The sequence below is a fragment of the Actinoalloteichus sp. GBA129-24 genome, from assembly GCF_001941645.1.
In the GTDB taxonomy this organism is placed as follows: Bacteria; Actinomycetota; Actinomycetes; order Mycobacteriales; family Pseudonocardiaceae; genus Actinoalloteichus_A; species Actinoalloteichus_A fjordicus.
In genome coordinates, this window is record NZ_CP016077.1 from 5,360,247 (window position 1) to 5,590,932 (window position 230,686).

Here is a 230,686-nt window from a genome sequence, read left to right on the forward strand (position 1 = left end):
CCCCGCCTCGGGGAGGCCTCGCGCGTGGTCGCCGCAGCGCCCGCTACGGTCTCGGACACGGGAGAGCCCAGGCCGGGCGCGGATGCGACGAGGTGAGTGTGACGTCTTCCGAGGCACCGCGACGCCGCCGCGCCGACGCGGAACGCAGCAGGGCGGCCGTGCTGGCCGCAGCCGTCGAGGTGCTCACCGCCTCACCGGAGGCGGGAGTGGAGGCCGTCGCCGCAGCGGCAGGCGTGACCCGCCAGACCGTCTACGCCCACTTTCCGTCGCGCCGGGATCTGCTCGCCGCAGCGCTCGACGAGGTCACGAGGACGGCGGTGGCCGCGATGGACGCGGCCGATCTCGACACGGGTCCGCCCACGGCCGCGCTCTTCAGACTGATCGACGTGGCGGGCCGCCTCGCCGACCGGCATCCCGGCCTGCGCCAGGCGGACCAGACCGCACCGGATGCGGCGGCCGATCGGCGACGGCACGCCCCGGTGACTGACCGGCTGATCCGGGTGATCCGGCGCGGTCAGCGCGCAGGCGAGTTCGATCAACGGCTGCCTGCCGACTGGTCGGCCGCCGCGATCATCAGCCTCGGACACACGGCGGGCAGCGAGGTGGATGCCGGGCGCCTCGACGCCGACGAGGCGTCGGCGCTGCTCCGTACCAGCCTGCTGCGGCTGCTGGGCGCGACCGGGCAGCCTGCCGAGTCCCCGACCGCGCCACCGGGCGGCCCTTCGTCCGCCGAATCGGCATCCGCGCCGCTGCCCGAGCCCACGACCGAGGCGACCGGCCCGACCACGCCACCCGAGTGATCGCGTCCCGCCTCGAACGACGCCGCCCCGCCGGGTGCGCCAACGGCGGAGCGCCGCTCGGGATGCGCGCCCGAGACCGCCGCCACCGGGGTCGCGCTCGGCCCGCCCGTCGAGAGCACGAGGCCGCCGCGAGGTCCGGGGCGGGCACCGGACCTCGGTGCGATGGCGGCGACCTCCCGGCACTCGCTCAGCCGAGAGGGACGTCTTCGGTGCAGCTCGTGCGGTGCAGGCGGGCAACGGCGTCGAAGGCCTCGAAGACGGGCACGCCGAGGAAGCCGTCCTCGCTGCGCATGCGGTGGAACGAACCGACGTCGGTGACCCGGCCTCGGGCGGCCCGCAGGTCGGCGATCGTCAGCGGGGCGTCGACGTCGCGGAACGCGGTCTCCATCGAGCCCTCGAGCAACGGTGGAACCGCACCGGCCGTGAGCGAGATTCCCAGCGGCGCGTCGGGGTCGAGTTCGCCGGTCACGGCCTGCCCGCCGTCGGTCGTGACGGCGATCGCCACGTAGTCGTCGCCGAGGGCCTCCCGCAGCACGCGGCCCGTCGGATGCAGGCCTGCGGGCCCGTCGTGGGCGACGGGCGTCGCGCGGAGGTGGACGTTGTGCAGGGCGAGGACGACGCGGGCGGCGGGTCCGCCCTCGGCCAGGCGGTGCAGGACCACCTCGGCCATGAAGGCGTCCAGCGACGTGCTGCCGATCGCCAGACCGGACCCGGACACGTCGCGATGCAGGTGGTCCAGGCGCCAGGCGCCCTGGACCAGTAACGATGCCGCCCGATGCTCGGCACCGCGTCCGCGATCTGCCTGCGTGCCGGTCATGCTCAGCATCCGCGCCGACAGCCTGCTCAGCGCGGCGGTCAGCGCGTCTCGGATGGGCTCCTCGACGCTCGCGTAGTTCTGGATCGACCGCAGCAGCACGTCGTCGTGATAGTGCCGTATCGCGTCGATCGCCCGCTCGACCAGCGGGAGCGCGTCCGGATCGTCCGCCCCCAGGTAGGCGGCGACCTCATGCAGGTCCGCCAGCGAGGAGCCGCCGGAACCGGCGAGGGCGCCGGTGAATCGCACCGGGCGAGCCGCGTCCCGGTTGTGGTCCCGCAGCCAGGCCAGGGTGTCACGCATCGCCCCGCATCGGCACAGGTCCAGGTCTGCATCCGCCACGGCCGCCGTCACCGTGCCTGCGCCGCCCCGAATCCAGTCGTCGACGGCCTTCGACGCGGTGAGGGGTGCCTCGAAGACGTAGTCGGTGAACCCGCAGCGCTCGACGAGGAAGCGCAGCATCCGGTGTCGCAGCCGGTAGTACTCCTCGACGTGGTGGGAGCTCTCGCCGATCGCGACGACGCGGGCATCGCCGATCAGCTCGCGCAGGGGTTCGAGATCGTCCGGCGGCGCCGCCGGGTCCAGCGAGTGCGACGTGATCGCGTTCTCGGCGATCCAGCTCGCGAAGTCCTGTCCGGCCCGCATGGCCTCACTCCCAGTCGTCGATTCCACGGTGGGCGAGCACGGCTCGGCCACCCAACGACATTAACTTTGACAGACTTGTCAAAATTAAGGCGAGCCAGGCCTGTTGCTCTCGCAGCCCGGGTCTTCGATCCGCCACCAGGGCACCCCGTGACGTGGCGATACGCGCCCGAGCCCGCGATCCCGGCCGCGCGAACCTGGCCCCCGACGAGAGCGACCGAGGCACCACGCGATGGGCGGACTACCAGGCGGGCAGGCTGATCTCCCGTGCGTCCCGGTCGGGGCGAAGGCCGCGCCAGGCCGAGTGCCGGAGCCTGCCGTCGGGGCTCCACGTCCGATAGACGACCTCCCCGACGAGCCGAGGCTCGACCCAGTGCGCGGCGCGGGAGTACTCGCGCGGAACCGGCCCGGCGAACGGACTCGTCGGCCGTTCGATCGGCTGGAGCATGCCGAGCAGCTCGGCGAGCATCCGCTCCGTGAACCCGGTTCCGACGTGCCCCACGTACCGCAGCTCGCCTGCCGAGTCATGGGCGCCGAGCATCAGCGAGCCGATCCGCCCGGCCCGCCGTCCCCCGCCCGGCTGCCACCCGCAGATCACCACCTCATAGGTGTTGATCAGCGGGAACTTCAACCAGTCGCGGCTGCGGACTCCTGGCCGATAGCCCGACGCGACCCGCTTGCCGATCGTGCCTTCCAGTCCGTTGTCGCGGGCGATGTCGAGCAGCCGCCGGGGGTCGACGTCCCGGTGGCTCGGCGGCACTCGGACCCGAGCGGACCGACCGTCCAACGCCAGGCCGTCGAGCAGCTCCCGCCGCCGGAGGTAGGACTCGCCGAGCAGCGAGACGCCATCGAGGTGGAGCAGGTCGAAGACGAAGCAGGCGACCGGGATCTCCCCGGTCAGTCGGGCGGTCGGCCGTTGGACGTGCATTCGACGTTGCAGCAGCGCGAACGAGGGCCTGCCCTTGTCGTCCATGGCGACGATCTCGCCGTCCAGCACGGCCCGCTGCGCGCCGAGGATCTCGCCGAGCACCGTCAGCTCCGGGTAGGTCGCCGTGATGTCGTTCCCGTTTCGGCTCGTCAGGCGGACGCCCGCCCGATCGCCTGCCGCAATGGCCCGCACGCCGTCGAACTTGAACTCCCAGGCCCAGTCCGGACCCGTCGGCATCGGCTGCCCGCCGGTCGCGAGCATGGGCCGGAGCACGGGAAGACGCTCCGCCTGCCTGCCTGCACCGCTGCCCTCCGACATCGGGCCATCGTCGCCCGAGCCCGCCGACCACGCCGACTGAAACAGTCCGAGACAGGCGGCCGGGGCCGACCGGCCGGCGGACGAGAGGAGGAGACGGAATCGGCCGACATGTCGTCCTGCGCCCGATCGACCGGCCCGATCGACCCACACGTCACCCCTCACGCCCCGTCGGCCAGGCCGCCCGACTCAGCCGGGCGGTCAGGGTGCGGAGGTGCTCGACCAGCTCGGGTGGTTCGCGGACCTCGAACTCGAAGCCGAAGGCGGCCACCCACACCGCGAGCTGATCGAGGCTGTCCGAGCCGATGCGCAGCGTGCAGGTCTCCTCGTCGATCGGCTCGACGAGGCCGAGGGTGGGCGGCACCTCGTCGGCGACGTCCTGGGCGGAGCCGTGCATGGTGAGGACCGCCTGGTAGTACCGGACGGCGGTGGTCGTGCCCAGCGCGACGTGGTCGGCGAGGTCGCCGGGCGGCAGTGCCCTCGGCACGAATCGGGGGCCGGTCGGGATGCGCAGCGTGGACCTGTCGACGCGGAACGTCCGCCAGTCCGCAGGCCGGGTGTCCCAGGCGAAGAGGTACCAGCGCTGTCCGTTGTGGACCAGCCGGTAGGGCTCCACGTCGCGCAGGGTGGTCGTCCCCTGGTGAGAGACATAGTCGAACCGCAGCCGCTGCCGGTCGCGCACCGCAGCGGCGATCGCGGTCAGCGTGGCCGGGTCGACGGTGGGGCCGAGCAAGGGCATCGTCACCAGCGCCGCGCTGAGCGTGCTGACCTGATAACGCAGTCGCGACGGCAGCATCTTGTCGAGCTTGGTCAACGCCTGGACGGAGGTCTCCGCGATGCCGGTGATCGCCCCGACCGAGGCCATCCGCAGTCCCACGGCGATCGCCACCGCCTCGTCGTCGTCGAGCAGCAGCGGCGGCAGCGAGGCGCCTGCGGCCATCTGGTAGCCACCGCCGACCCCGCCGACGGCGTTGACGGGATATCCCAGGCCCCGGAGCTTGTCGACATCGCGTCGCACCGTCCTGGGGCTCACCCCGAGGCGCGCCGAGAGATCGGCGCCGGAGAAGTCCCGATGCGTCTGCAGCAGGCCGAGCAGCCGCAGCAGCCGAGCCGAGGTGGCCAACATTCGGCCAGTCTGGCAACAATCGAGGACGAAGGCTGACCGCGAAGGCTCCTACCGTCTGCGCCATGACCGAAGCAGCCTCCCGCACCATTCTCGTCGCAGGCGCCACCGGCACTGTCGGGCGTCCCCTCGTCGAACAGCTCCTGGCCGCAGGCCATCGCGTCCGCGCCCTCACCCGAGACCCCCGGAAGGCGGACCTGCCCACAGGCGCCGAGGCGGTGGCAGGCAACCTCGCCGACGTCGCAGGACTGGACGGGGTGTTCGACGGCGTCGACGCCGCGCACCTGATCAGCTTCGACGGCGCGGACTTCTCCCCGCTCACCACCGGGCCGGAGATCGTCGCCCTCGCGGAGCAGGCGGGCGTCCGCCGAGTGACCGTGCTTCGCGGTGACATCACGACGGGACCGTTCGAGGCGGCCGTCGAGGCGAGCGGCCTGACCTGGACCTACCTGGCTCCGGTCGAGTTCATGTCCAACGCCCTGGAATGGGCCGAGTCGGTGCGCCGCGCAGGCGTCGTCCGGGAGGGTTTCGCCGAGTCCCAGAGCGCGATGATCCACGAGGCGGACATCGCCGCCGTCGCCGCGACGGTGCTGACCAGCGACGACGACGCCCATTCCGCGCAGGAGCACTGGCTGACCGGGCCCGAGGTGCTGACGCCGCCCGACAAGGTGCGCATCATCGGCGAGGTTCTCCGCCGCGAGGTGCGCTATGTCGAGCTGAGCCGGGAGGAGGTCGTCGCCGAGTGGCGGCAGAGCGGATACTCGGACTCCGACGTCGAGTTCTTCCTGGCCATGCGGACTGAGACGCCTGCGGCGGGCCGCACCGTGCTGCCCACCGTCGAGCAGGTCACCGGCAGGCCTGCGCGGACCTTCGCGCAGTGGGTTCGGGAGAACGCCGAGGCGTTCGGCGGCTGACCGCGTCGACGCCGACATCGGTTCGCGAGCCCGGATCGCGGCGGCGCGCGGCGTCGTTCACCCGCCGCTCGCGGACCGCCACCCGCCCGCCGTCGAGGGGACTTCATGACGCTCCTGACCCGCCGCGCCCTCAACCGGGCGACGTCGGCGCGACAGTTCCTGCTGGCGCGGACCTCGGCCTCGGCGCCCGAGGTGATCGAACACCTCGTCGGCCTCCAGGCCCAGGACCCCGATCCGCCCTACCTCGGTCTGTGGTCTCGACTCACCGCATTCGAGCTCGACCACCTGACGCGGCTGCTCGACGAGCGCACCGTGGTCCGCGCGACGCTGTTCCGGGGTACCCAGCATCTGGTGACCGCCGAGGACTACCGGTGGCTTCGCCCGCTGTTGCAGCCGATGCTGGCGCGCTGGCAGCGGGGTGCCTTCGGCCGGGCGACCGCCGGTCTCGATCTCGCCGAGCTGGCCGCCACAGCACGAGTGTTTCTCGGGCACGACGTCGTGACCAGGCCCGTGTTGGGTCGGGCATTGGCCGAGAAGTGGCCGGGCCGCGACCCGGTCGGGCTGGCCCGCTCCGTGCAGGGGCTGTTGCCGGTGATCCACCCGCCGCCCGACGGCACCTGGCGGCGGCGCGGCGCGACGCCGTTCGTCCTCGCCGAACACTGGCTCGGCCGCAGCCTGGCCGACGCTCCCGAGCCTGCCCGCCTGATCCAGCGCTATCTGGCGGCCTTCGGCCCGGCCACCGTCAAGGACGTCCAGGCGTGGAGCGGACTGACCCGACTCCGCGAACCGGTCGACGACCTCCGCCCACGGCTGCGCGTCTTCCGCGACGAGGCGGGCCGGGAGCTGTTCGACCTGCCCGAGGCACCGCGCCCCGACCCTGACGTGCCCGCCCCCGTCCGCTTCCTCGCCGCCCTGGACAACGTGGTCCTCGCCCACACCGACCGGTCGCGGATGATGACCGACGATCGACGTCGACATGTCATCGTCGAGGCGGCCGTGACCGTGGACGGCTTCGTCCGGGGCGTGTGGAGCATCCGACGGGAGGGCGGGCTCGCGACGCTGGACGTTCGGCTCTTCGCCCCGGTGACAAGCGCGGAGGAGACGGCGCTGACCGAGGAGGGCACGCGGCTGCTGCGCTTCGCCGCAGCCGAGGAGGGCAGGCACGACATCCGATTCCGTCCCGTCGACCAGAGCGCGTAGGCCGAGGCGGGGAGTGCGCACGACTCCGGCACGCCGAATCGGCCCGCCTTTCGCTGGAACAGCGTGCGGCGGGCAGGCCGGGCCGCCGCCCGGCATCACGTCGGCGCGCCCGCCTGTTCGGCGGCGTCGATGGCCCGATCGGTCAAGATCCGCATGCCGACGAGCAGAGTGAACAGCACCAGTGCCATCACCGCGAACACCGTGCGCAGCCCGAAGGCCTCCGCGAGCACCCCGCCGAGCACCGCGCCGACCGGCATCGTCCCCCAGGCGAGGAGCCGATAGGCGCTGTTCATCCGGCCGAGGAGCCGGTCCGGGGTGATCCGCTGCCGCAGCGACACGACGATGACGTTCCAGATGACGGTCGTGGTTCCGCCGAGCGCGAAGCCCGCCCCGATCAGGACGGGATGCGTGGTGACGGCGGGGATGCCGACGAGCACGGTCCCGCCGATGACGGACAAGGCCAGCGAGCGCGCACGTCCGAGCCGCCGTTCCACCCGCTCGGCGATGAACGATCCGAGCAGGCTGCCGACCGCCGTGGAGGTCAACAGCAAGCCGAAGATCGGTTCGGAGAGCCCCATGGGAGAGCCGGGACCGACCGCGTAGAGGACGAACACGGCGCCGGTCGCGCTCGTGGCGAGGTTGAAGACCCCGGTCATGGAGGCCAGCGTGCGAAGAATCCGATTGCCCCACAGGAAGCGCAGGCCCTCCGCGATGTCGGCCCGCATCGTGGAGCGCCGCTCCCGAACGGGACGGAACGAACCACGCACCAGCAGCAGAGCGCCTACCGCGACGAGCCAGGCCGCGGCAGGGGTGACGACGGCGATCACCGCGCCCGCCGCCATGAGCAGACCGCCCAGCGGCGGGCCGATGAACTGGTTGGTGGTCAGCTCGGCGGCGTACAGCCGCCCGTTGGCCCGGGAGAGCTGATCGCGCGCCACGACGCTGGGCAGGATCGACTGTGCCGAGGTGTCATAGATCGTCTCGGTGATGCCGACGCCGAACGCGACGACGTAGAGCAGCCAGATCGACGCGATGTCGAGTCCGACGCAGATCGAGAGCACCCCGAGCAGCCCCGCGCGGACCAGGTTCGCGACGAGCATGGCCCGGCGACGGTCTAGCCGGTCGACCAGCGCGCCCGCCGGTAAGGCGAACAGCAGCCAGGGCAGGGTCAGCGCGATAGCCAGGCCCGCGATCAACGCGGGCGACTGGGTGTAGCGGACGGCGATGAGCGGCAGGACGACCTTGAGGACCCCGTCGGCGAGATTGGAGAGCCCCGAGGAGGTCCACAGCTGCCAGTAGCTCCGGCCGAGCGAGCGCCCTCCGGCCGGGTCGGGCCCGGCAACGGGGTCACGGCCAGCGGGGGTGTCGGGGGCCTCGGGTGTCACGGCATCGGTCACCGATGGAGTATCACAAATCGATTGAGTAAACTCCATCGATTCGCGCCGACTACCCTGCCCGGCATGGGCGATCACGACGACGACCGCCGCCGACCGAGAAGTCGGGCCACGGACGAACCCGGAGCGCCCAATGCGGACCGGAGACGGCGCAAGGCGACCCCCGAGGAGGTCAAGGCGCTGTCGCACCCGCTGCGACTGCGCATCCTGCGGCTGTGCGGGCACCGCGAGCTGACGAACAAGGAGCTCGCCGACCGGCTCGATCGCGATCCCGGCACGGTGCTGTATCACGTCCGTCAGCTCGTCGCCGCAGGCCTGCTGACACCGGCGCCCGTCCGCACCGGCACCAGCGGCGCCCTGGAGAAGCCGTACACCTACGACGGCGCGGTCTGGTGGCTGGAGGGTCCGCTCAGCGGCACGGACGCCGTCGGCGCCCCGATCGAGGCCTTCCAGGAGGAGCTGCGGGCGGCGGGCCCCGAATCGCTCCGAGCCTACGAGCGATTCGCGCTGCATCTGTCCCCGGAAGAGGTCGACGAGCTGGACGCCCGCATCCACGCCGTCCTCCACGAGTACATCGAGACCGACCACCAGCGCCGGGACCGGCCGCTGGTCAACGGCGTCTTCATCCTGCACCGGATGGCGGAGTAGCAGCACGAACAGGCGAAGGCGGGCGTCGGAGACTGCGGACGGCTCGCGTCGTCACCACCCGCCATACCCCGGTCAGGGATCCTCAAGTTCGGCGATGCACAACCAGATTCCCACGCTCGGTGAGATCGAGGCTGTGTACTCCATTTAGAATGCACGGACGGTGATCCGGTTCGAGGCAGACTGAACTCTTCAGCCGATCGAGTGGCGTAGCGTGATGTGCGGGTGAGGTGGGAACGGGTTGACCGCGGAGAGCGCGACCACGATCAGGTACATCGGCCAGTACCGGATTCTCGGTGAACTCGGCCGAGGGGGTATGGGGGTCGTGTATCGCGGCATTTCTCGGGCCGGTGAAGACGTCGCCGTCAAGCAGATCAGTTCGCCGACGCTCTCCGACCTCGATCGACGGCGTTTCGCCTCGGAGATCGACACTTTGCGCCTGGTAGGCGGCCCGAGAGTGGTCGATTACCTCGAGGCAGGAGAGGACGAGGCTGGCCACCCGTGGCTCGCCGTCCGCTACGTCCCGGGGCCGACGTTGCGCGCCTTCATCGAGACCGACGGACCGATGAAGGCAGAACTCGTGGCGATCCTCGGCGCGTCCCTGCTTGACGGCGGCCTCCGACAGATCCATGAGGCGAGCGTGCTGCACCGCGACCTCAAACCGCACAACATCATCCTTGCCGACGAGGGTCCGGTGCTCATCGATTTCGGTCTGGCGCTGCTGACCGAGGCCAAGCTCCCGTCCACCGAGAACGGCCAGAGCATGGACCGGGGGCGGATCACTCCCTCGAACATGGTGGTGGGCACCGTGGTGTGCATGCCGAGCGAACAGGTCATGGCGCAACCGTTGACGGCAGCAAGCGACGTCTACGCGCTTGGGGCCACCTTGCTCTACGCGGCTACCAGGCATTACCCCTACAACGCTCCCGGCCTGTATCCGTTGATGGAGCAGATCTCCTCACCGTCGACACGGCCGGATCTGTCCGGGCTCGCGGCGGAGCTGATCCCGGCGATCGACGGCATGCTCGCCAAGCACGCGTCGGATCGACCAAGCGTCGAAGAAGCCCGGGATCTGCTGGTCTCCGTGGTCGCCGACGCGGGCCTCGAACCGAAGGAGGCCCGGCTGCGCCTGCGCGCGGCCACCAGCGGCTGGCAGCCGCCGAGCAGGCAGGCGGCCGAATCGGCGCCGCCGACTCAGACGAGCAGCGTGCGGCCCCGAGTTCCGATCGAGGAGAGCGCCGTCGCGGGTTCGGCGGCCGTCGCCGTCCAGATGGCCGACCTACTCCGCCGGGAATACTCCCGGGGTGCGACATTCTGATCGATCACCGAACGCCGGACAGGGGTGCAGCGACCACTACGCACAACCTTGACACGCTCCCGACCGGGCAAGACGGCCGGGCAGGACCGACGGCAGTCCAGGGCAGCAGTGGCGTATCGGCGGCTAGACGAAGGATCCCGACGACAGGCGCGTCGCGGGAGCACAGCAACCAACAGAGATACTCGCGGACAGTGCTCCGAACCGATGACGTGGAGGTACCTGAGGTGACAGCCTCGCAGGAGACCGGCTGGCCTCCCGGCGGCCACATCCTGGTCCGAGACGAGGTGTGGTTGATCCGTTCCGCAGCCCGAACCCAGCACGATGGTGACAAGATCCGCGCGGTGGGAGTCTCCGGACTGGTCCGGGATCAAGAGGCGACGTTCTTCACCGCCATCGAACGGACCAGAGGCAACGGCATCACTCTGCTTCGGCCGGAGGACACCACGCTGGTCACCGACTCGAGTCCTCGATTTCGGTCGACCCGCCTCTTCCTGGAAGCGGTGCTGCGTAAAACCCCGCTGCCCAGGCGAGAGCGTGGGTTGGCGATGTCCGAGGGCTTCCTCCTCGACGTCAATCCGTATCAGCAACGCCCCGCCGAGTTGGCGCTGCGCGGACTGCGGCCGAGGATTCTCATCGCCGACGTCGTCGGTCTCGGCAAGACACTGGAGATCGGCCTGACCCTGGCCGAGTTGATCCGCCGGGGCCGAGGCGAGCGGATTCTCGTGGTCACGCCCCAGCAGATCCTGGAGCAGTTCCAACGGGAGATGTGGACGCGGTTCTCCATTCCCCTGATCCGACTCGACTCGGTGGGCATCCAACGCATTGCCAGGGACATTCCCGCAGGTCGCAATCCGTTCACCTATTACAAGCGGGTCATCATCTCGATCGACACGCTGAAGAACGTCGAGCAGTACCGGCACCACCTGGAGAAGATCCACTGGGATGCGGTGGTCATCGACGAGTCGCACAATCTGATCGGCAGCTCGAGCCTGCGCAGCCGGTTGGCGAGGGTGTTGGAACCGCGCACGGACGCGCTGGTGCTGGCCAGTGCCACGCCGCACAACGGCGACATGCGCTCTTTCGCCGAGCTGATCAGCCTGTTGGATCGCTCCGCCATCGCCGATCCGGAGGACTACGCGGCGAGCGACATCGAGCACGTCTACGTGCGACGCACCAAGATCAGCCCCGAGGTCCGGGATCACATCACGGACACGTGGGCCGAGCGTGGCCCCTCGGTGCCGATCCGCTGTGCCGCGTCGCCTGCTGAAGAGGCGGTCTTCGCCGAGCTGACCGACTCCTGGCTGGCCGAGGGTGTCTCACCCGCCTCGGGGAAGGATCGGCGACTCTTCCCCTACATCCTGCTCAAGTCGTTCCTGTCCTCGCACCGCTCGTTGGCCGAGACGGTGGACCGACGACTCACGAGCCTCGCCGATCGACCGGGGGAGAGCGTCGAGGTCGAGCGCGCGGCGCTGAACAGGCTGCGCACGGCGGTCGCCGCCGTCCAGGACGAGGATTCGGCGAAGCTGGCCGCGCTGGTGGCCCGGTTGCGGGAGCTCGGGGTCGGCCCCGGCAGCAAGGAGCGCGTCGTCGTGTTCTCCGAGCGGGTGCCGACGCTGGAGTGGCTCGCCACCGTGCTGCCAGGACGCCTCGGCTTCGCCGTGCCTGCGAAGGGCGACGAGAAGAACGCGGCCGTTCGGGTGCTACACGGCGGTGTGTCCGATAAGGACGAACAGTCCATCCTCGCCGACTTCGGACGGCAGGAAGCCCCGGTTCGGGTACTGCTCACCGGGGACATCGCCTCCGAGGGCGTCAACCTGCACGAGCAGTGCCACCAGCTCGTGCACTATGACCTGCCGTGGAGTCTCATCCGCATCGAACAGCGCAACGGCCGCATCGACCGCTTCGGGCAGGAGCACTCACCCGAGTTCGCCGCGCTGATCCTCACCTCGGAGGTGCCCGGCGCCAAGGACGACCGGACGGTGGCGGAGAAGCTGCTGAAGAAGGAGGAGGACGCCCACCGGAGCCTCGGGACGGCGGAGACGGTCATCGGAGTCCACGATGCTCGCAAGGAGGAGGATCGGCTGACCAGGGAGCTGCTGGCGGATCGGGACATCGCCGAGTCCCTGGCGGGGCCGAGTGAGAGCGCGGTCCTCGACGGGCTGTTGGACCAGTCGGCCACCGCTTCGCCGCCTGCGCCGCCGCTGCGGGTGTCGATGCCGAGCCTGTTCGCCGACACCGAGGCCTTCGTGACCGAGGCGCTACACGAGCTGTACGGCGACCGGGATGCACTGAACATCGCCTGGGAGAACGGTGCACTGATTCTCACGCCGCCCGAGGACCTACTGCGTCGCCTGTCCGTACTGCCGCCGGAGTACGTGCGCGAGCGGCGGCTGAAGGAGCGGCTGCACCTGATCTTCGACCAAGGTAAGGCCTCGGAGCGGCTGGAGGAGGCGAAGATGGAGTCCGGATCGCACTGGCCGACGGTGGCCTTCGCCAGCGACCTGCATCCGGCGGTGGAGTGGCTGGTGGACAAGCTGCTGGTTCGCTACGGCCGCCAGCGGGCGCCCGTACTGCGGGTGGACGTCGAGGAACCGGTGTTCCTGATCCAGGGGATGTTCTCGAACGCGCTGGGGCAGCCGACGGCGGTGGAGTGGCTGGCGGTGACCGGTCTACCCGGGCGGCCGGTCTGCGGATCGATGTTCGAAGTGCTCGCCGAGCGGCTGGGGCCGGGAACGCACAACCCGGGGGGAGACGACGACGTGTCGGGACTGACGGCCTTGCTCCCGCAGGCGATCGACGCCGCTCGCGTCGAGCTGAACGCACGGCGCGGCAGGCTGGAAGCCGAGGTGGCGGCGCAACTCGAGGAGCACGAGGCCAGGGTCTCCCGGTTCGAGAACCAACTCGAGTTGTTCGATGACGAGGGTCTCCGGGGCAGGCGGCGCGGGGCACGGGAGGCGGTCGACGCACAACGCCAACTCTCGCGGTCGCTGCAGATCTCCGGAGAACCGTTCCTTCGGGTGCTCGGCGTGTTGCAGGGGCGGGTATGAGTTTCGACGGCCTACGCAACGTCGGTGACTACTTCTCACCGCATTACCTGACCGCTGTGTTGCCCAGAACGATGAAGGAACGGGCCAAGGACCGGGCGGGCAAGGAGAAGCTCGGGGAGTTCACCGCAGCGCGGGACGGACTGCGCGGCCTGCGCGAGCCGTTCTTTCAGGCCAGGGCCGAACTGGCGGACGTTGCCGAGTCGAACTACCAGCTCGCGGCGGCGAGTCCGGCGTGGCGCAGGACCCTGCAACTGCTGCATGACCGAGTGTCGACGGCCCTCGGCTTCACGGTGGAGCGCCACGATCTCGTGGTCCGCAACGGGGACGCCGAGACACAGGTGCCGGTGCTGCACGCCGATCGCGGCGTGGTGGTGATCGAGTGCGGTTGGGCTCTGAACGTCGACGCCGCTTTCGAAGCCGACGGCGGGGGCGCGCTGTTGACGCCGGTGGAGACCAACGACGGCGTGAAGCGGCAGGAGGAGACGGGCAGCGGACTGGCTCGTTTCCTGTTCCGCACCGAGGATCCGCCCCGCTACGTGCTGATCCTGGCGGGTGCGGTGCTGGTGCTGGCCGACCGGTACACCTGGGGCGAAGGCCGCTATCTGGCGACGAATCTGGACACCGTGCTGGGCCGGATGGACACGAGCACCGTCGGTGAGCTGCACACGGTGGCCGAGCTGTTCTCGGCGGCATCGCTGCACGCCCCGGACGCGGGCGGGGACAGCCCACTGGCCGAGTTGGTGGGCGAGTCGAATCAGCACGCGGCCGGGGTGTCACCAGAACTGCGGGCGGGTCTGCAGCGCTCGGTGGAGCTGATCGCCAACGAGGTGCTCGATCGGCTCCGCGAGGCGGACGTGCATCCTCAGGACGTCGAGGCGCTCACCGATCTGGGCCGCACGCTGCGGGACGAGGCGTTGCGCTATCTGTATCGCATCCTGTTCCTGCTGTATGCCGAGGCGCGACCGGAGCTGGGCATCCTGCCTGCCGACTATCCCGAGTACGGGGAGGGCTACGGCCTCGCCCGGCTGGGCGAGCTGGCCACGCATCCGATCGTCGACGACGTCGACCGCGAGGGCTTCCACCTGTACGAATCACTGGATCTGCTGTGCAGCCTGGTCAATACGGGATACCGCAGCCGGTCGATGGGCGAGGCGGCCGATCGCAGCGAGGGCGAGGGGCTGCGCTTCGAGGCGTTGAACTCCGACCTCTTCCTGCCCTCGCGCGTGACGCTGATCGGCCGGATCCGGCATCCCGACTGGGAGGCGGACGATCCGACCGGCCCGCCGGAGTACCTGGACACCCGGCTGCGCAACGGCGTCCTGCACGCGGTGCTGCGGCTGCTGATGCTCACCAAGGGCCGGGGTCGGGGCGAGCGCACCGGCTTCATCTCGTACGCCCAGCTGGGCATCAATCAGCTCGGCGCCGTCTACGAGGGCCTGATGTCCTATACCGGCTTCATCGCCGAGGAAGACCTCTTCGAGGTGGCGAAGAAGGGCGACGCCGAGGGCGGCAGCTGGCTGATCCCGGTCTCGGCGGCCGACCAGTTCCCCAACGAGGTGTTCGTCCGTTGGGTGGACCAGGACCCCGATCGCGCTGAGACCTTCCGCGCCCACTATCCGGCGGGCTCCTTCGTCTACCGGCTGGCGGGACGCGACCGCCAGACCAGCGCCTCCTACTACACCCCGGAGTCGTTGACCAGGGCGACGGTGAGCCTGGCCCTGCGCCAGCGCATCACGGAGCATCCAGGCGAGCTTCCGGCCCGGGATCTGCTGACCTGGCGGATCTGCGAACCGGCGCTGGGCTCGGGTGCGTTCCTCAACGAGGCGATCAATCAGCTCGCCGCCGAATACCTCCGCAGGCGCGGCGACGAGCTGCGCGGCCAGGGTCGGTCGATACCGCCCGAGGAGTACGAGGAGGAGCTCCGAAAGGTCAAGGCCCATCTGGCGCTGCACAACAGCTACGGGGTCGACCTGAATCGCACGGCGGTGGAGCTCGCCGAGGTGTCGATCTGGCTGAACGTGATGCACCCCGGTCTGGCGGCGCCGTGGTTCGGCCTGCATCTGCGGCGGGGGAACTCCCTGATCGGGGCGGGCAGGCGATGCTATGTCGGGGAGGACCTCACCTCGGGCCGGTGGGCGGCGACCAAGGACCCGGCGGTGCCGCTGGACGTCCCGCTGCACCGGAGCCTGCCGGCAGGCGCGGTGCACCACTTCCTGCTGCCCGCCATCGGCTGGGGGGCGGTGGCGGGCGAGTCGGAGGCCAAGGCGCTGGCACCCGGGAAGAGCGCCGCGTTGAACACGTGGCGCAAGGCGATGCGCCACTGGCCGAGCGCGGGCAGGACGAAGCGACTCAACCGGCTGCGCAGACTGGCCGACCAGGTCGAGATGCTCTGGAGGGTGGTGATCCGACGCCTGAAGCTCTCGGAACGGGAGATCTCCCGAGACATCGCGATCTGGGGGGCGGAAGATCTGCCCCGGCCGGTGGAGACGGTCCCCCGGCAGCAGATCTACGACGATCTGCATGCGGTGGGCTCCCCGTACTGGCGGCTCAAGAAGCTGATGGACGTCTGGTGCGCACTGTGGTTCTGGCCGCCAGGAAAGGCGGATCTGCTCACCGGCGAATCACCGCGATACGCGAGGTCAGAACAGCTCGCGGAGCAGAGCCGGTCGATCGGGGCCCTGGGTGTGCGGGCCGCCCCGGCTGCGGCCGCGCAAGGGGACTCCGCCGCGCCGAGCCCGGTGGTGGCGGCGGCGAGTCCCGCCTGGCAGTACACCGAACAGCTGGCGATGAATGTCGGGGGCCGGGGCGAACAGATCGACCTGTTCAGCTCGGAGGCGTCCGTGCCTGCCATGGACATCATGAAGCCGCGCGGGACCACCTCGAAGAAGGATCGAACGAAGCCCACCCGACGAACGGTGATCCCGCTGACGGACATCGACGACTGGCTGGACTTCGCGGAGAGCATGCTGGGCGTCAGGCCGCTGGAAGGTCTGTTCGAGGAGACCGAGCTGCTGGCGGTGTTGGCGGAGGAGGAGAAGGAGATTCCGCTGCTCACCGGCATGGAGAGCTGGGCGGATATCCGGCAGCGGTATCTCTGGCTGGGCGACGCCGAGGAGATCGCCGATCGGCAGGGTTTCTTCCACTGGGAGCTGGACTTCGCCCAGGTCTTCGCGAGCCCGGCGGGCGGCTTCGACATCCAGGTGGGCAATCCGCCGTGGGTGCGGCCTCGCTGGGACGAGGGCGGTGTGCTGGCGGAGCTCGATCCGTGGTTCGCCTTGGCGGAGAAACCGACCGCGACGGCGTGGCGGGACCGTAAGACGGAGCTGCTGAGTGCCGAGAAGCATCGCGTGCTTTTCTACCTGGCCGAGCTGGTGAACCAGGTGGGCAACTCGAGCTTCCTGAGTTCTCGACCGACCTACCGACTGCTGACAGGTACCCAGCCGGATCTCTACCGGGCCTTCATGATCCGGACCTGGGCGAACCGGGGCGACCACGGCGCGGTGGGGTTACTGCATCCGGACACTCACTTCACCGGTAAGAACGAGTCCGCATTGCGGGCGGCGGCGTATCGACGGCTGCGGGTCCACGGCGACTTCGTCAACGCGGGCAACCGGTTCTTCCCGCCACCGGTCAACCGCAGCTCGCACTTCGGGCTGCATGTCTACGGTGGCGAACAGGACGAGATCGGCTTTCAACACCTGAGCTGGCTGCTGCGCGCCACCGTGCTGACCGACTCGCTGGCTCCGGGCGCAGCCGATGACGAGACCATGATCGGGGTGCGCGAGGACGGCGGGTGGAACGAGAGACCACACGCGAGTCGGGTCATCTCCGTCGATCGCGCGACGCTCGCCGAGTGGCACCGGGTACAGGGCGGGTCGTCGGCCGAGGTCGAGGAGACCGCCCTGCTCTATCCGGTGAGCCGGAAGGAGGAAGAGGCGATCCGGTCCCTGGGCCGGAACGAACACCGCCTGGCCGGCTGGGACCTTCGCATCAGTCGGGGCTTCGACGAGTCCGTAGCGCGCAAGCGCGGCGTGATCGAGACGTGGGTCGGGCAGCCGGAGAGCTGGTCGGACGTGATCCTCAAGGGTCCGCAGCTCGGGGTGGCGACGCCGTTCTTCAAACAGCCGCCGAACACCGGGACGGGTGCCCGGCCGCAGGATCTCACCGTGCTGCCGACCGACGCCGTGCCGGGGACGAGTTACCGAACGGCGCGACCAGCCGATGCCGAATGGGACCGCTGGGTCGATCACCGCATCTTGGCAGGCTTGTGGGCGGACCCGGCCGAGGTGGCGGCGGCGCGGCGCCTCGTGAGCGAGCACCGCAGAGTCTCGCCGGACAAGGTGCAGGAGGACGAGATCGACGCCGTCCTGCGGGACAAGGCAAGACGTCCCTACGTCGATTTCTTCCGGGTGGCCTGGCGTGAGATGGTGCCTTCCGATACAGAACGAAGCCTGTTCGCCGCACTGATTCCGCCTGGGCCTGCACACATCCACGCCGTCCGCAGCATGGCGCTGCCAGATAATCGGGGAACGGCACTGACCGCCGGGTTCTGGGCATCACTACCCGTGGACTACCTGCTTCGGGTCACCGGCACCGAACATCTGGACGTCCGAAACGTCCGCCGCATGCCCGCCCCCTCCCCCACTCACCCGCTGGCCGCCCCGCTCCTGCTGCGCACCCTGCGGTTGAACTGCCTGACCGAGGCCTATGCACCCCTGTGGGCCGAGTTGTTCGACGACTGCTGGAACGCCGATGCCTGGGCGGCGGACTGGCCGGGACTGCCGCCGCTGGCGGCGGTGGGGCCGGAGTGGACACCAGAGACCCCCTTGCGGACCGAACGCGCTCGGCGGGCGGCCCTGGTGGAGATCGACGCCCTGGTGGCGGTGTGGCTGGGACTCTCGGCCGATCACCTGCAGACGATCTATCGCTCCCGGTTCCCGGTGTTGTCCGACTACGAGGACGACATGTACTTCGACGCGGCGGGCCGGAAGCTGGCGGGAAACTGGAACGCCTACGGCCATGGCCAGACCAAGGAACACTGGCAGGCGTTCACGGCGCACCGGCTGGCGGCCGAAGAGTGGGCAGCGGCCGAGGAGAAGCAACGCGAGTCCCTCCCGCCGGTTCCTCCGCCACCCGTCGGCTACACGGCGCCGTTCGTGAAGGCCGAGCGGGTCGGCGAGATGCGACAGGCGCATCAGGTGTTCGCCGCCCGCCTGGACGCGGCAGACGACGGCGGCCGCGCCGAGCACGCCGACGACATCGAGCAGGCAGGCCGGGCGGCGACGAGGAACAACCGCCGATGACGAAGACTCGCTTGGGCGGCCCCGCACCGAGCCGGGCCAGAGGAGTGCGATGAGACCGACGCTGGCCGAGGCGAATCTGCGCGGCAACATCACCCAGTACCTCACCACCACCTTCGCTCTGGACGACGAGGCGACGCGCACCGCACTGGAGCACTTCTTCACTGACCCGGAGCGGGGCATCTTCCGGGGTCCCTTCCTGCGGATCAACACCCCGTTCCAGGAGGCCGACGACGGCTGGCGGGCCCACCTGGAGTGGGTGCCTGCGGGCTTTCGGCCGCACTGGCACCAGGCGCGAGCCTGGGAACGTCTCTCCACCCTGACGGGCCCGGCCCAGCCGACGCTGATCACCACCGGAACGGGTTCCGGCAAGACGGAGTCGTTCCTGTACCCGGTGCTGGACCACTGCGCGCGGCGCCGCCGAGTGGGCGTCGCCGGGATGAAGGCGATCCTGCTGTACCCGATGAACGCGCTGGCGACCGACCAGGCAGGCAGGCTCGACGCGCTGCTGGCCGACCCGGCGCTGTCCGAGGTGACGGCGGGCCTGTACATCGGCGACACACCCGACACGAAGTTCAATCGGGTGCTGGTGCGGCATGGCGAGATCCGGCAGGCCAGGCCCGACATCCTGATCACGAACTACAAGATGCTCGATCAGCTGCTGCAACGTGAGGCCGACGTCGGGCTGTGGCAAGAATCCGATCTCGCCTACGTCGTCGTGGACGAGTTCCACACCTACGACGGTGCGCAGGGCACCGATGTGGCGATGCTGCTGCGCAGGCTCGGCGCGGCCGTCGACGCCGCCCGGCCGGGCGCGCCGCTGGGCGACATCTGCCCGGTGGCCACCTCGGCCACGCTAGGCGGGGCCGGGGTGAGTGGCGGCCGGCTGGCGACGGGGTCACCGCCCCGGCAGGCGACGATGGGCGAGGCAGGCTCCGGCGCGACGAGTCTCGACACGATGGCGGGCGGGAACGACGCGCTCCGGCGGGTCGCGTGGGAGATGTTCGGTGTGGAGTTCACCGCCGACAGTGTCATCGGCGAACGGCGGCTCGCCGTCGACGACTTCGTCGAGGACCTCTCCCTCTCGCTCCCGCTGCCGACCCCGCAGGAACTCGCCGCCGTGGCCGACCCGGCGCACGACCCGGACGCCCTCGCCGAGATCGCCCGTCTGGTCCTCGGCGAAGCGGTGACCGATCCGCAGGTCCTCGGGAGACGCCTGCGGCAGCACATCCTCACCATCGCCGTCCTGGGCGCGTTGTCGGACGGTCCCGCCTCCTATCCCGAGGTCCTCGCGCTGATGCCTCGGCACGGCGCGTACGTGTGGGGCGCCGCGCTGCGCACTCACCCGGAGGCGGCGGCCACCGCGCTGGCCCGTTTCGTCGCCCTGTTGTCCACCGCGCGTGACCCGCTGCGCCCGGACCGGCCGCTGGTGACGGTGGAGGCCCATCTGTGGGTGCGCGCGGTGTCGCGGCTACTGCGGCAGGTGCATCCTCGGCCGCGCTTCCTGTGGCACGGCGACCGCCCGGAGCTCGAATCCGGCGGTAACACCGTGCCGGGAGAGGGCGCGGGCGGCTCCGCCCGGTGGCTCGGTGATCACCTGCCCGCCGTCTACTGTCGGCATTGCGGCCGGTCCGGCTGGATGGCGATCTCCAGAGAGACCGACCCCGCCGATCTCGACGCGGGCGCCGAGCGGATCTATCGTGCCTCCTTCAGCAATGATCGGCGACGCAGGCGCGCGCTCATTGCGGCCACCCTGGCCGAGGCACGGTCGACGGCTCCCCAAGACGCAGAACCGACGAGACAGGCGCGCTCGACCTCGAAGGCCTCCAGCCGGGTGTTCGTCCTCGAACCCACGGCCGATCGGGTCCGTCCGCTGCGTACCGGCGAGACCGAGGCGGGCTCGGACGCGGTGTTCGTGTTGGCCGACCTGCGGCGCGAGGCCGCCGCCGACGAGGCAGCCGAGAACGATCGCTGCCCGGCCTGCGGGATCGACAACGGCATCCGCTTCCTCGGCTCCGGCGTCGCCCCGCTGGCCTCGGTGGCGGTGACCGAGCTGTTCACCGGCGGCGAACTGCCGGAGCAGGAGCAGAAGACGGTGATCTTCAGCGACTCCTTGCAGGACGCCGCCCACCGCGCGGGTTATGTGGCCGACCGCTCCTTCACCTTCTCGCTGCGTGCCCTGCTGGTCGAGCGGCTCCGCGAGGACACCCCGACCCGGCTCAACGACCTCATCTCCGACGTCATCGCGGCGTCGACACACCTGAAGACCCTGGGCGCGGTGGTCCCGCCCGATCTGCATGAACTGCCCGGCGTCCCTCGGTTGCTGGCGGGAGTACCGAACGTGTCGCGTGGAACGTGGCGACTGGTCGCCGAGCGACTCGCCTTCGCCGCCGTCACCGAGTTCGGCCTGCGGTCGCGCCAAGGGCGCACCCTGGAGTTGACCCGCACCGTCGCCGTCGACGTCCCGATCGACGCTCCCGAGCGAGTGCTCGACCTGGTCCAGGACATCCACCGCAGGCTCCCCGGCCAACTCACCATCGGCGACACCGCCCCAGACCGACGGGCCTTCGGGACGTTCCTGACCGGTCTGCTCCAGCGACTGCGCACCTCGGGGGCGATCAAGCACCACTGGCTCGATGCCTACCTGCACAACGGCGGCGCGCGCCGCTGGCTGGTGTGGGGCGGACGCCCGCAGGGGATGCCCGCGTTCCCCCGAGGGGTCTCGGCACCGAGCTTCCTCCTCGGCAGACAACGACGCCGCTCGCAGTTCGACTTCGCAGGCTCCTCTCACGGTTGGCTGGCCGACTGGGCGACTCGCAGTCTCTACCTGCCCCGGGCCACTGGTCCTGCGTTCTTCGATCAGCTGCTGCCCGCGCTGGCGGCCGAAGGGGTGTTGGCCCGACACCTCGCGGAGGCGGACATCGCCGTGTACGGGCTGCTCCCGGGTCACCTGGAGGTGCAGCTGCTTCCCGACGATGCGGTGGCGGCGGCGGTGGCGGTCTGCGACGCCTGCCACCGGCACCAGCCTTTGTTCCCCGGCCGGGAGGACCGGTGGCTCGACGGGCGCTGCCCACGCTTCCGCTGTCTCGGTACCCTGCGAGCGGTGTCGGAGGAAGCATCAGACGGCGGGCAACCCGCCAGAGGCCGCGACTTCCAACGCGATTATTACCGCAACCTCTACCGCAACGCAGGTCCCTATCAGGTCGTCGCCGCCGAGCACACCAGCATGCTCGGCAGGCAGAAGCGGGAACAGACGGAACGGGGCTTCCGCAATCGGGCCGGATACTCGGATCCCAATGTCCTGTCGGCCACCCCCACGCTGGAATTGGGCATCGACATCGGCGATCTGTCCGCCGTCATTCTCGCCTCGGTGCCCCGCCGCCCCGCCAACTACGTGCAGCGGGCAGGCCGCGCCGGCCGCCGCACCGGGAACTCGCTGCTGGTCACTTTTGCCAGCCGCACCCCGCATGACCTGTATTACCTTCGTGATCCGCTCCAGATGATCGCGGGCAGCATCATCCCGCCTGGCGCGTACCTGTCGGCCGTGGAGATCCTGCGTCGGCAGTACGCCGCGCACCTGATCGACCTGGCCGCCCGAGGCCTGCTGCCCGGTGTGGCTCCCCTGCCACGCCTCTCAGTCGCCCTTTTCGGGAACACCGGCTGGCTGCACGACCTCGCCCAGGCTGCGGAGGAGAACGGCGCCGAACTGGTCGAAGGCTTCCTCGCGCTGTTCCCCCCCGACCCAGGGGGCGACCCGACAGAAGACCGCGAGGCGCGGGACCGGGCCCACGATCTGCTTCGCGAGTTCGCCGTCGCGGGCATCGTCGGGCGGATCGAGCGAATCACCGGCAGGCACTCCGCCCGGCTCGACGAGCTGAAAGGCAGGGTGAAGGCCATCGACGAGGCGCTGGTCCAACTGCGGCTCGGCGGCGACAGATCGCCTACCGTCGACGACGATGGCACCACGGAGCGGCGCGTCCATCGTGAGCTGACCGCGGAACGTCGAGCCGTCTACGCACGGATCAGCGAGCTGCGAGCCGCCGATGCACACGGGACACTCGTCGAACTCGGGCTCCTGCCGAACTATTCGCTGCTCGACGGCACCGTCGCGCTCGACGCGACCCTGTTGGGTCGCACCAGGACGGACAGTCGATCCGGTGATCGGGACGGTGCCGCCGGAACTGGAGACGGTGAGGACGGCGAGGTTCGATCCGAGACGGAGCTGCGCAGTTACGAGCGCCCCTCGGCTTACGCGCTCACTGAGCTCGCCCCTGGTAATACCTACTACGTCGACGGCTACAAGCACGTCATCACCGGCGTGGAGACCAGCCGCCGCGGCGGCCAGGAATGGCAGACCTGGCGGCTGTGTCCCGACTGCGGTCACGTCCGCACGCACGACGCGCGCGCAGACACCAGTCGGTGCCCGCGTTGCCGCAGCGCTGCCATCGCCGACACCGGCTGTCTGCACCGAGTGCTGGCGCCGAGCCGGGTGACCGCACGCAGCCGCCGGGAGGACGCCCGAATCAGCGACGACGCCGAGGATCGCGAGCGTATGGCCTACGAGACGGCCACCTCCGTGGATATCGACGTCGCGGACATCGCACGCGGTGCCTGGCGTCGCGAAGGGGCCACCTTCGGCGTGGACTTCGCCAGCCGGGCCGTGATCCGCCGCTTCAACCTGGGCAGGCGACGCTTCGACATCCAGCCCAGCGGACGGATCGCAGGCGAGGACGTAAGGATCAGCGGTTTCGGCGTCTGTGAGGAGTGCGGCTACGCCACCGCCATGGATCCGCAGACGTATGCGCCACCTGGCGCCGATGCGACCGCCTCGGTCAGTCTGAGCGCCAGTCCGCACCGACCGTGGTGTTCCCGGTGGCGGGCGATGGCACCGTTGAAGGAACGGCTGCTGCTCGTGCACCCGTTGGAGACGGAGGCCATCCGGATCCTGCTGCCCGCCGTGACCATCCGGGTCGACGAACGACGTGCTTCGCTGTCGGCCGCCCTGACCGCAGGCATCGCGAAGGTGTATCGCGGGGATCCACAGCACCTGCGCATCACTCCTGCGTCGATGCCGGATCAGGAGACCGGCGAGCGCCGCCGCTTCCTCGTGATCTACGACCGGTTGCCCAGTGGCACCGGCTATCTTCACCGGCTCGCCTCGCCCGAGTCGTTCCACCGTGTCCTGTCCGAGGCTCGACGACTGATCCGGGACTGCCCGTGTCGGGAAGATCTCCCCGCGTGTCATCGCTGCCTGCTCGGTCATGCCCCGCCCGAGGACCACGACCTCGTCTCGCGCGCCGAAGCGCTGCGCATCATCGACGCGGTACTCGGCTCGGGTGACTTCGAGACCCGTGAGATCACCAGTGCTTCCGAGATCTCCCTCGTCAAGCAGGTCGACAGCGAACTGGAGCACCAGTTCCTGGCGGGTCTGATCACCTGGTGCGCCGACCCGACGACCCCGGGGAGCCTCGGCCCGGCCGTGGCCGTCGACGGGCGACTCGTGCGTGACCTGCGCATCGACGCCAGAGACGGCTCGGAGGTGATTCACTGGGCAGTGGTGCAGCAGCACAACCTCCGTGACCAGATTCCCGACGTCACCTTCACCCGGGTCGACGGCCCTCGCTCGCGGGTGTCGGTCTATCTGGACGGGTTTCGCTGGCATGCGGGCGAGCACAATCGGGTCGCCGCCGACGCGCGGAAGCGGATGAGGCTGCGTGCTGACGGGGATATCGTCTTCCAGCTCACCTGGACTGACGTGACCAGTTGGCAGAGTTCACGATCCGCCGCAAAAGACTCGAGCTGGCTGCCCTATCTGGGTGCCGCTCAGCAGACGGCCCATCAAGCAAGCAGGCGACGCGGAGCAGGAGGCAGCGACCTCGACGAGACGGTGTTCGTCAACCCGGTCGCCATGCTGCTCGCCTATCTCGGAGAACCCGACCGCGATCGGTGGCGGCTCCGCGCCCAAGCGGTCCTGGAAGGACTCCTGGCTCACGAACCTCGCCGCCGCGAACTGATCTTCACCGAGTCGGCCGGTCTGCCTGCGGCACTCACCTCGGCGCTGACGGGTGGGCCGCTGCCCGCCGCCGCTGACGGGCAGATCGTGTTACTGCGGAATACCGACGTGACGGGCTGCCTGCTGGTGGTGCTGATCGACCGACGCGCACCGACAGCGGTGTTCACCGGCTTCACCGTGCTCGACGATGGCGAGGACCTGCCACAGCTGCGCCCACGGTGGCAGGCGTGGCTGCGCTGGGGCGACCTGCTCCAGTTCCTGCCCGGATCAGGCGGGCCGGGCGGCGTGGCGGGTGAAGGCGTTCAACTCGCGGCGAGTACTGCGGCCGAGTTCGATCCGACGCTGCCCGCCGTCGCGGGCGGCACCGGCGTCTATCTCGCGCTGCTCGCCGACGAGGATCCCTCGGGCGTCGGTGATCCGATCCCCGGCCTCGACGACCTCCTCGCCCCGGCCTCGACGACCTCCGGGGCCCGTACCGCCGCATCCGGCGACGGCGGGCAGGTCGAGTTCGATGACTCGGACCTGGACGAAGAATGGCGGGCGGCCCTCGGGGAGCTGGACGCCGAGCAGCCCGTGCTCGTCGCCTTGGCGCGAGCGGCGGCCGCCGCAGGCGTCAGAGCACCGCTGGTCGGCTATGAACTCGGCACGGCAGGATGGCTTGCCGAGCTGGCCTGGCCGGACGGCAAGGTGGCGGTGATCGTCGACATTCCCGCCCACCCGGCGGGGCAGGAGGAGCAGGACCGGCGAGACGAGGCGTTTCACCGAGCGGGTTGGGAGGCCCGCAGAGCTGAGGACTGGACTGTGGCCGGCCTGGTTCGACGGCTGGTCACCGCAAAGGGGGAACAGACATGATCGGGCAGTCGCCCACGGTCCTGCGCCTGTACGAGTCTGCGGGCAAGGACATCGACAAGCTCGATCGCGCGGTGAAGGGGGCGATCTGGGACTTCTTCCACAAGTTCCAGACGAACCCGCAGAGTCCTGGGCTCCGATTCAAGCAGCTCAAAGGCGTCGCTCTGTTCTCGGCGCGAATCAACGACTCCTATCGAGCCATTCTGGCGCGCCTCGGGGACGACTCATGGCTGCTGCTCAAGGTCGCCCACCGCCGCGAGGCCTACGCCGAGCAAGACCTGGCTGCGCGGTATCGGCTCGACGTCAACCGCGTCACCGGAGGCCTGGAGTTCATCGACGTGGTCGCGGCCACCGAGGGCTCGCAGGGGCGCGCGACGACAGCCTCCCCAGCCACGGCAGGGACGCAGGCGACCGCGCCTCCGCTGTTCGCCCACGTCACCGAGGACGAACTGCTCGGGCTCGGCGTCGCCGCCCCGCTGATGCCGCTCATCGGCAAGCTCACCGACGAGACCGAACTACTCGGCCTCGTCGAGTTCGCACCCGCGCTGACCAAGGACGTCCTCTTGGCCTTGTACGACGGGATGACCGTCGAGAGGGTGCGGCAGGAGATCGTCGAACCGCAGTCGGCCGACGACGAGATCGATCACGAAGACTATGATCGAGCGCTGGCCCGGCCCGCTACCGTCGTCTCCACCCACGACCAGGCCCTGAAGATGGCGTTGAACGACGGCTTCCAACGCTGGCAGGTCTTTCTGCATCCAGCCCAGCGCAGGCTGGTGGAGCGGACCTACAACGGACCTGCGCGCGTCAGCGGCGGCCCGGGGACCGGTAAGACCATCGTGGCCCTGCACCGGGTTCGGGCACTGGTCGAACGGCTGCCGCCCGGGGACGACCGACCGGTGTTGCTGACGACCTACACTCGCAACCTCGCCACCGATCTGGCGGAGAAGCTGCAGACCTTCGACAGCGAGGATCTGCTGAGCCGCGTCGACGTCCTCAACATCGACCGGCTGGCCCACCGCGTGGCCGTGGACGCCGACCGATCCCGCCGCCCCACCGTCATCGGCGACGCGGCGGCTCTGACGGAGTGGCGCTCCATGCTGTCCGAACACAGCGCGGCAGGCGGCGACGTGGGGCCATGGGACGCCGAGTTCCTGCATGCCGAATGGTCCCAGGTCATCCTCGGCCAGGTCTGCCAGACCTTCAGCGCCTATGCCCAGGCCCGGAGGGCCGGCCGAGGCAGATCCCTGGCACGGTCGGAGCGAAGGCTGGTATGGCAACTGGCCGAACGTTTCAGCAAGCGACTCGACGCGAAGAACTGGGCGACGCACGCGGGCATCGCAGCCACGGCCAGTGTCGTCGCGAGCAGCGGCATCAAGCCACGCTATCGACATGTCGTCGTCGACGAGGCGCAGGATCTGCACCCCGCCCATTGGAAACTGCTACGTGCCCTGGTGCCGCCGGGACCGGACGACATCTTCTGTACCGGCGACACGCATCAGCGCATTTATCAGAACGTCGTCGCCCTGTCCAGCCTCGGCATTCCGATCCGGGGCCGATCTACCCGGTTGACACTGAACTATCGGATCTCACGGCCGATTCTCAGCTCAGCACTGAACCTGCTGCACGGGGAGAGTTACGACGACCTTGAGGGAGGAACGGAGGACCTGACAGGCTATCGGTCCCTGTTGGCCGGAACCGCGCCCGTGTTTCACGGCTTTGATTCCTGGGAGCAGGAACGGGCGGGGGTCGTGGCCCAACTACGAGAATGGGGTGCGACGGATACCTGGGACGCAATCGCCGTCGCGATGCCGACCAAGGAACTCGTAGGAGACATGCTGAGCGAGCTGCGGTCGGCAGGCATTCCCTGCGTCGAACTGACCTCCGACGGCTCGGGGGGCGGGGCAGGCGTGCGGATCGGCACCATGCACCGGTTCAAAGGACTCGAGTTTCAACGAATGATCATCTCGGCGGCGCGGGACGGACTGATCCCCCATGCAGGCCTCGACCGGCTGCGGGAGACAGATCAGCATCGGTACCGTCAGGAGTGTCAGCAGGCCCGCTCGCTATTGTTCGTCGCAGCCACCCGGGCCCGAGACGATCTGGCGATCTTCTGGCACGGCAGGCCCAGCCGATTCCTGAACCAGCTGTGAGACGCAGTGCACTCGATTCTCGTTCGATCAGGCCGCAGGCAAGATCACAGTCGAGCGTAGTGCGGGCGGCCGTGCAACCCGGGCGAGGGCCGGAGCCTCGGACTGGTGCGTTCGATCGATCAGAGAGTCGGCCGGACGCCATGTCCGGAGCGGGTCACCCTCGAACGGTCGCGCCGCGTTGGCCTGAACTGATCTTCTGATCTCGGCTGGGCTCGGACGGGTCAATTCGCCCCTCGTCTCGCACTGACGTCCTCCCGACTTCAGTCTCCCTCCGCGTTCACCGAGAGCTCGTGCCCGTTCCAGGTGAAGCGCGCGGTGGTGACGGCGTCGTCGTCACCGTCACCGGTGATCAGCTGATGAATGGCGATCCCACCGAGCTCCGGGTAGGTGCACCACTCGTGGTCCGAGGTGAGCATGAGATCCAGATCGAGTGCCGACAACAGCGCGAACACCTGGCCCCGGTTGGTGCTGTCGACGCCGACGAACACCTCGTCGAGCAGGATGACCCTCGGTGCCTGCGGAACGACCTGGTAGTGCGCGGCGACGGCGGCGAACAACGGCAGGTGCAACGCGATCGCCTTCTCCCCGCCGGACAGGGCACCGTGCAGCTTCTTGGTGAGCAGCTGCCAGCCCGTCCCGTTGGCCCGGTCCACTTTGACCACGAAGCGGTGCCAGGACGTGTAGTCGAAGACCCTCGCGAGCTGCTGCTCCCAGCTCGCCGAGGTGTCCTCGGTCTTGGCCTGCTCGACGCGCTCCCGGAAGAACCGGTGCAGTGAGTCCCTGTCGGCGTCGGTGAGCCGAACCGGGTCCTTGAGCAGCAGGTCGCGGGCAGCTCTCGTGCCTGGCGGCAGATCGGGTGCCACCTCCCAGACCAGGCGCACCGCCACCCGGGACGCGGTGCGGACGCGCTCCAGCCGGGCGTTCATCCCGTCGACCAGCTCGGTCGCCTGGCGAATGCGGGCGGCGAGATGACGCCGGGTGTCGCCGGTGAGGGTCTGATCAAAGAGCTCACGTTCTCGCTCGGTGATCTCGGCTCGGCTGCGCTCGGCGTCCGCACGCAGGATGCCGAGCAGCTCCGCCGCACCGACCCGGACGCCGTCCGCCACTGCGGTGAGCACGACGACGTCCTCATCGGCCTCCAGATCGAGATCGGCTCTGGCGCTGAGGGCACTGCGGCTCTGATGAACGGACTCCGACAACAACTGCTGAGCGTCGCCGAGGTTCTTCGGCGCATGCGGCAGGTTCGGCCAGGCAGCGGCGATGAGCCGGGCAGCGTCCAGGGCTGCACGGACGCCTTCGGACGCGCCCAGGGTCGCGGTGAACCTCGGCAGGTCGTCGATCCCGCTGTCGGCGGTGAAGACCCCGGTTGCCAGGTGTCGGAACCGGTGGACGGCCGCATCGCGGGTGGCCGACGCGGCGACGCGGGCGTTCTCGTCGGTGGTGCGCTTCGTGTCGAGTTCGCCGAGTCGTCTGGCCTGTTGCTTGATCTTCGTGCCGTTCGACGCCAGCTCGGTGCGCAGCGCGCCCAGTCTGTGGCGCAGCCGGTCGAGTTCGGCGAGAATCTCGCCGTAGTCGGCGCCGATGGTGCTCTCGACCGCCTCCAGCCTGGCAACGAGACGCAGCCGCTTCTCCTCGGCCTCGGCCGCCTCGGCCTCGCGTTGCTCGGCGATCTCCCTGGATCGCTCAGCCTGCGTGGTCAGTCCTCGTGCCTCCGACCGTGCCGACGTGAGGTCTCCGACGCCGTCCAGCCAGTTCTCGGCCGTATCCCGGAAGGCGTCGACGGCGTCCGACAGCGCCTCGAGCGCGGCGACGGCGGTCGGCAGGCCGTGCCGAGCAGCCAGCCCGGTCAGGACAGCCAAGGCGCGCGACACGTCCTTGGCCCGTTCGGAGACCTCCTGCTTCCTGTCTCCGACCATGGTGTCGGCGGCGGCCACCTCGGCGACGGTCCGGGTCAAGGCGGCGGCGGCCTCGGTCAGCTCGCGATGATCGGGCCGGGCGGCTCGTTCTGCCGTGATCACCTCACGGCGGGTGTGCAGCGCGGTCAGCTGGACGTCGAAGGCAGTGATGGCGCCGTCGAGTTCCTCGATCTCCGCCGTCAGCTCGTCGATCCGAAGCCGCCTGGCTCGCTCGCGGGCCTGCGCACCGATGTAAGTCGGGTGCTGCTGATGCCAACTGCCTTCAAGGCTCCCCAGTCGCCAACGCCCGTCAGCCCCGATCGCAGCAGGGTGGCCCGGCGGGAGCGACTCGCCGTAGGCGACGGCCGCAAGCAGACGATGCACGGCCTCGACGGGAACGTCGGTGTCGGCCTCGACCACCAGCACGTCGGCCAGCGACCGGCCGGGGGCAGGCGGCACCCCTGCCGACCGGGCGAAGACATCGTGCCCGACCTCGACCGAGTCGACGACGGCATCATGCCCGGCCACCGAGCCGGTCGGGCTCACCCAGGCATCCAGCAGACCCGACGCCCGCAACGCGGCCTCGATCGGTGCGTGGGCGGCCTCCGGTGTCGTGGCCGCGAAGTCGATCAGCCTCCAGAACGGTGCCCCGATCATGGCAGCACGGTCGGCGGTACGGGTGAACGGCGGATCAGGCGGCAGATCCTGTTCGGCGCCCAGGCGCCGGACCTCGTCGGTCACGACGTCGCGTCGATCCAGGACGGCGGTCCGCGCGGCCTCGGCCGTCGTCTCCTGCCTGGTGATCTCGTGCAGCACCTCTGCGGCCACCGCGTCGACGAAGGCCAGCAACGCAGGTTCCGATTCGGTCAGCGCCAGCACGGCGTGCGGATCAGGGAAGGCGAGCTCACGGCAGCTGGCGGCCCAGCCGATCAGGCGTTCCTCCAGTCGTGTGAGCGCCGTCTCGTGCCCCTCGACCGCCGTCTCGTGACGGGTGCGCGCCTCGGCCAGCCCCGTGTTCGCCTTCTCCAGATCGTCCTCGGCTCGCCTGCGAAGATCGACGGCCTGGCCGTGACCACCGAGTGCCTGTCGTACCTCGGAAATCTGCTCACGTCGACTGTTCACGGCTGCCCGCAGCAGCGTCCGGGAGCGCGCTGCATCGACGTCCGCCAAGCCGCCGATCTCACCGTGCACACTGGTCAGGCCCGCCCGGTTCGCCGCGTGCAGTGCCTCGGTCGCCCTGGCCAGGACCGTGTTCTCGTGCTGCGTACAGATCTTCTCCGCAGCACGCACGTCTCCGGCGTCGTTGTCCGAGGTCGTGCGCTTCTGCCGTGCGTCTTCGCTGATCTTCTTCGCCGTCTCGGCTGCCTCGGCGCTCTGCTCGCGTAGCCGGTCGAGTGCTCGGCCCTGCTGGAACTCCTCGCTCTCCTTGATCCCGGTAACCCGCTCCTCACTGTCGGCGATGTCCGTCCGGAGTGTCTCAGCGCCTGCCTCCGCGTCCTGCTGCGCCGCGAGCACCCGGTCGTATTCCTCGGCCGACTCGCGGGCGGTCCTGGTGAGAGTGGTCAACTCCGAGGTCGAGGAGATCACCACGGCCGCCGAGGCTCGCAGCACTCGCTGGGCGTAGGCGCGTTGCCGATTGGCGAGCAGCCGGGTGGCCCGCACCTCCTCGTCCAGCGTGACCAGCCGCTCCCGCTGACGATCGAGCCGTTCGAAGCCCTCCGCGAGATCGGCGATCTCCTGCTGCCCCAGGGGTGGCAGTGCGCGGGACAACAGGACCGACAGCAGGGACGGATCGAGCCGCTGAGACAGCTTCGGCGTGCGCAGCTGGAGGAGCGCGAGGATCAGGGCGTCGTATCGCTGCTCACTGAGAGTGGGAAACAGAGCGGAGCGGACAGCGGCACGGTAGTCACGTGCGTTGTCGTGCAGCGTGCCTGCGGCGCCGAGCCGTTCCTCTAGCGCACTCCGGGTCAGCGGCTGTCCGGACTCGGTCACCAGGTCGAGGCCGTCAGAGAAGCCGATGCGCTGCTCAGTGGTGAAGAAGTCAGGGTGCACGGTGCTCGTATGGCTGCTGGCCTGCAGGCGAGCACCACAGGTGAACCATCGATCGGGGTCACCGGGGAACTGGAACTCCAGCCAGACGTATCCCACCCGCGTCGTGCCCGACGCGCCCTCACCCATCAGATTCCAGTGCATGGTGCGCTCGCCGGTGCCGAAGGTGGACAACCGGTTGGCTCGCAGGCTCGCGTCGAACAGGAAGGGCAGCAGCAGCTCCAGCGCCTTGGACTTGCCGCTGCCGTTCTGACCGCGTAGCAGCAGCTTGCCGTGATGGAACTCGAACACCTCGTCGTAGTATCGCCAGACGTTGAGGATGCCTGCCCGGGAAGGCGTCCACCTTGGCGACTGTTCCGGCGGTGTCGGGGCGGAGTGGCGAGACAGTTCGGTCACGGTCACGACGACGTCTCCTCGGGCGCAGCAGGGGCGTACCGGGTTGCGGTGTCTTCGGTGTCCATAGTGTCGAAGAGGGTCCAGGGCGCAGCGGACTCCTCTGCGATGCGCCCGACGGCGGCCTCGCCAGGGGACGACTCGACATCAGTCAGGCCGACGCTCATAGTGTGGCGGCCATGGGCAGTACCGACGGGGACGGTGGGACGGTCACCGGCCATGGCATCGGTGGTCCTGGTCGCGCCGACGGCGTAACGCCTGGCAGCGGGCAGCAGATGGACCACGCCGCCCACGACGCGGACCAGCCCGAATCCGGCGAGCACATCGGTTGCGTCGGCCACCAGTCGTCTCGTCCCGTCCTCGCCGCGATGGCTCTTGGCCCACTGGGGAAACCGAGCCAGCAACGCCGAGGCCGCCACTTCCAGTTGATCCACGGTGATCGAGCCGGTACCACTCTGAATACCGTCCAGTAGCAGAAGCGCGGCGACCTTGGCAGTGCTCGCATCGTCCGGGAAACGGCTGTCGGTGGCAATTCCGTCCGGATCGACGAGCAGCACTCCCTCTGCGCGCTGTTCCAGGACGAATCCGCCCTGCTCGGCAGCCCGGCGAAGCAGTTGTCTGCCGGTCGGGGAGGACAAGTAGGCGCGTTCGTCGGCGGACAGCTCTGCCAGATACAGCACAGGGTCGTCGACCAGCCTGCGAAAGATCGAGTGGCGCAGCCACAGATTTCGTTGGTTCTCGGACGCGGAGCCCTCCGTCTCACCGGACTCCCCCGCCGCTCCATACCGCCGTTCGCGTGAGACGAGCGACAACAGCTCCGGGAAACGCGGGCCCACCTCGTCCGTCGGCATCGCGATCCGGGACGGGCCGGTGGGGGCGGCCGACAACCGCAGCAGCAGCGTCGAGTCGATCCGATAGAGGACCTTGGCCGAGGCCGAGTCCACGAAGGAGTCGGTGGTGCCGTCGATGACGTCGAGCACGCCGTAGGACTCGAGCAGCCGCAGCACGTCGACGAAGGCCATCCGCTCGCCGCGGCTCGCCGCGTCGAATCCGTCGAGCACCGGATCGGCTGCCGTGGCACGACTCACCTCGTCTGCCAGCAGCCCGATGGTGGTGACGGGCACTGACAGTAGTTCGGCCGCCACCACGCACAACAGAACGTAACGCCGCCGGTCGAACGGCGCCCTGCCGGACCGCAACCGCCGGGCGGGACGGTCGCCGCTCGTGGCGACCCCGACCTTGACCAGCCGGGCATAGCCCAGCCGGGGTTCGAGGATCACCGACCAGCCGCAGTAGTAGTCGAACCACTTCCTGATCGGCTCGCGCCTGCGCCGGAGGATGTCGAAGGACTCCGGTGCATTTCGTTCGCTGATCAGCGGAGTGGCCAACAGCAGCCGGATGCCGCGTGCGACCTCTTCCTTCTCGGCGATCACCAACTGGTTCGCGAGGCTGCTCATCGGGCACCCCCGCTGACGCGACCGACCGAGCGGACGCCGACGGCCCTGATCTCGATCTCGTAGTCCGGGCCGTCGAATCGCCCGTGTCCGGTGGTCAGCCGAGCGGCTGCCCGATCGGTCGGCGGGTACAGCACCATCTCGATCCGCCCGTCGGCGGTGCTGCTTCGCCGCACACCGGAGCGGTCAGGGCTCGCCGCCAGTGCCCGGCCGAGCAATTCCAGCAGGCGCTCGAACACCGTGTGATCGAGGTGACCGAAGCTCGAGAGCCGAACGATGCCTCCCGTGTCGAGCATGTCCCACGCCGCCTCGAGTTCAGCACGCTCCGCCGCCGCCCGGCGGGCCCGGACAGCACGGACGGCAGAGACGTCGCGCACTCGACCGGTTCGGCTGAAGCGCTCGGTGCGACCCGCCGTACGCAGTAGCAGCGACACCTCGACCGGGGGCGATTCTGCCCACGACGCCGAGGATCCGACGAGTTCGGGATCAGCATGCGTCAGGTGGGCATGACGAGACGAGCTCAGCCCGAACACCGTCGAGAAGAGGCGGTGCAGATCGGTCTGCTCTGGCAGCACGGTGAACCACCGGGCCAACTCCCGGAAGTCGGCCACCGCGCTACTGGCGCGTCTGCGCGATTCGGTGATCCGATCGAGCACCTGAAGCAACGTGATGACGGCCCTGCGGGCTACCTGGCGCAGTTCGTCCACCCGAGGCGGGGCATCGTCGACCGGCAGAAACCAGGCCCGCAGGCCCTCCCAGCGAGCCCGGCGCCGCTCCAGCCACGCCGGGCCGGGATCGGCCCCGGAGAGCCTGGGCAGATCGGCGCCGAGCAGAGCTCGCTGGTGAAGCAGGCTGACGCCGTGTGCCTCCAGTCGCCGGAGATGTCCGGCAATGGCGTGCGCGCGGTGGTCCAGGTTGGTGAGGAACTCTTCGAGATAGGCGACGGTCGATGCCTTGACCTCGTGGAAGGTCTCCAGATCAGTGCCGTCGACCCGCAACAGGCGTTGAAGTTCCCCGTTGAACGCCCTGGTGTTCGAGCGCAGGGCCTCCAGATGGGCCTCCAACTCGGTCAGAGTGGAGAAGACCCGCCGATCCGAGCCCGTGCCGCTGTCCAGCTCGGCAACGAGATCGCCGAGCCGATCGGAGATCGCGTCGAGCACGGCGGTCTGCAAGGCGCCGGCGGCCACCAGCACACCCATCGCATGGACGACGCCTGCTAAGGCCGCCTCGCCTTGGCGGGTGAGGGAGTACTGCAGGTTTCGCCGTTCGTAGTCACCCGCACTCTGATAGTTCTGCACGTGGTTCTGGCTGACGTCTAGGAGGTTCCAGGATCGGAGTTGATCCAGTGCCGAGGTCAGATCTCCGTCCTCGAGCGCGTCGAGCCAGCCGATCGATCGGAGGCGATCACGCACGTCATCGATGCCCAGCGCCGTCACCAGCCGTTCATTGGCCTCACCGAAGGCGTGAAGCATCGACACGTAGAGACCGGCTCGGTCTCCGCTGGTGAACCGGAACATCTCCGGTGGGACGCGGATCGGTTCCATACGACCTCCCGCACACACGGTGAGCAGACAGCGAACACGGTAGGCGATGCCTCGGACACGCTTCGACCACCCCGCTCTTCAATTCGCAGGGCGTGTGACCGACCCAGGCGTATCAACCCGGGGCCAGATGCACACGAGGCGACGCATCTGGCGCTGTGGTGTCGACCGAACGACCTGCCGCGCAGCCCGCTTCTCTGTGACAGCAGGTAACGACAGCACCGACCGGAAGCGTCCGGCGTGCATGTCGTTTCGGGATGCAACCGGCGGGGTCGCGCTCAGAGGCCGTGATGCCGAGCGAGTTCATCGAGAAGGACAGGGGCCGTTCGTTCCTCGGAGACCGTCTTACCGACACGGCGCAGATGTTCGCCCAGGTCGTCGTCCCATGGCGCGGGGGTCACCCTGCCCACCGGCGGCCCGTCATCTACCGATTCCAGGTAATCGGCGCTGGTCATCCGCCACGGTCGAGCCCCGGTTCTGGCGATGACGTGCGCGGCGATGCGCAGTCCCTCGCCGTCCAGATCACCGTGATAGCTCAGCCGGGTGCCCGCCGCCGTAAGCGTGCGCAGCAGCAGGATTCCTGCGCTGCTGGGCCACCCCGAGGTGACCACCATCGGCGGACAGTCCATTCCGAACCGGGTGATCGCCAACGCGAGCACGCTCGGGTTCTCGAAGATCCAGGCCTCGGCGGGCCCGACCGCCCAGTCCGCCGCTCTGATCTGGGCGAGGGTGAGGGCGGCCACGTGACCGGCATCGGCGCAGGACCGCAGGATTCGGCTCGCCACGTCATCGCCCGCGGGCCGGAATCCGGCCGCGAGCACGACCGAGGACAACTCGTCATCGGCGATCCCGGCCCGTTCCCAGAGCGCCCGCCGCTCGGCCGCGTCAGCAGGAGGCTCGACGTCGTAGATCGCGGCCAACGCACGCAGAACCAAGCCCGCAGTTCGTGTCCCGTCGTCCAGCGCGTGGGTATGCCGCAGCACAGTCTCGGCGAAGACCGGGCGCGGGACTCCGGGTGCAGGCAGTTCCGCGAGGACACGCAGCACCTGGGCGAGAATCTCCCTCGTCCGATCGGTCGAGCCCGCTATGAGCCCGGACCGCCGCACCGTCGCCGCCCAGTCTGCCAATGCGGGCTGCGCGACGACGGTCGGATGATCTTTCAGCCACGTCCAGACCTCGGCCCTCTCGGATGCAGCCCGCTGCCGATCGCCTGCCTTGTCCCCCACCGGACCGACAAGTTCTGTCACGACTTCATGGACGCTCGCGCCGACGGCGTCTCTGAGCAGCGTGTCGAGCAGTGGCAGAGAGACGGTCGTGTACTCAGCAGGCAGCCGAGTCATGCCCAGCAGGTCAGCCAGCGCGTTCCGCTGCGCGTCGTCCAGAGGGCCCACCCGAACCCGGCTCACCGAGCGCCCCGACGACAGTCGATCGTGCAACGCACGCCATAACGGCGCCAGCTCAGGCGACAGTCTGGAACGGGCCCCCACGATCACAGCAGTGTAGGCGGCCCGGCGACCACCGATTCGAAGGTACGGCCCACAGTGAGCATGGTCGCGCGCCGTCCCGCCCCCCGGGTCACGAGGCCGGGCCGACCTCGCCTGACGGAACGCAGTGATCCCGCTGCACGCGTGTCCGACAGGCCCGCAGCGAATTCGCCGAGATCCCGGCCGCGCGACCCTGGTACGAACTGCGCCTGCCGCCGCCCGGTACGCGGCGGGCCCGCCCACCGCCACGGTGACCGGACCCCGTCCCCGCCGATCGCCGTATCCGCTCACCGGCGTCCCGATCCTCCTTCGCGCCGACGTAGCCGAGCGATTCCCGACGGGGGCCGCAGCCTTGCGGGGCCCGCTGGGGCGTCCTCAGCGGTCCACCAGACCACTCTCGTAGGCGAGCACGACGAGCTGCGCCCGGTCGCGGGCATCGAGTTTGGTGATCAGCCTGCTGACGTAGGTGCGGGCGGTGGCCGGGCTGATGAACAAGACCTCCGCGATCTCCTGATTGTTCAGCCCGCGTCCGATCCTCGCGAGGACCTCACGCTCCCGAGCCGACAGGCTCGCGACGAGTTCTGGGCGGCCCCGCCGCCTGCCGACGGCCGCGGCGCGCATGACCTTCGCGGTGATCGACGGCGACAGCAGGGACTCGCCTGCCGCGACGCCGCGCACCGCGTGGCGCAGCTCCGCCGGTCCGATGTCCTTGAGCAGGTATCCGGCGGCACCCGCCCTGATCGCGGCGAACACGTTCTCGTCCTCGTCGAAGGTGGTGAGGATGAGCACCCTGACGTCGTCGAGCGTCGCGTCGTCGACGATCAGCCGGGTCGCCTCGATGCCGTCGAGACGGGGCATCCTGACATCCATCAGCACGACGTCGGGCCGATGCTCGCGGACGAGTGGCACGGCAACCGCGCCGTCCGCCGCCTCGGCCACCACCGTGATGTCGCCGTCTCGCTCGACCAGCGCACGCAGACCCGAGCGCAGCAGCGGCTCGTCCTCGGCGATGACGACGCGAATCACGACGGCCTCCCGAGCGGCGGTCGGGCAGGCGGCGGTCCGGCCAGCGGAAACGTCGCCTCGACGAGGAGGCCCTCTGCCTGCGGCCGCACGGTCACCGTGCCGCCCAACAGCGCGGCCCGCTCCCGCATCCCGGCGATGCCTCGACCCGACGGCTGCTCCCCGCCGTCGCCGCCGAACCGCGTCCCCCGCCTGCCGTCGTCCTGAACGCGCAGGCGGAGTGTGTCGTCCTCGATCCTGGTCAGGACGATGACACCGGTCGCGTCGGCATGTCTGATCACGTTGGTCACGGCCTCCTGCACGATGCGATGGACTGTGGCGGCGACGGTGGCGGGCACCCGCGGGGGCTCGGCGATCAGCTCGGCCGTCACCTCGAGGCCTGCCTGACGCGCGCTGTCCAGGATGTCCTCGATGCCCGCGAGCCTCAGCGGCGCGCGGGCATCGTCCTCGTGGGCTCCCGGCGCGCGGAGCATGGCGACCGTCGAGCGCAGCTCGCGCAGGGATCGCGACGTCGCGTCGGTGACGTTGCCGAGCGACCGCATCGCGGCGTCCTCGTCCACGCCGATCGCCTCGCGGGCGACGTTGGCGTGGACGGACACGACCGTCAGTGCATGGCCGACCGTGTCGTGCAGATCGCGCGCGACTCGGAGCCGCTCCTCCTGCATGCGCTGTTCGGCCTGATCCCTGGCGTGTTCGCGTTCGAGGTGGACGATCCGCCGCTGCTGTTCCCGAAGCTGTCTGCGGCTGCGGACGGTGACGGCCAAGGCGATCGAGCAGCCGACGAGCGCTGCGTTGGTGAGCAGGTCGTAGGCGAGGACCTGCGCGGGCTCGTTCTCGGGAGCGATTCGGAAGAACCCGGACACGCCGAGCAGGACGAGGCCCGCGCCGATCGCCCAGCGCAACTGCCCGCTCTCGGCCGCGAAGTAGAGCGCGGCGACGGCGGGCACGGCCATGCCGATCGGCGGGTAGTCCAGGATGTAGTAACCGAAGATCGCCGCCAGCGTCGTCAGCAGCACCGCGACCGGCGCGTGGCGACGGGCGAGCAGTACCGCGCCGAGACCGCAGGCGAACAGGTACGCCCCGGCGTCCGCAGCCCCGCCCGGCGTGCCGATCGCGACGAGGAGCGAGAGCACGACGGCCTGCCCGACGGCGGTGAGGACGAGCAGGACCCACGCCGGGACCTCGTCGCTCTCCTCGCTCTCAGCTCGCCGCATTCCACCCCGTTCGCCCGTCTCCGCCGAGCGCCTCGGCGGAGACGGCAGTCATCGTGACACGTCCGCCGTCGCGGACGGGAGTAGCCGGGAGGCGACATCCGGAGTCGCCTCCCGACGTACGGGGACGCTCGGCGAGATGACGATTCTGGACCGACGCGACGGACCGCCCGGCCGCCATAGCGTTCCCGGCATGTCGAACTCACCGGCGTCGCAGGCAGGCTTGCCCCGGACTCGCGCCCTCAACTGGCCGCTGATCATCGGTCTCGCCGCCATCGCGCTCATCAGGCCGCTGTTCGGCCTGGTCGGCCTGATGGACCTGTTCGGAAGGCCCGCGACGCCGATCCTGCTGTTCGCCGGGATCTCGATCGCGTGGATTCTGCTCGTCGGGCTCACCGGGGTTGCTCGACCGGTGCTCACGCTCGTCCTCGCAGGCCTGATCTATGCCCTCGTCTCGATGGTGGTGGCCGGAGATCCGTTCAGCGGCGCGGTCGCCGCGCCCGTCGCGCTGCTCGGAATCCTGCTCACCGACATCGTCTGGGGTGCGGTGTGCGGTGTACTCGCCGCCGCCCTGCAACGCGTCAGGCGGGCCGGGTGAGCCGCCCGAGCCGCCGAGGCAGACTCCGCGTCCCGACATGTCACGAGCCTGCGCCGTCGGTCACCGCCGAGGCCCGTAGGCAGGCCTGCACCCCGCACGAGACTGGAGTTCCCTGCTGATGCCGTCGAGAAGAGCCTTCCTGACCACCGGCGGCGCCGCCGTCGCGGCCCTGGTGCTGCCGACCGCGCTCGGCGGGTGCAGCGGCAACGGCCTGTTCGTCCGCGGCGGCAACAACAGCAGCGAGAACAGCGCGGGAACCCTGCTCCGCAGCGAGGCGCCGCTGCCCGAGCCCTTCCAGGTCCCGCTGCCGATCCTGCCGGTGTTGGAGCCGGTGCGCGGCGAGGACGGCACCGACCACTACGAGATCGTGCAGCGCGCGGAGCGGATGGAGATCCTGCCAGGACTGTCGACGGAGATCTGGGGCTACAACGGTCTCTTCCCCGGCCCCACCATCGTCTCTCGTCGCGGGCGGCGCACCGTGGTGACTCATCGCAACGAGCTAACGGTGCCGGTGGTGGTCCACCTGCACGGCGGCCGGACCGCGCCGGAGCACGACGGCTACCCCACCGACCTGATCCTCCCGATGGGGGGAGATCACTCAGCGCACCAGCAGCACGCCGGGGCGAGCGTCGTCGGCAGCCGGGACTACGTCTACGAGCTGGACCAGCCCGCCGCGACCCTGTGGTACCACGACCATCGGATGGACTTCACCGGCCCGCAGGTCTATCGGGGTCTGGCGGGCTTTCATCTGATCCGCGACGACGAGGAGGAGGCGCTGCCCCTGCCGCGCGGCGAGCGGGAGGTGCCCCTGATGATCGCCGATCGCTCCTTCGCCTCGGACGGGGCGTTCCAGTATCCCTCGGTCGATCCCAGCCTCAACGGAACGCCGGGAGTCACCGCCGAATACATGAGCGGTGTGCTCGGGGACTGCATCCTGGTCAACGGCGCGCCGTGGCCGGTGCTGGCGGTGTCCGACACGAGATACCGGTTCCGCATCCTCAACGCATCCAATGCCCGCCGGTACCGACTGCGATTGGAAGGCGGCGGACCCTTCGTGCAGATCGGCAGCGACCTGGGGCTGCTGGCCGAACCGACGGCACACGAGGCGATCGACATCGCCCAGGCCGAGCGGTTCGACGTGATCATCGACTTCTCCGGGCACGACGTCGGCGACGAGATCACCATGGTCAACGATCACGGCCGCGACGGCACGGACCTGGTGATGCGCTTCGTCGTGACGCGGCGGGAATCGGACGACAGCGCCATCCCGGATCAGCTCGTGGAGCTGGAACGTCTGTCCGAAGAGGACGTGGTCGCGGAGCGACAGTTCGTCTTCGCCAGGGGCGGCGCCGAGGCACACGGCATGACCTTGTGGACGGTGAACGGCGAGCCGTTCAGCACGGACGCCATCGCGGCGCGGCCGAGGCTGAGCACCGTCGAGCGATGGACCATCCGCGCGTTGAACGTCGAACATCCCTTCCACATTCACCTCGCGCCGTTCCAGGTCCTCAACACCGGCGGGAAGGACGACGCGGGCCCCTACAACCAGGGGTGGAAGGACACCGTCAATCTCGACAACGGCGGGCAGGCCGAACTGCTCATCCGGTTCGACGGCTACCGAGGCAGGTACGTCCTGCACTGTCACAACCTCGAGCACGAGGACATGATGATGATGGCCAACTTCGAGGTCGTCTGATCCGGTTGGTCCGCCAGTCGTCGCGCCCCGGCCGACGCTCGCCCCGCCCGGCCCGCAGTCGAAGGGCAGACCGGGCCGAGGGACGGATCGTCGATACCCCGAGGCGGGCCGCCGGCGCTGCGCGCGCCTGCGGCTGTCGATGTTCACGCCTGCCCCGACCGGAGCCCGGCTCTGGCGACGCGAGCCGCCCCGCACCGAGTCTCGCCGCGATCGGCCCTGCCGCCCAGCGCGGCGACGCGGAAGTCGCCGGGTGGCTCGGCAGAGCGCAGGCCCAGGATCGAGCCTTGACCTCAACCTTGGTTCTGCTTCTAGATTCTGCGCATCGGACACACCACGCCGCTGCGGCGACAGCCGTAGGCGGCGGAGCAGAGAGGCACGCCATTCATGACGACTACTGCTGACCAGCCCGGCCCATTCTCGTCCGTGACCGTGCTCGGTCTCGGCGAGATGGGCACGGCGCTCGCCGAGGCGTTCGTGCGCGGTGGGCACCCGACCACGGTGTGGAACCGCACGGCGGCCAAGGCCCGGGCGCTCGTCGAGCGGGGAGCACGGCAGGCCGCGACACCTCGGGAGGCCGTCGCGGCCGCTCCGCTGGTGATCGTCAACGTGAAGGGCAACGCGACCGCACGCGAGATCCTGGAATCGGCGGGTGCGGATCTGGTGGGTCGGGCGGTGGTGAACCTGACCGACGGCACCTCGGCCGAGGCCAGGGCGGTCGCCGGCTGGGCTGCGGAGCAGGGTGCGGAGTACCTGCACGGACAGATCCTGACGATCGCACCCGGCATCGGCCGGGCCGAGTCGGTGATCTTCTACGGCGGCTCGGCGGCCGTCTACGAGCGGCATCGGTCGGAGCTGGCGCTGTTGGCCGGTCGAGGAACGCTGGTCTCGGCCGACGCCGGAGTGCCGACCCTGTACGGGATGGCCGTGCACGGCACCATGTGGGGCACGCTCAACGGATTCCTGCACGCGGCGGCGCTGCTGTCGAACGAGGGCATCGAGGTCACCCGATTCCTCGAGCAGGCGGCACCCTCCGTGTCCGCGCTGCTCGCCACCCTGCCGTCGATCGCCGCCGAGGTAGACCGGGGCGAGTACGCCACGCCGTACGGTGCGCTGCGGCACCACCTGCCGTCGATCGAGGACCTGGTCCGGGAGAGCCGGGCACGCGGCATCGACCACGAACTGCCGGAGTACACGTTGGACCTGGTCGGCCGGGCGCTCGACGCGGGTCACGCGGACGACAGCTACTCGCGGCTGGTGGAGCACTTCCAGGCTCGGTGAGCGCCGTCGGCCGGGCTCGACATCGTCCGTGCCTGCCGATGGGGTCCGGCCTACGAGGTGACTCCCGGGCTCGGCCTCCTCCGAGGCTGAGGGCGGGTGGCGGCCCCGTTGCGTGCGCTGCCGAGATGCGGGCAGGCCGCCGTGGCTACCGCAGGGCGGAGTTCGCGCGGGGATTCCGTCATGCGAAACCCCGTCGGGGGCGAGCCCGCAGGAGGCACGTCATCGCAAGCGGCAAGGTCATCCGCTGCGACCGAGGCCAGCATCGACGGTCGCGGCCTCCGGCCCCGCTGACAGCGCCACCCCGACCAGACCCAGCCTGCCTCACGCCCTCGGTCATCACGACGACGGAGAGCGTCACAGCCAGGACGGCGGACCACTCTCGACACCCGGCCCGCCGTGCCGCGAGTCGTCGGGCGCGGCGACGACGTGGCAGGCGCCTCGGCCGTCGGCCCGGGCGACGATCCGGCCGGACTCGATCCGGACGGCGATCTCGGTCCCGTCGCTGACCGCAGGCACTCCGGCGGCCGAGGCCAGGGCGCCCGACTCGTCCAGTACCACCTGGAGCCGGGGCCACGCGGACTCGGGGAAGGCCTGCCGAAGGCAGCCCGCCAGGTCCGCGAGCACCAGCCTGGCCAACGGCGCCAACTCGCCCGTCTCCCCGGTGACCAGCACGGCGGTGACGCGCGTACCGGCAGGCACGGCACGCACGGCGTCCTCGGCGGCGGCGAGGCGATGCAGCCCGAGCACGGCCACCACCCCGTCGCCGAACTCGGCGGGAACGTCCCGGACCAGGTCGATCGACGCAGGAGGGGACCACGAGGCGTCGACCGGCTCGGCCTGAGTGAGGAACGGCGGGACCGTCCAGCCGTCGTCGAGATCGAGATCCACCGCCTGCTCACAGGCCTTGACGACGTTGAACGGTTCGAGGAAGCCGGGAGCGGCGGCGGCGAGTTGGCTCGCGCCGTGCAGGGTCGTCAGCACCGTCTCCGCCACCCGCACCAGCCTGCCCGGTCGCGCACCCCGCAGCGCCGGTCGTCGCGCGGCGACATCCTTGCGGGTCAGGTTCTCCAGCGCCAGCCCCAGCAGGAGCGCGTCCAGCTGCATGAGCTGCGCGAAGGGCTGCCTGGTCCGCCGCTCCACGAGGATCTCGGAGAACAGCTCCATGCCGAGCCGTGCCGAGCCGTGGGGCTCCTCGGTGTCGGCGAGCGGAAGTCGGGCGACCCAGGCGCGGGCCAGGGCGCCGAGCGCCTCGCGGGGCGTGCGGCCGGGCTCCTGATAGGACGGTGCGGGCTGCTGCCCGGCGATCTCGGCCAGGACGGCGAAGTACAGGGCCCGTTTGCCGGGGAAATTGGAGTAGACGGCGCCTCGGGTGAGCTCGGCCCGCTCGGCGATGGCGTCGACCTTCGCGTCGCGGAACCCGCGATCGGCGAACTCCTCGCGCGCCGCCGCCAGCACTCTGGCCCGGTTGCGCTCCTGCATCTCCGCCCGGTTGAGCCTGGCCATCGTGCTCCTCGTCCCGACGATCCGTCGTTCGCCCGTCGGTTCAAGATACCGACGGCATGTATATGATGAGAACATCTGATTGAAGCATCTGAAATTGGAGCGCGCATGGCAGCCGTCAGTGCCCAGGACCGCATCCCCGAGATCGACCTGTCCGATCCGGAGTTGATGCGGGACCCCTGGTCCCGGTACGGGGCGGCGCGCGAGCGATCACCACTGGCTCGACTGCTGATCCCCGGACTCGGCACGATGTGGGCCCTGCTGCGACACGACGGCGCCAGGGCGATGCTGAGCGACCCGCGATTCGAGCTCAATGCGGGCAGTTTCGCCCATCGACCGGCCGTCGCCGAGGAATACCTGCCCTACCTGCGGACCATGCAGGAGCTGGAGGGACCGGAACACCACCGACTCCGCAGGCTGGTGGCACCCGCGTTCACCGCGCGGCGCGCGGCGCGATTCCGGCCGAGGATCGAGCGCATCGTCCACCGTCTGCTCGACGAGCTGCCGGACCACGTCGCGGACGGCACCGTGGACCTGCAACGGCACTTCACCCGGCCGCTGCCGATGGACGTGATCTGCGAGCTGGTCGGCATCCCGGAGTCGGACCGGCCCCGGTGGCGGGAGTACGGCGCGATCATCGCCGCCGGTCACGGTGCCGGGCTGGCCGAGGCGATCCCCGGCATCGTCGAGGGCGCGACGGCGGCGGTCGCGGTGCGACGCGCCGAGCCCGCCGACGACCTGGTCTCCGATCTCCTCCGTGCCCAGTCCGAGGACGGCGACCGACTGGACGACGTCGAGCTGGTCACCCTGATCTGGAATGTCGTGCTCGCGGGCCAGACCCCGACGCACCTGGTGGCGAACTCCGTGGCGGCCCTGCTCGACCACCCGCAGCAGCTCGCCGCGCTCCGCGCCGACGACGCACTGCTGCCCGGCGCCGTCGAGGAGCTGACGCGCTGGTGCGGCCCGCAGCTGCTGGCGATCCCCCGGCAGGCACGGGAGGACGTCGAGATCCACGGCACGCTGATCAGCAGGGGGGACCGGGTGACGGCGGCGCTGGCGGCCGTCAACGGCGATCCTCGGGTGTACGCCGACCCCGACCGGCTCAACCTCCAGCGGACGCCGGGCGCGGCGGGACACCTCGGCTTCCTGCACGGTCCGCACTTCTGCCTCGGGGCGTCGATCGCCCGCGTGCAGACCGAGGTCGCGCTCGGCGCGCTGCTGCGGCGATTCCCCGACCTGGCGTCGGCAGGCACCCCGCAGCGCGTGCCCGATCCCGGCAACTGGCGACTGGCCGCCCTGCCCGTGACGCTCGGGGCGCCTGTCGCCGATCCCGCTCCGTCGTGAGCGGGAACGGCGTGGACGAGCTGCACGACGACCGGCAGGAGCCAGGACGGAGTGCTGGCGACCGGCGACGACACCGCAGATCGCCGTGCAGGCCCCCGCGCGACAGAAGAACCCCTGAGCCGCCGAGGCGCGGCGGGCGTGCTGCCTGCCGGTCGACGATCGTGCCGGACCGACGTCGCTGCGGCACTCCGCCGCTCCGAGGGGATCACGGCGGCCGGGCGCCGAGGCCGGGCGCAGAACACGGCCGAGGTCGGGCAGGCCCCACAACGTCGTACCCGGGCGGCGCCGGTAGCGCCGACGTCCACACCGGCCCGGCCCCGACCACCCACGACCCCACCCGACCCGCCCAGCCGAGGAGACGCGCCCGAGTGCCTGAGATCAGCGAGGAGCTGCCGACCTGCTCGTTCTGCGGAAAGAGCCGCCGACAGGTTCGACGGCTCATCGCGGGACCGCTCGGCGTGGCGATCTGCGACGGGTGTGTCGAGCAGTGCACCGAGCTGGTCGCCGACGACGCGGAGTCCGCCCGCGACGGCGTCGGACCGGTCGAGCCCGACGGCAGGCCAGCGGGTGCACCGCCCCGCCCGAGGCCGCACGAGATCCACGCGCTGCTCGATCAGTACGTGGTCGGGCAGGACCAGGCCAAGCGGGTCCTCTCGATCGCGGTCTACAACCACTACAAGCGGATCGACGCGAGGACGGCCTCCGTCGGACGTCATGCCGCCGAGAAGGACACCGTCGAACTCGGCAAGTCGAACGTCCTGCTGATCGGCCCCACCGGCTGCGGCAAGACTCATCTCGCCCAGACGCTCGCCCGCGCGCTCGACGTGCCGTTCGCCATGGCCGATGCCACCGCCCTCACCGAGGCGGGCTACGTCGGCGAGGACGTGGAGACCATGCTGGCCGCGCTGATCCGGGCCGCCGATGGCGACGTCGAGCGGGCGGAGAACGGCATCGTCTACCTCGACGAGATCGACAAGATCGCCCGGCGGAGTGCGCATCCGTCGACCACGCGAGACGTCTCCGGTGAGGGTGTCCAGCAGGCGCTGTTGAGCCTGCTGGCGGGCCGGATCGCGGAGGTCCCCCTCCACGGCGGACGCGGGCGGCCGGGTGACGAGCGTGTCGCACTCGACACGAGCAACGTGCTGTTCATCCTGGGCGGGGCCTTCACCGGGCTGGATCGGATCGTCGAGTCGCGGTCCGGCGGCGGCCTCGGCTTCGGTGTCGACATCCGCCCCCGGCAGGCGAGGGCACCCCTCGAGGTGCTGCCCGCCGATCTCCAGCGCTTCGGGCTGATCCCCGAGTTCATCGGCCGGATTCCGGTGGTGTCGCTGCTCGAGCCGCTGGGCACCGCCGCGCTGGCCCGCGTGCTCACCGTGCCGCGCAACGCGCTGATCAAGCAGTACCGACGCCTCTTCGCCATCGACGGCGTGACACTGGAGTTCACCGAGGACGCCGTGCACGCGGTCGCCGAGCAGGCGCTGCTGCGCGGCACCGGCGCCCGCGCGGCCAGGGCGATCCTGGAGGAGGTCCTGCTCGACCCGATGTACGAGGTGCCGAGCCGAGCCGACGTGTCCACGGTGGTCATCACCCGAGACACCGTGCTGGCCAAGGTCGATCCGACGCTGCGGTCCCGATCGCGGCCCGCGTTCTGGTCCGAGCGACACGACCGCTCCGCCTGACCTTCGCCGGGCGCCGGGCGCCGGGCACCGAGACCGGCGAGGCGCCCGAGGCCCGCGAGACCCGGCGCCAGACCAAGACCCGGCGCCAGTGGCGCCGCCTCTCCTCAGCCCGCCCGACGGGCGAAGGTGATGATCTCGATGCTCTGCTCGGTGACCGGGCTGCGGTCCCAGTCGCCGAACTGCTCCTCGACGACCAGCCCCGCCTCGGTCAGGAAACCGGCCAACTCCTCGACGTCCAGGAAGCGCAGCGTGCTCCGGCTCGTCTCGGGCTCCGCACGGTCGGAGGAGGCGAAGGTGGTGGTGAAGCTGACCGTCCGGCCGTCGACGGGGGTGTCCACCTGGTTCCAGGTCCGGATCGTCGCGCCGGTCGGGCCGGTGATCTCCCGGACGTACTCGTCCGTCCACCGTTCCCAGGCGCGGGCGGACGGATTGCGCGTCTCGAAGGCGAACCGGCCGCCCTCGGTCAGCGCCGAGCGGATCGCGGCGAGCGAGCTGCGCAGCTCCTCGTCGGTGACGAACACCTGGAAGGCGTGGCCTGCCATGACGACGAGGTCGAACTCGCGATCCCACGACGTCGAGCCGAGGTCGCCCTCGATCCACTCCACGTCCTCGCGAGTGCGGGCCTGGGCCAGCATCCCGGCGGCGGGGTCGAGGCCGCAGAGCCGCCCGGTGTGGCCCTCGTCGCGCGCCCGGTGCAGCAGAGTGCCGGTTCCGCAGCCGACGTCGAGCACCGCATCGGCGGCCAGCACCAACGGCAGGTAGAAGCCGAAGTCGCCGCGGCGCTCCCAGGTGTACTGCCGGTCGTAGAGCGCGGCGAGACCGGCATCGGCGAACTGGTGATCGACCACGCGGCTGAGGCTGTCATACCGCCCATCGCCCGCACCAGCGATTAACGGCCGTGGACAGGGTCCACGGCGGGCCGGGACGCCTGCGGCGCGGCCACGGGGCCGGACCTGCCGGTGGTTCGACCGTCGTCCCGCCCGACCGAGCCGCCGTCCGGTACCGCAACCGGGCGCCTGCGGGATACCGTGCGCGGATGAGCCGTGTCACGAAGCCCGCGTCGACCAGCGGAGACCTCGACGTCCGCTGGCATGCGGGCTGGCCGTCGCCCAAGCACGATCCGGCTCCGGAGATCCAGGTGCACGCTTACGACGAGCGCACCGTCATCCTGCGGCAGAACATGTCGGTGCACTTCGAGGCACCGTTCCTGTTCCTACTCCTCGGGGCGGACCGGGCCCTGCTCCTCGACACCGGGGCGACCGAGGCGGCAGAGCACTTCCCCCTGCGGCGGGTGATCGACTCCCTGCTGGCGGATCGGATCCGACATCGCCCCGACTACGCCCTCGTGGTCGCGCACACCCACGGTCACGGCGACCACGTGGCGGCCGACACGCAGTTCGTCGACCGCCCGAACACCACGATCGTGGGCCGGGAACTGGCCGACGTCGTCGGCTTCTTCCGGCTCCGGGACTGGCCTGCCACCACCGGGGAGTTCGACCTGGGCGACCGACTGATCGACGTGATCCCCGGACCGGGCCACCAGGCAGCCGCCGTCGTGTTCCACGATCGCGACACCGGGCTGTTGTTCACCGGGGACACCTTCTATCCCGGCAGGCTGTACGTCGAGGACTGGCCTGCCTTCGCGGCCACCGTCGACCGGCTCACGGAGTTCTGCGCCCGACGCTCGGTGACCCGCATCCTCGGCTGTCACATCGAGATGACCACCGCGCCGGGGATCGACTATCCGCGCGGCACCACCCACCAGCCTGCCGAGCCGCCGTTGGCGATGACCGTCGATCAGCTGGGCGACCTCCGTCGCGCGGTCGTCGAGATCGGCGGGCGTCCCGGCGTCCACCGCTTCGAGGACTTCATCGTCCACAATCGCGACGGCGAGTGAAAGTCGGCGGGTCGCGACGTCGAGCGCGGGGCGACGCCGTCTCGTTTCCGCCGCACTCGTCACACCGAGGACGCCGTCCACAATCGACCGTCGCCGAAGGGCCGCCGCACATGACACCGCAGGAGTTCATCGACATCGCACTGTGGTTCCCGGAGTCGACCGAGACGCAGCCCTACGGCCCCGGCGCACTGGTCTACAAGGTCGCCGAGAAGTCGTTCGCGATCCTGGCCGACGGGCCCGCCGAGGAGCCGTCCCGGATCACGCTGAAGTGCGAACCGAGCCTCGCCGTGGAGCTGCGCGCGCAGTTCCCGAGCGTGACGCCCGGCTACCACACGGACAAGCGCCATTGGAACACGATCCTCCTGGACGGCACGGTCCCCGACGACGAGCTGGTGGAGATGACCGTGCACTCCTACCAGCGGGTCGTCGCCGGACTGCGCAAGGCCGATCGGGACCGCCTCCGCGCCGTCCTCGGCGACGACGTGCCGCAGCTCCCGGCGGCGGGCTGACCGCCCCGGCGTCGAAGGACACGCGGCCGCAGGGCGCCGAGACGGACCGGGGACGGCCTTCCGGCAGTCCAGCGTGTCTTCGACGACGTCGATCCAGCCGCCAACCGCGCCTCGCCGCATTTTGCGTCAAGGCGGACCGAGGCGACTTCAGGCGGCCGAATCATCCGGGCGTGGCAACGGTCCGAGTCGATCGAACCAAGCTTGGACGGCGTCCACTCCTGTCCGAAGTAGACATCAATCCTCCGTCGCCGGAACGTCGGCCCGCTGTTCGAGGCGGTCGAGCCGGTCGAGGATCGGCCGGAGCTCATGGCGGACCGCCGTGGCCAGCATGGCGCCGACGTCCGCCGAGGCCGGGGCCGCCTGCGCGTTCGCTGCGGTCTGGGCACGCAGATGGACATACCCGGTGAGTGCGGCGGTGACCGCCCGGCGGGTCGACCGCAGATCGACGCCCAGCCCCCGGAGGACCTCCCCCGCCGCGCCGTCGGACTCGGCGACCAGGCCGAGCAGCAGGTGCTCACAGCCGACGTAGTCGTGTCCCCGCGCGATGGCCTCGGTGACCGTCAGTTCCAGGGCGTTGGCGGCGGAACCGCTGAACCGCAGCGCGGCGGGCCGCTCGGCACCGTCGCCGACCGTCGCCGAGACCCGCTCCAACTCCCGCCCGATCCGATCGGGCTCGATCTCCATGACCCGCAGCACCGGCAGCGCCAGGTTGCCGCCCTCGGCGAGCATTCCGCCGAGCAGGTGCTCGGTGCCGACGGTCGCGGCGCGCTGCTCGCGGGCCCGCGTGATCGCCAGCGAGATCACCGTGCGAGCACGATCGGTGAACCGGGACAGCCGAGCCGTCGGATCGTCCCCGTCCAGGTTGTCCAGCACGGTCCCGCGAATCGCGTTCACCCGCCGCACCGACGTCTCCAACGCCCGCTGGCAGATCGCCGACACGGGGATGCCGGACTCCCGGACCCCCTCGGCCAGCTCGTCCGGCAGATAGATATTGATCTTCGGCATCACGATCACCCTCGTCACTTCTCGAAGACTATGACCCCAGTTATAACCCCACTAGGGGTTATAAACAAGGAGGGGCTCCGACGAGTCCGCAGGAGAACGAGGTTGCACTCGATCTGCGCCGCACGGCGGCTCCCTCGCCGCCCTGCCGCTCGCCGGTGCCACCCGACACCCGACCTGACAGGTTCGACCGAGCTGGTCGCGTCCTCGGTGAAACGGGTCATGTCTTCCCGGCGGAGCCGGCCGGAACACGCGCAGGGGACCCGCTCAGACGAAACGGGTCCCCTGGCGGATGTGATCGCGCCGCACTACGGCAGGTCGCCTGCCGTCGTCGAGCGCAGGCGTAGCGTCCGGCCCGGCGTCAGCCCTCGGCCAGCAACGGCTCCTGGAACTCGGTGACCCAGGCGGACTCGTCCGCCGAGGTCTCCAGGTAGACCTCGCGGGCGTACCCGGTGCCGACCCGTCCCGACGCCTCGATCCAGCGGGCGATCTCCTGGACCACGGCGTCGGCCTCCGTCATCGAGCCGCGATGCACGATGGTCGCGGCCTCGACTGCGGGCAGGTCCACCACCGCGAGCGCGCCGGGAGCGGCAGGCCGCGGTTCCGCCGCCGCGACCGGGCAGGTCGCGTGCACCCGCACCCCTTCGCCGAGCGGCTCGTAGTAGGCGATGCCCGGCCCGGTCGGGTGCAGATCCTCCTCGACGAGCCTGCGGTAGAGCTCGTCGAACAACGGCGCGATGACCGGGCCGATGTCCTGCGCGGCGTAGCTCTCCGCCACCGCGCTCAACTCGGCCACCCGGACGGCGGGGACGTGCTTCACCAGTACCTCGTCGACGGACATGAGTCCCTCCTTCTCGATCACGAAGAGCCTCGCCTCGACCCTGGCCAGCCGCGCCCGATCCGCCGCCACCGCCGCCGCCAGCTCGGCGCGACGCAGCCGCAGCATGCCCTGCAACTCGGTCACATCGATCTTCTCGTCGAGGATCGCGGCCACCTGTGCCAGCGTGAAGCCCAGGTCTTTCAGTGCGATGAGCCGGTTGAGCCTGGCGAGCTGAGCGGCGTCGTAATAGCGGTAGCCGCTCCACTCATCGACGCGGGCCGGGCGAAGCAGCCCGATCGCGTCGTAGTGCCGCAGCATCCGCACCGACACGCGGCCGAGCCTGGCGAAGTCTCCGATGGTGAACATGACGACCTCAGGGATAGGGCCTCACACGGTGTGAGAGTCACGTGGCGAGTGTCGGACACCGGGCTGCCTGCTGCCTCCTGACGACCCTGCACCCGCCCGGCGGCACGCCCCGGCCCGTCCCCTCGGCGCCCCGCCCGCCCGACGCGGTCGCCACACGCGCGGCGAGTCCGCGCAGGCGGCACACTCGGCGGGATGACGGGCAGACGCAGCGCCGGACTCCTGCTGTTCCGCACGCCAGGGCCGGACGTCGAGGTGCTCCTGGGCCACCTGGGCGGGCCGTTCTGGGCCCGCCGCGACGCGGGCGCCTGGTCACTGCCCAAGGGCGAGTACCTCGAGGACGAGCCGCCCGAGGCGGCGGCGCGACGCGAGTTCCAGGAGGAGCTGGGCCTGCCCGCCCCGACCGGCGAACTGCTCCCCCTCGGGGAGGTGCGGCAGTCCGGCGGGAAGATCGTGACCGCGTGGGCCGTGGCGGGCGAGGTGGACCCGGATCGGGTGGTGCCCGGCACCTTCGACCTCGAATGGCCTCGGGGTTCGGGCCGGGTCCGGCAGTTCCCGGAGGTCGATCGCGTCCAGTGGTTCACGCTCCCCGAGGCCGCAGAACGGATCGTGGCGGCTCAGCGGGTGTTCCTGGATCGACTGGCGGAGCGGCTCGCTCCCTGAGCTGCGGCGGCCCGGTCTGCTTCAGCCGCCGCGCGCAGGCCCGCTGACCGCCGCCCGCCGGCTAGGCTGAGAGCCGCGACCGAGTGGGCGGCCGAGGAGACGCGGACGGCCCGGTGGTCGACGTCGTCGAGGTCGGGAGGCGTGCCGTGCGCGAGGATTCGGTCGTACTCGACAGACCACAGTGGACTTCGGGACCACTGTGGACCTCGGCATCGGCTCGTCCGCCGGGCAGCACCGGCACACCCGATCTGACGCGGACGCCGGATGAGCGAGCAGGCGGCCGTCGGACGACAGACCGCCGCCCGCCGATGCGGGCCCGCCGCGCGACCGAAGCCGCCGCGCCGCGCCATCCCGACGGCGGGCCGATGCAGCGCCCCCGGGCGGGCCCCCACGGCCGGGCCACCCGCCGCCGCCGGGCTTCGCCGCAGGCAGTCGCGCGCGCATGACCGTCGTCGGGGAGCGCGTCGCGGCGATCTGGACTCGTCGGTCGGACGGGCGCTGGCGGCTCGCGGGCTCCGGCTACGCCGTCGGCGGCGGGCTGGTCCTCACCGCCGCGCATGTGGTGGGCGACCGGCCGGTCCGAGTGCGACTGCTGGACGACTCCGGCGGGCTCGGGCGCACCCGCAGCGGCTCGACGGTGTGGCGGCGACTGGACGAGGGCTGCGACGCGGCCGTGGTGCGGCTTGCCGAGCCGCCCGCCGCCGCGCCCGTGCGCTGGGGCAGGCTGACCGGCCGCGCGCCGGGGGTCCGCTGCACGGCCGTCGGGTTTCCGCTGTTCAACGACGAGGCGGGACAGCCTGCCCCGGAGCAGCTCGACGGGCGGATCAACCCGATCACCCTGGGAACGCGGGGCAGGCAGGTCGTCGACGTCGAGAGTTGGCCGGGCGGTGCCGCCGAGGAACGGTCGCCGTGGAGCGGGATGTCGGGCGCCTCGGTCGTCGCGGGCGGCCGGGTGATCGGGGTGATCCGATTCGATGAGCGGGAGTTCGACGGCCGCCGCCTCTCGGCGACCCCGATCACCACGCTGCTGGCCGACGAGGAGTTCACGGCGCTGCTGCGGGAGTCGCTGCTCGACGACACGGCGGAGTCCGTCGAGCTGGCCGAGCTGCTCCGGCCGCTGCGGCGTCCCTCGGCGCGCAGCTCCCCCGTGGCACTGCTGCGCCCGGAGTTCGCCTCGGTGCCCTTCTACGGCCGCGACGCCGAACTGGCCGACCTCGCCGACTGGTGCGCCGATCCCGATGCGCAGCGGGTCGCCCTGATCGTCGGCGGTGGCGGGCAGGGCAAGACCAGGCTGGCCTACGAGCTGCTGCATCGTCAGCGGGAACAGGGCTGGGTCTGCGGCGTCCTCACCACCGCCGTCCCCGCCGCACGGACGCCCTTCGCCGCACTGCGCGACACGGCGCATCCGGTGCTGCTCGTCCTGGACTACGCGGAGACCCGCGTCGAGTACGTGCACGAGTTCGTCCGGGCACTGACGGACACCGTCGACCTCCGGCCGGTCCGCCTGCTGCTGCTGGCGCGCTCCGCAGGAGACTGGTGGCTGCACCTGCGCCGCCGGGAGGACTTCCTCAGCGACGCGCTGCCCGCCCGGCCGATGTTCACGCTGGCCCAGATGGAACCGACCGTCGAAGGACGTCGCCGAGCGTTCGACGAGGCGGTGCAGGCCCTGGCGGCCCGGCTGTCCGATCGACCGGATCTGCCGCACCACTCCGTCGACTCGGCGGCCGCCGAGTGGACACCGGATCTCGCGGGCGACGCCTACGGTCGCGTGCTCACGATCCACATCGCCGCGCTGGTGGCGCTGCTGCGTGACGGCCGCACCGTCCCCGCCACGACGGATCGCGGCCCCGGCCCGGTGATCCGACCGGCGGCGTACCCCGGTGGGCGGGCCGATCCCGCCCGAGGCGAATCGGAGCGCGACGACACGACGACCTCGGCCGCCGGGCGCGCGGCGCAGAAGCGGGTCACCGCCGTGTCGACCACCGGCACCGCCTCGTCCGGACCCGCCGCCACGGCAGCCGAGACAGCCCCCGGGCCGGGTCGCAGCGATCCTCTCGCGAGCGGATCGGGCCGGGCGCACGACATCGGCACGGCAGGAGGCCGCCGGACCGCCCGATCCGCCGCGACGACGACCGGCGGCCGAGCGGACGAGGCGTCGCTCGTCCTCGCGGGCGACTCGCGCGCGGCCGATCCCGCGCAGCGCCTCATCGACCACGAGCGGCGGTACTGGGATCGGATGGCCGTGCAGCGCGGCATCGGCTATGCGTCGCTGCGGGAACGGGCCGTCGCCGCACTGCTGCTGCATCGCCCCGCCGACGCCGAGACGGCGATGACGCTCGTCGGACGGGCGATGATGAACGTGCCCGACGCAGGCGACCGCCGGGAGATCGCCCAGTGGGCACGGGCGCTGTATCCGCCGGAGGACGCCAGTGACGGATATCTGGGCGGCTTCCACCCCGACCTGCTCATGGAGCACTTCCTCGGTGAGCTGCTCGCCAGTGAGAACGATCTGTTGCCCGCGATCATCCCCGGCATCGACGGCGCCTCGGCGGTCCGGCTGCTGACCCAGATCGCCCGGGCCGCAGAGCATCCGGAGTTCTTCCCGTGGCTCGGCAGACGCATCGGCGACCTGATCAGGAGCTTCCCGCACGAACTCGCCGTCGCCGCCGTCGCGGTGGCCCCCTCCGCGCGATATCCCCGGCCGATCGCGGAGGCGCTCAGCGCCGTGCTGCGGGAGGAGGCGGACCACGGGCTCATCGCCGCGCTGCACCAGGCGATGCCGGAGCGGTCGCTGGCGCTGGCGGAACCGGCGGTGGAGGCGACCCGCCGGATGATCGACGCACTGGACGCGGACCCCGCCGCCGCGAACGCCACGGCACCGGCAGGCGGCACGTCGGGCGCGAACACGATCGCCGCGCAGGCCGTGCTGGCCGAGTCGCTGCGCAAGCTGGTCGTCCAGCTCGTCAACACCGATCGCGCCTCCGAGGCGCTGGACGCCGCGGGCCGCGCGGAGTCCGTCTACGGGAGCCTGGCCGCCCTCGACCCGGCCCGGTTCGCGGTGGACCTGGTCGAGGCGGGCGCGGTCACCGCGGCTCGCTGTGCCGAGGTCGGGCTGACCTCGGCGGCGATGCTCGCCATCCAGCGCGCCCTTGCCGTGTTCAACGGGCTCGGCGAGCAGGGTCCACGACATCGTCCGGTGTCGGCTCGGCTGCTGGCCTGCTATGCCCGCATCCTCCAGGACACCCCGGACGACGGGTTGAGCACCTTCATGTCGAACCGCGCCGTCGCCCTGTACGAGGGGCTGTACCGGGAGAACCCGCGCGATCACCGGGAGCCGCTCGCCGAGTGCCTCACCGACCGGGCCGATCACCTGTGCGAGGTCGGCAGTCCCGACGACGCCGTGCGCGATCTGGACACCGCGATGGCGCTGTACGAGGTGCTGAGCGACGAATGGCCGGACCGGTACGACGCCGTCATCGTCGGGGTGATCCATCGCAAGGCCGTCGCCCTGCTGCTCGCGGACCGGCCTGCCGAGGCCGAAGAGCACATCACTCGCGTCGTCGCCTTCCTCCGGCCGGCCGAGCAGGACGAATCGGCGGGCAGCGGGCGACTGGTGTCGGCTCTGCTCACCCACAGCGCCGCCGCCCTGCGCCAGGGTGACCTGCTCACCGCGCTGAACACGGCGGAGGAGGCAGGCAAGCTGGCCGACGCACTCGGCGAGGACGACATCCTGGCGCATCTGCCCTCGGCCTCCGAGGCGCGCAGGCACCTCGCCGACTGCTACGGGGCCTCCGGCAGCTTCGACGTGGCGATCTCCCATGCGGCAGCCGCCGTCGAGTCCTTCCAGATGATGAGCGAACGGGAGCCGGATCGCTACGAGCCCGCACTGGCGGTGGCGATGAACACGATGGTCCGCTGGCTGATCGCGGGTGGTCAGGGCCCTGCGGGCCTCACCTCCGCCGAGGAGGCGCTGGCATTGAGCACCAGGCTGGCCCGCCGAAGCCCCCGACGGCACCGCGACGAGCTGGCGGATGCGCTGTCCCTGCTGACCCGGTGTCGCAGCGCGGCGGGTCTGTCCGCCGAGGCCGCCGAGACCGCCGAGGAGGCGGTGGCCTGCTGGGAGCAGCTCGTGTCCGATCGCGGGCTCGGGCGGCATCGGGAGGAGCTGGCCGTCGCTCTGGTCGAGCTGGCGCGTCTTCGTCGTGCGGCAGGCACGGTCGAGACCGCACTGCCCCTGTTCAAGCGGGCCTTTCTCCTGCGGTCCGATCTCGCCGCCGAGCACCCGGAACGGGGCCGGTCGGCCGTGGCGAACCTCGCCGTCGAGTGGGCCGCCGTGCTGCGGTCGGTGGGCAGGCCCGAGGCGGCGAGCGCGATGGCGGCGCATGCCTGGCGACTCGCGACGGCCGACGGGATCGAGCAGGCGCACACCGCGTTACGCCGGGAGCTGCCCCGGCTGTACTCGGCCGCACCGGACGCCCTGGCCGAGGCCTGGCGGTCGGAGTCCGGGGGCGAGCTGCCCGACTGGGTACGTGGCGAGTAGAGGACCCGCGTGGTCAATGCCCCGCATGGTCAGGATCCCGGTTGGTTCGATGCTCGCCAGCCGGAGCCCGCCCGCGCATTCTGTCGACGGCCGACGGCCCAGAACACCGACGACAGCATGAGCAGCAGGCCGCCCGCCATGCCCCAGCCCGATCCCGGTCCCCAGGCCAGCAGCCCGGCCGCCGTGGCCATCGAGGCGTTCGCGGCGGCGATGGCGATCCGGCCGGGAAAGCGCAGTTGCTCCTCGGCGCGGGGGTTGGCGGGCAGGCTCAGCAGCACGAGGGCGACCGGCGCCGCGGTCATCACCCCCACCGCGACGGCGGCGGACTCCCAGCCCAGCAGCGTCAACAGCACGACGACGACGACGGTGGCCGCCGTCCAGAGCATGGACTTCTCCTGCTGGCGCCACGAGCCCACCGAGAGCACGTTCGCAGGCACCTCGGTGAGCAGGCTGCGTCGCACCCGGACCTGCGCCCACACGGCGGTGACGTAGGCCAGCACGCCGACGCCGATCGGCAGCCAGACCACCGAGGCGGGCACCACGGACGCCGTGATCCCGCACACCGCCGTCAGCCCGCCCGACCAGACGTACAGCGGTTCCCTGGGGACCGCGTCGCGCAGGAAGCGTCGGGTCTGCCGGGGCATGGTCAGCTGGCCGATGGCCGAGGGAGACAGCAGCACCGCGACGACGACGCCGGTCACCAGGCGAGGCACCGCCGACCAGTCCGCGCTCAGTTGTAACCAGCTCAGCACGCCCGCCGTCACCAGCAGGGCACCGCCGAGCACCAGATACTGCGCCACGAGCTGCATCAGCCGAAGGACGATCGGCACCCTGGTATTGCGCAGCGCCGAGGAGTCCAGCGAGTTGGCCGTCTCCCACAGGCGCCAGGCGTGGGCGGGCTGGGCGGCCGGGTCCCGACTCATGCCCAGCGCGGTGATCAGCTGCGGCGACTGCGGGTGACGCGCGACGGCCGCCTCCAGGATCTCGACGGCCTGCATCCGCCTGCCGACCAGCAGCAGGGCCATGCCGACGTTCGCGGCCACGACCGGGCTCACGGGCGAGTCGAGCGCCAGGGCCCGCTCGGCCATGGCGATCACCTCCGCCGCCGAGTGCCCGTCCAGGCCCTGGACGATCCCCAGCGCGAGGGTCTGCGCCCGAACCGAGTGGCACCAGGCGTCCTCCGGACACAGACCCACCGCGATGGCCGAGGCGAGCCGGGCCTCGGCGAACTCCCCCGTCTCCACCAACACCTGCGCGTGCAGCGCATGGGCCTCGCCGTCGTCGGGGAAGGCGGCGAGCGCCTCACGGACCGCGTGCAGCGCCTCCTGGTTCTGCCCGCGCGCCAGGTGCACCGAGGTACGCAGCGCCCAGGCCTCGCCGTCGTCGGGGTCGCGGGCCAGCGCCTCGCCGATCAACCGCATCGCCGCGTCGTGCTTGCCTGCCGACAGCAGCAGCATCGCGCGTTCGCCCTGATCCTCGTCCATCTCGTCACACCACCCGGCGACGACGCAGATAGCTGATCAGCTCGTCATAGGAGTTGTCGTGATTGGCGAACTGCGCGACCTGCCGGGCGGCGTGAAACCAGCTCTTGGTGGACGGCTTCACGTCTTTCAGCGCCGTGGTGAAGTCCGACGTCTCGATGTCGCGAATCCGATTCGTACGAATCGAGTCGAGCATCGCGCGTTCGGCAGCGGCCTGACACAGATAGGTCAGATCGGCGCCGGAGAAGTCCTCGGTCCGATGCACCAGCGAGGCGTAGTCGAGACTGCCGACGGGACGACCACGCATGTTCAGCCGAATGATCGCCAGCCGCGCGGACTCGTCGGGCGGCGTCACGAACAGCATCCGGTCCAGCCTGCCCGGCCTGCGCAGCGCGGAGTCGATGTCCCAGGGATGGTTCGTGGCGCCGAGGACGAAGACGCCCTTGTTGTCGGAGTCCACCGAGTCCATCTCGGTGAGGAGCTGGGAGACGACGTTCTTCATCGGGCTGTGCGCCATGGCGGCGCGCTTGCCGCCGATGGCGTCGATCTCGTCGATGAACAGCACACAGGGCGCGCTCGCCCTGGCCGTGTTGAAGATCGCCCGGACGTTCTTCTCGCTGGCGCCCATCCACATGTCCAGGGCGTCGGCCAGCGAGACGGACAGGAACTTCGCGCCGAGTTCGCCTGCCACGGCTCGGGCGATGAACGTCTTCCCGCAGCCCGGCGGGCCGTAGAGCAGCAGGCCGCCCCGCAACGAGTGACCGTAGGCGCGGGCGACCTCCAGGTTGCGCATCGGGGCGAGGAAGGCCGCCTCCAGCCGCTCCTTGACGCTCTCCATCCCGGCGACGTCGGCCAGTCGTACGGCCTCGGATCGCACGTCGACGAGGGTCTCGGCGTCGGTTGGGTCCGACGGGGCGGCGGTCACCGGCACCCGCTCCGCGTCGCCGGGCCCTGGCGAGGCCGCCTCGGTCGAGGGCGGCGGTGCGGCACCGGACGCCGGACCGGCCTGCGTCGAGGCGGTCGGTTCCGGTGCGGCCGGTGTCGGGCTCACCAGCCTGCGCATCAGGTCGGTGGCCGCCGCCGAGGACGGGTCACGGGCCAGGATCTCCACCAGCCCGCGCATCGCCTCCTCGGTCCGGCCGTCGTCGATCAGCACCTCGATCAGTTGGAGTCGGGCGTCGTCGTCGTGGCTGTCGACGCCGAGTACGGCTTTCAGGGCGTCGATCTTGGCCTGGCGTTGCGCGGCGGAGTCGTTCACGGTCTCTGCTGCTCCTCGACGTCGGCGAACGGCATTGGAGTCCTCGGATCAACCCCCACAGGTCGGACTCCGTCAGGAATACCGCGCGCATTTCGATCTTATCGCCTCCGCGATCGAGGGGGTGGTTTTCCGGCGACAAAGGAGAATGGCGACGTTCGTCCGATAAGGACGAACGGTGATTCCGCTGCGGGCTGTGACATCGCGCGGTTCTGGTTCGATGGTCGACCTATTCCCGACACCGGGCCGGACGACGGCTCGGCTGATTCTCACCGGCCGTCGGACGCAGGGCGCCGCCTCGGCGCCAGGCCGGCCGGGCCGGGACGCGCACACGTCCGTCGGGCGGGCATCGAGCCCCCGTCGGCCGGACCGGTCGCGGGGCAGCCGGGCGCGCCCCCGGCCTCGCCGATCGTGTCGCTCCGAGGACCACCACGCCCCGACATCTCACGCAGAGTGTCGACATGGCAACCGTTAGCCACCCTAACTAGGGCATCCCACCAGCGAGAATGTCATTCTCATTACAAGGAGCGACGACGGTGCGGGCCGACGGGCATACTCGCGTCGTGGGCCAACACTTCTACGCCGTCTCGCGGCGACACGTCGACCTGCTGCGGGTGTGCAGCAGCGCCTGTCGTCTGCGGGCCGCGACCTCCGGCGCAGGCCCGCGCTGATCCCTGCCTCGGCCAGGACGACGGCCGCCCGGCAGTTCTCGACTCCCGCCCCACGATGACCGCGACGACCAGGCAGGCTTCCTGCCCGGCTCCGCGCCGTCGATCCTGCGGCGGATCGATCGCTGTCCGATCTGCGCCGTCGCCGTCCCCGCGCCCCGTCCCGTGGTCTCGTACCGCGTAAGTCGGGGCCGCCCCCTGGCACGCACGGGCTCGGCGGGCTGATCGCCCGATCCGCGTGCCCGCTCCGCGCAGGCTGCACGGGCCCCGCCGAGACTCCGGCGTCATTCCGTCCGGCAGCACCCCCGGTCGGCGCCCCCGGTGCCCGACCGACACCACCTCCCGACCGACACCACTCCCGGCCGGTTTCCCGCCCGGCATCTCCCGCGACAAGGAGCGCCGCCATGCGCCGCAGCGCGCTGTATACCGCCCTCGCCGTCCCGCCTCTGCTGCTCGCCGCCGCGTGCGGCGGGGGCGGCGGCGCGACCTCCACCGGCGAACCCGATCCGGAGGCCGTCGTGGTCATCGGCTCACAGAACGAGCCGACCAGCCTGGACTCCAACGTCGGCGGCTCCTCCGGGCTGTCCGAGGTGCTGCTGCGCAACGTCTACGAAGGCCTGGTGGCCCTGGACGACGAGGGCGAGATCGTGCCCGCGCTCGCCGAGTCCTGGGACGTCTCCGAGGACGGTCTCGACTACACCTTCCACCTGGCGCCGGACGTGACCTTCCACGACGGCACGGAGTTCAGCGCCGACGACGTCGTGTGGAGCATCGAACGCACCATCGCCCCCGACTCGGTCAACCCGAAGAAGCAGAGCCTGGCGGGCATCACCTCGGTGACGGCCGAGGACCCCGACACCGTGGCGGTCAGCCTCGGCGAGCGCAGCAACGAGTTCCTGTTCGGCCTGACCACCTCGGCCGGGCTGATCTTCCAGGAGGACGCCGCCGATCTGGCCGAGCAGGCGGTGGGCACCGGCCCGTTCACCTTCGACGAGTGGAAGCGCGGCGACAGCATCACGCTGAGCCGCTACCCCGACTACTGGGGCGAGACCGCCGCCTCGGCCTCGGTGGTGTTCCGCTACTTCGACGACGCGACCGCGATGAGCAACGCGCTCCAGGGCGGCCAGGTCGACCTGCTCGCCTCGGTGCCCTCCCCCGAGCTGCTCGCGGCCTTCGAGGGCAATCCGCAGTTCGTGATCACCGAAGGCGCGTCCAACACGAAGACGCTGCTGGCGTTCAACAACGAGCGGGAGCCGCTGACCGATTCGCGGGTGCGCCGCGCGCTGCGGGCCGCGATCGACCATCAGGCCGTGCTGGACGCGGTGTGGGACGGCTACGGCCAGCTGATCGGCAGCGGCATCCCGCCCACCGACCCCTGGTATGAGGACCTGACCGCCAACGTGGCACACGATCCCGAGCTGGCCAGGGAACTGCTCGCGGAGGCGGGCCACGAGGACGGCCTCACACTGAGCCTGGACGTCCCCTCCGAGGACAAGCTGCTCACCGTCGCCCAGCTCGTGCAGGACCAGCTCGCCGAGGTCGGCGTCACCGTGGACCTCAACGCCATCGAGGGCGCCACCTGGTACGACAAGGTGTTCACCCAGGTCGACTACGACCTGACCATCCAGAACCACGTCAACCCGCACGACGTCTTCTGGTACGCCAACCCCGACTTCTACTGGCGCTACGACGACCCGCAGGTTCAGGAATGGGTCGCGCAGGCCGACGTCGCCGAGACGGAGGAGGAGCGCGTCGAGCTGCTCCGGCAGGTCGGCGAGCGGATCTCCGAGGAGGCCGCCAGCGACTGGCTGTTCCTCAACCCGCTGGTCCGGGTCGCCCGCGACGGCGTCACCGGCTACCCGGAGACCGCACTGGCCGACAGCCTGTACCTGCCCGAGATCACCAAGGCGGGCTGAGCGATGACGCCGTCCACGCGCCGGGACGCCCGCCGGGGGGTCCGCCGCCGATGATCCGGTACGTGCTGCGGCGGGTGCTGCTGCTGGCGGGCTCGCTGATCGCGGCGAGCGCGCTGACGTTCCTGCTGCTGTCCCTGCTGCCCGGCAACCCAGCGCGGACGATGCTCGGCGTGGAGGCCACCGAGGAGCAGGTGGCGGAGCTGAGTCGGCAGCTCGGCACCGACCAGCCCGCGCCGATCCGCTATCTGCACTGGCTGGGCGATCTGCTGACCGGCGACCTGGGGCGGTCCTATGTCGGCAACCAACCGGTCGGGCCGGAGATCCTGGACCGGATGACGGTGACGGTGCCGCTGGGGCTGTCGGCCTTCGTGCTGTCGGTGCTGATCGCGGTGCCGCTGGGCGTGTGGGCGGCCCTGCGACACCGCAGCCCGGTGGGCGTGGTGGTCTCGGCGATCAGCCAGCTCGGCGTGGCGGTGCCGATCTTCTGGATCGGCATCCTGCTGGTGGCGGTGTTCGCCCTGAACCTGGGCTGGGCGCCGCCGGGCGGATTCCCCGTCGCGGGCTGGGCCGAGCCGGGCGAGGCGGTGCGGTCGCTGGTGCTGCCGGTGGTGACCCTCGCGGTGGCGCAGGCCTCCGCGCTGCTGCGCTATGTCCGCTCCGCCACGCTCGACGTGGTCGATCAGGACTTCCTGCGCACCGCGAGATCGGTGGGCTGGACGCGCTCGCAGGCCTTGTGGCGGCACGGGCTGCGCAACGCGTGCGTGCCGGTGCTGTCGGTCCTCGGCGTGCAGCTGGCGGGTTCGCTGCTCGGGGCGGTGATCGTGGAGAGCGTCTTCACGCTGCCGGGACTGGGAAGGATGTTGTTGACCGACGTGGGAAACCGTGACCTGGTCAAGGTGCAGGCCACCGTGTTCCTGATGACGGCGGTGGTGCTGGTGGTGGGCTTCCTGGTCGACGTGGCGCAGCGCGCGCTGGACCCGAGACTGCGAGCGGCCCGATGACCCCCGCGCTGCGCTCGGCTCCCGGCGGGACGGAGCCCACCCCGCGCGTCGCCGCCTCCCGAGTCCGGGCCCGTACTCGACGCAGGCGCGGACCCGCCCTGATCACCGGCGCCGTGCTGGTGGGACTCGTCGTCCTGGCCGCGCTGGTCTCCCTGGTGTGGACGCCCTTCGACCACGACGCGACCGGCGTGGGCGGCCGGTTGGAGACGCCGAGCGCGACCCATTGGATGGGCACCGACCGACTCGGTCGCGACGTGTTCAGCCAGTTCCTCGTCGGGGCTCGGCTTGCCTTGGGCATCGGGACGGCGTCGGTGCTGATCGCAGCCGTGCTGGGCATCACCCTCGGGCTGCTGGCGGCGCTGGCGCCGAGGAAGGCCGACGACGCCGTGGTGCACGGCATCGACGTGCTCATCGCGTTCCCCACGCTGTTGCTGGCGATGGTGCTGGTGGCGGTGCGGGGCGCGTCCACGCTCACCGCCGTGCTGGCGATCGGCCTGGCGACGTCGGCCGTGGTGGCCCGCTTGACGCGCATCGCCGCCCGTCGGGTGCTCGTGCAGGACTACGTCCTGGCGGCGACCGCGTCGGGCACCGGCCGTCTCGGCATCCTGCTGCGGCACGTGCTGCCCAACATCTATCCGATCCTGTTGGTGCAGCTCTCGTTGGAGTTCGGTCTCGCGGTGGTGGCCGAGGCGGCGTTGTCCTATCTCGGTCTGGGTTCGCCGCCGCCGAACCCGTCCTGGGGCCAGATGCTGCGCGACGCCCAGGCGGTGCTCGGCGTGCAGCTGTGGCCTGCGGTGTTCCCCGGCCTGGCGATCGTGATCACGGTGCTGGGCCTCAATCTGCTCGGCGACGGCCTGCGCGAGTACGCCGATCCGGAGCTGTCCCGATGAGCGCGCGCGACGTCGGCGCCGGGAACTCGATCGGCAGGAGGAGGTCAGGATGAGCCTGCTGAGGGTGCGGGATCTGACGGTGCGGCGCCGCGACGGCCACGAGCTGATCGCGGGCGTCGATCTGGATCTCGCCGAGGGCGACCGCCTCGGCGTGGTCGGCGAGTCCGGCTCCGGCAAGTCGCTGACCGCGCTGGCCGTGGCCGGTCTGCTGCCCGAGGGGATGACCGTCTCGGGCTCGGTGCGGCTGGACGGCGTCGAGCTGCTGGAGCTGTCCGAGCAGGCGATGACGCGGGTGCGCGGCAGCGGGGTGGCGATGGTGTTCCAGGAGCCGCTGACCGCGCTGGACCCGCTGATGCGGGTGGGCAGGCAGATCGCGGGCCCGTTGCGCCGACATCGCGGTCTCAACCGTCGGGAGGCCGACGCCGAGGCGGTCGAGCTGTGCCGCCGGGTCCGGCTGCCGGAGCCTGCCGAGTCGGCGCGGGCCTACCCGCATCAGCTCTCGGGCGGGCAGCGGCAGCGGGTGGGGCTGGCATTGGCGTTGGCCTGTCGGCCTCGGCTGCTGATCGCCGACGAGCCGACCACCGCTCTCGACGTCACCGTGCAGGCCGAGATCCTGGAGCTGATCCTCGAATCGGTGGCGGCGGAGGGGGCCGGGCTGCTGTTCATCAGTCACGACCTGCCGGTGATCGCCTCGGTGAGCGATCGACTCGCCGTGATGCGCGACGGCGCCGTGGTCGAACAGGGCGCGGTCGAGCCGGTGCTCGCCGCTCCGCAGCACCCCTACACACGGGAGCTGCTGACCTCGGCGGTGGCGGCGGGCAGGCTGCCGGGAGATCCGGGATGGGAGGCAGGTCGATGACCAGTCCGACGACGGAGACCGCAGGTACGGAGACGGCGGCGGGTGCCGTGTTGTGGGAGGCCCGCGGCCTGACCAGACGATTCCGGGCGCCCCGAACGGCGAGGTCGTCCGGGGTCGGTCGGGCAGGGGCAACGACGCGGACCGCACTGTCCGATGTGGACCTGACGATCCGCGAGGGCGAGGCGCTGGGCATCGTGGGCGAGTCCGGCGCAGGCAAGTCCACGCTCCTGCGGCTGCTGCTCGCCCTGGACCGGCCCGACGAGGGCGAACTGCACTACCGGGGCGCCCCGCTCGGGTCCGATCGGCGGAGCCTGCGGGCGTTTCGGCGGGACGTCCAGGTGGTGTTCCAGGACCCGCGCGGTTCGCTCAACCCCAGGATGCCGGTGTCGGCGATCGTCGCCGAGCCGCTGCGCAGCCTGCGCATCCCCGGCGACCACGCCGCGCGCGTGCGGGAGGTGCTCGGCGAGGTGGGCCTCGGCCTGGACGCGGCCGACCGCTACCCGCACGAGTTCTCCGGCGGGCAGCGGCAGCGGATCGCCATCGCCAGGGCCTTGGCACCGCGTCCCCGGGTGCTGGTGGGTGACGAGCCGGTCAGCGCGCTGGACGTGTCCGTGCGGGCCCAGATCCTCGATCTGCTCGCGGGTCTGGCGGCCGAGCACGCCATGACGCTGGTGCTGGTCTCGCACGATCTGGCGGTGGTGGGACGGCTGTGTCCTCGGGTGCTGGTCCTGCATCAGGGCAGGGTGGTGGAGACCGGCCCCACCGAACGTGTGTACTCGACGCCGGAGCAGGACTACACGCGGCGGTTGCTCGCGGCGATCCCCCGGCTGCCCGCCGGGGTGCTCGCCGGTCTCGACGACGCGGGGCAGGGCGGGGCGGCGGTCCCGGCCACCTCGCCGGACGCCACCGCCGAGGACACCGCGCAGGCACCCGCCGGACAGCGGGCACCATCCCGCAGCGACGCCATCGCGCCGGGCGCACCGGCCGACGAGGAACGGAGCACGACATGACGGAGACGATCAGCGACCAGGACGCCCGGCGGTACTGGCAGGACTGGCGCGCGGGGCGTCGCCGATCGCTCACGGGCCCGCAGGGCAACCTCGCGCTCGTGGACACCTACTGGCCCGAGACGGACTCCGTGTTCGATGAGCTGCCGGGCACCTGGACCGTGCGGGCGGATCGGGTCTGGCTCACCGCGACGGCCGCCGACGAGGTGCGCGTCGGCGACGAGGTCGTGGACGGCGAGATCCCCGTCTCCCACGCCGACGGAACGGCCTCGCCGTGGGTGCAGTTCCCCGGCGGCAGTGCGACGGTGGTCCGTCGTGGCGATCAACTCGGCATCCGCCGATTCGACCCGAAGGCCCCGGCGGTGGCGGATTTCGAGGACGTCGAGGCCTTCGACTTCGCCCCCGAATGGCAGCTCACCGGCACCTTCACCCGCTTCGCCGAGGCCACCACTGTCGACTACGAGAAGATGCTGGAGGACTCGCCGACGCCGACGAACGTGCCCGGCGAGCTGCGGTTCACCGTGGCGGGGCAGGAGTACACCACCACGCCGATGCTCTCCGGCGGCCTGCTGCTGCTCGTGTTCGCCGACGAGACGACCGGCGTGAGCACCTACCGCCCCGGCCGGTTCCTCCGCGTCGCGCTGCCCGACTCGGCGCCGGGCGAACCGGTGTCGGTGCGGCTGGACTTCAACCGCGCATACCTGCCGCCCTGTGCGTTCTCCGCGCACTTCAACTGCCCCTTGCCGCCTGCGGGACACCGCATCGCGGTGGCCGTGGAGGCCGGCGAGAAGCAGGCCAGGCTGCGGACGTCACAGCCGAGCTGAGCGGGCGGGCGCGCACGCTACGGTAGGCGGATTGCCTGCGGGACGGCCGACACCGCGATGGCGAGGTCTCGCCTCGCGGTGCCGCTGAGGACTGCGGCGAGGGTGCGTTCCGGCGATCTCCCCGACCCGGGCTGCTCGTCGCCGAGCAGCCCGTCGAAGGCGGTGCGTGGCGAGGAGAAGCGTCGGGCCGGGCGGCCCATGTCGGGTCGCCCGACCTGATCCGCGTCCGATGCGGATGGACGCCGGTGAAGATGTCCATTGTGGATGGCTGCGATGTCCGTCCCGGCATGGCGACCGGTCAGAACGCCGGAACCGCCTGGTCGCATCGTGATCCGAGGCCGCGCCCGCCGCCGAGGCGACGCATCATCCACTGAGGACTGTCGGCTTCCGCCTGCCTGCCCTTCCGTCAGATCATCGATCTCGTGCGCTCAGTCGAACCTCCCTGGGCGCAGCTCAGCCCGCCCACGGGCCGATGCCGCCGATACGAGTCGGACCGATCCGGCCGATCAGCGTGGTGTCGGACTCTCGGTTGGGGTAGGGATAGTCGGTGCCGTAGTACCGCCGAGCCTGCCGGTCCATGAAGGCGGCGAACTCCTGGGCGATGCCCGGCCCCTCGAACCGCACCGTGCCATGGACGACCAGATGCTGGCGCAGGCCGACCGGCGAGTCCTCCTCGTCCTCGATCACCAGCGTGACCCGCGGATCACGACGCAGGTTGCGCACCTTGCGCCTGCTGCTCTCGACGCCGAACACGAGTTCGTCGCCGTCGCGAGACACCCACATCAGACTGGCCTGGGGCGATCCGTCGGGATCGATGGTGATGAAGACGACGTTGAGGGCTCGGTCGAACAGGCGGTGGGTGCTCTCGGGAAGCACGAGGCTCGTCATGCCTGCGAGCGTAGGAACCGCCATGGGCACCGCTGGGTAACCTGCCTGGTGTGGACGACTTCGACACCTCCAACGACGTCTTCCTCGCCGACTGCCCCGCCCGGCTGGCCGTGGAGATCATCGCCGACAAATGGGCCGTGGTCGTGCTCTACGCCCTCAGCCAGGGCCCCCGGCGGCACGGCGTGCTGATCGACCTGATCGGCGGAATCTCCAAGAAGGTGCTCACCGAGACGGTGCGCAGACTCGCCCGGCACGGCCTCGTCGAACGGCATGCGTTCCGCGAAGTGCCGAGGAGGGTCGAGTACGAGCTGACCGAGCTGGGTCAGACGCTGATCGAGCCCATCAGGGTGTTGACCCGCTGGTCGGAGGACAACGGCGCCGCGATCCTGGCCGCGCAGGAGGAGTCCGACGCCCGTTCGGCCCCGGCCGAGGCGAGGGCCTGAGGAGTTCCGCCAGCCGGACGGGGACCTTTCGGCCACCGGACGGCGATCGGTTTCCGACGCCCGGTGCGCGATCTGCTGCCTGCTGTCCAGCCGCCCTGCCAGGCGTGCGGGTACTCAGAGGTAACGTTGTGCGACCGTTCGGCAGTCCGTTCGGGGTCCGCACCGTCACGGGTGGATCAGTCGCGATCAGGAGGCTCGTCATGGCTGCACCGGCCGACCTTCCCGACGAGGCACGGCAGGCCGAGGGCGCGCCCGAGCCGGAGTCCAGCGAGCGACCAGGCGGCGTGCGGGACGTGAAGTCCGCCGCCCGCACGCTAGAACTACTCGAACTGCTGGCCGCAAGACAGAACCGGCCCGCCAGGCTTCGCGAGCTGAGCGAGGCGCTCGGGATGCCCCGAAGCAGCTGTTATGCGTTGCTGCGCACGCTGGCGAAGTACGGCTGGGTGCGCACCGACACCTCCGGGACGATGTACGGCATCGGCATCCGGGCGTTGATCGCGGGAACGAGCTACCTGGACACCGATCCGTATCTGCGGATCGCCAAGCCGGTGTTGGACCACCTCGGCGAGCAGCTCGACGAGACCTTCCACTTCGGCAGGCTCGACGGCACCGACGTGGTGTACCTCGCCACCCGCGAATCGGGTCAGTACCTCCGCCCGTACAGCAGGGTGGGCCGCAGACTGCCCGCCTACTCGACGTCGCTCGGCAAGGCGCTGCTGGCCGAACGTCCCGCCGAGGAGCTGGCGAATCATCTGCCGCCGACCCTGGCCGCGCTGACCCCGCACACCCTGACCGACCGGGAGGCGCTGGTCGAGGACCTGGCCCACACGAGGGAACGCGGCTACGCCGTCGACCAGCAGGAGAACAGCGTCGGCCTGCACTGCGTCGCGCTGCCGATGCGCTACGCGACCCCGCCGCTGGACGCCATCAGCTGCTCGGTCCCCCTGGCCCGACTGACTCCCGCACGCGAGGCCGACATCGTCGCCGCGATGCGCCGGGCCCGCGAGGAGATGGAACGCTCGGCGACGTCGGTCGCGATGGGCATCGCGGGCGGAATCTGAGGCCGGGGCGATCCGGCGAACCGTTCGTTGTAGCCGAGGGTTCGGCCGGGAGGCTCGGCCGTTCCCTGGCCGGCACGGCCTGATTCGCGCCGCTGGGGGTGGCCGGCGGGCCGGGGTTGTCTTGACTGTGCGGATGATCCTCTCCAGAAATCCCAGCGTCCTTCGCAGCGGGATCAGCCCCGCGTGCGCGGGGAGAACGGCACGGCGGCACACGCTTGGTTGGCCGATGCCGGAACAGCCCCGCGTGCGCGGGGAGAACTTGGATTCCGAGGTAGACGACGAACCCCCCGCGGGAACAGCCCCGCGTGCGCGGGGAGAACCCGAGCATGATCGTGCTCCGGAGCGTCTCGGAGGGAACAGCCCCGCGTGCGCGGGGAGAACGATGATCCTGTTACCAAAGGATGCGGGAGTTCGGGAACAGCCCCGCGTGCGCGGGGAGAACGCGCAGCCTGATCTCGGGCTGTTGCGGAGTGCAGGAACAGCCCCGCGTGCGCGGGGAGAACACTTGCTGACCTGGGACTCTACTCGCGAGTAACAGGATTCTCGTTCACTCGGATCGAGTCTAACGGGCCATCCGGAACGGCGGCGCTGACACCGAAATATCGCCGACGGCCTTCCTCGCGACCCTCGCTCTTGCATCGATCGCCCGGAGCCACCGGCGCAAGATCACGGGGAACACACAGGCTACAAAGTCGGCCCGTGCGCGTCGGCCCAGTTGATCAGCCGAGATCGCGGAGGACATTCGCGGGTTCGTCCAGCCAGAGTGTGTGGCGCCCACCCGCTGTGACAGTCAGCCCGAATCGGTCTATACCGGGGCGGCCTGCCGCATGCCACGCATCGAGGATGGGCACGAGTTCGGTCCAGAGTCGCCTCGGTCCCGCCTGGCGAATGGTCACGCCGTAGGCGTCGAGATCCGCCCTGGCCCAGGAGCCCGACGCGACATGAGTCCAGTGGTAAGCGTCGGGTGCGTCTGCCTCCGCCCCGGAGGAGACCAGCCTGCTGCGTTCTGCGACGAGTGCTGCGAAGAACGAGGCCATCACGAAGGGCAGGCCGGCAACGGCAGAAGCAGGCATCGAGTCCACACTGTCCGGCGTGATCTCTGTAGCCGCCAGCACGTCTCGGGGCGACGTCGAAATCGGATCGGCGGCGTGCGGTGAACGCAGCGGCATGAACCCCGCCTGACTCAGGAACCGGCCGGACACCCCGCTGCCGTCACGACGCAGCAGCACGATGCCCTTGCTGACGTTGACCAGAATCGCACCCGCTTCGGACAGTTGCGTGAGCCAGGCAGACGGCACGCGGTCGACCCCACACGTGGCCAAGATCCGGTCGAACGGGGCTCTGTCGCCCACTCCCACGGCCCCGTCGCCGCAGCGCGTGTCGGGTGTGTAGCCGCAGGCGGCGAGGGCAGTCCTGGCATCGGCAACCAGGTCGGGATCGACGTCGATGGTGGTGACGACGTCGTCACCAAGGCCGACGCAGAGCAGGGCAGCGTTGTAGCCGGTTCCGGTCCCGATCTCAAGGACGCGGCCACCTGAAGCGATGTCGAGCTGCTCCAGCATGGCTGCCATGAGGCTGGGTTCGGTGGAAGAACTGATGGGGACTCCGTCGTCGTCGAACCGCGTGATCAGTGTGTCGTCGCGGTAGGCCGCAGTCATCGCCTTCGCCCGGCGCACCGGATCATCATCCTGGACGTCGTGCTGGTCGAACGAGTTGTGGACTGCGTCGTACACGGCGAAGCGCGGGGCGAACAGGTGCCGGGGCACTGCGAGGAAGGCGCTGCGCCAGACATCAGACGTCAGGACTCTCGACAGGTCCTCCGCGAGACCAGTCCGAAGGTGGGAGGTGTTGTCGTCAAGGGTGGTCATGATGGTCCTTCTCCGATGAGTTCGTCGGCCATGGCGACAGTGACGGGTCCACGAAGGGCATCGATCCACGCCCATTGGCCATTGGGGTTGAGGTCGCCGATGAAGTGCCACCGTCCGTCGTGGTCGACGACGAAATCAGGCGCTGCGAAGTTCAGTCCGAGGGCTTCCAGCATGCAGCTGACCCCAGCCGACACATCGTCGGGTACGCCGATGGGCGTGTACTGAAGACGGGCGTGCTCAGCACGCCAATCCACGGTGTCCGTACCAGCAGGCAGATCGATCCGGGTGGCGAAGAACCGTCGTCCAACCACGGCGAGCCGCACCGAATAGGCACAGGGAACCCGCGCCTGAAACAGATGCGTGGTGCGACGGACGCCTGCAGTGATGTCGTCGGCAGTGACAGGCGCCGCGCGGAGAGCGACACGACGGCCGGATTCGCTGCCGGGTCCGCCATCCAACGGTTTGTAGATCACGCCTCCGGAGTGCGCGACGCAGAATTCCCGAGCCGCGTCCGGGCTGTTGGTGAGTAACGACGGGGGAACCGTCAGACCGGCAGCTGCGGCGAGAGCCATCTGCAGCGGCTTGTGGCCGGCAGCTGCGATGCGATCCGGCCTGCTGATCCAGTGCACGTTGAGGGAGGCAAGCAGGCCGCCGAAGCCGTGAAAAGCCTCTGCGACGGCCCATCTCCGCTCTGTCGAAGACAGCCCGTGGTAAGGCACGAAGGGCGCGGGTTTCCGATACCAGATCGCGCGGAGGACCGACAGGTCCAGCTCATGTAGATCGTCACGTAGCGTTCCCGTCCACTCCCGGTGACCGGGCTCCAGATAGGAAACCTGTTCGAGGCGCTCGGGGAACGCCGCGACGTCGAACCGGGTGACCGCAACCCCACGGGCAGCAAGTTCGGCGATGACCAGATCTGCCGTGATGTCCTGGTCTCGGGTGATCACAGCGATGGTAGCGGCAGTCATCTCCGGTCAGTCCTTGTCGGTGACCCAGGTCATATCGAATTTTGTATCGTAATGAGTGGCCGCGTGAATCGGACGATCGGCGTTGACAACCGCTTGGTCGCGACCGTCGACGTTGAGCTGCCGAGACCGGTCGTAGGTGATTCCGTTCACCGCGATCATGTCGGCATCCGCCGCCTCCACACGTGTCAGGCCGAACGGACGCGCGTCGCCGATACTCGGTTCATCCTCGGAGATCGTGAGGTCAGACGGGCGCACGGGCAAACCGGAGGGCACAATCGAAGATTTCACAAAAAGTCCTCACTTTCTATCCGGCCGATGTCCCACATCGTGCTCTTCTCCCTGTATCCGTTATCTGTCCGCTGAACCTGCCACTAGGCTGATGCTCTCCCGCCGTCACACTTCTCGACGGGCTGATCCATCCTCGCCGACGGCGATCCGTAGGTACGGCACCCTGCTTGATCTCGCATCGCGTCGAGCGGCGTCCCACCGTAGTGGAGACAACTGCGATCTGTCCTGCTTGCAGGAAATCACCACAAGCGCTCGAACATCGCGATGCACACGGCGTCCGTACCCGCTGAGCCGAGGGACCAGATATGAGATGCGCCCAGGACGTCCGATCACTCATCGGCCCAGTTTCGGACCGTCTACCTGTCCGTTCGTCCGAACCCCCGTTTCGCCCGACCTCGGTCAGCGAGGTTGACCGAGGCTCCGCGTCCAGTCGATGCCCTGATCACCATGGCTGGCGCCGACTGTAGCGACCGGCGCGACGACGGGGCCAGAAGTTTGCTCGGATTTGCTCGCCGATACCTTCTCCTGGGGTGATTTCTTGACGGAATATCCCAGGCACGACGACCATGAAGTCACCCAGCACCCCGCGCACGTCCCTGGTGGAAGGTGTAGTCATGCAGCTGATGTTCCTCGGCAAGGAGACACAGGGCGGAGGCTCTCCTGCCCTGTACGCGACCGACCGAGGCACCTACGTGGTGCAAGGATGGAAGGTCAGCGGACACGCGACACGAGTCGAGATCCCCCATCGCCTGCTAGGACACGTCGAGAAGGGAAAATGCCTGGATACCCGACTCGACGACACCGGCCGTGGAAGTTTCATCCTCTCCGGGGAGCCCGTGACCGACGCCGAGACGTTGGCACAGCTGGACATCCCTGGACACGAGACGTGCGTCGAGATTCCGACGAGCAAGGAGGTTTGGGTCAGTGGAGCTGCTACAGGGTGAGGCGTTCGACGCGCTCTTCCGCGACTTCGCACGGGAAGCGTTTCACCTGGAAGTCCAGGACGCCTACCACACGCCGGAGGAATCGGGGCCTTTCCATCAGTTTCTCACCGGCCAGGCCGATGACTTCGGTTGGTTTCAACCATGGCTCGACCTGGTCCGCACGGCGACCGCAGCAGGGCGGGTCGTTCGTCGAGCACGAGTGGTGACTGTGCCGCACGCCGACTACACGAGGTGGGGCCTCACCGTGGCCGAGCACAATATCGCCGCCGGCGAGGAGATCCGGTGGCTTCCTCGCCATATGATCGACCCCGGTAGATTGTCGGCCGACGACTTCTGGCTCTTCGACGATTCGCTCGTGGTGTTCACGGTCTTCGAACCCGGCGGTCGGTTCGGCGGCGGCGCGGCCACGAGCGACTCCGTCATCGTGGACCATTGCCGCGCGGTGCGCGATCGAGTCTGGCAGGCAGCGATCCCGCACCGTCAATACCGGGATACCGATCACGTCACGACGTAGGACCCGGTCTAGTGACGCACGCCCTCCACGAAGCACGACGCTCCCTCGGCCAGCAGCTACGTGATCTACGCAAAGACGCGGGGCTGACCGGCCGAGGCCTGGCTGCCCTCGCTGGTTGGCATAGCTCGAAGATCTCCAAGATCGAACATGGCGGGCAGACCCCATCCGAGGAAGACATTCGCGCCTGGTGTCAGCACAGCTCAGCCGACAGCCAGATTCCTGATCTGATCGCCGCCGTCCGCAACATCGAGTCAATGTACGTAGAATGGCGGCGAGTGCTGCGCACTGGGACGCGCCGCCGCCAAAGCGCGTCGCGACGACTGGAGTCGAGTACCAGGATAATGCGATGGTACGAACCGGTCCTCATACCGGGACTGCTACAGACGGCCGAGTATGCCCGCGAAGTCATGCGTCCCGTGATCGAGTTCTACGCAGTCCCGGATGATCTCGACTCGGGTGTCGAGGAACGCATGGAACGGCAAAAGATTCTCCGGCGTGACGATCGCCGCTTTCATTTCATCATCAGCCAACAGGCCTTGAGGACGACGGTGGGCAGCACCGAGACCATGATCGGCCAGCTGAATCGACTTTTGACCGCACGGTCACTTCCTCGCGTCAGTTTCGGAATTATCCCAGACAATGCCGAATACCGGACACCGACAAATCAATTCATCATCTTCGACAGACACCTCATTCAAGTGGAGACGATTTCAGCTGAACTGAGCATAAGTCAGCCACGAGAAATCGCACTCTACGATAAGGCTTTTCGGCAACTCGCCCGGCAGGCAGTCACCGGGGTGGCGGCCGTATCACTGATCAACACCGCCCTCGATGAGCTTCAGGCACAGCGATGACATTCATCTTGACGCACGCCGCAGACTCCGCAGGCATCATTTCACTTGGAGGCACTTCAGAGTCGCGATTCTGACCGACTTCTTCGAAGGTCCGTTCTTCTACCGTGTGCCAGGCGTGTTCTCCACCAACCACGCCGTCCAGCATGCGGCGCAGGACCTTGGTCTCAGCGCCGGCCTCGTCGCAGACCTGGAGGCCTGGGACGCCGACACCTACGACGGAAGCTACCCGCCGGACTCGGCCTTCCCACCCCCGAAGCCGAGACGACCTGGATCGAGCGCGGTAAGGAACTCGCCGCCCGCGTCAAACAGGAGTTCCCGTTGGTCGCCAGCGTGGACTATCAGGCCGACGGCCACTATCAGGACGGCACCTACGTCCTCTGATCCGCTTCACACCACGAACGGACATGATGACCCAGATGACGATCACAGTGTCCATGCTCGCAGGCTACGGCGAGGGACCGCTCTTCTTCGACATGGACGACACGATGCGGTGCAACCACACCGTCGCTGAAGCAGCCTCTTACCTCGGTCTCAGCAAGGCCACCGCCACCGACCTGGAGGACTGGGATCAGGAGTACCAGCGCACGCTGGATCACACCTATCCGCCCGATTCCCGCTTTCCCAGCCCCGAAGCGAAACGTGCCTGGATCGAGCGCGGCAAGGAACTGGCCGCCCGGATCAAGCAGGATTCCTCGATCGTGGCCAGCGTCGACTACCAGGCCAACGGCTGCTACGAGAACGGCACCTGCGTCTTCTGAACGCCGGCACGTGCGGGCTCGGACGCGAGGAGGAACCGGCTGAGACCGACAGGTCAGGGTCGCCGGGCGCACGACACGCCACCACTCGGCAGCGGGCCGGCACACTCGCCGCCGCGCACGCCCACCTACATACCGCCGTCCGCACTCCCGCAGGAGCCCGCCGATGACTGCCGTCCCGACCTCCGGCTTCTCCGCCTTCGGGCTGGAGCCCTTCCCCGAGCTCCAACCCGGTGACGACCTGGCGGGCACCATCAGCGACGTGCTTACCCGCACCGGAACCGAACTGCGCGACGGGGACATCGTCGTCGTCGCCAGCAAGGTGGTGTCCATCGCGGAGAAGCGCTACGCCGACCTGGCCGGCATCACTCCCAGCCCCGAGGCCCTGGGCATCTCCTCCCGGACCGGCAAGCCCCCCGAGATCGTGCAATTGATCCTGGACAACTCAACACAGCACTTCCTGGCCACGGAACGCGGCCCGATCATCGCCCGGCACACCCTGGGCTACGAGCTCACCTCCGCCGGGATCGACCGCGTCGGCACCGAGGGCGCGTGGCTGTTGCCTGTGGACCCGGACGCCTCCGCCCGCGCCCTGCGCGATGCCCTGACCACCTACACCGGTGCGGTCATCGCCGTGGTGGTCGCGGACTCGGACGGCCGCGCCGACCGGCGCGGCGCTACCGTCATCTCCATCGGAGCGGCTGGCGTAGGCCCCCTGCGGACGACCGAGCACGGCGGAAAGCGGCAGGAGGAGACCTTCACCGACCTGATCGCCGCGGCGGCCGGGCTCATCCTCGGGCAGCGCGGCCGGGGCGCTCCGGTCGCCGTCCTGCGCGGCGTGTCCTACGTGCCGAGTGACGAGGGCGTGGCGGCGATGCTGCACCACCGGCCGTGACGTTGCTGATCACCGGGGCCTGCGGGACCATCGGCAGCCACGTGGCCGCCGACCTCGCCGCCCAGGGGATACCCCTGCGTCTGCTGGACCGGCGGCTCCCGGACGCCGGTCCGCCAGAGGGTGCCGAGTTCATCCAGGCCGACCTGCGTGAGCAGTCCGTGGTGGAGCAGGCTGCCTCCGGGTGCTCTGCAGTCATCCACCTCGCGGGTGTCACTCAGGAGGGGCCGTTCGCCGAGATGGTCGAGCACAACATCACCGGCACCCACCACGTGCTGGAAGCGGCCCGCCGACAGCGGGTGCTGCGGGTGGTGCTGGCCAGCAGCCACCACGTTACCGGCCTGAGCCCCGTCGGCTGTTCGGCGCTGCTGGCGCCAGACAGCTTCTACGCCGTCAGCAAGGTCACCACCGAGGCCCTGGGCCACCTCTACGCCCACAAGACCGACATACAGGTCGTCGCCGTTCGTATCGGCAGCTACCGCTCCCAGCCCACCGAGCCCCGCCACCGGGCGACCTGGCTCAGCTCTCGGGACGCCACCGCCCTGCTGTACTCCGCCGCCACCCGGCCCCTGAACTCCCCGTTCCTTACCGTGTACGGCTCCTCGCGTAACACGGAGTCCTGGTGGCCGCGCACTGGCTGGGACGTCCTCGGCTACCAGCCCGCCGACAACGCCGCCCAGCATCCCGAAACCGGGCCGCTTACCGACCGCTTCATGGGCGGCGCCTTCGCCGAGCACGACCTCCCAACGTGAGGGAACCGAAGCAGCTCGCTGTCCATGGCTCCCCGATCGGACAGACCCTCTCCCCTGCACCGCGCCGCTTACATCGCGCTGGGGCTGGACTGGAGCTACCGCGCCATCGACTGCATGTCCGAGGGGCTCGTAGCCTTCCTCGTCGGTCTGGACGATGACTGGGCGGGGTTGTCGCCGACCATGCCGCTCAAACGCGCCGCCATCCTCATGCTCGACGAGGTCTCGGTCATCGTGGCTGCCAGCAGCACCGCGAACACCGTCAGGAGGAAGCGGCTAAGACCGACCCGCAAGGATCAACCGGACCGCCTGCGCACCAGAAAACCTCCCCGGCAAAGGACAGCGTGTTCGAGGAGAGTCCTGGTGCGCGACGGCCCCGGCGGTCTGATCAGCTGATCTCTCGTCAGCCGAACTGGCCGATCGTGTAGTCGCCTGCGGGCTGCTGAACGATCACGTTCAGCCGGTTCACGGCGTTCATGAAGGCGATCAGCGACACCAGTGCGGCGAGTTGATCCTCGTCGAAGTACTTGGCGGCGTTCGCCCAGACGTCGTCCGAGACACCACCGGCCGCGTCGGCGATGCGGGTGGCCTCCTCGGAGAGTGCCAGGGCGGCGCGCTCGGCGTCGGTGAACACCGTCGCCTCCCGCCAGACCGCGATCAGGTGGAGGCGCTGCGCGGTCTCCCCTGCGTGCGCGGCCTCTTTGGTGTGCATGTCGGTGCAGAAGCCACAGCCGTTGATCTGGCTGACGCGGATCTTCACCAATTCCTGCGTCTCGGCGGATAACGTCGAATCCGCGACCGCCTTGCCTGCCCCGACGATGTGCCGCAGCGCCTTGGCCGAGACCGGGTTGTCGAAGAGGTTCAAGCGAGCACTCATGGTGCACTCCCTGTGGTTGTCCGTGGTGACACCTCTCTGACCGGACAGCCCGCCGAGATATGACAGCGGAGGAAGGTGACGTGCGCCTCATCCGGCGCGCTTCGACGTGGGCTGGCCGCGACGGCAAGCAGGACGCACTCAGCTCGCTCGGTCAATACGACATGCACGATCAGGAAGCTTCCGGTTGTGCGCCCAGGTCGCGTCGGCCTGACCTGCGTATCAACGCAGCCGGCCATCCTTGATCGCGAGGACTAAGGCTCCGAACGCCGGCGAGCTCACGGAAAGCATCCCGCCCGCTCGGTTCTTGGTGTCGCGGATGCCGACGAAGCTCGACGCACGCCCGACCTCGACACAGTTCTGTGCCCCGTTGCTCCGTAACGGCTTACGCCATTGGATGCATGGGATCTCCGAGGCACGCAAGGTGCACCACTCCTAGCCAAGTCGAGCGATCTGTTGATTGATCATCGCGAGCGAGTCCCGCTCGCTCAGTGCCGCGACGCGCAACCGATCGAAGACCAGGCTATATGCCTGCGTATGGCGTGGTCGAGGAAGGTAGTCGGCGCTCGTCAGGCTCTCGATGTAGGCGAAGGTAGCTCGAGCGTCCGCAATGTGCAGCAGCGTGAAGGCGATGTTGAGTCCAGGATGCTCACCCGCACTCTGCGGCATGATCTGCACAGTGACGTGGTCTAGCCGGGCAAGATCACGGATGTGCTCCAGCTGGCCGCGCAGGACCACTGCGCCACCGACCGGGCGCTGGATAGCTTCCTCGCCGAGGATGGCCCAGACGAGCGGCGCCGTCGGCTCAGTCAGACGAAGCGCCCGGCGCGTTCGGCTCTCAGCCATCTCGTCCACGTCGACCGAAGGCACCACGACCGAGGCTGACAGCACCGCGCGTGCGTAATCCTTGGTCTGAAACAGCCCGGGCACGGAGTCACCGAACCACATCTTGATCTCGGTCGCGCTGGCCTCCAAAGCAACGTACTTCTTAGCCCAGTCGGTCACCCGGGCGGCCGGGACCTTTCGACGTGCTTCCTTCGCAAGGAGCCGTACTCGATCTGCCGTCGCTTCAGAGGCGTCGTACAGAGCCAGAAGCTTGGAGACATCGCCTTCGGTGAGCTTCGCATCGCCATGTTCGATCTTGCTGATCTTCGTGTTGTACCAGCGAAGGCTGGTAGCGGCCTCCTCCGGAGTGATCCGCGACGCCTCCCGAAGCTCACGCAGCTCCGCGCCAAGCACCAGTCGTTGGATCACGGGTCCTGGGTCATCCGTTGCCATCCCGCCAGTCTCCCTCCTTCACTCGATCGACTGATGCACCAGGTCCATCTGTTTCTCAACTAGGATTCCTAGTGTAATTTCGGCTACACGGAAGGAGAGCTGCCGCGTCGGTCGTCCGGAGCGGGATTTCACAGCCGCAGCAGGACCTTCTCCACCTGCCGCCCACAGATCCGGGCGGTGGGAATCCGGGTTCCAGCACAGTCGGATTCATGACGTGGGCGCACCCCAAGTTCCGACGATGAAGTCCCTGGGGCACGAGAGATCGACGCCCGGATTCCGCCTGTCGCGAAGCACGCAGCCAACTCAGAAGGAGACGAACGGTGAGGCTCGTTGAAGATCAATTCTTCTTCATGCTGACTGCGGCAGGCACCTCCCTGATGATCTTCGGCGGTCTCGACCTGGCGTGGCGCTGGTGGCGAGCCCGGCACCCACCACGCCGTCCGCCGTCTACAAAGGACTGGCGGCGGATTCGCGCCGCCGAACGACGTTCCCAAGCCCGACGGCCCTGGGCCGCGCAGGCAGACTCTCGTTCCTCCGCGCGGCTGGTGATCGCCCGTGTTCACGCGGAGACGGCAGCAGCGGCGGTCGCCGTGTCGCCGCGTCTGGTGTCGAGTGACGCATTCCCCGCGTTGCCGCTGCCCTGCGCACCGACGCGGTTCGCCGAGGCGGCACCTCGCCGTCCCGCCACCCCGACGCGCTCCGGAACAGCCGGCAGCCGCCACACCGCCGACCGCGTGGCCGTACCCGCGCCGGCCGACGGGTGGGTTCGGGTGCTCTCGGGGAGCCTGCGGTGAGGCGGGCCGTGATCTGGGCGATCACCGAGACACTCGTCTTCCTGCTGCCTCGTCGGCGAAGCGGCAGGCCGTGCACGGGTCGGCCGCCTGCCGCCCTGCCCACGGGCGGGAACTCGGCCCTCCGCGTTCGCGTGTCCCCGTTCTGGCGGGTTCCCACGGCGCGGTCGTCGCGAATCCGGCCGTATGTACGGCATCGGACCTGGGGACGTGCCCGATGAACGACACGCGCCGGGGCCGAAGCCGGCCGTCGACACCGTCCACGGCACCGACCGCCGAAGCCGCTGTGCCCGCCGCCCCCGCCGCCGTGCAGAAGCCCGTGGCAGCTACGACAGGCGCGCCGGAGACCGCGCAGCCCGGCATCCGGTGGATGGGTCGGTTCCGCCGAATAGAGCATCGCCGCGACCCCGTCTACCAGGACACGGCCGTGTCGGTGTGTGGCTGCGTCATCACCGTCGCCGCCGAGAACCTGCGTCTGCTGCGCTGCCGTGAGTGCTTCCCGCCGGGGGTCGCCCCATGATCGCCTCGGCCTGGTTCGTGCGCTCGGTGCGCATGGGTGACACCCACCTCGGCGACGCCGACTGGGACGGGCGCAGGCAGGTCCGGCCTGCCTGCGAGCCGTCCGCCCGGTTCACGCCGCTCAATCACCTGCCGTTGCACGACCTCTACTACGACGACCAGTCCTGCGCGGACTGTCTCGCCACACTCCACCGGCCCGCCCACACCCGGCGGCCGACCCTGACGGTGGCGCGATGAACGACGACGACCAGCCGTGGTTCACCCAGGACACCCGCCCGCAGGCCGGTCTCTGTCTGGAACGACATCTGATCGTCGGGCACCGGCCGGCAGACGGACGCCCGGTCGTGGCGCTGTGCGGACGGATGATGCTCGTGGGACCGCCACCGGAGGTCGACGTCGACGAGGTGGCATTCCAGGCGGTCCGGCCCTGCTGGCACTGCCACGACGTCATGACCGGCCACCGTCCCCCACCAACGGCGCCCACCGAGCCGACGCCCCTTCTGCTCGTCGAAGTGCCCGCCGCAGCGGACGGGGCACTGGTGGCGCACCTCTGCCAGGACTCCTCGGCGGAGGCGAACCTGCTTCGCACGCGGTGCGGTCGGCGGGCGCAGTCCTTGCTGGACAGACAGCGCCTCGGCGCGCTGTTCTGCGGTGCGTGTCTGGGTGCGTCGTCGCCGTCGGTCGGCCTCCCGCCCCCTCTTCCGTCTCCGATCGCACTCCCCGGAGACGGGCGGCCCGGCCTTCCTCCCACGCGCACCCCCGCGTAGGTCGGGCCGACGGGCGGCGCGGGACGTCCTGCGGCCCGCGCCGTCCTGCTCGGCGAACTCGTACGTCATCATCGCGAAAGGACTGTTCATGAGTGGTGTGTTCACGATCGGTACGTTCAATTATGAGAACGGTGGGTTGCGGGAGGATGGTCGTATCGAGCTTGGTCCGTTGATCGAGACGATTGCTCGATGTCCGGTGGATGTGTTGATGCTCGGGGAGTGTCCGCAGTATCGCCGTGACGGGGAGCGGCCGCTGTGGGAGGCGACCAACCGACTGTCCGAACTCCTCGGCGGCTCGGCCCGCTATCTGCCGTTCTATTCTCAGCGCGTCGGACGGAAGAACCATCCGATGCTGTTGGTGAGTTCGGATGTCGTGGAGCCCGTGCAGTGGCACGACCCGATGGTCGCCGACACCGGTTACTCGGTGGCCGGATTCCTCCGTGCTCGGGTGCTCGGCGTGCCGATGTGGCTGTCGTCGATCCACTGGCCCGGCGGCGCCGGCCGGGCCGAGTTCGACCGGCAGGCCGCGATCTTGACCGAGCGGTCGGTGAAGCCCACGATCATCGCCGGGGACTTCAACGCCACCAGCTCGTGGGAGAAGGACATCCGCCCCACCGACTGGGGCGCCGCGCATCTCGAGCGCGGATCGTGGTGGAAGCCCCTCCAGAAGGGCCGCTACGACACCACGTCCGGGCGGTGGGTCGTCGACACCGCCCAGCTTGACTACCTGCGCCACGACCTGCAGTTCCGGGACTTCGGCGAGCTGGCCGACGATCCGACACCCACGACTCACGAGCAGAACTGTTCGATGCGCATCGACCGGATCATGGCCTCCACGGCCGTCCCCGGCACGCTGGTAGCAGGCTCGTATCGGGTGCATCGTCCCTCTGATGCCGAGGCCGTCTCCGACCACGACTACGTCACCGCCGCCTGGGACCTCGCCCCCGCCCGCACCGTCGAGCGGCGGCAGCTCGGCAGCGCCGACGCGAGCCGGCCGGCAGGCACGCGAACCAGCTGACGACCACGCCGCCGACCAGGCGAGCCGCGATTCGAGGCCCGCGACCTGGCCCCGGCGCGGTCTCCCGATGGAGTGCGCAGGCGCGGCCGGTTGGCGGGCGGAGCAGTCAGGGAGTCAAGCAATAGTGAGAGGCCGTCACTGACCTGAGAAGAGTTGCATCGGCACGCCTGCCTAACAACCAGTAACTTTCCTGATAGCTTCCCACCAGGCGTGATGAGCCGGGAGCGCGGCGGGAGCGTCGATCAGCCGACTAGGAGAAGGCGGGCCATGGCCGACACCGAGGCAACGACCCCCCGTCTGCGCTACCGCGCTCAGGTACGCGAGGAGATCAAGGACCACGCGCGGCAGCAGATCGCCGCTGCGGGCACCTCCGCGCTCTCCCTCAACGCGATCGCCAAGCAGATGGGCCTGAGCGGCCCCGCGCTCTACCGGTACTACGCAGGCCGCGACGAGCTGATCACCGAACTCATCCGAGACGCCTACCGCAGCCTCGCCGACGCCGTCCACCAGACCGCCGCCACCCAGGGCGCCGACCCGAGGGCCCTCGCCCACGCCCTGCGACGCTGGGCGTTGGCCGACCCCCACCGATACCTGCTGATCTACGGCACCCCGATTCCGGGCTACCACGCCCCCGCCGACACCACCGCCATCTCGGGCAAGATCATGACCGTCCTGCTCGACGCCTACGTCACGCTGCCGAGGCGACCCCCGACACCGTTGGCCATCCACCTCCACGACCATCGGCACTGGGCGGCAGGCCACTCCGCGTCACCCGAGGTGCTCCACCGGGCCCTGACCTTCTGGACCCGACTCCACGGCGTCCTCTCCCTGGAACTCGCAGGCCACTTCACCGCTATGGGTTTCGACCCCGCACAGCTCTTCGCCGCCGAGGTCGACGACCTCGTCCGACGATGAGCCACAGGCCCCCCGGAGCAGGCTGCACCAGTCGAGGACGGAACCCGTCGTCGGCCGACGGGACCACATCACGAGGGCTCGCAGAACGGGATGATGCTCTCCGCCTGGGACTGCCAGGGCTGCTCTCCGGCATCGGCAGGCAGCGTGTTCTTGATCCGCCGGGGGCGACTGAGAATGCTTCGTCCACATCGGACGACGTCGTTGCGCGTACCTGGATCAGACCCGACATCAGACGGACTGCCGACGCTGGACATGGGCATACTGGCCGGGTGACCACGAATGCCGAAGCGAGTCTCCGCGAGGTCCGCGACCTGCTCATGACCTTCAAGACCCCGGCCTGCATCCATCGCGTCAGCGAACTGGACGGCGCCGCCGACAGGGTCATCGCCTGCGCCGTGGAGCTGCTCGACCCCGAGGCGGAGCAGCTCCAACGGCGTCTCGCATCCGCAGTCCGGGCGATCCAGGCGGCGGAGAAGGCGGCGGAGGCCCATCGGCGCAATCCGTTGACCCGGCCGATCTCCCAGGCACGCTTCGCCATGCAGACGGGTTCGGCGACGGGCGCCATCCAGATCGTCCTGGAGGAACTGAACCCGGCGGAAACGGCCGCCCGGGATCAGTTCCGGAATCGGTAGCCGACGGCGGCGGGCCGATCGCGGCACACTCGCCGGAAGCGAGCACCGGCTTCCACCGGCACACTGCCTGATCAGCCCGTGTCGACCGCGCGTCTCAGGCGCGCGGCACCGGAGTCACCAGCGTCCCGTCGGTCATGAACTGGTGCAGGTTGCGATAGGCGAGGTCGCCCATCGCCTCCCGGGTCTCGTGGGTGCCGCTGGCGATGTGCGGCAGGAGCACGACGGAGTCCAGGTCGAGCAGCTCGGCGGGAACGTTCGGCTCGTCGACGAACACGTCCAGCGCCGCCCCGGCGATCCGCCGCTCCACCAGCGCCGAGACCAGCGCCTTCTCATCGACGACGCTGCCTCGCGCGACGTTGACGAGGTAACCAGACGGCCCTAGGGCGGCCAAGACCTCCTCGGACACCAGCCCGGTGGTCTCCGCACCTCCCGACGTGGTGACCACCAGGATGTCCGAGTCAGCCGCAAGTTGCGTGGCCGACTCGACGTGTCGGTACGGCACCGCCGACACCGGACGACGCGAGTGATAGCTCAGCTCGACGTCGAAGCCCGCGAGTCGACGAGCGACCGCCTGCCCGATCCGGCCGAGGCCCAGGATTCCGACGCGCTTCCTGCTGACCTTGGTGGTGAGCGGGTAGGCACCTCGCTGCCAGTCGCCCCGCCGCACGTAGCGGTCCGCCGCCGACAGCCCGCGCAGCACGTCGATCAACGCGCCCACCGCGAGGTCGGCCACGCAGTCGGTGAGCACGTCCGGAGTGTTCGACACGTCGATGCCCCGGCTGCGTGCCCTGATCACGTCGGTCGTGTCGTAGCCGACGCCGAAGTGGACGATCGCACCCAGGTTGGGCAGGGCGTCCATCAGGTCGTTGCCGACGCCGATGCGTGCCGTGGTGACGGCCGCGACCACCTCGGCGCCGTGTTCGGCGAGGTAGGCCGCCGGATCAGGCTGTTCACCGAGCACCACGGTGCGATGCCCGGTGGCGAGCGCCGCCGTTAGCGAGGGCAGCAGCGGGCTGACCTGGAGGACCGTGCCGTTCGGTGCTGGGGGGTTCATCACTGCTCCTGCGTGTCTCGGGCCTGCGGTCCCGTCCTGCGGCGGCACGTGGTGGTGTCCGTCGGCGTTCACCGCACCCTCCTCTTAGCGGGGTTCGGCGAGGCGGGTGGGGCGAGGTGGCGGCGGGATCGGAGGTCACCGCCGCCACCTCGAGTCGTGGCGGCCGAACCGGTCGAGACCGAGGGCACGCCTGTGGCGCGGTCGACATCGGCCCGGCGGAGCCGAGGTCACGCCGTGCGCAGCGGCGCGGGCGGGTTCGCCCCGCAGCACGGCAGACGGCCGACTCCGCCGGAGCCCCTGATCAGACCCGGCCGGGCTCGCCGTCGACACGACGCCGGACGCCCAGTGGGTTGTCGGCTCGCAGCTCCGACGGCAGCAGGGCGTCGGGCACGTTCTGGTAGCTGACCGGGCGGAGGAACCGTTCGATCGCCCTGGTGCCGACCGAGGTCGTGGCCGGCGCGGAGGTCGCCGGGAACGGGCCGCCGTGGACGACCGCGTGGCCGACCTCGACGCCGGTCGGCCAGCCGCCGAACAGCACGCGCCCCGCGAGCAGCTCCAACGTCGGCAGCAGCGTGGCCGCCGTCGGGTGATCCGACTCCACCGCGTGCACGGTGGCGGTCAGCTGGCCCTCCAGCCCGTCGAGGATCTCGCGGAGCTGGTCGAGATCGCGCACCCGGACGACCAGCGAGGTGGCGCCGAAGATCTCGTCGCGCAGCGACTCGTCCGCCAGGAACGTCGCGCCGTCGGTGACGTAGAGGCCCACCCGGCCGCAGGCGTCGATCGACTCGTCGGAGGCTCCGGCGGCCACGGCGGTGACGCCGGGTCGGGCGGCCAGGCGGTCGACGCCCTCCTGGTAGGCGCGGGCGATACCCGTGGTGAGCATCGCCGCAGCGGGCGCCTGCTCCACCGAGGCGGCGGCCGCCGCGAGGAAGGCGTCCGTCGCCGCCGCATCGGCGTCCACGGCGAACACCAGGCCGGGACTGGTGCAGAGCTGGCCCGCTCCGGTGGTCACCGACGCGATGAACTCAGCGCCCAGCGCGGCGCCCTTCTCGGCCAGCGCGCCGGGCAGCAGCACGACCGGATTGACGCTGGACATCTCCGCGTACACCGGGATCGGCACCGCGCGCCCGGCCGCCGCCTCGACGAGCGCGAGGCCGCCGGAGCGGGAGCCGGTGAAGCCGACGGCGGCGATCCGGGGGTCCCGAACCAGGGCGGTGCCCAGGTCGCGACCGGCGCCGAACAGCAGCGAGAACGTGCCCTCGGGCAGACCGTGCTCCGCCACCGCCGCGCGCACCGCGCGGCCGACCAGCTCGGAGGTGCCGGGGTGGCTGCTGTGGGCCTTCACGACCACCGGGGCCCCGGCGGCCAGCGCCGACGCCGTGTCGCCGCCCGCGACGGAGAAGGCGAGCGGGAAGTTGCTCGCGGCGAACACCGCGACCGGGCCGAGCGGGATCTTGCGCTGGCGCAGGTCCGGCTTGGGCAGCGGCGCGCGGGTCGGGTCGGGGGTGTCCAGCCGGGCGCCGAGCCAGTCGCCCGCCCGCACGGTCGCGGCGAACAGGCGAAGCTGGTTGGTGGTGCGGGCCAGCTCGCCGCGCACCCGCGCCTCCGGGATGCCGCTCTCGGCGACGACCCGGCCGACGAGCACGTCGCCGAGGGCCTCGATGTTGCTCGCTGCGCTGTCCAGGAAGGCCGCGCGGGCCTCGGGCGAGGTCTGGCGGTAGACGCCGAAGGCCTCCTGGGCCAGCCGGGTCGCGCGTTCCACCTCGGCCGTGCCGCCGAGCCCGTAGGCGGGTTCGAGGGACTCGCCGGTCCGCGGATCGACGCCGCGCACCTCGCCGTGCTCGCCGTGCACGTCCTGGGCGCCGATCAGCATCGCCCCGCTGACGGCCGTGGGGTTCGCAGGCGGGCCTGCGGAGTCGGAGGAGGTCATGCCTTGATCACCTTCGTCACGAGTGCGGTGAGGTCGTCGAGTTCGGCGGTTGTCAGGTCGGTCAGCGGCGGCCGCACCGGGCCTGCGCCGCGCCCGATGGCGGTCAGGCCCGCCTTGACGATGGAGACCGCGTACCCGGCACGCCGGTTGCGGATGTCCAGGTAGGGCAGCACGAACTCGTCGAGCTTGCGGTAGACCGTCGCGGCGTCCCGCGCGCGGACCGCGTCGTAGAACTCGACGGCAAACTCCGGCGCGAAGTTGAAGATCGCCGAGGAGTAGGTGGTGACGCCCATCTCCAGGTACGGCAGGGCGTAGGTCTCCGCGGTGGGCAGTCCGCCGATCGACAGCAGGCGGTCGCCGAGGGCCGAGTAGATGCGCGTCATCAGGTCGACGTCGCCGACGCCGTCCTTGAAGCCGATGAAGGTGGGGCACTCGTCGGCGAGCCTGCGCACCGCGTCGAAGCCGAAGGCGGCGTTCGCGCGGTGATAGACCACCACGCCCAGCGAGGTCGCCTCGCAGACCGCCTTGACGTGGGCGATGAGCCCTTCCTGGGACAGCTCGGTGAGATACGGCGGCAGCAGGAACACGCCGTGCGCGCCTGCTGCCTCGGCGTCGCGGGCCATCGCGACGGCCTGCGCGGTGCCGTAGCCGGCCGGGGCGATCACCGGCCTGCCGTCGGGGGTGGCCGCGACGGCGGCGCGCACGACGCGGCCGACCTCGTCGGGGAGGAGGGAGAAGAACTCGCCGGTGCCGCCTGCGGCGAAGACGCCAGAGGCGGCGAAGGTGCCGAGCCAGGCCACGTGCTCGCGGTAGCCGTCCTCGTCGAAGGCGAAGTCAGGTGTCGCGTGCGTGACCGGGAAGGTCAGCAGGCCAGTCCCGAGGACGGACCGCAGATCCTCTGGGGTGAACAGCGTCATGGCTCAGGCTCCAGTGTCGAGGGACTCCCGCCGAGGCTAAGGAGTTCGACCAATACCTGTCTAACACGAAATACGCATCGATTGATACCTTCAACGCATCGAGAGGAGACCCGGTGGCCGCGCCGTTCACGTTGGATCAGCTTCGAGGCTTCGTCGCCGTGGTCGAGGAGGCCCACTTCGGCCGGGCCGCCGCCCGCCTGCGGATGACCCAGCCGCCGTTGAGCCGTCAGGTGCAGAAGCTGGAGCGGTCACTCGGGGTGGAACTGCTGGTCCGCGCCGCGCGGGCCGTGATCCCCACGCAGGCGGGCGAGGCCTTTCTGGCCGAGGCGAGGCGCATCCTGAGCCTGGTCGACGCCGCGCCGCTGGCCGCGCAGCATGCCGCCGAGGGCACCACGGGTGTGCTGCGCATCGGGTTCACCGCCGTCTCCGCCCAGACCGTGCTCGGCAGCTGGATCAAGACGGCGGCCGTTCATCTGCCCGCCGTCCGGCTGACCCTCACCGAGATGGTGACCAGGGACCAGGTGGAGGCCCTGCTGGCCGGGGAGCTCAGTGTCGGGCTGGCCAGGGGCGTCACCCCGACCGACGTGCTCAGCGTGCGGCGCGTGCACGCCGAGAGCCTGATCCTGGCCTGTCCCGGCGACCATCCGCTGACCCGACTCGGCCGCCCGCCCAGGCTCGCCGACGTCGCCGAGCACGCCGTCATCACCTACAGCCCCGTCGAGGCGCGCTACCTGCACGAACTCATCATCACGGTGTTCCGCAACGCGGGCGTCGAGCCGCGCTACGTCCAGCGGGTCGGGCAGGTGCAGAGCCTGTTGGCCCTAGTGGACGCGGGCCTGGGCGTCGCGCTCGTGCCGAGGTCGTCCTCCCGGCTCCGGCTGCCCAACCTGGCGTTCACCGAGATCGCGGGTCTTGCGCCGGACCTGGTGGAGGCGCACTGTGTCTGGCGGAGTGACCACGACGATCCGGCGCTGGACGCGCTGCTGAGGCTGACCGCTCTCTGATCTCGTCGAAGTCTTGACGCTCTCCGGTGGCAGGCCTACGGTCTGTCTACCCATACAGACCAAGTGCGCGTTTGTAGACACTCTGGCGCCAGATCGGCCCGTTCAGCACCCACCACGACTCTCGGAGAGACGATGTTGTCTTCCGTGCACCGCCCCGTCCGCATCGGACGGTCCCGAGCCAGGAGCGGCCTCGCCGCGATGTTGGTGTTCGCCGCCGCCACGAGTGCCTGCACCGTGGCCAACAGCGACAGCACGGGCGACGCGGGTGAGGCCGGGGACTCCCTGCGCATCGTCCTCGACCAGGAGCCGCCGACCTTGGAGCCGTGTGAGGCGTCGCTGACGTCCACCGGCGTGGTCACCCGCTCGAACATCAGCGAGCCGCTCATCGAGCGCGACCCGACCACCGGCGAGCTGGAGCCCCTGCTGGCCACCGCCTGGGAACAGGTCACCGACACCGAGTGGCGAATGGAGGTCCGCGACGACGTCACCTTCCACGACGGCGCCGCCTTCACCGCCGAGGACGCCGCGTTCTCGATCGACCGGGCCGTCAACAACTCCGCGCTCGCGTGCAATGTGGACGGCTACGTCTTCGGCGATCAGGAGTTGGGCCTGGAGGTCGTCAATGACACGACCCTCACCATCACCACCGACGTGGCCGACCCGATCCTCCCGCTGCGGCTGAGCTTCATCGAGGTCGTCCCGCGCACCACCAGCACCGAGGCCAAGGTCCGGGAGCCGATCGGCACCGGCCCCTATGCCGTCGCGGCCTGGGACACCGGCGTCTCCATCAGCCTGCGCCGCCACGACGACTACTGGGGCGAGGCACCCGCCTTCGCCCGCGTCCGGTACGTCTGGCGGACGGAGTCCAGCGTGCGCGCGGCGATGATCGCCACCGACGAGGCCGACATCGCCACCGGCCTCAACCCCGAGGACGCCACGCCGGAGAACTCGCTGCCCTACCCCAACAACGAGACGACCGCGCTGCGGCTGGACGGCCGGGAGGCCCCGCTCGACGACATCCGCGTGCGCCGCGCGATCGATCTGGCCATCGACCGACACGGCATCACCGACGCGCTCTTCGACGGCATGGCCGTGCCCGCCGCGCAACTGGTGCCCGAGGGGGTGGTCGGCCACAACTCGGAGCTGACCGTGGGCGCCGCCGATCCAGACGCGGCCCGCGCCCTGGTCGAGGAGGCCGCCGCCGACGGCGTCCCGGTCGACCGCGAGATCACGCTGATCGCCCGCAACGGCCAGTTCCCCAAGGTCGCCGAGACCGCCGAGGCCCTGCAGTACCAGCTGGCCCAGGCAGGCCTCCAGGTACGCATCCAGATGGCCGACACCGCCGCCCACCTGGAGTATCAGCTCCGGCCCCTCCCCGAGGACGTGGGCCCCGTCGCCTTGTTGATCATGCACGGCAACCAGGCGGGCGACGCCGGATTCACCACCAGCCAGTACCTGCTCTCCGATGGTCCACAGTCGACCTTCGGGACCCCGGAGCTCGACGAGCTGATCGCCGAGGCCGATCAGACCGCAGGCGACGATCGGCAGGACGCCTTCGCCGGGGTCTTCGCGGAGCAGAACGACACCCTTGCGCAGTACGCCTACCTAGCCCACATGCAGGGACTGCTGGGCATCTCCCCTCGGGTCTCCTACGAGCCGAACTCCGCCACCGGCGACGAGCTGCGGCTCGCCGACGTCCGGCCCGAGCGCTGAGAGGACTCACCATGCTGACCTTCCTGCGCAAGCGCATCATCTCCAGCGCCATCCCGCTGGTCGTCGTCGTCTTCGGCGTCTTCCTCCTCGCCCGGCTCACCGGCGATCCGACCAACCTCTACCTGCCGGTCAGCGCGACGGCGGAACAGCGTGCCGAGTTCGCCGCCGCGAACGGATTCGACCAGCCGATCTACGTCCAGCTCTGGGACTACCTCGGCCAGGTGATCCGCTTCGACTTCGGCGTCTCGCTGCGCACGGGGCAGCCCGCGGGCGACATGGTGCTCGCGGCCTTCCCCGCCACGCTTCAGCTCGCCGCCGTCACGATGCTCATCGCGATCGTCGGCGCGGTGCTGCTGGGCAGCCTGGCCGCCTACCGGCCGAACTCCCCCGCCGACCGTTCGGCCAGCTTCCTGTCGATGACCGCCGCCAGCATCCCGGACTTCTGGTTCGCCATCATGGGCGTGCTGATCCTCGGCGTCGGTCTGGAGTGGCTGCCCACCTCGGGCGTCGACGGCGGCCTCGAGGTGTGGATCCTGCCGATCGCGACGCTGCTCATCCGGCCCTTCGGCGTGCTGGTGCAGGTCGTGCGCGGCGCAATGGTCGCCGCGCTGTCCGCGCCGTACGTGAAGGTGGCCCGCAGCAAGGGAGCGAGCGAGCCGAGGGTGGTGTTCGGCCACGCCCTGCGCAACGCCTCGGTGCCCGCGCTGACCGTGGCGGGAGACCTGACGATCGGTCTGGTCAACGGGGCCGTGGTGGTCGAGACGATCTTCGGCTGGCCGGGCATCGGCAAGCTGATGATCGACTCGATCCTCCAACGTGACTTCGCCGTCCTCCAGACCGCCGTGCTGCTGACGGCGGTGACGATCTTCGTCCTGAACATCGTGATCGACGTCTGCTACGCCCTGCTCGACAACCGCGTCCGCCAGACCGTCCCCGCGTGAGGAAGGAGCCACTCTCGATGACCCAGTCTCTCGACGACCCGGCGCGGGCCGAGGCGGCCTCGCCCCGCACCCGACGTCGTACGCGATGGTGGACCCTGCTCGGCCGGGACCGTTTCGCCGCCGTCGCCGCCGTGCTCCTCGGCGGGATCGTGCTGGTCTCGGCCGCCGCACCGCTGTTCCTTGGCGACCGTGCGGTCCGGCAGGACCTCGGTGACTCGCTGCGTCCGCCGTCCTTCGATCACGGCTTTTTCGGCCTGCTCGGCACCGACGTCCTCGGCCGCAGCATGCTGGCGAGGTTGATCGAGGCGGGCGGCACCACCCTGTCCGTCGCCATCCCCGCCGTGCTGCTCTCGCTGTTGATCGGCTCGTCCTGGGGCATGTGGGCGGGCTACAGCGGCGGCTGGCGGGAGAACGTCTCGATGCGCGTCGCCGACGTCATCCTCAGCTTCCCGTCGCTGCTGCTGGCCGTGGTCGTGCTGTACGTGTTCGAGCCCAGCGTGGCCAACATCGTGGCCATCCTCGCCGTGGCCCGCATCCCGGTCTATCTGCGGACCGCCCGCGCCGAGGCGGCGGAGTTGAAGAGCAGGCTGTTCGTCGACGCCGCCCGCACCTTCGGCACCAGGACCGGTCCGACGCTCGTCCGGCACGTCGCGCCCATCGCGCTGCCCACCCTGCTCACCGTCGCGACCCTGGACTTCTGCTTCGTGATGCTCACCGAGTCGTCGCTGAGCTTCCTGGGCATCGGCATCCAGCCGCCCGAGGTGAGCTGGGGGCTGATGGTCGCCCAGGGCAGGCAGTATCTCCAGACCGCCTGGTGGATCGCCGTGCTGCCCGGGGTCGCGATCGTGGTCACGACCGTCTCCGCCACCATCCTCGCCGCCTGGGTCCGGCTCGCCACCGATCCCGGCCAGCGGTGGCGACTCACCCTGCCGCGCCGAAAGCGCGGTGCAGGCCCCGCCGCCCCGGAGGTCACCTCATGAGCGTCACGACTCGTTCCGCACGCCAGCAGGGCGGCACCACGGACGGAGCGGCGTTGGAGGTCGAGCGGCTCTGCGTCGACCTGCGCACCGCTGCGGGCGAGGTCCGCGCCGTCGATCAGGTCAGTTTCGCCGCCCACTCCGGGCGAACGCTGGCCCTGCTCGGCGAGTCCGGCTGCGGGAAGTCCATCACCGCCCAGGCGGTCGTCGGTCTGCTCGATCCGGTCGCCGAGGTCACCGGCGGCTCGGTCCGCGTCGCGGGCACCGACGTCATCGGCCTCGATCGGCGCAGCAGGCGCAAGCTCGCCGGCCCGGTGCTGTCCATCGTCTTCCAGGACGCGCTGACGGCGATGAACCCGGTGCAGACGGTCGGCGCCCAGCTCGGCGAGCCGTTCCGCATCCACGAGGGCGCGTCCCGCCGCGAGGCACGCAAGCGGGCCGTGGAGCTGATGGACCTCGTCGGCATCCCGGAGCCGCACGTCCGCGCGCGGTCCTATCCGCACCAGTTCTCCGGCGGCATGCGGCAACGGCTGCTGATCGCGATGGCCGTCGCGCTGAATCCGGCGGTGCTGATCGCCGACGAGCCGACCACCGCACTCGACGTCACGGTGCAGGCCCAGATCATGCGGCTGCTCAAGGACCTCCAGGTCAAGCAGGACATGGCGGTCGTGCTGATCACCCATGACCTCGCGGTGGTCGCCGAGCACGCCGACGACGTCGCGATCATGTACGCCGGGAGCGTCGTGGAGACGGGATTGGTGGACGAGGTGTTCGCCAGCCCCCGTCACCCGTACACGCGCGGCCTGCTCGACTCGGTCCCGGAGCGGGTCGCCAAGGGCGAGCGGCTCCCATCGGTGCCGGGCAGTCCGCCGCAGCTCAGCGCCGTGCCCACCGGCTGCGTGTTCCAGGCCCGATGCCCGATGGCCAGGGACCGCTGTGTCGAGGAACGTCCGGTGCTCGCGCCCACCGGCCCCGGCCGCGCCGCCGCGTGCCATTTCTCGGAGGAGCTCGCCCGTGTCTGAGACCGCCACCCTCCCCCGCCGCTCCGCCGCCGACCGGGGGCCGCTGCTCTCGGCGACGGGAGTCACCAAGACGTTCCGCGTCGCCAGGAACAGCTCCGGCAACACCAGACTGACGGCGCTGGACGGCGTCGACCTGCGGTTGGGCCGGGGCGAGACCCTCGGCCTCGTCGGCGAGTCCGGGTGCGGCAAGTCCACGCTCGCCCGCGTGCTGCTGTTGTTGGAGCGCCCGGACTCCGGCGAGATCCGGTTCGACGGCGTCGATCCCTTCGCGCTGAAGGGTCGGGAACTGCTGGCGTGGCGACGCCGGGTGCAGATGGTCTTCCAGGACCCGTACGCGTCGCTCAACGCGCGGATGACCGCCGCCGACATCATCGCCGAACCCTGGCGCACCCACCGCGACGTGATGCCGACGGCCTCGGCCCGCGCCGCCCGGGTTCGGGAGCTGCTCGACCTGGTCGGGCTGCGCGAGGGCGACGCCGAGCGCTATCCGCAGGAGTTCTCCGGCGGGCAGCGCCAGCGGATCGGCATCGCCCGCGCGCTGGCGCTGGACCCGGAGATCATCGTCTGCGACGAGCCGGTGTCCGCGCTGGACCTGTCGGTGCAGGCCCAGGTGCTCAACCTGCTGACCGATCTCCAGCAGCAACTCGGCGTCTCCTACGTCTTCATCTCCCACGACCTGTCGGTGGTGCGCCATGTCGCCGACCGGGTCTCGGTGATGTACCTGGGCAAGGTCATCGAGCAGGGCCCCACCGAAGACGTCTTCGACCGCCCGCTGCACCCGTACACGGCGGCGCTGATGTCGGCCGCGCCGACGCTGGACCGGTCGCCTGCGGCGCAGGGCCGCAAGCGCATCCTGCTGGAGGGCGAGGTGCCCTCGCCGCTGAATCCGCCGTCGGGCTGTCGATTCCGCACCCGCTGCCCGTACGCGGCCGCACGCTGTGCCGAGGTGGAGCCCGCGCCGGTGGTGGCGGGATCGGTGTCGGGATCGGTCGACTCGCCGACGACGCCGGTCGCCGACGACGTCGAGCAGCCCACCGCGACGTCGGCCGCTGCGGCCGGACTAGGTTCGGCTGCTGTGAATCCACGCCATGTCGAACACCTCGGTCTCTGTCACTTCCCCTTGGACGCCTCGGGTGCGCCCATTCACTCGTGAGCGTCGCCGAGCTGGTCCTGCTCGGCGTGGTCGTGCTGGTGGGCGCCTTCCTTCAGGCGTCCATCGGCTTCGGCCTCGGAATGCTGGCGGGACCGGTGATGGCGCTGGTGGAGCCGAGTCTGGTGCCGGTCGGCGTGATGCTGCTGGCCACCGGGGTCACGGCCGCCACCGTGGTGCTGGAGCGCGAACACCTCGACCTGCGGGGCGCGGGCTGGGCCCTGCTGGGCCGGGTGCCGGGCGTGATCGCGGGCGCGGCGCTGGTCGCCGTGCTGCCGACCCAGGCGTTGAGTCTGTTCCTGGCGGGTGTCGTACTGCTCGGCGTCTTCATCACGATCCGAGGCTTCGCCCCACGACCGACGACGGGTGCGGTGATCACCGCCGGGGCGGCCTCCGGCCTCATGGGCACCGCGACCTCGATCGGGGGCCCGCCGATGGCCCTGGTGTGGCAGGGCAAGGTCGGACCGGCGCTGCGCGGCACGATGGGCGCGTTCTTCCTGGTCGGCTCGGTGATGAGCCTGGTCGCGCTGGCGGTGGCAGGCCAGGTCACCGCCGAGATCGTCACCCACACCGCGCTGCTGCTGCCCGCCGCCGCGCTCGGGTTGCTCCTGTCCCGCCCGCTGGCCCGCAGGCTCGACGTCCGCCGGATCAGATACGTGGTGCTGACGGTGTCGGTGCTGGGGGCCGTGGTGCTGATCGTCCAGCAGTTCGTCTGATCGACGGCGGCGGGAGTCCGCGGGCCGCGGGGCGCGGCGTCGAGCCCTGCCCTGCGCCGACCGAGTCGGGCCGCCGCCTGTCCGGAATTCGCGGGCACCTCGGGTCGCCGATGCGCTAGGAGTAGGGCATGCGACCCGAGCCGGGACAGGTGCTGCACTTCTCCGAGGACCCCTCGATCACGAGGTTCGTGCCGCACGTCGCCGCCACGGCGAGGCAGCCGAAAGCCTATGTCTGGGCGGTGGACGACCCTCGCGCCCCGGACTACTGGTTCCCCCGGGACTGTCCGCGCGCGATGGCATGGACGCTGCCCACGACGTCGACGGTCGACCGCGAGCGCATCCTCGGCCCCGGCGGCGGGGACCGCGTCCACGCGATCGAGTACAGCCGGGTGGCCGAGTTCCTCGGCGTCCGGTTGTTCGCCTATCGCTTCTCCGCACAGCACTTCACGCCCTTCGGCGAGCCCGAGCCGAGCGCGATGGTCGCGGTCGAGCCCGTCGAGCCGCTCGGCCCGCCGGAACTCGTCGGTGATCTCCTCGAACTTCACCGGTCGGCGGGCATCCAACTTCGCGTGCTCGACAACCTGTGGGGCTTCTGGGACTCGGTCGTGACGAGCACGCTCGGGTTCAGCGGCATCCGCATGCGGAACGCCGCTGCACGGCCGGGACACCCGGACGGCTGACCATCGGCTGATCGTGTTCGGGAATCGCCGTCCGTTCCCTCATCGCCCGACCGCCCGAATCGCGTCGACGACCTGAGCGCCTCGGACGCGGGTCCGCGCCAGCCTGCCCTCCGATCAGAGGCCCGGCCGAGGCCGGTGGGACGGCAGACGGCGCGGTCGCCGCGACGAACCCCGTTGCCTACGCCGCCGGGCCGGAGCTTATAGTCAACTAACTTGTTGAACAACAGATTGGTTGATCTCACCGTGTCTGCCGATGAGGAGGACCGCCTGGACCGGGCGTTCACCGCGTTGGGCGATCCCGTCCGCCGGGCGCTGATCGCGCGGCTGTCCCGCAGCGACGCGACGGTGAACGAACTCGCCGAGCCGTTCTCGATCACCAAACAGGCCGTCTCACGACACATCCAGGTGTTAGAGGCCGCCGGACTGATCACCCGCAGCCGGGACGGCCAACGTCGCCCCTGCCACCTCGATCCGGCCGCGCTGGAGGCGTTGACGAGCTGGATCGACACGCACCGACTGGTCGTCGAGCGACGCCACCGCAGTCTCGACGCCGTCCTCGACACCCTCAAGGAGCAGGAATGACGAGCCGCGAACCCACCACCATCACGTCCGAGCCCCACACCCCGTTCATCGACATCGAGCGAGAGTTCGACGCCACGCCCGCGCAGGTCTTCCGCGCCTCGACCGAGCCCGACCTCGTCGCCCGGTGGCTCGGCCCGCGCGAACTGGACCTGCGGGTAGAGGAGTACGACGCACGACAGGCGGGTGCCTACCGCTATGTCCACCGCGACGCGGCAGGCGGTCACTACGCCTTCCGAGGCGTCTTCCACACCGTCGTCGCGAACACGCTGATCATCAAGACCTTCGAGTACGAAGGCGCCCCAGGCCAGGTCAGCCTGGAGACCACCGAACTCGAGGACCTCGGCGGCCGCACTCGGCTGCGCACCCGCTCCGTGTTCCCCTCGATCGAGGCCCGCGACGCCGCGATCGACGCGGGGATGGCGCACGGCGTCCGGGACTCGATGGACCGGCTCGCCGAGACGCTGCCGGTCGAGACGCCGCCCGAGTCGGTCTCCGCCGGTCGGGTCGTCGTGGACATCTCGATGTCGCTGGACGGATACGTCACCGCTGCCGGCGCCGATCTGGAGCACGGAGTCGGCATCGGCGGCGAGGTCCTGCACGCCTGGGTGATGGGCGAGCAGACCGAGGAGACGGCCGAGCTGATCGCGGCCTCCGTCGCCAGAACCGGCGCGACCATCATGGGACGGCGCACCTTCGACTTCGTTGACGGACCGCACGGCTGGCAGGGCGACCTCGGCTACGGCGGGGAGCGCGACCAGTCGGCCCCGCCGCCTGCGTTCGTGGTGACCCACTCGGTGCCGGAGACGGTGCGACTGGCCGACCGGTTCACCTTCGTCACCGGAGGTCTCGAGCAGGCCCTGCACGAGGCGCAGGCCGTCGCCGCAGGCAAGGACGTCGTGATCATGGGCGGCGGCGCGCTGGCGAACGAGTTCCTTCGCGCCGGGCTCGTCGACGTCCTCTCACTGCACGTCGCTCCCGTCGTGCTCGGTGCGGGCACCCCGCTGTTCCCGACGTCGACGGCCGCCGCCGTGCGGCTGGAGCTGCTCGACTCGACGGCCACACCCGCCGCGCAGCACCTGACCTACCGGGTGCTGCGGTGACCGGCGCCCGGCGGACCTGCCTGCCCGTTCGACTGCGGCTTGTTCGACTGCGGCCTGCCTCGTCGTAGTCGTGCCATAGCCTTGCCGCGGGCTGCCTACGGGGTCCGGCGGCCCGAGTCCTGGCGCCCCGATTCGCGGCCGCCGGTCGGTGTCCGCATCGGGGAACACCGCTGCCTGCACGACAGGGTCGGGCGGGGCACGGCACCCTCTCCACCGGGTCGATCACTAGGCTCGGCACACTGGCGACGGACTTCGGCGACAGGCCGAGGCCGGTTTCAGCGCGCAAGACGCCGAGGTCGGTCGCGCTGGACGACGTCGGTCGGGACGAACTCGATACACCTGCCGGCATCGTCCTCATCGTCCGTCCGAATCGGACTGCGATGCGGATTCCGAGGTCCCGAACCGAGGGCGGCCCCGCCAGATCCGCAGCCCGCCATTGTCGTCGAGCCGAGGAAGCCACCAGGGTGAGCACCAACGAGATCGACTTCGAGAACGCGCGTGTCTACGCCATCCCGATGCGCACCCGCTTCCGGGGCATCACCGTGCGAGAGGGGATGGTGTTCGAGGGGCCTGCGGGGTGGGGCGAGTTCTGCCCGTTCCCGGAGTATGACGACCAGGAGTCGGCCGCCTGGCTGGCCACCGCCGTCGAACAGTGCACCGAGGGCTGGCCGGAGCCGGTACGCGACCGGATTCCCGTCAACTGCACCGTCCCCGCCGTCGGCCCCGAGCGAGCTCGCGAGATCGTCGAGGCCGCAGGCTGCGAGACCGCGAAGGTCAAGGTGGCCGACCACCCCGACTCCTCGGCAGAGGACCTCGCTCGGGTACGAGCGGTTCGCGACGCCCTAGGCCCGCACGGCGCGATCCGGGTGGACGCCAACGCGGCCTGGGACGTCGACGGCGCGGTGACCGGCATCCGCCTGCTCGACACGGCGGCAGGCGGCCTGGAGTACGTCGAACAGCCGTGCCGGACCATCGAGGAACTGGCGGCCGTCCGCCGCCGGGTGACGGTCCCCATCGCCGCCGACGAGTCGATCCGGCGTGCGGAGGACCCGCTGCGGGTGGCCGTGGCGGGAGCGGCCGACATCGCGGTGCTCAAGTGCACGCCGCTCGGCGGGGTCCGGCGCGCGCTGCGGGTGGCCGAGGCTGCCGGGCTGCCGTGTGTGATCTCCTCCGCGCTGGAGACCAGCGTCGGGCTCGGCGCCCAACTCGCGCTCGCAGGTGCGCTGCCCGCCCTGGATCTGGCCTGCGGGTTGGGCACGCTGTCGCTGCTGCGCGGCGACGTGGTCGCCGAGGCGTCGTCCCTGCGGCCCGTCGGCGGCTGGCTTCCGGTGCCCCGCAAGCCCGTCGCGCCCGATCCGGCATTGCTGGCGACCTACGAGCCGACCGATCCCGAGCGCGTGCGGTGGTGGCGGGACCGCCTCCGCCGGGTACGCGCCGTGCTCGACGACCGGGGGAGGGCACTACCCGACTGATCCACATCGACGCCCGGCAGCCCCGCGTCGCTCGCCGGTTCCTTGCCAGGGTCGTCGAGATCGGGCCGTTCCGCCCCGGTCCGCCCGGGGTGCGCTGCCGCACCGATCTGCCGTCAGCGTTCGGGCTGCCCTCGCATCAGGATCGCCGACCCGTCGTCGGCGCGATGGCCGGACGACCCGGGGTCATAGGTCCCCCGTCCCAGCGGAAACCCGCTCACCAGGCCGAACCAGCCCGCAGCCAGGGCCGCGCTCATCCAGTTCCGGCCCAACGGGATGAACCGCAGCAACGCCTCCACCGCCGCGGCCGGTCGGGAGGACACGCCGCCTCGGGAGACGTCGCAGCCGCGCCTGCGGGTTCGATCCTGAGTATGGACCCGCCGGAGCACAACAGGCTCTCGTCGGATGATCGCGCGGGTTTCGCCGCGCGGCGAGCTCGGGAGTTCCGACCGCGTCCTCAGGCGATCGGCGCGGGCGAGGCGGCGAGGGGTCGACTGGTGCGGCGCAACGCCGCAATCCCGGCGCACGCCGAGCCGTTGAGCTGCCGAGCCCTGGTCTGCACGCGGGCCTGCTTCGAAGAACCTGCCGAAATGCCGCTGGGGGGACGGCGGGGCGGCACGTCGGCCGTTCCCGAGTCGCCACTCCCGCCGCGTCGGTGAGGCTCCCGTCGACCGGTCCGGCCCACCGGGCCCCCGGCAGGCGGTCCCCTCCGGTCGACGGGCACGGCGGCCTGCCCGTCACCGCCCCGCGCGCACCACGTTCGTCAGCGGCTCCCCCGCCGCCAGCCGCCCGATGTTCGCCGCGATCTCGGCGGCCCGGCCGCCGAAGGTCTCCGCCGTGTGCCCGGAGTGGTGCGGCGTGAGCACGACGTTGTCCAGCGTGTGGAACGGCCGAGTATGACCTCGGGTGCCGACGCCGTCCTTGGGATGCGACCACCAGACGTCCAGCGCCGCACCGCCGATCCGCCGCTGCTCCAACGCCTCGTACAACGCGTCCTCATCGACGATCGGGCCGCGCGCGACGTTGACCAGCAGCGCGGTGGGACGCATCGCGGCGATCTCCTCGGCGCCGAGCAGGCCGGTGGTGGCCGCCGACAAGGGCACCGTGACGACCACGACGTCGGAGGCGCCGAGCAGCGTGTCGAGGTCGTCGTCGCCGCCGACATGATCCAGTCGCAGGTCGGCTGGCAGCGGGGCCCGCGGATTCCGGCGGACCGCACGGGCCCGCATGCCCAGCGCGGTCGTCGCCCGCACCAGCTGCTGACCGATCTCGCCGAGCCCGATGACGCCGACCGTACGGCCCGCGAGGCCGAGGCCCAACGGCGCGGCGGAGTCCAACACCACGGACTCCCACTCGCCCGCACGGAACCGACGCTCGACGGGCAGGACCCGACGCGAGAGCATCATGGTCACCATCACGACGTGCTCGGCGATGGATCGGCCGTGGTGGAAGGTGTTGCAGACCGTCACGTCTGCGGCCAACGCGTCCAACGGGATGCGGTCGTAGCCCGCGCCGGTGACGTGCACCAGCCTCAGCCGCTCGGCGCGCTCGGCCATCGCAGGCGTCATCCTGGCGGCCACCAGCACGTCGGCGTCGGCGAGTTCCTCGGCCACCTCGTCGTCGGGGCGACCGGCCAGCAGCCGCCAGTCATGGCCGTCGGCGCCCGCAGCGGTCAGCTCGGGGGTGAAGAACCGGATCAGCACCGGATCGGTCAGGACGATCTTCATCGCCTACAGGGTCCTTCCTCGGGATCGCCGTGTCGGTGGCGGGGTGTCGGTGGCGGGGCCTCGGGCCGGGGGTCTAGGCGGCGGGTCTAGGCGGCGGGCTGGGCGGCGGGTCTGGGCGGCGGGTCTAGGCGGCGGGCTGGGCGGCGGGTCTAGGCGGCGGAGTCCTCGGGGGACGGGTCCGCAGGGGACGGGCCCTCAGTGGACGGGTTTCGGTGTTGGGTCCTTGGTGGACGGGTTTCTGGTGGCGAGCTCTCGCGCGGCGTTTGGCGGCAGTCTCGGGCGGGGGCTGGTGGCAGGGTCTCGGTGGCGGGCCGTGGTCCGGGTGCCGGTTCATACCCGCCGTCTGCCGGTGGCCCAGCCGACCTGGTGTGTCGGTCTGCACGCATCCCGTTCGCTGCTGCGGACGGCGCGGCATCGCCAGGGATCGGCGGCGCCGCTGAACGGCTTCGGCATGCGGGCCTGCGCCGCTCGCCCGGCGTGCTGCTCGGCGCGCTCGAGGCCGAGTGCGGCCGGGGCAGATGCCGCCGGGTCGGATGCCGCCGTGTCGGGTGCCGCCGCCGGACCGCGCGATCCACACTCCACTCGATCGATATCTTGCCCAAATAGAACACATGTTCGATAGTCGTGTCATGGTCATTCACACGTTCACCGCACTCACCGCAGTAGCCGCGTTCACGGCACTCACCGCAGTGGCCGTCTGCACCACATTCGGCGGCCTGGTCGGGCGACATGGTCGCGCCACGGCCGACGCCACGCTGGCCGGGCTCCCGGTCGCGCCGTGGGAGTCCATGCGGCGGCTCGGCCGACACCTCCCGGCCCGCGCGATCGGGTGGGCGTCCGATCCGACTGCCGCCCATACCCGATCTCGGCGGCCGCCGCAGGGCTGCCGACCGCCGGGCCTGCCTTCGGGTCGCCGCACGCGCCGAGGGCACGTCGTCACCAGCGCGGAGCCGTGGGGTCGAAGTCGGGCTGGACCCTGCGCATGTAGCCGGTGTCGTCGCGCTCCCGAATCCCGCTGCTCAGGTACTGCTCGTGCAGCCTGGCCAGCGCATCACGATCCAGCTCGACGCCGAGGCCCGGGCCGGTGGGCACCGGCACCGCGCCCTGCTCGAAGCGCAGCACGCCGGGCACCACCACGTCGTCGTCGGCCGACTTCCACGGCCAGTGCGTGTCGCAGGCGTAGTTGAGGTTCGGCGTGGCCGCTGCGAGATGCGTCATCGCGGCGAGACTGATGCCCAGGTGGGAGTTCGAGTGCATCGAGAGTCCCATCCCGAAGGTGTCACAGATGCCCGCGAGCACCCGTGAACGGCCGAGACCGCCCCAGAAGTGATGATCGGAGAGGATCACGCCGACGGCATCCTGTGCCACGGCGGGCTTGACGTGGTCGAAGGCGACGACGCACATGTTCGTCGCCAGCGGCATCGAGACCTCTCTGGCGACACTGGCCATGCCCTCGATGCCGGGGGTCGGGTCCTCCAGATATTCCAGGACCCCGTCCAACTCCTTGCCGACGCGGATGGACGTCTCCACCGTCCATGCGCCGTTGGGGTCGATGCGCAGCGGGTAGTCGGGGAAGGCTCGGCGCAGCGCCCGAATCGCCTCGATCTCCTCTTCGGGAGGGAACACCCCGCCCTTGAGCTTGATCGCGCTGAAGCCGTACTCGTCGATCATCCGGCGGGCCTGGGCCACGAGCTGGTCCGGGTCGAGGGCGGCGCCCCACTGGTCCTCGGCCCCGCCGGGGTGACCTGCCCACTTGTAGAAGAGGTAGGCGCTGTAGTCGACCCGATCCCGCACCGCACCACCGAGCAGGTCACTGACCGGACGCCCGATGGCGTGGCCCTGGATGTCCAGGCAGGCGACTTCGAAAGGAGAGAGCACACGGTCGGCGGTGCTGCTGCCGGTCACCATGCCGCTCATGCCGTGTCCCGCCTTGGACGTGTCGGCGGCCAGGGTGGCGTGGACTCGTCGCGCGATCTCGTTGACGTCCCAGACGTCGACGTCGATGAGCTGCGCGGCGGCCAGGCGAATCCGATCCAGGTGACCCGCGTCGCCGTAGGTCTCACCGAGTCCGACGAGTCCGGAGTCGGTGACGATCTCGATGATCGCGCGCAGCGCGAAGGGTTCATGGACGCCGACGACGTTGAGCAGCGGCAGGTCCCGGAAGGCGACCGGGGTCACCCGGACCTCGCGGATGCGATGCGGCTCGGTTGTCACGCTCTCGGGCACCAAGGCTCCTCCGAGGAGTCGACCGACTGCGATCGTCGGCGATCGATGGATACCGGTGCAGTCTAACCAGACGCTGTCCACATGGGTAGACGTCAGACATAATCGAAGACAGTTTCGGCCGTCGGGTCGCGGTCCGGCCGACTCGCCCGCCGAGCGGGCCGCCGCGCCGAGTCACGGCATCAGGCACTCAGAAAGCCGTACTCGTACCGGCGGGCGGCACCCCGGCTGAGCGGCGGACGGCGGTGAGGTCGGCGCGGCTCCCGCAGACGACGACCCCGACGACCCACACCCACCTCAGGAGGCAGACACGCTCAGAAAAGCAGATCCGCTCAGGAGTCGAGCACGGCCATCGCGTCGATCTCGACCAGCATCTCTTCCCGAGGCAGGCCGGTGAAGACCGTAGTCCTGGCAGGCAGCACACCCCCGGCGACACGGGCCGAGACGAACTCTCCATAGGCCTCGTTCATCGCAGCGAAGTCGTCGCGAGTGGTCAGGTAGACCCGCAGCATCACCACGTCGTCGAAGCTCGCCCCGCCCGCCGCCAGGATCGCCTCGATGTTGCGGAGCGTTCTGGTGGTCTGCGCCCGGACGTCGCCGGGGAAGACGTAGGCGTTGCTGTCCGGGTCGACCGGCCCCTGCCCGGACACCTGAAGGATCGGGCCCTTGCGAACGCCCTGCGAGAAGGTATGGGCGGGCGCAGGTGCGGCATCGGTGCGGAGGGCGGTCTTGGGGTGCGACATGGGACGGGTTCCTCTCGATTCTTCGGTGCGGGCGAGCCCGGCACCCGACGGTCGGTTCGGGTGTCAGGGATGGAAGCCGCAGTCGCGGGAGATCGACGCGGCGGTGGCCAGCAGGTCGGGCAGCAGCTCTAACACCTGCTCATAGCCCAGGACGACGTCGGGCACCGAGACCGACACGGCGGCGGCGACCCGCCCGCCCGCGTCGTGGACCGGTGCGCCGATGCAGTTGATGAACGACTCGTGTTCCGCACGGTCGACGGCATGTCCCTGGGCGGCGACGCGATCCAGTTCGTCGTGCAATGCGGCGGCATCGGTGATCGTGCGGTCGGTGAAGCGGACGAAGTCGATCCCGTCGATCACCTGGCGACGCTGCGTCGCAGGCATCGCCGCCAGGATCACCTTGGACACCGCCGCGCAGTTCAACGGCGCCCGCAGCCCGATCCTGGAGTACATCCGCACCGGATGACGCGAGTCGTACTTGTCCACGTAGACGACCTCACCGCCCTCGAAGGTGGCGAGGTGGACGGTCTGTCCCGTGCGCCGGTTCAGCTCGGCGAGGTGTGGGGCGGCGATGCTGCGGACCTCACGCTGTTCCAGGGCGAGGCTGGACAACGCGAAGAGTCGCGAGCCGAGGTGGTAGCGATGGCTCTCGTCGCGGAAGACGAACCGCTCGTCCTCCATCGTCCGCAGCAGTCGTAGCACCGTGGTCTTGTGCACGTCGAGACGCTCGGCGAGTTCGGTGAGCGAGCGTGCCTGCTCACCGAGTTCGACGAGAATGCGCAATGCCTTGGTCAGGCTCTGACTCACTTCTTCCGCTCCTCATGACGCGCTCGTCCGCCTCGGCGGTCGCCGCCGAGGCGTCCGTACGCTACCGCCGTCAGGGCGAGGTCCGGAGGCCGTCTGCGCCGACCACGATGCTCGCCCATTGCTGATCGGTGCAGGTCAACAGCGCGTCGACGCTCTCGGGCGGTGGCGGTGGACCGTGGTCTCCGGCCACCGTCAACGCGAGCGCGGCGCAGAGGTGCCCCAAGCGCAGGCTCTGTCGCGGCGGCAGGCCGCGCAGGGTGGCGGCGAGGTATCCGGCAGCGAAGCCGTCACCCGCGCCGACCGTGTCGACGACGTCGACACGCAGGGCCTGCACCGTCGTCTGAGCGCCGTCGCGGTCCACGGCCACGGCATCGTGTGCGTCGTTCTTGACGACCAGCGTGCGCGGTTCGGGCAGGATCTCCCGCAGTCGCGCGGGCTCGGCGGCGCCCAGCACCGCCTCGGCCTCGTCGGATCCGAGCAGCACGATGTCGGCGAGCGCGCAGAGCCGGGTCAGTGTCGCGGGATCGCGGTCGTGCCAGAGGATCGGTCGCCAGTTGAGGTCGAAGCTGACGAGGGTGTCTGTGCGAGGCCTGCGGAGCAGTGTGAACAGCAGTTCCGCCGCCGAGTCGGAGATCCCGGCGGTGATGCCGGTGACGTGCACCAGGTCTGCGGCGGCGAGCAGTTCGCGTTGTGGGCCGCCTGCCAGCAACGCGGGTGACATGACCGAGGCCGCCGAGCCGGAGCGGTAGTAGTGCATCCGGCGACGCGTGACGTCACCCTGCCCCGCCCCACTGCGGCGGTTCGCGCCACGGCCGTCCGCGCCCGGCCCGTCCGCATCCGGCCCGTCCGCATCCGGCCCGTCCGCGCCGTCTCCCGCCGAGGCATCGGCCGCCGGGCCGACACCGTCCGGGCCGACAGTGTCCGGGCCGGCAGTGTCCGGACCGACAGTGTCCGCGCCATCACGGTCCGGGCCGACACCGTCCGGGCCGTCCGCCGCGCCGTCACCGTCGGCCCGCCGTCCGCCTCCGGAATCAGTGCCGCCGGAATCAGTGCCGCCGGACTCCCCGGCCTGCTCGGTGTCGAGTCCGCTTCCGGCGGCCGGCGCGGCCCGTTCCTTGACGTAGAGGCCCGTCGGCCGCAGCGGGTCCAATTCGACGCCGGAGACGTCGACTCCCCTGGCCGCGATGTCGGCGAGCACGTAACGACCGAAGCCGTCCGCGCCGAGTCGGGAGAGCCAGCTCGTGGCGATGCCCAACCCGGCGAGGGTTCCCGCCACGTTGGACTCCGCGCCGCCTGCCGACCGGTGGAACACGGCGCTGTCCTCCAGCGGACCGACCTGATCCGGAACCAGCACGATCATCGACTCGCCGAGGCAGACGGCCCTCGGCTCCGGCGGCGATGTCGGCATGCGCAGCTCCCTGATCACGTGGCGTGGAGACGGTTACGAGTCGGGGCCGACCGGAGGGACTGCGCCGAGAGACCCGGATCACGTCGAGGGCGCCGACTACGCCGAGTCATTGACCTCGATGCGAGCGAATGCTACAACCTCTCCATCGAATTACGCAACGGCCGTTGCAAAATGCGCAACGAAGCCGTTCGGGTGGCGGAATCGGCCGAGTGTCGGCCGGCCCCACGCGCACAACCGACCGGTGCCGGGTCAACCGGACCAGTCCGCAGAGGAGCGACAGATGGACGCGATCGACACTCAGGGTGTCCGAGGGTGCGGCCGACGATGAGCATCGACGCCGCCGCGATGCGAGTCATCGAGGCCGATCGGCTGCTGGCGGTCGTCCGCGCGCCGGAGATCCCGGACGCGGCAGAGCTGTGCGCCGCGCTGGTGGCGGGCGGCATCCGCGCCGTGGAGTTCACCTTCACCACCCCCGACGTCCTCTCGCACCTCACCGTCGCGGCCGAGGCGATGGAGTGGCTGGGCGGCGTCGTCGGCGCGGGCACGCTGCGCACGGGTGACCAGGCTCGTCAGGCCGTCGATGCGGGCGCCCGGTTCCTCGTCACTCCCGGCCTGCGCCGGGACGTCGCCGATGTTGCCCGCCAGAGCGGGACGCCGCTGCTGGGCGGTGCCTTCACCCCCAGCGAGGTGCTCGCCGCGCTGGACCTCGACGTCGCCGCGGTCAAGATCTTCCCGGCGGGCAGGCTCGGCCCGAAGTACCTCGCCGACCTGCTCGGCCCCCTTCCCGAAGCCCGGCTGGTGCCCTCCGGCGGAGTCACCGTCGAGACGGCCGCCGACTACCTCGCCCGAGGTGCCGTCGCGGTCTCGGCGGGCGCCGATGTGGTGTCGCCTCCAGCAGTGGCCGCCGGGGACTGGTCGCAGATCACCGACCGGGCTCGGGCTCTCGTCCGGGCGGTGAGCCCGTGAATCCCCGACGCAGCCGCGGCGGCGAACACCGCAGGCCGATCGGCGGTCGCCCCGAGGTCGCGACGGTCGCGGACCTCCGCTCCCCTACCGACAGCGGACCGACACCCCACGGAGAGCCCGAACTCCACGGAGGGCCGGTGTCCGGCGGACCCGCCGTGGACAGCAGGTCCGCAGGCACCACCGCCACGAACACCGTCGCCACCACCGGCACGAGCGCCACAGCCGAGGCCGACCACGCTCGGCAGGCCCAGCTGGAGCGACCGAACGCCCGGTCGGGCCGACGCTCGCCGTCTGGTCCGACCGCAACCAGCATCCACCCGCCACACGGAGTCAGGAGATCGTCGTGACCGACGTCGAGGAGCTGCTCGCTCAGCTCATCCGCATTCCCAGCGTCAATCCGAGGGGACGCGCCGAGCCCGCCGAGACGCCGTTGGCCGAGTTCATCGCCGACTGGGCTCGCGCGCACGGACTGACGGCGACCCTGCACGAGGTGCTCGACGGCCGGAAGAACGTCCTGGTCACACTGCCCGGTGAGAGCGCGGAGACCATCCTGCTGGAGACGCACCTGGACACCGTCGAAACGGAGGGCATGACGGTCGAGCCGTTCGAACCGACCGTCGTCGACGGTCTGCTCTACGGCCGAGGCTCCTGCGACGCCAAGGGACCGCTCGCGGTGTTCCTGACCGCGATGGCCGATCTGGCCGCCAGCGGCGAGCCCCGCCCGCACACCATCACGCTGGCGGGCGTCGTCGACGAGGAGCACGTCTACCGGGGTGTCCTCGGGCTGCGCGAGGCGGGCGTGACCACGACGGGACCGGTGATCGGCGCGGTGATCGGCGAGCCGACCTCGCTGCGGATGGTCACCGCGCACAAGGGCTGCATGCGCTGCCGAATCACCGCTCGCGGCCCCGGCGGTCACAGCTCCGAGCCGTGGGGCCGCACCAACGCGATCGCCACCGCCGCCCGGATCGTCGACTACCTGACCGACGAGTACGCCCCGTCGCTGGACGCCCAGGCCCGTCCGCTCGTCGGGCCCCCGTCCCTGGCCGTGACGATGCTCAGCGGCGGGACCGGCCCCAACGTGCTTCCCGAGAGCGCGACGCTGACGATCGACCGACGCACCGTGGCGGGCGAGGACCCGCATGCGGTCTGGCGGGACCTGCGGGAGAAGCTGCTGGCCCGCTGGCCTGCGGGCGTCGAGATCGCCGAGCCGCACATCGTCGACTACGCGTTGGAGACCAGCGCGGACGCCCCCTTCGTTCAAGCGGTCGCCCGCGTACTGGCGGCGGCGGGCCAGAACCCGGAGCCCAAGGGCGTCGGGCACGGCACCGACGCCTCCAAGATCGCGTGGGACGACATCCCGTGCGTCGTCTTCGGTCCCGGAGCCATCGCGCAGGCCCACACCCCGGCGGAATTCGTGCCACTGTCCGAACTGAACGCCGCACGCGGGGTGATCGACGCCCTGCTGCGCCAGTCCATCGCCTGACTCAGGAGACGACGTGACCACGACATCCGATTTCCCGACTCCCTCCCCCGGCCTGATCGAGGACGGCCCGATCGGCTGGCGGCTCAAGGGAATGCCCGCCGACGCCGCCGCGCAGACCCTCGGCGAGTTCAGCGCACTGGGCCGAGGACTGTTCGACGCCGGGTTCTCCTGGCCGCAACTGGTGCTGCGGGAGTCGGCACTGCGACACAACGCCGCGTTGATGGCCCGGTACACCGCAGAGCACGGCATGTCCCTCGCCCCGCATCTCAAGACGACCACCTCGCCGGAGCTGGCCGAGTACGCACTGCGCGAGGACGCCTGGGGAGTCACCGTCGCCACCCCGTACCAGGCACGGGTGTTCATGGCGGCCGGTCACCGCCGCATCCTGCTGGCCAACGAGCTGGTGGATCGCGACTTCGCCCGTCAGGTCGTCGAATGGCTCGCGCAGGACGAGGCCAGGGAGTTCTACTGCTACGTCGACTCCGTGGCGGGCGTCGCGGTGCTGGCCGAGGCGCTCGACGGCTCCCCCGCCGCCCGTCCGCTGCCGGTGCTGATCGAGATCGGACACGCGGGCGGCCGGGCGGGCTGCCGCGACCTCGACACGGTGGCCGCCGTGCGGGACGCGGTCGCCGCCGCCGACGGGCTCGCGCTGGCAGGGGTCTCCGGCTACGAGGGCTCGGTGAGCCATTCCAGGGACGAGGCGGGCCTGGCGGCCGTCGCCGAGTACCTGCGTTCGGTGCGTCGAGCCATGGAACTGGTGCTGCCGCAGGCTGATCCGCGACTCGCCGAACACGTCATCTCGGCGGGCGGCAGCTTCTACTTCGACGTGGTCGCCGCCGAACTCGGCGGAGTGACCGGCGAGCGGCCGGTACGGCTGATCGCCAGGCCGGGGGCCTATCTCACGCACGACAACGGTATCTACGAGGCGCGGTCTCCGTTGGACGGCGGCGGCACCGCCGTCGATCCCGCACAGCGGCTGACCCCGTCCATCGAGGTCTGGGCGCCGGTGCTGAGCAGGCCGGAACCCGGCCTGGCGATCCTCGGTGCAGGCAGGCGCGACCTGAACTTCGACCAGGGGATGCCGGTGCCGATCGAGGCCCGAGACCACGCGGGCCGATCGGCACGCCCCGCCGAGGGCTGGACGGTCACCGCGCTGAACGACCAGCACGCCTTCGTCACCGTCCCGCCGGAGGCGCAGCTCGCGCCCTCCGACCTGGTGCGGCTGGGCATCTCCCATCCGTGCACCGCACACGACCGCTGGCTCACCGCCGTCATCGCGACGGATGACGACGTCGTCGTCTCGGTGGCCCGCTGTTACTTCTGATCCCTCAAGTCGACAAGGACGTCCCGTGACCGCCCCTACCCCCACCGCCGCCACACCGACGGGCGAGAAGAGATCGAGGACCCGGTACGCCATCCTCGCCTCGAACTTCGTGATCCTCTCCCTGAACTACGCCGACCGCGCCGTCATCGGCGTCGCCGCACCGTTGATCATCAACGAGTTCGGGTTCTCCAATGCGGCCTTCGGCTGGATCCTCGCCGCGTTCGCCTTCACCTACTCACCGTTCGGCTTCATCGGCGGCTGGCTGGCGGACAAGTACGGTCCGGCGAAGGTGATGGGATGGGCGGCGATCTTCTGGTCCTGCTTCACCGCGTTGACCGCCGCAGGCGTCGGATTCGTCAGCCTGCTGATCATCCGGCTGCTGTTCGGCGCGGGTGAGGGCCCACAGGCCACGGTGACGGCGAAGATCATGCACAACTGGTTCCCGAAGAAGGAACTCGGCACCGCCGTGGGCATCGCCAACGCCGCCACACCGCTGGGCGGCGCGATCGGCACCCCGGCGGTCGTGGCGATCCTCAGTGCCACCCAGGGCAACTGGCGAGTGCCGTTCATCATCTTCGGCGTGCTGGGCGTCTTCTTCGCCATCGGCTGGTTCATCATCGTCCGCGACACTCCGGAGAAGCACTCCCGCGTCTCGCCCGCCGAGCTGGCCTACATCCGCCAGGACGCCGCACCCGCCGCCGAGGTCGGCGACGGGGCGGACGACGCGACCGTCGCCGAAGCGCCGCCGTGGTGGCGATACCTGACCCGGCCCGCGGTGTGGACCACCGCCGTCGCGTACTTCGGCTACGCGTGGATTCTGTGGACGTTCCTGAACTGGTTCCCCACCTACCTGGTCAACGAGCGCGGCATCGACCTGAGCGAGTTGGCCGTGGCGGGCGCGATCCCGTGGATCGGCGGCTGCATCGGGCTGGCGCTGGGCGGCGTCTTCACCGACATCCTCGTCCGGCGCACCGGCCGTTCGGTGGGGCCGCGGCGGTGGACGGTGGTGATCTGCCTGACCGCGACCGGCCTGCTGTTCGGCGGCATCGGCCTAATCAGCAGCACCTTCGGCGCGGTGGCGCTGATGACGGTGGTGGTGTTCCTGTTGTACTTCACCGGCGCGCAGTACTGGCTGATCGTCGGCGAGGCGGTGCCGGGCCCGGTGTACGGCTCGGTGTCGGGCGCGGTCCAGATGTTCGCCACGACGGCGTCGATCCTCGCGCCCATGATCACCGGGTATCTGGTCGACTCGTCGTTGGGCTGGACGGGGACCTTCGCGGTCGCGTCGATCGTCTCCGTCGGTGGGGCGCTCCTGCTGGCCGTGTTCGGCAAGGTCCGCAAGCCGCTGCCGCCTGCGGCGGTGACGCCGACGCGCTGAGTCCCGTCCGCTGCCGCCCGCCGAGTCAGCGTGGCGTCCGCTCCTTCGCACCGGGAGTCGACGTCACGCTGACTTTCGTTCTACACCAGAACGGCCGCCGAGCCTGCCGAGAGACCGACCCGTGGGTCACCGAGCGGTGCCGCGCGGGGGCTTGCGCACCTCGCCGAGCGCACTCGAGCAGCGACCGAGGAACTCCAGCAGCAGGGCGCTCTCCTCCGGGGTGAAGCGCCCGGACAGCTCCCGCTCGACCTCGACGGCGGCCTCGTCGGCCTTGGCCAGCACCGTGCGGCCCTTGCGGCTCAGCCGGACCTCCTGCACGTGGGTGTGCACGGGGTGGCTCTGCCGGTCGACCAGGCCCTTGCCCTCCAGGGTGGCGATGACCGTCGACATCGTCTGCGGGGTGACCAGGCACCGCCGCGCCAGCGCAGCGCCGGACAGGCCCGGCTCCTGAAACAGGGCGAGCAGGACGGTGTACTGCGGCACGGTCAGGCCGTGCGGGCTCAGGACCGCGCTCTTGGCGGCGATCAGCTCCTGATCGACCCGCTTCAGGTGATGTCCGATCCGGTCACTGATCGACAGCGTCATGGCTCCAGTGTAGAGGCCGCACACAGGGGCGTGATAACCATTCGAGCCCGGTGGAATAGCAGGGCTCGAATGTCGTTGCGCTCGGAAGCGACAATGCACGCGCAGCGTGGTGAATCGGCGGTTTCGCGACAATCCTCGAACTCCGCCTCGATCAGGGCACGAGCACGTCTTGAGCATCCCATGCGTCGACACGCATAGCGACGAGTCGGCGGCACGGCGTCGCCTCGGATGGCGGCGGAGTGACGTCGAGGCGCCGAGGCGTCGCTTCCCTGCGACGTCCGCGACACATCGACGAAGATCCTCCCCCCGTCGTCGGCCGATGCCGACGGGCCGTTCTCACCGCCGACGCCGTTACCCCGAGACGGCCTGCAACGGCACCCGAGTGGAGTACTCGGGAACGGCCTCCGGGTGCTTCTCCAGCCAGTCCCAATACTCCGGATGGCGGACTGCCAGTGCCAGATGCTGCTGCTGCAGGGCGTCCACGACCGTTCCCACCAGGCTTTCCGGCACCCGATCCCGCCGCCACACGCAGATTTTATGCTCCAGCGCCTCCTGTTCGAGTGGCCGGGTGACGAAGTCCCGATTGGCGGAGAGCCCGAATAATGGTCCGCGTAAAGCGACGCCGACGCCGGCCGCCAATCCGGACAACACGACGTCGTCATCCCCGACCAGAATCGGAGCAGGCAGATATCCGGCGAGCAGACAGAGGTTCTCCACGATCGATCTCGACGAGCCGGATTCCGGCAGAATCCACGGCGCATTCCGCAGACTGGCCAACGAGACCGAATCCACCGCTGTTTCCGGCCTGCCGCGCAGCGCGCACAGCCATAACGGCGTCTGCATGATCGTCGTCATTCCGATGTTGACTTTCGGTCGAAATCGCGAGACCGGATCTTCGACCACCAGCGCCAGATCGGCTCGTCCCCGTTCGAGCATGTCGAGCGCGTCGCCGTCGGGATACCGCATGATCTCCAGCTGATGGCCGTCGGCCATCAGCCTGGCGACCGTGACCGACGGGTTCAACGAGGCCACCAGACGCAGCGGTTGACCACCGCGCCCCACCAGCGCACCGAGGCTGGTCAGCAGGCTGCCCATCTCGGAGTGCACCTTCCTGGACGCCTCGACGACGAGCTGCCCGGCCTGGGTCAGGCGCACCCCGCTGGCAGCCCGGTCGAGCAGATTGGCGCCCAACGACTTCTCCAGTCGCGAGATCTGCCGTGACAAAGCGGGCTGCGAGGCCCCCAAGCGCTGTGCGGCCCGTCGAAAACTGCCTTCCTCGGCGATTATCTGCAGCAGTTTCAGATGCCGAGTCTCCAGATCCACCAGAACTCCTTCCGCAGGGTAGTTGCCACGGTAACGTCACAATACTCGCGACGGATGACTTTCTGACGCACTTTCTGTGAGTCCCAGTCGACAGCCAAGCCCCGGACCGGCCGATTGACACCACAAACCCCGCCGTCGATAATCCGGCACCGCTGGCCGCCCGGGCGCCGCCGAATGAACCAGGACGACCGGTTGAGAGCGCCGACCCGGACCGTTGTTACCGCCGCGTAGCAACGCACGACTAGGTGATACTACTCAGTGTGACGCCAGGTCGGCGTTTTTCAGCCCGAATCTGGCCGCGCGGGCCGCCGCGCCCAGCGCCGCCCACAGCCATCCGGCGCCGGCGTTTGCGACACCTCGCCGACATGTCCCCGCAACCCCGAGAAGGGTTGACCGACTGCCCGAACTGCCATAGGTTCTGATTCGAATCAAGGTTCTTATAGTAGTCAGGATGCTGTGATGGCAGACGAACGTCGAGCGAGCCCTCCGGGCCCGGGGGTGACCACCGGCGCCCCACCGATCCCGATGCTGTGGCTGCTGACCGTCATCTGCGGTGTCACGGTCGGCAACCTCTACTACCTGCAACCTCTGCTCGACACCATCGGCCGGGAGTTCGACGCCGGTGTGAGCCAGGCGGGATCCTCGCTGTCCGCCATGCACGTGGGCTATGCGCTGGGCCTGCTCCTGCTGCTTCCGCTGGCCGACGTGCTGCGTCGCAGGCGGCTGGTCGTCGTGCTGACCGTCCTCACTGCTGCGGGCCTCGTGGTCATGACGCTGGCTCCCGGACTCACGGTGCTCACGGTCGCGGCGACGGCCGTCGGCGTGACGACGGTGCTCGTCCAGGTGCTGGTGGCCTACCTCGCCGTGCTCAGCGGGGATCGACGCGGGCGCGTCGTCGGCACGCTGATGACCGGAATGCTCACCGGAGTACTGCTCTCCAGAACTGTTTCGGGCCTGCTTGCCGACCTCGCGGGCTGGCGCTCGGTCTTCGCAGTCGCGGCGGTGCTGATGCTGCTCAGCGGTCTTGCCCTGCACCGAGCGCTGCCGGATCGACCGGCGGATTCCGCCGTCCCCTATCTGCGGCTGCTCAGCTCGATCCGCGAACTCGTCACCTCCGAGCCCGTACTGCGCCGCCGCTCGCTCTACGGCGCGCTCTGCTACGGCGCGTTCAACGCGATCTGGACGTCGTCGGCGTTCCTCACCGCCGGGCCGCCGTATAACTGGAGCGAGACCGGCATCGGCCTGCTCGGACTCGCGGGCCTGGGCGGCGTGCTCGCGGCGGCCCGCGTCGGACGACTCGCCGACCGAGGTCTCCAGGCACCCGCGACGATCAGTCTGCTGGTGCTGACGCTGGCCTCGTTCGGTCTGGTCTATGCGGGCGGCTTCCACGTGGTGCCGCTGGTGCTCGGCATCGTGTTGATGGACTTCGGCATTCAGGGCGTCCACCTGCTCAACCAGAGCGAGGTCTACCGACTCGCCGCCCAGGCGCCCGCCCGACTGACCACGGTCTACATGACCAGCTACTTCATCGGCGGTTCCGCAGGAACCGCGCTGGGCGCGCTGTCCTATCAGCACTGGGGCTGGATCGGCGCGTGCGCCGTCGCCGCCGGGATGATCGCCGTCGCCGTCGCCGTCTGGCTCGTGGACCGCTTCCGCTCCGCAGGCGACCGGCGGGCCGCCGCTCGCCCCGGCGCCGTCCCGCAGGCCGGCCCGGCCGCGACCGGGCAGGCGGCGGCTCCCGCTCCCGGCTCGTCGGCGACGGCCTCGGCACCGACGGCCCGAAGCATGCCCGACGCCGACGCCGTCGGCTCGCACTGACTCTCGAACAACCCCGATCTGGAGGCGAAGTGTCCACAGTTCCCACCGCGCGCGGGTCAGTTCCCGCCGCAGAGCTGGGCCCCACCCTGATGCACGAACACATCTTCGTGCTCAGCTCCGAACTTCAGCAGAACTACCAGCTCGACTGGGACGAGGAGGAACGAGTCGCCGACGCGGTCGCGCGCCTGCAGGCCGCCTACCAGCGCGGCGTCCGCACCGTGGTCGACGTGACCGCCCTCGGCCAGGGTCGTTTCATCCCGCGCATCGCCAGGATCGCCGCGCAGAGCCCGGTGAACATCCTGGTCGCCACCGGCGTCTACGCCTACCGCGAGATGCCGCCGTACTTCTTCTACCAGGGTCCGGGCACCCTCTTCGGCGGCCCGGACCCGATGACGGAGATGTTCATCCGCGACATCACCGAGGGCATCGGCGACACCGGGGTCCGCGCCGCCGTGATCAAGGCCGCGCACGAGGACCCCGAGCTGTCGCCCGCGACCGAGGAGATCCTGCGGGCCAGCGCGCGGGCCCACCTCGCCACCGGAGTGCCGATCACCACCCACACGAACTCGGTGGTGGGCAACGGGAACCAGGTGCTCGACCTGCTGGTCGCCGAGGGCGTCGACCCGTCGCGCGTGATCATCGGCCACTCCGGGGACACCGAGGACGTCGACTACCTGCTTCGGCTGATCGACGGCGGCTGCTACCTGGGCATGGACCGCTTCGGCATGGATCCGATCGCCTCGCTGGAGCAGCGGATCGCCATCGTCGCCGAACTGGTCCGGCGCGGCCACGCCGACCGGATGGTGCTCTCCCACGACACCTGCTGCTTCATCGACTACCTCGCGGCGGACCGACGACCCGAGCTGTTCCCCCGGTGGGAGTACACCCACATTCACGACGACGTCATCCCCGCGCTGCGGCGGCTGGGGGTCACCGACGCCGACGTCCACACGATGCTCGTCGAGAACCCGCGCCGCATCTTCGCAGGCGGGGCCGCATCCGCGACGGCTCCTGCGCAGGGCCTGGTGACCGCCGGTCCCGACGCACCGTGAGTGCCCTGCTCCCCCATCGCCGCACACCGCCGCAGCACGCGGCATCGAAGTGAGAGGACACCAGTGAACGTGGACAGCAGCACGCAGACCGTCCCCGCCGCCGCCGGGTCGCCCGCCCACCGTCGCGCCCTGGGCCGCAGCGGGCTGGAGGTCACCGCCCTCGGCCTGGGCTGCATGGGGATGAGCTGGGTCTATGACGAGAGTTCGCGCGACGACGCGGAGTCCGTGCGCGTCATCAAGGCGGCCGTGGACAACGGCGTCACCCTGATCGACACCGCCGACCTGTACGGGCCGTTCACCAACGAGGTGCTGGTGGGCAAGGCGCTGCGCGGCAGGCGCGACGAGATCACCCTGGCCACCAAGTGCGGTCTGGTGCCCGACATGACGCTGTACCCGAAGACCGTCAAGGTCACGCCGAACGGGACGCCGGAGCATATTCGGAAGTCGATCGACGGCAGCCTGAGCAGGCTCGGCGTGGACCACGTCGACCTGTACCAGCTGCACCGAGTCGACCCCCAGGTGCCGATCGAGGAGAGCTGGGGCGCGATGGCCGAGCTCCAGGCGGCGGGCAAGGCGGTCCACATCGGACTGTCCGAGGCGGGCGTCGCCGATCTGGAGCGGGCGGCGGCCGTCGCGCCGATCGCCAGCCTCCAGTCGGAGCTGTCGTTGTGGTCGCGGGACACCCTGGACGAGGTGCTGCCCTGGTGTGTGGCGCACGGCGTCGGCTTCATCGCGTTCTCGCCGCTGGGCCGGGGCTTCCTCGCCGGTGCGGTGCGGGAGACGAGCGTGCTGTCCGACACCGACTTCCGGGCGGCCATGCCCCGGTTCCAGGACGGGGCGCTCCAGCAGAACATGCGCATCCTGGACGGCGTCGAGGCAGTGGCCCGGCGGCACGGCGCGGCGCCGTCGCAGGTGGCGCTGGCGTGGGTGCTGGCGCAGGACCCGAACCTCGTCGCGATCCCCGGCTGCACCGTGGTCGGTCACCTCACCGAGAACCTCGGCGCCCTGAGCATCGAACTCACCCCCGGCGATCTGGCCGAGCTGGACGGCCTCCCCGCGCCGGTGGGCACCCGGTTCTGATCGGCGCCGGACCAGCGACGATCCCGGAGTCCGGCTCGGCACCCGACACCGAGCCGGGGTCCGGCGGCGGCCGCTGCGGCGAACGGCCGGACCCCCGCGCTCGCCGTCCGGCCACGAAGCCTGCCGCACCGGACGGCGAGCGCGATACCGCCTGATCAAGTCCGTGTCACCCGCTTCCACCCACGACACCCGGTTGCTGCCGAACAAGGAGGACGTCCGATGCTACGAACGACGGTGCGGGACGCCACGGGATCGCCTGTGGTGCTGGTGGACTCGGTGAGTTCGCTGAGCCTCGACGACCGAGGGTCGGTGGCGGTCACCGGCTCGCACGGCGGCAGCAGCTCGGCGGAGTGGGGAACCAGGTTCCTGCCGGGCCTGATCTTCTTCAACGACGCGGGCATGGGCAAGGACCGCGCGGGGGCGGCGGCCCTTGACCTGCTCGACGCGGCCGAGACCGCCTGCGCGGTCGTCGACAACGACACCGCGCGCATCGGCGACGCCGACGACACCTGGCAGCACGGCGTGGTGTCGGCGGTCAACCGTGCGGCAGCGGCAGGCGGACTCGCCGCAGGTCAGACCGTGCGCGCCGCCACGGCGGCGTGGCACACCAGCGGGGTGATCGCGGGCCGCTGAACCCCGCGTCGCCTCGAATCGCGCCGGTCGCCCGCCCCTCCCCCAGTCGGGCGGCCGGCGCACTACGCTGCTCCGACGAGGGAGGACTTCCGCACCGCCCGCCTCGGCGATCGACGGACCGCCCCGACTCGACGCAGGCAGGGAGCGACAACCGGTGAGCCGCAACGGAACCGCCCGCACCAGCACGGGCGGGTTCATCCAACAGATCAAGCTCGACCCGGCATCGGACACCGGCCGCTACCCCTTCACCCTCCCCGTCGTCCGCCACCTCACCCGCCGCCGTGAACTGGATCTGCATCCGCAGGTGACGTTCCTGGTGGGCGACAACGGAACGGGGAAGTCCACCCTCATCGAGGCCGCCGCGGTCGCGGCCGGTTTCAACGCCGAGGGCGGCACCCAGTCGTTCCGCTTCGCCACCCGCGCGAGCGAATCGTCGTTGGGCGATCACCTGATCATGCGCTGGGGCATCAGGAAGCCGCGCACCGGCTTCTTCCTCCGCGCCGAGAGCTTCTACAACGTCGCAACGGAGATCGAGCGTCTCGAGGTCGGGCACGCCTACGGCGGGGTGCCGCTGCACGAGCGTTCGCACGGCGAGTCGTTCCTCGACGTGATGACCCACCGCTTCGGACCCGACGGCCTCTACGTCTTAGACGAGCCCGAGGCCGCGCTGTCGGTGCGCGGCTGTCTGGCGCTGATCACTCGCATCGGCGACCTGACCAGGCAGGGCTGTCAGTTCCTCATCGCGACGCACTCGCCGATCCTGTTGGCCGTGCCCGGTGCGCAGATCCTCCAGATCGACTCGGACGGCGAGATCGACGAGGTCACCTACGACGAGGCCGAGCCGGTGGCCCTGACCCGAGGCTTTCTCGCGCAGCCGGAAGGATTCCTGCGGCATCTGCTCGAGGAGTGAGGGCGGGCGCGGCAGGGGTGAGGTTCGAGTTCGGCCTACCGCACCAGTCAGAAGACGCAGGTTCCCTCCGGGATCGATCCGTTGGCCTGATAATCGACCTCGACCGCGATCGAGGACTCCTGTTTGATGCGTGCCGCCAACGCCCTGCCTCGTTCGGTCCAGGCGAGCTTCGCCTCGGCGGTCGGGAATGCGGAGTCCGGCGGATGGCCGGAATCGTAGATGTCCTGGTACTCCTCGTCCCACCGGGTCAGGTCTGCCACCAGCTCCGCACTGAGCCCGAGGTCCTCCCCCGCCTCGTCTACCAGGTGATTCATCCAGTTGCCATCTTGATCATGATAGAAGAAGGGGCCCTGCACGAACCCCGCCAGCAGGAGCACTTTCTTACCCATGCCGCCTCACTCTCTCTTCTGTCGCGGCCGAATTTTATGTCGTTTCTTCAACGGGTACGCTGTCACCAAGTAGCCGTTGCCTCCAATGACGATGACCACCCTTCTACTGGCGCCCCCAATCTCGATCTCATGCACCTCGCCTCCGTTTCCATAGTATCCCACCGGCTCTTCATTCTCAATTCTGTTAAAGATGAAGTCAATGATGCGATCGGCCGGGATTCCAATATCCTCGAAACTCTTCTTCCGCCCCGACTTCAATATGTGCTCCTGCCCAGATATCTCCGAATCCCCCGTCTCCAGCCAGACAAGATGCCCCGCCCGATGCCTGGCTATGCGAACGACCTCAGCAGTGTTGATCTTGGCCTTGTTGCGGCGGAGTTCCGCGATGCAGTCAGCGTAATGACGCTCGGCGGACGGCTGTTGCTGCGGCTCCGACGGCAAACGGGCAGGCGCCTGCGGAGATGCACGGTCAGGTTCGGGCGCCACGAGCGGCGAAACGTCGGCGACGCCGTGCCCGACGACAGCATGACAATAGGCGTCAATCACGTCCTGGGCCTGCCTGATGAGCAGCTGCGCAGCGCGCACATCCTCAGTTGCGGCCTGAACAGCATGGTCGGCTTGCTTGACCTCCTACTGCGCGGAACCGGCGGTCGCGGCGGCGAAGTGCGCAGCCCCGTCCGCGATCGCGGTGGCGGCGATGCCGGTTTCCACGCGCGCCTCACTCAGCCGAGCGTGCGCACGGCGAAGCGCAGCGAGCACCTCAGCGACGGACAATGACGGCCTCCTCACCTTGCGTGACATCATAGGGCGTGCGTCCGCTTCACCGACTCAGGTCGCACGCCCGCCGCAGACGACGTGCATTGCACGAGGCTTACCGGTAGGAGAGGCCAGATGCGCCGAGATCACCAGACCGAAGTCCGGGCTATCGTCGATACGATCCACTCAGGTGAGTTCCGTCCGATCCGCCGAGTCTCGCCGGACCGCCTACGAAGCGCGGTCTGGAGTTCGGGACAGCCGATCTGGAGTACGGACGAAAACCGACATCAGGTGGTCGCAGCTGTGGCGACCTCTCGCGAGACACCACCCGCCCACGTCGCTCATGTCCTAGGCCTGAGCGAGGATCGTCAGGTGTGGGTGCGTCGCCGTCGGTTCCTCGTCGACGACGAACCGGTGCAACTCGCAACCTCGTACTTTCCGGCCGATCTCGTCGACGGATCGACGATCACCGAGGCCGACACCGGACCCGGCGGCTCCTATGCCCGGCTCCGCGACCTCGGCCACGAACCCGTTCGTTTCCGAGAAGAGCTTCGTGCCCGGGTGCCCGACAGCGAGGAGGCAGCCGCGCTCGGTCTGACACAGGGGACGCCGGTCATCGTCATCGTTCGCACGGCCTACACGGATGCGGACCAGGCAGTCGAGGTCAACGAGATGACGCTGGACGCGAACGCCTACATCGTGGAGTACCGATTCTCGGCGCAGGACTGAGCACGCACCGACAGCACTGGGCACACGCTCGTCGGCGGGGTCCGCCGACCGCACCGCATCATGCGTACGCAACCGACCGGGCTCAGCTGCGTACGTCGAATCTGCCCGCCTTGACACCGGCTAGGAAGGCAGCGGACTGCACGCTGGTCAGCGACAGCATCCCAGCCTCCGGGGCCTTGCTGTCGCGGATGGCGAGATCGTCCCCGCCGAATAAGGCGACCTCGACGCACTGCCCACCACCACTCGCGGCGCCGCTGCGGCTCGACTTCCGCCACTGCCCTGCCGTCGAACGCCGTCCGGCCATGACACACCTCATCCGATAGCTCATCGATAGTCAGCCAGCGCTGACGACACCATCTTGAGCGAGTCTCCCGGCGACAATGCAATCGAGCTCAAGGCGGCGAAGCGCATCAAGCAGCGGCGGACGTCGTCGGAGGTCTCCAGGTACACGATACCGACCGTGCCGTCGACATATCCCACGTCAGAGGCCAGGTCCGGCAGCGACAAGACCATGAATGAGCCCTCCATCCCAGCGTGCGGTCCGACGCTGAACGGAACGATCTGGAGCACGACACCCAGTTCGTCGACAACCTCCACCAGTCGTTCGAGCTGACCACGCATCACCCGCCTGCCGCCGACCTGACAGCGCAGCACGGACTCGCTCAAGATCACCGAGAACTTCACCGGCTCCGGACGCAGAAGCACCTGTTGACGGACCATCCGAGCGGCGACGAGATGCTCCAGGACATCCGGCGGAGTCGCAGGTTCGATCGCCGACATCAAGGCGCGGGCATAGTCCGAGGTCTGGAGCAGACCAGGAATCAGGGCCAGTTCGAATCCTCGGATCTCCGTCGCCGCCGCTTCGAGCCCCACGAAGGTCTGGAACTTCTTCGGAATCGCGCTGGTCTGCCACCAACCCTTCTGCCGGGCCTCGCGAGCCATCTGCACCAGCGCCGCCGCCTCGTCCGCAGGCACGCCGTAGCCTGCGGTGAGCTGCTCGATCTCGGCGGGCTGCGGTGCGTAGAGCCGAGTCTCCAACCGCTGGATCTTGGATCGCGACCAGCGTGGTGAGCGCGGCTTCAGCCGATCGGCCGCCTCCTCGATGGTCAGGCCCGCAGCGTCTCGATAGTTCTTGCACGACTCGGCGACCTGCCAGAGCCGCAGCGTAGGACTGACTCCCGAGTTCACGTCGGCCACCCTCCTCGAATTGATCAAGCTTTACATCCATCGGAGTGAAGGATATGGGTTACCCATTGCCAATTATGGGTTTCCCAACTCAAGCTACGGTAACTCGACCGTATCAGGAAGATCGCTAACACGATCGGGTCACACGATCAAGGAGTGCACATGACCGAGCCCAACGCGAAGGACGAGACCTCCGCCAACGCCGCGACCACCTCCCGCGCAGCGACGTCAATTCGCCCCCTCTGCGACGAGGAGACGTTCGCCCGCATCCTCACCGAGATCGTCGCCGACGAGGCACCGCGACTGTTCGCCGTCGTCCAGGAGTACGGCGAGCGCGCCGACGCCCGCATCGCGGCCTGGGGATTCGCCTTTCCAGGCCATGCCGAGCTGGTCTCCACCGACCACACCTGCCGCATGGTCCTGGAGAGGCCGGAGAACGCCCTGCGCGGTTTCCGTCGCGAGGACGACCACATCGACGCCCGCATCGTCTGGCATGACCCCGCCAGGGTCACCGCCCTCGACGAGAACGACGAGAGTGAAGAATCCGACGCCGCCTGAATCATTCCGAACGCCGACACACCGGAAAAGACGACTGAGTGGGCCGTTCGGTCAGGGGAAAGACCGAGCGGCCCACTCAGGAATCGCTGCGGGAGGCCGAAGACACGCCGGGCGCCCCGGCGGTGCTCAGCCGCCGACCTTTCACCTCACCCGCCCGCCGCCACCCGCCCCGACTCGCCGAGCAGGTCCGCCACCCATCGGCACGCCGCGCCCAGCTCCGACACCCTGCCGCGCGCCGCGACCACGCCGTCCGGGCGCAGCAGCACGAACGCGGTCCGGCCGCAGCCCGGCAGCCGCGACCACACGCCCCGCGCGGGCAGCACCCGCACCGAGGGCGCCGGAGCCGGGCAGGGCACGCCCTCGGTCAGCAGCGTCCAGCTGGTGTCGCGCTCCTCGTCCCGGTGCGACAACAGGATCGGCCCCGCCGCAGTGCCGACCCGCAGCGCTCCCCGATCCTCGTTCGCCGCCGGGCGCAGCAGCGCGCTCGACTCCGCCGGGCGGTACCGCCACCGCCGTCCCGCCATGATCGGCAGGTAGCCGCGCTCGATGAGTCCGACCCGGTCCGCCGCGCGAAACAGCAGGTCGCGCCCGGCCACCACGGCCGGGTTGCGCGCCATCCACGCCTGCGTCTGGATGTCGGTGTCGCGCACCACCTGCGCCGCCACCGCGTGCCGCTCGGGCCCGTAACTTTCCAGCAGCGTCATCGGCGCCGCGCCCCGGATCACCGAGGCGAGCTTCCAGGCGAGGTTGTGTCCGTCCTGAAGACCGGTGTTGAGCCCCTGTCCGCCCGCCGGGCTGTGCACGTGGGCGGCGTCGCCCACCAGGAAGACCCGGCCGAGCTGGAAGCGGTCGGCCTGCCTGCGGTGGACGCGGAATCCGCTGAGCCACTGCGGATCGACGAGCCGCAGGTCACCGGGGCCGCGCTCGTCGACCAGTCGTTGGATCAGCGGCAGGTCCACCTCGCCGGTCTGCTGCTCGGCTGGCGCGCTGGCGAAGAAGCGGAACAGGCCGTCGGGCAGCGCCACCACCACCAGCACCCCCGAGGGCGACTGGAAGTAGTGCGCCTCGTCCGACGCCAGGTCGCCCTCCACCCGCGCATCGCCGAGGACGAACCGGCTGGCATAGGTGGAGCCGGTGAAGGCGAGGCCGAGCTGCGCGCGCACCGCGCTGCCCGCCCCGTCCGCGCCGATCAGCCAGTCGGCCGTGCAGCGTTCCACCGTGCCGTCGGCGTGCTCCAGGACGGCGGTGACCCCCTCGGTGGCGGCCGGGTCGCCGGAGAAGTCCATCCGATCCAGCACGAGCAGCCGGCTGCCGTACTCGATGCGGCCGCCGAGACCGGCGAGGGTCTCGCGCAGGATGTCCTCGGTGTAGCGCTGGGGCAGCGCGCGGGCGGCCAGCTCCGACGGGAAGCGGACGTCGGCGAGCTGCCGTCGCGAGGAGTAGTAGCGGAAGGAGTTGATGCGCACGCTGTGCTTCTCCACCGCCGGACCCGCTCCGAGGTTCTCGAAGACGTCGACGGTGCGCGGCCACAGCAGCAGGGCCTTCGAATAGGTGACGGGGGCGGGTGCGGCGTCGACGAGCCGCACCCGGACGCCCCGCCGGAGCAGTTCGCAGGCGGCGAGCAGGCCGCTCGGACCCGCTCCGATCACCAGTACCTCGGGGTGTGCAGAGACGTCCATCGTGGATCTCCTTCCCGCCGGGTCGGCCGGCCGAGTCTCGCCTTCGTGCGGTGCTCGTCGTGACTTCTCTGTTCTGCGAGCCGCCGAGCGGCCCGGCCGAGCGATCCGGCCGGGCGGGCTCGCAAGGCGGTGCGCCGTCTCTCCCCCGCGCCGGGTGCAGGGGAGAGACGGCGTCGCGCACCAGACGCGGCGGGACGCGCGCCCGGTGCCGGGACGCCTGCCGCCTCGGCAGGCGCGCGTCGACCTCGTTCGGCATTCCGGCCCGGTCGCGGCACCGTGAAGTCCGTGCCACGCCGCAGGGGCGCGTGGCGCGTCGGATCGGGCGGACCCTCGGTTCCCGGCCGAACCGGATCGCGGGCTCGTCGGCGGGCACCGAGGCCCGCCCGGGGTCGGGCTCGGCCACGCCGGAGCAGGCCTGCGGGCCCCCGGCACGGCCGACGAAGGCCGATCACCACCGCAGCAGCGCGAACCCCATCGCCATCCCGCCGCCGAAGCCCGCCATCAACACCAGGTCGCCTTCGGCGATCTTCGGAGCCGCCTCGGCGAGGGTGATCGGAATGGATGCCGAGCCGGTGTTCCCGTAGCGCTGGACACTCTGATGGACGACCGCCGAGGGCAGCCCGAGCCGAGGGAACAGGTCGTCCATCATCCGGCCGTTGGCCTGGTGGGTCACCAGATGCCGCACCTCAGAGGGCGCCACCCCGGCATCGGCGAGGAACTCCGCCAACGCCGAGGGCACCCGCTCCTCCACGAAGGACCGGACGCCGCGTCCGTCCATGGTGAACCAGTGCTGTCCGGCTCGAACGGAGTCCACCGAGGCGGGAATCCTGCTTCCGCCCGCAGGCACCCGGATGAGCTGGTTCTCCGACCCGGAGCTGAGCAGCCGGATCGACTGCACACCCCGGCCGCCGGGCACCGAGCCGAGGACGGCGGCGCCCGCGCCGTCGCCGAACAGCACGGCGGTCTTGCGGTCGGCGGGGTCCAGGATGCGGGAGTAGACGTCGACGCCGATGACCAGCACGAGACCGCCGGTGGCCGCGAGCATGTCCCGGCCGACGCCGAGGGCGAAGACGAATCCGCTGCAGACCGCGTTGAGGTCGAAGGCGGCGGCGGAGGTGGCGCCGAGCCGCTCCTGAACGAGGCAGGCCGTGGGCGGCTGCGGGTGGTCCGGGGTCGACGTGGCGAGGACGATCGCGGTGAGGTCCTCGGCGCGCACGCCCGCCTGGGCCAGGGCCGTGCGCGCGGCGTCGGTCGCCAGGTCGGAGGCGGCCTCGTGCGGGGCGGCGCGGCGACGTTGCCGGATACCGGTCTTGCGCTCGATCCAGCCGGCGTCCACTCCGGCGGGCAGGGCGACCTCTTCGTTGGTGACGAGCCGTTCCGGCAGGTAGGCGCCCCAGCCCAGCGTCCCGATCTCCGTCGTGAGGCGATCGGGCAGGGTTCGGGAGGGCAGGGTCATGGTCATCGGTGGTCCTCCAGCTCATCGAGTTCGTCGAAGGCGAGCGGATCGAGCCCGTAATCGTGGGGAAACGACGGATGCTGCCGCCCGGGGAGGTCGGCACGGACGACGGCGAGTCGTCGCGGCGGCTCGGCGGCCGGTCGGGGAGCATCGGAACCAGTGCGCCGAGAGGCGCCTGCCCCGGGCCGTCGAGCCGAGCCCGCGGCACCCGCCGAGTCGGCGTCCGACGATCGCGCCGGGATCGAGATCGGCAGCGCCGCCGAGCCCGCCGCCCGTCGTCGGACACCCGCCACCGACTTCCGGCGGCTCGACCGGGCTGGGCCGAGCGACCAGGCCGCCACCGCACAGCCGCACCCGCAGTGCTCGGTCTCGGTCACCACAGAGCGCGCTGCATCCGGGCCCAGCCTGCCCGGTCGGCGTGCTCGGCAAGCTTCTCGTCCGGGTGCACCGCGACCGGATGGCCGACCAGCTCCAGCAGCGGGACGTCGCTGATGTGGTCGGCGTAGCCGAAGCTCAACGGCAGGGCGAGGCCCTCGGCCGCCGCCAGCTCACGCAGCGCGGCGGGTTTGCCCGCGCCGATCAGGCTCCGGGTGATCTCCCCGGTGTGGATGCCGTCGGCGTCGACCACGGGCTCCGTGCACAGGACGTGGTCGATGGCCAGCGCCTCCCGCAGCGGATCGAGACAGGCGCCGAACGACCCGGACACCGCGACGACGACATGGCCCGCCAGCCGATGCCGGAGGAGGCCTGCCACGACCACCGCGTTCACGAAGCCGCTCTCGGCCCGGCGCAGGGCGAACCAGCGGCGCCCCAGCTCGGCGAGCCGGTCGGCCCGCTCCCCGGTGTAGACCCGGTAATAGCGCCGGTTGAGCTGCTCGCGCGGCTCGCGGTCCGCGCCGAGTGCGGTCTGGAACTCGGCGAGCCGCCGTGCCTGGTCCGAGTCCGGTGGGATCTCGGTCTCGGCGAGATAGAACCGGAGGAAGTCCACCATGCTCTTGACCGACAGCAGGGTCTCGTCGACGTCGTAGACGGCGGCGATCTTCGGGGCCCGAGTCATGAGGTCACCCCCACCGGCTCGGTCGCGGCCGCCCTGGCGCGCAGGTACTCGTGCACGGCACGGCGGGCGCGTTTCGTCTCGGCCGCCTCGATGCGGCTCTGGTCGTAACCGCCGAATCGCACCGTGGCGTCGGCGGCGCAGACCTCGTTCTGCAACACCCGCATCCGCATCCGATAACCGGCCCGCGATTCGTCGGAGAGGTCCTCTTCGAGGATCTCGCAATGAATCGAGGCGGGCAGTGGAAAGAGGAAGGACTGGAAGGTGATGTCGATCGAGTCCCACACCACATAGAAGTCCCGATGGCTGTTGTGTCGGCCATAGGCCGTCTCGAAGACGGCGATGAACATCTGGCGCATCGCCTCGATGATCACCAGTCCCTGAACGTGCTGGCCGGTCTGGTGATCGCCGAACAGCTCGTTGTCGGCGTGCAGCCACAGCCCGGCGGTGTAGGCGTCGGAGCCGGTGCGGGTGAGATCGGCGAGCAGGACGTTGGGTTCCCGCTGCTTGTGGACGATGTCTCGTCCCAACCGGGGCGAGACCGGCGGCACGATCTCGGTCCCCGCGGCCTGCCGCTTGTTCAGCTCCTCCCGCAGGTAGTCGAGTTCGAACTGCGACACCCCCTGCACCGCGAGGACCCGCTCGGGAACGGGTCCGCCGCGACGCAGCGACGCCACGAACTGGCTGACGGTCTGTACTTCCTCGATCTTGGTGAGCGCGACGAATCGGTCGCCGACGACGCAGGCCTCCCGGCGTGCGGGAATCGCCGTGTCGCCGATGATCGCGGAATCTCGGGCAGGGTTATATGCGGATTCGGCCATCTCTTCTACTCCTTGACACGTCACATCGCCGATGCACTGTGTGGAGTGCATCGGTGATGAATCGTCTCGCGCACGGACGGCGGGAGATCCGATGAACCGCACGGTTCATCGGCGGTCCACCATGGATTCTCGGCACCGATCGGACATCAGCCGGTGAATCAGCAGCCGTCGACCACGCGAGAAGACCGCGTACCTCGACAGCCGCACCCCAGTCGGATCGACATGCCCTGCACCGCCGGGAATGCCCGGCCGCCACCACGCAGTGACTCGTCGATCCGTGAACAGCTTCGGGTCGGTCGCATTCCTCGATGAGGAACGACCGTCGCCCGACGGGCTTCGTTGCCCGATACCTCTGATCATGCCGGGGATCGGGCCAGCGCGGCAGTGCCAGATCGTCTCGGTCGTGATGCGTTCGTGGCATAGCCCACTCGACCGAATTCACTGCGCTGAACGGCGGATCGGCGTTGCGACTCGCGGGCACCATCCGCCATGACGGCACGGGCGGGGTGGCCGACGACCTGACCGAGCCCGCAGGCCTGGCGGACTGGCTCGCGGAGAACCACGACCTCCTGCACGACGTCGTCGACCCGGCGAGCTTCCGCGCCGACGAAGGGGCCCGCTCGGCCGTCGTCGCCCTGCGCGCGGCGACGGGTGCCCTGCTCGCACGCAGCGTCCCCGGCGCGCCCTCTCGCGCCGACGCCCACCGGCTGCTCCCCGTGGCCGAGGCGGTCGAGCGCATCAACACCGCGGCGGCGCTCGCCCCCGTCGCACCGGCCCTGAGCTGGCCCGACGACGGACCGCCCACGGCGCGGCGCCGCCCGATTCAGCCCGATGCCGTGACCCGACTGGCGGGAGCGCTCGCGGCGGCGGCGATCGACTTCCTTACCGGACCGGATCGCGAGCGCCTCCGGGCCTGCCCGGCGCCGCGCTGCGTGCGCTACTTCCTCCAGTCCCACGGGCGACAGGAGTTCTGCAAGCCCGCGTGCGGCAACCGGGCTCGCGCCGCCCGGCACTACCAGCGCAGGCAGCTCCCGACGGAGAAGCCAGCGGCCGACTGAGTCGACCGGGCCGTCGCGCGAGGCCACTCCGAACGCCGTCCTCGGCCGGGCGCCGGGACGACGGACCGCGCAGTAGGCGGCGCGAGTCAGTCCTGTTCTTCTGCCTGCCGTCCCCGCTTGAACCGCGTCCGCAGTGCCGCGTCGACCTCGTCGAACTCCCGCCCCGCCGTCTCGGGAACCCGCCGCGCGACGAACCAGAAGCCGAGTGCGCAGATCACGGCGAAGATCCAGAAGGCCTGTCCCTGACCGATCGCGTCCACCAGCGGCAGGAAGCTGAGCCCGACGATGAAGTTCGACAGCCAGTTGACCATGGTCGACGCGCTCGATCCCACCGCCCGCACCGACGGCGGGAACACCTCGCCGATCAGCACCCAGAACACCGGCCCCATCCCGCAGGCGAAGGCGGCGATGTAGAGGACCATGAACACCAACGACAGCACCGGGCTGAGCCCGAGGGCGAAGCTCAGCCCCAGCAGCACGAGCGAGACGAACATGACCCCCAGGGAGACGAGCAGCAGCACGCGGCGGCCGGTCCGATCGATCAGTCGCAGCGCCACCAGGGTCATCAGGAAGTTGATCAGTCCGATGAACACCGAGTAGAAGATGGAGTTCGACGCCGTCAGCCCGGTCTGCTCGATGATCGTCGGCGCGTAGTAGATGATCGTGTTGATGCCGCCGAACTGCTGGACGGCGGCGAGCGTCAGACCGACGAGCAGCGCGGGTCGGACCGAGGCGTCCAGCAGGAGCCGCCAGCCGTGTCGGGTCTGCGTGCCCTCGGGATGCTCCTCGGCCTGGTCTCGATGCTCGACCCGCTCGACCAGCCGGTCTGCGGCCTCCTCGTCGGCGATCGAGATGATCAGCTTCCTGGCCTTGTCCGCCCGGCCGCGCCGGATGAGCCACTGCGGCGACTCCGGCAGCAGAATCGCGGCCAACACCAGCGCCACCGCCGGGACCAGCCCGGTACCGAACATCGCGCGCCAGTTCTCCGTCGAGGAGAACGCGAGGTCGACCAGGTAGGACGTGAGGATGCCCGTGGTGATCATGACCTGGTTGAGGCTGAGGATGCGGCCCCGGATCTCGGCGGGCGAGACCTCGGAGAGATAGATCGGCACGGTCGCCGAGGCCGCCCCGACGGCGAGGCCGAGCACGAGCCTGGCCGCCAGCAGCATCTCGTAGTCGACGGCGAAGGTCGCGATCACCGTCCCGATCACGAAGATGACCCCTTCCAGGCCGAGCGTCATCCGCCTGCCCAGCCGGTCGGCGGTGCGCCCGGCGACCAGTGCGCCCACGATCGCGCCGATGAGCAGCACGCTCACCACGCTGCCCTGTTCGAAGGAGCTGAGCTCGAACTCCTGCCGAATGAACAACAACGCGCCGGAGACGACCCCGGTGTCATAACCGAAAAGGAAACCGCCGATGGCGATCATGAATCCCCATCGCCAGACCTTGCGGTGACCTTCGGGAGAGATTCCCGAAAGCGGCCCCTCGGTACCCGGCTCGCGAGAGAAACCCTGTGCCATTCAACGTCTCCTGAGTGTCAACCCGGCGCGATGTTCGCTCCAGAGCGACCTCGCGTCCGCAGCTCTGAGCAGCGGTTCGCCACTCATCGTCACCGAGCCCGCTGCGGGCGGCAACAGATGCGAGACCGACTCAGAGCACCGTGCGACGAAGATCAGCAGGTCGGAAGTGTCTGTTCGGGAGTCGGCCGCGAGACTGTGCACCGAACGGGTGGACTTCTCCTGTCGAAGGGATCAGCCGCACCGCGCAGAATCGACGCGGAGAATCACCCCGGAAGTCGGTCTCGGGGACGCCCCGTCCCGTCCGCGTCGGCCGTGCCGCGAGCCCTCGACGTCCCGATGGATCGGTGCGTCGGTGACTGCCCCGCTGTCTCGGAGGATCGCGCCGACGGCGGTCCGATCGCGCACACCCGAGTCTTGAGTCGAGTGGCAGGCAGCGGCGGAGCGGCGCGTCCGCCGCCCCGGCGGCAGGGGCTCGACAGGGCAGGCCCGCCGCCACGACGTCACCAGTAGCTGAGCGTCGGCCGCCCCGGCCACGCCGGACGGGTCCTCGGTCCGCGCCCGCCCGCCGCTGTGTCGCCTGGCCCCGGTCGGAGATCGAATCGCGCACGCACAGCGCAGCAGGCTGATCAAGCCGGACCGGCTCCGACGCGCGTCAGCTCAGGCTGCGTCCGGACCGGTCGAGACGATAGCGACGAGCCAGCCAGGCAAACGCCCGCTCCACCTCCACGACCGTCAAGGCTCGGTGGACGAGGATGATCTCGGCGAGGTCGACGTCATGGCTGCTCGCGACTCCGCCCGTCGAGCTGTTCGCCAGGGTGAGGCCCGGCAGCCCGGTGATCGTGCCGCCCACGAAGCCTTCCGGCGGGAGCCCGTAGACGTGGTGTCGGGAGGCGGCGCCGTCGTGGACCTGCGCCATGAGCTGCCAGCCCGGTGAACCGCCGGTCCAGACCGGAGCCGCGTTCGGCGGACCGGTGCCGCCCGCGCCGGTGGTCTGGAATCCGTCAGTGTCCTGCCCGGTGATGTGTCCGAGCCAGACATACCGACCGGACCGGCCGCTGTAGACGTTGCCGAGGAGGTCCCTCGGCTGCCGCACCACCATGAGCACGCTGATCGGCAGGTCGTACTCGGCCGCCCAGTCCTCGGTCCGCAGCCAACGCCCTGCCGCCCGACTGCATTCGACATAGGGCTGTCGGCCCGGCCCGTCGACCCGCAGCAACGGGCGGGACGCGGGCAGCTCCTGGGCGAGCGGTGCCGTCTCCCGGCCCGCATGGGGCGCCCAGCGCGTGACCGGCGTCCCCGCGCCGCCTGCGAGAGTGCTCGCCCGCCATGCCGAGATCACGCCGGGCAGGGTCGCCGGATCACCGCCCGGCACTGGCTCCTCGGTGAGCACCGGGGCCGAGGCAGGCGTGATCGAGGCCGTGAGGGCAGCGCTGACCAGCTCGGCGAGCCAGCGATGACCGGCAGGGCCGATGTGGATGCGGTCGGGCACCAGCAGCCCCAGTTCGTCGGCGTCGAGGCCGACGGGCCAGTGCGGCGAGACGTCGAGGAAGGCGACGTCGTCGATCAGCTCGGCGATCTGGCGGAGCTGATCGCGGTAGGCCGACCACGGATGCAAGGGGGCCTGGGTGTCGGACCGCCGTGCGGCATGGACCAGCAGGATCGAGGGCCTGCGGGGGCAGGCCGTCCGCAGTCGCGCGACCAGGTCGGCGACCTGGGCCCGGTAGTCGGCGGGCTGCACTCCGACGGAGTAGTCGTTGCTGCCGACCACGAGCACGATCAGGGCGGGATCGAGCCGTCCGATCCTGCGACACATCTGGCCGAGTTCCGGCGACCGGCCGTAGGACGACGCCCGGGTCCCGCCTCGGCCCGCGTTGTAGGTCTCGATGCCTCGGCCGTGCGGGGCGCGATGGGCGTAGGCGCCGTTGACGATCACGGCGCCCCGGGTGCTGATGCTGATGACGTGGTCGGCGCGGGGCAGCAGCGGCGACAGCCAGCTTCCGTCGGCCCGCCGAGACGATCCGGCGGCGTCGGGAACGACCGGATACGCGCTGTCGTCGATCCACACCGTGAACTCGGTGGCACCGACGCCCTGCATGAAGTGCACGGTGATCCGATCGCAGTCGGGCAGCGTCCGCCGGATCTCGTCGCCCGAGATCAGTTTCACCGAGCGCAGCGCGAGATCGGCGAAGACGATCTCCGGGTGGCCGAGCATCGTCCAGCCGCCGATCCCGGTGACCGGGTAGTGCGTGCCCGGCTCGCCGAGCGTCCGGCCTACCAGCGCCGCCGCGGTGCCCTCCTGAGTGCGCGCACCCTCGCCGCCCACGGTGGACGAGCCGATCCAGACGATGCGCACCGGCTCGACGTCGGCGAACATCCGTCTGCGTCGCCACTCCCACAGGCCCGGCGTCAGCACGCCGCCTGTGACGTCGAGTTCCTCATCCGTCGGCTCGTTCATCCCGCGCGGCCGTCCATGCTGCTCCCGCCCTCGGCGGCGTCCGCGCCCGGTGCGGGGTCCGTGGTCTGCGCGCCGTTCTCCACCGTCGCGGGCTGCGCGGCGGCGGGGGTCGGCACCGCATCCGGAGTCGCGGGCCCTGCACTGCTCGGGGCCGCCGCGTAGGACGGGGCCCGGCTCGAGCCGAAGAGCACCCGGACCAGCCAGGTCGGCAGCCGGGACTCCAGCCAGCGCGCGACGGCGTACCAGCCCGCGATGGTGAGGCCGACGAGTAACGGCCCGAGGTCGGCGGCGGCCTCGGCGATGCCGTCTGGCAGGCCGAGGCTCACCAGCCAGGCGAGAATCGATCCCCACCACACCGGGATCACGGTCCGGATCAGCGACACGACTCGATCAGACATCGGCACTCCCCTCGGCGGTGATGCGCGAGATCAAGTGTTCTCGCGCTGTCGATCAACCGACAAGGTCATTGACCTGTTTGCGCAGCACCGCAATCCGATGAGACGAACCGAGTGGACGAGCGGAGCACCGGCGAATACTCCGATCGCAGGGGAAACGTCGACGACGGGCTAACCCGTGGCGCCCGAGGGCCCCGCGACGACCCGGCTTCGCGCCTCGATGCCGTCCAGGATCAGCTCCAGACCGGAGTCGAACCACGGCCGCCCGGCGCCGACTCCCGGGAGGGCGGCGAGCTCGCGCAGCCGGGGATGGTCGGTCAGGTCCACGCCCGCCAGCCGAGCCTGCCACCGCGAGCCGGGGTCCACCGGGTCCGCTTCGGGCCGGGTGCCGCCCGTCCGCTCGCTCAGCTCCGACCGAGCACTGCCCTGGAGGAACTTGTTGATGGTCATGATCGCGCGCGCGGACTCCTCCAACGACAGGCCCAGCGGCTCCAGCGCGGACAACGCCCACTCCATCGCCCGCAGACCGGCGGGCCCGAAGGGCGGCGTCGCGGTCATGTCGGCGAAGAGCAGCCAGGGGTGCGCCTCGTACATGTTCCAGTCGTGTCTGGCCAGGACGTACATCCGCTCGCGCCAGTCGAGCCCGTCGGCAGCCGGGTAGGCGTAGGCGCTCGTCACCGCGTCGGTCATGGCCACGGTCAGATCGTCCTTGCCCGCGACGTGGCGGTAGAGCGACATGGTGCCCGAGCCCAGCTGGTCGGCGATCCGCCGCATCGACACCGCGTCCAGCCCCTCCGCGTCGGCGATCTCGATGGCCGCGGCGACGATCCGCTCCCGGCTGAGCCCCTGACCCTCCCGCGCCGTCCTGCTCATCGTGCGTGCACCGCCCTCCTCGTTGCACGCCATCCTAAGAACCTGTCCTTGATCCCCGCCTTCGGAGTTGCGCGGGGCCAGCGCGGCGATCTGCGGCGTTGTCGTCAGTCACCGTGACTCCGTTATGGCCTCCTCCGGTCGCCGTGCAGCTCAGCCACGCTGATCCCCGCCCACGACTCCAGGGTGATCGAACACGGGCTCGAAAGCCGGCGTACGGTGTACCCATTCGGATGAGTACGGCGTACGCACGAGGAGAACGATGCACCCGCACACCACGACGGCAGACTCCAGACGTTGGCTGGGGCTCGCCGTCCTGACGCTGCCCGTCCTGCTGACCTCGATGGACATCTCGATCCTGCACATGGCGATCCCCGCCATCACCGAGGATCTGGCGCCCAGCTCCGGCGAGATGCTGTGGATCCTGGACGTCTACGGGTTCTTGCTGGCAGGCCTGTTGATCCTGATGGGCGGCATCGGCGATCGCATGGGGCGCCGACGGCTGTTGTTGATCGGCGCCGCCGCCTTCGGCGCCGCGTCCGTGCTGGCGGCCTTCGCCACCACGCCGGAGCTGCTGATCCTGGGTCGGGCTCTGATGGGGGTCGGCGGCGCGACCCTGATGCCCTCCACGCTGTCGCTGATCAGGAACATGTTCGACGACCCGGCCGAGCGGACCCGCGCTATCGCCGTCTGGACGGTGGCGCTGGCCGGCGGCGTGGCGCTGGGGCCGATCATCGGCGGCGTCCTGCTCCAGTTCTTCGCCTGGGGCTCGGTGTTCCTGGTGAACGTCCCGATGATCCTGGTACTGCTCGCCGTCGCGCCGCTGGTGATCCCCGAGTACCGACACGGGAGCCCGGAACCGATGGATCTGCTCAGCGTGGCGCTCTCCTTCGCCGCGATCCTGCCGGTCGTGTGGGCGGTCAAGTCCGCCGCCGAGGCGCTCGCGATCACCCTGCCGAGCATCGCCGCCGCCGCGATCGGCGTCCTGGCCGCCGTCGTCTTCCTGCTGCGGCAGCGCAGGCTCACCAGCCCGCTCGTGGACGTCTCCCTCTTCCGGAATCGCCGGTTCAGCGGTGCCGTGGTCGCCGGGCTGCTGGCGATGTTCTCGCTGGCCGGTCTCACGATGTTCCTCAGCCAGCACCTCCAGCTCGTGCTGGGGTTCACCCCACTGACCTCGGCGTTATGGCTGCTGCCGATCACGGCCGCGATCACGCTCGGCGCCGCCGCCACCTCCGTGCTGGCGAGCCGCGTCGGTCCCGGCCCCATCTTCGGCGTCGGCGCCGCCCTCGCCGCCGCCGGAATGATCGTCATCAGCCTCAGCCCGGCTGAGGACGGCCTCGCGCAGCTCGTCATCGGGGCCTTCCTCGCGGCGGGCGGCATCAGTCCCATCACGACGCTGGCCACCGACGTCGTCGTCGCCTCGGTCAGCCCCGAGCGTTCCGGAGCGGCCTCCGCGCTCGCCGAGACGGCCAACGAACTGGGCGCCGCCGTGGGCATCGCCATACTCGGATCGTTGGGCGCCCTGGTCTACCGGTCCGGGGTCCAGGACGGGCTGCCCGCCGAGCTTCCCCCGGAGGCGGTCTCGGTCGTCGAGTCCGGTCTCGGCGCCGCCGTCGGCGTGATCGACCGGCTGCCCGCCGAGGTCGGCCAACCGCTGCTCGAACTGGCCCGGCGCGCCTTCGTCGACGGGATGTCCGCCTCGACGGCCACGGCTGCCGCCGTGCTCGGCGTCCTGGCCGTCGTCGTGTCCGGGCTGCTCCGGGGACAGCCGCCGACCGGTGCGGCGCACGCAGGCGACGCACAGCCCACGACGGAGGAGGAGGGACGGGAGGCGGAACGCTGAGGGGACCACCCACTCACCCGGCCGGGCGACTGGCAGGCACCGCCGCCGGGTCCCGACTCTCGCCGCAGGCCGGGCGAGCCGCCACCGCGCCGCCGTCCCCCTTCGGCGGCGCGGCGGGGGCTAGCGGGCCGGCGTCGCAGCCTCGACCTCGGCGGCCTCGGCTCGCTCGGTCCCGTCGTCACCGTTCGAGGCGGGGACCCGGCGAAGCGCGACGGCGACGAAGCCCGCCACCAGCACGAGCACCACCGCCCCGCCGAGTCCCGCCGCGTTGACGCTGTCGGTATAGGCCGCGAACGCGACGGCGAGCAGCTCGCTTGCGACAGGCTCGCCGCGCGCGCCCGCCTCGACGAGCGCACCCGCGACGGTCTCCTCCGCCGCGCGCGTCGTCTCGACGGCCGAGGAGTCCATCGCGGCGCGATAGACGGCGGTGGACACCGTGCCGAGAACGGCGATGCCCAACGCCGCGCCCAGCTCGTTGCTCGTCTCGGAGATCCCCGCGGCGGCACCGGCGCGTTCGGGCGGCGCGGTGGTGAGGATGAGCGAGTTCGCCAGTGTGCCCACGATGCCGATGCCGAAAGTGAGCACGGCGTAACCGCTGATGAACAGCACCAGCGTCGTCCCCGGCTCGATGACGCCGACCAGCGCGAATCCCGCGGCGCCGATGAGCAGTCCGGCGGCGAGCAGGACGGCCGGACGGACATGGGCCGCCAGGACGGCGGCCAGCGTCGCGCCGAGGAGGGTGCCCACGAAGGTGGGCAGGGCCCAGAGCGCGGCGTTCAGCGGGCTCAGGCCGTGCACCGTCTGCAGGAAGGTGAACGCGAGGAGCCCCAGCCCGGCGGCGGAGAACGAGACGACGCCGTTCGCGCAGGCAGCGGCGCTGAACGGCGCGCTGCGGAAGAGAGTGAGGTCGACCAGCGGGTACCTCGCCCTGCGCTGCCGCCAGAGGAAGACCGTGAGGAAGACGAGGCCGAGTGCCAGCGCCGCACCCGCGAGCGGGTCCATCCCGTACTCGACGAGGTGTTTGACGGCGAAGACGAGGCTGACGATCGCGATCAGCGAGGTGGCCGCGCCGGGAATGTCGAAGCCCTGCGCGTCGGGATTCCGCGACTCCTCGATGAGGAACGGCACGGTCAGCAGGAGCACGAGCATCACGGGGATGTTGATGAGGAAGACCGAGCCCCACCAGAAGTACTCCAGCAGGACGCCGCCGACGATCGGGCCCGCGACGGCCCCGCCGGTGAAGGCCACCGTCCAGGCACCCACCGCCGCCTGCCGCTGACGCGGGTCGGTGAACATGCTCCTGATCAGCGACAAGGTCGAGGGCGCCAGGGTGGCCGCCCCGACACCGAGCAGGGCGCGGGCGGCGATGAGCTGTTCCGGGGTCGAGGAGAACACGATTCCGACGGAGGCGGCGCCGAAGAGCACCGAGCCGATGAGCAGCAGCCGCTTGCGGCCGATCCGGTCGCCGAGGCTGCCCATCGTGATGAGCAGTCCGGCCATGACGAAGCCGTAGACGTCCATCATCCAGAGCCACTGGGTGGCCGTGGGATCGAGCGCCTCGGTGATCGCCGGGGAGGCGACGAACAGGATCGAGATGTCCATCGAGGTCAGCAGCGCAGGCAGCAGCAGGAAGGGCAGCGCCCACCACGTTCGCGCGGTCGCGCGGACCGGGGTCGGAGTCGAAGAAGCCATGATTTGATCGTACGTGCGTTCAAATCACTGTCAATACGTACGTCCGTTCAAGACGTCTAGGATGGCGGCATGAGTCAGCGGGACGACCTCCTGGCGGGCGCGAAGAAGTGCCTGGCCGAGAAGGGCTACAGCGCCACCACGGCGCGCGACATCGTGGCGGCCTCCGGGGCTCACCTCGGATCGATCGGGTACCACTTCGGGTCCAAGGACGCGCTGATGAACGCCGCCGTGCTGGCGGCCACCAGCGAATGGGGCGACACGATGGAGTCGGCGGTCCGCGCTGCGGACGCCGAGGAGCCGTCACACCGCTTCGCGACCCTGGTGACGAAGCTGTTCGAGGCAATCCCCGGCGAACGCGACCTGCTCGTCGCGAGCGTGCAGGCCTTCGCGCAGGCCGACTTCGACGAGTCGATGCGCAGCGCCCTGGCCCAGGGGTTCCGCGAGGGACGCAGCGCCTTCGCCTCGATGATGCTCGATCAGAAACCGGACGAGATCGAGCACAGTGCCGCCGCAGGTCTGGGCTCGGTGGTCTATGCGCTGGTCACCGGCTTCATCGTGCAGGCGTTGATCGATCCGGAGTCGATGCCGCCGGTCGAGGACGTCGTCGCGGGCATCCGGGCGCTTGTTCCCGAGCCGCAGGCCGACCAGGACCAGGTCGAGGCCTGAGGAGTGGGTCCGGCCCACAGCGGCGCAGGCGGCGGACCCGCCGGGCCGAGCCGGGCAGGCCGACGGCGGCGACCGCCCGACAGCGGCTCGCCGCCGCGACACGACCCGCCGCCGGACCCGCCGGGCGGTCGGGCCGTGCGACGCTGTCCGCCATGACCCGCACGCTCTGCCTAGCCCAGGACTCCGACGCCGACGCCCTGCTCTCCTCGGACCCGTTCGCGCTGCTCTGCGGGATGCTGCTTGATCAGCAGGTTCCGATGGAGAAGGCGTTCAAGGGGCCCAGGGACATCGCCGAGCGGATGGGCGGCTTCGACGTCCGCCGCATCGCCGAGGCCGACCCGGACGAGTTCGCCGCGCTCGCCTCGCGCACCCCCGCGATCCACCGGTTCCCCGGCTCGATGGCCAAGCGCCTCCAGGCTCTCGCGCACCATCTGATCGAGCACTACGACGGCAGGACCGAGGAGATCTGGACTCGCGACGAGCCCGACGGCGCGACGGTGCTCACGCGGCTGACGGCCCTGCCCGGCTTCGGCGAACAGAAGGCCCGCATCTTCCTCGCCCTGCTGGGCAAGCAGCGCGATGTCCGACCGACGGGCTGGCGCGAGGCGGCGGGCGCCTACGGCGAGGAGGGCTCCCGTCGCAGCGTCGCCGACGTCGTCGACGCCGCCTCTCTCGGCGAGGTCAGGGCCACGAAACAGGCGGCGAAGAAGGCGGCGAAGGGCGGCTCCTGACCCACAGGACGCGAGGCGGCCAGCCGGATGCGCCGTCGCTCGATGCCTCGCCCGCCGGCTCGCTCGCGCCGGTCAGGTGCGAGCCGTCATCGCCGACGGAACTGCCTCTCGTCGAGCCGCCGCCTGCCACCGGGCCGCTCTCGACAAGCCGTCCCGGGCGCCCCGAGCTTGACATCAATCTTGGTTGAGGTCTGAGACTGCGTGGGACGGACAGGCACCGGGGAGCCCGCAGGAGCTGCTCGGTGCCGAGTCAGGACACGAAGGAGAGCAGCTCATGTCGCACCTCGGGATCATCCTCAACGAAGCGGCGAAGGACGACGTCCATACCGGCGAGGGCAGCCATCGCACGACCATCGCCACCGCACCCGATCCCGACGCCGCCGCGCGCAAGGCCGTCGCGCTCGTCGAGGCGGGCGCCGACTCCATCGAGCTGTGCGGGGCCACCGGCCCGGTCTGGCAGGCGCGGGTGCTCGCCTCGGTCGGCGATCGGGCGTCGGTCGGCGTCATCCTCTACGGCTTCGAGTCGCTGGACAGCGTCCAGAGCTTCAAGGCGGGCTTCGAACTCGGCGAGGACCTGACGGCTTCCATGATCTACCTCCAGCCGGGCGCGGACCCGACAACCGACCGGATGACCGTCGAGGACGAGTCGGGCCGGACGAACTTCATCGCCGTGCCCGACGCGGCGGCGGCGGTCACGGTCGCCGCGTCGGAGGCGGCGGCGGGCGCCCGGCTGATCGAGTTGTACGGCGGGATCGATCCGAAGGTCCAGGCCGAGGTCATCGCGGCCACCGGCGACGGCCGGGTTCCGATCGGGGTGATCGCGCGCGCCCGCTAGCCGAGGACGCACGGGGCCGGCCCGCCCGCCGACGCCGGACCCGTGCGGCGGCCTCGGACCCGCAGGCCTGCGACGTCGGCCGCCGAGTCCGAGCCCGCCCGAGCCTCGGCCGCACCGCACCTGAGACGACCTCACGCACCACCCGGCAGGCCCCGGGAAGAAAGCCCCCGCAGACCGGTGTCGCCCCGCCCGTATGCGCCGGGGAACGCGGACGCCGGGCCACGTGACCGCGTCAGCGGCGGGGGAATCTCGGGCAGCCCAAGCCTGCCCGTACGACTCGACTTCGCTGCCCTCGAGGGCACCGGGCGGCACTACTTCGCCAGCAGGTCCCTCGCCAGCGCCGCATCGGTGACCAGCGTCGTGATCAGGCCGCCACGCAGCGCCGAGCGGACGGCGGCGGCCTTGCCCGCGCCGTAGGCGAGCGCGACGACGTCCGGCGTCCGGTGCAGCTGCTCGAAGGTCACGCCGACCGCCCTGGACTGCAGCCCGTCGGCGAGTGGCCGTCCCTGGGCGTCCAACAGGATTCCGCAGATCTCGGCCACCGCGCCGCGTTCGGCGAAGACGGCCCGCTCGGCGGGTTCGAGGACGTCGTAGACGGTGGAGGTGCCGGGCGACCAGCCGCCGACCGAGACGACCGCCGAGGTCAACTCGCCGCAGCGGTTCATCGCCCTGGCGACGTCGGAGTGGCCGCGCAGCGCGGCGGCGCTGGAGGCGTCGGGCATCACCAGCGGCGCGTAGAAGGTCACCGCCGTCCCGCCGCCCGCCTGTGCCGCCCGGCGGGTCAGCTCCAGTGAATGGTCCTCGACGTCGGGCTGTGGCACGGCGCCGCAGAGCTGCACGACCGTGCAGCGCGGCAGCACGGTGAGCCGCGCGCTCATCCGTTGCAGCGACCGACCCCAGGCCACGCCGAGCACGTCGCCCTCCTCGACGACCTCGCCGAGCAGCCGGGCCGCCAGGCCGCCGACGTGCTCACGCAGTTCCGGATCGGTCTGTCCGGAGACGTCCGAGACGACGGCGGTGCGCAGCCCGAATGCGGTGCGCAGCCGCTCCGAGAGCTCGGGGTCCACGCCTGCCGGTCTGCCGATCTCGATGCGGACCAGGCCCGCCGCCCTGGCCGAGTCCAGCAGCCGAGCCACCTTGAATCGGCTGATGCCGAACTCCTCGGCGATCTGCACCTTCGAACGGGACTCCAGATAGAAGCGTCGCGCCACCGAGGTCGTCAGCAGAAGTTCCACTGGACCGATGTCACCAGGCTCGACGGTCACGGGGCGCTCGGTCATCGGCGCCATCCTACGCAGCCGCTCACTCCGCTTCGGTCCATCGATGCTCCTGTCCGTCAGCTGTTGACATGCGCATACGCCAGGGTATTCACTCCCTAAACAAACGAGCAGAACCGTGCTCATATGAGCGACACAAGGAAGTGGTCATGCGAGCTGCGATCATCGACGAACCGGGCAAGCTACGGGTGGGCGAGGTTCCCGACCCCACTCCTGGTGCCTCGGACGTGGTGGTCAAGGTCGGCGCCTGCGGCATCTGCGGCACCGATCTGCACATCGCGGACGGTGAGTTCCCGCCTGCCCCGTTCCCCCTGGTGCCGGGGCACGAGTTCGCGGGCGAGGTCGTGGAGATCGGTTCCGACGTCCGCACCGGCATCGCCGTCGGCGACCGGGTGGCCGTCGACCCCTCCCTGTTCTGCGGGTACTGCACGCCCTGCCGAACCGGTCACGGGAACCTGTGCGCCAACTGGGGCGCGACCGGCGACACGGTCGACGGGGCCTTCGCCGAGTACGTCGCCGTGCCCGCCGTCAACGCCTACCGGCTGCCGGACTCGCTGAGCATGGGCGAGGGCGCGCTGGTGGAGCCGCTGTCCTGCGCGGTGCACGGGCTCGACGTCTTCGGCGCCCAGATCGGCGAGCGGATCCTCGTCGTCGGCGCCGGGACGATGGGGCTGCTGCTCACTCAGCTGCTGGCGGGCAGCGGTGCGCGGGTGTCGGTAGTGGACCGCAATCCGGCCCGCCTGCCGCTGGCTACGAAGTTCGGTGCCGAGCACGTCGCCGTCAGCGTCGCGGAGCTGGACGCCGCGCCGTTCGACGCATCGGTGGACGTGACCGGGGCGCCGAAGGCCATCGAGGACGCCTTCGACGCGCTGCGGCGCGGCGGCAGGCTGCAGATCTTCGGCGTGGCCGCCGACACCGCACGGATCAGCCTCTCCCCGTTCCGCATCTACAACGACGAGATCAAGATCGTGGGCTCGATGGCCGTCCTGGACAGCTTCGAACCCGCCCTGCGACTGCTGGAGACCGGGCGAGTCAGCAGCGAGGGACTCATCAGCCACACCCTCCCCCTTGAGGAGTTTCCCGAGGCCGTGGGGATGGTGCGCGCGGGCACGGGAGTCAAGATCCAGATCGCTCCCTGACTCCGGGGACGACCTAGCAAGGCAGCCGTAGTCAGGCATCCGCGAGAGACCTTGACGCGAAGGAGGACATCGGTGTCCACCGCCGGTTCACCGCGAGACCCCCGCCGCCGCCGAATGAGAACAGCGGCACTGCTCACCGCGACGACCCTGCTGGCAGGCTGCGCAGGCGCGGGCGACCTGGGCGGCGGCGACGGCCGCACCAGGCTGACCGTCGCGATCGTGTCCAACCCGCAGATGCAGGACGCCATCGCGCTCTCTCCGCGATTCGAGGAGGAGTTTCCCGACGTCGACCTGGAGTTCGTCAGCCTGGCCGAGAACGAGGCGCGAGCCAAGATCACCGCCTCGGTGGCCACCGGCGGCGGCGAGTACGACGTCGTGATGGTCAGCAACTACGAGACGAAGATGTGGGCGGAGAACGGCTGGCTGACCAATCTGCAGCCCTCGATCGACGCCTCGCCCGAGTACGACCACGACGACTTCATCCCCACGGTGCGCGAGTCACTGTCCTATCAGGACGACATGTACTCGGTACCGTTCTACGGCGAGTCCTCGTTCCTCGCCTACCGCGCGGACCTGTTCGAGGAGGCCGGGCTGGAGATGCCCGCGAACCCGACGTGGCAGGAGATCGCGGAGTTCGCCGAGATCCTCAAGGCGCCTGAGGAGGGACGTGTCGGAATCTGTCTGCGCGGCCTGGCGGGCTGGGGCGAGAACCTGGCGCCGCTCAACTCGGTGATCAACACCTTCGGCGGCCGATGGTTCGACGAGGAGTGGAACGCGCAGCTCACCTCGCCCGAGGTGCGCGAGGCCGTCCAGTTCTACGTGGACCTGGTGCGCGAGCACGGTCAGCCGGGCGCGGCGACCAGCGGATACTCCGACTGCATCACGCGGTACAGCCAGGGGCAGGCCGCGATGTGGTACGACGCCTCGGCCATGGTGGCCTCGGTGGAGAACCCCGATGACAGCGTCGTGGTCGGCGAGAGCGGCTACGCCCCCGCTCCCGTGGTGGACACCGACACCTCGGGCTGGCTGTTCACCTGGGCGCTGGCGATCCCGGAGACCTCGGAGAACAAGGACCTCGCCTGGGAGTTCGTGTCCTGGATGACCGACAAGGACTACCAGCGCATGGTCGGCGAGGAGTTCGGCTGGCCTCGGGTGCCGCCGGGCGCCCGCGAGTCGACCTACGAGATCCCGGAGTACGCGGCGGAGGCCCAGGCCTACGCGGAGCCGACGCTGGACGCGCTGGCCAGCGCCGACGAGCGCAATCCGAGCGTGTCGCCGGTGCCGTACGAAGGCGTGCAGTTCCTGCGGATTCCGGAGTTCCAGGATCTCGGAACCCGCGTCGGTCAGCAGATCTCGGCGGCCATCGCGGGATCGGTGACCGTGGACGAGGCGCTGGAGCAGTCGCAGCGCTATGCCGAGACCGTCGGCCAGACCTACCAGAATTGAGGGCCGTCCCGAGATGACCACTCTCGACGCCACGACGGCGACCGGACCGAGACCACCGACGTCGACGCAACGCCGCGCGGCCGCCCGCAAGCAGGGCTGGGTCCGGCGGGCTCCGCTGCTGCCCGCGTTGATCTTCGCGATCATCGTCACGCAGCTTCCCTTCCTGCTGACGATCTTCTACTCCCTCCAGTCCTGGAACCTGGTCCGGCCCGGCTCACAGGAGTTCGTCGGACTGGCCAACTACGTCGCGGTGTTCACCGACAGCACCTTCCGCACCGCGGCGTTGAACACCGTGCTGATCACGGCGGGCTGCGTCATCATCGCGATGCTGCTCGGCATCGGACTCGCGATGCTGCTGGACCGGCCGTTCCGAGGCCGGGGCGTAGTGCGGACCCTGCTGATCACGCCGTTCCTGATCATGCCGGTCGCGGGCGCGCTGCTGTGGGAGACGACGATCTTCCACCCGCTGTTCGGCCTGCTGAACTTCGTGCTGAGCCCCTTCGGCGTGGACAGCGTGGCCTGGGTGAGCCAGTTCCCGATGGCCTCGATCATCGTGGCGCTGGTCTGGCAGTGGACGCCGTTCATGATGCTGCTCGTGCTGGCCGGGCTGCAGAGCCAGGCCAAGGATCAGCTGGAGGCCTCGGCCACCGACGGTGCGTCGGCCTGGCAGACGTTCCGCCTGATCACCATCCCGCACCTGCGCCGCTACATCGAACTGGGCCTGCTGCTCGGCTCGATCTACGTGGTCAACACCTTCGACACGATCTACATGATGACCCAGGGCGGCCCCGGCACCGACACGACGAACCTGCCGTTCTACCTGTACCAGCGGGCGTTCCTCGGCTTCGACGTCGGTCAGGCCGCCGCACTCGGCGTCGTCGTGGTCGCCGGGACGATCATCGTCGCGACCGTGGCGCTGCGGATGATCTTCCGCACCTTCGGCAGGGAGGAAGCATGAGCGTCATCACCGGTGAGTCCCCACAGCGTGCAGGCTCGGCGGCACGTTCGGCGTCCTCCTCCGACGGCCCGCCGTCGCGCACCGGTCGCACGGTGCGCGGGGTGCTGCTGACCACGCTGGCCTGGGTGTTGGGGCTCGCGTTCTTCTTCCCGGTGCTCTGGATGGTGCTGACCGGGTTCAAGACCGAGGCCGAGGCCTTCCAGTCGCCGCCGACCTTGTTCTTCGTGCCGACCCTGGAGCAGTACGCCGGGGTGTTCGAGCGCGGCGTCGGGCCCTACCTGCTGAACTCGCTGTGGGCCACGACGGCGTCGACGCTGCTGGTGATCGTCCTGGCGGTCCCGGCGGCCTACGCCCTGTCGATCCGCCCGGTGCGCAAGACCAGCGACGTGCTGTTCTTCTTCATCTCTACCAAGATGCTGCCCGCCGCAGCGGTGATCGTGCCCCTGTACGTCACCACGCAGACCTTCGGCATCGCGGACAACATCTGGACGCTGACCGTCCTCTACACGGCGATGAACCTGCCGATCGCGGTGTGGATGATGCGGTCGTTCCTGATGGAGGTGCCGGTCGAGATCCTGGAGGCCGCGCACGTGGACGGGGCGACGCTGCCGCAGACGCTGCGCAGGGTGCTGCTTCCCGTGGTGGCACCCGGCATCGCGGCGACGGCATTGATCTGCGTGATCTTCTCCTGGAACGAGTTCTTCTTCGCGGTGAACCTGACGGCGGCCAACGCGGCCACCGTGCCGGTCTTCCTGGTGGGCTTCATGACCAGTGAGGGCCTGTACTGGGCGCAGCTCTCGGCGGCGGCCACGCTGGCCTCCCTGCCGGTGGTGCTCGCGGGCTGGATCGCGCAGAAGCAGCTCGTCAGGGGCCTGTCGATGGGCGCGGTCAAGTAGGCCGGAGTCCGGTGCGGAACCGAAAGGCCCGGCGCTGTGGGCGGTGCCGGGCCTTTCGCACGGTTGTACTCGACGGCCGGCGCGGACAGGCTCGCGGCGACGACGACCGGCCGTCAGGTTCGTCCCCGCAATTTTTCCGCAGTTCTCCCCACGGTCCCCGACGCGGTTCGGGCTGCGGCGGAGGGCGTCGTCCTCGTGACGCAAACCCGCACGGACCCCGGACCTACCGCTCCCGCTCCGCTCGGCGTCGTTCGCGGTGCAGCAGGATGAGATCGGTACACGCCACCGCGAAGGCGACGGCCGCCAGCAACAACGTGCCCCACACGCGAGGCCACTCCCCCAGCGCCCCGGTGTCCACGCCGCCGATGGCGATGCCGCTGTCGCCGAGGCGGATCAGCCAGCCGTATAGGGGGATCTCCTCATCGCCGGCGGACCTGGCCCAGGCGTTCCCGAGGACCGGCACCCAGTTGAAGGCGGCGGCGTAGCCGACGGCAGACAAGGCAGTGAGGGTCAGGTTGCCGCCGAAGCTCCGGAAGAGACGAGTCCGGGCGAGGAGCGGGGCGGCGATCAGCCACGGCAGCCCGGCGAGGACCGAGACGAGCCCGACGCCGTAGTGGAACAGCTCGACGTCCCGAGACCCGGACGCGAAGAACACCTGGGCGACTCCGAGACCGATCGCCATCGCCAGCAGCCAGGACTGCGGGTCACGGGGAGACTCGGGACCCGAGTTCCCGTACTGCCGCGTGCCGCCGCCGAGGACGTCCCCGCCGCTGTGCCTGGCCAGCGGCGGCGGATCACCCAGGCCGGTGTCCTGGTAGACCACGGCGGCCCGCACGGTGTCGATCACCTCGCCGATACGCCGCATCGACTCGTGACCTCGGAAGGACACCTCGTCTTCACCGAGGGTCAGCCTCGCCTTCCCATACGACACCGTCATCTCGGCGAGCCGAGGGTAGGGGACCACGAGGGTTCGGTTCTGCCCGCGCACGTGCATCGCCCGATCGGTGAACCAGATGTGCTCGGTGGTGTCGCCCGCATACCGATGGGTGATGACCGCGATGATCGGCGCGATCTCCGCCGCACGCGCCGACCGGCTCGTCCGGACCCGGACCGCGTTCACATCGGACAGCCGCAGCCTCGGTGTCACCCGCAGTCGCATCTCCGGTTCCTTGACGATGCCGCCGAAGCGGCCGAGCAGGCTCGCGCGGATCGCCGCCGCCCGTTCCTCCAGATGATCGGGCGAGCCGGGTGCGGCGCGGCCGAGGCCGTAGACCTCCTGTCCGTCCACGTCGAGCCGGATGTCGGTCTCGGCGACCACCAACCGAGCTCGGGAGCCGTGCCTGCCCAGGATGAACTCGCAGTCCACCAGGTTGGACCCCTGATAGATTCGGCGCCCGTCCAGGAACACCTGCCCGCGATGCTTCGGGGCCGAGCGATATTCGACGACGTGGCGGTGCAGTCCCCGGCGCACCTCCAGCAGGCAGTCGATTCCGCTGTCCCGGATGCGGCGGCATCGCCACTGTTCGGTGTCCTGCTCGCCGTCGGTCGCCGCCGCAGTCCCGGCGAACGGCGTGGATGCCGCGTGGGCGGCCGACGGACCTGCACCGCCTCGTCCGGCACCATCCGGCGACTGAGCCGCGTCCGACGCGAGCGGACCCGGACGCCGCGCGATCACCAACTCCCCCTCGCCGGAGAACCGCAGCTGCGGCGTCGGACCGCTCCCGGCGCCGACCCGGCGATGCACCCGCCGGTAGAGGTCGGGCACGGTCAGCTCCTCGCCGGGGCCGACCTCGGTCAGCCCGCGCACCAGCGCGGCGGTGAAGGGGCTGGCCCGGCCCGGCTCGGTCGTGTCCTGAGCCAGTTGCGTCGACCGGCTGCTCGCCAGCACGTACCGGCCGCGATGCGGGGTCCGGCCCGACGAACTGCCCTCGGCGTCGGCCGCGCCCGTCGGATTCCACGCGGGCCGACGGGGATCGGCCCCGCGAGGCGAGCGCGACGTCCGCCCCCCTACTCCGCCGGCTCGTCCCCCGAGCCCGCCCAGCCACGCTGCGAAGCCCGGGCGGAAAGCCCCCGAAGTCCAGCCGCCGGAACCCGCCGAGCCCCCGACCCCGCCCGGACCGGCGAGCGGTTCCATCCCCCGCAGGACGTCCGCGCCCTTGAACGCACCGCTGTGGCAGCAGTCCAACACCACGATGGTGCTGCGCGCAGGCGAGGAGCTGATCATCTCGTTGACGTCCTCGGCCCGTAACGCGGTGGCCCGCAGGCTGGCCGTGCGGGTGTCCTTCGCACACAGGTGCAGCCGATTGTCCAGATCGAGCCTGCCGTGGCCGCTGTAGTACAGCAGCAGGACGTCATCACGCTCCGCCGAGGCGAAGAACCCGTCCAGGCTCTCCCGCAGCCGCTGCACCCGTCGGTCCGGCAGCACGAGGACGTCCTCCCGCGCGAACAGTGCCCCGTCCCCGTCCACAAGGGCGCGTCTCAGCAGTGCGACATCCGCCGCCGGGCCGTGCAACGCAGGCAGGCCGTGCGGATCGTTCGGGAAGTCGCCGTTGCCGATCAGCAGGGCGCGATAACGCCGATCGGCCCCCATCACGCGGCCCCGTCGTCGACCTGCCTGGCATGACCCGGATCGCCGCCGTCGGGTCTCGGGTCGCCGATCCGCTCACCGACGGCGCGGACCAGCGCCTGCAGGGACACCCGGTCGATGTTGTCGCCCGCGACACTGATTCGTTGTTCGGCTCCGGAGCCGTCGGTCCACGTGAGTGTGAGCGTCCGCGTCTTGTCGCGGGTCAGCCAGGACCGGAAGCAGGCCACGGCGGCCGTCAGCGCGCCAGAAGATGCCAGCGCGATCAGCGTGGTGTCCAGGGCGCCCTTGGTGCCAGGCACCGTGGTGCCGCGAGTCGTGACGTCGCCGACGTCCTCGCGCAGCATCGCGTACAGCGTCCCGACCTGACCGTGCCACCCCTGGTCGTCGGGGTCGTACCGACTCGTCCCCGGCGTGATCGCCACCTCAACACCCATCGGCCACGCTCCCCTCCCCGACGCCTCGCCTGACATTCGGTGTCGGTGCGGGAGCCGTAGGTTACTGATCTACACCGCCGAGGCTCTCCTGCACACCCCTTCGACGGCATCTCGCGCGGATACCGGGCCGCAGCACGGTCGGCCCGCCGACCGACGTACCGGCGGGGATTCGCTCCGGGCGACACCGGTCCGTCTTTCCGCTGACGGCCCGGGCGGTCGTGATTCCGAACTACCGGGACCAGCAGCGGGACGTCCCGCAGTGCCGCGCCGATGAGCGGGCCGATTCCGAGGCCCGGACCGAGACCGACGACGACCATCACGGTCGACGGGACCTCGACGGCGCTAGCGTCTCCGGGCGGGAGTTCGAGACGGACGTCCGCCCGTACTCCCGCGCCCTCGCGAGGCGCCCGGCCGCTTCGGTGCCGAGGTTCGGCGACGAGCAAGACCCCGCAGCCGGTCGAGCAGCCGAACCAGCACGGGACGCCGGTCGATCAGGCCGAGCGCGATCAAGGGCCGACTCCGCCGCTCCGGCCGCCAGGCCACCGGGACCGCCAGCCGAGGCGCCAGCACCAGCCACCAACGGGCCTCCGAACGCGCAGGTGCCCAGGACGGCCGATGCCAGGCCAGCCGCGCGTGACACGCACCGCCCCGTTCGATCAGTGCCCGGCCCGCGCTGCGGGCGGGAACCGCGTCCGCGCCGAGCCCACACCTCGCGAGCAGCCGGTCACCCGAGAGTTCGAACAGGTCCCTGGAGCGATGGATGCAGGTGGTGGCGTCGAAGGGCCGTCGACCTCCGCCGATCCGACACGGCAGCACGTACTCGCCCTCGACGCCCGCCACCAGGTAGAAATCGGCGTGCCGGGTGCCCGACCAGCGCGGCGGTCTGCTGGTCGCGCGGGCGGTCGGGGCGAGGACCTCGTACAGCTCCCGACGCGCCGCCGCCGGATCGGCTGATCCGCCGCAGTACTGCTGGAACCGCTCGACCGCGTGCGGCAGCAGTTCGATCTCCGCCAGTAGGCGTCTCCCGGACAACGACAGCGGCGCCGCCGAGGAGCCGCGTCGGCTGGGAAAGATCACGCAGTTGGTCGCGATCCACTGCGCGGCGCCGTCGCGGTCCTCGGCCAGCGGCAGCAGCACCTCGTCCTCGATGACCACGAAGTAGCCGGATCGGCTGCGTCGGCCCGCCACGGCGGCGGGCAGCCGATCGGTGACGGCTCCCCTGGCGCGGATCTGCTCGTGCAGCCAGGCCCTGGCCTCGTCCTGGTCGGCGAAGCCCATCGCCTCCGCGCAGCTGTGCGCGCAGCGGTCGGTCACCACCACCGGCCAGTCGCCCCGGTTCACTCGCATCACCTCACTGTTCGCCCGACCGGCGAGAGAGCCGCCCGCCTCGGCGGGGAAGAATCCGCCTCGCGAGAGTAGATCTCCGCCGCGAGAGATCACCTTGGCTGCGCGGGCGGCGGCGAGCAAGACGCCATCTCGGGGATCATGGTCGCAGCCGGGTGAGGCGTCGGCGGGCGTGATCGAACAGCCGCGAAGTCGGCCTGGTCCACACCGACCGCCTCGGCGACGTCCTCCCGGTGTCGTGCCGGGAAACGGGCCCGGCCGCAGGCGGCGACCTCGAAGGGGCGGCGGTGGCAGGACCGTCGCCGCCCGCGAGGGGGCGGCAGGCCTGGAATACCACCGGTCCGGGACAGGTTGGGCGAAAGATGACCTCCCCGGCGGAAAGCAGAATCCAGCTCGCCAACTCCGACCTCACCGTGTTCCCCCTCAACCTGGGTGGGAACGTCTTCGGCTGGACCGCCGACGAGCAGCAGTCCTTCGAGATCCTCGATGCCTACGCGGCGGCGGGCGGCGACTTCGTCGACACCGCAGACGTCTACTCGATGTGGGCGCCGGGCAATCCCGGCGGGGTGTCCGAGGAGATCATCGGCCGGTGGATGACGGCCAGGGGCAACCGGGACGAGGTCGTGGTGGCGACGAAGGTCGGCGGCCATCCCGACGCCACCGGGCTGTCCGCCGGGGCGATCCGCAAAGCTGCCGAGGCCTCGCTGCGCAGGCTGGCGACCGACCACGTCGATCTGCTCTACACCCACTTCGACGATCCGTCCGTGCCGGTCGAAGAGTTCCTCGGTGAGCTGGACGCCCTCGTCCGGGAGGGCAAGGTGCGCCACATCGCGGCGTCCAACATCAGCGCGGAGCGGTTGGAGGAGGCGCTGCTCGCCTCGGACCGCGACGGGCTCGCCCGCTACGTGGCGATTCAGCCGCACTACAACCTCGTCTCCCGGGACACCTACGAGGGCTCGCTGGCCGACAGCGCCGCCCGACACGGCCTCGCCGCGCTGCCCTACTACGCCCTGGCCGCAGGCTTCCTGACCGGCAAGTACCGGCCCGGGGTCGAGGTGGACAGCCCGCGCAGCGGCGGGGCGGGCGAGCACCTGGTCTCGGCGCGGGGGCAGCAGGTACTGGCCGCCCTGGACACGGTGGCCGAGAAGCGGGCGGTCTCGGTGACGGCCGTGGCGCTGGCCTGGCTGCGGGCGCAGCGCACGGTGGCCGCCCCGGTGGTCAGCGCCCGCACCGTCGCGCAGCTTGCGACACTGCTCGACTCGGTGTCGCTGGTCCTGGACTCCGACGAGGTCTCGCTGCTCACGGCGGCGAGCGACTGACCGAGGCCGCGCCGGGCCGACGGCCCTGCCGCCGAGACCGGGTGCGGTCCGCGCGCCCGCTTCGACGGTGCACCCCGCAGCGCGCCGGGAGTCTCGCGGCCGCTCGGCGGACACCGGGGCCGGGCGGGCCTGGCACGACGAGTCCTGTGCCGGAACCGCCGGATGCAGGCGGACGTCAGGAGAGTCATGCTCAAGGACTCGACGGGCTCCCGGCCCGGCGGCAACGGCCTCCACTGTGCGACGACACTGCGGGAGGTCCCCCTCGCCCTCGGCGGAGCCGCCCTCGAGCGTCTGGACGAAGCGGAGTCCTTCGCGCTGCTCGACGCCTTCGTCGGCTCCGGCGGCACCATGGTGGACACCCGCGTCCGGCACGGCAGCGCAGGCGGCATCGTGGGCGGCGAATCCGAGACGGTCATCGGACGATGGCGGCAGGCCCGCAGGCGTCGGGGCGAGATCGTCCTCACGACGAAGGTCGGCGGCCTCCCCGGCGGCGACGGCCTCCGCGACGGCGACGGGCTCTCCGCCGCCGCCGTCCGCACCTCGGTCGAGGCCTCGCTGCGCAGGCTGCGGGCCGATCACCTGGACCTGCTCTATACCGAGGACGTCACCGCTGACCCGGAGGAGGCCGAGAAGGCCGAGGACCGGCGTGTTTCCGTCGAGGAACTCCTCGGCGCGCTGGACCGGCTCGTCCGTGCAGGCAAGGTACGCCAGATCGGTGCCGCCTTCATCGAGGCCGAGCGGCTCGCGGAGTCGATGGCGGCCGCCGAACGGGACGGCCTGGCCGCCTATGTCGCGGTGCAGCCGCCCGGGTACAGCCTCGTCCGACGCAGGGATTATGAAGATGCTCTCGCCGAGAAGGTCGCCCGACACGGGCTGGCGGTGCTGCCCTACGAACCTCTCCTGTCGCTCGGTTTCCGGATCAGTGATCCGCGATTCGACGGCGTGAGCGCGAACGCCCTGGTCGCTCGGGCCTATCGGCGGGCGAGCCTGCGAGGAGAAGCGGCGGTCAAGGAGCTGGCCGCCGTCGCACGGGACCGCGGCGTCGCCCTCGGGGCAGTGGCGCTGGCCTGGGTTCGGGCGCAGCCCGGCGTCGTCGCCCCGGTGGCGAGCGCCCGCACCCGAGATCAGCTCGATCTGCTCCTGTCGTCCGTCGACGTGACGCTGACCCCCGAGGAGCTCGACCGACTCACGGAGTTCCCCCGCTGAGCAGGTCCGGCGGGCGGCCGGGCAGGCCTCGGCTACCGCGCGGCGGCGGGGTGTGCCCTCCCGAGGTTCGCGATGCGATCACCCGAGCGAATGATCGGAGCTATCGCGCTCGTCGCGCGAGAAGGTTGTCATTCCTTCGTGTTCGTCTCGGCGTGCCGCATCCCTCCACTGTGTACTGGACGCCGCTGATGCCCCGGTGACAGAACGGGGATGCAGTCGGCGGATCGGCGGCCGAGGAGTAGATCATCCTGGCTGCACTGACGGGAGGCCGAGCAGCAGCGCAGGTCTGCCGTGGAGGGTCCACAGCCCTCCGACCGGCGGCGACAGTGCGCAGGCGGGGAACGGGCCCAGCCCTTTACTAGACGTGGAAGAGGGTATGCAAGTCCACAAGGGACCGATTTCCTCGCGGTGTGAGGCGCCGAGAATGCACCGGTCCCCGCCATGGGTCCAGTTCGACCGGACAAAGCCAACCACTTCACCTGGTTACTGGTGTTCACCCTTGCGGCGTAATGCAGAATGGGCAGCCGGGTGAGGTGGCCACGGGCGAGTGACCACGCTCCCCCGGGTCCGTAGCCGTCCAACGAAGCGCAGCCGGAGTTGATCAATGACGCGAATTCCGACCTGGCTGGGCAGAGGCCGAACGATCCGGTCTCGAGTTCTGACGATCGCCCTCATTCCCAGCATCGCACTGCTCGTCCTGGGATTCAGCGCCGCAGGTTACCTGCTGGTCCAAGGCAACTCCGAGCGTCAGTGGTCGAACCTCGTCGAAGAGTCGATCGAACCGGAGCTGCGCTTCATCACCACGTTGGAAGAGGAGCGAAGACTCAGCCTGCTGCGACTGGCGGGCGACGACGACTTCAGCAGTCTCGAACGGCAGCGCAGGCAGGTCGACGACGTCCTCACCGAGCGACCCGAACTGGAAGCACGTCTCATTCGGGCGAACCCGGAGGCGATCGGCGCCGCCAGCGAGCGGTACAACGAGTCGCTGGAGCAGTTGCCCGCCATCCGCCAGGGCGTCGACGACGGATCGCTTCCCCAGCGCGAGGCCTACGCCTTCTACAACCAGCTGATCGGCATCAGCGGACTCGTGCTGGACGGCATCGCGCAGACGGCGCGCGCCCCCGAGGCGGCCAGCGCGAAGGCGACCGCCGCCGACCTCTTCGACCTCCTCGAGGGAATGTCGCGATCGAACGCCCTCGGCGTCGGCGGTGTCGCCTCCGGCGGGATGTCCGTCCTGGACAGCCAGGAGTACCGCAGGCAGGTCGACGCGTACCACGTCGGCATCGACCAGGTGCTGCCCACGTTGACCCCGGAGGGCCGGGCCGCGCACTCCGAACTGCTCGCGAGCGAGCCGTGGAACAGGCTGACCTCCGTGGAGAACGCGATCATCGACCGTGGCGCGTTCGCGACGGACCCGCAGGATGCAGGCCTGCCGCTGAACATCGACGCCTGGCAGGAGTCCGCCCGCACGGTGTCCGAGTCGCTGCTGGACATCTGGATCGGACAGCATCGACACGCACAAGAACTCGCCAGCGCCAGCAGTGAGCGCACCTTCGTGAACTCGCTGATCGCGGGCGTGGTCGTGCTCGCCGCCGCCATCGCCGCCATGCTGGTGGCCGCGCGGATGTCCAACCGGCTGATCAGTCGACTGCACCGGCTGCGGGACGAGACGCTGAAGTCCGCCGAGGTCCGGCTCCCCGCGGTGATGGAACGGGTGCGCAAGGGCGAGGAGATCTCGCCGGAGACCGATCTCCCGCCGACCGACCCGAGTTCGGACGAGATCGGCGAGGTCGCCGAGGCCTTCGACTCCGCGCAGCGGGCCGCCGTCGCGGCCGCCGTCCAGGAGGCCAAGACCCGTACCGGGATGAACGCGGTGTTCCTCAACATCGCCCACCGCAGCCAGGTCGTGGTACGTCGTCAGCTCGAGGTGCTCGACGAGGCCGAGAGCAGGCAGGAAGACCCCCGACACCTGGAGCTGCTGTTCAAGCTCGACCACCTGGCGACGCGCGCCCGCCGCAACGCCGAGAACCTGGTGATCCTCGGCGGCGAGCGACCGGGACGCCGCTGGCGGAATCCGGTGCCGCTGGACGAGATCGTCCGCAGTGCCGTCTCGGAGACCGAGGGCTACGCGCGGGTGCACGCGCTGCGGCTGCCCGACGTGCCGATGGAGGGCAGCGTGGTGGCCGACCTCATCCACCTGCTCGCCGAGCTGGTGGACAACGCCACGTCCTTCTCCCCGCCGGACTCGCGGGTGGAGGTGCGGGGCAACCTCGTCGGCAAGGGCGTCGTGGTCGAGGTCGAGGACCAGGGCCTCGGCATTCCAGAGGAGGAACGCGAGCGGCTCAACGCCACGCTGCACGATCCGCCGAACTTCGAGGTCATGACGTTGTCCGAACGGATGCGTCTGGGTCTGTTCGTGGTGGCCCAGCTGGCGCATCGACACGGCGTGACCGTGACCCTCGCGGAGTCCGCGTACGGCGGAGTCCACGCGATCGTGCTGCTGCCTGCCACGCTGATGGCGAAGCGGACGGACGAGAAGGCGGATCAGCGCGGCGAGTTGCCCCGGCGCCGCGTGCTGCCGGGCGGACTGCCCCGGCAGGGACTCGACCAGCGTCCCCGTTACGAACCAGGCGACGCCGACACCATCGTCTCCCCGGCAGCCGTCGTTCCTGCTGCGGATGCCCCCGGCGAGGCGGGGACAGGCGACGCCACGACGACTCGTGAGGCCGCCGGCGACGGCGAGGGAGGCCGAGCGCGTTCGGCGTCGACTCCGGCGACCGACGGAACGGCGGCCGCCCCCTCCGCTGCGGACGAGGGCGCGGCGGTGAGCGGACGGCCCGCCGAGTCCGCCACGCGGAACGGCTCGGCGAGTACAAAGGAGTCCGGGTCCCCACAGGCCTCGACCGACCGGCCTGTCCCAGCAACGTCCTCGGCCGAGCAGGGCGAGGTCTCGACAGCGGCCGTGCACTGGCCCGAGGAGGACATGTCGTCCGAGAAGCCGACTCCGCCGAGCCACTCTCCCACGCCGCGCCGGGAGGAGCCGGGTGCCGCGCTGCCGGTGCGCAAACCGTCCACGGGGACACCCCCGTCGGCGACGGACACCCGAGCCCCCCTGCCCCGACGGCGCAGGCAGCGCAACCTCGCCCCGCAGCTGACCGGCGAGATCCGATCCCCAGGCCCGGCAGGCCCGACCGACGTGCGCCCCGCTCGGTCCCCTGAGGAGGCGCGCGCCGCGATGTCGGCGTTCGTCCGAGGCAGCAAAGAGGGCCGAGACAACCCGACCAACCCCGATCTGTGAACGGGCCGATGAAGAAAGCGGACGAGGACACGATGGTCAAACCCGAGACGAACGATCTGGACTGGCTGCTGGACGACCTGGTCAAGCGGTTGGTGGGTGCCGAGCAGGCGGTGGTGCTGTCCGCGGACGGACTGCTCATCGGCCGCTCGCAGAACCTGTCGCGCGAGGACGGCGAGCATCTCTCGGCGATGGCCTCGGCCTTCCAGAGCCTGGCGCGCGGAGTGGGCAGCCACTTCGACAAGGGCCAGGTTCGGCAGACCGTGATCGAACTCGACCGGGCCTACCTGGTCGTGACCGCTGCGGGCGACGGCGCCTGCCTCGCCCTGCTCGCCGCCGACACGGCGGACATGGGCATGGTGGCCTACGAGATGAACGTGATGGTGCAGCAGGTCGGCACGAATCTCACGGCAAGTCCACGCCGGGACGCCCTGGAGGATCTACAGCCTGACCCGACGCCGTGATCATGGACGGGAGCGAGTCCTGGTTCGACGAGGAGGCCGGTCCGTTGGTCCGGCCTTTCGCGATGACCCGAGGCCGTGCGCCGAGCGGTCGCCACGAGCTGAATATGATCACGCTGGTGGTCGCGATCAAGCCGGACTCCGACGCCGTCACACTCGATCGGGAGTCCGCCGAGATCGTGCGGATGTGCCAACGACGCCCGCTGTCGATCGCCGAGATCTCCGCCCGACTCGACGTGCTCCTCGCGGTGGCGAAGGTCCTGATCGGCGATCTGATCGACCACGACTACCTGATCTTCCAGGACCCGCCACCTCCGGTGGAAACCCCCGACATGGACCTACTCCAGGCGGTACTGAATGGCCTCCGTGACCTCTGACAGACCCCCATCCTCGACCATCGGCGTGACGTCGGCGAAGCTTCTCATCGCAGGCGGCTTCGGGGTCGGCAAGACGACGATGGTCGGCGCGGTCAGCGAGATCTCGCCGCTGCGTACCGAGGAGAACCTCACCGAGATGAGCGTCGGCACCGACGACCTCTCTGGTGTGGAGAACAAGACGACCACCACCGTGGCGCTCGACTTCGGTCGAATCACCATCAACCCGTCGCTGATCCTCTACCTGTTCGGCACCCCTGGTCAGGACCGGTTCTGGTTCATGTGGAAAGAGCTGGCCATGGGTGCGCTGGGTGCCGTGGTGCTGGCCGACACCCGCAGACTGGACACCTGCTTCCCGGCGGTGGACTTCTTCGAGCGCAACCGGATTCCCTTCGTCGTCGGCGTCAACTGCTTCGACGATGCCGACGTCTACACCGACGAGGAGGTCCGCGACGCACTGGACCTCGATCCCGGCATTCCCGTCGAGATGTGCGACGCCCGCGAGCGGGACTCCGGCAAGAAGGTGCTCACCACGTTGATGGAGCACGTGGTGGACACCGCGAGGCGGACCATCGCCGCGCACTGAGGTCGGGCAGGCGGCGAGCGCCCGGTGGATCGACGCCGGGTCCTCGACGCCGGGTCCTCGACGGCTGCGACGACCGGCGGACTCCTCGACCTCGTCGGTGCGAACGAGGTCGAGGAGCCGGACAGGCACGACGACGGGCGATCAGGCCGAGAATCGTCGGACGACTGTCGGCCGGACGCGTTACGTCCCTGAGTCCGTCGTCGGAGCGTGGGGCGTTCAAGCGCGGTCGATCGAGACGTCACAGCGGCCCGCAACGTCGCAGTCGCCCCACGCGGTCGAGCACGGCATCGAACGGCGGTGGTCGAAGAGCAGGTCACCAGATCTGTCGGCAGGAGGCCGAGTCCACGATTCCGTCACCGTCGAGATCGCGGCAGATCATCGCGCCCCGCTCGAGACTGCGGGTCGGGCCGCCGGTCATCGCGACGAGGCCGATGATCAACGTCCAGATCGTGAGCAGGACGACCAGGAATCGGTGCACGCACCACCATCGCCGGCACGGGTCCCGATGGGGACAATACGGATGTCCGTTGACGTCGTGGGCCATGAGATCGCTGCTTCGCGGAATCGACAGATCGTGGTGCCCCGCCTATTGACGAGGATCTCCCTCGGCGGCGCCTGCATACTACCGCCGGTTCACCAGCGAATGGCGCCAACACTAGCAGGATGACGCCGAATAGCGCGGTCTCGCAGTCATCGCAGGACAGATCACCTCGATCGGGGGAATCCCGTGCCTGCCCCGGATTCCGGGTCCGGACCGGCGACTCACGAGCAGGCCAGCCGGGATCGTCCGCCTCGGCCGCTGCGGTGGTGGGCGCCGGACCGTAGCGGTCGCAGGCCGGTGATCATGCAGGCAGATACCGGTGCCCGACCCGGATCAGACGGTGCCGACCTGGCGCCCGGCACGCGAGGCCGGGGTCTGTCGACGGCCTCGGCGACCGCGCCTCTCACGCATGGCGGCTCGCCGCAGGCCGACCGACCACGCCGGGATCGAGGAAACGCGCGGGAAATCGTCGATAGCAACGAATTCGTCGCGTTCGGCACGATTCCGACGTTTGTCACTCCATCGAGTTGTCCGTGATCCGCCCGCCGATGAGCCTGATTCCGATGTGCACTCTCGAACGTCGAGCAGCCGAACCGACCATCGCCTGCCGAGAAACCGGCAGCCGCACCGGCCCACCGAGATCATCGGCTGCGGACCGCGATCGGCCGCCCGACCGAGCGGTGTTCCGCGCGCTGCCCGCCGGTGAGCCGACGCTGCCCCGTGGCGCGAGGATGCACGCGGGTCGGAGCCCGTGACCCCGCGCGCGACGAGCCTTCTCCGGCGTGCCGTTGCGCGCCGTACCGCGAGTCTGCGGCGATCGACGTCCGCCGCAGTACGCAGGCGGGCAGCGTCGATCAGGCCGGACACCGGCTCACCAGGTGACCGGAAGCGCGACGAGGCCGCCCGCCAGGATGTCGCGGTCGATCCGCAGCTCCTCGACGGGAACGGCCAGTCGCATCGCGGGGAAGCGCGGAATCAGCTGGGCGAGGACGACCTGGAGTTCGAGCCGGGCCAGGGCGGTGCCGATGCAGTAGTGAACGCCGTGCCCGAAGGCGAGATGCGACGAGACCTGCCGGGTGACGTCCAGCCGATCAGGCTCCGGAAAGACCGTGTCATCGTGGTTGGCGGCGCCGGTGTCGAGCAGGACGAGTTCCCCGGCCAGGATCGTGACATCCCCGACCTCGACGTCGACCTGGGCATAGCGGACGATCCCGTCGCCGCCCTTGTCCATTCCGCGCAGGATCTCCTCGATCGCGGTAGGGATAAGGGCGGGTTCGGCCAGCAGCGCCTGCCACTGGGCGGGGTTGGACAACAGCGTCAGCACGCCGAGGCCGATGGCCATCACCGTGGCCTCGCCGCCGAACAGCAACGTCATGGACAACACCGCCACGGCCTCGTCGTCGAGGTCGACGCCGTCGACGGGATCGGCGGCGCAGAGTCGGGAGATGATGTCGTCGGCGGGCTCGCGACGCTTGCGGGCGACCAGCTCACGGCCGTAGGAGACCAGTGCGGCGAGCCCTTGCTCGGAATGAGCGTGATCCTTCACATAGCCTGCGGCGTGCGTCCAGGCCTGGAACCTGTCCCGGTCGGCCAGCGGCACACCGAGCAGCTCGGCGATCACCGTGCCGGGCAGTGGCTGGGCGAGAGCGGCGTGCAGATCGGCAGGCCGGTCCTGCGCGGCGAGCCGGTCGAGCAGCTCGGCCGTGAGCTCCTCCACGCGCGGCCGGGCGGCTCGCATTCGGCCGGGCGCCATCTGCGGACGAAGCAGGGTGCGCATCCGGAGGTGGTCGGCCTTCTCGGTCTCGTGGCTGGTACGGAGTCTGCCCAGCATCGCAGCCTCGCCGGTGCGCGCGGCGTTGTCGGGGTCGGGATGCGATCTACCGAGCCGGGAGTCTTCCAGCAGCTGCCGTACCTGGCGATAACCGGTGACTCGCCACGCCTCACCCCCCGAGGCGGTGCGGACCCGGTGGACGGGACTCAGGTGTTGTAACTGGCGGAGCACCGGATCCACGTGGAGCGGCCTGGCATGTTCGACGGACAACTGGACAGGGACCGCCACGGAATGCTCCTTCATGCACGCAGGATTGACCTGAAATGCTGTCACTATCCGAATAGGAACCTACACGAACAGTGACTATCATAACGAGAGGCGTCGCTTCGTCGGTCTCCTCCGGGTCTCGATGAACTGAACATCCTGGCGCCGACCGCGGCGTCGCGGCACGTCGGCCGCCGCCGCTGCGTCGAGCGTCTACTGCGGGCGAATCGGCTCGCGATCCGGCGTGGAGCACGGGGATGGTCGAGGTGGGGCTCGGGCGATGCGGGTTCGAAAGCGGCGCGACAGCCCGCTGACTCGGCCGGACGCACTTCCCGAAGCCGCATCAGCGCGGCGAGTCGGCCCCTGCGGCCCGGCGTCCGGTCCGGCGGCTGCTCGACGGAACCGCTGCGGGGGCCGATAAATGCTCAGTCCGTCGGCCGCTCGAAGCGACAGCGGGGCCGGCCGAGGCAGCCGACGAACTCCTACGCTGCCCGGATGAGCAGCCTCGCCGTCACGGTGCTCGGGAGCGCCAGCCCGTATCCCCGCCCCGACAACCCGTGTTCCGGCTATCTGGTGTCCACGGCGAACACGCGACTCTGGGTGGACGCGGGCACCGGCACCCTGGCCGAACTGCAACGGCACACGCGGCTCACGGACCTCGACGGAATCTGGCTCTCGCATCTGCACGCCGACCACTGCGCCGACCTGCTCACCGCCTACTACGCCCTGCTCTACGCCGACGTCCGGCTTGACGCCCCGATCCCGCTCTTCGGCCCGCCGGGCAGCACCGACCGGCTGGCAGGCTTCCTCACCAACGGCCCGACCCGAAGCCCCGTCGAGTCGGCGTTCGCGGTGACCGAACTGACCGACGGACACCACGCGGAGGTAGGCGGTCTGACGCTGACCACGCGCGCCGTCGACCACGGCATGCCCGCCTTCGCCCTCCGCGTGCGCAGCGGAGATCGGTCGCTGGTCTACTCCGGCGACACCGCGCCTTGCGCGGCGCTCACGACCCTGGCGCAGGGCTGCGACGTCCTGCTCTGCGAGGCCGACAGCGCGACGGCGTCGACCGATGAGCCGCCCGTCCACCACACCCCCGAGGAAGCAGGCCAGACCGCCGCGAAAGCGGGCGTGGGCAAGCTGATCGTCACCCACCTGAGCCCGTTCCTGACCCCGCCGGAGGCCGTGACGCGGGCAGCGGCCCACTACCCGGGCCGGGTCGACCACGCCGCTCCCGGCGAGGTGTTCCGCATGGCGTGATTCGGCCTGCCCGGTGGGCGGTCCCGGTATCGCTGTGGTCAGCCGATGATCGTGGTCGAAGTAGGCATCCTGCGGCGGGTCCTCGCGGTCGACTGACGGGCAGATGCACCGGCAGCCGACGACGACGGGGCGGAGGCCGCGCGAGCTAGAACAGCGTCGGCTCCGGCTCGCCGTGCGTGGCCGCCATGGCGGGATCTGACGTGAGCAGCGGCGAGGCCGCAGTCAGCGTCAGGCACACGGTGAGTCCGGAATGGTCAGTCAGCCGCGCACCATCAGAACCGAAATCCCTGGTCTCGTGGACGTACTCGCAAGCGGTGAGCCGCTCCGCCAGAGCACGGGAGCCGTGGGCGTGGTCGTAGCAGTAGCCCAGCTCAGCGCGGCGCGCCCAACTATTGCCTGCCGGTCAGCACAGCGAGCCGGTTGCCCGGTTCGTCGACGTAAACCGACTGATGATCGGTGGTGACGGTCAGACCAAGGCGCGGCCAGCTCGGCCTGCCGGCCTGTTCCCATTGCCGATGAGCATGTTCAAGGTGCTGCCAGAGTCGTACCGGGCCGGATTCCGCCACGATGTGCTCCCCGTCGATGACAGCGAGGGTGATCTCGGCACGGGAGCCGTCCGGGGTGGTGATACTGACCGCATCGGGACCGTTCCGGGAATCGACGCCTGCGTAGCCGAGCCGGTAGTGGCCGCCGATGCGCAGCGCAGTGAGGAACCACACTACCGGGTTCGACCACGGCGTCCGTGGGTCCAGCGTCGTGACAGACCTGGTGACCGGCAGGTCGTCGGAGCGCCGGGCGTAGGACATTCGTTCGCCCGCGCCGGGTGCGTGCCGCAGTTCCATGAACGCCGCCTGCCCGGCGTCGAACATGCCTTCGGCCCGATCGGGCGCAGTGCGGGTGAGCCGGACGAGGTTTCCAGCGGCCAGGCCGACTCTGACGTCGGCCAGGATCACCCCGCCGCTCCGGGTCTGTTCAACCCACGGCAACGGGATAGCAGGCACCGAGCAGGTCGCGATGACGCGATCGAATGGAGCATGCGCAACCAGTCCAGCGGCACCGTCCCCGGCAACCAGGGTGGGGCGATAGCCGAGTTCGGCCAACCGAGCACGGGCGGTGTCGACGAGGTCCGGCTCCACATCGACGGAGAACACCTGCTCATCGCCGAGCCGGTGACAGAGCAGCGCGGCGTGGTAACCGGTGCCGGTGCCGATCTCCAAGACCCGAGCTCCGTCGCGCACGTCGAGAGCCTCCAGCATGCGCGTCATCAACCCCGGCGTAGAACTGGAGGACAGGAACATCGGAGGTCCGCCTGCCTCGTCCTGACCGATCTTGGTGACCAGCGCGGTGTTCGCGTAAACCTGCTCCGACCATTCAGTCCTGGTGGCCGGATCGGCGGCCGTGACGGCGACCATCCGACCGTCGCGGCGGACGTAGAACGACGGAACGAACATGTGCCGAGGCACCGACTCGACCGCAGCGCGCCAGGCAGCAGAGGCCAGCTTGCCCACGGCGGCCAGTTCCTCGGCAAGCGCGGCGGCACGCACAGGCCAGTCGACGACCGCGTGAAGTCCCGTGGCGTTGCTCGAAGTCGTCATGTCAGTCCCTTCTCCAGCATGGCGGCCATCGCCGCCGTGATCGGTGCACCGGTCGCCGCTTCGAGCCAGCCGATCTGCGGTCCTGTATTGGCCTCCAACATGACCCATCCGGCCTTGGGAGTGACCACGAAATCGAACCCGGCGTAGGCCAGATTCATACGCTTCAGATAGCGTCCGACTGCATCAGTCACGCGGTCGGGCACCTGACCAGCTCGTACCGAAGGGCGGCGGGACGGGAGGCATGAGTCGTCCTCACTCGTGAGCGGCGCAGGATCGGAAGAGGCGCTTCGGATCGGCCGAGATGTCCGACCATCCATAGCAGAACGCGGTAGGGATGTGCAGAGGTTCCCGGATTCCGTCAGTTGACCAAGCAACTTCTCGCCAGGCCGAAAAGCTAAGACTCGGTCTGACGGGTTTCGTCGCGTAGCCACACGAGGTATTCGGCGGCGCGACAGATCATCGGCGTTGCGATCAGCCGGTGATCGTCCGGGGCGTGCGGCTGAACCGGTCCGCCAGCAGATCGTCGAGCAGGCCGGGGAGCTCGGCAGGCAAGAGCTTGTCGCGGCACTGCCGTAGCTCGGGCGCCGACCACCAACGACGCTCGATCAGACCGGCCTTCTCGTTCGCGGTGGGCTTGAGTGCGACCTGCGGCGCTGTACTCGGGGTGCGGCCGAGGAACACATGCTCGATGCGGTGGTGGTCACGGCCCCGATAGCGGAACCGGGATTCGCGCACCCACAGCTCACGGCCGAGGTCGCTGACGATGATCCCTGACTCCTCGGCAAGCTCACGGCGGGCAGCGGCACGGAGGTCCTCACCCTCGTCCAGGCCACCGCCGGGCAGTTCCCACCAGTGATGCTCGGGATCACCGGGGTCGAGGGCATGGATGAGAAGCACGCGGTCGGTGGGATCAAGCAACAGCACGCGGGCACCGATGCGCGGGGAAGCGGTGCTGGTCGGAGTGGGCATCCTGCGGCGGGTCCTCGCGGTCGACTGACGGGCAGATGCACCGGCAGCCGACGACGACGGGGCGGAGGCCGCGCGAGCTAGAACAGCGTCGGCTCCGGCTCGCCGTGCGTGGCCGCCATGGCGGGGTCTGACGTTAGCAGCGGCGAGGCCGCGGTCAGCGTCAGGCACACGGTGAGTCCGGAATGGTCGGTCAGCCGCGCGCCATCAGAACCGAAATCCCTGGTCTCGTGGACGTACTCGCAAGCGGTGAGCCGCTCCGCCAGAGCACGGGAGCCGTGGGCGTGGTCGTAGCGGTAACCCAGATCAGCGCGGCGCGCCCAACTATGTTCGACCCGACCGGGGTGCAGATGGCGGAACAGGTCAACCAGACCGTGTCGCTCGGTCAGGCCTGTGTAAAAGCCGTACTCGAACGGCGCGAACTGGCCGGAATGCGGGGGCGTATGTGTGGGTTCGAGAACGTTGAGATCGCCGAGCAGCAGCAGCGGAGCGTCGCTCGCTGTGCTCTCCAAGGCTTCCTGGAACCGCTGAATCCAGGTCTTCTTGCGCGCAGTCTTGTTCACGCTGGTGTCGCGGGAGGGCACATAGGCGCCTGCGACACGCAGCGGCCCGTCGGTGGTGTCGACCACGATTCCGACAGCGCGCGAGGGCAGGTAATCCATCGCCGCACTGAGCGGGTCGGGTGTAGTGGACGACTTGCTGACGATCATCACGCCGAGCTCGCCGGAAGCATGCTGGGGGAAAGTCACATCGTAGCCGGCGGCAGCGAACGCATCGGCCAGGAACTGGCTGCCCGCAGTGGCTTTGGTCTCGGTGAGAATGAGAACGTCCTCGGGACGGTCGGCCAGCCACCGAAGCTGGCGCCGGGCACGGTCGAGGGAGGGTGCACCGACGTTTACGGTAATCAGGCTCAGAGACATGTCGGACTCTTCTCGGTCAGAATGCGCTGAATGCGGGACACGACTGTGGCGGCGATCCTGGCGGGCGGGTCAGTGGTGCAGTCGAGCGTGGCCACAGTCCAGCCCTTGTTCTGTAAGTCGACTGCGGCGTGGACGTACAGCCCGGCCTCCATGTCGCTGTTGTCCTCTGCACGCTCGAAGCGGCTGTGCCCGCCGCGCGCCCGTAGCCGCGCATCGATCACCTTCGGGTCGCCGTTGAGGATGATCGAAAGATCGGGGCGGTATACGCCATGGTTTAGCTGCCACACGACCTCAGAGGAGAGACCATCGAGACCCTGCAAGACTATCGAGGAGGCGACGTATCGGTCGCACACCACCACCTTGCCCTCGCGCAGGGCGGGCATGATTTCGGTAGCAAGCTGGTGGTGCCGATCAGCCGCACATAGGCAGGCTAAGGCCATGCCACGGTACTTATCCGTACCGTGCCGTGCCAGTTCGCCTACCGCCGCGCGGGACGGCTGAGTCGTCGCGTGCACCGGTATCCTGCGCATGTCCAGAGTCTCGACGACCAGGCACGTGGTGGTGGACTTACCCACGCCCCCCGGCCCATCCAGCGTGATCAACACGCCGGGCAGGCGGCGCCCCCCATCGAGGACCGGTCCGGTCATGCGGGACTCAGCGGCAGCAACCGACGCCCTTCAATGTGTGTCTCACCGACGACCGGGCACTGTTCTGTGTCGACGTCACCGATCCGGCCACCCGCAGCAACCACCGCAGCGGGGCAGCCTTTGCCGCAACCGGAGTTCATCGAGCATCCCCCGCAGGTAGCATTGTCGCCAACCTGGTAGCGATCATGGAAGCGATAGTCATCGAGCCGCTGCGCAACATCAATGTCGGTGAAGATGTTGCCAACGATGAACTCGCCTGCGGCGTGCCGCGACTGCGGAGTGCGAGCGGCGAACACCAGGTACGGACACACCGTCACCTCGCCCGGGGTGAATACATAGATGATCGTCCTAGCCTCGCATCCGGCCAACGGCCGCCCCGGGGTGTTGGGAAAGCGGATGTGCGCGATGTCCAGTTCCGGCCCGTCGAAAGGTGCGGTCAGCTCGAATATCTCCCTCATGTGCAACGTCGTCTTGGCCAGTACGCCGCGTGACTTGACCCCACGGCCCATACTCCCCAGCGGATTGAGCAGCACGTAGCGAGCGCCGTTCTCACGGGCGAACGCACACAACCGTGCATACTCCTCGTTCTGTGCCAACGTGTTCGGCGTACATAGCAGCCCTTGCAGGATGCCAGCCCTGCCGAGCTGTTCGACGGTAGCTACGGTGACGGCGAAGCTGGCCCGGTCACCGCGGAACCTTCCATGCGAGTCGGCGGCGAACCCGTCCAGAGAGACATTGCAATGCACACCCAGCTCGACCAGTGTCGCAATCTGGACCATGTCCAGGGTGGTCGCGTTGGTGCAGATTCCGACGTCCATCCCGGCCGTCCGGAACGCCTGGACGATGTCCAGGAAATCCGGGTGGATCGATGGCTCCCCGCCAGTGAGTGTGACCCGCTGGACCCTGGCAGCAGCCAGACGAGGGACCACCTTGTCCACTATCTCAGTCAACAGCATCTGTTTGCCGACCCTGGTCGCGGACACGAAGCAGTGAGCACAGCGCAGGTTGCAGTCCTCGTTGATCTGCACCAGCGCCTTACGAAACGGCGGCTCAACGGACGTACGGAAGTAGCAGGACGCGGCCATGCCGCCGGTCACGATGCTGCGAGCGGTCACTATCGAACCTCCAAGCTTTCCAAGACGGACCAGGCTGGCTCGGCCGATCACCACAGGTTCGGCCCGGACCAGCCACCAAGAAATGTTCGGCCGAACAGTATCGTGACTAGAAGTGTTCAAGCGAACATTTCTTGGACAACCTGGGGGGAGTTGCGATCAACGACAACCCAACTGTCCGACCAGACAATTCCCATGTCGCAGTTGGCGTCCTAGGCCGAAAGCTAGGAGGAGCGGTGCCGGACATCAACGATGACGCCGACGCAGCGGACGTGCTGACCACGCTTCTAGGCTGTCCGCCTGAAATGCTCGACGTCAGCCTCGATCAACTGCGAACCCTCGCCGTCGTACGCACCACCGGCACGGCGCAGCGCGCCGCCCGCGTGCTGGGGCGGGAGCAGTCCAGCGTGCAGAAACAACTCGACAGCCTAAACAAGACCGCTACCCGCCTGGTGGGCGAGGCGCTCGTGGTCAAACAAGGCCGCAGTAAAGACTTCCTGTTCACCCCGTCCGGCGAAGAGGTCGTCGCCCTTGCTAAGCAAACCTTGCTGGCGGTCACCGACAGCCTGCACAGCAGTCGACGTCGGCTCGGCTCCACGGTCACCTTCGGCACCACCGAGTTCACCGTGCAGTTCCTCGGCGTCGTGTGGCACGCAATGCGCGAGGACTTCGAGCGCCGCGACGTGCACCTCAAGATCGAGCATGTCCGCACCCGAGACCTATGGCGCAAGCTCGACGGCAAGAAGGTCGATCTGGTATGCGGCAGCTTCGCCGCCGAACCTGGCCGACCACCCACACTGGACTACGACTTCCTGGAATGGCATCGCGAAGGCGTCGCTCTACTGACCAATCTCAGCGCACGCGAACTTCCCGACAACCCGGTTACCGCCAACCGACTGCCCGGTCTGCCGCTACTCGCCCCGACCTCCGGTCTGCTCGCCCAGTTCCTCAGCCGCTGGTACGGCCCCGACTACCGCGGCGTGCTCGACGTCATCGCCGACATCGACTCTCTCAACTACGGACTCAACCTTCTCACTAGCGACCTACTGCACGGCTGCTTGCTCACCACCGAACGCGTCGCGGCGGCGGCACTCGATGGCAGCCTACCCGGCCAAGGTCTTCGTAAGATCAAGCTCGCCGATGACTACACCCCTCGGCTAGAGATCGTCACCGGCATCTTCGCTCGGAAAGGCGAACGGGAGCGATACGCCTACGACCACCCGCTCAACCTGCTGTGGAACGCTTTCGCCGAAGCAACTCCGACCCGAGTCATCCCCCCGGCCCTACCGGGTTGACAGGTCGCCATGTCCCAACGGCAGCTCTCGACCGACGACCTTGAGCCGCTACCGCCTAGCCAAGATGGACGTCTACGGCTGTCCTGGCAAACCGTGACCCCCGGTAGTCGGCGCAACGAATCTGCCGCGACTCGACATCGAGTTGACCAGCGGTCGACTCACCCCTGGGAAGGAACCGCAAGATCACGACGGGGCGCGCGCCCCAACGCTGACATCCGTTACCACCGAGACACGAGGAGCGCTCCGCAGAGAATCACTGTCGCGACACCTACATCGAACTGACCTGGCAACACCGGTTCGTCCATCTGGGACGCTGAGGCAGTGCGCCGAGCAGCCGGCGCCCCTTCGCTGACGCGCCACGGACGCCGGCTGCCCAGGGCTCAGCGGCTCTTCACTGCCGTGAGGAACGCGCCGAACACCGCACGATCCACCACCAGCATCCCACCGTCCCGGTTCTTCGAGTCCCGGATGCCCACCACACCAGGGGCGGAACCGACCTCGATGCAGGCGTTCTTGTTCCCGCTCCGTCGGCTCTTGCGCCACTGGGGAAGATCCACTGCATGACCCCCCGTCATCGATCTCTGATCGCCGCGAGGAACACAGTGAACACCGCGCGATCCACGACTAACGTCCCACCCGTGGGATTCTTCGAATCCCGAATACCCACCGTGCCCGGCGCAGACCCGACCTCGACGCACGCTCCGCCCTGGCCGTTGCTTCGCGAGGACTTACGCCAACCCGATGGTTGGAGAGTGGTCATCTTGATGCTCCTTCGCTCGCCTTCACTCCTGCCTGACCACTGTAGCGAGCCAAGAAGCACTGTCTTCCCTGGTCAACGCGATGTCGCTGACGCGCTCAAGCAGAGCGTCGTAGCGGACGACGTCATTGGCATCCTCGAGGTAGAAGGCTCCGCAATCGGCTTCCAGGTAGACGAAGTCAAGATCGGAGTCGGTGAAGGCAAGCCGCAGGAAGGTCATGCCCATGGCTGGGTGAGCCCCGACGCTCAAGGGCAGGATGCGGATGTCAGCCTGCTCAGCGCAGGTGCTCAGATGTTGAACTTGACGCCGCATGACACCGCTGTCGCCGACCAACCGCAGCAAGGCAGCCTCATTGATGATCACTCGGAGCGCGGGGCCTCCTGGGACCAGGATTCGGCGTTGGCGCTGCTGTCGACTTTCAACCGCTCGGGAGACCTCCTCATCGGACACATTCGGCCGTGAGGCGCGGGTGATCGCCGTGATGTAGTCGGCCGTCTGCAACAGCCCTGGGATCAGTTCAGAGTCGTAGCTGGTGATCGCGCTGGCGTCGCCTTCAAGATCGGCATACCGATCAAACCAGCCAGGCACGGTGTCAGCGAGGGCACGCGAAAGGCCCGGCGGTTTCTCCATCTCCTCGGCTCGCCGAATCAGTGACGACGACAGTTCCTCATCCAGCTTGTAGCAGAGCGCCAGCAGTGTGACGTTACGCGGCAGGATGGCCTGCTTGCCGTTCTCGATCTTCGAGATGACCGAGGTGCTCATCCGGACGAAGCTGGCCACCTCCTCGATCGTGAGCCCCGCAGACTCACGTAGCCGTCGCAACTCGCCACCCAGCAGGCGTCGTTGCACCGTGCGTCCAGGCTTCTGAGACATCGATACCCCCTCGACGTAGATCTTCCGGGACAGTCTTGCGCGCGACTCAACCTGCTGACGAGACAGATCACCCAGACGAGTCATGTATCTCAGGAACATTCCTCGATAACATTCCTTCGTTGGCAGCTTCCTGCCGACACCGCCCGCTCCGCGCCGCTCGCTCGCCTGCATAGGCGCGGGGCGGGTCCCCTCACCGAGGAGGTCCCGATGCACCCAGGTATCTACGCGAGCGGGCTACTGCTGCTCTCCGGCCTGGCGTTGGTCCGTTGTGCACGGTCGCAACCGGACGACGCCTCGTCGCCGAACTCCGTCGCGGCGATCCTGGCTCGTTGCGCAGCGGAGGAACTTCGTCGAAGCCAGGCCGTCCTCCCCCACTCGGGCGGCCTTCCGGCGGTGGGGATCGCACTCCCTCGCACTCCAATCCCCACCGCCACGCACCACCCCGTCACCCATGACACAGGTACTCGCCGGGTGGCGGCGACGTCCCAAGCGGCGGGGCAAGCCACGGTCGGCCGCGAGGCACGCGGCACGACGCCGGGCCGCCGCGCAACAACCACGGCGCGCTGCCGACATCGGCACCCCTCGCCGTCGGCAGCGCCGATGTACCGGCCCCGGCCGGAACCCACCGGCTATGTGTTCGCCTTCGCCGGATCGCTGCCCGTGGCCGGATTTCGGGAGGCGGCATGACAACGGCGTCCGCAGGCGAACGGCCTGCCCAGATCACCGAGGCCGAGGCGCTGCGGCGCTATCCCGAACTCGCCGGGCTGCTGGCGTTGCGGCGCGCGGGCTGGAGTTGGACGACTGATCGGGACGAGGACGGCGAACTCACCGCGCTGGTCGGGTTCCGACGGCCGAGAGGTCATCTCGACGCCCTGTACGTCACCACCAGGGATCGGCCGCAGCCGTCCGCATGATCGACGGAGAGCGCGGCGGGTTTCTCCGGAAACACGAGGGCCGGCTCACCGACTGCGTCGACGCGCTCCGCGAACTCCCCGATCCCGACCGACCCGGCGCACCGCGTCTCCTGCGCTCGCGGCTCTGGCTGCCGCGCTGAGCACACCGCGCCCACCGACCGCCGGGTGCTCCGACGCGCCCCGACTCCGGCGGAGCACCCGGCACCCAGCCCGTCCTTCTCCTTCCCTGCCAGGAAAGGAATCCTCGATGGCCCGCTCCCTTCTCACACCGCACCGGCCCTGTCACCCGCCCGGCCGGCGATCGGGGTGACACCGGCCAGGCATCGCGCCTAATGGACCACCGCGACGACGAGACCTCGCTGCTTCCGCAGCTCCACGATGACGCGAGAGAACCCGATCACCGGCACGCCTGGCAGGTCGTCGACGCCGAGACCATCGGCCACACGCGGCTGCGCCGACTCCGGTGTGCCCACCCCAGCTGCCGCGAGCGCCAGGTCCGGATCACCCCGTGAGTTGCCCGGCGCAGTTCGGATCACTCGCCTCGTGAGACCACGACGCTCGGCCCCGACGTCCACAGAGGACTACGAGCCCACGCAACCCGATCAGGAGGACACGATGAGCGCACTCGACAGCGTCGACAGCCGACCGAGCACCGGCACGGGCGACTGCATCCCGCTCCGAGACCCCGAGACGGAGGCACAACCCCGAGCTCTCTTGCTGCACCCCACCACGGTCGCCACCATCGCCGACCGCGCCGAGGCCGAGGACCTCAGCTACTCGGAGGCACTTCGCAGGCTCGTGATGGACGGGCACCAACTGTGGGCTGACAGAAGTAGGGCCTACAGCTTGGACTGAAACATCGGCCCTGACTGCACGGGCAGAACAAAGTAAAATCAGCACTGAAGCAACAGAAACATCAACATATGCAGTTCACGCACTCTGCATCCCGCACATCAAAAAATGATTACCGTCAGTAACCAGTCAGCTCGGACATCTGCGGTCCGAACTCGACCGATCGGACCTAGCCAGATCTTGATCCACTGACCAGAATGAAAATCGGCCGGGCAAGCCACTGACCACTCTTGCCCCATAGTCCGACCCGCCCGCAAGGGATCGGGGAGGAGAAGTAACCCTGGCGTTTAGGCGGCGTCAGGGTTGTTTCTCCTCCCCACAGCGCTACAGCGGGAAGTGAACTAAGATCAGCCACGCGGTCAGGAAAAATACTCCCATGACCCCGCTCGCGCCCCATTCGGGGTGAGGCATATTCGGGTCCTTGATCTCGTTACGGGGCTCTAGCCAATACCCTTCTCCCCAGACTCTGGCCACTAAGAGCGATCGACGATCGCGCTGTTGATCATTCTATAGTGCCCGATATCAGTACGGACGAGTGGCCCGTACGAGCAAGCTGGCGGCGCCCGTTACCGCGAGCGCGAAGCCTCGTCAATCCGATGGGCGAAAGTCGACCCGAACGAGTGATATGGAGCTGCTTGGGCTAGTGCGGCAGTTCCTCGGCGGCGAACGCGATACGGCGCACCCCGGGCCTAGAGGAGCGAGAACTGTGTGTTGATCTGCGTATCGAGCGCTTCGTCCCGGCCATCCAGGACCTCCGAGGCAAGTACCAGACTATGTTCCGCCTCAGAGTTCCGACCCGCCGCTGCCAACGCCTGCGCGAGGAACGTCAACGCCTCGGCGCTTGCGACCCGATCAGGCCGGCGGCGATACAACAGCACTGCTGCGCCGTAATGTCGGATCGCCTCGTCGACCTCCAGTCGAGCATAATGGCACCGCCCAACGACAAGGTGTGCGTATCCGCAGCGGTGGTCAAGCTTTGCTTTCTCAAGTAGTGGAATTGCAGAAAGTGCTGCCTGAATGGCTTCGTCGAGATCGCCGACGTGATAATAAAGAGCCCCCAGCTCGGCGAGTGCATCGCCTTGGATCTTCAAGCTCTGGGCCTTGCGGCCTGCCCTCGCTGCCTCATTGAAGGCCCGGGCAGCGCCCAGGAAGTCACCAGCCGCTCGGCGAGCGACGCCGAGTACGACGAGTGCGTTGCCGATCTTCGGCCCCACTCCCAGCGAGCGATAGATCGCCACCGACTCCTCGGCCAAGGAAACCGCACGGTCTGGGTGGTCGAGTCGAAATTCGAAGTATGCCATGTTGCCCAGAACCAGAGCTTGGTTCACCCGGTCCCCACGCTCTACGGCAAGCACATAAGAAGAACGATATGTGACCAATGCTTCGTCATACCGACGCTCGTTCATGTACGTGAAGGCCAGATTATTCAACAGTCCAGCCTCGGCCTCAGGCTCGATCTCCCGCACTTCGCGGGCGGCAGCTATGCCGATCTTGAGCACCGGAATCAGTTCAGCCGCCCTACCGAATCGATACAAAACATCTTCAAATGTCGCCACTATCCGCCAAGCGTGACCATTCAACCGCTCTCGATGAGCCAGGCCGACCGCGCCTGACAGGTTCTCCCACTCCTGAGAGAACCAGGACAATGACTGATCTACTCCATCAAGCTCGGATGGAACAACGTAGGTACATGCAGGCGGCGGAGGCGGCGGGTCCTCCTCTGGATGAATGTGTCGGTACGCATTCCGCGCAGTCAGGAGATACCAGTCCAACATCCTTCGTAACGAGGAACCGCGCTCAGGAGCGAGGGAATCTCGTTCCAGTCGACTGATCGCATACTCACGGATCAGATCATGAAACTCGTAGCGATCGTCGGCACCCTGACTGAGGAGATGACCACTCACCAGGACGTCGAGGTGGCGACGCACCTCGGCTGCCGTCAGATCGACCACGGCTGCGGCCACCCCGACGCCGAAGCTGGCACCGGGGTGGCCGCCAAGCAGCCGGAATGCCCGGCGAGACTCCTCGGCCAGCGCGATGTATGAGTAGGAGAACACCGCCGCCAGGGAGGTCTTGTCGCCCACATCGAGCAACTGGTTTCCCCGCATCTCGCGGGCGATGACGGCAAGCGGTACCCGGCTCTGTTTCTTCACCCTGGCTCCGATGACTCGCAGCGCCAACGGGATGCCCTTACCTCGTTCGATCAGCAGGGCAAGCCCGTCCTTGTCCAGCGCCGGCCGGCTCTCCGAGATCACTCGCCGCAGCAGCCGCTCGGCCTCCTCCTGGTCGAGCTGCGGAACCTCGACGTCATCGGCGCCACCGTGCACCATGAGATTCTCGAACCGATTGCGGCTGGTGATCAGGACGAGGCAGCCGGACAACGCGGCGAGCAGCGGCCGGACATGCTCCTCGTCCAGCGCGTTGTCCAAGACGACGACCACCGTGCGTCCGACGGTCAACTCTCGCAGGCGGACGACGGACCGGTCGAGGGTCGTCGGAATGCGGTCCGGCTCGATCCCGAAGTCAAGCAGGAACCGGCGCAACACCTCCGCAGGTTCCTTCTTCCCGAGAGGGCTGTAACCGGTCAGGTCGGCGAAGAGCTGACCATCGGCGAAACGGCCTCGCGCCACCATCCGAGCGACCCAGGTGAGAGCCAGTGCGGTCTTACCCACCCCTCCCACCCCGTGGAGCACGACCACACCCGATTGCGGGCGATCCGTCACGGGGAACAGCGAGTCGAGCCGCTTCAGCAGCCGCTCTCGTCCCACCAGGAGGTTCGGCGGCCACTGCTGTATCGAAGGGCGAGTGAGGTCCTGCGCCGATGGAGGCGGCGTGCGTCCCGCTTCTCCTGGTACGGCCGCCCGGTTCAACCCGCCAGATTTCAGCCGGCCGTACAACCCCCGCAGCTCTGCCAGGACAGGAACTCCTTCCTGCACGAGCACCCTGACCAAGTGCTCGTAGTGCTCCTTCGCCTCGTCGACTCGGCCGACCGCCGCGAGCACGGTCAGGCGGCGCATCGCCACCTGCTGGTTCTTCGGGTGCTCGTCCACCAGCCTGTTCAGCAGCCCGAACGCCTCCTGGTGCTCGTCGAGGGCGAGTCGACTGTCCAGTAGAGCGAGGCAGGCAGGCACGAAGTGATCGGCAATCATCAGAGACCGGGTACGTTCTGCCTCCGCACCGTTCAGATCCTCCAGCAACTGGTCGTTCCACAGCTCGACGCAATCCGCGAGAAGCCCACGTGCCATAGCGTGTTCACCGGCCGATGCACGGGTTCTGGCCGTCTCGACCTCCGCGCGGAATCGATGGAAGTCGATCAGCTTCTTGTCGATCAGCAGTTGATAGCCGTCCGAAGCGGATTTGATCTCCGCCTGCTGCCCGCGCAATCCTCCCCGAGCCTTCTTGATATGCGTCTCGACGAGATTCCGGAGGCCAGCTTCTCGCCCACCAGGGTGTGCTGCGGCCTTGCCCAACTCCGCTGGCCTCCACACGTTTCTGATGATTTTCGACCTGCTGACGTTTGTGTTCGGATGCAACATCAGCAGACCCAGGATCGCCCGCACTTTGGCCCTGGGCAAGAGCACCGGAGAACCGTCGACGACCGCTCGTGTCTTCCCCAAGATCTTGAATTCGACTGTCACCCAGCCCCGCCCTCCCGCTGGCACCGGATTCGCCACCAGTCTCATCGAGACACGGATCACAATCGAGACCTTCACCCGAAGTGGTTCGGTCGAACGGCCCGAATTACCCCGAGCGGCGGAGGGCGTTCCCTCGATAGGTGCAGTCGATCCGCCGAATCTGTCTGGGGACCCGCGGGGCGAACGGCCACCGCCGCAGAGACTCACGTGGTCGCTGGATATCGGGCACCGGCGAACAGGCCGTCCCTCGCGCCACCCTGTCAAGCCGGCCTGCCGAGATTTTCAAGATCTTCCGCACCGGGCCGGACCAGCCGTGTCCCCGGCCTGTCCCCGCTGTGTCCCCTCGACCGTCCCCCGCCGTGCCCCCGGCGTGTCCACATCGGCTCCGAACCTGGTGTCGACCGGATGCGGGGTGTGTCGGCTCGGAGAACCCGAGCGTTACGCGCCGGTCGGGGAGGAAAGGGAATCATCATGTTCGGAGAAGCGTGGATTCGCGGGCCGGTCAGCCTCGGTGGCGAACGGTGGCTGACCCGCAGCGGCTGTAAGCAGGTCCTGGTGCTGGTCCCGACGCTGGTCGCGGGTGTCCGGCTGCTGGACGTCCTGCCGCTGCTGGAGACCGATCACCGGATTCAACTGTTCATGACCGCCTCGGGCGACAGTCAGGTCTGGCCGGGTGCCAGGGATTTCGCCGACGCGCAGGGCTTCGTGCGGCTGCCGTGGCAGCAGGCGACGCAGACCCGGTTCGATCTGGTCCTCGCGGCGACCCGAGAGGATCTGGAACACGTCAAGGGACCCGTCTTGGCACTGCCGCACGGCGCGAGCCTGCTGAAGTCCCGACTGCGTCCGGCCGATCCCGGCCGGGGCTACCATCCGGAACACGGGCTGTCCCGCCAGTATCTGACCTACAACGGCAGACTGCTCCAGGCCGGACTCGCCCTCACCCATGACGACGAACTCGACGCCTTGGCCGAGGCCTGCCCCGAGGCGCTGCCCACGGCGGTGGTCGCAGGCGATCTGTGCTTCGACCGGCTGCGGGCCTCGCTGCCGTTCCGCGAGGAGTACCGGCGGGCGTTCGGTGCACAGGACGGTCGCACGCTCGTGGTCGTCAGCTCGACCTGGACCGAGCAGTCCGGATTCGGCGAACATGCCGAGTTGTTTCATCGGGTGGCCGCCGGGCTGCCCCGCGACGAATTCCTCGTGGTGGGTGTGCTGCATCCGAACACCTGGACGCAGCACGGCCGCAGTCAGGTGCGGGCCTGGCTCGGTGACGCGCTGGACGCGGGGCTCGTGCTGCTGCCGCCGGAGCGCGGGTGGCACGCGGCGTTGATCGCGGCGGACTGTGTGATCGGCGATCACGGCTCGGTGACCGTCTACGGGGCCGCCCTTGATCGACCAGTGCTGCTCGCGGCCTGCCCGGAGTTTCAGCTCAGGCCCGACGGCCTCGCCGCGTCCGTCGCGAGACGAGCCGGGCGACTGCGGCTCGACGGCCCGATTCGCGACCAGGTAGAGCAGGCGATCCGAACACATCCGGCGGGACAGGCGGGCAGCCTCGCGGCTCAGGTGACCTCACGCCCCGACCAGGCAGGCGGCATCCTGCGTCAGATGATGTACCGGCTGCTGGGCCTCGACGAGCCCGTCAGGGGTGTCCCCGTCTCGCCGGTGCCCCTACCCGATCCGCTGCCGCAGGATGGGAGCATTCCGCGATGACCGGACTACCGGATCACCCGGCGACTCGCCCGTCGAGACCGCCGCATGCCTCGGTGTCGGCCTGGCCGGTGCGAGCCGACGACCCCGACGAACCTGGCATCCACCTCGTTGGGTGCAGCATCCCCGGAACGGCCGGTGTCCCGCCGCGTACCCGAGGCCGGTTCGTCGTCGGTGACCTCGACCACCTGACCGCACGGGGACGGCAGCTGGCAGACGTCCTCGTCGCGAATTCCGGCCAGGAGTCGACATCGCCGGAGCTGGCGGAGGAACTGCTCGCGAGCAGCGCGGCAGCGCTCGTCGTCGTCTCGCTCGATGGGCGGCGGGTCCAGCTCACGGCCCGCGATCGGCAGCGGGTCGTGGTGTCGGCCGACATCGGTTCGTCCACGCCTCGGCCGTGGGCGGCCATCGGCTATCCGTGGTTGCTCGCCGAGCATCCGCTGAGTGCACTCGCCTCGGCGCGGCTGGTGGTCCGCAGGAACGAGCAGGGCGAACCGGTGCGATTACGTGCCGAGCTCGGGTCCTGAACCAGGAAGCGCGCCTTCGCCATCGGGGGACCCGGTGGCGAAGGCCGCCTCGGCGGCGATGGCGGACAGCCGCTCGCGCACTGCGGCGGCGTCCTCGGGGTTCTCCTCCCCGAGCAACACCAGGGCACGCTGAAGATGCACACGGGCCTGGGGGAACTCATCACGACGGTGGTGGAGTTCCCCCAGGCCCCGATGCACCTCGGCGCGGACGAACACCGAACTGGTCTGGTCGACGGCCGCCAACGCGGCGGTCAGTTCGGCCTGAGCGGCCTCGAAGTCACCAGCCCTGGCGTGGGCATCACCGAGAACCACGGCGGCCCGCGTGGCATTCGGGACGTCGGACAAGCCGATCAGCACGAGTTTCGCCTTGGTCAGTTCGGTGATCGCCTCGTCATAGCGGCCGAGGTCGAGAAGCACCCGGCCCAGCAGTCGACGACGCAAGGCCGCCCCGCGTTCGGTTCCCGACTCCGCCTGCTCCTCGATCGACAGCGCCCGCCGCAGCAGCCGCAGTGCCTCCTCGCCGTCGTGTCGCCGTCGGGCTGCCTCGCCGAGGTGAGCCAGCGCCGTGGACTGAATGGTCGGCGCGTCGAGTTCCTCGGCCAGCCGGAGCGCACGTCGAGCCTCCTCGACGACCTCGTCGAACCGGCCCGCGCGAGACAACGCGACCGTCAGCTGAACGAGCAGCCGCGCCTCGACGAGCGGATCGCCGAGCCGCCGGGCGGCCGCAACCCCCTGTCGGTGGTTGTCGATCCACTCGCGGAATCGCCGGGTGTTGAGATACAGCCCCCACATGGCCTGGCTGAACTGCCAGGCCAGGTCGTCCCAGCCCCGCTCGATCGCCTGGCGCAGCGCCGAGGTCAGGTTGTCGTGCTCCACGAGCAGCCAGGCGAGCGCCTCCGTCGGGGAGGCGAACGCGGCGGGCTCCGGACGCACGGCATCGAACATCGGGCCCTCCGCCGGACGCAGCGGCATCAGGACCAGGTCGGCCCGCACCGCCGCGCGCAGATAGTGCTCGACGACGGCCCGCGCCGCGTCGGCACCCTCGTCGACAGCACACCGCGAGCGCGCATGCAGCCGCAGCAGGTCGTGGAAGCGGAGCCTGCCTTCGGCACGTTCCTCCAGCAGATTCGACTCCAGGAGCGTCTCCAGCAGTTCGTCCGTCTCGTCCTCGGACTCCCCCGCCGCAGCGGCCGCGGCGGCGAGGCCGAACTCGCGACCGGGATGCCACCCCAGCCTGCGATACAACCGCGCGGCATCGGACGGAAGACCGCCATAGGACAGATCGAAGATGCTCTCCACCGACACCGCCTCGGCGGACAGCCGCGTCAACCGACTCTCCTGGTCGTCGAGGTTGGTCACCACGCGACTGATCCGCAGCCTCGGCCGGGCGGCCAGTTGGGCGCCCGCGACCGACAAGGCCACCGGAAGACAGCCGCACTGCCGAGCCAGTCGAGACGTGGAGTCCCGCTCCGCCGCCGCCCGTTCCGAGCCGACGAAGCTGGCCAGCAGCTCGACCGCGCTCTCCTCGTCCAACGGGGACAGCGCGAGGAACCGGGCGCCGTCCATCCCCAGTCCGATGAGCCGGACCCTGCTGGTGACGACCACGATGGACTGGGCGGACGTCGGAAGCAGTGGCCGGACCTGTGCGGCGGTGCCCGCGTTGTCGAGCAGCACCGCCACGGCCTTGTCCGCGGTCATCGTCCGGAACAACGCCGTTCGCTCGGGCAGTTCGTCCGGGATCTGCTGGTCGGAGGCTCCCAGTGCCCGCAGAAAGGCGGCGAGAACCCGCTCGGGCAGGACCGCGTCGACGCCGAAGCCGCCGAGGTCGGCGTAGAGCTGCCCGTCCGGTGTCTCCTCGGTGATGCGCTGCAGCCATTGGGCGGCCAGCGTCGTCTTCCCGACGCCGCCCAGGCCGGACACGACGGTCAATGATCGACTGCTACTGTCGGATCGCATTCTGTCGAGCAGCCGAAGTTCCTCGGCCCGACCCGTGAAGCGGCTCGACCCGAACGGCATCTGCCGGGGAATCGCGACTCGATTCGGCCTTTCAGCGGTGTGCAGATGAATTCCGCCGTGTATCGGCCCGGCCTGCACTGCGGTGCCGAAGACGGCGCCGGAGAGGGCATTCGCCACGCCGATGCTCTGCTGCTCGGAATCCTCCTCCATGACCCCCCAACCACCACCCGTGGGCCCGGCGGAACCCGCCTGCCCACCGTGCCGCAGCCACCCATCACCCGACCGTGGCTGCGCTGACGATCATAGTGATGAAATCCACGATGTCGTTGATACACGCGGGGGAACCGTCGATGCGATTGAGTTCTCCGGAAAACAAATGGGCGTCTTCGACGACGATTCGACATTGCCAAGCACGGTGGTAATCATGGTCGACGCGAAACCGAGCGGTGCCGCCGGAACGTGTCGCCCGACGGCACCGGCGGAGTACCTCGGCTCACCCCGCCTCACGTGCGGGACCGAGGCTGATCAGCCCGCACCCGTAGGCCTTGGCCCGCCCGATCCCGGCGAGCACCGCGGCACGCAATGCCTCGACATCGGTCGGAACGAGGTGCCCGTCGAAGCGAACGGGCTCGATGGTGATCGTGTTGCCGTCCGATCGACCGCGCAGGCCCGGCCGGGGCGCGGGCGCGACGTCCGCCTGGCCGTCGCGGCCCACCGGGAGCACGAAGCCGTGCTGCTCGCCCTTCCGCGCCAGCCACTCCACCTGCTTGGCGGGCAGCCGCTGCGGCACGGGCCTGCCGCGCCCCCGAGTCCCCGGTACGGAGCCGGGGGGATGAATCGCTCGCGTCGGATTGGCGACCAGCCGAAAACTGATCTTGCGCCCCGGGGCGATCAGCCGCAGGAACGGATCGAGCGAGCGGACGTCCGGCGGAGCGGTGAGGTAACCGGCGGGCAGCGCCGCCCATTTCGGCTCCAGCCTGCTCTGCACGAGCAGGACGAAGCCGCGCTCGTGCTCGTCGAGCCGCCACAGCGCCCCGCAGTGTGCCCGCGCGGTCCGCTTCGCGTCGAGGTCGGGGAAGGCCGACATCACGGTGCGGTGCATCTGATGGACGTCGGCGTAGTCCAGGCGGAAGTTCCGCGAGGTCACGTCGACGGTGAGTCGGCTCAGGAACACGAGCGGTCTCCCGGCGAGATCATGGCTGGGGTGAGCGGGATGTCGAGGGTCTTGAATGATCGGCTGGCGAAGCGTCGATCGCCTCGCGCGAAGGACAGCGGATGGTCGGATCGAATCTCGGCTCGCTCGTCGGTGGCGTCGCAGTCGATGACGGCGCGGAGTGGGCGGGGCGCATCCTCGCCACGGGGTCGACCGTCGAGCCGATGTGGACTGTCATCGGCCTCCAGCCAGGGGTGCGTCATGAGGACGGTGCGGAGCGGCAGGTCGGACAGGCCCCATCCGGAGGGGTGGTCCCGTCGGTCCGCAGGCTCCGACGCGTGCAGCAGCGGCCGTGCGGGCACGAATGCCTTCCGGCCGAAGTACAGGGGCCACGCCGGTGCCCGCAGGCCTGCCTCCGCCCGCCGCAGCAGCGCCTCCTGGTCGGCCCCCTCGGCTTCGAGCACGACGAGGAAGACCGCGTCCGAGAGGTAGTAGCGGTGACTGATCACGGTGCGATGTCCGAGGCCCTCGGTGTTGGGCACGTTCTGCGCGGTGTGGAAGTCACGCTCCACGAGACCTTCCCGGTCGACGCGGACGCCGAGACTCAGCTCGGCGAGCGCGGTGATCTTCTCGGTGTCCTCCCGAGGAACACCCATGGCTGCGGCGAGGACACCGACGACGCCGGACTTCGTCGGCTCCCGAGCGGTATCCCGATGGATGTGCTGGGACCGGGCACCCCACGACTGCATCGGCGCGTCGAAACACAGGGCGAGCGACAGACTCACGGCACCGAGACCCCGGTGCCGACGCTCGCCGACGCGAGGACGCGACCTGCGAAGTCGTCGAGACTGGACACGACGTCTTCCTGGTCGACGTGGGTGAGGGTGCCCGCGACGGCGGCCGCGGTGACGGACCGGATTCCGGCGCTGCCGTAGAACCGCCGCAGCGAGTCGAAGTGCTGTGTCATCCGGTCCGTCGAGTCGGCCATGACGTCGAGGCTGTCGACCGGCTTGAGGAAGGCGTTCGCCAGATTCCAGGACCCGTTGTCCCGCACCACGCCGAGGAGGGTGTGCGGCATGGTCAGCGCCGCCATCGAGTTCTGCTTCCCACTGGGACGGGCATGCACGAAGGAGTACAGCCAGGCCTTCGCGGTCCGCGCGACCAGGTCTTCGACGCCGTCGAGGTTCCTGTCGAGCTGGTGGAGATCGACGTTGGCGTAGCGGTAGTAGCAGGCGGAGTTGAAATCGACGGTGCCGATCATGTCCGCACCCGAGGCGTCGTCCGGCTTGGCATCGTCGACGGCCGTGTAGTAGTCGAACTCGGTGGCCACCGCGTGGGTGGAGATGGCGTGCGCCACCTGCGAGGCTGCATCGACGTTGAAGCCCTTGTTGTCGGCGATCATGCGCCCGAAGAGTGCGACGTCGGCGACACGCCGCGCGTCCAGGATTCGTGCCGCCTCGGCCAGGACCTCCTTCGAAGGCTTCGACTTCGCTGCCTTCTCGCTCGCCTTGGCCGATGCCTTCGCACCGTCCTTCTTCTCGGCGGCCTTCGCGGCGGCGGCGAGCTTCTTGGCCGCCCTGGCGGAGAGGTCGGTCCACTTCGCGATGCAGTAGTCGACCAGGAAGGTGGTCGCGCCCCGACCGACGAACAGCAGATACTCGGTGAGCCGAGTGTTGCGATCGACGTGGAAGCCCAGCTCGGCCAAGCCCTCCTCGACGACGAGCCGAGTGTGCTCCTCCTCGCCCAGCCCCTTATCGGCGAGGATCACGGCAGCCTGATGCAGCAGCCGTTTGGTACGCACCCCGGTCTCGTCCTCGCTCAGGCCGTGCAGCGTGAAGAGTTGGCGGGCAGAGCGCTTGAGACACTGGCTGGAGATCCGGCCGCGCACGGCACCGCCGAAAGTGGCTGTCTTGGGCTGGCCGACGTCGTCCCGGTTGAGATTGCTCACCGGGAACGACTGGAGCAGGTGCAGCTCGATGATCATTCAGTTCTCCGTGTCGTTCGTGTTGTTCACGTGCGCTGATTCCTCGGAGTCGTCTGCGGAGTCATCACCTGTCGCAGGCACGACCGCTGCGTGGCGTGGCTTGTGGAAGTCCCTCGCCCAGGCGAGACGGACGCGCCGCTTCTGTTCCTCGGCGGCCCCTGCATCAAGCAGGACGGCGACGTCGTCCAACAATCGCCCGTAGTCGAGCGCGATCTGCTTGCTCTTCAACAGTCGAACGGCCTGCCGCAGATAGTGGGGAAGGTTCCGACGATCGACCGCGAGCAACTGCTCGAACCGTCGATCGATCATGCCTTGGCCATCACCCTTGAGGTCTCGCATGGCGATACCGAGAGTGCGACCTGATGCCCGCGCCTGCGGGTGGATGCCGAACAGACCTGCCGTCAACAGCCAGGCATCCTGTTCCCCCGGCGCAGGCTCGGCGCCGAACACCAGGTCATAGGCGGCCGACGCCTGATGTGGACTCACCAGGCTTCGCCGGAGCGCTGCCAACACCCTGCGCGCATCCGCGACCCGGTGCGCATTGGTCGAGTTCAGCCCGGAGTGCAGCCGATACAACGAGGCCACGAACACATCCCGATTCCGGGGCGGCCGTACGGCGATCGATTCCGTCGTCACATCATCTCTCCATCTTCCGGGCGCAGAAACCGGCTCACCTCGATGCGATGGAGCGCGAGCCGCTCGTCGAGCTTGTGGCGGAAGGTGCCGTCATGCTTTCCCGCCATCGACAACTCTCGAGCGCCGAGCCGAGCGGCGCCGTACACCCACCGATCGGCCGCCGCGTGGGCGATCTGAGCAACCGCACCACGCCAGGCCTCCACGGCGGTGTGCTCCCGTTCGCCCGTCACGAAGGCCACTGCCTTGCCCAACGCGACGATGAACGTGTGGAACGGGCCGGTGAGGTGCGGCCAGTAGGACAGCTCTAGTTCCGGTGGCGGCGTCGCCTTGAACTCCTCGCGGTAGCCCTTGTCCAGACGCCGCAACAGGAAGCCCACATCGTCGGCGAGCCGACAGGAGTAGCCGATCACGTCGCCCATCCGGGCGCTCCCGACACCGGCCCGCAGCAGCGCGACCGGGGCAGGCACCGACTCCTCCTGCCAGAACTGCACCACGGCGGCCTTGCTGTCGAGCTGTTGGCCGTAGACCCGCAGCGTGTACACGGCGTCATCAGGCAGAAGACCGGAATCGGTGCGATCGGCGATGGCATCGAGGGCCGCAGGCCGCCGCCGATCACTCTGGTCGATGCTGCTTCGCTGGTCACTGGGCAACAGCAGTTCCTCCGCATGTCGCCAGACGCCCCGCTGTTCCTCCAGCTTGACCGGCCGAAGCTCGAACCGCCCTCGCTTGGTGCCGCGCATGATCGGCCGCCGGAACGCGGCCATTCGCTCGTCCTGCTGATCCGCAGAAGCGGATCGGAGCCGCGTCCCCGGCGTGATCACGACACCGTCGACCATCGGCGTCTCGGCACTGTCACCGGTACTCAGAAGCACGCGCCTGGCAGGCCATGTGAGGACGTCGGTCCAGCCCCGTGGGTGGCGTTCGTCCGGCCTCGGCTGCGCCGAGCCGGGGTCCTCCCAGTTCGGACAGTCGTCGGCGTAGGTCAGGGGCGGTTCGCCTGCCAGGGGGTCGTAGCAGAGGAGATTGAGCAGCACCGTCTCCTTCAGGGTCGCGCCCTCGACCAGGACACAGCCGAAGTTGTTGGCAGGCGCACGTTCCGAGGCCCTCGCCGCACCGGCGAAGGCAGCCGTCTTCAGCCCGCCGGGGTCATAGCACTGCAAGGTCACCAGCCATCGCGCTGCCTCGGCGGGGGTCAGCCGCAGTCGATCCCCGGCGGTGGTGTGATCGAAGAGGGTCGCGTTGCTTCCGCTGGCCCGGAACGGGACCAGCCTGGCGATGCCCGACGGCTCCCGGGTCGCCAGGCTCCGACATTGCAGAAAGGGCCGGTCCGGGTGGAAGAGATCGAAACGCTCTCGGTCGTCCCGTAGATACCGCCGAACATCGTCGGTCCACAAGTCGCCCCGCCGCCAGAGCACGGCCCAGTCATCCTCGGTGGCAGGCCCGAGCGCGCGGTGCGCCAATGCGAGCACCATGCGGTGCAACGCAGCGGTCATCGTCGGTGTCTGGCCGACCAGTCGCCGCAGCTCCCCTGCCGAGGAGAACAGGGTCGCCAGACCGATCTCGTCGGTCTGGCCGCTGGTCGTCACGACCGGCAGCCACTTCTCGCTGATCAGATCGAAGACCAATCCAATTCCTTCGCTTCTTCTCGTGCCACACGTCGGCTGGAGACGCCGACGGTGCCGACCTGCTCAGTGGTCCGCGCCCTCGTCATGCCGCACCACCAGCCCGACTCCGCGCTGATACCGCAGGACGGCGCCGCCGACCTCGGTTCCCTCCGCGCCGAGAACCAATGCCCGATGCCGGGCGAGCCGAGGGGAGCCCTCGAATGCGGGAGGCGGTGACAGCTCCAGCAGGGCATCGACCACCGACGACGGGATCTCGAAGGGCGACACGAGCCGGACCACGGAATTCCACAGTGCTGCCTCCATCGACGCCGACAGCTCGCCCGTTCGCGTCAGGTCCACGGGCTCGTCCCCTTCGAGGGGCACGGCATAGGTCCCGGAGGAAGTCCCGCCCGATGGCGATGCGACACCGTGGAGCACGACGATCCGGATCTCCGCGGGTTCCGCTCGGTCGTCGTCGATCGGATCAACGGCTGTCATCCGGCCGTCCCTTCTTGCGGGTCTGATTCGCGGCGGTCGGCTGCCAGGTCAACCGTTGGAATGCCTTCGGGTTGTGCGGCATGGGCAGCCGGAGAATCTCGGATCGGCGCCGATCGTCGGCCCGCCGTCTGGCGACGGCCGCGCCCGCCTCCCGCCAGGTCGTCGCCCAGCCCTCGGGTACGTCCAGGACGAACTCGTCGTCGTAGAGCCTGTCCACGAGCTCCCGCAGGTCCTCCGGGCAGCGGATGTCCGGCCGGTCGGCGAGCAGCAGCCAGGTACGCAGCAGGAGAAGCCTCGGGTAGACCAGGCTGGTGTAGGCAGGGAGCTCCACTCCGGTCGGTTCCACCGTCGCGCCCGTGATCACCAGCCGCACCCGCAGAGGTTCGGTTCCGTGCGCCTCGTGTCGCCGAATCCGTCCTGCTCGCTGGACGAGACTGTCGATCGGTGCCAGATCGCTGACGACGAGGTCGAACGACAGATCCAGGCCCTGCTCGAGAACCTGGGTGCCGATCACGATCGTGGGCCGAGCAGGCCTGCGACCTCGCCCGAACCGGTCTTTGAGTCGGGCTTCGATCTCGGCTCGTTCGGCGATGGTCAACCGCCCGGTGATCGTGATGAGGTCGTCGATGTCGAACCGGGTCGAGCCGCGCCTGTGCAATGCCCGCAGCAGTGCATCGCGAGTCTCCGCCACGCGGCGCACCAGGTTGTGCATCACCGCGATGCCGTCGGCCTTCTCGATCTCGTCCAGCAGCCACTCCGCGCGGGCCGCCACGTCGTCCCCGGCGAGCGCGGTGAGGTCCACCGTGATGATCCGGTTGCCGTTGAGCTCCGACACCCGATGCGAGGCGGCGGTGTCGGCATCGCTCCACGTCCGAACCCCGGCGTGGTCGGCCCAGGTCAGCTCCGGGTACGCCGCTCCCGGCTCGACGGAGGACACCGCTTCGATCGGCAGGTTCAGCCGTCCGGCACGCCAGGCGCGGATCAGCTCGCCCTTGCGCACCGAGGGGAGCGTGGCGGACATCAGGATGACCGGGACGCCGAGCCTGCCTGCCCACTGAAGCAGCCGGTCGAGCAGCGTGGACGTGTGGACGTCGTAGCCGTGTACCTCATCGATGATCAGGACCTTGTTCGACAGGCCTGCGAGGCGAACGAACACATGCCGGGAACGGATCGCCGCCATCAGTGCCTGGTCGACCGTGCCGGTGCCGACGGGCACGATGATCCCGCGTTTGCCCGCGAACCAGTCGCGAACCTCGGCCAGGTCCTCCTCGGGGTGATCCTCGCCGACGCCCGCAGGGCGGACGGGCTGCCTGCTCGACGATTCGACCGGCTTTCCCCGTGCCTTCAGGTACTGCTCGGCGGCGCCGTGCAGTAGCCGCAGACGCAGGCCCGCCTGATGACTGCTGATGAGATCGTCGAGTTCGTCGAAGACCTGGTTCCCGGTCGCCCGCGTCGGCATCCCCATGTACATCCCCGACAGACTCAACCTGCGAACCAGACCCGCCGCGACCTGGAAGGCGAGCTTCGTCTTACCCTCGCCGGTGGGCGCCTCGACGACGAACAGACCGGGACCGGTGACGTCTTCGAGCAGCTCCTCGGCCGCCGTCTGCACAGGTCGCGGCACGGTCGGATCGGCGGGCGTTCCCGGGAACAACGCACTGAACCGCGTGTCCGCAGGCGGAGTCCATGAGGTCCAGTCCAGCCGGTCGATCGCCTTGGCCGCGAGTCCGTCGACGGTCTTCGCATAGTCGACGAGGTCGATGCCCGTTCCAGCCCACTCGAAGTTCGTCGAGTCCGAGGCGATCCAGTCGCTCACCGACGCGAGACCGGCCAGACCGACCGCACCCGCCACGCCTATCCGGGCCGAGGGCCACGGACGCGACTCCCATCCCGACAACTCACACAACTCGATGAGCCGGTCCACCAGCTCGTCGACTCGGAGCGCCCACGACTTTCCACCGTGGTCCTGGATCGAGTGTTCCGTCGCCCGCCGTCGAGAGCCGTCGGGGATGAGGCCGTGATGTCCCCCCAGCCCGTGTGCCACGGCCTCGACGACCGAATGCGGTGCGCCTGCCGCCGTCAGCGCTCGGCTCAGGTGGAGTTGAGTGAGCCAGCCGTGCGGCGCCTCCACTCGTCGCCCGTGCCACTTCTCGGCAGCGCGATGAAGCGCGGATCGCGTCACCGGATCGTCCTGGTGAAGGCGCACTGCCAGGTCCAGTCGTAACGCCTGGAAGGCTGGTGAGGCCTTGCCCAGGTCATGGAGTCCGCAGAGGACGGCAACCCAGCGCCGGGCGTTCTCATCGCGATCACCGGAGCCTTCGAAATCACCGAACGCCGTGATCAGCTCCGCACGGATCGTCGGCCCCAGCAACAGGTCGAACAGCCGAAATGCGACCGACGCCGTGTCAACCGCGTGGCAGATCAGCGGATGGGGCGTGGCTTCCTTGCCTGCTTTGGCCCAGAGTCGCAGGATGTCGCGGTCCCGGCCGGGATCGCGCCGGGGATTGCGCACCAGCAGACGGCTCGGCAGGGAATCGGCTGGATCATCGATCACGCCGAGGAAGCTAGAGGGCCGGACCGACAGTTCGAGGATGGATTTCGAGAAACTCCATCCAAAACCGAGAATGTCACCCATCCGAGTGACCAGTGAGATTATTGCCTGCTCACACAATCAGGGTCGCACCAGCGGTGAGCCTCCGCAGAAAAGCGGTTGATCAGTCCCTTTTCCGCAGGAAATCTAGGGCGTGAATCCGAACTGGCCTCGGACTTCGGAATCATCGGACACAGTCGCCGTCGATCAGCAGCAGTTCTCGGGTCCGTTCTCACCGGCGGATCGCGGCGATCTGACGTCAGACGCCACCGGCTCGGCCCGACGACCCGGACCGGCCGGACGGCGAACTCAGCGCCCGATCGCCGGCCGGGTGCACCCGACCAGGACCACGATCCACCGTCGCGAAGGACCTCACGCCCCCGGTGCGAACACCCGCACGCCGTCCTCGCCGACCGTGACGACGTCCCCGGGGACGAGCTGTCTGCCGCGCCGGGACTCCGGCTCGCCGTTGACGGTCACCTCGCCCGCGCCGAGCAGCTCGCGCGCGTCGCCGCCGTCGGCCGCGAGGTCGGCCAGCTTGAGGAACTGGCCCAGCCGGATGCTGTCGTCCTGGATCTCCACGTCGCGCATGGGCTCATCATGCCCGGAACGACCAGGCCGGAGCGACGGGGCCGGGTCTCCGACGGAGTACGACAGCCGGTGGTCCCCGGCATCGATGCGACCGGCCATCGGGTCGCCTCCCAGGCGTGCGGGGTGCACAGTGACCAGATGGTGTCGTGGGGACTCGATCCGGTGGCGATGGCGGAACGGCTGAGTACGACGGTGACCAGGACAGCGGGCTGGGCCGTCGAGGCGGCCGCTGCCGTCGTCGCGTTGCCCGGCCGGGTGATCCGACTTCTCGATGCCGTCGAGTCGCTGGTCGTGCGGATCGACACGGTCGTGGACTCCGCCGACGACCTGCTGGCGCGGACCCGCCTCGTGGTCGCGGAGGCCGAGACCCTCGTGGGCCGAACCGACGGCATCGTCACGAGGGCGGCGGGGACGGTCGGCGACGCGGAGCAGGTGGCGGGGGTGGCCGCCGCCGTGGTCACCGAGGCAGAACAGGCGTCGAAGGGAGCGCAACAGATCCTGGCGCTCTATCAGCCGCTCGCCCACCGGCTCGCTCCGATGGCGACGCAGTTCACCGAGGAGCTCTCGCATCGCGAGGTCGAGGCGGCGATACGACTCATCGATCAGCTGCCGACGCTGACCGAACACCTGCTCACCGACATTCTGCCGATCCTCTCGACGCTCGACCGCGTCGGCCCCGACATCCACGAACTGCTGAGCGTGGCGGACGAGGTTCGGCAGGCGGTGCTCGGCATTCCCGGCTTCGCCTTCTTCCGCAGACGCGGCGAGGACAAGACGTCCGGCGGCGGACCGGAGCCGGTCGATTCTCCCGATTCTGCGGGGCCGACTTCGGCAGGATGACCTCGATTCCGCCACTTGGCTGAATCCTGCTCGACAGATCAGCCCAGGACCGTCGAATTCGGCTCGATGAATTCGACGACCGACTCGAGCAGAGCGGAGTCCGTCGAACGAAGAAACATGACGTCTACCCCCTACCGTCTGCCACACTGACCCGAGAACCATCGACTTCACCTGCGGCGATGCCGATCCTGACGGCGTTGACGCACCGCATCGAACACCGATCGGACGCCACAGGAATCGCCGGAATCGGCCAAGATCAGTCGCCGCATCCCGCCGACCGAATAGTCGTGGTAATCATTCTTCGGGTCGACACCGCACATGAGGTGACAGCACAGCGCAGGGAGCGGCGTGCAAGGCCGAGCCGGGTGATGCGTCGATCTGGCGGACTTCTGCTGCGTCAACGCAGTCAGCACTGCCCACACGCGACGAGCCGCCGTCAGCCACTGGAGATCAAAGGAGATCTTTGCGTGAGATCACGACGATTACGCCGCAGCGCCCTCCCCGCGCTCGCCGCGCTGGCCTCGGTCGCGCTGGCCGCCCCGACCGCGAACGCCTATCAGCCCTCCCCGGCGGACGCCGCCCGGTCCGACACGATCACCGAGACCTCGACCGCCGCCGATCCCGAGCCGTCGCAGGCGGGGCGTCAGGTGGAGGCGCTCGACCGGGGTGTGGTGAGCGTGCGCTCCGGCAACGGCAACCTGGTGAGCTGGCGCTGGCTGGCCACCGATCCGGACTCGGTGGGCTTCAACGTCTATCGAGGCTCCACCCGGCTCAACTCCTCCCCCGTCACGAACTCGACCAACTATCTGGACGCGGGTGCGGCGGCGGGCAGCACCTACACGGTCCGGGCCGTGGTCAACGGTTCGGAGCAGCCTGCATCCCCGCCCGCGCTCCAGTTCGGCGCTGGTTATCTGGACGTGCCGATCCAGCAGCCTGCAGGCGGCAGCGGCTACACCTACGCGGCCAACGACGCCAGCGTGGGTGACCTGGACGGCGACGGACAGTACGAGATCGTGCTGAAGTGGGACCCGACCAACGCCAGGGACAACTCGCAGTCCGGGACCACCGGCAACGTCTACCTCGATGCCTACGAACTGAACGGGACGCGCCTGTGGCGCATCGACCTCGGGCGCAACATCCGAGCCGGGGCGCACTACACCCAGTTCCAGGTCTACGACTATGACGGGGACGGCCGAGCCGAGGTCGCGGCCAAGACCGCCGACGGGACCCGCGACGGCGTGGGCACCGTGATCGGCAACTCGGGTGCCGATCATCGCAACTCCTCGGGCTACGTGCTGGCGGGCCCGGAGTTCCTCACGATGTTCGAGGGCACCACGGGGCGAGCCCTGTCCACCGTGGACTATGTGCCTGCCAGAGGGAACGTCAGCAGCTGGGGCGACAACTACGGCAACCGGGTCGACCGATTCCTGGCGGGCACCGCCTACCTCGACGGTGCCCGGCCGAGCCTGATCATGGCTCGCGGCTATTACACGCGCTCGGTCGTCGTCGCCTGGGACTTCCGCAACGGCTCGCTGACCCGACGGTGGACCTTCGACAGCAACAGCTCCACCAACGGCCCGCAGTGGGAGGGCCAAGGCAATCACAGCCTGTCCATCGCCGACGTCGACGGCGACGGGCGGGACGAGATCCTCTACGGCGCGATGGCCGTCGACGACGACGGGCGCGGCCTGTGGGTCAACGGCACCGGCCACGGCGACGCAGGTCATGTCGGGGACCTCGACCCGAGCAGGCCTGGCCTGGAGTACTTCAAGGTCAACGAGGGAACGAGTCAGCCCGGCTCCTGGCTCGCCGACGCCCGCACCGGCCAGACGTTGTGGCGCACGGCGTCCGGCGGCGACAACGGGCGCGGCGTCTCCGGCGACATCTGGGCGGGCAGCCCCGGCGCGGAGTCGTGGTCGGCGCGCGACGGCCAGATCCGGAATCCGCAAGGTCAGAACGTGGGCCGCAAGCCCTCGTCGATCAACTTCCTGGCCTGGTGGGACGGCGACCCGGTGCGGGAGCTGCTCGACGGGACCCGCATCGACAAATACGGGACCTCCGGCGAGACCAGGCTGCTCACCGGCAGCGGCGTCACCTCGGTCAACGGGACCAAGTCGACGCCCGCGCTGTCGGGCGATCTACTCGGCGACTGGCGCGAGGAGGTCATCTGGCCGACGACCGACAATCGGGCGCTGCGGATCTACAGCACCCCGCACCAGACCGACCGCCGGATCACGACGCTGATGCACGACACCCAGTACCGGGTCGCGATCGCCTGGCAGAACACCGCCTATAACCAACCCCCGCACCCGAGCTTCTTCATCGGCGACGGCATGAGCAGCCCGCCGAGGCCGACGGTGTACGCACGCTGACCTGGTCGGACGGGGCGGAGCGGGCCGGCGGCCTGCTCCCCCCTCGTCTGGGGTGATCCACGTCGATCGCAGGTCCATTGTGCGTCCGGCGATCCGTGAGGCGCAGCGCCTCGAAGGCGACCGGGTCGCCGGTCGGCCGCGCTCACCGTCGTCCGGGTCGTCGGGCCGGACACAGCGGGCCGGACCTGCGAAGGCCGGATGCCGCCGACCCGGCCCGGCCGTCGCCGCAGATCGGATCGCGGCTTCTCACCGAGGCGCCGGGAGAGTCCCGTTCTGGCTCAGCCGAGGGATCTGCAGCTGAGCCCATGGACTGAGGAGGTACGGCATGCGGTCGGCGACCGTCACCAGGTCGGCCCAGTCCGCCCAGCGCCATTCACACACCTCGGCGGGTTCGGGATTCGGGTCCGAGTCAACGGTGGCGGTCCATACCGGGCAGAACTCGTTCTCGACGATCCCGCTCGCGTCGGTCGCCGTGTACCGGAAGTCTGGGAGCACGGTGCGCGGGTCGGCGATCGCGATGCCGAGCTCCTGTCGCCCGCGTCGGGCGACGGCGTCCTGTATGGACTCCCCTGGGCCGGGGTGCCCGCAGAAGGAGTTGGTCCAGACGCCGGGCCAGGTCTTCTTGCCGAGCGCCCTCCTGGTCAGCAGCACGCGGCCGTCCGGCCCGAAGACGTAGCAGGAGAACGCCAGGTGCAGCGGCGTGTCCTTGGTGTGGATGCTCGCCTTCGGTGCCGTGCCTGTCCGTGCGTACTGATCGTCGAGGAGAACGACCAGTTCCGGGTTTCCTCGGTCATCCGTCGCCGTGGTCATGTCGGTCACCTCGGCGTGCCGCCAAGACCGGCGTAGACGGTCACCACCGGATCGGCAGGCCGTTTGCAGCTCATCCAGCTGAGTCGGTGCCCGCTGGACGGGTCGGTACCCGAGATCGCGCTGACGACGTCGTCGAACAGGTCAGGTGCGATCCCCGACATCGTCAGCACGTCCACGACCCGCGTGCGCGCCTCGGCATCGTCGTCGAGATTCGGGTCAAGGGGGCAGTACAGCGTGGCCGAGGCGGGTTCCGGACCGCCTCCCTGGTAGGCGAGACAGGTGATCGGAGCCTTTGCCGCGTGCTCGACGGGGTCGTCGTAGAACCGGCCGAGGATCTTGGTGAAGGCATCCGGCTGGTAGTCCCGTGCCAGGCTCGCGGCCCGCTCGATCTCGTCCGGTCCACAATCGGAGTGCCGAAGGTAGAGCTTCACCCTGGCATCGGGCGAGTCGCCGAGATCAAGCGCGAACAACGCGATCTCCTGCTGTGGTCGGTCGAATCCATCGCGACCGAGACGCTCGCTGAGGAATTCCCATTGCGTGCTGAGTCCCAGCCTGCCCATCGCCTCGCCGACGACCTGCTGCGGCCGCAGCCCGCGAGCGGCAGGGTTCAGATACACCTTGAACAGCGGAGTGCCGCCGGTCTTCAGCGCCGCGGAGCCGAGCATCGAGTACGTGCCGCTCGTCTCGTCGAAGAGGTCGGCGATGAGGCGGAACCGGTGCACGTCGACGTTCAGGGCCTCGTCCAGTCGCTCCACGAAGCGACGTCCCTCCCGCCGAGGGGACGACGGGTCCGACGCGGAGTTCAGCGGTTCGAAGAGCGCCCGCGCCTCCGCGGCGGACCGGGTCATCGCGAGCGAGAACTCCACCGGCGAGCCATCGTTCGACGCGAACGAGTGATGGTCGTCGAACCGCTCGACGGGCTCGTCCGCCCACTCCCCCAGCAGCGAACCCGCGACAGCTGCCTGACTTGCGGCGGCCTCGATCGTCGGATCGATCGTCTCGGCCAACAGCTGCAGGTGAGCTGTGACGACATCCCGATACGTCACCGGGTGACCTAGGTCCACATTCGCCCAGGTTCTCGCACGGCCTGTTGCCACTGGTGCCACCACCTCCACGATCAGGACGACGAATTCACGGAGCATCACGGCTGCCACCGGTGTCCTCAACGCTTCGGGTCCAGCCCTTCCCTTTCCACCAGGAAGAGGTGCGCGAACGCGCTCCCCGACGCTGTGCCGATCTCGTCGCCTGTTTCCCCGCGGTGTCCAGGAGGTCACCAAGCAGGTCTTTCCCGATCGAACCTGGTCGTGACCGACCCGAGAAGCCTGGGTCCGCACGGGAGAAGCGGCTGCTTCTCTTGCGCCGCCTGCCCATCCGAGTCGGCGATCCCCGACGCCCGCCAGTGCGCTGTCTGTTCCGTGTCCGGCTCGGCCGCAGCGCGCTCACGAGGCGGCGCTCGATGCCGACGCGCACCGAGGTGGTGCGCGCCTGCCGCTCGGACTGCGAGCGGGCCTGGCTCGGTCGCGAGGCGTCGTCAAGGACAAGGACAAGGACAACGGCAGGCGAAGGCCGTGCCGGGTGCTCGCGGTGAGGGGGTCGTCATCGCCGAGCAGGCGTACTCGCCCGTCCAGCACCACCCGGAGGTGCCGTTCGGCTTCGGCGGGTCGATCCAGGCCCGCGAGCACCTGGGCCAGATTGTTCCGGACGCTCAGCGTGTGCGGGTGCAGCTCGCCGAGCACCCTTCCCCTGGTCGCCAGCGGTCGGGGCGTTCGCGGCTTCGGCGGCATCGGCTCATCACCGTCTCCCGCAGCATGGCGCGTCGCGCGCGGACCGGGATCGCACCACAGCGAACGGCGGGATGCGATCCCGGTCGCACCGACCGCCACTGCCGCCGCCACGCCGAATTCGGCCCCCGGTTCGGGGCGGGTCCGCCACTCGTTGCGGTGATCTTGGGCCGAGAAACCTGCTGTCGACGGTCCCGGCACCCCACGATTTCGATGGCAGGAGAAGCGCGGGCGGCGGCTTCGGTGCTGCCAGGGCCCTGCGCTCCTCGCCGGGACGCGCCGATCGACTCGGCGCGTCCGTTCATCGCGCGTCACGCCAGTCGAGACGCGCCGAGGCAACGGGAGTGTCAGTCATGACAAGCTCGACGACAGTAAGGCCGGGATCGACGGGCACGGTGGATGCGGTGGTCACCACCGTCGCCGGGAGCGGCATCGGCGGGTTCGGCGAGGATGCGGACGGACGAGCCGTCCACACTCGGCTTCACCACCCGACCGGTGTCACGATCGATATGGCTCGCAAGATCCTCTACATCGCCGACTCGGGCAATCATCGGGTTCGTCGCGTCCACCACGGTTCGATCACCACCGTGGCGGGTACGGGAGATCCCGGCTTCGACGGCGACGGCGGCCCCGCCGACGCAGCCCGCGTCACCACACCCACCAGCGTCGCCGTCGACCACCACGGCACCCTCTACATCGCAGACACCGGAAACCACCGCATCCGCAAAGTCGACACCGACGGAACCATCACCACCGTCGCAGGAACGGGAGATCCCGGCTTCGACGGCGACGGCGGCCCCGCCAACGCAGCCCGCGTCACCACACCCACCAGCGTCGCCGTCGACCACCACGGCACCCTCTACATCGCAGACACCGGAAACCACCGCATCCGCAAAGTCGACACCGACGGAACCATCACCACCGTCGCAGGCGCCGCAGAACCCGGTGACAGCACATCGCGCGGCGGGTTCTCGGAACCGGTCGGAGTGGCCGTGGATCGGGCGGGGTCGGTCTACGTCGCGGAGCGTGGTGCGGCCAGGGTCAGCCGGATCGGGACGACCGGGCTGGTCACCGTGATCGCCGGAGCGGGGGCGGCCTCGGATCGAGGCAGTACGAGGTTGAGCCGTCCGAACGGCGTGGCGGTGGACGGCCGGGGGGCCGTCTACATCGCCGACACCGGATGTCATCGGATCCGCAAGGTCACCTCGGGGATCGTCGACTCGATCGCGGGCACCGGATCGCCGGGACGAGGCGGGGTCGGTGGACGAGCGGTGCTGACACCCTTCGATGCGCCGAACGGTGTGGCGTTGGACGAGTACGGCAACATGTATGTCGCCGACACCGGCAGCCACCGCATTCGCAAGATCATGCTGTTCGACCGGCTGCTGGCGATCAGCGGCGACGGCCAGCGTCCCGCGCCCGCCGCCGTCTTCCCTCGGCCGCTCGTCGTGCGGGTCACGCTGCGAGAAGGACCGGTGCTCGCCGCGCCGATCACGTTCGCGATCGTCGGGGACACCACCTCCGGCGCCCGCTTCACCGAGTCGGCATCCACTCGGACGGTGGTACGCACGAACCTTCAGGGTGAGGCCGCCGTCGAACTGACGGGCGGGCCGATGCCGGGCACGGTGCGGGTGGAGGCGACGCTGGGCACCATGGTCACCACGTTCACGGCCGCGATCTCGACGCCAAAGGCGACCTCGGCATCGGCACGGTGACCGGATCGGGAGCGTTCCTCCTGCCGGGCGCGGCCGCCGGCCGCAGCCGGGCCACGACGGGACCGGCTGAGCACGACGGACTCGACGTCGACCCCTGCCCCACGCCGAGTCCTGGTTGCCGTGGCCCGTGTCAGAGTCTGTCTGTGATCCCCCTGGAGTCGTGAGCGGGGATCAGCGTGGCTGAGCTGCCAGGCGGAGGTAAGAGACATAACCGGAGTCATGTCGACTGACGACAACGCAGCAGATCGCCGCGCTGGCCCCGCGCAACAGGACAGTGGGGATCAATAGACAGGCTCTCAGACCGCGGCGGCGGGTCGCCTCCCCCACCAGGCGATCCGCCGCCGCACGGCTCAGACGTGCACCACCGGGCCGTTCGCCGTCTCGCCTCGGCTGAGAAAGAGCGCCAGGCCCGCCGCGACCAGCGCCACCGCCGCGCCGACGGTGAAGGCGAAGCCCATCCCGTCGAGGAAGGCGGCGTGACTCGCCGAGGCCGTCGCGGCGGCGACGTCGGCGCTCACGCCGTCCGGGATCACCGGAACCGCCTGGGACACCTGGCTGCGCATGCCCTCGATCTCCCCGCCGCTGGGCGCGGGAAGCCCGGCCTCGACGAAACGGTCCGGGAGGGTGGCGGCCACCCGCCCGCCCAACAGGGCACCGAGCACTGCGGTACCCAGGGAGCCGCCGAGCTGCATCGCGGCCTGCTGCATCCCGCCTGCGACACCGGAGAGCCGCATCGGCGCGTTGCCCACGATCGCATCGGTCGCGGCGACCATGACCACGCCGAGGCCCCCGCCGAGCAGCAGGAACAGCAGTCCTGTCATGACCGGACCGGTGTCGGCGTCCACCAGGGACATCCCGAACAGCGCGACGGCGGTGGCGAGCAGGCCCAGCGCGGCAGGCACCCGGATGCCGAACCGCTCGATGACGCGGCCCGCCACGGGGGGCCCGAAAGCGAGCATCACCGACAGCGGCATGATCCGCAGCCCCGTCTCCAGCGGGGTGAGTCCCTGGACGCCCTGGAAGTAGAAGGTCAGGAAGAACATCGAGCCGAACATCGCCAGCGCCATCAGCAGGATCAGGATCGTGCCGATCGACAGCGAGGCGGAGCGGAAGATGCTCAGCGGAAGCAACGGCTCGCGAACCCTGCTCTGCCACCAGACGAAGACAGCGGCCAGCACCAGGCCGGTGGCGGCCGACCCGAGCGTCATCGGATGCGTCCAGCCCTCTTCCGGCGCGCTCACCAGTGCGAAGACCACGCCGAACATCGCAAGGGACAGCAGCAGGATGCCCACGACGTCGAACCGCGAGTCCGGGTCGACGGCGTGATTGGCAGGCAGCAGGCGCAGGCCGAGAGTGACGGCGAGCACCGCGATAGGGACGTTGACAAAGAAGACGGCCTGCCAGTTCACCGCCGAGACGAGGACGCCGCCCGCGATCGGCCCGGCGGCCGTCGAGGCGCCGATCAGACCGGAGAACACGCCGATCGCCCGGTTGAGCTTCTCCTTCGGGAAGCTCATTCGCAGCAGGCCCAGGGCGGAGGGGATGATCGCGGAGCCGAAGGCGCCCTGCAGGATGCGCAGCCCGATGAGGGCCGGGATGCCCTGCGACAGTCCGATCGCCAAGGACGTGAGACCGAAACCGATCACGCCGATGAAGTAGACGCGGCGGTGACCGAAGCGGTCGCCGAACTTCCCCGAGGTGATCAGGAAGACGGCCAGCCCGAGCAGATAACCATGGGTGACCCACTGGAGCTCGGCGAGCGTCGTGCCGAGGCTGGCGCCGATGGCCGGGTTGGCCACGGCGACGATGGTGCCGTCGACAGCCACCATCATCACCCCGAAGCTGATCGCGACCAGGGTCGCCCAGGGGTTGGCCTTGGACGCCCTCGGCGGCGCGTGCGCATCGGTGGTGGGCAGGCTCATGAACGTCCTCACTTTCGAGAGCCGTCAGGCGCGAAGTGGCAATCGCTGACTCTTGACACAGGATGCCACATCTTGATCGACGGGTTAGGCTCCTACCCAGGAGGCGATGTCCAATGGAGGATTCGGTCGCAGCCCTCGGCCTTCGGGAACGCAAGAAGGCGCGGACTCATGAGGCGCTGATCGACACGGCCCTGCGGCTGTTCGCGCAGCACGGCTTCGCCGCGACCACCACCGAGGAGATCGCGGCCGCGTGCGAGGTGTCCCAGCGAACCTTCTTCCGCTACTTCAACAGCAAGGAAGACGTCGTCACCGCAGTCGAGGACGCGGTGGACGACGAGTTCCTGCACCGGTTCCGGGATCGCCCGGTCGAGGAGCATCCCCTCTTCTCTCTGCGAGCCGCCGCCTTGGCGACCTGGGGAAGCCTGAACGAGTCAGCCGCCGAGCGACAGGTACTGGCGGCACGGCTCGGTGAGGAGAACCCGCCGCTGCTCGCGGCGCAGCTTCGGCGGCGGGACGACCGACAGGCGATGCTCGTCGACGAGATCGTCGAACGCACCGGCAGGCCGAGTCAGGAGGTGGAGGTGCGAGCCTGGCTGGCGGTGGGTGCCTTCACCACGGCAGTCCGGGTGGCGCACGGCATCTGGTGCGGCCGGGGCGGCACGGCTGTCACCAGCCTCTGCGAGGCGATCGAGCTCAGTCTCGACCTGCTGCCGTCGTCGCTGACCACGGCGTGGCATCTGCCCGACGCCGCCTCCTGACCGCCTGCGGCAGGACGATCCGGCCGCAGGCACCGCCGCGCTGTCGGGCTGCGGGGTCCACCGGTCGCCGCCGGTCTCGACTCTCGGAGACTCCGAGGCTGCCGACGAGCCATCGGCGCCGGTGGGCCGCGACAGCACGCGCCGTCTCGCGGGCTCCGGCCGCCACCACGCCGAACCGGCCGTCGCCCGCCCGACGGATCAGCCGCCTCCACCGCTGGAGGCGATGGCGGCCTGACGTTCCGAGAGGGCCTTGCGCAGTGCGGCAGCGGCGGGGCCGACGTGCTCCCGAAGCTCCCGAAGTCGGGCCCGGTGTCGACGACGTTCCGCGCCGGAGAACACCGTGCGAAGCTGACCCTCTGCGGCGAGCGAGGTCATCGCGGCGTCCCGGCGATCGATCCGGTCCATCGGCAGGTCGTCCTTCAGGATCGCGATCGCCTTGCGCCGCAGGTCCTCGGCGATCTCGGGATGCAGCACCTCGACCTGCCGAGCCGGGAAGACGAGCAGCGTGCGGCCCGTCGAGTGCCGGATGAGGTCGGCGTCGGCCAGCTGCTCGCCGACGGCATCGACTGCGGCCCCGCCTCGGCGGGACACCCACCACTTCCAGGCCCGAGGCTTCTCCGCCTCGACGGCGGCGAGCAGGTCGTCCTGGAGTCGGTCCGCCGTGGTCGGCCCGGACCGAGCCACGGCGGGCTTCCCGTTCTCGTCGGTCAGGAGGCCGTGCGTGAGCAGGTCGTCGAGCGCGGCCGCCCGCAGCGTCAGCCCGAGCTGGTCCCGATTCACCAGCCGATCACGCTGGAGGTCGCAGGCGAGCAGGTAGAGGCGGGGTGCGAGAGATTCTGGAGCATCCACGGCCCCGATCCTGACGTGTTTCCCGGTCAGGCGCCGAAGAACACGAGGATCAGTGCAGTCCCGTGCTCAGCAGCCGCCACCGCCGCCGCCACCTGCGCCACCACTGCCCACCCGGTTCGCCACTGCTGCCGCAGCCTGCCTGCCGAGTTCGGCCTCGTGCAGTGCCGACGCGACCGGTCCGACGTGTCCACGAAGCTCCCGAAGCCGGGCGTCGTGGCGAGCACACTGCTGCTCGGAGAGCACCGACCGCAGCCGACACTCGGCGGCCAACGACACCATCGCCACGTCTCGCCAGGCGATCCGCTGCACCGGCAGGCCGTCCTGGAGAACGCCGTGCACCCTGCGCCGCAGGTCCGCCACGACCTCCGGGCGCAGCACCTGGACCCGTCGGGTGGGGAAGATCAGCAGCGCTCGGCCGGACCAGTGCCGCACCAGACCCGCGTCAGACAGGCGCTCGCCCGTGAGCCGGACGGCCGCAGGCAGGCCGCGACCGATCCACCAGCTCCACGGCCGGGGCGGCAGTCGGCCGATGGCAGTGAGAAACCGGTCCTTCGCCGCGTCGCCGGTCCGGCACGAGCGTCGCACGGCGGGCTTACCCCGTTCGTTCCTCAACAGTCCGGCGTGGAAGAGCTCGTGGAGCGTGGCGGCATGGAGTGCGTAGCCCAGCTCGGCTCGCGCAGTCAGGCGCTCGCCCGCGAGGTCGCAGGAGAGCAGATAGAACCGGGAGGCGAGAGCATCGCGCACGTCCACACCACCCATGGTGCCCCGTCCTCTCGGCTCCTCGTCTAGGAGAGCGCAGATCACCCCGGTTCGGCGTGCGGAACGGGCCGGGATCACCTAGCCCCGACCGGCCGCCACTGCGCCGTACCCCGCGCGGGGTGTCGACGGTCCGGGCGGGTCACTCACCGCCGCCACCACCACCGCCGTCACCACCACCGCTGTCACCCCAGCCGCCGTCACCGCCGTGCCCGCTGTCTCCGCCGACGCCGCCGTCGCCGCCGCCCGAGGACCGACGTCGCGCCTCGACTGCTCCGCGTAACGCCCACGCGACGGGGCCGACGCGGGCACGAAGCTTCCGGAGGAGGACGTCGTGGCTGCCGAGAGACTCGGGGTGGAACACGCCCGCCAGCCTGCCTTCGGCGGCGAGCGACACCATCGCCGCGTCCCGACGGTCGAGCTGCTGCACCCGCACGGAGCCGTGCAGAATCCGCCGCACCCGGCGGCGCAGCTCTCCGACGACCTCGGGATGCGAGACCCGGACGCGACGGACCGGGAAGAGCAGTAACGCTCGGCGGGACGACTGCCGGACCATCCCGTCATCGGCCAGACTGCGGCCGGTCTGGCCGACGGCCGCCTTCGCGCGTTCCGTCACCCAGGCTCGCCACGGGCGTGGCTTCCCGGCGGCGACGGCGCCGAGGACCTCGTCGAACAGCGGGTCGCCGGTCCGCCCGGTGCCTGCCACCGCGGGTCGCCCCCGGCTGTCGGTGGTCAGCAGTCCCCGGCGAAGGAGGTCGTCGAGCGCGGCGGCACGAAGGACGAGTCCCAGCCGGGACCGGTGCATCAACCGCTCGCGGTCGACGTCGCAGGCGAGCAGGTAGAGCCGAGCCGCGAGAGTGTGCGGAAGATCCACGAAGTCATCCTGCCTGGTCGCCCGCCGGCACAAAGGGAAACGAGCAGATCAGTCGTGATCCGACGGCCACGGCGGGAGACGGCGGGCCGGCAGCCTCGAGGAGTTCCCGCCTGGAAGCAGCGCCGTCATCCGATCGGATCAGCCTAGCGGCTCGGGTAGCCCGGACATCGCTGGTCATTACACTCGAACAGATCACACGATCACCCGATACGGTGAGCCTTCCGTCATCCCGAGCCTGCTCAGCAAGGTCGGGCGGGCGGCCCCCGTACCGACGAACGAGCGTGCCAGCCAGGAGGCCGATGATGTCCGACCAGGAAGAGCCGCTGCTCGGGATCGATCTGGACTGGCCCAATCCGGCGCGGATGTACGACTACGCGCTGGGCGGGGCACACAACTTCGCCGTCGACCGCGAGGCGTTCGACAAGCTCCTGACCATCGACGCCGACGCGGCGCTGGTCGGCCAGACGAACCGGGCGTTCCTGCGCAGGGCCGTGCGGTACTGCGTCCAGGCAGGCATCCGCCAGTTCCTCGACCTGGGCTCCGGCATCCCCACCCAGGGCCATGCCCACGAGATCGCCCGCTCGGTCGATCCGAACGTGCGAGTGGTCTACGTGGACAACGAACCGGTCGCGGTCGCGCACTCGCGTCGATTGCTGAACTCGATCGACGGCGTCGAGATGGTCGCCGCCGACATCCGGCAGCCGGAGTCGGTGCTCGGCGCCCCGGAGACCGCGATGCTCGACCTCTCCCAGCCCATCGGGCTGCTCGCGGTCGCCGTGCTGCACTACGTCTCGCCGGACGACGACCCGGCCGGGCTGCTCGCGAAGTATCTGGAGCCGCTCGCACCGGGCAGCCTCCTCGCCGTCTCCCACACCACCGTGGACGCCGTCGACCCGGTGCAGGCCGCCGAGATGCAGAAGCTCTTCGCCTCGACCTCCAGTCCGGTGACCCACCGCAGCCACGCGGACCTCACCTCGCTGCTGTCCCCGGTGGACCTGATCGAGCCGGGCATCGTGTGGACGCCCCAGTGGCGCCCGGACGGCCCGGAGGAACTGCTCAGCGAGGAGCCGGAGCGGTCGGGCACCTACGCCGCCCTCGGGCGGATTCGAGGCTGAGACCACGCAAGGCCTGCGCCGCGTCGACCGGGGCGCGGGCCTTGCGGATCGGCCTGGGCGATCAGCGAGTGTGCCGTGCTGCTTGGCGAGGCGGATGCGCGGCAGGGCGGTGTCGGCCACGACCCGACGGATCACCGCCGCGAACAGCACCGGATCGACCGGGCGCTCTGGGGCGAGCCAGCCGACCGGCGGCCGTCGGAGGCCGCGTCGACGGCAGGCAGCCTCGTTCGTGCTCGCAAGACCTCGGGACGTCGAGCGCCGACGGGACGACCCGGACGCCGGGTCGACCGGCAGCAACGCGGCCGGGCGAGGCTGAGGCGCCGGAGTGCCGAGGCGCCGGAGTGCACAAGGGACGGCCGCCCCCGGACAAGCCACGGCCCCGACACGAATGGACAGTGCCGGGGCCGGTAAGGAGGTACCCAGAAAATCGGCGCACATTCGACGTACCTGACTCCGCCGATCAGGTGACATTAGGCTGGGCGACACGGCCGAAGAACTCACTGATCGTCACTGTTCGCCCCGATCCGCCCCGGCAGGAGCCCGGACGGACGTCACCGAGGCACGCGATCCCGGTACATCAAGCAGCTGACTGCTTGTCACCCCGGGACAGGCAGGCGACGACCTGCCCCGGTCGACGTTCGCCGCGTCACGCCGCCGAGCGAACCAGGCTGAAGCGACGGAATCTCACCTGATCGAGTGATGTCTGCCGAAGCTGCTGCATCTTGTGAGCACAGTGAACAAGCTGTGTGCGGGGAGATGGATCAGCAGGGTGGAGTCATCGTGAGTCTGGAGACAGAGGCAGTCCTCTGGTCACGAGCGAAGGTGTCTGAGTCAACCGATCTCCGTCTCGCCCCGTCGGGGAGGGACCGGGCGGCGATCACCGTCGCACCGAAACCCGTCGGCGGGTCCGGCGCGACCGGGACGTCGTCGAACACCGTGCACCGGCCCGTCCCGGCCGTCGAACCGATCTCTCGGCGCTTACCCGCACCAGCCGCGAACGACGAGGCCGCCGATCCGCCCGCAGGCAGGCTGCCGCGGCTGCACCGAGGCCCGGCAGGCAGGCGCAGCCTGCCCGACGTCCTCTCGATCGCGGCCGGGGCCGAGGACGAGACGACCTCTCACCCGACGGCTGCCGGCCCCGAGCAGGACACGCGCTCGGTCGCGGAGCACCTTGAGAGCCCAGCGGGAACCGAGCGGCCCCAGACTCGGGAGAAACCCGAGCCCAAGGCCGGTCGCGAGGTCCTCGTCCGCGCGGAGGGCACCGTCGGCCCGAAGGCACCTGCCCGCTCCGAAGTGCCCGAACACTGCGTGGCGGACGGCGGCGACGCCGAGTGCGTCGCGATCGACGTCGCGATCGACGTCGCCATGGTCGGCGCCGTCGTGCCTGCGCGTCCCGCGCTCCCCGGCAGTGCCCTTGGTCGAACGGTGCCGTCGCCGCGCGGCGGCGTCGAGGCGATCGGCCCGGGCCTCGCCGCCTCGGCCCCTCGACGCACCGCCCTGGCCCGGCTTCCGCAGCCGAGGAGCAATGGCGCAGAGCCCGTCGGGCGACGCGGTCGCGGGAACCCCACCGCCGTGGCGGCCTGCGACGAACCCACGTCCTGCGGGCCGGGGGCCGCCGAGGTCCGGGCCCGCGTCGGTCGGGCCGCCGACAGAACAGCCGACTCGGCAGGCTCCGGAACCCCCGGCAGGGTCGAAGGCCGCCACTGAACGGGTCACAGCAGTTCACGCCGCCCGCGAACCCGCAATAGTCGACGCCGGCCAGAAGCCTGCGGCCGAATAAGCGGCAGCGGAATACCCGGTCGACAATCACCCGGACGCCGTAACGGGGTCGCGCAGACGGACGATGCTCGAACAGAATGTACCGTGCCGACCTAACGGCACGCAGTGAACAGGAGTCGAGTAATGGTCGACAACCGGTCGACTTTCAACCTGACCGAACAGCCCTGGATTCCGGTACGTACCGGTGGAACGGTCCGCCGTATCGGTTTACGAGAGCTGTTCGAAAAAGCCCATGAGATCGAGGATCTGGCGGTGCCCATCCCGCCCGCAGCCGCCGCGCTCTGGCGAGTCCTCTATGCGATCACGGCACAGATCACCGGGCTGAACACGGCGTTAAACAGCTCAGATCCCGACGTCGACGGCTGGATGGCCGCCAGGAACGCCGTGCTGGAGCGGGGTGCGCTGAGTGCGGAACTCGTCGCGGAGCACTTCACGAGCAATCGTTCAAAATTCTACCTCTTTCACGCGGATCGTCCCTGGATGCAGGAGCCGCGACTCATCGAGGAATGTTTAGTTGCGTCCGGCGTCAACAAGCTCGTGGCAGGCAGGCCCGCAGGCAACAATCAGGTCTGGTTCGGCCACTTCAGCGATGTCGAACCGCAACCGATACCCGCAGGCGAAGCAGTCCTGCACCTGCTGGTACAGCTTTATTACGGACCGGCTGGAAAGTGCACCGCCCGCCGGATCGCCGGGCACGCCGAATCGAACAGCACGAAAGGCGTGCTTCGCTCGACAACCTCTTTTCACCCCATCGGGGCGAATCTGTTCGAGTCGCTCGTCGCAGGCGTGCCCGGCCCCCCGGCGAATGCGGACGCGAGTATCGACCGCTGCGGGTGGGAACAGCCGCTCCTCGACCCGCTCGGTCCGCCGCCAGAGCCGACCTGGCCCGGCGGCCTGTTGACCGGACGCAGTCGCCACGCCGTCCTGCTCGTACCCGACGCGACGGGCACGCTCGTCACCGACGCCTATCTCACCTGGGCATGGCGAGCCCCCTCCGTCGAGGCCCGCGATCCCTATCTCGTCTACGACACCAGCCGAGAGGGCCGGGCCTACCCCCGCCCCGCGTCCAGTGACCGAGCGGTGTGGCGAGACCTGGACTCCCTGCTGTTGCGAGCCTCGGTCGACTCCGGTGCGGCGCCGCGCAGGCCCGCGCTGTTCGACGGGCTGGCGAGGCTGCCGAGCGAGGTGCGCGACCGACTGCGTCTCGCCGCCTACGGATTCGACCAGGACGGCCAGACCCGCGACCGGCAGTGGTTCTCCGCCTCGATACCGCCCGTTCTGCGTCATCTGGAGGAGCACGACCCGATCACGGCGATCCACATCGGTGAACTGCACCGTGCCGCCGAGGCCGTCGGCCGCAGGCTCCAGCACTGTCTCGGGGACGCGTGGCGCGACGTCACGTCGGCGGCGTCTCGGGAGAAGGACCGTGGTGGTCCCTGGCCGGTGCGCGCCGCGCAGCACTACTGGCCGTCGGCGGAGCGCGAGTTCTGGTCCCGCCTGCGCACCGGAGACGTCGACGCCGACCCGTGGGTGTTCCAGCAGCTGGCCCATCGCGCGATCGACGCCGCGCTCAGTCCCACCGACGAGGCAGATCTGCGCATCGCGCGGGCGGTCGACCTCGCCCGGCGCCGACTGAGCCGAGTCCTCACGAAGGAGACCCGGTGATCCGAACCCAGCCCAGTCGCGAGGTACGGGAGGAGTTCGTCGCGCACGTGCTGCGACTGTGCGCCGAGTCGACGCGGGTCCGTTCCGCCCTACGTGCCTGCGCGGGCCGCAGGCCGGAACGGATGGCACCCGAGGTGCACGCCGCCGTGACCAGGAGGCTGCCCCCGCACGCCTCCCCCGGCACCGAGCAGGCGTTCTACACGATCGCGGGCCTCATCGCCGCCCGACCCTGGACGACGACTCCGGATCAGGCAGGCGGGCCCGGCAGTCCCGGTGCGATCGGCCTCGTCGCGGTCTCGGAGCGCGGCACGACCGAACCGCGCGCCCTCGACGTCCGCACCGTCGACGCGCGGGTGGCCGACGCGACGGCGACGGCTCTCCTGCCTGCCGCACGCAGGCCGGGGGCCGTCCCCGCCTCGTTCGACCACGTCCGATTCGAACCGGTCTCGTTCGCCCCGGCCATCGAGCAGTCGGCCGCACCGTACCCGGCCGCACCGCATCATCCCGACCTCGGTCACGCCCTGGCCCGAGCCACGGTGGCAGGCCGAGGCGAACGGCGACCGATGCCGGTGAGCAACGCGGAGAAGCACCTGCACCTGCTGTCCAGGCAGGGTCTCACCGGCATTCACCGCCATCTGCCCGCCGTGGTCCGGCGGCTGCACGACCTCGACCAGCAGATCGACTGGTCCCGACTGCTCGCCGACCTGCTCACCTGGGAAGACGAGCCACGCATGGTGGCGCGTCGCTGGCTCCAGTCGTTCTACCGGACCCTCCCGCGTGACATCCACCCCGCTAGCCAGGAGGCAGAGCGATGACCGCGTCCGCTCCCCGTCATCTCGACATCCACATCCTGCACACGCTGCCCTACTCCAATCTCAACCGCGACGACCTCGGCTCCCCGAAGTCGCTGCTCTTCGGCGGCACGCCGCGCACCAGGGTGTCCAGTCAGTGTTGGAAGCGCGCGGTGCGACTCGAAGTGGAGAGCGGCGTCGGTGAGGCGGCGGTCCGCACCCGTCGGCTGCCCGTCGAGGTCGCCAGGGCACTGGCCGACCGACACGACTGGCCCGTCGAGCTCGCCGAGTTCGCGGGCAGGCACGTCGCCGCGGCGGCGGGTCTCGGCGTCGACAAGGACGATCTGACGGTGCTCGTCTTCCTGCCCGCTCGAGCCGTCGACGAGCTGGTGGAGCTGTGCGTCCGTCATCGCGGCGACCTGGACGCCGCGCTCATCGCGCTCAGAGGTCGGGCGCGACCGCAGGCGAAGAAGGGCGAGAGCGTCCTGCCCGCCGCCCAGGTGAAGGAGCTGATCGGCGGGCGCAACAGCATCACCGCGCTGTTCGGTCGCATGCTCGCCGAGCTGCCGGAGTCCAAGGTCGACGGGGCGGTGCAGCTCGCACACGCCTTCACCACGCACGCCACGGAGCCGGAGATCGACTTCTTCACCGCCGTGGACGACCTCAACCCCGTGGAGGCCACCGGCGGCGGACATCTGAACACGGCCGAGTTCAGCTCCGGGGTCTTCTATCGCTATGCCAGCCTCAACCTCGCGGACCTGACCTCGAACCTCGGCGGCGACCGGGCCGAGGTCTCCGCCGTGACGGAGGCGTTCGTGACCGCCTTCCTCAGCGCGCTGCCCAACGCGAAGAAGACCAGCACCGCACCGTTCACCGTCCCGGACCTCGCCTACGTCGCGGTGCGCGGCGACCGCCCCGTTTCGCTGGCCGCCGCCTTCGAGGACGCGGTCTCCACCCGCGACGGCGCGGGTTTCGCGAAGGCCTCCCGGCGGCGGCTGGACGACTACAACGCGAAGATCGGCCTGCTGCTCGGCGACGTCGAGATCGCCTTCCATGGTCACGCCACCCTGGACGACGGGCCGTTCCACGCGCTGGGGAGCAGGCAGCGCAGCTTCCCGGAGCTGGTCGCGGGCGCTCTGAGTGCGGTGAACGGGCTGCCAGCATGAGCGGCGTACTGCTCCGACTCGCGGGGCCGCTGCAGGCCTGGGGCACCGCCGCCGCCTTCGCCGAACGCGACACCAGAAGCCATCCGACGAGATCGGCCCTGCTCGGCATGATCCTCGCCGCCGAGGGGCGGGCCCGTGGCGACGACCTCGATCCGGCCTGGGCTGCGTTGGAGTTCACCGTGCGGGTCGACCGGCCCGGCACCCGACTGGTCGACTTCCACACGGTCGGCGGCGGCTATCCACGCAGCAGGACCGTGCCGACCTCGGAGGGTCGACGACGGTCCGAGGCCACCGCGACCCTGGTGTCCCGGCGGCACTACCTCAGCGACGCGGCATTCGTCGTGGCCGCTCACGGCCCCGACGAGCTGGCCGACCGCGCCGCCGCCGCACTCCGGGTGCCGCACTGGGCGCCCTATCTCGGCAGGCGTTCGTGCCCGGCCGATCAGCCGATGCTGCTGACCAGAGAGCCGATCGAGGATGCCGAGGCCGAGCTGTATCACGTGCCGCTGGCCCGCTCCCGGCCCGACCATCCCGTCGAACGGGTCGACGTCGACTTCATCCGGTCCGCCCACGGCGACCAGACCGGCATGGAGCACGGCGAGGAGCTGGACGACATCCCGATCTCGTTCCATCCGCATCGACGGACGTACCACACCCGACGAGTCGTGGTCCGTACCGAGGCGCTGCCCGCCGAGCTGTGCGGCGGCATCGGCGCCGACTATCTCGACACCCTGGCCGTCTACCTTGGGATCTCCGCACCATGACCACATGGCTCACCCGAATCCAGCCGAACCTGAGCAATTCGCGCAGCAGGGCGGATCTGCACGACTTCGTCGGGCTGCACCGGACCGTCATGTCGTTGTTCCCGGAGGAGCTGGGCGACATGCCCCGCAGGCAGGCGGGAGCGTTGTTCCGCGTCGACTCCGGCCCGGCCGGTGATCAGCTGCTGGTGCAGAGCAGCCTGCGTCCGGAGCCCGCCCGCCTGCCGCCGGATTACGGGACGCTGCGGACCACCGAGCTGACCGCGCTGCTCGATGCGTTGGAGGACACGATGATCGTGCACTATCGACTGGTCGCCAACACCAGCAAACGACTGGCCAAGGACACCGACCGACATCGTCGAGGACAGCTCGTCTCACTCAAGGGGGACGAGATCCTGGACTGGTGGCATCGACGCAGCGCCGAGCACGGCCTGGCACTGGCGTCGGCGGAGGCGACCGCCGTGACGGCACCGCGCAGCAGAGACCGGACGGCGATACGCCATGCCCGCACCCGTTTCCAGGGCGTCGCCAGGGTGGTGGACGCGGAACTGCTCCGCAACGCGGTGCTCTCCGGCATCGGTCGGGCACGGGCCTACGGCTGCGGGCTGCTCAGTGTGGTACCGGCCAGGTCGCGTTCCTGATCCCGGTGGTGCCCGGGCACGACCGAGAGGCCGAGTCGGGCACCGGTCCGCGCTGACGTTCCCGTCCGGTCGTCTCCTCACCTCGTGGGGGTGCACCCCAGTCCGCATCGGCGACCAGCATCGGACGAGCTCTCGTTCCTCACCCTCGTGGGGGTTCTCCTGTCCAGTACCGGGTTCCTCCGCAGGGTGACGGCGGCGGGACGGAGATCGATCGAAGAAATCGGGTCGAACTCGCGTCACACCCGGCGACGCGCCGCGTCTCGTCACTGTCATCTCCATACCGGTGGAGGTGTCACGGAGGTACACAGCAAGGCCGACGGTCGGCTCGCCGCTCCCCACGTCAGTGGGGGTGTTCCGCACGGCGGGAGCGTCAGTTCCCCGGAAGGACACATCTCCTCACGCCGGTGGGGGTCTCACCGGAGGCGGCCGTCGGCGCAGGCGTGATCCGGACTGCGAGCGATGCGGACGGCTCCTCACGCCAGGAGTGAGGGTGAGCCAGAGGGCGCAGCCGAACCGCCGCAGCCGAGGCCATGTCCCCACGCTCGTGGGGGTGTCACCTGATTCGGTCGACGCCGCAGCATGACGTCCGAGACCGTTCCGCACCCGCGTGGAGTGGTGCCCCACCGGTTCGGCGCCGTCGATGCGATCGAATTCGGCGTCGTCGATTCTGCGCCGCGTCATGTCGTCGAATCACGCCGGTGTCGACGGCGATTCCGGAAACCGAGCCGAATGATTGCCGCAGGCGACCGACCGCTTTTAGCCTGGGCGCTCATCGACTCGGCCGACGCGCGGTCGTCGCCCCGGTCAGACCGCCGTGTCACGCGAGGGACAGTGCCGACGTCCGAGAATCGCCAGGCGCGTGACATCGCCGAGCACGATTCGTGAGGAGTCCAGCAGATGCTCCATCGACGTCTTCGCCCACTACTCGGCATCGTCGCCGCAGGTGCGCTGATCACCACGCTCTCGCCGGCAGGCTACGCCGAACAGGACCCATCGCCCGTCGAGGTCGCGACCTCGACGGGATCAGCCGAGACTCCCGCTCCGACGGGCTCAGCAGACGGCGCGGTCGCGGCCGATCGCGCGGACCTCGCCCAGGACTGGAATCCGCCGGGTCATCTGGTGCAGCCGCTGGCCGAGGTCTGGAATCACGTGGAGACCACCTACCCGGATCTGTACGGATTCCGCAATTACGGCTGGGATCAACTCGTGGCGAACAACGGTCAGATCAATTACTGCGTCCGCTGGGATTCCGCCGCGCCGGTGTCCGCGCAGTTACGCGACCAGATTCACACCGCGCTGCGGCGACAGGTGTCCAAGTGGATGGGCACCATGCAGCAGGGCGTGCTCGGCTGGCCCTATGCCGAGGTCGGTGTGAACATCGTCGGCTGGGCGGTCCGCGACCGGTCGACCCTGCAGTGGAACGACGACTCGGTCGACATCTACGTCAACGACATCCGCGAGAACGCCCCGCAGTGCGCCGAGGTCTGCGGACGGTTCTTCAACCAGAACGGCGACTACTCACGATGCCCCGGCGGCGCGGCGCGGCATTACGACCAGTCGCTGTGGCTGACCGCAGGCATGGGCGGCGGCGCGGGCGGCGACTGGGGGCAGCGCATCGGCAGCGAGTACATGGTCAACTCGCTCGGCCAGGACAACATCCACATCCTGTTGCACGAGATCGGCCACACCTTCGGGCTGGACGACTTCTACGACTGGACTCCCACCGGCGTGGGCGGGTTCCTGATGAAGGCGGGCACCGCCTCGCAGGTCACCGAGTTCGACGCCTGGATGTTCAAGGACTTCTGGCGACATCTGCGCAGCCGATACGGCCTCTGACCACCGGAGCCTTCAGTCACCTCGCGACGGCGGGCCGGCTACCGCGCCAGCACCCGGCCCGCCGCTGCCTGTCCTCAACCGCAGGCGGTCCGGCCGAACTCGGCCGCCACGTCAGCCGAGACGGCGGGCGACTCGCCCGCGAGCAGGCAGGCGGTACAGGGCATCCCCTCGCCGGGGGCGACGGTCTCCGCCTGAGCGCTCGGCAGCCTGGTCCCGCAGCGAGCCAGCAGCGTCGAGCCCTCGGGCACCTCGGGTGTGCAGAGATGCACCACCCGCCGAGCCATGCCGATGACGTCGGATCGGCTCGTCAACCGAGCCAACACCAGCGGCGCACCGCTGCGCTCCGACAGTTCCTCCTGCGGCGGGCCTAAGAGCACGTCCTGACACTCGAGACAGTCCCGCACGCCCACGGCAGGCACTCCCGGCTCGACCTCGAACGGCCCCGGCCGGATCGCCACGACCCGCCCGCACACCGTGGTCGCCTCGACGCCGGGCGGCGGCCTGCACCCGAGGAGGACATGCCGGTCCAGCAGCAGGCCGAACCTCGGCAGCGTGTCCTGGTGGTATCGCTCGCCCGTCGTGGGCACTCCCGCAGACCTTCGGCGGGTCTGTCGGACTCGATCTGACGGCCACCCGTCCCCCCTCGGTGATCGCACGTCGTCTCCTCTGCTCAGCGGCGCGAGCCCGAGATCGACCCGGTCGACCGGGTCGACGCCGGGAGAGCCCCGTCGATGATCGGTGCGGCCCGACGAATCGGGGTCGATCGCGGCAGCCCGACACCCGCCGAAGACCGGGGAGGCGCCGCAGGACGGGTTGCGGGCGCAGCGGGACGGTCGTGCCCCAGGTGCGAACGCGGCTTCCCGGACTGCCCGGTCGAGGATTCCCCCGCCGAGCCCCCGGGCGGGAAGCACAGCGGACACGGGGACATCGGGGTCGCCGCGTCCGCCGGACGTAATGCCGCACCACAGACCGCCACGGTCACCGAATGATAGTTGGGGTCCATCCGGTGTTCCAGGCTGCGGAAGACGCCGATCCAACGACGACCGCCTCCACCGGCCGGCTCGGAGCCGCGCCCAGAGTTCATCGCGGACCGCGCACTGCTCGACGCGACGGCCTGGTTTCACCGGGCATCGGCAGGCAGGCGACGGTCCGGGCAGCGGTGATCGTCGACGACGGCCGTGCCGAGTGGCAGGCGGATCGACATCGAGGACCCCCGCACCGGCAGGACCGATGTCGGGTTCGGTCTACCCGACGCCGGCCGGAGACTCGGGCGGCCGACACCGGGTGTCTCATGGTCGGCGAGACCCTCGGCTGCGGAGACCAGAACATCGCGATCACTCCCCTCACTGGCGCCACGCCGGACAAGCGTGGCGGTCTGGGGCTCGGGCGGGCGAGGAGTGAAGCCGATAGTCCCGACCCAACCGCGCGACCGAAGGCGCCGGTCGAGGCGGGCCTGATCCACGCCGCAGGCACGATCAGGCGGATCGGAGACGGGAGACCTGTTCGGCCAGGTCGCGGGCGTCGCCCTGCCCGGCATGCAGTTCAGCGGCCTGCTGCACCCACCCCAGGCGGTCCAGCAGCCGCGAGGATCTGACGCCGTCCATCCGCTGTAGCACCTCGGCGCCTGCCCGGACCCCGCCGGAGACCTCGCCTGCCCGAAGCCGGTTGACCGCGATCGCGATCAGATCGGACGTGCGGGACCGCGCGTCCGTCTCCGCTCTCATGTCGAAGGAGCGGGTGGCGTGCTCGAGGCCCGCCCCGGAGAACGAGCGGTCCCGAGCCGACAGTGCGGTGTAGGCCATCCCGGCGATGCCCTCGATCTCGGCCTCGCTCATGAAGGCGAGCCAGGACGGCACGTCCTGATCGGACTCCCTGGCCAGCTCCTCGGCGGCCCTGGTGAGCTGCACCCTCGTCTGCCCCGCGTTGCCGAGCTCCGCGTAGGCCCATGCCTCGTTCAGATGCAGCAGGGCGACCGCGCGCGGGGAGTTCGCGTCCTGGGCCGACATCTGCCCGAGCTGGAAGACCTTCAGTGCGTTCCCCGGCTCGCCGTCGTGCAGATACACCCGCCCCATCTGGAAGAGCACCTTCGCCGCCAGCGCGTGTTCCCGGCTCTCCTTGGCCAGCACCAGCGCGTTGGCGAAATGGCGGACCGCGTGTCTGGTCGACCCGAGGTCGAACGACACCCAGCCCGCCAGTGAATGCAGGTCCGCGAGGGTCTGTTGTAATCGAGTGCGCACCGCGTCGCTCGCGGCGGCCTCCAGCAGCCCGTCCGCCCATTCCAGGTGCGCGGTGACCGCCGAGCGGACGGAACCGCCGCCGTATCGATCGTCTTGAGCACGGAAGAAGCCGATCGTCGCCTCCAGATTCGCGACGTCCTGCATTCCGACTCGGCTCGGCCTCGGCCCCGGTTCGGGGAGCACGCGAATACTCTCCAGTTCGCTGGCGCTCAAACCCACGACGGCGGCCTTGGCTACCAGGCCGAGAAAGCCTCGACGCTCCATGTCGCTGTCTCCTTCCGTCTGTTCTCGCAGATCGACGGCCTGCACACCGTCATATGCCAGACCCATCAATCCGCGTGGCACACCGAGACCGTCGGCGATACGAGACAGCACGTCATAAGCCATCACCTGCCGACCGTTCATGATCTCGGAGATCTCCGGCTGCGCCTGGCCGGTGAGTCCCGCGATCCTGCGTTGTGAGACGCCGCGCCGCTTGAGCTGCCGATAGACCGCGCCGATATCGCGGACCGCCAAGGACGCGCGCATCTCTGGTTCGTGCCACACCGCCGGATCAACGGGTGCCTTCGGACTGTCGCCGGCTGTGTTCATGCCGCCCCCCTATACCGCTCCCCGCCGCTCAACGTATCCGATCGCAGGTAGCGGAGGAGGATTTCGGAGCAAGGTGATAGGCCAAGCAGATCACCCGCCCGGATCATGGCCGGGCAGGCACCGAAGTCCGTCAAAAGTCGATCTTCATCGGCAACGACTCGGCGGCGTCGCGCGGCATATCGGCGGTGTTCGGCGCTGAACAGCGAATCGTCGGTTCAATCGTTGATCGACTCGATTATTGTCGCCGCATCTTTCTGTCGGAAATGCGATGCGTGCGCCCGAAGAACGCCACGGGAACGGCGGAGGGGCCGCGCTGGCCGCCTCGCCTGGAGACCGCACCCTGTCCTCTCAGGCGGTCCGCCGCGCGACCCGTCAGCACGGCTCCCCCAGCAGATCCCGTACCAGCCCGCCCACCTGCTCCGTCTCCACCAGGAAGCCGTCGTGGCCGTAAGGCGATCGGATCAGCCGAAGGGCCGCGCCGGGAATGCCCTCGGCCAAGGCCCGCTGCTGAGCCACCGGGTAGAGCGCATCGGTGTCCACGCCTGCCACCAGCGTCCGGGCCGTGATCCTGCACAGTGCGGCGTCGATCCCACCCCGGTCGCGCCCCACGTCATGGGAGTTCTTCGACTCGACGAGCACCACATAGCTGCCCGCATCGAACCGTCGCAGCAGTTTGTCGGCCTGATGGTCCAGATAGGACTCGATTGCGAACCGCCCGCCCCGGCCGGGCTCCTCCCCGGCCTGCGGCCGCCTGCCGAACCGCTCGGCCAGTTCGCCCTCGCCGCGATAGGTGGTGTGCGCGATGCGCCGCGCGACGCCCAGGCCTGCGTCCGGGCTGGTGCTGTGGCGGTGATAGTCGCCGCCGTGCCAGTGCGGATCGGCGCGGATGGCGTGCAGTTGGGTCGACGCCCAGGCGATCTGCTGCGCGGAGGATGCCGCCGGGCAGGACAGCGCCAGCAGCGCGTCGACGCGATCCGGCAGGCCGACGGCCCATTCGAGGGCCCGCATCCCGCCCATCGAACCGCCGAGGACAGCTGCCCAGACGTCGATGCCGAGCGCGTCGGCGAGGCGCGACTCGGCGGCGACGTGGTCGCGCACGGTGATCCGGGGGAAGCGGGCCCCCCACGGTTTGCCGTCCGGGCCGGGAGAGGACGGTCCCGTGCTGCCCTGACAGCCGCCGAGGGCGTTGGGGGCGACGATGAATCGTCGATCGGTGTCGAGCGGCCTCCCGGGACCGACGAGGCCCTCCCACCAGCCCGGCGTGGGGTGACCCGTGCCAGCCGGGCCGACGACGTGGCTGTCCCCGGTGAGGCCGTGCAGGACGAGCACGGCGTTGGAGCGGTCGGCATTCAGCGTGCCCCAGGTCTCGTAGGCGAGCCGCACGCCGGGCAGCAGCACCCCGGACTCCAACCGCAGTGCCGTGTCGAGCGCCGCCCACCGCCGGCCGCCGGGATCGTCGCCGTCTCGCCAGAACCGGCCGACCGGGGTGGGCGATCCAGCTGGGGCACGGGTCACAGGTGCGCCTCGGCCGCCCGGAAGCCTGCCTCCAGGTCCGTTCGCAGGTCGTCGACGCCCTCCAGCCCGACGGCCAGCCGGACCAGGCCGGGCGTCACGCCGGAGGAGCGCTGTTCGACCTCGGACAGCTGGCTGTGCGTCGTGCTGGCCGGGTGGACGATGAGGCTGCGGACGTCGCCGATGTTGACGAGCTGGCTGAACAGCTCGGTGCCGTCGACGAACGCGCGACCGGCCTCGACGCCGCCCCGCAGCTCGAAGGAGACGACCGCGCCCGCGCCGCGCGGCAGGTACTTCTGCACCGCGTCGTGGAACGGGCTACTCGACAGGCCTGCGTAGTAGACCGTCGCGACCTCGTCCCGCGACTCCAGCCATTCGGCCAGCGCCTGGGCGTTCGCGACGTGCCGCTCCAGGCGCAGTGACAGCGTCTCGATCCCCTGGAGGATGAGGAAGGCGTTCAGCGGGGCGATGGCCGCCCCGGTGTCGCGGAGCACCTGCACGCGCAGCTTGGCGGCGAAGGCACCGGGTCCGAGGGCCTCCCAGTACTTCAGGCCGTGGTAGCTCGGGTCGGGCTCGACGAAGCCGGGGAACCGCTCGCCCGCGCCGAAGTCGAAGGTGCCGCCGTCGACGACCACGCCCGCGATGGTCGTCCCGTGCCCGCCGAGGTACTTGGTCGCCGAGTGCACCACGATGTCGGCGCCGTGCTCGATGGGCCGCAGCAGGTAGGGGGTGGGCACGGTGTTGTCGACCACCAGCGGCACCCCCACCTCATGGGCGAGGTCGGCGACCGCGCGGATGTCGAGCACGTTGCTGCCGGGATTGGCCAGCGACTCGGCGAAGAAGAGCTTCGTGTTCGGCCGGGCGGCGGCCCGCCACGCGGCCAGGTCGTCCTGGTCGTCGACGAAGGTGACCTCGATGCCGAGCTTGGGCAGCGTGTAGTGGAAGAGGTTGTAGGTGCCGCCGTAGAGCGACGGGCTGGAGACGAGGTGATCGCCCGCGCTCACCAGATTCAGGATCGCGCCCGTGGTCGCCGCGGAGCCGGAGGCGAAGGCCACCGCCGCGACGCCGCCCTCCAACGCGGCGATGCGCTGTTCGAGGACGTCCTGGGTCGGGTTCATGATGCGCGAGTAGATGTTGCCGGGCTCGGCGAGGCTGAACAGGTCGGCGCCGTGCTGGGTGTCGCGGAAGACGAACGACGTGGTCTGGTAGATCGGCGTCGCCCGCGCCCCGGTGGCCGGGTCCGGCGCCGCGCCCGCGTGCACCTGTTTGGTCTCGAAGGACCAGCCTGCGGTGTCCGGTGCCGACGGCTCGGGGACGGGGGTCGTGTCGGGTGCCTCGACGGTCATCGGTGGACTCCTCCTGGGGACGCGGCCGCCACGACGTCAGGCCGGGTCGGACGCCGGATCGACCGGTGTCCGCACCGCCTCGGCGCGCGGCCGGGATCGACGGTGGCGGCCGAACGCCACCGGTCGTGACGTCGTCGCCATCCTGTCGGCGAGGCTAGGTTGCTCCCAACAGCCGGTCCACCATGTCCACCATGTGGGCTGATCTCTACTCGTTCGAGTGAAATCAGGACCCGGAACGACGAGCGGGCCGCCCCATCCCCACCGGGATCGGACGGCCCGCCTTCTCGGTCACCTCCGCCGGATCAGCGTCCGCCGAGGCCCTTGTCCAGACCTGCGCGGCGCAGGGCGTCGGCCATCGCGCCGCCGCCGGAACCCGCGCGATCCCGGTCGCGGCCGTTCCCGCCACGCCCGCCGCCGGAGTTCCCGTTGCCGCCCCGAGCCGTGTGGCCGCCGGAGCCCGACCGGCCACGGCCGGCGCCGCGCCTGCCGTCGCCGCCGTTCTGGTTCCCGCCGTCCCGATCGCGTCGGCCGTTGCCGCCCGATCCGTTGCCGCCGCGCGCGTCGACCTCGTCCTGAAGGCGCAGGGTCAGCGAGATCCGCTGGCGCGGCACGTCCACCGAGAGGACCTTCACCCGGACCACGTCCCCGGACTTGACCACCTCGCGGGGATCGCTGACGAAGTCGTTCGACATCGCCGAGACGTGGACCAGTCCGTCCTGATGGACGCCGACGTCGACGAACGCGCCGAAGGCCGCGACGTTGGTGACCACGCCCTCCAGCAGCATCCCCGGCACGAGGTCGCCGATCTTGTCCACGCCCTCCTTGAAGGTGGCCGTGACGAAGGCGGGCCGGGGGTCGCGGCCGGGCTTCTCCAGTTCCTTGAGGACGTCGGTGACCGTCGGCAGACCGAACTTCTCGTCGACGAACTGCTCCGGGGAGACGGCGGCGAGCGCCCGGCCGTTGCCCAGGACGGCGCCGATCTCGGTCTTTCCCGCGTCCAGGATGCGGCGGACCAGCGGGTACGCCTCCGGGTGCACGCTGGTCGTGTCGAGGGGGTCCTCCCCGCCGGGAATGCGCAGGAAGCCCGCGCACTGCTCGAAGGCCTTCGGGCCGAGGCGGGCGACGTCCTTCAACGCCTTGCGCGACCGGAACGGCCCGTTGCCGTCGCGATGGGCCACGATGTTCTCCGCCAGGCCCTCCCCGATGCCCGACACCCTGGTCAACAGCGGCGCCGACGCGGTGTTGACGTCGACGCCCACGGCGTTCACGCAGTCCTCGACCACCGCGTCCAACGAGCGGGAGAGCCGAGCCTCGGCCAGATCGTGCTGATACTGCCCGACGCCGATGGACTTCGGATCGATCTTGACCAGCTCCGCGAGCGGGTCCTGGAGGCGCCGCGCGATGGACACCGCGCCCCGCAGGGACACGTCCATGCCGGGCAGCTCCTGCGTGGCGTAGGCCGAGGCCGAGTACACCGAGGCGCCCGCCTCGGACACGACGGCCTTGGTCAGCTTCAGCTCCGGATGCCGCGTGATCAGCTCGGCGGCGAGCTTGTCGGTCTCCCGCGAGGCCGTGCCGTTGCCGATCGCGATGAGGTCGACCCCGTGCCGCTGGGCGAGGCGGGCCAGGACGGCCAGCGACTCGTCCCACTTCCTCGCGGGCACGTGCGGGTAGATGGTCTCGGTCGCGACGACCTTGCCGGTGCCGTCGACCACGGCGACCTTCACTCCGGTCCGGAAACCGGGGTCCAGTCCCATCGTCGCCCGGCTGCCCGCCGGGGCGGCGAGCAGCAGATCACGCAGGTTGGCGGCGAACACTCGCACCGCCTCCTCCTCGGCCGCCTGGCGCAGCCGCATCCGCAGGTCGATGCCGAGGTGGGTCAGGATGCGGGTCCGCCAAGCCCAGCGCACGGCGTCGTTCAGCCAGCGGTCGGCAGGCCGTCCCTTGTCCGCGATGCCGAACCGGGCCGCGATCCGCGTCTCGTACTCGGTCGGTCCCGGTCGGGTCCCGGCCTGCTCTTCGGCCGGGTCCGTCGGGGAGGGATCGACGACCAGGTCGAGCATCTCCTCCTTCTCGCCTCGGAACATCGCCAGGATGCGGTGCGAGGGCAGCCGGGTGAGCGGCTCGGAGAAGTCGAAGTAGTCGGAGAATTTCGCGCCCGCGTCCTCCTTGCCCTCGCGGACCCGGGCGGACAGTCGGCCCTGGGTCCACATGTGCTCGCGCAGTCCGCCGATCAGATCGGCGTCCTCGGCGAAGCGCTCGACGAGGATCGAGCGGGCACCCTCCAGCGCGGCCTGGACGTCCGCAACGCCCTTGTCCGCGTCGATGAAGCCCGCCGCCTCGGCCTGGGGATCGTGCGACGGATCGTCGAGCAGGCGCTCGGCGAGCGGTTCGAGCCCGGCCTCGCGAGCGATCTGCGCCTTGGTGCGCCGCTTGGGCTTGTACGGGAGATAGACGTCCTCCAGCCGTGCCTTGGAGTCCGCCGCCATGATGCTGGCCTCGAGCGCCTCGTCGAGCTTGCCCTGCGATCGGATCGAGTCCAGGATCGCGGTCCGGCGCTCCTCCAACTCGCGCAGATAGCGGAGTCGCTCCTCCAGGTTGCGCAGCTGCACGTCGTCGAGGGTGCCGGTCACCTCCTTGCGGTATCGGGCGATGAAGGGCACCGTCGCCCCGCCGTCAAGCAGCTCGACCGCCGAGCGCACCTGGGTCTCCCGCACACCCAGCTCGTCGGCGATCTTGGAATGAATGGACGTCGTCACTGTTAGAGCCCGCCTCCATTGCGTCACGGTCGCCGTGCATTCTGCCGCGCTGCGGCCCGCGACCGGTGCGCCGCCCGCCGTCGGCGCGTCCCGGTCGCGAGGCCTCCTGTCGATCAGTGCGCCGCGCCGCCGAACAGCCAGCGGGTCGCCTCCACCTCGACGAGCACGGTCGTGTCCACGCCGTAACCGGGCTCGGTGAGATCCCAGCCGTCGTACTTCTCCGCGAAGGCCGCGACGATCTCCGGGTGGAGCACCCGGTGCACGACGGCCCGTCCCTCGGCCACCACCGGGGCCTCGCCGTCCGGCAGGGCCAGCGACACTCGCGGCTCGGCGATCAGGTTGCGCGCCTTGCGGCTGCCCTCCCCGGTGCTGACCCACCAGGTGCCGTCCCGGTAGACGAACCAGACGGGCGCGACATGCGGCGATCCGTCCGGACGCACCGTGCACAGCATTGTGGTGCGCTCGGTGTTCAGTCGCTTCGACGCCTCGACACTCAGTTCAGCCATCGACCCATCCCACCAGCTCGGCGTGCGCGGCCCGCACTCGGCTCTCCGCTCGGCACCGGCCGTGCTCGGTTCGGGGTGGGCACGGCGGCTCAGCCCCATTGTCCAGAAAGGACGCAGACGGGGCGGGTCGGTCCATCGTGGTGGGAGCCGTCGCGGCGCACGGCGGTCGGGTGACTGGTCCCCGTGTGGCAGGCCACCGGGCAGCGTTCGAGGTCCCCCGCCTGCCCACCAAGGAGGCGATGCCGTAGATGCCGGACGGAGTCGCGGGCACGGCAGACGACGATCCGACCGGCGCCCGCACGACCCGCAGGCGGGCGGCCTGGCATGCCTGATGCGGTCGTGTTTCGCTGCGACGACAGGGCGCGAGCCGTACGCGGAGTATCGACTGACGGTCTGGCCGAACCGCTGCGGACCACCAGCGACGCCCACGTCGTGACAGGCGGTCCGCCCGAGCGGCCCGGCGGCAGGCGCCTAGTCGTCATTCCACCAGAAGTGCCGCCTGAATGCGTGTCAGCACCGCAGGCACGTCCACCTCGGTGACCACCCGGACCGCCGGGCGGTTCGGGCCCGGGTCGACCTCGGTGGTATAGCCGCGCCGGTCGATCAGGGTCGCGCCCCGAGTCCGGCTGCCCGCCTGCTCCACGACGACCGGATGCTCCTCGTATTCGGCGAGGTCCGGTTCCAGCAGCAGCACGGCGGCCAGCGGGTCGTGCATGACGGTGCCCAGTTCGCCCTTGCCCTCGTACACCGCGTAGGCCTCGCGATAGCGGCGGGCCCACGCCGTCATGGCGCGGGCGCGCACACCGGGCGCGGCGGCGACGGTCTCCCACCACGGCGCGCCCGCCCACACCTGGAGCGTGACGTCCACCGGCACGATCATCAGCGGGAAGCCGGCGCTCAACACCTGGTCGGCGGCCTGCGCGTCGTGGGCGGCGTTGGCCTCCGAGTGGGCCGTGATGTTGCCAGGCCGATGGAAGGCGCCGCCCATCCAGATCACCGAGCGGACCAGGCGCGGCAGGGCCGGTTCGAGGTGCAGGGCGAGTGCGAGGTTGGTCAGCGGCCCGAGCGCGAGGATCGACAGCTCGCCGGGGTTCTCGCGGCAGAGCCGGGCCAGTCGGACGGCCGCGTGCTCGTCGACCGGCCGCGCCGAGGCGGCGGGTCCGGCGGCGCCGGACAGGCCGTCGTCGCCGTGCACGAACCCGCCGCCGGACAGGGCCGACCGATCCAGCGGCAGTTCGGCGCCGACGGCGACCGGCACCGCGCCGAGTCCGCCGACTTCCAGGATGCGCAGGGCGTTCTCCGCAGCGGGCCGAGCGGCGAGATTGCCGTGCACGCTGCCGACCGAGACGATCTCCACCCGGTCGCGCTGGGCGGCCAGATAGAGCAGTGCGACGGCGTCGTCCACCCCCGGATCGGTGTCGACGATCACTCGAATCGGTGCCATCGGGCGTGCTCCCTCCATCGTGCCGCCGTGCTTCGCAATAGTCCGGCCCGCAGTAGATCACGTTGGGGGGCGGCGGCCGGGCGGTCATCGCGCACCCGTGGAATCAGGCCGCCGCGTCCCCCGCGCTGATCAGTCTCGGTGATCGTCAGGTCGATTCTCGTTCGCCGACACTGAGCCTGACTGCGCCCCGAGTCGGCGACCATCCAGCGTGGGTTGTGACCCGGGTTTCCCCGCCCACGCCGCGGCCGAGGCGGTGCCCGCCGACGAGAGTCAGCCCGGCACCTCGGCAGGCACCACGTCGCGGTACCGCCGATAGGCCGCCTTCTCCCACCCACTCGTTCCCTCGATCTCCTCTGGCGACAGCGGATCGGGCAGCGGTCCCGCGTGGAACGCCTCGCGCGCCGCATCGTCGACCCACTGCGAGTAGGCGAGTGCTCTGGTGCCGTCCACACTGCGATGCAGGTAGAGCGCCGTCCGTCCCGGCACCGGTCTGGCGGCCGCGTCGGTCCACGCGTCGAGCAGCCGCGCCTGTGCCTCGACGTCCTCGGTCCGCATCGTGGTGATCTCGATGCTGCCCGCCGCACGGTGGTCGACGCCTGCCGTCGTCGCACCCGCGCCGATGGCGCGGTGCAGCCGGTAGCGAACCACGCCCGGCCGCTCGATGCCGGGAACGTCCTCATCGATGCTCCGGACCATCGCCGGACGCCGGGTTCGCATGAAGGCCAGATGATCCGGGTCGCTCCGCCACTGCGCGTAGTTGAGCACCGTGGTGCCGTCCAGGCTCAGCAGGCAGGTGAGAGCAAGGAACCCGGCAGGCCAGGGCGGCTGCTCCCATTCGCCGATCAGCGAGTCGGATGCGGCGCGCTGCCGCTGTGGCGATCCGACGATCCACGGACTGATCAGGATCGTTCCTACGTCAGATCGGCTCGCCACGCGTCGTGACTGGCGTCCTGTGGTCATGTCAAAAGCTCCGCTCATCACGTCGGGGGGGGAACACGATCATCCTGCAAGCCGAACCAAGGTTCAGGTCAATGGCCGGCACCGATCGGCGAGGAGTGGTTGCCGATCCGAATCGATGCCGGGACGGCTGCCGGGAAGACTGTCGTGCCGACCCCAACGGCGCGAGGTACTCGTTCGTCGGGCTGCCGACCAGCGTCCGCGAAGGACTTTCACGGCTCACGCGCCGGATGGGGCGCACCGATACCGGAGCCGACTTCATCGTCCGCCCGGACGGCGAACGGGTGTTCCTGGAAGCCGATTCCGGACCGCAGTTCGACTGGTTGGAATCAGCGACCGGCACCGACGTGGTCGGCGCGATGGCGCGACGACTGGCGAAGGGGCTCACGTGACGGTCACCGCATGGCCGGGTCTTGCCGACGACCCGGTGAACGAACCCGTCGCAACGGGCAAGGTCTCCTCGGGCGCGGCGAGGCGGCGGGTCCGCAGTAGACCACGGGTCGACGGGAGTCCGGCGGGTGGTCGGGTCGGCTGCGATATCCGGATGCGGGCGGGCGGTCGCGCGGCTACCTTTCCGGCGGAGTCGATCGCCGACGACGAGGGGAGCCAGGATGCGGGCCGACGACGGGACGACGCGGGTCGTCATCGAGGAGTTCCCGGTCTCGACGTCGGCGGCGGGGCCGTACGGCGTCGCCGCCGGGCCGGACGGCGCGTTGTGGACCACCCTCGTCCACGCGGGCGCCATCGCGAGGGTGGCGACCGACGGCGAGGTCCGGGTACATCCGCTGTCCTCGGCGACGGGCGGCCCCACCGTCATCGTCCCCGGCCCGGACGGCGCCCTGTGGTTCAGCGAGTATCGAGGCCACCGGCTCGGTCGGATCACCACCACAGGCGAGGTCGCCGAGTTCGACCTGCCGACGCCGGAGGCGGGTCCGTACGGCGTGGCCGCCGGGGCCGACGGGGCGCTGTGGTTCACGGAACTGGCGGCGAACCGCATCGGTCGCTGCACCGTCGACGGCGAGGTCACCGAGTTCCCGCTGCCCGTCCTGGACGCCATGCCCTCGGCGATCACGGCCGGTCCCGACGACGCGCTGTGGTTCACGCTGAACCAGGCGAACGCGATCGGCCGCATCGACCTGCGCGGCGCCGTCACGCTTCGACCGCTGCCGACGCCCGCCGCCGCGCCGGTCGGCATCACCCTCGGCGGCGACGGTGCCCTGTGGTTCGTCGAGATCGGGGTGAGCGCCGTCGGCCGGATCAGCGTCGACGGCGAGATCACCGAGTTCCCGCTGCCCGACTCGAACGCCCGTCCCCATGCCGTCGTCGCGGGCCCGGACGACGCCTGCTGGTTCACCGAGTGGGGTGGCAACGGGATCGGGCGCATCGAGCATGGCGGCCGGATCGAGCGGTTCCCGCTGCCGACCCCGGCCTCCGAGCCGCACGGCATCGCCCTCGGCCCGGACGGCGCGCTCTGGGCGGCGTTGGAGTCCGGGGCGCTTGCCCGGGTCTCCCTCGGTCCGGGCGGCTGATCGGCGGGGTCCGGCGTCCGGCGTGCTGCCGCCGTCCGCGACCGGCTGCTGTGCGGCGGCCTGCTGGAACGAATCCCACGTGCCGTCACCACCGTAACGGCGGTGCCGTTTCCACCACGTCTGCCACGCCCCCGAACTCGACCGGCACATCGCGACAGGCCAGCCCGCACCAGAACCGGTAGATGATCCCCTCGGCCACCCGGCGGTGATCAGCGAACGGCCGACCCGGTAGGCCATCCGACGAAGGCAGCAGCCGTTCCAGCTGGCGCAGGACCGCACCGGTCGACACGAATCAGCCTGCCGAATCCACACATCCCAGCGGAATCCGCCTGGCCGGACGCAGTTCTTCTACCGGTAGCCGAGCGACACCCGAGTGCAGGCAGGGCCCCTCTGACCGGACCCGGCGCCTACGGCAACGACGCCCAGAACGACTGCAGAGCCGTGACCGTCGCGTCCGGCCCTTCCATCATCCACCAGTGGTTGAGCCCCGCCAGCTCCGCCGTACGAGCGCCGAGCCCGAGGGCCATCTCCCTGGATCGGGCCGGGTCGTCGGAGTCGTCGGCGGTCGCCCGCAGCACGAGGCCGGGCGCCGACGTGGGCCGGGACATCTCGGCACCCCAGTCGGCGAAGATGTTGGGCGTCGCCGACCGGTAGAGCGCGAGGATGCTCTCGCCCATCGTGTCGTCGATGTCCTTCTCGATCTGTGCCGCGTCCGTCGGTGTCGGGCAGGACGCCAGCAGCGCGGTCTTCATCCAGCCGGGTTCACCGGGGCGACCGCCTGCGTCGGCGGACGCGGCCACGAACGCCGCCATCCAGTCCTCGCCGCGACCGGGAGTGCGCCAGATCTGCGCCATGTCGTGCCAGACGACGTCGCGGTGCGTCACCGAGGCACAGTCCACCGCCCAGCTGCGCACCGGGACGTCAAACGCGGTGACCACCCGCAGCACGATGCCTGCTCCCCAGTCGTGCCCGACGACGTCGACCGGGCCGTCGATCCCCCGCAGCTCCGTGGCCAGCCACTGCGCGTACTCGTCCTTCGTGGCGCCGAAACCGGCGGGCCTCGGCGCACCGAAACCGGGCAGGTCGAGGGCCACGCTCGGCACCCCGGCGTCCGCTAACCGCGCACGCACGCCGTTCCAGATCACGCCCGTCTCCGGGACCCCGTGCAGGAACACTGCAGTCACATCCGGCTCCTCATCTGTAGTTCGCGACTGTTGATCACGCTACCGACAGGGCCACGGCGGGGCGGCCACCGGCGGTCGACCGCATCGACCACCGTGGCCCTCACCTCGTCGAACGCGGATTCTGCAGCGCCCCACAGTGGCGCGGCCTCACGACCCGCTACGACGAACTCGCGCTGACCTGTCGCGGCGGGGTTGTCCTGACGGCGATCATCACCGGGCTACGAGCATGAGGACACACAGCCCGGGCAACCGTTCGACCGGGCCGGACATCGGTGTCGGCCACAGGATCGCCGCCGCCTGCGGCGGGCACGAACCCCCGTGCCTGCCATCGATCGCGCCAGTCCCGGCCCGTCGGCATCCGCGACACCAGGCTGGGGATCGATCGTGTTCCTGAGCCGTTCCTCTCGGACGGTTCTCGATTCCGATCACTCCAACGTGGAACCGAGGGGACGTCCTCCTCACACGACATCGGTCCGTCGACTGGAGCACCGAACCGGCGGTGTGTCGGTCTCACCCCACCGTCTCGACGCCGCCCAGGAATCGGTACTGGCCCACCTCGATCAGCCAGGCGCCGGGAAACCGGGCCAGCATCCGCAGCTGTTCCCGGTTCGCGGTCATGCCGACGAACTCGTCATAGGCACCGTGCTCGGCCCACTCCATGTACTGGAACACCCGGTGCCCGTCGAGGCTGGCGTGCATGTACACGGCGAGCAGGCCCGCAGGCCTGCTCTCCTCGAACACACCGATCACGATGTCGCAGAACTCGTGCTGTTGATCAGGTCCCGCCGTCTCGTAGACGGTGATGCTGATCCGTTCGAAGTGCGGCCTCGGGTCGCGCAGCACAGCGGACCGGTACACCCGGTACGGAACCGCCCCCGGTCGTTCGATCCCCTGGACCACCCGATCGACGAAGCGCAGCATCGACGGTCGCTCCACGGCGATGAAATGACGCAGTGACTTCTCGTCCACCCATTGGGAGTAGGTGAGCATCCCTCGGCCGTCCAGGCTCGCGTAGCAGCTGATGGAGATCAGGCCGTCCAGCCACCCCCAGCCGGACCGCTCGGCGAGCAGCGCTTCCGCCGCGCGGGTCTGCTTCTCCGGTCCGTCGACGATCCAGCGGCCCATCAGGGCCAGGTCGGCGTCGGCACGGTCGATGGCGGGCGGATGCTCCCGACGACCGGACACCGGCCTCCCCCTTTCTGCTGGCCCCACGCCTGGCGTGGTCGACGCGGTCTTGCAGGCAGCCTGACATGGCACGCAGCGGGCCGCCCGTCGCGAAGGGCCGTCCCGTGCGCGGTCGGGGGTCGAAGCGGAACCCCGTCGGGTGTCGCCCACTCGGTCGAGGATCGGCCGAGGCACCGAGGACGGGCCGCAGAGCCGCCGGGCGCTCGGACTCCCGGCGTCAGGCGCGAGGCCGGTCCGCCGAGGTCAGGAGCCGTCCCGGCTCCTGCTCGACGGCGGCGGATCGCGCAGGCAGCCCGCACCCGGCGGCGACGGGCTCAGGCGAGGGCGGCCAGCCGGGCGTCGAGCGCGTCGAGATCCGGGAGGAACCACACGTGACGACCCCGATTCGACTCCTCGACCAGGGCTCGCAGCGCCGAACTCGACGCCAGGTGCGCGGCGATGTCGCCGATGACGGCCAGCCGCACGTTGTAGTTGACGAACTTCTGCATGACCTCGCCCGCAAACCCGGTGCGCAGGCGGTAGAAGCTCTCGTCCAGCCGCCCGGCGGGGACGGCCACCGCCTTGGCGCCGAGGAAGGCGGCGCCGACCAGGTCCAGGGCGTCCTGAATCGTGGTCACCGTCGGCCCCGCCGGATCGCACACCAGGACCGAGACGCCTGCGCGCTGCTCCAGCACGTCAGTCACCGTCCACCTCCGAGGTCAGCAGCCCGTTGTCGCCGTCGAGGACGCTGTCGAGCAGGCGCAGCACCTCGGCGCTCTCGGCGAGGCAACCTAATATCACGATCTTCATACGGTGTCGCTCCTGGTCGTAGACGGTCTGGAGGCGCAGCGGGCGCGCCGGGTCGCGGGCGGTGTTCACCGAGGCCAGGACGAGCGTGCCCAGCCGATCGGCCGAGGCGGGCGAGACCCCGTCGATCTGCACGATGCTGGAGACCTCCGGGGCGGCGACTCGGGCGGGCCGGGGCTCGGGACGCCCCAGCAGAGCCTGCAGGTCGGCGGGCGCGATCCGGTACTGCTTGCCGATCCGCACCGCGGGCAGCCTGCCGGAGCGGATGTAGCCGCGCACGGTGCGGACGTGCAGACCGAGCCGATCCGCCACCTGTTCCACCGAGAGCATATCCTCACTCATCAGTCCCTCAATGACGCAGAATAGGTATAGATAGGGAAGTTTAGCGCACATCGATCCCGACGGGCCGCTCCGGCGCGGCTCCCGCCGTACGGCCGACGCCGAAGATCGCCGAGCATCGGAGCGCGGGTTCTAGACTCCGGCGCATGGCAGTCGTCGGCGGGAGACGCCGCGGACAACGGAGCGGTCGGCACGACGACGGGCTGATCGCCCTCGCGGTCACGATCATCGTCGTCACCGGGACCCTGTTCGACGATCACGACCCCGGTCACCCCGACGCCCTCAATGTCTGGGGGTGGCTGCTGATCCTGCTGGCCTGTGCGGCCCTGCTGGTGCGCAGCCGTTTCCCCGTCACGGTCGCGCTGCTCGCCCTCGCCTCCTGCTGCGTGTATTACCCGGTGTTCGCCGTGGACGGGCCGTTGATGGTGACCTTCGCCGTGGGCCTCTACACCGTGGCCGCGCGCGGCCACCTGACGGTGGCGGTGCTCATGGCCGTCGGCACCATGCTCGCGGTCGGCTACGGCGAGGCGGGGGCCGAGTACCGCAACGTCGACGACGCCACGATGTTCCTGCTCGCAGGCTGGCTGGTGGCCGTGATCTCGATCGGCGCCGTGCAGCGCAATCGACTCGCCTACCTCCACGAGGTCGAGCAGCGGGCCGCCGTCGCCGAACGCGGTCGAGTCGAGGAGTCCAGAAGGCAGGCCAGCGAGGAACGGTTACGGATCGCCAGGGAGCTGCATGACGCTCTCGGGCACAACATCTCGCTGATCAACGTCCAGGCCAGCGCGGCGCTGCATCGCTTCGACGAGGACCCGGCCCAGGCCAGAGCCGCCCTCGACGCCGTCAAGAAGGCCAGCGGCTCGGCGTTACGGGAGCTGCGCGCGACCCTCGGGATGCTGCGGCAGGTCGACGAGGCCGCCCCCGCGATCCTTTCGCCCAGCCTGGACCGCGTCGACGAACTCGCCGCCCAGGCTCGGTCGACAGGGCTGGCGGTGACCGTCGAGGTGACCGGTGCCGCGCGCGAACTGCCCGCCGAGGTCGATCGCGCCGCCTACCGGATCATCCAGGAGGCACTGACCAACGTGGCCCGGCACGCGAATGCGGGGACGGCTCACGTGACGATCGGGTACGAGCGCGAAGATGTGCGCGTGACGGTCGACGACGATGGACGAGGCGGTGTCCCGGTGCCGGGGAACGGCCTGCGGGGCATGGACGAGCGAGCGCGGGCGCTCGGCGGAGAACTCGCCGTGGGCAGCAGGCGCGAGGGCGGCCTCCGGGTGACCGTCCGGCTTCCGACGGGTGCAGGCCGGTGATCCGCGTCCTGCTGGTCGACGACCAGAATCTGGTCCGGGCGGGCTTCCGCTCCATCCTCGACGGCGAACCCGACATCGAGGTGGTGGCCGAAGCCGCCGACGGCCACGGTGCGCTGCGGCTGGCCGCCGAGCACCGGCCCGACGTGGTGCTCATGGACGTCCGGATGCCCGAGCTGGACGGGCTGGAGGCGACCAGACGGCTGGCGGCCGATCCGCGACTCGCCGAGGTCCGAGTGGTCATCCTCACCACCTTCGACCTCGACGACTACGTCTACGACGCGCTGCGGTCGGGCGCGGCGGGCTTCCTCGTCAAGGACACCGAGCCGATGGAGCTGATTCACGCGGTGCGGGTGGTCGCGCGCGGCGACGCGCTCCTGGCCCCGGCGGTCACCAGGAGGCTCATCGCCGAGATCGCAGGACGCAGGCGGGCCCCCGAGCCGAGTCCGGTGCTGAACGGACTGACCGACCGCGAGCGGGAGGTGCTCGCCCTGGTCGCGGAGGGGCTCTCCAACGACGAGATCGCGGCCAGGCTGGTGCTGAGCCCGGCCACCGCCAAGACGCACGTCAGCCGGATCATGACCAAGCTGCGCTCGCGGGACCGCGCCCAGCTCGTCGTGATGGCCTACGAGTCCGGGATGATCACCCCGCGCTGGCTGGCCTGATCTCCCCGTCCGGCGGGCCAGGCGGCAGACCGAGGGCGCACCGCGCCGCCCGCGTCCGGCCGCCCGCGCCGCGCAAGGACCCGCCCTCCCGGCCGACTCCGGCGGCGGTCGAAGCCGACTCGAGGCGAGCCCCGACCCTGACTCGAGCCTCCGGGACGGCCATCCCTCGGTGTCAGGGTCGTCGGGGTCGTACATCCACGGAGGTACCTCGATCACCCGCCTGCGGGTGACGACAGCGACCGAACGCCACGACGATCCTCATCGGGTGAATGCCGAGACCCTCGAACTCGCGCGCCTGCAATTCGCGATCACGGCGGGTGCGCACTTCCTGTTCGTCGCGCTGACCCTCGGTCTCGCGACGATCGTCGCGTGTCTCCAGACCAGGGCGACGTTCTCGCGCAGCGAGGTGCACGCCAGGATGACGCGGTTCTGGGGGCAGCTCTACGTCATCAACTACGCGGTCGGCATCGTCACCGGGCTGGTGATGGAGTTCCAGTTCGGCCTGAGTTGGAGCGGCCTCACCCACTTCGCGGGCAACGTCTTCGGCGCGAGCCTGGCCATGGAGACGCTGGTGGCGTTCTTCATCGAGTCCACCTTCCTCGGCCTGTGGATCTTCGGCTGGCATCGGCTCAACCGCTGGGCGCATCTGGCGTTGATCTGGGTCGTCACCCTGACCGCCTACGCCTCGGCCTATTGGATCCTGGTCTCCAACGGTTTCCTGCAGAACCCGGTCGGCTATCGCGTCGAGGGCGACAGCCTGGTCCTGACCGATCTCGGGGCGCTGCTGACCAACCACAGCACGATCCTGCCCTTCTGGCACATCCTCGGCGGCGCGCTGGTGACCGCGGCCTTCTTCATGGCCGGGATCAGCGCGTTCCACCTGTTCCGCCGCACCCCCGAGCAGGAGTTCTTCCGTCGGTCGCTGCGAATCGGGGTGGCCGTCGGCCTGCCTGCGCTGATGTTCACGGCGACGATCGGCGGCATCCAGTTCGCCCCCACCGGCGAGTCGCAGCCGATGAAGATGGCCGCCTACGCCGGGGATCAGGCCGAACTGGACCGCTTGCAGGCCGAGATGGTCGCGCAGTACGGCCCCGGCGATTATCTGCCGCCCGTGGGATGGGTGCAGGCGGGTGCCACCACGATGCTCGCGATGTTCGGACTCATGCTGATGCTGTCGGCGGCGAGCTTCCTGCTCATGTGGTTCCGCCCCGTCGTGCTGCGCTTCCGGCTGTGGCATCTGCTGCTGATCGCGGCGATCCCGATGCCCTTCATCGCGATGATCGCGGGCTGGGTGTTCCGGGAGATGGGCAGGCAGCCCTGGGTGGTCAACGGTCTGCTGCGCGTCGAGGACGCCGTCTCCCCGGTGTCCTCTGGGGCGATGCTCGGGTCGCTGATCACCTTCTCGGTGCTGTTCGGCGTGCTGATCCTCGTCAACTACTGGCTGTTGGCGCGGCAGGCGGCCCGAGGACCGGACGAGGTCGCACTCGGCAGGCCCGAGGCCGAGCACCGTCCAGAGCCCGCCCCGACGGCGACCTTCTAGAAGCGGAGCTGACCATGGAGATCATCGCCATCGCGGCCCTCGGCTTCTTCGCCGTCGGCTACTTCATCCTCGGCGGCGCCGACATCGGCGTGGGCATGCTGCTGCCCTTCCTGGGGCGCGACGCCGCCGAACGCCGGGTGGGGATCGCCGCCATCGCACCGTTCTTCCTCGGCAACGAGGTCTGGCTGGTGGCCACGGCGGGCATCCTGATCGGCGGCTTCCCCGTGTTGGAAGGCGCCCTGCTGAGCAGTCTCTTCCCCGTCGTGATCATGCTGCTCGCGGGCTGGGTGATCCGCGACATGGGCCTGTGGCTGCGGGGCAGGGAGACCGGGCGCATCTGGTGGGGGCTGTGTGACGGGGCGATCGTCCTCGGCAGCTGGGCGGTCGCACTGAGCTGGGGCTGGATGTTCGCGGGCCTGTTGGCCGGGATCATCGACCGGCCCGTGACCGGCCCCGGCGCGGGGCTGGCCGCCGTCGGCATCGCCGCGTTGTTCGCCGTACACGGACTCGCCTTCGCCGCCCTCCGGCTGGCGGGCACTCAGCGGGAACGAGCCCGCAGACTGTCCGGCGAGTCCGGCGAGGTGCGAACCTTCATCCTGACCTCGGCGGCGATGGCGGTGCCGGTGCTGGCCGTCGGAGCGCGGCTTCCGCTGGCGGAGTCCGCCGCCGACGCGGCCACCCTCGCGTTTCTGGTGCCGGTGCTGGTGGTGCTGACTCCGCTGCTGGTCGCCGCGCAGGGCTGGGTGTGGTGGTTGTTCCGTCACCGGGTGGACAGGCCGTCCTACCTGTGAGGACACGACAGGACGACCTGATGCCGCGTCGCGAGCGCGGCAGGTGGGCGCTGTACGCCCTCGCCCAGGCCCTGCTGATCATCGCGCAGGCCGAACTGCTGGCCAGGACGATCGCCGGGCTGGACTCGGGAATGCTGCCCTGGCTGGCCGGGGTCGTCGCGCTGCGAGCGGTGGTGACGCGCGCCTTCGGCGCGGCCGCCCGACGGGCGAGCATCGCGGTCCGCCAGGATCTGGGCGGCAGGCTGGTACGCCGCGCGGACTCCCGACGTCGAGGCGGCGAGTTCAGCACCCTGCTCACTCAGGGCCTCGCCGCCCTGGACCCGTATCTGAGCGGCTATCTCCCGCAGGTCGTGACGGCGGTCGTCGTGCCGCCGCTGGTGCTGATCCGGATCGGCATGGCCGACTGGATCTCGGCGGTGATCGTGGTGGCGGCACTGCCGTTGATCCCGGTGTTCGGCGCGTTGATCGGTCTGCGCACCCGTGAGCTGACCGACCATCGCTGGCAGGAGCTTCAGCGGCTCGGCGGCCACTTCCGCGACGTCCTCGTCGGACTGTCCACCCTGCGGGTCTTCGGACGCACCGACCACCAGGCGCTGGTGATCCGCGACATCGCCGAGGGACATCGCCGCGCGACGATGGGCGCGCTGCGGGTGGCGTTCCTGTCCTCCCTGGTCCTGGAGCTGGTCTGTTCGATCACGGTGGCGCTGGTGGCCGTGCCGATCGGGCTGCGCCTCATCGCGGGCGACGTCGATCTGGCTCCTGCGCTGGTGGTCCTGCTGCTCACCCCGGAGGCCCTGCTGCCGGTGCGGGCGCTCGGCACCCGGTTCCACGCGGCGGCGGAGGGGATGACGGTGGCCGATGAGGTGCGGGCCGTCCTCGCGGA

General features: G+C 69.9%; 197 protein-coding genes, 1 pseudogene and 1 CRISPR repeat array (1 of these 199 running past the window's edge). Of the genes and pseudogenes, 105 read left to right on the forward strand and 93 right to left on the reverse strand.

All coding sequences use genetic code 11. The features are described 5' to 3' along the window. Positions 1 to 98 precede the first annotated feature (98 nt). Complete coding sequence (locus UA75_RS22890; RefSeq protein WP_075742015.1) at positions 99 to 800, forward strand: TetR/AcrR family transcriptional regulator; 702 nt, start codon at positions 99 to 101, stop codon at positions 798 to 800. Between the two features lie 187 nt (positions 801 to 987). Here the strand turns inward: UA75_RS22890 and UA75_RS22895 are convergent, their stop codons facing one another. The 3 genes from UA75_RS22895 to UA75_RS22905 form a co-directional block, all read right to left on the reverse strand. Continuing rightward, positions 988 to 2,259: an erythromycin esterase family protein gene (locus UA75_RS22895; protein ID WP_075742016.1), complete on the reverse strand. Its 1,272-nt coding sequence runs from the start codon at positions 2,257 to 2,259 to the stop codon at positions 988 to 990. A gap of 238 nt (positions 2,260 to 2,497) precedes the next feature. Continuing rightward, the gene (gene ligD / locus UA75_RS22900; protein ID WP_232237371.1) at positions 2,498 to 3,502 is read right to left on the reverse strand and encodes a non-homologous end-joining DNA ligase; all 1,005 of its coding nucleotides are present in this window, start codon (positions 3,500 to 3,502) and stop codon (positions 2,498 to 2,500) included. 151 nt (positions 3,503 to 3,653) lie between these two features. After that, positions 3,654 to 4,625 (reverse strand): helix-turn-helix transcriptional regulator, encoded by a 972-nt coding sequence (locus tag UA75_RS22905; RefSeq protein WP_075742017.1) that lies wholly within the window; start codon positions 4,623 to 4,625, stop codon positions 3,654 to 3,656. 62 nt (positions 4,626 to 4,687) lie between these two features. On the opposite strand from UA75_RS22905, the gene UA75_RS22910 reads away from it, so the two are divergent. Further along, positions 4,688 to 5,536, forward strand: coding sequence for an NAD(P)H-binding protein (locus UA75_RS22910; RefSeq protein ID WP_075742018.1), 849 nt, complete (start codon positions 4,688 to 4,690; stop codon positions 5,534 to 5,536). Between the two features lie 105 nt (positions 5,537 to 5,641). Beyond that, entirely contained in the window at positions 5,642 to 6,736 is a 1,095-nt protein-coding gene (locus tag UA75_RS22915) for a winged helix DNA-binding domain-containing protein (protein ID WP_075742019.1), read from the forward strand. A 95-nt stretch (positions 6,737 to 6,831) separates the two neighbouring features. Here UA75_RS22915 and UA75_RS22920 read toward each other — a convergent pair whose 3' ends face one another. After that, entirely contained in the window at positions 6,832 to 8,133 is a 1,302-nt protein-coding gene (locus UA75_RS22920; RefSeq protein ID WP_318533341.1) for an MFS transporter, read from the reverse strand. A 63-nt stretch (positions 8,134 to 8,196) separates the two neighbouring features. Between UA75_RS22920 and UA75_RS22925 the strand changes: the two genes are divergently transcribed. The 6 genes from UA75_RS22925 (at position 8,197) to UA75_RS22950 (ending at position 27,455) form a co-directional block, all read left to right on the forward strand. Further along, on the forward strand, positions 8,197 to 8,778 hold the full coding sequence (locus UA75_RS22925) for an ArsR/SmtB family transcription factor (RefSeq protein WP_075742020.1): 582 nt from the start codon (positions 8,197 to 8,199) through the stop codon (positions 8,776 to 8,778). 238 nt (positions 8,779 to 9,016) lie between these two features. Beyond that, the gene (locus tag UA75_RS22930) at positions 9,017 to 10,093 is read left to right on the forward strand and encodes a serine/threonine-protein kinase (RefSeq protein ID WP_075742021.1); all 1,077 of its coding nucleotides are present in this window, start codon (positions 9,017 to 9,019) and stop codon (positions 10,091 to 10,093) included. 224 nt (positions 10,094 to 10,317) lie between these two features. Further along, positions 10,318 to 13,140 carry a DEAD/DEAH box helicase gene (locus UA75_RS22935; protein ID WP_075744107.1) on the forward strand — a complete coding sequence of 941 codons (2,823 nt, stop codon included), beginning with the start codon at positions 10,318 to 10,320 and terminating at the stop codon, positions 13,138 to 13,140. Next, entirely contained in the window at positions 13,137 to 18,443 is a 5,307-nt protein-coding gene (locus tag UA75_RS22940) for a hypothetical protein (RefSeq protein WP_075742022.1), read from the forward strand. The genes UA75_RS22935 and UA75_RS22940 overlap by 4 nt, the downstream gene beginning before the upstream one ends. A gap of 49 nt (positions 18,444 to 18,492) precedes the next feature. Continuing rightward, on the forward strand, positions 18,493 to 25,305 hold the full coding sequence (locus UA75_RS22945; protein WP_075742023.1) for a DEAD/DEAH box helicase: 6,813 nt from the start codon (positions 18,493 to 18,495) through the stop codon (positions 25,303 to 25,305). Next, positions 25,302 to 27,455 (forward strand): UvrD-helicase domain-containing protein, encoded by a 2,154-nt coding sequence (locus tag UA75_RS22950; RefSeq protein ID WP_075742024.1) that lies wholly within the window; start codon positions 25,302 to 25,304, stop codon positions 27,453 to 27,455. Before UA75_RS22945 ends, UA75_RS22950 begins: the two co-directional genes overlap by 4 nt. Positions 27,456 to 27,715: 260 nt before the next feature. Here the strand turns inward: UA75_RS22950 and UA75_RS22955 are convergent, their stop codons facing one another. From UA75_RS22955 to UA75_RS22980, 6 genes and pseudogenes are all read right to left on the reverse strand, one after another. After that, positions 27,716 to 31,801, reverse strand: coding sequence for a TIGR02680 family protein (locus tag UA75_RS22955; protein ID WP_075742025.1), 4,086 nt, complete (start codon positions 31,799 to 31,801; stop codon positions 27,716 to 27,718). Positions 31,802 to 32,025: 224 nt separating this feature from the next. Continuing rightward, a pseudogene (locus UA75_RS22960) lies at positions 32,026 to 33,249 on the reverse strand (TIGR02678 family protein); the annotation flags it as partial. After that, positions 33,246 to 34,790, reverse strand: coding sequence for a TIGR02677 family protein (locus UA75_RS22965; protein WP_075742026.1), 1,545 nt, complete (start codon positions 34,788 to 34,790; stop codon positions 33,246 to 33,248). The pseudogene UA75_RS22960 and the gene UA75_RS22965, both read right to left, overlap by 4 nt. A gap of 275 nt (positions 34,791 to 35,065) precedes the next feature. Continuing rightward, positions 35,066 to 36,274 carry a TIGR02679 family protein gene (locus UA75_RS22970; protein ID WP_075744108.1) on the reverse strand — a complete coding sequence of 403 codons (1,209 nt, stop codon included), beginning with the start codon at positions 36,272 to 36,274 and terminating at the stop codon, positions 35,066 to 35,068. A gap of 372 nt (positions 36,275 to 36,646) precedes the next feature. Further along, entirely contained in the window at positions 36,647 to 37,297 is a 651-nt protein-coding gene (locus tag UA75_RS22975; RefSeq protein WP_075742027.1) for a response regulator, read from the reverse strand. Beyond that, positions 37,294 to 38,508, reverse strand: a complete 1,215-nt coding sequence (locus tag UA75_RS22980; RefSeq protein ID WP_075742028.1) for a sensor histidine kinase — start codon at positions 38,506 to 38,508, stop codon at positions 37,294 to 37,296. Before UA75_RS22980 ends, UA75_RS22975 begins: the two co-directional genes overlap by 4 nt. Positions 38,509 to 38,698: 190 nt before the next feature. Here UA75_RS22980 and UA75_RS22985 point away from each other — a divergent pair, with 190 nt between their 5' ends. The 3 genes from UA75_RS22985 to UA75_RS22995 all read left to right on the forward strand — a co-directional run bounded on the left by UA75_RS22985 (position 38,699) and on the right by UA75_RS22995 (position 42,077). After that, a complete protein-coding gene (locus UA75_RS22985) occupies positions 38,699 to 39,103 on the forward strand; it encodes a hypothetical protein (protein WP_075742029.1) in 405 nt (134 codons plus the stop codon). Between the two features lie 118 nt (positions 39,104 to 39,221). Continuing rightward, positions 39,222 to 40,799, forward strand: a complete 1,578-nt coding sequence (locus UA75_RS22990; protein ID WP_075742030.1) for a multicopper oxidase family protein — start codon at positions 39,222 to 39,224, stop codon at positions 40,797 to 40,799. Between the two features lie 423 nt (positions 40,800 to 41,222). Then, positions 41,223 to 42,077, forward strand: coding sequence for an NAD(P)-dependent oxidoreductase (locus UA75_RS22995; RefSeq protein ID WP_198042822.1), 855 nt, complete (start codon positions 41,223 to 41,225; stop codon positions 42,075 to 42,077). A 354-nt stretch (positions 42,078 to 42,431) separates the two neighbouring features. On the opposite strand, the gene UA75_RS23000 is transcribed toward UA75_RS22995, so the two are convergent. Then, the gene (locus UA75_RS23000) at positions 42,432 to 43,580 is read right to left on the reverse strand and encodes a TetR/AcrR family transcriptional regulator (protein ID WP_075742032.1); all 1,149 of its coding nucleotides are present in this window, start codon (positions 43,578 to 43,580) and stop codon (positions 42,432 to 42,434) included. A 105-nt stretch (positions 43,581 to 43,685) separates the two neighbouring features. On the opposite strand from UA75_RS23000, the gene UA75_RS23005 reads away from it, so the two are divergent. Both UA75_RS23005 and clpX read left to right on the forward strand, forming a co-directional pair. Beyond that, positions 43,686 to 44,921, forward strand: coding sequence for a cytochrome P450 (locus tag UA75_RS23005; RefSeq protein ID WP_075742033.1), 1,236 nt, complete (start codon positions 43,686 to 43,688; stop codon positions 44,919 to 44,921). A gap of 368 nt (positions 44,922 to 45,289) precedes the next feature. Continuing rightward, positions 45,290 to 46,600: an ATP-dependent Clp protease ATP-binding subunit ClpX gene (clpX, locus tag UA75_RS23010; protein WP_075742034.1), complete on the forward strand. Its 1,311-nt coding sequence runs from the start codon at positions 45,290 to 45,292 to the stop codon at positions 46,598 to 46,600. A 104-nt stretch (positions 46,601 to 46,704) separates the two neighbouring features. Here clpX and UA75_RS23015 read toward each other — a convergent pair whose 3' ends face one another. Beyond that, a complete protein-coding gene (locus UA75_RS23015) occupies positions 46,705 to 47,448 on the reverse strand; it encodes a class I SAM-dependent DNA methyltransferase (RefSeq protein ID WP_075742035.1) in 744 nt (247 codons plus the stop codon). Positions 47,449 to 47,636: 188 nt separating this feature from the next. Here UA75_RS23015 and UA75_RS23020 point away from each other — a divergent pair, with 188 nt between their 5' ends. After that, positions 47,637 to 48,497, forward strand: a complete 861-nt coding sequence (locus tag UA75_RS23020) for an MBL fold metallo-hydrolase (RefSeq protein ID WP_075742036.1) — start codon at positions 47,637 to 47,639, stop codon at positions 48,495 to 48,497. Between the two features lie 110 nt (positions 48,498 to 48,607). Then, the gene (locus tag UA75_RS23025) at positions 48,608 to 49,006 is read left to right on the forward strand and encodes an MmcQ/YjbR family DNA-binding protein (protein ID WP_075742037.1); all 399 of its coding nucleotides are present in this window, start codon (positions 48,608 to 48,610) and stop codon (positions 49,004 to 49,006) included. 234 nt (positions 49,007 to 49,240) lie between these two features. Here UA75_RS23025 and UA75_RS23030 read toward each other — a convergent pair whose 3' ends face one another. Next, the gene (locus UA75_RS23030) at positions 49,241 to 50,029 is read right to left on the reverse strand and encodes a Clp protease N-terminal domain-containing protein (RefSeq protein WP_232251112.1); all 789 of its coding nucleotides are present in this window, start codon (positions 50,027 to 50,029) and stop codon (positions 49,241 to 49,243) included. Positions 50,030 to 50,369: 340 nt separating this feature from the next. Then, positions 50,370 to 51,194 (reverse strand): MerR family transcriptional regulator, encoded by an 825-nt coding sequence (locus UA75_RS23035; protein WP_075742038.1) that lies wholly within the window; start codon positions 51,192 to 51,194, stop codon positions 50,370 to 50,372. A 192-nt stretch (positions 51,195 to 51,386) separates the two neighbouring features. Here UA75_RS23035 and UA75_RS23040 point away from each other — a divergent pair, with 192 nt between their 5' ends. Together UA75_RS23040 and UA75_RS23045 are read left to right on the forward strand one after the other, a co-directional pair. Continuing rightward, positions 51,387 to 51,854, forward strand: a complete 468-nt coding sequence (locus tag UA75_RS23040; RefSeq protein WP_075742039.1) for an NUDIX domain-containing protein — start codon at positions 51,387 to 51,389, stop codon at positions 51,852 to 51,854. Between the two features lie 442 nt (positions 51,855 to 52,296). Further along, positions 52,297 to 56,394, forward strand: coding sequence for a S1 family peptidase (locus tag UA75_RS23045; protein WP_075742040.1), 4,098 nt, complete (start codon positions 52,297 to 52,299; stop codon positions 56,392 to 56,394). A 29-nt stretch (positions 56,395 to 56,423) separates the two neighbouring features. Here UA75_RS23045 and UA75_RS23050 read toward each other — a convergent pair whose 3' ends face one another. Both UA75_RS23050 and UA75_RS23055 read right to left on the reverse strand, forming a co-directional pair. Further along, entirely contained in the window at positions 56,424 to 57,878 is a 1,455-nt protein-coding gene (locus UA75_RS23050; protein WP_075742041.1) for a tetratricopeptide repeat protein, read from the reverse strand. A gap of 4 nt (positions 57,879 to 57,882) precedes the next feature. Continuing rightward, positions 57,883 to 59,133: an AAA family ATPase gene (locus tag UA75_RS23055; protein WP_198044196.1), complete on the reverse strand. Its 1,251-nt coding sequence runs from the start codon at positions 59,131 to 59,133 to the stop codon at positions 57,883 to 57,885. Between the two features lie 1,069 nt (positions 59,134 to 60,202). Here UA75_RS23055 and UA75_RS23060 point away from each other — a divergent pair. The 6 genes from UA75_RS23060 to UA75_RS23085 are packed head-to-tail and all read left to right on the forward strand — an operon-like array spanning position 60,203 to position 66,295. Further along, on the forward strand, positions 60,203 to 61,714 hold the full coding sequence (locus UA75_RS23060; protein ID WP_075742042.1) for an ABC transporter substrate-binding protein: 1,512 nt from the start codon (positions 60,203 to 60,205) through the stop codon (positions 61,712 to 61,714). A 50-nt stretch (positions 61,715 to 61,764) separates the two neighbouring features. Continuing rightward, positions 61,765 to 62,715 (forward strand): ABC transporter permease, encoded by a 951-nt coding sequence (locus UA75_RS23065; RefSeq protein WP_075742043.1) that lies wholly within the window; start codon positions 61,765 to 61,767, stop codon positions 62,713 to 62,715. Continuing rightward, positions 62,712 to 63,605, forward strand: a complete 894-nt coding sequence (locus UA75_RS23070; RefSeq protein WP_075742044.1) for an ABC transporter permease — start codon at positions 62,712 to 62,714, stop codon at positions 63,603 to 63,605. Before UA75_RS23065 ends, UA75_RS23070 begins: the two co-directional genes overlap by 4 nt. Before the next feature lie 49 nt (positions 63,606 to 63,654). Then, positions 63,655 to 64,464, forward strand: a complete 810-nt coding sequence (locus tag UA75_RS23075; RefSeq protein ID WP_075742045.1) for an ATP-binding cassette domain-containing protein — start codon at positions 63,655 to 63,657, stop codon at positions 64,462 to 64,464. After that, positions 64,461 to 65,474 (forward strand): ATP-binding cassette domain-containing protein, encoded by a 1,014-nt coding sequence (locus UA75_RS23080; protein ID WP_075742046.1) that lies wholly within the window; start codon positions 64,461 to 64,463, stop codon positions 65,472 to 65,474. Before UA75_RS23075 ends, UA75_RS23080 begins: the two co-directional genes overlap by 4 nt. Further along, a complete protein-coding gene (locus UA75_RS23085; protein ID WP_075742047.1) occupies positions 65,471 to 66,295 on the forward strand; it encodes a DUF1684 domain-containing protein in 825 nt (274 codons plus the stop codon). Before UA75_RS23080 ends, UA75_RS23085 begins: the two co-directional genes overlap by 4 nt. A gap of 17 nt (positions 66,296 to 66,312) precedes the next feature. On the opposite strand, the gene UA75_RS23090 is transcribed toward UA75_RS23085, so the two are convergent. Further along, complete coding sequence (locus tag UA75_RS23090) at positions 66,313 to 66,495, reverse strand: hypothetical protein (RefSeq protein ID WP_075742048.1); 183 nt, start codon at positions 66,493 to 66,495, stop codon at positions 66,313 to 66,315. A gap of 253 nt (positions 66,496 to 66,748) precedes the next feature. Beyond that, the gene (locus UA75_RS23095; protein WP_075744111.1) at positions 66,749 to 67,183 is read right to left on the reverse strand and encodes a TIGR03618 family F420-dependent PPOX class oxidoreductase; all 435 of its coding nucleotides are present in this window, start codon (positions 67,181 to 67,183) and stop codon (positions 66,749 to 66,751) included. Between the two features lie 50 nt (positions 67,184 to 67,233). On the opposite strand from UA75_RS23095, the gene UA75_RS23100 reads away from it, so the two are divergent. Next, positions 67,234 to 67,626, forward strand: coding sequence for a winged helix-turn-helix transcriptional regulator (locus tag UA75_RS23100; RefSeq protein ID WP_075742049.1), 393 nt, complete (start codon positions 67,234 to 67,236; stop codon positions 67,624 to 67,626). Between the two features lie 200 nt (positions 67,627 to 67,826). Next, positions 67,827 to 68,687, forward strand: coding sequence for an IclR family transcriptional regulator (locus UA75_RS23105; protein ID WP_083684129.1), 861 nt, complete (start codon positions 67,827 to 67,829; stop codon positions 68,685 to 68,687). Positions 68,688 to 68,857: 170 nt separating this feature from the next. Continuing rightward, positions 68,858 to 69,190: a CRISPR direct-repeat array (repeat unit 28 nt; unit sequence GGAACAGCCCCGCGTGCGCGGGGAGAAC). A gap of 216 nt (positions 69,191 to 69,406) precedes the next feature. On the opposite strand, the gene UA75_RS23110 is transcribed toward UA75_RS23105, so the two are convergent. From UA75_RS23110 to UA75_RS23120, 3 genes are read right to left on the reverse strand one after another with little or no spacing between them, the layout of a single operon-like run. Then, positions 69,407 to 70,555 (reverse strand): hypothetical protein, encoded by a 1,149-nt coding sequence (locus tag UA75_RS23110; RefSeq protein WP_075742050.1) that lies wholly within the window; start codon positions 70,553 to 70,555, stop codon positions 69,407 to 69,409. Further along, positions 70,552 to 71,523, reverse strand: a complete 972-nt coding sequence (locus tag UA75_RS23115) for an MvdC/MvdD family ATP grasp protein (RefSeq protein WP_075742051.1) — start codon at positions 71,521 to 71,523, stop codon at positions 70,552 to 70,554. Before UA75_RS23115 ends, UA75_RS23110 begins: the two co-directional genes overlap by 4 nt. A gap of 6 nt (positions 71,524 to 71,529) precedes the next feature. Further along, a complete protein-coding gene (locus UA75_RS23120; RefSeq protein WP_157434380.1) occupies positions 71,530 to 71,811 on the reverse strand; it encodes a hypothetical protein in 282 nt (93 codons plus the stop codon). Between the two features lie 614 nt (positions 71,812 to 72,425). Here UA75_RS23120 and UA75_RS23125 point away from each other — a divergent pair. The 7 genes from UA75_RS23125 (at position 72,426) to UA75_RS23155 (ending at position 76,915) form a co-directional block, all read left to right on the forward strand. Next, the gene (locus tag UA75_RS23125; RefSeq protein WP_075742053.1) at positions 72,426 to 72,755 is read left to right on the forward strand and encodes a hypothetical protein; all 330 of its coding nucleotides are present in this window, start codon (positions 72,426 to 72,428) and stop codon (positions 72,753 to 72,755) included. Beyond that, a complete protein-coding gene (locus UA75_RS23130; protein WP_075742054.1) occupies positions 72,736 to 73,269 on the forward strand; it encodes a DUF6879 family protein in 534 nt (177 codons plus the stop codon). Before UA75_RS23125 ends, UA75_RS23130 begins: the two co-directional genes overlap by 20 nt. A gap of 11 nt (positions 73,270 to 73,280) precedes the next feature. Further along, positions 73,281 to 74,123, forward strand: a complete 843-nt coding sequence (locus tag UA75_RS23135) for a helix-turn-helix domain-containing protein (RefSeq protein ID WP_075742055.1) — start codon at positions 73,281 to 73,283, stop codon at positions 74,121 to 74,123. Between the two features lie 416 nt (positions 74,124 to 74,539). After that, positions 74,540 to 74,881 carry a hypothetical protein gene (locus UA75_RS23140; RefSeq protein WP_157434381.1) on the forward strand — a complete coding sequence of 114 codons (342 nt, stop codon included), beginning with the start codon at positions 74,540 to 74,542 and terminating at the stop codon, positions 74,879 to 74,881. A 163-nt stretch (positions 74,882 to 75,044) separates the two neighbouring features. Beyond that, the gene (locus UA75_RS23145) at positions 75,045 to 75,773 is read left to right on the forward strand and encodes a coenzyme F420-0:L-glutamate ligase (RefSeq protein ID WP_075742057.1); all 729 of its coding nucleotides are present in this window, start codon (positions 75,045 to 75,047) and stop codon (positions 75,771 to 75,773) included. Continuing rightward, complete coding sequence (locus UA75_RS23150) at positions 75,770 to 76,522, forward strand: NAD-dependent epimerase/dehydratase family protein (protein WP_075742058.1); 753 nt, start codon at positions 75,770 to 75,772, stop codon at positions 76,520 to 76,522. The genes UA75_RS23145 and UA75_RS23150 overlap by 4 nt, the downstream gene beginning before the upstream one ends. Positions 76,523 to 76,546: 24 nt before the next feature. Then, the gene (locus UA75_RS23155; RefSeq protein WP_075742059.1) at positions 76,547 to 76,915 is read left to right on the forward strand and encodes a hypothetical protein; all 369 of its coding nucleotides are present in this window, start codon (positions 76,547 to 76,549) and stop codon (positions 76,913 to 76,915) included. 7 nt (positions 76,916 to 76,922) lie between these two features. On the opposite strand, the gene UA75_RS23160 is transcribed toward UA75_RS23155, so the two are convergent. The 3 genes from UA75_RS23160 to UA75_RS23170 all read right to left on the reverse strand — a co-directional run bounded on the left by UA75_RS23160 (position 76,923) and on the right by UA75_RS23170 (position 78,647). Further along, positions 76,923 to 77,396, reverse strand: a complete 474-nt coding sequence (locus UA75_RS23160; protein WP_075742060.1) for a carboxymuconolactone decarboxylase family protein — start codon at positions 77,394 to 77,396, stop codon at positions 76,923 to 76,925. A 219-nt stretch (positions 77,397 to 77,615) separates the two neighbouring features. Further along, complete coding sequence (locus UA75_RS23165; protein WP_075742061.1) at positions 77,616 to 77,816, reverse strand: DUF397 domain-containing protein; 201 nt, start codon at positions 77,814 to 77,816, stop codon at positions 77,616 to 77,618. A 12-nt stretch (positions 77,817 to 77,828) separates the two neighbouring features. Continuing rightward, positions 77,829 to 78,647, reverse strand: coding sequence for a helix-turn-helix domain-containing protein (locus UA75_RS23170; protein WP_198044197.1), 819 nt, complete (start codon positions 78,645 to 78,647; stop codon positions 77,829 to 77,831). 344 nt (positions 78,648 to 78,991) lie between these two features. Here UA75_RS23170 and UA75_RS33350 point away from each other — a divergent pair, with 344 nt between their 5' ends. From UA75_RS33350 to UA75_RS23200, 7 genes are all read left to right on the forward strand, one after another. Continuing rightward, positions 78,992 to 79,465 carry a hypothetical protein gene (locus UA75_RS33350; RefSeq protein ID WP_157434382.1) on the forward strand — a complete coding sequence of 158 codons (474 nt, stop codon included), beginning with the start codon at positions 78,992 to 78,994 and terminating at the stop codon, positions 79,463 to 79,465. A 316-nt stretch (positions 79,466 to 79,781) separates the two neighbouring features. Continuing rightward, the gene (locus tag UA75_RS23175) at positions 79,782 to 79,982 is read left to right on the forward strand and encodes a hypothetical protein (protein WP_157434383.1); all 201 of its coding nucleotides are present in this window, start codon (positions 79,782 to 79,784) and stop codon (positions 79,980 to 79,982) included. Further along, positions 79,979 to 80,218: a hypothetical protein gene (locus tag UA75_RS23180; protein WP_075742064.1), complete on the forward strand. Its 240-nt coding sequence runs from the start codon at positions 79,979 to 79,981 to the stop codon at positions 80,216 to 80,218. Before UA75_RS23175 ends, UA75_RS23180 begins: the two co-directional genes overlap by 4 nt. Next, positions 80,215 to 80,748: a hypothetical protein gene (locus tag UA75_RS23185; protein ID WP_075742065.1), complete on the forward strand. Its 534-nt coding sequence runs from the start codon at positions 80,215 to 80,217 to the stop codon at positions 80,746 to 80,748. The genes UA75_RS23180 and UA75_RS23185 overlap by 4 nt, the downstream gene beginning before the upstream one ends. 88 nt (positions 80,749 to 80,836) lie before the next feature. Next, positions 80,837 to 81,766, forward strand: coding sequence for an endonuclease/exonuclease/phosphatase family protein (locus tag UA75_RS23190; RefSeq protein ID WP_157434384.1), 930 nt, complete (start codon positions 80,837 to 80,839; stop codon positions 81,764 to 81,766). A gap of 267 nt (positions 81,767 to 82,033) precedes the next feature. Next, positions 82,034 to 82,681: a TetR/AcrR family transcriptional regulator gene (locus tag UA75_RS23195; RefSeq protein WP_075742067.1), complete on the forward strand. Its 648-nt coding sequence runs from the start codon at positions 82,034 to 82,036 to the stop codon at positions 82,679 to 82,681. Between the two features lie 269 nt (positions 82,682 to 82,950). Beyond that, positions 82,951 to 83,313, forward strand: a complete 363-nt coding sequence (locus UA75_RS23200) for a hypothetical protein (RefSeq protein ID WP_075742068.1) — start codon at positions 82,951 to 82,953, stop codon at positions 83,311 to 83,313. Positions 83,314 to 83,407: 94 nt separating this feature from the next. On the opposite strand, the gene UA75_RS23205 is transcribed toward UA75_RS23200, so the two are convergent. The 3 genes from UA75_RS23205 to kdgD all read right to left on the reverse strand — a co-directional run bounded on the left by UA75_RS23205 (position 83,408) and on the right by kdgD (position 87,214). Next, positions 83,408 to 84,367, reverse strand: a complete 960-nt coding sequence (locus UA75_RS23205) for a 2-hydroxyacid dehydrogenase (RefSeq protein ID WP_075744113.1) — start codon at positions 84,365 to 84,367, stop codon at positions 83,408 to 83,410. Positions 84,368 to 84,668: 301 nt separating this feature from the next. Continuing rightward, positions 84,669 to 86,297, reverse strand: coding sequence for an aldehyde dehydrogenase (NADP(+)) (locus UA75_RS23210; protein WP_075742069.1), 1,629 nt, complete (start codon positions 86,295 to 86,297; stop codon positions 84,669 to 84,671). Further along, a complete protein-coding gene (gene kdgD / locus UA75_RS23215; protein WP_075742070.1) occupies positions 86,294 to 87,214 on the reverse strand; it encodes a 5-dehydro-4-deoxyglucarate dehydratase in 921 nt (306 codons plus the stop codon). Before kdgD ends, UA75_RS23210 begins: the two co-directional genes overlap by 4 nt. A 113-nt stretch (positions 87,215 to 87,327) precedes the next feature. Here kdgD and UA75_RS23220 point away from each other — a divergent pair, with 113 nt between their 5' ends. From UA75_RS23220 to UA75_RS23270, 11 genes are all read left to right on the forward strand, one after another. Further along, positions 87,328 to 88,218 (forward strand): LysR family transcriptional regulator, encoded by an 891-nt coding sequence (locus UA75_RS23220; RefSeq protein ID WP_075742071.1) that lies wholly within the window; start codon positions 87,328 to 87,330, stop codon positions 88,216 to 88,218. A 132-nt stretch (positions 88,219 to 88,350) separates the two neighbouring features. Further along, positions 88,351 to 89,931: an ABC transporter substrate-binding protein gene (locus UA75_RS23225; RefSeq protein WP_083683506.1), complete on the forward strand. Its 1,581-nt coding sequence runs from the start codon at positions 88,351 to 88,353 to the stop codon at positions 89,929 to 89,931. An 11-nt stretch (positions 89,932 to 89,942) separates the two neighbouring features. Further along, complete coding sequence (locus tag UA75_RS23230) at positions 89,943 to 90,872, forward strand: ABC transporter permease (RefSeq protein WP_075742072.1); 930 nt, start codon at positions 89,943 to 89,945, stop codon at positions 90,870 to 90,872. A gap of 17 nt (positions 90,873 to 90,889) precedes the next feature. Next, positions 90,890 to 91,852 carry an ABC transporter permease gene (locus tag UA75_RS23235; RefSeq protein ID WP_075744115.1) on the forward strand — a complete coding sequence of 321 codons (963 nt, stop codon included), beginning with the start codon at positions 90,890 to 90,892 and terminating at the stop codon, positions 91,850 to 91,852. Beyond that, on the forward strand, positions 91,849 to 92,871 hold the full coding sequence (locus UA75_RS23240) for an ABC transporter ATP-binding protein (RefSeq protein ID WP_075742073.1): 1,023 nt from the start codon (positions 91,849 to 91,851) through the stop codon (positions 92,869 to 92,871). Before UA75_RS23235 ends, UA75_RS23240 begins: the two co-directional genes overlap by 4 nt. Further along, a complete protein-coding gene (locus UA75_RS32140) occupies positions 92,864 to 94,024 on the forward strand; it encodes an ABC transporter ATP-binding protein (protein ID WP_412459527.1) in 1,161 nt (386 codons plus the stop codon). The genes UA75_RS23240 and UA75_RS32140 overlap by 8 nt, the downstream gene beginning before the upstream one ends. Next, entirely contained in the window at positions 94,021 to 94,737 is a 717-nt protein-coding gene (locus tag UA75_RS23250) for a sulfite exporter TauE/SafE family protein (protein WP_075742074.1), read from the forward strand. The genes UA75_RS32140 and UA75_RS23250 overlap by 4 nt, the downstream gene beginning before the upstream one ends. A gap of 128 nt (positions 94,738 to 94,865) precedes the next feature. Next, complete coding sequence (locus UA75_RS23255) at positions 94,866 to 95,417, forward strand: DUF6886 family protein (RefSeq protein WP_075742075.1); 552 nt, start codon at positions 94,866 to 94,868, stop codon at positions 95,415 to 95,417. A gap of 213 nt (positions 95,418 to 95,630) precedes the next feature. Beyond that, positions 95,631 to 95,999: an ArsR/SmtB family transcription factor gene (locus UA75_RS23260; protein ID WP_232237373.1), complete on the forward strand. Its 369-nt coding sequence runs from the start codon at positions 95,631 to 95,633 to the stop codon at positions 95,997 to 95,999. Further along, positions 95,996 to 97,099, forward strand: a complete 1,104-nt coding sequence (locus tag UA75_RS23265; RefSeq protein WP_075742077.1) for a dihydrofolate reductase family protein — start codon at positions 95,996 to 95,998, stop codon at positions 97,097 to 97,099. Before UA75_RS23260 ends, UA75_RS23265 begins: the two co-directional genes overlap by 4 nt. Positions 97,100 to 97,563: 464 nt before the next feature. Continuing rightward, positions 97,564 to 98,571, forward strand: coding sequence for an o-succinylbenzoate synthase (locus UA75_RS23270; RefSeq protein WP_075742078.1), 1,008 nt, complete (start codon positions 97,564 to 97,566; stop codon positions 98,569 to 98,571). 113 nt (positions 98,572 to 98,684) lie between these two features. Here UA75_RS23270 and UA75_RS23275 read toward each other — a convergent pair whose 3' ends face one another. The 6 genes from UA75_RS23275 to UA75_RS34735 all read right to left on the reverse strand — a co-directional run bounded on the left by UA75_RS23275 (position 98,685) and on the right by UA75_RS34735 (position 105,476). After that, positions 98,685 to 98,891: a hypothetical protein gene (locus tag UA75_RS23275; protein WP_157434385.1), complete on the reverse strand. Its 207-nt coding sequence runs from the start codon at positions 98,889 to 98,891 to the stop codon at positions 98,685 to 98,687. A 414-nt stretch (positions 98,892 to 99,305) separates the two neighbouring features. After that, positions 99,306 to 100,295 (reverse strand): 2-hydroxyacid dehydrogenase, encoded by a 990-nt coding sequence (locus UA75_RS23285; protein ID WP_075742081.1) that lies wholly within the window; start codon positions 100,293 to 100,295, stop codon positions 99,306 to 99,308. A 936-nt stretch (positions 100,296 to 101,231) separates the two neighbouring features. Further along, positions 101,232 to 102,521, reverse strand: a complete 1,290-nt coding sequence (locus tag UA75_RS23295; protein ID WP_232237374.1) for a glucarate dehydratase family protein — start codon at positions 102,519 to 102,521, stop codon at positions 101,232 to 101,234. Positions 102,522 to 102,850: 329 nt separating this feature from the next. Beyond that, the gene (locus UA75_RS23300) at positions 102,851 to 103,261 is read right to left on the reverse strand and encodes a RidA family protein (protein ID WP_075742083.1); all 411 of its coding nucleotides are present in this window, start codon (positions 103,259 to 103,261) and stop codon (positions 102,851 to 102,853) included. A gap of 63 nt (positions 103,262 to 103,324) precedes the next feature. Then, positions 103,325 to 104,068, reverse strand: a complete 744-nt coding sequence (locus tag UA75_RS23305) for an IclR family transcriptional regulator (protein WP_075742084.1) — start codon at positions 104,066 to 104,068, stop codon at positions 103,325 to 103,327. Positions 104,069 to 104,138: 70 nt separating this feature from the next. Further along, positions 104,139 to 105,476, reverse strand: coding sequence for a sugar kinase (locus UA75_RS34735; RefSeq protein ID WP_232251113.1), 1,338 nt, complete (start codon positions 105,474 to 105,476; stop codon positions 104,139 to 104,141). 324 nt (positions 105,477 to 105,800) lie between these two features. Between UA75_RS34735 and UA75_RS23320 the strand changes: the two genes are divergently transcribed. The 4 genes from UA75_RS23320 (at position 105,801) to UA75_RS23340 (ending at position 110,630) form a co-directional block, all read left to right on the forward strand. Continuing rightward, complete coding sequence (locus tag UA75_RS23320) at positions 105,801 to 106,442, forward strand: bifunctional 4-hydroxy-2-oxoglutarate aldolase/2-dehydro-3-deoxy-phosphogluconate aldolase (protein ID WP_075742085.1); 642 nt, start codon at positions 105,801 to 105,803, stop codon at positions 106,440 to 106,442. 343 nt (positions 106,443 to 106,785) lie between these two features. Next, positions 106,786 to 107,928: a M20 family metallopeptidase gene (locus tag UA75_RS23330; RefSeq protein WP_075742087.1), complete on the forward strand. Its 1,143-nt coding sequence runs from the start codon at positions 106,786 to 106,788 to the stop codon at positions 107,926 to 107,928. A gap of 13 nt (positions 107,929 to 107,941) precedes the next feature. Continuing rightward, a complete protein-coding gene (locus UA75_RS23335; RefSeq protein WP_075742088.1) occupies positions 107,942 to 109,252 on the forward strand; it encodes an alanine racemase in 1,311 nt (436 codons plus the stop codon). A 25-nt stretch (positions 109,253 to 109,277) separates the two neighbouring features. Beyond that, entirely contained in the window at positions 109,278 to 110,630 is a 1,353-nt protein-coding gene (locus tag UA75_RS23340; RefSeq protein ID WP_075742089.1) for an MFS transporter, read from the forward strand. A 126-nt stretch (positions 110,631 to 110,756) separates the two neighbouring features. Here the strand turns inward: UA75_RS23340 and UA75_RS23345 are convergent, their stop codons facing one another. Both UA75_RS23345 and UA75_RS23350 read right to left on the reverse strand, forming a co-directional pair. Next, on the reverse strand, positions 110,757 to 111,215 hold the full coding sequence (locus tag UA75_RS23345; RefSeq protein ID WP_075742090.1) for a MarR family winged helix-turn-helix transcriptional regulator: 459 nt from the start codon (positions 111,213 to 111,215) through the stop codon (positions 110,757 to 110,759). A gap of 351 nt (positions 111,216 to 111,566) precedes the next feature. Beyond that, a complete protein-coding gene (locus tag UA75_RS23350) occupies positions 111,567 to 112,538 on the reverse strand; it encodes a LysR family transcriptional regulator (protein ID WP_075742091.1) in 972 nt (323 codons plus the stop codon). A gap of 459 nt (positions 112,539 to 112,997) precedes the next feature. Between UA75_RS23350 and UA75_RS23355 the strand changes: the two genes are divergently transcribed. The 5 genes from UA75_RS23355 (at position 112,998) to UA75_RS23375 (ending at position 118,031) form a co-directional block, all read left to right on the forward strand. Beyond that, a complete protein-coding gene (locus UA75_RS23355; protein WP_083690876.1) occupies positions 112,998 to 114,356 on the forward strand; it encodes an MFS transporter in 1,359 nt (452 codons plus the stop codon). Between the two features lie 29 nt (positions 114,357 to 114,385). Beyond that, positions 114,386 to 115,408 carry a phosphotriesterase gene (locus tag UA75_RS23360; protein WP_075742093.1) on the forward strand — a complete coding sequence of 341 codons (1,023 nt, stop codon included), beginning with the start codon at positions 114,386 to 114,388 and terminating at the stop codon, positions 115,406 to 115,408. Between the two features lie 69 nt (positions 115,409 to 115,477). Further along, on the forward strand, positions 115,478 to 116,488 hold the full coding sequence (locus tag UA75_RS23365; protein WP_232251115.1) for an aldo/keto reductase: 1,011 nt from the start codon (positions 115,478 to 115,480) through the stop codon (positions 116,486 to 116,488). Positions 116,489 to 116,707: 219 nt separating this feature from the next. Next, positions 116,708 to 117,121, forward strand: a complete 414-nt coding sequence (locus UA75_RS23370; RefSeq protein ID WP_075742094.1) for a hypothetical protein — start codon at positions 116,708 to 116,710, stop codon at positions 117,119 to 117,121. Between the two features lie 154 nt (positions 117,122 to 117,275). Further along, on the forward strand, positions 117,276 to 118,031 hold the full coding sequence (locus UA75_RS23375) for an AAA family ATPase (RefSeq protein ID WP_157434386.1): 756 nt from the start codon (positions 117,276 to 117,278) through the stop codon (positions 118,029 to 118,031). Positions 118,032 to 118,078: 47 nt separating this feature from the next. Here the strand turns inward: UA75_RS23375 and UA75_RS23380 are convergent, their stop codons facing one another. Further along, entirely contained in the window at positions 118,079 to 118,420 is a 342-nt protein-coding gene (locus UA75_RS23380) for a hypothetical protein (RefSeq protein WP_157434387.1), read from the reverse strand. Between the two features lie 129 nt (positions 118,421 to 118,549). Here UA75_RS23380 and UA75_RS33365 point away from each other — a divergent pair, with 129 nt between their 5' ends. Next, positions 118,550 to 119,197 carry a hypothetical protein gene (locus UA75_RS33365; protein WP_157434388.1) on the forward strand — a complete coding sequence of 216 codons (648 nt, stop codon included), beginning with the start codon at positions 118,550 to 118,552 and terminating at the stop codon, positions 119,195 to 119,197. A 282-nt stretch (positions 119,198 to 119,479) separates the two neighbouring features. Beyond that, the gene (locus tag UA75_RS23390) at positions 119,480 to 119,905 is read left to right on the forward strand and encodes a GntR family transcriptional regulator (protein ID WP_075742097.1); all 426 of its coding nucleotides are present in this window, start codon (positions 119,480 to 119,482) and stop codon (positions 119,903 to 119,905) included. Between the two features lie 82 nt (positions 119,906 to 119,987). Here the strand turns inward: UA75_RS23390 and UA75_RS23395 are convergent, their stop codons facing one another. Continuing rightward, positions 119,988 to 120,209 (reverse strand): DUF397 domain-containing protein, encoded by a 222-nt coding sequence (locus UA75_RS23395; RefSeq protein ID WP_232237380.1) that lies wholly within the window; start codon positions 120,207 to 120,209, stop codon positions 119,988 to 119,990. A gap of 20 nt (positions 120,210 to 120,229) precedes the next feature. Beyond that, the gene (locus UA75_RS23400; RefSeq protein WP_075744119.1) at positions 120,230 to 121,093 is read right to left on the reverse strand and encodes a helix-turn-helix domain-containing protein; all 864 of its coding nucleotides are present in this window, start codon (positions 121,091 to 121,093) and stop codon (positions 120,230 to 120,232) included. Between the two features lie 159 nt (positions 121,094 to 121,252). Between UA75_RS23400 and UA75_RS23405 the strand changes: the two genes are divergently transcribed. Beyond that, complete coding sequence (locus UA75_RS23405) at positions 121,253 to 121,648, forward strand: hypothetical protein (protein WP_232251116.1); 396 nt, start codon at positions 121,253 to 121,255, stop codon at positions 121,646 to 121,648. 146 nt (positions 121,649 to 121,794) lie between these two features. On the opposite strand, the gene UA75_RS23410 is transcribed toward UA75_RS23405, so the two are convergent. The 5 genes from UA75_RS23410 to UA75_RS23430 form a co-directional block, all read right to left on the reverse strand. After that, complete coding sequence (locus tag UA75_RS23410; RefSeq protein ID WP_075742099.1) at positions 121,795 to 123,327, reverse strand: FAD-dependent monooxygenase; 1,533 nt, start codon at positions 123,325 to 123,327, stop codon at positions 121,795 to 121,797. Between the two features lie 448 nt (positions 123,328 to 123,775). After that, a complete protein-coding gene (locus UA75_RS23415; protein WP_075742100.1) occupies positions 123,776 to 124,789 on the reverse strand; it encodes a 3-oxoacyl-ACP synthase III family protein in 1,014 nt (337 codons plus the stop codon). After that, a complete protein-coding gene (locus UA75_RS23420; protein WP_157434389.1) occupies positions 124,786 to 125,160 on the reverse strand; it encodes a hypothetical protein in 375 nt (124 codons plus the stop codon). Before UA75_RS23420 ends, UA75_RS23415 begins: the two co-directional genes overlap by 4 nt. Then, positions 125,157 to 125,840, reverse strand: a complete 684-nt coding sequence (locus UA75_RS23425; RefSeq protein WP_075742102.1) for an HAD family hydrolase — start codon at positions 125,838 to 125,840, stop codon at positions 125,157 to 125,159. The genes UA75_RS23420 and UA75_RS23425 overlap by 4 nt, the downstream gene beginning before the upstream one ends. After that, positions 125,837 to 126,658 carry an AfsA-related hotdog domain-containing protein gene (locus UA75_RS23430; protein ID WP_075742103.1) on the reverse strand — a complete coding sequence of 274 codons (822 nt, stop codon included), beginning with the start codon at positions 126,656 to 126,658 and terminating at the stop codon, positions 125,837 to 125,839. The genes UA75_RS23425 and UA75_RS23430 overlap by 4 nt, the downstream gene beginning before the upstream one ends. A gap of 464 nt (positions 126,659 to 127,122) precedes the next feature. Here UA75_RS23430 and UA75_RS23440 point away from each other — a divergent pair, with 464 nt between their 5' ends. Then, positions 127,123 to 127,716: a CGNR zinc finger domain-containing protein gene (locus UA75_RS23440; protein WP_198044198.1), complete on the forward strand. Its 594-nt coding sequence runs from the start codon at positions 127,123 to 127,125 to the stop codon at positions 127,714 to 127,716. An 86-nt stretch (positions 127,717 to 127,802) separates the two neighbouring features. Here UA75_RS23440 and UA75_RS23445 read toward each other — a convergent pair whose 3' ends face one another. The 4 genes from UA75_RS23445 to UA75_RS23465 form a co-directional block, all read right to left on the reverse strand. Further along, entirely contained in the window at positions 127,803 to 129,236 is a 1,434-nt protein-coding gene (locus UA75_RS23445; protein ID WP_075742106.1) for a sugar porter family MFS transporter, read from the reverse strand. 652 nt (positions 129,237 to 129,888) lie between these two features. Continuing rightward, complete coding sequence (locus tag UA75_RS23455) at positions 129,889 to 131,691, reverse strand: SGNH/GDSL hydrolase family protein (RefSeq protein ID WP_075742108.1); 1,803 nt, start codon at positions 131,689 to 131,691, stop codon at positions 129,889 to 129,891. Then, positions 131,688 to 132,089: a hypothetical protein gene (locus UA75_RS23460; protein ID WP_075742109.1), complete on the reverse strand. Its 402-nt coding sequence runs from the start codon at positions 132,087 to 132,089 to the stop codon at positions 131,688 to 131,690. Before UA75_RS23460 ends, UA75_RS23455 begins: the two co-directional genes overlap by 4 nt. Before the next feature lie 168 nt (positions 132,090 to 132,257). After that, a complete protein-coding gene (locus UA75_RS23465) occupies positions 132,258 to 132,992 on the reverse strand; it encodes a TetR/AcrR family transcriptional regulator (protein ID WP_198044199.1) in 735 nt (244 codons plus the stop codon). A 226-nt stretch (positions 132,993 to 133,218) separates the two neighbouring features. Between UA75_RS23465 and UA75_RS23470 the strand changes: the two genes are divergently transcribed. Continuing rightward, complete coding sequence (locus UA75_RS23470; protein WP_075742110.1) at positions 133,219 to 134,799, forward strand: MFS transporter; 1,581 nt, start codon at positions 133,219 to 133,221, stop codon at positions 134,797 to 134,799. 120 nt (positions 134,800 to 134,919) lie between these two features. Here UA75_RS23470 and UA75_RS23475 read toward each other — a convergent pair whose 3' ends face one another. Further along, positions 134,920 to 136,491 carry an MFS transporter gene (locus UA75_RS23475; RefSeq protein ID WP_075742111.1) on the reverse strand — a complete coding sequence of 524 codons (1,572 nt, stop codon included), beginning with the start codon at positions 136,489 to 136,491 and terminating at the stop codon, positions 134,920 to 134,922. 69 nt (positions 136,492 to 136,560) lie between these two features. Here UA75_RS23475 and UA75_RS23480 point away from each other — a divergent pair, with 69 nt between their 5' ends. The 3 genes from UA75_RS23480 to UA75_RS23490 all read left to right on the forward strand — a co-directional run bounded on the left by UA75_RS23480 (position 136,561) and on the right by UA75_RS23490 (position 138,723). Beyond that, entirely contained in the window at positions 136,561 to 137,157 is a 597-nt protein-coding gene (locus tag UA75_RS23480; RefSeq protein WP_075742112.1) for a TetR/AcrR family transcriptional regulator, read from the forward strand. A gap of 152 nt (positions 137,158 to 137,309) precedes the next feature. Continuing rightward, a complete protein-coding gene (locus UA75_RS23485; RefSeq protein ID WP_075742113.1) occupies positions 137,310 to 137,888 on the forward strand; it encodes an HhH-GPD-type base excision DNA repair protein in 579 nt (192 codons plus the stop codon). Positions 137,889 to 138,072: 184 nt separating this feature from the next. Next, complete coding sequence (locus tag UA75_RS23490) at positions 138,073 to 138,723, forward strand: DUF6506 family protein (protein ID WP_157434390.1); 651 nt, start codon at positions 138,073 to 138,075, stop codon at positions 138,721 to 138,723. A gap of 311 nt (positions 138,724 to 139,034) precedes the next feature. On the opposite strand, the gene UA75_RS23495 is transcribed toward UA75_RS23490, so the two are convergent. Continuing rightward, a complete protein-coding gene (locus tag UA75_RS23495; protein WP_075744122.1) occupies positions 139,035 to 140,003 on the reverse strand; it encodes a sugar-binding transcriptional regulator in 969 nt (322 codons plus the stop codon). A 146-nt stretch (positions 140,004 to 140,149) separates the two neighbouring features. On the opposite strand from UA75_RS23495, the gene UA75_RS23500 reads away from it, so the two are divergent. The 4 genes from UA75_RS23500 to UA75_RS23515 all read left to right on the forward strand — a co-directional run bounded on the left by UA75_RS23500 (position 140,150) and on the right by UA75_RS23515 (position 144,439). Next, positions 140,150 to 141,139, forward strand: a complete 990-nt coding sequence (locus tag UA75_RS23500) for a zinc-dependent alcohol dehydrogenase family protein (RefSeq protein ID WP_075744123.1) — start codon at positions 140,150 to 140,152, stop codon at positions 141,137 to 141,139. Positions 141,140 to 141,253: 114 nt separating this feature from the next. Continuing rightward, positions 141,254 to 142,585 (forward strand): ABC transporter substrate-binding protein, encoded by a 1,332-nt coding sequence (locus tag UA75_RS23505; RefSeq protein ID WP_075742115.1) that lies wholly within the window; start codon positions 141,254 to 141,256, stop codon positions 142,583 to 142,585. A 13-nt stretch (positions 142,586 to 142,598) separates the two neighbouring features. Further along, positions 142,599 to 143,543, forward strand: a complete 945-nt coding sequence (locus tag UA75_RS23510; protein ID WP_075742116.1) for a carbohydrate ABC transporter permease — start codon at positions 142,599 to 142,601, stop codon at positions 143,541 to 143,543. Then, positions 143,540 to 144,439 (forward strand): carbohydrate ABC transporter permease, encoded by a 900-nt coding sequence (locus tag UA75_RS23515; protein ID WP_075742117.1) that lies wholly within the window; start codon positions 143,540 to 143,542, stop codon positions 144,437 to 144,439. The genes UA75_RS23510 and UA75_RS23515 overlap by 4 nt, the downstream gene beginning before the upstream one ends. A 223-nt stretch (positions 144,440 to 144,662) precedes the next feature. Here UA75_RS23515 and UA75_RS34090 read toward each other — a convergent pair whose 3' ends face one another. From UA75_RS34090 to UA75_RS23530, 3 genes are all read right to left on the reverse strand, one after another. Continuing rightward, on the reverse strand, positions 144,663 to 147,029 hold the full coding sequence (locus UA75_RS34090) for a caspase family protein (RefSeq protein WP_075742118.1): 2,367 nt from the start codon (positions 147,027 to 147,029) through the stop codon (positions 144,663 to 144,665). Further along, positions 147,029 to 147,460: an effector-associated constant component EACC1 gene (locus tag UA75_RS23525; RefSeq protein WP_198042829.1), complete on the reverse strand. Its 432-nt coding sequence runs from the start codon at positions 147,458 to 147,460 to the stop codon at positions 147,029 to 147,031. The genes UA75_RS34090 and UA75_RS23525 overlap by 1 nt, the downstream gene beginning before the upstream one ends. A gap of 342 nt (positions 147,461 to 147,802) precedes the next feature. Then, positions 147,803 to 148,807 (reverse strand): hypothetical protein, encoded by a 1,005-nt coding sequence (locus UA75_RS23530; RefSeq protein ID WP_157434391.1) that lies wholly within the window; start codon positions 148,805 to 148,807, stop codon positions 147,803 to 147,805. A gap of 359 nt (positions 148,808 to 149,166) precedes the next feature. Between UA75_RS23530 and UA75_RS23535 the strand changes: the two genes are divergently transcribed. The 6 genes from UA75_RS23535 (at position 149,167) to UA75_RS23560 (ending at position 156,045) form a co-directional block, all read left to right on the forward strand. After that, a complete protein-coding gene (locus UA75_RS23535) occupies positions 149,167 to 150,123 on the forward strand; it encodes an aldo/keto reductase (RefSeq protein WP_075742121.1) in 957 nt (318 codons plus the stop codon). Positions 150,124 to 150,309: 186 nt separating this feature from the next. After that, positions 150,310 to 151,329 (forward strand): aldo/keto reductase, encoded by a 1,020-nt coding sequence (locus UA75_RS23540; protein WP_075744124.1) that lies wholly within the window; start codon positions 150,310 to 150,312, stop codon positions 151,327 to 151,329. Positions 151,330 to 151,933: 604 nt separating this feature from the next. Continuing rightward, positions 151,934 to 154,627 carry a nitrate- and nitrite sensing domain-containing protein gene (locus UA75_RS23545; RefSeq protein WP_075742122.1) on the forward strand — a complete coding sequence of 898 codons (2,694 nt, stop codon included), beginning with the start codon at positions 151,934 to 151,936 and terminating at the stop codon, positions 154,625 to 154,627. A gap of 32 nt (positions 154,628 to 154,659) precedes the next feature. Next, entirely contained in the window at positions 154,660 to 155,088 is a 429-nt protein-coding gene (locus UA75_RS23550; protein ID WP_075744125.1) for a roadblock/LC7 domain-containing protein, read from the forward strand. A gap of 2 nt (positions 155,089 to 155,090) precedes the next feature. Next, positions 155,091 to 155,462, forward strand: coding sequence for a DUF742 domain-containing protein (locus UA75_RS23555; protein ID WP_075744126.1), 372 nt, complete (start codon positions 155,091 to 155,093; stop codon positions 155,460 to 155,462). Beyond that, a complete protein-coding gene (locus tag UA75_RS23560) occupies positions 155,443 to 156,045 on the forward strand; it encodes a GTP-binding protein (protein ID WP_075742123.1) in 603 nt (200 codons plus the stop codon). Before UA75_RS23555 ends, UA75_RS23560 begins: the two co-directional genes overlap by 20 nt. A gap of 313 nt (positions 156,046 to 156,358) precedes the next feature. On the opposite strand, the gene UA75_RS23565 is transcribed toward UA75_RS23560, so the two are convergent. Together UA75_RS23565 and UA75_RS23570 are read right to left on the reverse strand one after the other, a co-directional pair. Then, positions 156,359 to 156,523 carry a hypothetical protein gene (locus tag UA75_RS23565; protein WP_157434393.1) on the reverse strand — a complete coding sequence of 55 codons (165 nt, stop codon included), beginning with the start codon at positions 156,521 to 156,523 and terminating at the stop codon, positions 156,359 to 156,361. 934 nt (positions 156,524 to 157,457) lie between these two features. Further along, positions 157,458 to 158,645 carry a cytochrome P450 gene (locus UA75_RS23570; protein WP_232237383.1) on the reverse strand — a complete coding sequence of 396 codons (1,188 nt, stop codon included), beginning with the start codon at positions 158,643 to 158,645 and terminating at the stop codon, positions 157,458 to 157,460. Positions 158,646 to 159,116: 471 nt separating this feature from the next. Between UA75_RS23570 and UA75_RS23575 the strand changes: the two genes are divergently transcribed. Then, positions 159,117 to 159,881, forward strand: a complete 765-nt coding sequence (locus UA75_RS23575; RefSeq protein WP_075742126.1) for an MBL fold metallo-hydrolase — start codon at positions 159,117 to 159,119, stop codon at positions 159,879 to 159,881. 389 nt (positions 159,882 to 160,270) lie between these two features. On the opposite strand, the gene UA75_RS23580 is transcribed toward UA75_RS23575, so the two are convergent. The 6 genes from UA75_RS23580 to UA75_RS23600 all read right to left on the reverse strand — a co-directional run bounded on the left by UA75_RS23580 (position 160,271) and on the right by UA75_RS23600 (position 165,124). Continuing rightward, positions 160,271 to 161,476 (reverse strand): methyltransferase domain-containing protein, encoded by a 1,206-nt coding sequence (locus UA75_RS23580; protein ID WP_075742127.1) that lies wholly within the window; start codon positions 161,474 to 161,476, stop codon positions 160,271 to 160,273. Then, a complete protein-coding gene (locus UA75_RS33375) occupies positions 161,473 to 161,667 on the reverse strand; it encodes a hypothetical protein (protein WP_157434394.1) in 195 nt (64 codons plus the stop codon). Before UA75_RS33375 ends, UA75_RS23580 begins: the two co-directional genes overlap by 4 nt. 280 nt (positions 161,668 to 161,947) lie before the next feature. Next, entirely contained in the window at positions 161,948 to 162,445 is a 498-nt protein-coding gene (locus UA75_RS23585; RefSeq protein ID WP_075742128.1) for an NUDIX hydrolase, read from the reverse strand. Positions 162,446 to 162,522: 77 nt separating this feature from the next. After that, positions 162,523 to 163,362, reverse strand: a complete 840-nt coding sequence (locus tag UA75_RS23590; protein WP_075742129.1) for an endonuclease/exonuclease/phosphatase family protein — start codon at positions 163,360 to 163,362, stop codon at positions 162,523 to 162,525. Continuing rightward, a complete protein-coding gene (gene tmk / locus UA75_RS23595) occupies positions 163,353 to 164,009 on the reverse strand; it encodes a dTMP kinase (protein WP_075742130.1) in 657 nt (218 codons plus the stop codon). Before tmk ends, UA75_RS23590 begins: the two co-directional genes overlap by 10 nt. Then, positions 164,006 to 165,124: a radical SAM protein gene (locus UA75_RS23600; RefSeq protein WP_075742131.1), complete on the reverse strand. Its 1,119-nt coding sequence runs from the start codon at positions 165,122 to 165,124 to the stop codon at positions 164,006 to 164,008. Before UA75_RS23600 ends, tmk begins: the two co-directional genes overlap by 4 nt. A 233-nt stretch (positions 165,125 to 165,357) precedes the next feature. Here UA75_RS23600 and UA75_RS23605 point away from each other — a divergent pair, with 233 nt between their 5' ends. Further along, positions 165,358 to 166,416 carry a LysR family transcriptional regulator gene (locus UA75_RS23605; protein WP_075742132.1) on the forward strand — a complete coding sequence of 353 codons (1,059 nt, stop codon included), beginning with the start codon at positions 165,358 to 165,360 and terminating at the stop codon, positions 166,414 to 166,416. 380 nt (positions 166,417 to 166,796) lie between these two features. Here UA75_RS23605 and UA75_RS23610 read toward each other — a convergent pair whose 3' ends face one another. From UA75_RS23610 to UA75_RS23620, 3 genes are read right to left on the reverse strand one after another with little or no spacing between them, the layout of a single operon-like run. Further along, entirely contained in the window at positions 166,797 to 166,991 is a 195-nt protein-coding gene (locus UA75_RS23610; protein ID WP_075742133.1) for a DUF397 domain-containing protein, read from the reverse strand. Continuing rightward, positions 166,988 to 167,176, reverse strand: coding sequence for a DUF397 domain-containing protein (locus tag UA75_RS23615; protein WP_075742134.1), 189 nt, complete (start codon positions 167,174 to 167,176; stop codon positions 166,988 to 166,990). Before UA75_RS23615 ends, UA75_RS23610 begins: the two co-directional genes overlap by 4 nt. A 22-nt stretch (positions 167,177 to 167,198) precedes the next feature. Then, positions 167,199 to 168,146: a helix-turn-helix domain-containing protein gene (locus UA75_RS23620; RefSeq protein WP_198044201.1), complete on the reverse strand. Its 948-nt coding sequence runs from the start codon at positions 168,144 to 168,146 to the stop codon at positions 167,199 to 167,201. Positions 168,147 to 168,254: 108 nt separating this feature from the next. Here UA75_RS23620 and UA75_RS33380 point away from each other — a divergent pair, with 108 nt between their 5' ends. Together UA75_RS33380 and UA75_RS23625 are read left to right on the forward strand one after the other, a co-directional pair. Further along, positions 168,255 to 168,734: a hypothetical protein gene (locus tag UA75_RS33380; RefSeq protein ID WP_157434395.1), complete on the forward strand. Its 480-nt coding sequence runs from the start codon at positions 168,255 to 168,257 to the stop codon at positions 168,732 to 168,734. Continuing rightward, positions 168,731 to 168,961 carry a hypothetical protein gene (locus tag UA75_RS23625; RefSeq protein ID WP_075742135.1) on the forward strand — a complete coding sequence of 77 codons (231 nt, stop codon included), beginning with the start codon at positions 168,731 to 168,733 and terminating at the stop codon, positions 168,959 to 168,961. The genes UA75_RS33380 and UA75_RS23625 overlap by 4 nt, the downstream gene beginning before the upstream one ends. A 329-nt stretch (positions 168,962 to 169,290) precedes the next feature. Here UA75_RS23625 and UA75_RS33385 read toward each other — a convergent pair whose 3' ends face one another. Beyond that, on the reverse strand, positions 169,291 to 169,497 hold the full coding sequence (locus tag UA75_RS33385; RefSeq protein WP_157434396.1) for a hypothetical protein: 207 nt from the start codon (positions 169,495 to 169,497) through the stop codon (positions 169,291 to 169,293). 79 nt (positions 169,498 to 169,576) lie between these two features. Here UA75_RS33385 and UA75_RS23635 point away from each other — a divergent pair, with 79 nt between their 5' ends. Beyond that, positions 169,577 to 169,816 carry a hypothetical protein gene (locus UA75_RS23635; protein WP_075742137.1) on the forward strand — a complete coding sequence of 80 codons (240 nt, stop codon included), beginning with the start codon at positions 169,577 to 169,579 and terminating at the stop codon, positions 169,814 to 169,816. 686 nt (positions 169,817 to 170,502) lie between these two features. On the opposite strand, the gene UA75_RS23640 is transcribed toward UA75_RS23635, so the two are convergent. After that, the gene (locus UA75_RS23640; protein ID WP_198042830.1) at positions 170,503 to 173,451 is read right to left on the reverse strand and encodes an AfsR/SARP family transcriptional regulator; all 2,949 of its coding nucleotides are present in this window, start codon (positions 173,449 to 173,451) and stop codon (positions 170,503 to 170,505) included. Positions 173,452 to 173,919: 468 nt separating this feature from the next. Here UA75_RS23640 and UA75_RS23645 point away from each other — a divergent pair, with 468 nt between their 5' ends. Beyond that, a complete protein-coding gene (locus UA75_RS23645; protein ID WP_075742139.1) occupies positions 173,920 to 175,155 on the forward strand; it encodes a hypothetical protein in 1,236 nt (411 codons plus the stop codon). Further along, a complete protein-coding gene (locus UA75_RS23650; RefSeq protein ID WP_157434397.1) occupies positions 175,152 to 175,679 on the forward strand; it encodes a hypothetical protein in 528 nt (175 codons plus the stop codon). The genes UA75_RS23645 and UA75_RS23650 overlap by 4 nt, the downstream gene beginning before the upstream one ends. Here the strand turns inward: UA75_RS23650 and UA75_RS23655 are convergent. Continuing rightward, the gene (locus tag UA75_RS23655) at positions 175,656 to 177,608 is read right to left on the reverse strand and encodes a tetratricopeptide repeat protein (protein ID WP_198042831.1); all 1,953 of its coding nucleotides are present in this window, start codon (positions 177,606 to 177,608) and stop codon (positions 175,656 to 175,658) included. The genes UA75_RS23650 and UA75_RS23655 overlap by 24 nt on opposite strands. Positions 177,609 to 177,740: 132 nt before the next feature. Between UA75_RS23655 and UA75_RS34095 the strand changes: the two genes are divergently transcribed. Beyond that, positions 177,741 to 177,932, forward strand: coding sequence for a hypothetical protein (locus UA75_RS34095; protein ID WP_198042832.1), 192 nt, complete (start codon positions 177,741 to 177,743; stop codon positions 177,930 to 177,932). Positions 177,933 to 178,128: 196 nt separating this feature from the next. On the opposite strand, the gene cas6e (UA75_RS23660) is transcribed toward UA75_RS34095, so the two are convergent. From cas6e (UA75_RS23660) to UA75_RS23695, 8 genes are all read right to left on the reverse strand, one after another. After that, entirely contained in the window at positions 178,129 to 178,809 is a 681-nt protein-coding gene (gene cas6e, locus UA75_RS23660) for a type I-E CRISPR-associated protein Cas6/Cse3/CasE (protein ID WP_075742142.1), read from the reverse strand. Beyond that, complete coding sequence (cas5e, locus tag UA75_RS23665; protein ID WP_075742143.1) at positions 178,800 to 179,573, reverse strand: type I-E CRISPR-associated protein Cas5/CasD; 774 nt, start codon at positions 179,571 to 179,573, stop codon at positions 178,800 to 178,802. Before cas5e (UA75_RS23665) ends, cas6e (UA75_RS23660) begins: the two co-directional genes overlap by 10 nt. Next, positions 179,570 to 180,772 (reverse strand): type I-E CRISPR-associated protein Cas7/Cse4/CasC, encoded by a 1,203-nt coding sequence (gene cas7e, locus UA75_RS23670; RefSeq protein WP_075742144.1) that lies wholly within the window; start codon positions 180,770 to 180,772, stop codon positions 179,570 to 179,572. The genes cas5e (UA75_RS23665) and cas7e (UA75_RS23670) overlap by 4 nt, the downstream gene beginning before the upstream one ends. Then, entirely contained in the window at positions 180,773 to 181,408 is a 636-nt protein-coding gene (gene casB / locus UA75_RS23675) for a type I-E CRISPR-associated protein Cse2/CasB (protein WP_075742145.1), read from the reverse strand. Beyond that, positions 181,405 to 183,033 (reverse strand): type I-E CRISPR-associated protein Cse1/CasA, encoded by a 1,629-nt coding sequence (casA, locus tag UA75_RS23680; protein ID WP_075742146.1) that lies wholly within the window; start codon positions 183,031 to 183,033, stop codon positions 181,405 to 181,407. Before casA (UA75_RS23680) ends, casB (UA75_RS23675) begins: the two co-directional genes overlap by 4 nt. Positions 183,034 to 183,096: 63 nt before the next feature. Continuing rightward, positions 183,097 to 183,510, reverse strand: coding sequence for a hypothetical protein (locus UA75_RS23685; protein WP_075742147.1), 414 nt, complete (start codon positions 183,508 to 183,510; stop codon positions 183,097 to 183,099). Next, a complete protein-coding gene (gene cas3, locus UA75_RS23690) occupies positions 183,497 to 186,064 on the reverse strand; it encodes a CRISPR-associated helicase Cas3' (RefSeq protein ID WP_198042833.1) in 2,568 nt (855 codons plus the stop codon). Before cas3 ends, UA75_RS23685 begins: the two co-directional genes overlap by 14 nt. Positions 186,065 to 186,472: 408 nt before the next feature. Then, entirely contained in the window at positions 186,473 to 186,691 is a 219-nt protein-coding gene (locus UA75_RS23695; RefSeq protein ID WP_075742148.1) for an RNA-binding S4 domain-containing protein, read from the reverse strand. 9 nt (positions 186,692 to 186,700) lie between these two features. Between UA75_RS23695 and UA75_RS23700 the strand changes: the two genes are divergently transcribed. Both UA75_RS23700 and UA75_RS23705 read left to right on the forward strand, forming a co-directional pair. After that, entirely contained in the window at positions 186,701 to 187,531 is an 831-nt protein-coding gene (locus UA75_RS23700) for a hypothetical protein (protein WP_198042834.1), read from the forward strand. Between the two features lie 467 nt (positions 187,532 to 187,998). Then, entirely contained in the window at positions 187,999 to 189,903 is a 1,905-nt protein-coding gene (locus tag UA75_RS23705) for a rhamnogalacturonan lyase (protein ID WP_157434398.1), read from the forward strand. A 246-nt stretch (positions 189,904 to 190,149) separates the two neighbouring features. Here the strand turns inward: UA75_RS23705 and idi are convergent, their stop codons facing one another. From idi to UA75_RS32150, 3 genes are all read right to left on the reverse strand, one after another. Continuing rightward, complete coding sequence (gene idi, locus UA75_RS23710) at positions 190,150 to 190,713, reverse strand: isopentenyl-diphosphate Delta-isomerase (protein WP_075744130.1); 564 nt, start codon at positions 190,711 to 190,713, stop codon at positions 190,150 to 190,152. Positions 190,714 to 190,718: 5 nt separating this feature from the next. Further along, positions 190,719 to 191,759, reverse strand: coding sequence for a tryptophan dimethylallyltransferase family protein (locus tag UA75_RS23715; protein ID WP_198042835.1), 1,041 nt, complete (start codon positions 191,757 to 191,759; stop codon positions 190,719 to 190,721). A gap of 393 nt (positions 191,760 to 192,152) precedes the next feature. Further along, the gene (locus UA75_RS32150) at positions 192,153 to 192,497 is read right to left on the reverse strand and encodes a tetratricopeptide repeat protein (RefSeq protein WP_083683521.1); all 345 of its coding nucleotides are present in this window, start codon (positions 192,495 to 192,497) and stop codon (positions 192,153 to 192,155) included. A 350-nt stretch (positions 192,498 to 192,847) separates the two neighbouring features. On the opposite strand from UA75_RS32150, the gene UA75_RS23725 reads away from it, so the two are divergent. After that, a complete protein-coding gene (locus UA75_RS23725) occupies positions 192,848 to 194,209 on the forward strand; it encodes an SMP-30/gluconolactonase/LRE family protein (protein ID WP_198042836.1) in 1,362 nt (453 codons plus the stop codon). A gap of 350 nt (positions 194,210 to 194,559) precedes the next feature. Here the strand turns inward: UA75_RS23725 and UA75_RS23730 are convergent, their stop codons facing one another. Beyond that, positions 194,560 to 196,131 carry an MFS transporter gene (locus UA75_RS23730; protein ID WP_075742152.1) on the reverse strand — a complete coding sequence of 524 codons (1,572 nt, stop codon included), beginning with the start codon at positions 196,129 to 196,131 and terminating at the stop codon, positions 194,560 to 194,562. A 113-nt stretch (positions 196,132 to 196,244) separates the two neighbouring features. Between UA75_RS23730 and UA75_RS23735 the strand changes: the two genes are divergently transcribed. Continuing rightward, positions 196,245 to 196,889, forward strand: coding sequence for a TetR/AcrR family transcriptional regulator (locus UA75_RS23735; RefSeq protein WP_075742153.1), 645 nt, complete (start codon positions 196,245 to 196,247; stop codon positions 196,887 to 196,889). A 198-nt stretch (positions 196,890 to 197,087) separates the two neighbouring features. Here UA75_RS23735 and UA75_RS23740 read toward each other — a convergent pair whose 3' ends face one another. The 3 genes from UA75_RS23740 to UA75_RS34100 all read right to left on the reverse strand — a co-directional run bounded on the left by UA75_RS23740 (position 197,088) and on the right by UA75_RS34100 (position 199,368). Then, positions 197,088 to 197,738, reverse strand: coding sequence for a GOLPH3/VPS74 family protein (locus tag UA75_RS23740; RefSeq protein WP_075742154.1), 651 nt, complete (start codon positions 197,736 to 197,738; stop codon positions 197,088 to 197,090). 66 nt (positions 197,739 to 197,804) lie between these two features. Then, on the reverse strand, positions 197,805 to 198,497 hold the full coding sequence (locus UA75_RS23745) for a GOLPH3/VPS74 family protein (RefSeq protein WP_083683527.1): 693 nt from the start codon (positions 198,495 to 198,497) through the stop codon (positions 197,805 to 197,807). A 139-nt stretch (positions 198,498 to 198,636) separates the two neighbouring features. Beyond that, a complete protein-coding gene (locus UA75_RS34100) occupies positions 198,637 to 199,368 on the reverse strand; it encodes a GOLPH3/VPS74 family protein (protein ID WP_075742156.1) in 732 nt (243 codons plus the stop codon). A 299-nt stretch (positions 199,369 to 199,667) separates the two neighbouring features. On the opposite strand from UA75_RS34100, the gene UA75_RS23755 reads away from it, so the two are divergent. The 8 genes from UA75_RS23755 to UA75_RS23795 all read left to right on the forward strand — a co-directional run bounded on the left by UA75_RS23755 (position 199,668) and on the right by UA75_RS23795 (position 209,122). Then, positions 199,668 to 200,483, forward strand: coding sequence for an SAM-dependent methyltransferase (locus UA75_RS23755; protein ID WP_232237384.1), 816 nt, complete (start codon positions 199,668 to 199,670; stop codon positions 200,481 to 200,483). A gap of 822 nt (positions 200,484 to 201,305) precedes the next feature. Next, positions 201,306 to 202,190, forward strand: a complete 885-nt coding sequence (locus UA75_RS23765) for a hypothetical protein (protein WP_157434399.1) — start codon at positions 201,306 to 201,308, stop codon at positions 202,188 to 202,190. Between the two features lie 195 nt (positions 202,191 to 202,385). After that, a complete protein-coding gene (gene casA, locus UA75_RS23770) occupies positions 202,386 to 203,927 on the forward strand; it encodes a type I-E CRISPR-associated protein Cse1/CasA (protein ID WP_075742159.1) in 1,542 nt (513 codons plus the stop codon). After that, on the forward strand, positions 203,924 to 204,742 hold the full coding sequence (casB, locus tag UA75_RS23775) for a type I-E CRISPR-associated protein Cse2/CasB (RefSeq protein ID WP_075742160.1): 819 nt from the start codon (positions 203,924 to 203,926) through the stop codon (positions 204,740 to 204,742). Before casA (UA75_RS23770) ends, casB (UA75_RS23775) begins: the two co-directional genes overlap by 4 nt. Then, on the forward strand, positions 204,739 to 205,884 hold the full coding sequence (gene cas7e / locus UA75_RS23780; RefSeq protein ID WP_075742161.1) for a type I-E CRISPR-associated protein Cas7/Cse4/CasC: 1,146 nt from the start codon (positions 204,739 to 204,741) through the stop codon (positions 205,882 to 205,884). Before casB (UA75_RS23775) ends, cas7e (UA75_RS23780) begins: the two co-directional genes overlap by 4 nt. After that, complete coding sequence (gene cas5e, locus UA75_RS23785) at positions 205,881 to 206,648, forward strand: type I-E CRISPR-associated protein Cas5/CasD (RefSeq protein WP_075742162.1); 768 nt, start codon at positions 205,881 to 205,883, stop codon at positions 206,646 to 206,648. The genes cas7e (UA75_RS23780) and cas5e (UA75_RS23785) overlap by 4 nt, the downstream gene beginning before the upstream one ends. Then, a complete protein-coding gene (gene cas6e, locus UA75_RS23790) occupies positions 206,645 to 207,286 on the forward strand; it encodes a type I-E CRISPR-associated protein Cas6/Cse3/CasE (protein ID WP_075742163.1) in 642 nt (213 codons plus the stop codon). Before cas5e (UA75_RS23785) ends, cas6e (UA75_RS23790) begins: the two co-directional genes overlap by 4 nt. Positions 207,287 to 208,183: 897 nt before the next feature. Further along, the gene (locus UA75_RS23795) at positions 208,184 to 209,122 is read left to right on the forward strand and encodes a hypothetical protein (RefSeq protein ID WP_232237385.1); all 939 of its coding nucleotides are present in this window, start codon (positions 208,184 to 208,186) and stop codon (positions 209,120 to 209,122) included. 74 nt (positions 209,123 to 209,196) lie between these two features. Here UA75_RS23795 and UA75_RS23800 read toward each other — a convergent pair whose 3' ends face one another. The 8 genes from UA75_RS23800 to UA75_RS23835 all read right to left on the reverse strand — a co-directional run bounded on the left by UA75_RS23800 (position 209,197) and on the right by UA75_RS23835 (position 220,477). Then, positions 209,197 to 209,709 carry a hypothetical protein gene (locus UA75_RS23800; protein WP_075742164.1) on the reverse strand — a complete coding sequence of 171 codons (513 nt, stop codon included), beginning with the start codon at positions 209,707 to 209,709 and terminating at the stop codon, positions 209,197 to 209,199. An 888-nt stretch (positions 209,710 to 210,597) separates the two neighbouring features. Then, entirely contained in the window at positions 210,598 to 211,887 is a 1,290-nt protein-coding gene (locus tag UA75_RS23805) for a helix-turn-helix domain-containing protein (RefSeq protein WP_083684135.1), read from the reverse strand. Between the two features lie 435 nt (positions 211,888 to 212,322). Further along, positions 212,323 to 213,465 carry a homoserine O-acetyltransferase MetX gene (metX, locus tag UA75_RS23810; RefSeq protein ID WP_075742166.1) on the reverse strand — a complete coding sequence of 381 codons (1,143 nt, stop codon included), beginning with the start codon at positions 213,463 to 213,465 and terminating at the stop codon, positions 212,323 to 212,325. Further along, entirely contained in the window at positions 213,462 to 214,808 is a 1,347-nt protein-coding gene (locus UA75_RS23815; protein WP_075742167.1) for a bifunctional o-acetylhomoserine/o-acetylserine sulfhydrylase, read from the reverse strand. Before UA75_RS23815 ends, metX begins: the two co-directional genes overlap by 4 nt. 302 nt (positions 214,809 to 215,110) lie before the next feature. Then, positions 215,111 to 217,567 (reverse strand): Tex family protein, encoded by a 2,457-nt coding sequence (locus UA75_RS23820; RefSeq protein WP_075742168.1) that lies wholly within the window; start codon positions 217,565 to 217,567, stop codon positions 215,111 to 215,113. A gap of 113 nt (positions 217,568 to 217,680) precedes the next feature. After that, positions 217,681 to 218,073, reverse strand: a complete 393-nt coding sequence (locus tag UA75_RS23825; protein WP_075742169.1) for a pyridoxamine 5'-phosphate oxidase family protein — start codon at positions 218,071 to 218,073, stop codon at positions 217,681 to 217,683. Positions 218,074 to 218,551: 478 nt separating this feature from the next. Continuing rightward, entirely contained in the window at positions 218,552 to 219,517 is a 966-nt protein-coding gene (locus tag UA75_RS23830; RefSeq protein ID WP_198042837.1) for a nucleoside hydrolase, read from the reverse strand. Between the two features lie 270 nt (positions 219,518 to 219,787). Beyond that, positions 219,788 to 220,477, reverse strand: coding sequence for an antibiotic biosynthesis monooxygenase (locus UA75_RS23835; protein WP_198042838.1), 690 nt, complete (start codon positions 220,475 to 220,477; stop codon positions 219,788 to 219,790). 227 nt (positions 220,478 to 220,704) lie between these two features. Here UA75_RS23835 and UA75_RS33395 point away from each other — a divergent pair, with 227 nt between their 5' ends. Both UA75_RS33395 and UA75_RS23845 read left to right on the forward strand, forming a co-directional pair. Then, positions 220,705 to 220,866 carry a hypothetical protein gene (locus UA75_RS33395; protein ID WP_157434401.1) on the forward strand — a complete coding sequence of 54 codons (162 nt, stop codon included), beginning with the start codon at positions 220,705 to 220,707 and terminating at the stop codon, positions 220,864 to 220,866. A 219-nt stretch (positions 220,867 to 221,085) separates the two neighbouring features. Beyond that, positions 221,086 to 222,003: a virginiamycin B lyase gene (locus tag UA75_RS23845; protein ID WP_075742172.1), complete on the forward strand. Its 918-nt coding sequence runs from the start codon at positions 221,086 to 221,088 to the stop codon at positions 222,001 to 222,003. Positions 222,004 to 222,410: 407 nt separating this feature from the next. On the opposite strand, the gene UA75_RS23855 is transcribed toward UA75_RS23845, so the two are convergent. The 4 genes from UA75_RS23855 to UA75_RS23875 all read right to left on the reverse strand — a co-directional run bounded on the left by UA75_RS23855 (position 222,411) and on the right by UA75_RS23875 (position 225,500). Continuing rightward, the gene (locus tag UA75_RS23855; RefSeq protein WP_075742174.1) at positions 222,411 to 223,187 is read right to left on the reverse strand and encodes an alpha/beta fold hydrolase; all 777 of its coding nucleotides are present in this window, start codon (positions 223,185 to 223,187) and stop codon (positions 222,411 to 222,413) included. Between the two features lie 510 nt (positions 223,188 to 223,697). Continuing rightward, positions 223,698 to 224,372: a hypothetical protein gene (locus UA75_RS23865; protein ID WP_075742175.1), complete on the reverse strand. Its 675-nt coding sequence runs from the start codon at positions 224,370 to 224,372 to the stop codon at positions 223,698 to 223,700. A 314-nt stretch (positions 224,373 to 224,686) separates the two neighbouring features. Continuing rightward, entirely contained in the window at positions 224,687 to 225,055 is a 369-nt protein-coding gene (locus UA75_RS23870) for a DUF4180 domain-containing protein (protein WP_075742176.1), read from the reverse strand. Beyond that, complete coding sequence (locus tag UA75_RS23875) at positions 225,048 to 225,500, reverse strand: helix-turn-helix domain-containing protein (RefSeq protein ID WP_198042839.1); 453 nt, start codon at positions 225,498 to 225,500, stop codon at positions 225,048 to 225,050. Before UA75_RS23875 ends, UA75_RS23870 begins: the two co-directional genes overlap by 8 nt. Before the next feature lie 143 nt (positions 225,501 to 225,643). Here UA75_RS23875 and UA75_RS23880 point away from each other — a divergent pair, with 143 nt between their 5' ends. From UA75_RS23880 to UA75_RS33400, 5 genes are all read left to right on the forward strand, one after another. Beyond that, a complete protein-coding gene (locus tag UA75_RS23880; RefSeq protein WP_083683532.1) occupies positions 225,644 to 226,810 on the forward strand; it encodes a sensor histidine kinase in 1,167 nt (388 codons plus the stop codon). Then, positions 226,807 to 227,472, forward strand: coding sequence for a response regulator (locus UA75_RS23885; protein WP_075742178.1), 666 nt, complete (start codon positions 226,807 to 226,809; stop codon positions 227,470 to 227,472). The genes UA75_RS23880 and UA75_RS23885 overlap by 4 nt, the downstream gene beginning before the upstream one ends. A gap of 265 nt (positions 227,473 to 227,737) precedes the next feature. After that, on the forward strand, positions 227,738 to 229,012 hold the full coding sequence (locus UA75_RS23890; RefSeq protein WP_075744134.1) for a cytochrome ubiquinol oxidase subunit I: 1,275 nt from the start codon (positions 227,738 to 227,740) through the stop codon (positions 229,010 to 229,012). A 14-nt stretch (positions 229,013 to 229,026) separates the two neighbouring features. Next, complete coding sequence (locus UA75_RS23895; protein WP_075742179.1) at positions 229,027 to 229,803, forward strand: cytochrome d ubiquinol oxidase subunit II; 777 nt, start codon at positions 229,027 to 229,029, stop codon at positions 229,801 to 229,803. 20 nt (positions 229,804 to 229,823) lie between these two features. Continuing rightward, positions 229,824 to 230,686: the 5' portion of an ABC transporter ATP-binding protein/permease gene (locus UA75_RS33400; RefSeq protein ID WP_157434402.1), read on the forward strand. It continues 1,105 nt past the right edge of the window; only the first 863 of its 1,968 coding nucleotides appear in the window; it begins with the start codon at positions 229,824 to 229,826; its stop codon lies off the right edge, out of view.

Excerpts from the sequence above, each read along its gene's own strand:
- UA75_RS22895 (WP_075742016.1), bottom strand. The coding sequence starts at position 2,259 with ATGCGGGCCGGACAGGACTTCGCGAGCTGGATCGCCGAGAACGCGATC.
- ligD (WP_232237371.1), bottom strand. The coding sequence starts at position 3,502 with ATGTCGGAGGGCAGCGGTGCAGGCAGGCAGGCGGAGCGTCTTCCCGTG.
- UA75_RS22905 (WP_075742017.1), bottom strand. The coding sequence starts at position 4,625 with ATGTTGGCCACCTCGGCTCGGCTGCTGCGGCTGCTCGGCCTGCTGCAG.
- UA75_RS22910 (WP_075742018.1), top strand. The coding sequence starts at position 4,688 with ATGACCGAAGCAGCCTCCCGCACCATTCTCGTCGCAGGCGCCACCGGC.
- UA75_RS22915 (WP_075742019.1), top strand. The coding sequence starts at position 5,642 with ATGACGCTCCTGACCCGCCGCGCCCTCAACCGGGCGACGTCGGCGCGA.
- UA75_RS22925 (WP_075742020.1), top strand. The coding sequence starts at position 8,197 with ATGGGCGATCACGACGACGACCGCCGCCGACCGAGAAGTCGGGCCACG.
- UA75_RS22940 (WP_075742022.1), top strand. The coding sequence starts at position 13,137 with ATGAGTTTCGACGGCCTACGCAACGTCGGTGACTACTTCTCACCGCAT.
- UA75_RS22945 (WP_075742023.1), top strand. The coding sequence starts at position 18,493 with ATGAGACCGACGCTGGCCGAGGCGAATCTGCGCGGCAACATCACCCAG.
- UA75_RS22950 (WP_075742024.1), top strand. The coding sequence starts at position 25,302 with ATGATCGGGCAGTCGCCCACGGTCCTGCGCCTGTACGAGTCTGCGGGC.
- UA75_RS22965 (WP_075742026.1), bottom strand. The coding sequence starts at position 34,790 with ATGGAACCGATCCGCGTCCCACCGGAGATGTTCCGGTTCACCAGCGGA.
- UA75_RS22980 (WP_075742028.1), bottom strand. The coding sequence starts at position 38,508 with ATGCGGCGAGCTGAGAGCGAGGAGAGCGACGAGGTCCCGGCGTGGGTC.
- UA75_RS22985 (WP_075742029.1), top strand. The coding sequence starts at position 38,699 with ATGTCGAACTCACCGGCGTCGCAGGCAGGCTTGCCCCGGACTCGCGCC.
- UA75_RS22990 (WP_075742030.1), top strand. The coding sequence starts at position 39,222 with ATGCCGTCGAGAAGAGCCTTCCTGACCACCGGCGGCGCCGCCGTCGCG.
- UA75_RS23000 (WP_075742032.1), bottom strand. The coding sequence starts at position 43,580 with ATGGCCAGGCTCAACCGGGCGGAGATGCAGGAGCGCAACCGGGCCAGA.
- UA75_RS23005 (WP_075742033.1), top strand. The coding sequence starts at position 43,686 with ATGGCAGCCGTCAGTGCCCAGGACCGCATCCCCGAGATCGACCTGTCC.
- UA75_RS23020 (WP_075742036.1), top strand. The coding sequence starts at position 47,637 with ATGAGCCGTGTCACGAAGCCCGCGTCGACCAGCGGAGACCTCGACGTC.
- UA75_RS23025 (WP_075742037.1), top strand. The coding sequence starts at position 48,608 with ATGACACCGCAGGAGTTCATCGACATCGCACTGTGGTTCCCGGAGTCG.
- UA75_RS23035 (WP_075742038.1), bottom strand. The coding sequence starts at position 51,194 with ATGTTCACCATCGGAGACTTCGCCAGGCTCGGCCGCGTGTCGGTGCGG.
- UA75_RS23040 (WP_075742039.1), top strand. The coding sequence starts at position 51,387 with ATGACGGGCAGACGCAGCGCCGGACTCCTGCTGTTCCGCACGCCAGGG.
- UA75_RS23045 (WP_075742040.1), top strand. The coding sequence starts at position 52,297 with ATGACCGTCGTCGGGGAGCGCGTCGCGGCGATCTGGACTCGTCGGTCG.
- UA75_RS23050 (WP_075742041.1), bottom strand. The coding sequence starts at position 57,878 with ATGGACGAGGATCAGGGCGAACGCGCGATGCTGCTGCTGTCGGCAGGC.
- UA75_RS23060 (WP_075742042.1), top strand. The coding sequence starts at position 60,203 with ATGCGCCGCAGCGCGCTGTATACCGCCCTCGCCGTCCCGCCTCTGCTG.
- UA75_RS23065 (WP_075742043.1), top strand. The coding sequence starts at position 61,765 with ATGATCCGGTACGTGCTGCGGCGGGTGCTGCTGCTGGCGGGCTCGCTG.
- UA75_RS23070 (WP_075742044.1), top strand. The coding sequence starts at position 62,712 with ATGACCCCCGCGCTGCGCTCGGCTCCCGGCGGGACGGAGCCCACCCCG.
- UA75_RS23075 (WP_075742045.1), top strand. The coding sequence starts at position 63,655 with ATGAGCCTGCTGAGGGTGCGGGATCTGACGGTGCGGCGCCGCGACGGC.
- UA75_RS23080 (WP_075742046.1), top strand. The coding sequence starts at position 64,461 with ATGACCAGTCCGACGACGGAGACCGCAGGTACGGAGACGGCGGCGGGT.
- UA75_RS23085 (WP_075742047.1), top strand. The coding sequence starts at position 65,471 with ATGACGGAGACGATCAGCGACCAGGACGCCCGGCGGTACTGGCAGGAC.
- UA75_RS23090 (WP_075742048.1), bottom strand. The coding sequence starts at position 66,495 with ATGGGCCGCCCGGCCCGACGCTTCTCCTCGCCACGCACCGCCTTCGAC.
- UA75_RS23095 (WP_075744111.1), bottom strand. The coding sequence starts at position 67,183 with ATGACGAGCCTCGTGCTTCCCGAGAGCACCCACCGCCTGTTCGACCGA.
- UA75_RS23105 (WP_083684129.1), top strand. The coding sequence starts at position 67,827 with ATGGCTGCACCGGCCGACCTTCCCGACGAGGCACGGCAGGCCGAGGGC.
- UA75_RS23110 (WP_075742050.1), bottom strand. The coding sequence starts at position 70,555 with ATGACCACCCTTGACGACAACACCTCCCACCTTCGGACTGGTCTCGCG.
- UA75_RS23115 (WP_075742051.1), bottom strand. The coding sequence starts at position 71,523 with ATGACTGCCGCTACCATCGCTGTGATCACCCGAGACCAGGACATCACG.
- UA75_RS23125 (WP_075742053.1), top strand. The coding sequence starts at position 72,426 with ATGCAGCTGATGTTCCTCGGCAAGGAGACACAGGGCGGAGGCTCTCCT.
- UA75_RS23140 (WP_157434381.1), top strand. The coding sequence starts at position 74,540 with ATGACGATCACAGTGTCCATGCTCGCAGGCTACGGCGAGGGACCGCTC.
- UA75_RS23145 (WP_075742057.1), top strand. The coding sequence starts at position 75,045 with ATGACTGCCGTCCCGACCTCCGGCTTCTCCGCCTTCGGGCTGGAGCCC.
- UA75_RS23155 (WP_075742059.1), top strand. The coding sequence starts at position 76,547 with ATGGCTCCCCGATCGGACAGACCCTCTCCCCTGCACCGCGCCGCTTAC.
- UA75_RS23160 (WP_075742060.1), bottom strand. The coding sequence starts at position 77,396 with ATGAGTGCTCGCTTGAACCTCTTCGACAACCCGGTCTCGGCCAAGGCG.
- UA75_RS23180 (WP_075742064.1), top strand. The coding sequence starts at position 79,979 with ATGATCGCCTCGGCCTGGTTCGTGCGCTCGGTGCGCATGGGTGACACC.
- UA75_RS23185 (WP_075742065.1), top strand. The coding sequence starts at position 80,215 with ATGAACGACGACGACCAGCCGTGGTTCACCCAGGACACCCGCCCGCAG.
- UA75_RS23190 (WP_157434384.1), top strand. The coding sequence starts at position 80,837 with ATGAGTGGTGTGTTCACGATCGGTACGTTCAATTATGAGAACGGTGGG.
- UA75_RS23195 (WP_075742067.1), top strand. The coding sequence starts at position 82,034 with ATGGCCGACACCGAGGCAACGACCCCCCGTCTGCGCTACCGCGCTCAG.
- UA75_RS23205 (WP_075744113.1), bottom strand. The coding sequence starts at position 84,367 with ATGAACCCCCCAGCACCGAACGGCACGGTCCTCCAGGTCAGCCCGCTG.
- UA75_RS23210 (WP_075742069.1), bottom strand. The coding sequence starts at position 86,297 with ATGACCTCCTCCGACTCCGCAGGCCCGCCTGCGAACCCCACGGCCGTC.
- kdgD (WP_075742070.1), bottom strand. The coding sequence starts at position 87,214 with ATGACGCTGTTCACCCCAGAGGATCTGCGGTCCGTCCTCGGGACTGGC.
- UA75_RS23225 (WP_083683506.1), top strand. The coding sequence starts at position 88,351 with ATGTTGTCTTCCGTGCACCGCCCCGTCCGCATCGGACGGTCCCGAGCC.
- UA75_RS23230 (WP_075742072.1), top strand. The coding sequence starts at position 89,943 with ATGCTGACCTTCCTGCGCAAGCGCATCATCTCCAGCGCCATCCCGCTG.
- UA75_RS23235 (WP_075744115.1), top strand. The coding sequence starts at position 90,890 with ATGACCCAGTCTCTCGACGACCCGGCGCGGGCCGAGGCGGCCTCGCCC.
- UA75_RS23240 (WP_075742073.1), top strand. The coding sequence starts at position 91,849 with ATGAGCGTCACGACTCGTTCCGCACGCCAGCAGGGCGGCACCACGGAC.
- UA75_RS23255 (WP_075742075.1), top strand. The coding sequence starts at position 94,866 with ATGCGACCCGAGCCGGGACAGGTGCTGCACTTCTCCGAGGACCCCTCG.
- UA75_RS23265 (WP_075742077.1), top strand. The coding sequence starts at position 95,996 with ATGACGAGCCGCGAACCCACCACCATCACGTCCGAGCCCCACACCCCG.
- UA75_RS23285 (WP_075742081.1), bottom strand. The coding sequence starts at position 100,295 with ATGAAGATCGTCCTGACCGATCCGGTGCTGATCCGGTTCTTCACCCCC.
- UA75_RS23300 (WP_075742083.1), bottom strand. The coding sequence starts at position 103,261 with ATGTCGCACCCCAAGACCGCCCTCCGCACCGATGCCGCACCTGCGCCC.
- UA75_RS34735 (WP_232251113.1), bottom strand. The coding sequence starts at position 105,476 with ATGCCGACATCGCCGCCGGAGCCGAGGGCCGTCTGCCTCGGCGAGTCG.
- UA75_RS23320 (WP_075742085.1), top strand. The coding sequence starts at position 105,801 with ATGAGCATCGACGCCGCCGCGATGCGAGTCATCGAGGCCGATCGGCTG.
- UA75_RS23345 (WP_075742090.1), bottom strand. The coding sequence starts at position 111,215 with ATGACGCTGTCGATCAGTGACCGGATCGGACATCACCTGAAGCGGGTC.
- UA75_RS23355 (WP_083690876.1), top strand. The coding sequence starts at position 112,998 with ATGGCAGACGAACGTCGAGCGAGCCCTCCGGGCCCGGGGGTGACCACC.
- UA75_RS23370 (WP_075742094.1), top strand. The coding sequence starts at position 116,708 with ATGCTACGAACGACGGTGCGGGACGCCACGGGATCGCCTGTGGTGCTG.
- UA75_RS23380 (WP_157434387.1), bottom strand. The coding sequence starts at position 118,420 with ATGGGTAAGAAAGTGCTCCTGCTGGCGGGGTTCGTGCAGGGCCCCTTC.
- UA75_RS33365 (WP_157434388.1), top strand. The coding sequence starts at position 118,550 with ATGCACCTCGCCTCCGTTTCCATAGTATCCCACCGGCTCTTCATTCTC.
- UA75_RS23395 (WP_232237380.1), bottom strand. The coding sequence starts at position 120,209 with ATGGCCGGACGGCGTTCGACGGCAGGGCAGTGGCGGAAGTCGAGCCGC.
- UA75_RS23405 (WP_232251116.1), top strand. The coding sequence starts at position 121,253 with ATGACCGAGCCCAACGCGAAGGACGAGACCTCCGCCAACGCCGCGACC.
- UA75_RS23410 (WP_075742099.1), bottom strand. The coding sequence starts at position 123,327 with ATGGACGTCTCTGCACACCCCGAGGTACTGGTGATCGGAGCGGGTCCG.
- UA75_RS23415 (WP_075742100.1), bottom strand. The coding sequence starts at position 124,789 with ATGACCATGACCCTGCCCTCCCGAACCCTGCCCGATCGCCTCACGACG.
- UA75_RS23425 (WP_075742102.1), bottom strand. The coding sequence starts at position 125,840 with ATGACTCGGGCCCCGAAGATCGCCGCCGTCTACGACGTCGACGAGACC.
- UA75_RS23430 (WP_075742103.1), bottom strand. The coding sequence starts at position 126,658 with ATGGCCGAATCCGCATATAACCCTGCCCGAGATTCCGCGATCATCGGC.
- UA75_RS23445 (WP_075742106.1), bottom strand. The coding sequence starts at position 129,236 with ATGGCACAGGGTTTCTCTCGCGAGCCGGGTACCGAGGGGCCGCTTTCG.
- UA75_RS23455 (WP_075742108.1), bottom strand. The coding sequence starts at position 131,691 with ATGAACGAGCCGACGGATGAGGAACTCGACGTCACAGGCGGCGTGCTG.
- UA75_RS23460 (WP_075742109.1), bottom strand. The coding sequence starts at position 132,089 with ATGTCTGATCGAGTCGTGTCGCTGATCCGGACCGTGATCCCGGTGTGG.
- UA75_RS23465 (WP_198044199.1), bottom strand. The coding sequence starts at position 132,992 with ATGGCGTGCAACGAGGAGGGCGGTGCACGCACGATGAGCAGGACGGCG.
- UA75_RS23470 (WP_075742110.1), top strand. The coding sequence starts at position 133,219 with ATGCACCCGCACACCACGACGGCAGACTCCAGACGTTGGCTGGGGCTC.
- UA75_RS23475 (WP_075742111.1), bottom strand. The coding sequence starts at position 136,491 with ATGGCTTCTTCGACTCCGACCCCGGTCCGCGCGACCGCGCGAACGTGG.
- UA75_RS23480 (WP_075742112.1), top strand. The coding sequence starts at position 136,561 with ATGAGTCAGCGGGACGACCTCCTGGCGGGCGCGAAGAAGTGCCTGGCC.
- UA75_RS23485 (WP_075742113.1), top strand. The coding sequence starts at position 137,310 with ATGACCCGCACGCTCTGCCTAGCCCAGGACTCCGACGCCGACGCCCTG.
- UA75_RS23495 (WP_075744122.1), bottom strand. The coding sequence starts at position 140,003 with ATGACCGAGCGCCCCGTGACCGTCGAGCCTGGTGACATCGGTCCAGTG.
- UA75_RS23500 (WP_075744123.1), top strand. The coding sequence starts at position 140,150 with ATGCGAGCTGCGATCATCGACGAACCGGGCAAGCTACGGGTGGGCGAG.
- UA75_RS23505 (WP_075742115.1), top strand. The coding sequence starts at position 141,254 with ATGAGAACAGCGGCACTGCTCACCGCGACGACCCTGCTGGCAGGCTGC.
- UA75_RS23510 (WP_075742116.1), top strand. The coding sequence starts at position 142,599 with ATGACCACTCTCGACGCCACGACGGCGACCGGACCGAGACCACCGACG.
- UA75_RS23515 (WP_075742117.1), top strand. The coding sequence starts at position 143,540 with ATGAGCGTCATCACCGGTGAGTCCCCACAGCGTGCAGGCTCGGCGGCA.
- UA75_RS34090 (WP_075742118.1), bottom strand. The coding sequence starts at position 147,029 with ATGGGGGCCGATCGGCGTTATCGCGCCCTGCTGATCGGCAACGGCGAC.
- UA75_RS23525 (WP_198042829.1), bottom strand. The coding sequence starts at position 147,460 with ATGGGTGTTGAGGTGGCGATCACGCCGGGGACGAGTCGGTACGACCCC.
- UA75_RS23530 (WP_157434391.1), bottom strand. The coding sequence starts at position 148,807 with ATGCGAGTGAACCGGGGCGACTGGCCGGTGGTGGTGACCGACCGCTGC.
- UA75_RS23535 (WP_075742121.1), top strand. The coding sequence starts at position 149,167 with ATGACCTCCCCGGCGGAAAGCAGAATCCAGCTCGCCAACTCCGACCTC.
- UA75_RS23540 (WP_075744124.1), top strand. The coding sequence starts at position 150,310 with ATGCTCAAGGACTCGACGGGCTCCCGGCCCGGCGGCAACGGCCTCCAC.
- UA75_RS23545 (WP_075742122.1), top strand. The coding sequence starts at position 151,934 with ATGACGCGAATTCCGACCTGGCTGGGCAGAGGCCGAACGATCCGGTCT.
- UA75_RS23550 (WP_075744125.1), top strand. The coding sequence starts at position 154,660 with ATGGTCAAACCCGAGACGAACGATCTGGACTGGCTGCTGGACGACCTG.
- UA75_RS23555 (WP_075744126.1), top strand. The coding sequence starts at position 155,091 with ATGGACGGGAGCGAGTCCTGGTTCGACGAGGAGGCCGGTCCGTTGGTC.
- UA75_RS23560 (WP_075742123.1), top strand. The coding sequence starts at position 155,443 with ATGGCCTCCGTGACCTCTGACAGACCCCCATCCTCGACCATCGGCGTG.
- UA75_RS23575 (WP_075742126.1), top strand. The coding sequence starts at position 159,117 with ATGAGCAGCCTCGCCGTCACGGTGCTCGGGAGCGCCAGCCCGTATCCC.
- UA75_RS23580 (WP_075742127.1), bottom strand. The coding sequence starts at position 161,476 with ATGACGACTTCGAGCAACGCCACGGGACTTCACGCGGTCGTCGACTGG.
- UA75_RS23585 (WP_075742128.1), bottom strand. The coding sequence starts at position 162,445 with ATGCCCACTCCGACCAGCACCGCTTCCCCGCGCATCGGTGCCCGCGTG.
- UA75_RS23590 (WP_075742129.1), bottom strand. The coding sequence starts at position 163,362 with ATGTCTCTGAGCCTGATTACCGTAAACGTCGGTGCACCCTCCCTCGAC.
- tmk (WP_075742130.1), bottom strand. The coding sequence starts at position 164,009 with ATGACCGGACCGGTCCTCGATGGGGGGCGCCGCCTGCCCGGCGTGTTG.
- UA75_RS23610 (WP_075742133.1), bottom strand. The coding sequence starts at position 166,991 with ATGACGGGGGGTCATGCAGTGGATCTTCCCCAGTGGCGCAAGAGCCGA.
- UA75_RS23615 (WP_075742134.1), bottom strand. The coding sequence starts at position 167,176 with ATGACCACTCTCCAACCATCGGGTTGGCGTAAGTCCTCGCGAAGCAAC.
- UA75_RS23620 (WP_198044201.1), bottom strand. The coding sequence starts at position 168,146 with ATGTTCCTGAGATACATGACTCGTCTGGGTGATCTGTCTCGTCAGCAG.
- UA75_RS33380 (WP_157434395.1), top strand. The coding sequence starts at position 168,255 with ATGCACCCAGGTATCTACGCGAGCGGGCTACTGCTGCTCTCCGGCCTG.
- UA75_RS23625 (WP_075742135.1), top strand. The coding sequence starts at position 168,731 with ATGACAACGGCGTCCGCAGGCGAACGGCCTGCCCAGATCACCGAGGCC.
- UA75_RS23635 (WP_075742137.1), top strand. The coding sequence starts at position 169,577 with ATGAGCGCACTCGACAGCGTCGACAGCCGACCGAGCACCGGCACGGGC.
- UA75_RS23645 (WP_075742139.1), top strand. The coding sequence starts at position 173,920 with ATGTTCGGAGAAGCGTGGATTCGCGGGCCGGTCAGCCTCGGTGGCGAA.
- UA75_RS23650 (WP_157434397.1), top strand. The coding sequence starts at position 175,152 with ATGACCGGACTACCGGATCACCCGGCGACTCGCCCGTCGAGACCGCCG.
- UA75_RS34095 (WP_198042832.1), top strand. The coding sequence starts at position 177,741 with ATGAATTCCGCCGTGTATCGGCCCGGCCTGCACTGCGGTGCCGAAGAC.
- cas7e (WP_075742144.1), bottom strand. The coding sequence starts at position 180,772 with ATGATCATCGAGCTGCACCTGCTCCAGTCGTTCCCGGTGAGCAATCTC.
- UA75_RS23685 (WP_075742147.1), bottom strand. The coding sequence starts at position 183,510 with ATGACAGCCGTTGATCCGATCGACGACGACCGAGCGGAACCCGCGGAG.
- UA75_RS23695 (WP_075742148.1), bottom strand. The coding sequence starts at position 186,691 with ATGCGCGACGTGGAGATCCAGGACGACAGCATCCGGCTGGGCCAGTTC.
- UA75_RS23700 (WP_198042834.1), top strand. The coding sequence starts at position 186,701 with ATGCCCGGAACGACCAGGCCGGAGCGACGGGGCCGGGTCTCCGACGGA.
- idi (WP_075744130.1), bottom strand. The coding sequence starts at position 190,713 with ATGACCACGGCGACGGATGACCGAGGAAACCCGGAACTGGTCGTTCTC.
- UA75_RS32150 (WP_083683521.1), bottom strand. The coding sequence starts at position 192,497 with ATGCCGCCGAAGCCGCGAACGCCCCGACCGCTGGCGACCAGGGGAAGG.
- UA75_RS23725 (WP_198042836.1), top strand. The coding sequence starts at position 192,848 with ATGACAAGCTCGACGACAGTAAGGCCGGGATCGACGGGCACGGTGGAT.
- UA75_RS23730 (WP_075742152.1), bottom strand. The coding sequence starts at position 196,131 with ATGAGCCTGCCCACCACCGATGCGCACGCGCCGCCGAGGGCGTCCAAG.
- UA75_RS23735 (WP_075742153.1), top strand. The coding sequence starts at position 196,245 with ATGGAGGATTCGGTCGCAGCCCTCGGCCTTCGGGAACGCAAGAAGGCG.
- UA75_RS23745 (WP_083683527.1), bottom strand. The coding sequence starts at position 198,497 with ATGGGTGGTGTGGACGTGCGCGATGCTCTCGCCTCCCGGTTCTATCTG.
- UA75_RS23755 (WP_232237384.1), top strand. The coding sequence starts at position 199,668 with ATGATGTCCGACCAGGAAGAGCCGCTGCTCGGGATCGATCTGGACTGG.
- casA (WP_075742159.1), top strand. The coding sequence starts at position 202,386 with ATGGTCGACAACCGGTCGACTTTCAACCTGACCGAACAGCCCTGGATT.
- cas7e (WP_075742161.1), top strand. The coding sequence starts at position 204,739 with ATGACCGCGTCCGCTCCCCGTCATCTCGACATCCACATCCTGCACACG.
- cas5e (WP_075742162.1), top strand. The coding sequence starts at position 205,881 with ATGAGCGGCGTACTGCTCCGACTCGCGGGGCCGCTGCAGGCCTGGGGC.
- cas6e (WP_075742163.1), top strand. The coding sequence starts at position 206,645 with ATGACCACATGGCTCACCCGAATCCAGCCGAACCTGAGCAATTCGCGC.
- UA75_RS23795 (WP_232237385.1), top strand. The coding sequence starts at position 208,184 with ATGCTCCATCGACGTCTTCGCCCACTACTCGGCATCGTCGCCGCAGGT.
- UA75_RS23805 (WP_083684135.1), bottom strand. The coding sequence starts at position 211,887 with ATGCGCGCGTCCTTGGCGGTCCGCGATATCGGCGCGGTCTATCGGCAG.
- UA75_RS23815 (WP_075742167.1), bottom strand. The coding sequence starts at position 214,808 with ATGACCGTCGAGGCACCCGACACGACCCCCGTCCCCGAGCCGTCGGCA.
- UA75_RS23825 (WP_075742169.1), bottom strand. The coding sequence starts at position 218,073 with ATGGCTGAACTGAGTGTCGAGGCGTCGAAGCGACTGAACACCGAGCGC.
- UA75_RS23830 (WP_198042837.1), bottom strand. The coding sequence starts at position 219,517 with ATGGCACCGATTCGAGTGATCGTCGACACCGATCCGGGGGTGGACGAC.
- UA75_RS23835 (WP_198042838.1), bottom strand. The coding sequence starts at position 220,477 with ATGACCACAGGACGCCAGTCACGACGCGTGGCGAGCCGATCTGACGTA.
- UA75_RS33395 (WP_157434401.1), top strand. The coding sequence starts at position 220,705 with ATGGGGCGCACCGATACCGGAGCCGACTTCATCGTCCGCCCGGACGGC.
- UA75_RS23845 (WP_075742172.1), top strand. The coding sequence starts at position 221,086 with ATGCGGGCCGACGACGGGACGACGCGGGTCGTCATCGAGGAGTTCCCG.
- UA75_RS23875 (WP_198042839.1), bottom strand. The coding sequence starts at position 225,500 with ATGAGTGAGGATATGCTCTCGGTGGAACAGGTGGCGGATCGGCTCGGT.
- UA75_RS23880 (WP_083683532.1), top strand. The coding sequence starts at position 225,644 with ATGGCAGTCGTCGGCGGGAGACGCCGCGGACAACGGAGCGGTCGGCAC.
- UA75_RS23895 (WP_075742179.1), top strand. The coding sequence starts at position 229,027 with ATGGAGATCATCGCCATCGCGGCCCTCGGCTTCTTCGCCGTCGGCTAC.